A 230,686-nucleotide genomic window follows, 5' to 3' on the forward strand; every position below is an offset into this window, starting at 1 on the left:
GACGAAACGCCTCCGCGATGTGGCTATAGTCTTTGCTACGTTGGTCCTGATTTTCAATCACGATGGCCAACGGCGTGCCTGTGGTCTTGCCTTCAAATACACCGCTCAGAATTTTGAATGTATCGTCTTCCTTGCGCTGCGTCGTGATCTTCGACTGACCCGGCTTGCGGCGGTCCAGCTCGGCTTGAATAAAGGCCTCGTCCAACGTCAGGCCCGGGGGGCAGCCGTCGATAACCACGCCAATGGCAGGACCATGCGACTCGCCAAAGGTGGAGATTTTAAAAAGAGTTCCGTACGAATTGCTCATGCGGGGTCGAAGATAGCGGATTACTTCCGGAAAATGATAAAGGCCGCCGCACCGAGTGTAACAACGATGAACGCATTAAAGACCCACTTCTGCCACCGGTCGTCGGCAATCGTGTGTATGGTATTGTCCGCCGTGTCGATCTTGTCGTAGAAGCTGCCCAGGTCGTTTGCCTGGATCGCCTCGTTTTTCTTGCTTTCACCCGTCACCGTAAACACCAGCTTGGGCTGCAGGCTGTCATAACGCTGCTTGGCTGGGTTAAAGAACACCCAATAGAAATAATCCTTCATCTTGTATTGACCCGGCTCTTTGGGAATCAGGAAGTAGCTGAACGACTTGGTACCCGTCACACGGTTCTTCTGCCGGTTAATATCCTGACGGACGTTTGGTTCATAAAACTCAAAGTTGGCGTCCTTCTTCACCAGCGGTTTTTCGACTGCCGAGATATTCCCCTCACCATAGATATTAAACTCATACACTCCGCTGGCACCTGTCTCCAAATTAGTATTACGGCTGCGCTCATCCAGGCGATAGTCACCCACCGCGACGACGTCGCGCAGCGGATGCGGCGGCAGCTCTTTTACCACTACGCGCTTAGCCTTGGCACGAAAGCTCTTAAAATCTTCCTTTCGGTTCTGACCGAAGAATGAAGGGTTCTTGGCCACTTTGTATTTGATCATTTCCAGGTCAAACGCCGGGAACACAACGGGCTCGGCATTGAGCGGATACAAGGTAGCCTGGTATATCTTATACTGCGAATATCCTTTGCCGTTGACAGTCACACTCTCGGCTTCGATATTTTCAATATTGAAATTCTCCTCCCAGCAGTTAGTAGGTTTAATCTTCTTGAGAATTTCCGACAGCTGTCGGCCTAATTCGTAAAACTGCAAGGGTGCGCGGTTGTCCTCCGCGACAAAGAAAGAGATGGTCGTATTAAACCCTTCCCCTACGTATACATTGTCTTTGTTGGTCGTAAGGGCCAGGAAGGCATCTTCATTTACATCCACGAACTCAGTCTCCGTACCACCCTCATCGCCTTCAAAGAAACTGCGGAACGGATCGCGTGTTTGTTGTTGCTGTACCGGGGCCCCTACCTTTACTTTTTTACCGGTTACTTGTACAGGCTTGTCATTCACCTTCATGGTAAAAGAAGGAATTGTAACGACCCCTTGCTTGGTGGGTACGTACGTCATGATCACGCTCGACGACGACGAGATCTGGCCGTTGATGATGTTGGTAGAGGATTGCGTCGATGTGCCCCGCTTACGGAAGCCAGGTATCTCCGGAAAATTGTCATAGCTTTTTAAGCGGTCATTTTGCACCGTCACCGTAATCGTCCAGGCCTGATTCTCGCCAATGGCGTCAGGTCCCAGGGTAACGGTCTGCGCCTGGGCAATGAAGGCCCCCGCTGCCAGCAGCACCAGAAATAACACCCGAAAAGAAAAAACACGTCTCATAATGAAATCGATTTCAAAACTCATCGTTACAAAAATACGTTAATCGCACACATGAGGTCCGTAAAGCAAGACGAAATCAGCCAGGGTAACCACTTTGTATCTGGTCCAGGGGCGGAAATTACCCTGCTTTACGGTAGTTCAACGAAAGTTGGACAATCTTCTTTTATTTAAAAGATTATTTTGGTAACTTAACGATTGTTAGGATTAAATTTTTTCAACTGAAACATTTGCCATGCTGAATTATGTCAAAACTATTCTCACAAAAGTGAGTTTTGACGCTCTTCTTTTTGAAAAAGAGCTACGAAAGGCGATAAAATTGATTATCGCCGATGAATTGAATGACCTCAGAAACTGGTGCTATGCCAGGTTTTCCGGCGAGTACGAAGCCATCCTGAACAGGTGCTTTGTCGTCGCTTAACATCTAACTACTTGTTCATCTTTTAAACCAACAAAAGATTGAAGGGCCCCTGCTTAGAGACAGCAGGGGCTTTTTTATTTCTGCTCTTCAGGAGGCAATACAAACCTGATGTTACGCTGCAGCCCTTCCAGCTTGGCCCGCTTCACGGCTGAATGACGAAAAACTTTCTGAAAAACCTCGGCTGTAATCTCTTTCCACTCGTTCGTAGAAAATTTACTCAGGTCCCCGTGCGGCTCAAAGCTGGCTTCATTGTGTGGCTTGGCAAACCGATTCCACGGGCACACGTCCTGGCAAATGTCACAGCCAAAAATCCAGTTCTCAAACTTGCCCTGAACATCGGCCGGTATTTGCTCTTTAAGTTCGATGGTAAAATACGATATACATTTGCTGCCATCGACCACAAAAGGCTGCGGTATCGCATCGGTCGGACACGCATCCATACACGCCGTGCAGGTGCCGCAGTAATCTTTCACCGGCCCATCACAGACCAGCTCCAAATCAATAATTAGCTCCGCCAGAAAAAAGAAGCTGCCCATCTGACGATTCAACAAGAGACTATTCTTACCAATCCAGCCCAATCCCGCACGTTGCGCCCAGGCGCGCTCCATCACCGGCGCCGAGTCGACAAAGACCCTCCCCTGCACGTCGCCCACCTCCTCTTGTATGCGGTCGAGAAATGTCTTTAACTTATCCTTTATGACAAGGTGGTAATCTTCACCGTAGGCATACTTGGCGATCTTTAAACCACCTTCCGCAGCCAGGTCCTGCTTGGGATAATAATTGTACAACAGGCTCACCACCGACTTCGCACCCGGCACCAGCAGTGTGGGGTCCAGGCGTTTGTCAAAGTGATTTTCCAGGTAGCTCATCTTGCCCTGGTGGCCCTTTTTCAACCAGGCCTCCAGGCGTGGGGCCTCGTCCGCCAGAAATTCTGCCTTGGCAATACCGCAGAAGCTGAAGCCCAACCGAGTGGCTTCTGCTTTGATAAAATCGGTATAACGTTGAATTGGCAACACCGCCCAAAGGTACAAAAACAGTGTGAGTGCGAGAAAACAGAGCGAGCGTGAGAGCGAGTGTGAAGGAAAAACACACGCACGCGCGCTGAATTTAAATGATGCGGTTCTCCGTCGCCCTGCACACGGCCTTCACCTTGTTGCTCACGTGCAGCTTCCTGTAGATGTTCTCAATATGCTTGCGCACCGTGCCCGTGCTAATAAAAAGATTGTCGCCAATCTGATCGTAGCTCAATCCGTCCTTCAATTGCTCCAGCAGCTCCACCTCGCGTTTGGTAAGACCGGAATCTTCCGGCGTAGTGACCCTGCCCAGCGGACTGCGGATCAGGTTCAGCGCCTTCAACGCAATGCCCGGCGACATGGCCGCGCCACCATCCATCGCGTCGGCCAACGCGCATAGAATAGCGTCTGTGGGCTCCTCCTTCAACAGGTAACCCGTGGCACCGGCACAGATGGCCTCAAAGATCGTTTCGTCGTCATCAAAGGTCGTTAGCATAATGACCTTGATTTGCGGGTAGCGCTGCCGTACCAAACGCGTCGCGGCAATGCCACCCAACTGGGGCATCTGAATATCCATCAGCACAATGTCGACATTCGGGTCCTCGGCCAGCTTGTCCAGCAGGTCTTGACCGTGCTGCGCCGTGACCTTCAGACTGAGATCCGTCTCGAACAGCAACTTTTCGAGAATGACTTTTAGGGCGAACTCGCTGTCGTCTACGATGGCTAACCGTATCGACATGCCTACTGTTTTAAGAATATAAATTCCACCCGCCGGTTGGTTTGGCGCCCTTCTTCCGTTTTGTTATCTGCCCGCGGCCTGGACTTACCATAGCCTTTGGCCACCAGCCGGTTCGTATCGATGCCGTTTGCCACCAGATATTCTTTCACAGCGTTCACGCGATTCTGCGACAATTTCATGTTGGTCGCTTCATCTCCCACATTGTCGGTATGACCCCCTAGCTCGATGGTCATCGTCTGGTGGCCTTTGAGGAACTCGATCAAGCGGTTCAGCTCGGCATGCGACTGCGGACGAAGCGTAAACCTGGCAAAGTCAAAGAAGACGTTGTTGAGGCGTATAGCCTGCCCTACTTCAATCGGCCCCAGGTATAGGTCACGCGTGATCTCGGTATAGATTTTCACATCGCCCGTGTTGATACTCTGACTTTCGGGGTAATACCCTTCGGCCTGTGCTAGGAAGCCATACTCCTGCCCCGATACCAGCGCGATCTTATATGCACCATCCACCGGGTTGGTCCGGGCTATCCCCAGCTCCTTCCCTGTGGTAAGCGATTCATATTTCACATCCGCTGCCAAGGGCTTGCCCGTCTTGGAATCCAACACCCGACCCGAGATCATCACCACCGGCTTGGGCTTGGCACTCTCCGGCACCTGCACACGCACCAGGTTATCCCGCACCGCGGCATCATTGTAAATAGACATATAGGCGTACTCACCGGTAGCCGGCACAACATAATAAAGCTCGCCGTTTACGGAGTTTACCGCAGGTCCGAGGTTCAATGGTTCCGACCAGTTGAGCCATGTATCGTCGAGGCGCCGTGTGATGAATACGTCATAGCCCCCGTAACCGGTCTTGCCGTTCGAAGAGAAATACATCGTCACACCGTCACCCGCCACAAAGGCACAAGGCTCGTCACCGGCAGTGTTAAGTGCCCTGCCTAGATTTTTTGGCTCACTCCATGTATTGTCAGGCAGTAGAAAGCTTACATACAAATCCTGGTCCGTACGACGGTCGTCCATCTGCAAACACAAGATCAGCGTCTTGCCGTCAGGCGCAAAGTTGTAGTATACATACTTGGCCTTGTTCTTGAAATTTGTAATCACAACGTCCTGCGGCATAGACCAACCCGACTCTGTGCGGTGGCTGACGGAAAGGCCCGGTCCTTTCTGCGTGCCATCGGCATTATAGGTATTGCCGATATACAAGGTGTTACCATCGGGTGTCACGCCGATCACAAAGTTATAGCTTATGTTGTTGAGCGGCTGGCCAATGTCCTGTGCTTTGTTCCACTTGCCGTCGGCCTGGCGTTCAGCAACAAAGATGTCGCTGTTCGTTTCCGTCAGGCTGCGGGCAAAATAAAGCGTCTTGCCATCGGCCGATATATTGGGCGCAATCTCGCCCACCTCGGTGTTGATGTTCGGTCCCAGATCTTCTTTGATCAGTTCTTTGGGATAGTTTTCGATCAACCGAACGCCTTCCTTATCCTGCCGGAACTCAATATAGTCGGTCTGGATCTTCATCGTCCGGGCTACAAATACCCCCAGATCAAAACCCCACAGCGCCACAGGCGGCGCCTCGTGCACCCGTTGGTCGTTAATGTAATACGACAGCTTATCGCCTTTTAGGGATATGGTAAGTTTGTTGTACTGACCGGGCGGTTTGATCGCCGCGCTCTTTGTCCATGGCAGCAGGGAAGTATATTCTTTATTTACGTAACAATAGATCGTGAACATGCCGTTGGAGCTGATGGCAAAAGAATACGCATTGTCAAACGCGCCCCAGCACATGCCGTAACCATAGTCCTCTACACCGCTTACCTGGCGAATGGAAGCTTCGACGGTATAGTCTTTATCCGGCTCGTACGCTTGTGTTTTATAGAAATAAAAATTCCCGTCACCTGATGTTTTGTCCACAGTATAAACACCGTCGGCAATGGCGCCGGTGCCCTGCGTAAAACCGGTGGACCAGCTGTTGTTGTTATTGTTAAAGTCTTCTCGAAATACAACGTTTTTTTGAGCCATAAGCAAACCGGCCATACACATGGCGCAGATCGTTAGCAAGTATTTCATACGGAGGGTATTTTTGGATTTTAAACAAATCTACCGTAGGAATACCCGGCCGGGCAATACGTAGTTTATCGTATTCACCTGCGTACGTCAAAGAACAATGTATTTACAACACGTATCAAAAGCCGGCTATCCGCGGCTATAACTTTACCCCTAGCTGATCGAGCTCCTGGCGAAGCTGTGCAGGCGATTGAAAATGAATAGCATGCATACCCACATCCCGCGCGCCCACAACGTTCTTGATGTTGTCGTCGATAAAGACAGCCCGTTCAGGGTCTACGCTATAGCGGTTGAATACAATTTGGTAAATGTCCGGAAAAGGCTTGCGCGTTTTTTCCGCGCCCGATACCACGATGCCTTCAAACCAATGCAGAAAGTCGAAGTTCTCCAACGCCCACGGAAACGACTCAGCCGACCAATTAGTCAGTGCATACAAGCGATGACCCTTTTGCTCCTTCAGCTGGCGCAGAATAGCAACGGTATCGGGAAGAGCACCCGCAATAGTCTCTTGCCAACGGCCATACCACGCACGCACCGCCACTTCGTGTTCGGGATATTTTAAGACAAGTTCCTCCGTTGCTTCCGCAAAGGAACGGCCGGCATCCTGCTCATCATTCCACGCCGGCGTACAGATATTCTCAAAGAACCAGGTGATTTCTTCTTCGGTCTTAAAAATTTTACGATACAGGTAACGCGGATTCCAGTCGATGAGCACGCCGCCCAGGTCAAAGATGATCGTGTCTACAGTAGTCATAAAAAAGGATATCGAATAGCGCGCTGGTTAGCGGAGCAATGTCAGTAATCTTTCTGAAACGGCGGTGGGGGTGATTCGCGTGAGACAAGCAAAGTCGCCGCGCAGGCATTTCTCTACGCCATAGACCGAACATGGCCGGCAGGGTAATTCTTCGCGGGGTATCTGAATGATATTTTGTGCACCATAGCCATATGGGCCAAAGCCCACATCGGGGTCGGTACCACCCCAGATCGATAACAACGGTATACCGGATAGTGCCGCCAGGTGCATGTTCGAAGAGTCTACACACAGCATCAGGTCCAGGTGCCGCATCAGGGCAATCTCCTGGCGCAGCTTAAGCTGCCCCGCAATCACTTCGCATTTATCAGGAAATTGTTTCTTCAGCGACTCGAAGTATTTTACCTCCTTTTCACCACCACCAAACAAAAAGAACTTCACATCCGTCTGCTTGCTCACTTCCTCGATCAGCAACGGGTAATTTTCCAATGGCCAGATCTTCGACTTGTGCATGGCAAAAGGCGCCAGGCCCACCCACTTCACACCGTCCGCATGTTTTTTATAGGCAAACCATCCGGAAGCCGACTGAATAGATTCGCTTAGCGCGACATACGGCGGCGCCACCATGGCAAACGGAAATCCCGCTTTCTCAAACGCCTGCCGGTAACGGTCTATCGTATGCGGCAACGGCGTCGTGACTTTGTTCTCTTTGCGTGTAAAAGCTTTTTTCTCGGGACGGCCTTTGTCAAATACCACGACCCGGGTGCCGAATATTCGGAACATCGTACGCAACATCATGGTGCGAATATGATCGTGCATATCGATCACGACGTCAAACGGACCTTTGCGCAATAGCTTACCAAACAGGTCGCGCGCGCCCAACACTCCCGTATACGTATAATCTACGTCTGCCGGAAAGGTCTGCACACGCTCCATGTCGAAGAAGAGCGTACAGAACTTCGGACGTGTCACCACTGTCACCTCGATGTCGGGATACGCCGCGGTAACCGATTTCACAACCGGCACCAGCAACGCGACATCGCCCATGGCCGAAAAACGGAGAATCAGGATCTTTTTCAACGAGGTCTTTTATTTTTTCTGCGCGTACAATACGGGGTTGAGCGATGCATCATTATACATCTTCATTTGACGGTATACTTTGAACCGCCGTGTACCCCGGCCTATATCTTCAATCAGCTCATCAAATGCCAACGCCATATCGTTCTCCTGTTCGAGCAACACCGCGAGCTTGGTCTGGCACCGGGCGATGTGATCGGCACTGGCGTCGGTCCGTTCGGTCTGCTCACGCATGTGATAGATCTTTAACATCAGAATGCTCATGCGGTCCAGCAGCCAGGCCGGTGTCTCGGAGTTGATGCGTGCGCCCGGCTGGGGCGTTACGCCACCGAACTCGGCGACGAACTGGTCGTCGATCTGCTCCACCATGTCGGTACGGTCCTGGTTGGACTTGTCGATGCGACGCTTCAGCGCCACGGCCTCCACCGGGTTGATCTCCGGCAGGCGGATGATATCTTCCAGGTGCCACTGCACCGTGTCGATCCAGTTCTTAGCATACAACAGGGCTTCGAATGTGCCGGAAGCATTCGGATTTTTCACCGGAGTGTCTACATCATCGGTCCGATGATAGTCTGCAATACTGCGGCGGAAAACTTCATAGCACTGACGGGCTGATAGCATACGTTCTTGATTAATGCGCAATTTAATTAATTTCATTTCAGTTACAGGCACGATAAAAATTTAGCCTGTGGTGTTTACTTTACACCGGTTATGTCATCACATCATTTCGTACGGGAAGGTCAGGAGCCGGCACTACTCATCGCCAGCGCGGCCTCGCTACAACAAGCTGAGCCGCTGTTGGAATGGGTACCCCTCGTGATCGTTACCGAGGAGACCCTCGACCATGTCCAGGCATGGGGTATCAAAATCGATGCCGTCGTCTGCCTTGCCGCCCACGCCACCGACATCGAGCTGCAGCTCCTCGAACAGATGCCGTTCGTCGTCCTGCCCCACCAACCCGGTGACGACCCCATCGCCCGTGCCTTGCAACACCTGGCTACCACTCGTCACTCCATGGTGAACATCCTCGCCTCGTCCACTGAAGCGATGTTCCGCCGCGCGGCCGACTTCCCCGCCCTGCAGATCACGCTGCTGAGCCCCGACGTAAGGTGGTCGCTGTCAACACAGTTCGAGAAATGGCTGCCCGCCGGCAGCCGGCTGTACCTGCGCCCCGCAGACAGTCATACCCTTACGATGGACGGCCTGGAAACCGTCGAAAATGGCTACCAGGCGACACACGACGGCATTGTCAGAATCTATGGCAATCCCCCATTTTGGGTCGGCGAGCCGGTTTAATTTTTTTCTTTTCGGCGACATGGGGGTAAAACTTTTGTGAATTGTCTTAACCTCAACGGCTTAAAACCGTAAATTTCGCTGTTAAACGATTCATTGAAACGATCCTAAGCAGTGGAATTTACTGAACAGATAAGCCCAACCTCGCTGAAAACCGGCGACCAACCTGCTTTTGAGATGCTGTTCCGAACTTATTACCAATCGCTTTGTAATTACGCCTACACGTTCATCCAGGACCGTGATAATGCGGAAGAAGTGGTGCAATCCACCTTCTTATCGGTTTGGGAAAAACGGGAGGCCCTCGAAATCCACACCGCCGTAAAACCCTATCTCTATGCAATGGTACGGAACGCGTGTCTGAATTTGCTCAAGCACGAGAAGATCAAGCAGCGCCACATAGAAGGTGAGCTGGCGGTGGCGGAACGCAGTGTCGAGTCTGTTACCCGCACGGTGATGGCCTCTGAGCTGGAAGTGCGCATCTGCGAGGCCATGGAGCAACTGCCCGAACAGTGCCGCCTGATCTTTAAGCTCAGCCGCTTCGAAGAATTAAAATACGCCGAGATAGCCGACCAACTGGGGCTGTCGATAAAAACGGTAGAGAACCAGATGGGCAAAGCCCTGCGGATTATGCGCGAGCAGCTAAAAGATTACCTGCCCCTGCTGATCCTTTTCATAAATGGATTTATCAATTGACCACCGTGCAACATACCACAGACGATATCGATGAGCTGATCGGCAAGTACCTTGCCGGAGAAGCGACTGCGGAAGAGGCTGCCCGCATAGAGACATGGGAACATGCCAGCGAAGCCAACGTACGGTATATGCGCCAGTTCAGAACGATCTTTGACAAAGCCTGTACCGTCAAAACGCTACAGACCTTTGACACCGACGCCGCCTGGAACAACCTGCAACGCAAAATGCGCGGCCAGCGAGGAACAACCGAGGCGCCCCCGGCAAAAGACAACGTACGTCCACTGCATGCACCGGCACACCGCAACCTATACCTGCGCATTGCCGCCAGTGTGCTTATACTGCTCGGCGTGGGCTACCTGGCCTACCGCGTGACCAACACCGCCGAAGCCATCCGCCCGGTAACCGTCGTAGCCGATGGACAGACAGTAGCCGACACCCTGCCCGATGGCAGCGATGTATACCTGAACAAACAGACCAAGCTGGTCTATGCCTACGACAAGAGGAAACAGACCCACACCGTCAAACTAAAGGGCGAAGCCTACTTCAGCATCAACCACGAAGACACCAAAAAATTTATTGTGGATGTGGGCGACGTCTTTATCCGCGATATCGGCACACGGTTTAACGTTACAGCGTACGAAGAGTCCAATACCGTAGAGGTTGTTGTGGTCGAAGGCGAAGTAGAATTCTTTACCAAAGGCGACTCCGGCGTACGCCTGCAGGCCGGTGGCAAAGGTGTTTATAACCGCGCTACCAAAACCTTCAGCATCGAAAAGCCCGATAGCAATGTGTTGGCCTATAAGACCCGGTTCTTTAGCTTCAGCAACACACCGCTGGGAGAAGCCGCGGCCATACTCAACGAAGTATACGACCAAAAGATCGTCATCAGCAAAAATATCGAGAACTGTAACTTTCTCCTAAACGCATCGTTCCCTGATGACGAAATCGATGAAATTGCCGAAGTCATTGCGGATACATTCGGCCTTACCGTGAACGAAACGGGCGACACGCTGACCCTAGAGGGCCATGGCTGCAATCCGTAAAGCGGGTATCACGCTCCTGGCCGGGTTGCTCGTGATGGCGGCGTGGGCCGACGATCTGAAGACTCCGCTGTTGGAGCGCGTCGTTACCCTGCAGTGTCAGAATGAACCCATCGCGGAGGTTCTAAAAAAACTGGGGCAACAGGCTGGCTGCACATTCTCGTATAGCTCTTCGATCATCGATGGCAACCGCCGCGTCACGCAACAGTTCACTAAAAAGACTGTGCGCCAGGTGCTGGATCAGATCTTTGTCGGCGGCGTTCAATACCGCGAGCGCAGACGGTATATCATCATCACCGCGCTGCAAGCCAAGCTTACTGACACCCGGCAAATAAGCGGTTATATCATTGACGAAGCCACCGGCGAGGCGCTCCAGAATGTGAGTGTCTATGACCCGATCACCCTGGAGTCGGCCATCACCAACGCCTACGGATACTTCCAACTGGAAGTCCCCAAGCCGTCGAACAAAGAAGTACGACTGGCCGTCAACAAGGCAAACTATACCGACACCCTCATTGCCGTACCGAACCATCGCGGCCTGCTCAACATTCCGTTGAAAATTAATAAAGAGCGCATCAACGTTATGGCAGATAGTGTCGGCAACAAGTTGAAGCGTTTCTGGATGAGCACGGTTGCTGCCACGCGGCAAGCCATCAACATGGAAAACATCGACACCACGATGTATCGCCATTTTCAGTTTTCCTTTGTCCCCTTTGTCGGCAGCAACCATGCGTTGAGCGGTAACATCATTAACGATTATTCGGTCAACTACCTGGGGGGCTATTCGCTAGGTGTTCGAAAGCTGGAAGTGGGGGGCCTCTTCAACGCAGTACAAGGTGAGGTAAAAGGTGTACAAATGGCGGGGCTTGTCAACGCTGTGGGCGGCCGAACGGATGGGGTACAAATCGCCGGCCTGGCCAACGCCAGCCTGGCATCGGTACACGGCGTACAGATTGCGGGGCTCATCAACTTCACGTGGGATACCGCGCATGCCGTCAGCATTGCAGGATTAGTCAACTTCTCGCGACGGAACGCGCTCGGTCCAAGGCTGGCAGGGCTAGCCAACATCACCCTAGGAAAACAACAAAGTCCGCACATCGCCGGACTTTTTAATTTTTCATTCAGGAATGCCCGGAGCTTGCAAGTGGCCGGGCTTTACAATTTTGTAACCGACTCCATGACCGGTGTACAGGTAAGCGGCCTGGTAAACTTTACCCTGCGCAGCGCTGAGGGCGTACAGATCGGTGGCCTGGTCAACGTTACCGGCGGCTACATGAAGGGACCCCAGGTAGCCGGTCTTGTCAACATAGTAGCGGATAGCATGCGCGGCGCACAAATATCAGGTATTTTGAACGTTGCCACCGGCAACCTGAAAGGTGTCCAGGTAGGCATTGTGAACTTCGCGCGCCGTCTGAAAGGCGTACAGGCAGGCCTGCTCAACATAACGGGCGAGGTAGGCGGCGTCCCTGTCGGGTTGCTCAGCATTGTCGGCAAAGGTGGCTATCATACCCTGGAGCTCTCGGCCGACGAAGTGTTTTATACCAACCTGGCCTTCCGCACCGGTGTGCGCAAGTTTTATAACATTATCACCGCCGGTGTACGACCCAATACCCTCGAAAAAAATGAGACCTTTTGGACCTTCGGCTATGGTATCGGTACTGCGCCACGCATCTCCAACCGCGTGTACCTCAACATCGACCTTACGTGCAGCCGGGTCGTGGCGGGTAACAATTTTGACGGTGTTAACATGATCAATAAATTGTACCTGGGGGCAGAATATCGCTTGTCGCGCGGCCTCGGTCTCGTGGCAGGTGCCACGCTGAACGGCAACATTACCGACACAGATTACGAATATCCCGAGCTGTTCGCCGACTACAAACCGTCGATCGTCTCCCGCCGCACCTTCAGCGATGACAGGCTGCTGCAAATGTGGTGGGGTGCTAAAATCGGTATTCGGTTCTTTTAATGCGCTGCCACCGGCGCCACGACCGGTGCTGCATCGGTTGGCACTGTCGCCGGACGACGCCCCAGTTCTTTCAGCATTTTTGTATGGCCTACCAGTGCATCCCAGAACGTAGGCTCTGATTTGTACGGTATACCGAACTCGATAGCCGTATTCTCTACGATCTTAGAGATCTTTCTGTAATGCACATGGCATACGTTCGGAAACAAGTGGTGCTCCACCTGAAAGTTCAGCCCACCGACATACCAGGAAAACCATGTGCTCTTATTCGCAAAGTTTGTCGTCGTCAGCAACTGGTGAATCGCCCAGCTGTTTTCCATATTGCCGCCATCGTCGGGCAGCGGATATTCGGTACCGTCGATAACGTGCGCCGGCTGGAAGATCACGGCCAGGATAAAGCCTGCTATATAGTGCATCACCAAAAAGCCGATCAGCCACTGCCCCCAGGTGATGTCAAGCACCAGCATCGGAATAGCCAGGATATACACAAAGTATAACACCTTCGTGGCGATCAGCACGATCCACTCTGTGCGAATGTCCGCACGCTGTTTTTTCACCATGCCATCGCGCTGATAGCGCACCAGGCGCACAAAGTCTTTTACAAACACCCACACCAGCGTCATCAGGCCATAAAAGAACCACGCATACATATGCTGGAACTGGTGGATGGCCTTCCACTCGCCGTGCGGCGTCATGCGCAGCACACCACGGGGACTGATGTCCTCGTCCACGTCATGAATGTTGGTATACGTATGGTGCAGCACGTTATGCTGTACTTTCCAGTTAAAGGCGTTGCCGCCGACAATGTTCAGCGAATAGCCCAGCGCGTTGTTAAGCCAGGGCTTGTTGGAATATGACCCGTGGTTCGCGTCGTGCATCACCGACAGGCCGATACCGGCCACGCCCACCCCCATGACCATACACATCGCGAGCATACCCAGGGGGGTATGCACAACACCGGTCAGCATTAGGATGAACGGCGTGAGATACAGCGCAAACATGAACACCGTCTTGATCTTCATCTCGGTGTTTGCTTGCCGCGGCGTGCCTGTGCTTTTGAAATGTTCGTTTACCCGTTGCGTGAGGGTGGTAAAGAAATCTCCTCTGCGGGGAGAGAACTTAATGGGGGATGATCCTTTCATATGTTGGTTAGGAAAATGAGCTGCCCAAGTTTAGTGGTGAAGTAAAATTAGGCATTACAAGCGTCCTAAAGTTAACGATTACTTTCCTACAACACGTATGTAGTAATCGGGAGGAATTGCAAAAAATATTACATGACAGACCCGACCAACAGTAGTTAGCCTGCGCCTATAACTGTATAAAAAACAAATGCGGCTCTCGCCGCATTGTTATGATATTCTGAAAATATGATATACGTCATATCGACTCCCCACGTGGGCGCATGGCTACGGCATTTCGGCAATTATGGTGCGGCCGCCCTTAGTAATGTCACCAATCTTAACTTTTACTTTTGCATCAAGCGGCAGATAAATGTCTACACGTGAGCCGAATTTGATAAAGCCAAATTCCTGGCCTTGCTCTAAATGCTGACCGGCCGTAACGTAACATTTAATGCGCCTCGCCAGTGCGCCGGCAATCTGACGGAACAGTACTTCTACACCGTCTTTTGTTTTCACTACCACGGTTGTACGTTCGTTCTCCGTGCTTGACTTGGGGTGCCATGCCACCAGGTATTTGCCCGGGTGATATTTATAAAAGCTGATCGTACCCCCTACCGGCATGCGGTTTACGTGCACGTTTACCGGCGACATAAAAATGGAGATCTGCTTGCGCCGGCCCTTCAGGTATTCGGTCTCTTCAGTCTCTTCAATCACCACCACCTTGCCGTCGGCCGGGGCCAGTACGGTTTTGTCACCTTGGGTGATGTCGAAGATAGGATTGCGGAAGAACTGAAGGATCACCAGGTAGAAAATCACACTGACAAAAATGACGCTGTTCTGCACCAGTACGCTCTGCGGGAAAAAGTACAGGATGGCCCAGTTCAAGCCAAAGAGCAAGATCAGCAGTACAAACAGGAGAAGGCGGCCTTCGCGGTGAATGGTCATAGTCGTTCGAAAGTTTTAAAATCGGTTAGTTCAATTTCCCGGCATCCTGTAAAAAGAATGCAGCAAGCCCTGACGGCCTGCTGCTGCAAAAATATGCGATTCTTGGTCAAATACCGCTTCGGGACACGATTAATAGCCGCCGCGGTATTTGTAGGTCTTAGACACCTTGTCGATCGCCACCATGTAGGCCGCGATCCGCATGGGCACCTTGTATTCTTGTGAGGTCTTATATACGTTGTTAAAGGCGTCTTTCATGATCCGGTCGCTGCGGCGGTTTACGCGGTCGGCTGTCCACTTATAGCCCAGGCGATTCTGCACCCATTCGAAGTACGACACCGTCACCCCACCAGCGTTGGCCAGGATGTCGGGCACCACCATGATGCCTTTTTCATTGATCACGTTGTCGGCCTTTGATGAGGTCGGCCCGTTAGCCCCTTCCACAATCAGCCGCGCCTTGATGCTCACCACGTTTGAGCTGGTGATCACGTCCTCGGTAGCGGCCGGCACCAGCAGGTCCACGGGCAGTGTCAACAGGTCGTCGTTGCTGATCTTCTCTGCACCGGTAAATCCTTCCAGCGAGCCTTTGTTGGCGTCGCGGTACTGAATGGCCTTCTCAATGTCGATACCCTGTGCGTTGAAATAAGCACCCGACAGGTCGCTCACCGCTTGTACGATCAACCCGCGTTCGTGCAGCAGACGCGCTGCCCACGATCCTACGTTACCAAAGCCTTGCACGGCGCAGGTCGCTTTATAGGGATTGATCTTTAACTTTTCCATGGCTGCCATGGCCGATACCATTACACCGCGCCCTGTGGCCTCTGTACGGCCCAGCGAACCACCCATCACGAGCGGCTTACCGGTTACGACGGCGTGCGTGGTCATGCCTTTGTAACGCGAGTACTGGTCCATCAACCACGCCATTTCGCGCGGGCCTGTACCCATGTCGGGGGCGGGAATGTCCTTGTCGGGACCAAACACATCGGCCATCGTCTGCGTATAGGCGCGCATCAGGCGCTCGATCTCGCCAGCCGACATCTCGCGCGGGTTACACGTCACGCCACCCTTGGCGCCACCGTAGGGAATGTCTACTACCGCACACTTCCAGGTCATCCAGGCCGCCAGGGCCTTTACTTCGTCCAGGTTTACATGCGGATCAAAGCGAATGCCCCCTTTGGAAGGCCCGAGGATCGTCGAGTGAATAACCCGGTATCCTTCGAATACCCGAATGCTGCCGTCGTCCATCGTCACCGGCAGCGACACGATCACCTGCCGGGCAGGATTCTTCAATACGTTGTAGATTTCATCTTCCAGTCCCAGAATCTGCGCGGCGACATGGAAACGAGACATCATGGCTTCAAAGGGATTTTCTTTGTCCTTCAAGGGAGCCGGTTCAATATAGGCCATAGGATAATTTTTAGAAGTCTTTATTTATACGGAAAAACCGTTACTAAAACGGTTGCAAAGATAAATAAATTCGAATCACGCCTTTTCAATTCCAAACAAAAGCTCGTGTCCGCAACACTTTTCTAATACTTATCTAATCGCGTGTTTTTCCCTGCAGAATTTACATGCAGTTTCTTGAATTCTCACCAAAGTTTATTGCTTTTTTAACACGTGCAGGCCGTGCAAAAAATCTGTCGCCAATCCGGCGACTAGGCATTAAACGCAAGCTCGCGGGTGAGAATATAAAGGCCCATGAACAATACCAACCAACCAAAACTCTTGCGCAGCTGACGCGAAGAAAATGCCCCTGCCAACCGGTTGCCCACCAGAATGCCCACGACGGCCAGTAGGGTAATGGAAAGCAGGAAGGTCCAGTCCATGGTATAATTCAATACATCGCCCAGAAAGCCGGTCAGGGAATTAATGGCAATAATAAAAAGTGATGTACCCACCGCGGTCTTAAAAGGCAACCCTGTTAACAGTACTAATGCAGGAATAATGAGAAAACCGCCTCCGGCGCCTACCAGTCCCGTCAGAAAACCTATCAAAGTTCCTTCAACGACCACTAAAAAATGACGGATGCGATCTTCATTGCTCTCGCGCTCCTTGCGTTCGCGGATCATGGAGAACGACGCCAGGATCATCAGCACGGCGAAGAGGCCCAGCAGCAAAAAACGCTTGCTAAGCATAAACGAGTCCGAGGTAAAGATCACGTCGGGTATCGCGGGCACTACCCACTTGCGGGTGGCGAAGATGCCGATCACCGACGGAATCCCGAATAAAAAGCCCGTGCGTAGGTTTACCAGGTGGTCCTTATACTTGGGCACCGCGCCTACCAGGCTCGTTATGCCGACGATAAAAAGTGAATAGGCCGAGGCCGTGACCGGGTCCATGTGAAACAGGTATACCAGAATGGGGATCGACAAGATCGAACCGCCGCCGCCCAGTAACCCCAGGATTAGGCCGATGCCGACCGATGCTACATACCCGATGATCTCCATAAACAAAAAAATATACTCGCCCCGTGTGCGCGCAAAGGACGATCTTATTTTAATGAAATGAAATTTATCGAGTCAGTCGGTAGAGGATGTATGAGATGCGATTACTGGCGGTTGTATTCCGCAATAAACGCGTCTGGGAACTTAGGAAGGATATCTGCGCGGAATTGTTCGGCCTTTGCCCGTGAGTTGAAATTACCCAGAATGAGGCCATAATATTTTACGCCGTTAAGGACTTTTACCTGTACTGTCACTTTCTTCTTGTACGAATTCTTGAGATTTTCTGTCAGACGCATGAGGTTCACCAGTTCCTGATAGGTACCAATTTGAACGCCGTACCCCTTGGGGGTCAGGCGTTCAATTTCAAAGCTGTAAAACTCTTTCTCCTCCACCATCACGTTGTCGACGGGCCGGCCCAGGTCGCTGGTCTTGCCATCGCCGGGGTCGATCACTTCGAGCTTTACCTCGGCCAGTCCTTTGTTGACAAAGCCAAGCTGCTCGGCCGCTGCGCGCGACACGTCGATGACGCGGCCCTCTACCCAGGGACCGCGGTCGTTGATCACCACTTCCACCGATTGGTTGTTGGCCAGGTTGGTCACCCGTACCCTTGTACCAAAGGGAAGTGTCTTGTGGGCACCCGTCAATTTGTTGTGCCGGTACTTCTCGCCGCTGGCGGTGGTAACACCGTCAAACTTGTCGGCATAAAACGAAGCTTTACCCGTTTGGACCTGTGCAAACGCGAGCACCAGGAAAAAATTAAAGCAAAGCGTAAAGAATATTCTTCTCATAAACGATAGGTTAGACAGCCAAAAATAGAGCAGGCGGCCCAATTTCAGAATAAAATAGGCGCCTGTACCATACCTTGAAAGAAATATTCAGCATACCACAGCGTATTATTCATTAAAGTGTACCTTTGCCCGGCAAATAATGACTCGTAAATTATTTGCCATGCCACTCGATAATTCTAAGTTCCTTTTTGAAGCCCTCACCTATGATGACGTGCTTCTCGTGCCCGCCTACTCAGACGTTCTCCCCCGCGACACAGACACCTCCAGCTACCTCACGCGAAACATCAAGCTGAACATTCCGATTGTTTCGGCGGCTATGGATACCGTAACAGAAGCGGAGCTTGCCATTGGCATCGCCATGGAAGGCGGCCTCGGTTTCATTCACAAAAACATGAAGATTGCCCTGCAGGCCGAACAGGTCCGTAAGGTAAAACGCTCCCAAAGCGGTCTCATTCTCGACCCGGTAACACTGGCCATTAATTCTACCGTGGCCGATGCTGAAAAGATCATGCGTGAGTTCAAGATCGGCGGGATTCCGGTTGTCGACGACCATGGCAAGCTGCTCGGCATCATCACCAACCGCGACCTGCGCTTTCAGAAAGACATGAGCGTGCCGGTAGAGCGCATCATGACGAAAGACAATATCATCACCGCTCCCGAAGGCATCACACTCGAAAAAGCAGAAGATATACTGAAGAAGTATAAAATCGAGAAGCTGCCGATCGTCAATAAAAAGAATAAGCTGATCGGCCTGATCACGTTCAAAGACATTCAGAAAAAACGCAACAAGCCCACGGCGTGCCAGGACCAGTTCGGTCGTCTGCGTGTAGGCGCCGCCGTTGGCGTCACCCCCGACATCCTCGACCGCATCGACGCGCTCAAGGCGGCGGGCGTAGACGTCATCAGCATTGACACCGCGCACGGTCACTCCAAAGGTGTGATGGAAGCCGCCAAGCGGGTAAAGAAAAAATATCCCGAGCTTGACCTGATCGTGGGCAATATCGCTACCGGTGAGGCGGCCAAGGCGCTGGCGAAAGTTGGTGCCGATGCCGTGAAGGTGGGTGTAGGCCCCGGTAGCATCTGCACTACCCGCGTGGTAGCCGGTGTAGGCCTGCCGCAGCTGAGCGCGGTGTACGAAGCTTCTAAAGCCCTGAAGGGCTCCGACACCAAGGTCATTGCCGATGGTGGTATCCGCTTCTCGGGCGACATCGTCAAGGCTATTGCCGGCGGCGCTGACAGCGTGATGATCGGCTCCCTGCTGGCCGGTACCGACGAGGCTCCGGGCGAGATGATCATCTACGAAGGTCGTAAGTTCAAATCGTACCGCGGCATGGGCTCGCTCGAGGCCATGGAAGACGGCTCGAAAGACCGCTATTTCCAGGACGTAGAAGACGACATCAAAAAGCTGGTGCCCGAAGGCATCTCCGGGCGTGTGCCATTCAAAGGTTTGGTATCGGAAGTATTGTACCAGCTCGTCGGCGGCCTGAAGGCCGGCATGGGCTACTGCGGTGCCAAAAACATTGAGAAAATGAAACTGGCCAAGTTTGTGAAAATAACGTCCGCCGGTGTCACCGAAAGCCACCCGCACGACGTTAGCATCACCCGCGAAGCGCCGAATTACAGCCGTAAATAATAGCAATGCCCTGTTGGGCCTGAAAGCCGCCTCCGTCATCCGGGGCGGCTTTTTTTGTTTTTAGCAAGACTCGGCCGTGCCGGCTGGTACGTGACCGAAGGCCTGTTCCAGGTCTGTCGTGTGCTAAAATATTGAATACTTCAGTAGATTTTCAGTAAGAGATTTACAATAGATATTCAATACCTACTTAAGTATTGGATATCTATTCGTTATCTATTGATTAATTATTGGTTATATATTGAATATCCTGTCTTTTGCGGACATTTTGACGCCCGGTCGCGGACACTGCGTAGAAGTCGTTGGAGCCCGCCCCAATCTCTCAGGCGCAGGGCGAAGTCGCGCAGGAATTCGTACCACCGATATGTCCGGCCGGGTGTTTACGCACAAGCAAACGATTCGCATGGAGCTGCCGAAGCCGATTCCGAGGGTGTGCTAGGTGGTATGTATACCCCAAAAAAACAGGCTGCCTGAGTCAGGCAGCCTGTTTTATTCTTGGCCAACGAGTGCTTACAAGTGCACCAGGCGGAATTTCTCTTGATAGTTGCCATCGGACAACTGCAAAATATAGACGCCGGCTCCGGCGGTATTCATTACGCGCTCTATGCGTTCGTTCAGTTTCTCCAGCGTACCGGCGCCGACGAATAGCTGTACCCCTGTGGCTGTGGTCAATATAGCTTGCAGCTGACCGTTGCTGGTGTCGTCTTGCTGCCAGAATGTTACCTGGTCTACTACCGGGTTTGGCGTTACGGCCCAGCGCGCTTTTGCGTTTTGCTCACCAGTGATTTCGAGTACAGTCAGTATGTTGCTATACGAGCTTTGTTGATCGAAGTCCACCTGGCGGATGCGATAGTAATAGCGCGTCTGCATGTTGGCCTTCTTGTCAAAGAAGTCGTATTTGTTCTTGCTTTCGCTGTTCAGCGCCTGAACCGTGCCGATCTGTGCGAAGGTGCGACCGTCTTCTGAACGCTCAACTTCAAAGTGGCTGGCGTTGCGTTCCTTCTCGGTTATCCAGTCCAGTGCTATACCGGTGCCGGCGCGTTGTGCTGTGAAGTCGATCCACTTCAGCGGCAGCGGCGTGAACTGATCTGTCGAGCCCAGGGTGAAAGGACTAAAGTTTGTCACTGTTGATACCGTTACCGTGCCGGCGGTAGTCGAACCGTCTTGTGTGAAGGACGTCGCGCCCGGAGGGAAGTCCCAGCGAGTGCCGGCCCAGCGTACCACGCGCAAGTTCGGTACGACACCGATACTCGGTGGCTTATAGCTGCCCACGTCGTAGCTCAACGTCAGGTCCGATACGGCCGAGCCACTGCGTGAGACGATCCAGTATTCGTGAACGCTGACGTCGCCGACGTTGACCGTATTAAAGGTCGCACTGTTGAAGCCGTCGGTGGTCGGGTCGCCTGCAATGTATTGTCCGGTCCAGGTGTCGGCCGCAGACGTGTTGCTCAGGCGCGCGGGGCGATAACGGTTTGTTGGGGCCAGGGTGTTAAAGCCACCGGAAGGGAACTGGAAGCTGCCACCGGCCGCGACGTCGCGGCGCATCGGGCCTGCTACAAATGATTGCTCGCTGGCGCCCGTCCAGGTTGCCGCCGGCGCAAAGATCAGCGGGTGGGTGGCCGATGTTATCATATAACCGGTCGTGAAGGTAAACGCGTTGTTCACCGTGGTAGTGGCCGTACCGTTGAGAACTACCCGGCCGCCGGATTTTGACAAGCCCATGTTGTAGAAGGCTGTCGAGCCATTGACCGTCTGTGTGTTGTTCCCGGTAAAGATCACTGCGCCCGTACCGGTATTAAAGGTACTGTTGTTGTTCCAGTTACCAGCAATCGTGATATCGCGGTTATTTGTGGAGTTGTCCAGCGTTGTGCCCGCGGCAATCGTCATATTGCCATTCAGGATCAGGTCGGTGTTCGTCATCGTCAGTATGCCGGAGCCGATCACACTTACGTGGTTGTATGTGTTACGGTTGTTCATTGTCATCGGGGCGATGTACTCAATCGTACCGCCACCGGCGGACACAAACTGTGTATAGTTACCTGCCGGCAGTGTATTGGTTGCAGTACGCAACGTACCGGTACCGCTAATCGCACCAAGGTTGTGGCCTACTGTCGGAGTGCCGAGTGAACCCGTATATAGCAGGCCGTCAATGCGGGTGGAAAACGCGCGCTGACCGGAGGTGTTCATATTCATGCGGGCACCGGGAAGGATCACCACCGGGCGGCCGACGGGTACGTTGCTCAGCGGTGTACCATAACCCGTAGACGACAACGTCCAGTTAGTAGCCAGGTTCCAATTGGAGCCTGTGGCCTGGTTGGAGGCTGTCGTAGGGTTGCTGGTTCCGTTGGTATCTGCAAAGCGGGTATATACCGGTTGCACGGGGTTGGGCAAGGTCTGCGTCGTACCGGCTGTATAGTGGTACTCACCGCCGGGTTGCGGCATATTCGCCGGCACGGTAGGACTTGCGTCGATTGTCAGACCGTCGGTGATGGTCAGGATGCGCGGGTCGGCAGCGGCTGCGTTTAACGCACCCACGGGCCGGGTCCAGCCGATCAGATTAATGGCGTCCAGGTGTGCGCCCACGAAGGTACCGCTGCCACCCCCTATCACGCCCGACGGGAACTGATAGGTATGTGTGCCCGTATTGCCATAGACCAGCGCGTTGTCACGCTGCACCATCCAGTAGTAGTTGAGGATATATTCGCCGTTAGCGCTGGCGGTCGGGTGCTGCTCGTTCACGGCGATAACTGTCAGGCGGCCCGGGGTCGATACGTTCAGGGTATAGGTGGCCGGCGTATAGTTGGTACGTGTACCGACTGGGTAGGTAAAGGTGTTCGTGCCGGTGGGCCAGTTACGCACAACGCCCAGATCGCTCGATACACCGTTGGTACGGATGAAACGGTTCGTGCCGGCATTGCTTACCGGGGTGTTCTGGTTTCCGAACACCAGCTGATTGGAGGCGATGTTAAGGTAGCGGTATGTACCGGATGTTGTGAAGTTAAGGGTGCCGTTGATGATGGTGTTACCCACGACATCCACCGTCTTTGTCAGGGCGGTACCACCCAGGCTCAGGTTTGTAAACGAACCGCCACCGCTGGTGATCGTGTGCGTGGTGGCCGCGCCACTCATCATGATGAGACCGTTACCCACCTGTGTGCTGTTGTTGACGATATTACCGTTTACGTTCAGTGTACCCGACACTGAAAGTACACCGCGCAAGATGTTCAGGTTGTTGATCGACGCTGTGCCGTTCAGGGTTGCGACACCCGCGCCTTTGTCGATCGTGATGTTCTGGAACGTACTGGTGGCAGTCAGGTCGCCGGTCTGCGCACCGCTACCGTTAAAGGTGGTGGTGTTACCGCCACCGATCGTACCGTCGTATATACCCGTACCGAGGATGCTCAGGTCACCACCGATCGTTACATCCAGCGTGTTGGTCTCAAGCTCGGTGTTGTTGTTGATCTCCAACGTGCCACTGAGGTTCAGCTTACTGGAGCGAATATTGACGGTTTGCTTGGTCGTTGTACCGAGAATGCTCAGATTGCCGATGGTCGGCACAATGTTCAGGCTGAGCGCGGCACTAACGGTAGTGGTGGTGTTTGTGCCGATCTCGATGGTTGCACCGGGCAATACGTGGCTGGTCACGGGGTTGATGTAAAGGTCGGCGTAGGCCGTTCCTCCCGTCGAGCGACTGATTGACAGCGTACCACCTGTCATGGTAAAGCTACTACCCGGGTTGTTCTCGATCTCAAAAACACCACGGGTGTTAACACCGGCCGCGTTTCGACCGCCGACTGTTACCGTACCAGCGGACTGAGTATACGCCAGTGCACCGGACAGCGTCGTTGTTGCACGACGGATAGAACCGTTTACATACAGCGTACCTCCGCTCACAATAATGCTCGGCGTACCGGCCGAGGCATATTCTATATCATTATTAAAATTTTGATTATTAACAAGTGGATTGATGTTGACAATGCCACCCGTTATCTCCAGCGTCCCCGCCAGGGTTAGATCCGCGGTATTGACGTTACCACTATTAATGATATCTACCTGACCTTTATCTATTTTCAAACGGGCAGCAGCAGGGATATTATACGCCGCAGTGCTCAACACATAGGTATTCTCATTGTTAAATTCGAATGTACCGTTCAGCAACGTCAACCATCCATTGGTGAGCGTCTGTACGCTTCCCCCTACGTCAAACATCAGTACCGGCGTCTGGGAGGTACCTTTATCAAGCGTAACCCGATTTAACACCGTGCCGTTGACACCCGTGCCCGTAAAGGACGCATTTGCTGCACCGGTAAATAAAAGATTCGCCACATGGTTACTGTTACGCAGCTGCAACCTCCCGTTGTTGACTATGCTGCCGTCAATAGTAATGTTGTGTGTCTGTGCATTGGTGCCGCTCATGTTAAACGTACCGTCGGCCGCGATCGTAGTCGTACCCCCTAAAAACATGTCTACAGCATAGGTAGACCGAAGGCTGAATGTACCTTGTAGAATGTCGTAGTCACCATTGACAGCCAGTTTTCGGTTTGCTGTATTGTCAATAAAGAAACTGCCCACGCCAGTCTTGGTCAGGTTGTGGTATACCAGCAGGTCGTTTGCTGATGCCGTAATGATTGCCGCCGCTGAAGTCGGGTTAATGATTAGGTTATAGTAATTAAGAAGGTTGAGCCTCTGTGGCAGTGGGCCTTCCGCGGGCAGCGTTTTCGATGCGCCATACCACTCTACCGTACCGCCGTCGGGGCCGAGGAAGTTGATGAAGTCACCCGCGGGGAATACGTTTGAAGCAATCCGTAGTGTTCCACGTCCTGCCACTGTACCACCGCCTACGTTGGTACCGAAGTTGTGTCCCGTAATCGTACCGCAGTCCAGGAAGGCATTGACGTTTAGCTCGAGGCTACCGCATGACTTGGCGGCATCGGTGATCGTCACAGTGTGCGCCAGCGAGCCGTCTGCCGCGCCGATTACTACCGGGCAGGTCAGACACGGTGTGCCTGCAGCAGCTGCCACTCTGTCGGGGTTCGTACTCCAGGTTGTGTTTGCGTTCCAGGCGCCGTTCAGGCGGCTGTAGTATACCGTTACTGCCTGGAATGCAGCCGTATTACCAGCCGTGTATTCGCCATCGAGCATAGAGCCCGCGCTGTTCACCCAGGCGCCAGGTGTACCCGTATTGAACGCATACGGTGATGCACCCAGGGCAATGGTTGTGGTGCCGGGGGCCGCGTTTGATGCGTAGGCTGCATTGCTATACGACCAGCTGTAAGCTACAGGATCGTAACGTGCAGCCCGATATCCAGCGCCTGCGTTATCGCGGGTGGCGGTGCCGTACGTATAGGTTTTATGAGAGACAGCGCCCAGACCGGCAAAGCCTTCACTGGTTACACGCCAGTAGAACTGTACGCTCTGTCCGGTGGTGGTAACGTTGGGATGCGCGCCATTTACCGGTCGAACGGTAATAGTACCCGCGGTGGTAGCGGTGGCGTTGATGGTGACGGGTGTATACAGCGCACTACCCGTTCCCATCGGAAAGAGTAAGTCCACAGCAGAAGTGGCCTGGCGGGTCAACCCGCCGGCATTCTGCAAGCCGCTGGTCTCAATATTACAGTTGTTGCCAAAACCGGCTGTGGCCACAAGGGCACCTACCACGGTCAGGTTGTACGACCCAATGTTCAGTGTTGTATTGGCGGTGACCAGGCGGAGTGTATTGGTCACGGTTTGTTTACCGGCTGTGTATACCACGGCGCCGGTTTGAATAGTTAGGTTTCCAAACGTTCCATTCGCACCACCGATGGTATTAGATGCTGCGTTGTTCAGGACGATGGCACCCGTCCCCGTACTGGTGTGTACTGCACTGTTGCTCAGTGTACCCGTGACGGTCAGCACCTTGGTGTTGTCGGCCAGCGTGCCATTTGTAAGCTCCAGCGACGAGGTGATGTTCGGGAATGTACCCGATCCACCCAACGTGAGGGTGCCGGCTGTTTTTTGCATGACCACCCGGTATAGGTTAGTGATCGTACCGCTTTGCGTCCAGGCCTGGGCACCTGTGCCGTTGAACGTCGTGGTATTGTTGTCCGGGCGATAGGTTGTGCCTGCAGCAATCTGGAAGTTTCCGCCGACTGTCAGGTCGAGGCTGTTGCAATCCAGGTGAGCATTGCCCCCATTGATGGTCAGGTCGTTTAATATGATAAGCGGTTGCGCCGGCCGCGTATAGGCGGTACCGTCGTCAAAGATGAGCGAGGCCAACACCGCGCCGGAAGCGCCCGTCGTGTTAGTCTTACTAATATCCAGGTTATAGAACGGCGCTGTGGAGCAGATGGTAAAGTTCACAGCGCTCGCCGGCAGCTGCGCATAGACGTTACCGCCTGTCACTTTGATATTTGATGAGGCGGCGTAGATAAGCATACCACCATTAAGCGTCTGGCCTGTGGCATTTGTAGGGTTTGCCACGGTCAGGTTGCCACCACTCATTTCAAATGTACACTCCTGGTAGGGCAGCGCAAAGCGCGGATATTCGTGAAAGCTGGGGCCTACCTGTCCGGCTGTTCCTACGTTCACCGAACCACCGGTCTGTTTGTATGCGAAGCGGTTATTGGCACCGAGATAGGTCGTTCGAATCTGCCAGGTGTTAAGGGTACCACCTTCCATCTGAAATACACCCGAACCACCGCCAAGCAAACCGCGCGAGAAGCCGAGGTTCATCGTGCCTTTGGTAAGCCGCAGCAAACCGAATACATAGATCTGACGCCCGTTGTCGCCGGTGTCAGTTGTGTTGGTAACCTGAATATTGATATTGTCGCCGTTTACCCACAGGGCAGCATTTTGCGGAATGGGCCATCCCCCGCCGATACCACCGCCGCCGTTTATCACGAGGTTGGGAATGGTGATGGTTCCTTGTAATTGCAACGTACCGTTGATCAGCGACAGCGCATTGTCGGATATATAGTTAGGCGCTCCGCCTGAGTAGTTTTGGTTGGTGGGACCGAACAGACGGAAGTTGGCTACGTTAGAAGAGTTGATCGTTAGCATGGCCTGCTGGCCGGTACCTTTGTTAACAATGAGCCGGTAAAAGTCGGTTTGCCCGTTCAGCGTAAAGCTGTTGTCGCTCAGACCTGTAACGGTCAGTTCGACGGCGTTGTTTTTTAAGGCCAGGTTATAGATCGTACCGCCCGTATAGGCGGCGTCCGTCAGCTGCGCATCGGTGTCGTCAAAGAGTTTGATGGAGCCGTTGTTGACAATATTGCCCGTGATGGTCATTCGGTGTGCCGCGGTAGGGGCACCTGCGCTGGTGCGAATACGGGCGTTGGCCGATACTGTAAGGTTACCACTCAACACGATCGTTCGGCGGGTGGCGGCGCCGTTGTTGATCTGCCAGGTAACGGTGCCGCTACCGCCGGTCTGGGTAATATTGAAGTCACTGTTGACAGTCAGGTCGCTACCGCTGATAAACGTGATGGCGGCGTTGGTGCTGTTGGTCAACCACAACTTGTTATAAACTGTTTGTGTTGTCGAAAGCGCACCACCGGTGTTGTAATACTCCACGGTACCACCGGTGCCGGCGGCCACGAAGTTGGTATACGTACCGGCCGGCAGGTTGACGCTACCGATACGCAACAGACCAGCACCGCTTACGGTACCCAGGGTATTGTTGGTCATGGTCGTCATGTCGAGCACGGCACCACCCTGAATCGTGGTACTGCCGAGAACGAGATTAGAAGTATCCGCGGTAATGGTAAAGCCGTTGAGGATTACGACCTGGTCACCGGGTTGCGGTGGCAGGTTGAGTGGATTGACCAGCGTGGTACCCGAGGGGTCTTGCGTCCAGTTCTCCCAGTTTTTCCAGAAACCGGTCTGGTAGCTGTACCAGGTCATGGGGTATGCGTTGGCGGTGCCCGTGGTATAATAGTAAGTGCCGGTGTTGAGGGGTTGCGATGCTCCGGTAGAAAAATAGTCGCTGCCCGGCGTGACAGTACCGGTGATGGCGGTCCATGAACCGTTGCCGGCATTCAGGAACCAGTTGGTGTCGTAGTTGGCCTCCACGTCACCGCCCGAAACGTCTTCCGATTCATTATAATAAAAGCGAGCACCAGCATTGAGGGTTGTGGCGGCGGCATTGCCAGCTACAACCAGGCGGAACGTACGCCGCAACTGCCCCTGGATACTTGTATTGAAGATCGGCTTGATCGATACTGTACTGTTGGCTGTGGGGGCCGTACCGGCCACGACGCCTGCAGCACTTAAATCGAGCGGAGTATAGCCACCGGTAGGCGTACCGATAGGATAGAATATGCGCCAGGGGTTGACGCTATTGGAGGTTTCACGGATCAATTGGCTGGTAGAGGTAGCCTTACCGTCAAGCTCAATGTAGCGGCTTGCGTTATAGCCAGTAATGGTCGCGACGCTGGTCAACGTGATGTTTGCCGGATTGAGCACCGACAGCAGGCCGTTGCTGGCAAAGTTGAGCGCACCGTTTATACGCAGCGGCTGGGTGGTCGATACGTTCCCGCCGCTGTTGGTCATGTTGTAGAGCTGAATGAGGTTACCCGTACCGGTAATCGTTTGACCCGAGCCTGTAAAAGCGACTGTAGTCGAAACGGTTGTGGTCGCAGGCACCGTACCGAAGTTGAAGGTACCGTTGTTCTCCAGGTTACCGCCGATGTTAAACGTGTGGGTGTTTGTACCCGTCGCACCGTTGCGGATTGTTCCGCCGGTATTGACAGTTACGTCGTTCAGGACCGAAAATGTTATACCTGCGTTATTGTTGTTGCCAAATTGCAGTACACCATTCACGGTCAGGTTGAGGACCGATCGCAACGCGACTGCAGGCTGGCTGGCAGACCGGTAGATCACCGTGTGGTTGGCGGCAATGATCACATTATCCAGGGGACCCGGCGTTTGTTGACACGCTCCGCAGGGAGCCGCGCCACCATGGCCGGTGGTTGACCATGTAGTATTTGAGTCCCAATTGCCACCTGTTGTGGCATTTCGGCTGTAAAACGTTTGTTGAGCACTCGCCAGTTGAACCCCCAGGAGGGTGCAAAAAACAAGCACGGTAATGGACACACGCCAGCCGGTTTTAAAGATTGAAGGAACCATATGACCTATTAAGATTAAGCGTTAGCTGAAAAAATGCACATACTGAACAGTAAAAAGAGGGGGTTTTTCGGGGAGACTTTCCAATATGTACATATCCCCGGCTTTACAAAGGTAAGCGGAAAAATATTACGCCTTGAGCCCATTTTCCTGCCATGTAACCTTTCCGAATTATTCCTATTATTGCGGAGCCAATCTTAGCTGATTGGCATTTTTTTATCCTATGCGTACCAAAGCCATCACCCGACTGCTTTTCCTGGTGGGAGTCATCACCTGGCTGGCCTTGGTATTTGCTGAAATTTCGATCGTATTCAGTATTTCGAGCAACCTCAAACAGGAACTACCCACCTGGCTGCCTGGCATCCTGCTGAACCTGTATATCCTATCTGTTTTCTATTACTTCAAATTGCGGATCGAACGTGACGAAGTACTTAATTTCGTCGACCTGCTTTGGCGCGTATTCGCCACCGGATTGGTGTCAACCGTAATCTCACTCAGTTTGCGATTGCTGGAGGTGCTCATGGGCAGCACCCGGCTTCCCAAGAGTCTTGTTTTTAACGACTTTATTTATCTGATCAACCTCGGGCTCATGATCGGTTTCCTGCTCATGGCCTTTACCGTGTGGAAACGGCTCATTCTGTATCAGAAGTCCAAGTGGCTGCTGCGCCTCTGGACTTTCTTCGAGGTGGGACTGCTGCTCTCCCTATTATACAACAGCTTTAATATACCGGTGGTGGAATGGTTGTACGGCACCCTCTTCGGCATTTTTGTACTGACCGGTCTGGTGTTGTCGGGCAACATGAAGTGGGTGGCGTACCTCAACTTCCGCCAGAAATGGACCAGCTTGCTGTTGTTGCTGCTGACAATCTTTTACCTGTTGTACCTCATCTACACCAACCGCACGCTGGTGACCGTTCTTGGCCAGGCCATGCCCTCCATGCAGATGCTGACCGACTACCAGGAGCATATTTTTATTCTGTCGGTGATCGTCTTTGTGACGGTGTACAGCATTTTCTCTTTCCTGGTGATTTTGTTCAACCTGCCGACGACGTCGGTCTTTGAGCAAAAGCTGGAGGAGGTGGTGAACTTCCAACGCATCAGCCAGTCCATTCAGACCGAGCAGAGCGAAGACAGCGTATACAATATTTTGCTGGAGACATCCGTCAGTACAGTATTCGCCGACGCGGCGTGGCTGGAAGTAAACCTGCGGCAACACAATTACCGGCTGTTCACCTATAAGATTACCGAGAAAGAGTCGTACGACATCATCAACCACCTCAAGACGCACAACATCAAAGGTATTCTTGAGCAGAGCAGCGACAAGACCAAAAACCTGTCGAAGCACCTGTCGTCGTTGAAGGGCTCGCGGTTCCGTTCGATCCTGGCCTTCCCGATCTATGTCAAGGGCGAGAACATCGGCACCCTGGCGCTGCTGCGCGAGCTGCCCGAAGGCTTTAATAAAGAGATGACAAAGATCGTGTCGACCTTTGCCAACCAGGCAGGCATATCGATCGAGAATTTCCGCCTCATGGAGGAGGCCCTGCAAAACGAACGTTACAAAGAGGAGCTCAAGATTGCCAAGACGGTACAAAAAAGCTTGTTGCCGGATGTGCTGGAAAAGGATGACGACTTTGACATTGCGGCCTTCTCGGAATCTGCCGACGAAGTAGGCGGCGACTATTACGACACCTTGCGGATTAACGACCACCTGGTCTCGCTCATCATTGCCGACGTGTCGGGCAAAGGTACGACGGCGGCGTTCCACATGTCGCAGATGAAAGGGATATTTCATAGTCTGGCGCAGGAGGATATTGAACCAGATGAGTTCATGTCGCGTTCTAATCAGGCATTGATATACTGCCTGGAACGCGGATCGTTCATTTCGGCCACCTATTTCATGATCAACACCCAAACGAAAAAGATCCGCTATGCGCGCGCAGGGCACTGCCCGGTATTGTATTACAGCACGGCAAAGAAAACCACGGAATATTTCAAGGACAAAGGCGTTGCGCTGGGTATGGTGCGCAATAAGAGCTATAAGAAATTTATCCAGGCGAACGAATTCAGCTATTGCCCCGACGACATCATGGTGCTGTATACCGACGGCATCACGGAAGCGAAGGATGGCAAGAATGAAGAGTTCGGCTATGATCGCCTGGAGCAGATAGTGATGGAGGTGCATGATCGTCCGGTGCGGGAAATACAGGAGCAGCTGATCCAGCGCCTGTACGATTTTTCCGGCACGGAGAATATCAACGACGACTACACTACCATGATCGTAAAATTTAAATAACAGGCCGCCAGCCCCTGAAAAGGCGACCGGTCAGGAATTAAAACATTAAAATTAAAACAACGTTATAACCTATGATCCACATCAGGAGAATACAGGAAGACGGTGCAGATGTGATCGCACTCATCGGCGAAATTGACGCCAGTTCTTCCATAGAGCTTGATCTGGCGATTGCCAAGAGTGTGGGAGAAGGATTCGAAAAGATCCTTGTGGACTGCGGTGCGCTCGAATACATTTCATCAGCGGGATTGGGGGTATTTATGTCGTATATCGAAGAGTTCAAGGACCGCGGCATCAGGATGGTGCTGTTCGGCATGAGCGACAAGGTGTGGCATACCTTTAGCATCCTGGGACTGGGCGAGCTGTTGCAGATTGGAAAAGATAAGGTAGAGGCAAAGCAAATGATCGCATGAAATACGTGCATAAAGTTGGATGCAGCATCGAGAACCTGAAGGGCGTGCGTGATTTTATACGGGTATCGCTGAAGAATCATGGTGTGGCCGATCTGGAGATCAGCGAAATTGTACTGGCATTGGACGAGATGTGCTCGAACCTGATGATACACGCCCACCACTGCAACCCGGAAGACCTGTTTGAGCTACACATCGACATTGATAAAAACGACCCGGTGGTCTTTGAGATTGTCGACGACGGCACCGTGTTCGACATCAACCAATTTCACGCGCCTGCGCTCGACAACATTGTCCAAGAAAAGCGTAAGGGCGGCCTCGGCATCCGCCTGGTAAAATCAATCATGGATAAAATCGAATATCAAAATCGCAGCGGCCGCAACGTTTGCCGTCTGATCAAATCCGTTCATTTTCAGTAATCCCCTTACCCCGAACCAACGCCTATGAGACTATTTGCAGTGTGTATTCTGCTCGGTTGTGCTTTTGCTACCACATCCCTGCAGGCGCAGAAACAAAAAAAGGCGCCAAAGCCTGTCACGCTGTTTACCGTTAACAAGAAACCCGTTACGGCCGAAGAGTTTATTTACCTCTACAAAAAAAATCACCAGAACAAATCGGAGGATTTCACCACGGCAAAGGTCGAGGAGTACCTCACGCTGTTCGTAAACTTCAAGCTGAAGGTCGAAGAGGCCCGCGCCCGTGGCATGGACACCACCGGCAGGTTTATACGCGAGTATAATCAGTATAAAGACGAGCTACGCCGCCCCTACCTGCCCGACTCCAAAATCACGGACAGCCTGACGAGGCTTACCTATGAACGCTTAAAGGAAGAGGTGAAAGCCTCGCATATATTGTTAAACATCAAGGCGGATGCTTCGCCTGCCGATACCGTGGCGGTATACAACCGCCTGGTCGATATTCGCAATAAGATCATTGCCGGCGAAGACTTTGGCAAAGCTGCCATGCAGTATTCCGAAGACCCCTCCGCGCGCATGAACCAGGGTAACCTGGGCTACTTTACCGCGCTGCAGATGGTCTATCCGTTTGAGAATGCTGCCTACACCACCAAACCGGGGCAAGTAAGCATGCCGGTGCGTACGCGTTTTGGCTACCACCTGCTCTATGTTGCCGATCGCCGCCCCTCGCAGGGCGAGGTGGAGGTATCGCACATTATGCTACGCACAGGCGAAGGCAAAGACAATGAAAAAGTAAAGAACCAGATCTTCGAACTTGTCGATGAATTACAAGCGGGCGTGAAGTGGGAAGATTTGTGTAAACAATATTCGGAAGACCCGGGCTCGAAAGACAACGGCGGCAAGATGCGGCCCTTTGGCCCTGGCGCAATGGCCAGCATACCCGACTTTGAGCGGACGGCGTTTGCCCTGAAAAATCCAGGCGACATTTCCGACCCCTTTCAGACAGCCTATGGGTGGCATATCATGCGCCTGGAGCGCAAAATTCCGCTGGGTACGTTTGAAGCTGTAAGCCCTACACTCAAGAGCCGCGTGAACCGCGACGAGCGCACCCAGCTGTCCAAGCAGGCCATGGAGCTCAAGTGGCGTCGCGACTACCAGTTCCGCGAGGACGCCGTAGTGAAGGCCCGCGTGCTGGCCCTGGGCGACACATCCTTGCACAATGCCAAATGGAAGGCCCCCGTCGTGCCCAATGCCGCGCGCGACATGATGTTTTCCCTGACGGACAAGCGCTACACGGTTCAGGATTTTTTGCAGTACACGCAGAAAATGCAGCGTCCCAATACGCAAGACCCCGCCAAGTATTTAGAGCAGTTATACAACCATTTTGTCGATGCCAGCATCCTATCGCTGTTGGAGGCGAAGATCGTGCGCGAAAATCCCGAATACGGCTACCTGCTAAAGGAGTATTACGAGGGTATTTTGCTGTTCGAGATCATGGAAAAGGAGGTTTGGAACAAGGCTTCGACCGATTCGGTGGGGCAGCGGCGCTTCTTCGAGGCAAACGCAGCCCACTATAAAGCCGGCGAGCGAGCCCGGGCTACGTTTTATACGGCTTCCACACCGGGCTTTGAGGCTACGTTGAGACCACTGCTACAAGCCAGCCAGGCCGATCAAAACCGCCTCCAGCAAGTGGTGAGCGAGAACAAGGTAAAGACGGAAACCGGCGTTTTTACGAAGGAGGAGAAGCCGGTGCTGCAGAAGGTCACGTGGGCACCCGGCGTGTACACAGCAGAAAACAACGGATTGTATTACCTTGTGCGGCTCAGCGAGATAATTCCCCCCGGCCCTATGTCGTTTGAAGAGGCAAGGCCGTCGGTCATCTCCGACTACCAGGGCGACCTGGAAAAACGCTGGATTGAGGAATTAAAGAAAAAATACCCCGTAAAAGTGAATGGAAAAGGGAAGCAATACACTCTTCAGAAACTTCAGGCGAAGTAAAGGCCACTGGTTGCTGGCGGCCTTTCTGGTGACAGGTTGCGACCTTATCAAAATGAAAAACGACTCGGGCCGCGCCACCGAAGACCGGCAGGCGGTATCCCGCGTAGGCAATACTTATCTGTACCGGGATGAGCTGGCAGGCTTTATTGCCCCCGGCACCTCACCACAGGACAGCGCTACCCACATCGAGGCGTACATCAATAGCTGGGTGCGCAAGCAGCTGCTGATCCAGGAGGCCAGCCGCAAGATCGACATCGACGAGGCGGAGGTCGAACGCAAGATCCTGGACTATCGCTACAGCATCATTGCCTACGAGTATCAGACTTATTATATCAAAGAACACCTGGACACGGTCATTGCCAACAGCGAGATCGAAAAGTACTATAAGGACAACATCGACAATTTTATCCTGAAGCAGAATATCGTCCAGGCGACATTCATCAAGGTGCCCAAAAACGCCCCTCGTACTGGAAAAATCAAGGAATTGATCTATTCCAGCCGCGACAAGGACGAGAAGGAGTTGAAGTCATACTGCCTTAGTTTTTCGGCGGCATACCACATTTCCGACTCCAGCTGGATGGTGTTTGATGAACTGGTTCGGAATTCGCCCCTGGCGGAGATCCCCAATAAAATTCAGTTTTTAAAAACCACACCGTACTACGAAACCTCTGACGATAGCTATCTTTACTTTTTAATGGTGGACCAATACCGGATGTCCGACAACATTTCCCCGCTGGAGTTTGTCAAAGACGATATCCGCAACATCATTTTAAACAAGCGCAAGGTAGAACTGGCCAAACGGCTGGAGGACGAGACGTATACGAAGGCACTGGACCAAAAGGAATTTGAGATTTTTAAGTAATATGAACATAGCAGGAATATCGAGGTACATGACCCTGACGCTGTTTGCCGGCGTCATGGCCTTTCAGGCTTCGGCACAGGAGAGCGAGGAGGCGACAGGCTTTGTAGTAGATGAGATCATCTCCAAAGTAGACAACTACATTGTGTTGAAGTCCGACCTGGACCGGCTCTACCAGGACCAGCTGACCAACGGCCGCCCGCCCGGGCAGCAGCTTCGCTGCCAGCTGATGGCGATGCTGATCCGCAATAAACTTATGATGGCAAAGGCCGAGATCGACTCGGTCATGGTGTTGGATGCCGAAGTAGACGCTAACACGCAACGCCGTATGGATATGATCCTGTCGCAGTCCGGCCGCTCGCCTGACGAACTGGAGGAGCTGTATGGCAAGCCGCTGGAGCAGATCCGCTCGGAACTGCGCGACCAGGTGCGCGAGCAAATGATCGTAAACAAAATGGAAGGTGTCATGACCGATGGGCTGGTGGTAACGCCGGCCGAAGTGCGTCGCTTCTTTAGCAAGATTCCCAAGGATAGTCTTCCCTATTTCTCTGCTTCCGTAGAAGTAGCACAGATCGTTAAGATTGCCAAGGTCAGCGAAGAGCAAAAGAACATTACACGCACCGAGCTGGTCGCGCTGCGCAACCGCCTGCTGGCAGGTGAAGATTGGGCCACGCTCGCGAAGAAGTATTCTTCCGACCCCAGTGTGATCACCAACGGTGGTGACATGGGCTGGTCAGGCCGCGGCCGCATGGTGCCCGAGTACGAAGCCACAGCGTTTCGGCTCAAGCCGAACGAAATCTCTATGCCCTTCGAGTCACCCTTCGGCTTTCACGTCATGCAGCTGCTCGAGCGCCGGGGGAACGAGTATCACTCGCGCCACATCCTGATCTCGCCGAAGCCTTCTGAGTCGGATTTAGCAAAGGCCAGCAAAAACCTGGATAGCATCCGCACGCTGATCGTAAACGACAGCATCAAGTTCCAGAAGGCTGCGAAAGAATTTTCAGACGACGTAGAGACGAAAGGCAATGGTGGCTTCTTCAGTGACGCCAACGGGGGCATCCGCCTGATGGTGGACGAGCTCGACCCGGTGGTGTTCTTCAAGCTTGACTCCATGCAGATCGGCGATATCTCTCACCCCATTGTATACCGCACGGACGACGGTAAAGATGCTGTTCGTATCTTGTACTACCGTTCGCGCATTGCTCCACACCAGGCGTCCCTGGAAGCGGACTGGTCGCGGATACAAGACGCTACGCTGAATGAGAAAAAGGACCGTATCTTGCAGAAGTGGTTTCAGAAGGCCCGGAAAGATGTCTTTATCAGCATCGACCAGGCTTATGATTATTGTGGAATTTTAGATGAATAACGAATGACGAAGTTTGCCTCTGATGTCGAAGCTGCCGATGCCCTTGCCGCGGCCTATAAAAATTTAAAGTCTGAAATATCAAAGGTCGTTATCGGCCAGGAAGACGTTGTACACCAGATCCTGACAGCCATCTTTTGTCATGGCCATTCGTTGCTGGTAGGCGTACCGGGGCTCGCCAAGACCCTGTTGGTACAGACCATTGCCACCTCGCTCGAGCTTCAGTTCAAGCGGATACAGTTTACGCCCGACCTGATGCCGTCTGACATCGTCGGCGCCGAAACGATGGACAAAGAGCGCAACTTCAAATTTGTGCGTGGCCCGATCTTCGCCAACATTGTCCTTGCCGACGAGATCAACCGTACGCCTCCGAAAACCCAAGCCGCCCTGCTGGAGTCCATGCAGGAGCATGCCGTGACCATTGCCGGCCAGCGTTACGACCTGCCCGGCCCGTTCTTTGTACTGGCCACGCAGAACCCGATCGAGCAGGAAGGAACCTACCCGCTACCAGAAGCGCAGCTCGACCGCTTTATGTTCAACATTCAACTGACCTATCCCTCTTTCCGCGAAGAAGTGGAGGTGGTGAAGAATACCACCAGCGACGAGACACGCCAGGTAAACAAGGTGTTGAACGCCGAGGAGATTGCCTACTTTCAACACCTGGTACGCCGGGTGAGCATTGTCGATAACGTGATTGAATACGCCGTGGGCCTGGTGAATAAAACCCGCCCGGGTGTACCCGGCGCATCGGCCGTCGCTACCGAGTTTCTCGAGTGGGGAGCAGGGCCGCGTGCCTCGCAGTTCCTGGTGCTCGGCGCCAAGTGCCATGCCTTGCTGAACGGCAAATATTCTCCCGACATCGACGACGTGCGTGCTATTGCCAAACCTGTATTGCGCCACCGCATCGTACGGAACTTCAAGGCCGAAGCAGAAGGCATCAGCGTCGACGAATTGATCGAGCGCCTGATCTAATCCCAGCCGTACTTACCGAACTAAGTCGAGCAGCCCCATGCGGCGCATCTGGCGGAAGAATAACTTTTCCGCTACGTCGTCGTCTTTGATGTGGTATCGCGCGCCGATATACTTTACAATTTTTCCGTCTTCGATTACCGGTACGATCGTAGAGTCGACCCAATAGTGCGTTCCATCCTTCTTGCGATTTTTGATGATGCCATTAAAGGCATTGCCGACTTTAATCTCCGCCCACATCTGCCGGAAGATCTCTTTGGGCATATCCGGGTGACGAATCAAATTATGCGGTTGGCCGATTAGCTCTTCCTGTGAATATTGGGCAATCTCACAAAACTTGTCGTTGGCAAACAGGATGGTGCCGAATAAGTCTGACTCTGACAAGATGGTCGTAAGCCCCAGTACTTTTTCACGTGCTTCCAGCGCGTGACGAATCGCGGTGTTGCGTTCCAGCTGACGACTCATTTGTTCCTGAATGGCCTGGATCTCCTCCATGTTTTGGCGCATCTCTTCCTCCTGGCTGCGCAACTCTTCGGTCTGGCGCTGCGAGGCCTCCAGCAGTGTGCGCACGTGGTCGTTGGTCTTCATGGATTGGATCACCGAAGAGAAAGCTTCTGCTGCTTTCTCCAGGAACTTCACCGCATGGCTGTTCAGCTTTTTGAACGAAGCGATCTCGAGTACGCCGTTTACCTGCTCATTGGTCTTGAGCGGCACAATGGCTATAAATCCCGGTGCGCCCGTGCCTAGCCCGGACGTGATGCGGATATAATCTTTGGGTACCTGATGTAGTACGATGGTTTCTTTTTCGAAGTAACACTGCCCTACCAGGCCTTCGCCGGGCGCAATGGTTTTGGTCATGTGTTTTTTTCGCTCGTAGGCATAACACGCGGCCAGGTTTAGCACCGCCTCTTCGTCGGGTTGTTCCTGCAGGAAGAAGATCGAGCCCTGATTTCCGTTAACATATTTTACCAGGAATCGAACGACATCGTCGGCCAGGTGGCTCAGGTCGGTGCTGGTGCGCAGCAACTCGCCGAAGCTTGCCAGGCCACGTGTCTCCCATGTGCGCCGCTCCTCTTCCTCCTTCTCGGCCATCAGTTTGGTTTTGTAGCCGTCGAGCAGGGCGGCGATCTTACGATCGGCAAAATCATTGGATACTTGTGCACTCATGTCGCCCCGGTCGAGGCTACCGATAAAGTCGTCGAGCATAAACCATTGTTTCCGGTCGTTGTCGATCTGCTGTACAAACCGCTCCTCACTGCGGGCAATTTTCCGGCCGGCCAGAAAGGCTGCTGCAGCGCATACGGCGGGGGTGGCAATGGCCAGTCCGTTGACCGCGGTTTTTCCCCAGGTGCTGTGACTTTCTCCCAGGCGTTGTGCCAATAGCAGCAGCGGACAAAGCATGCCGATGGCAAGGCCGAAGGCGGCCCATTTCTGTTCTGTTTTCATATACGTTCCTGACTACGGCAACGAAGTACTAACTTTCCGGCAGCGCAGGAGTTGATAAACATTATTCAAAAACATGATAAATGTCAGGAATGGAAACAGCGGGAATGTGTGAAGTGTGAGAGCGAAGAAACACGGACCGCTCTCACATTCACACTGCTAACGGGGGAGTGTGTTAATCGCGGTAATCGGGAATGTTACACAAAAATACTTCGGTGATCAGCAACGGGTGGCCGTGCATGTGGAAGATGGAGCGACGCGCCCACAGCTCGGGTATGCGACTGCTTTTTTCCACCTCGGCTTTGAAGAAGTGCGAGTGTACAAGTACATCAAACAACAGCTCATCGTTTCCGGTCACACGTTTGACCTCGAACCCACTGCGGGTAACATGGGGGTTATTGTAGAGCAGCGTTTCGCCAATCGGGCGATTGCCGAGAGTATCCAGCTCCTCCTGGCAAGCGCGGTACGTTGTCTCGGGCATGGTGACACGAGCGTAGACCAGCGGATCTTCGACATTACCGAGATATGTTTCTCGCACGTAACCGTCCGGGCAGGTATAGCACTGCAACGCAGAGATTTCGTCAGCATACATGGGTTTGATGGACTGATCACAAACGCTCACGGCAAAATTGCTACACACGCGCTTTAACGCATGACTCAATACAAATGGCTTGTAGAGCCACTCGCGCAGCACGGGCGGCACAATATCGGCCGGCATGGTCGCGATGCTTTCCCAGTGGCCCAATTCGCCGCGGTAGTCGCGGGCAAAGGGCTTCACGGCAACAAGGCCTACGCGCTCGCGGCCGTCCATACGAATGCCCGATGGCAACTCGCCTTCTTCTTCGCCAAAGTAACGTACCTCGCGAATAGTAAAGCCGGCGTTCTGAAACGCCCACGTTAGATCGTCGGCGTCCACGTGGTGGATCTGGTTGGGCAGGTGGCTATAGATGGCGGGGTCGTGGCTGTAGTGCGCCACGTCGTCGATGTACCCGGCCCAGCGTACGCCCTCGCGGCGGCGCTCTTCGTAGACAGGTATGAATGCCTTGACGTGGTCGATATACGGGGTGAACGATACAATAAATACTTCGCCGCCGGGGATGAGCCAGTCGTATACCTTGCGGGCGCCCGCTTCGATCTCGTCACCGTTCAGGAACGGCAGCACTTGCGACATGTACACCGCGCTGAGCGATTCGTTTTCCATGTCGAAGTGCGGAAAGCGGCCACGCATGGTTTTCAGGTGTGGTTGCAATACATCGCCAACGGTATTGTGAATGGCCTGCAGGTGGCTCTCCTCTATGTCGACGGCGACGACGCGTGCTCCCGTTAGCAAGGCTGGCAGGGTGGCTACGCCGTACGCAGCACCAATATCCATGACAGGATGGGTGGCTTTAGAGGCGGCATTGACAAAGGCTTTTCCGAAGGACGTGAGGGTGTAGGTAAACCCTCTTTTGTTTTGGGTGGAGATAGCTGTTTGGACTTTCATACGGTAGGTAGGGTAAGTTGAGACAATACAAAAACACACTGACAACAAAGCCTAAAAGGCCGCAGGGGCCCGTAGGCCCCTGCTGAGTAACAAATCTTATTTAAGCGCAGCCGTAACCGGCTTCAGGTTCCGGAACCATTCCTTGGCATCTTCTATTTTGCCAAAGAACTCAACGGTCATTATATCCTCCTGCTCCCTGACTTCATCCTCCTTGGGAGCCGACTTTGCAGCATAGCCCTTCACGGAGCGGACGGCGAAAACATTCTCCGGCAATACAAACGCGACGTGATTAATACCGGCCTTGAGTGCACGCGGGTTCCATACCTCGGCTACCCACTGGATGTCTTTTTCGGGCTGCACGGCGTGCTTGCTGGTGTCGGCCAGCCACAGCAGCCGCGCGTGGCTTTTTTTCTTTTCAATAAGGTGTGTGAGTCCTTTTTCTAAAAATGCCTTGAATTGATCCGAGGACATGAAATCGGTAAAGGATGCCGTGATGCAGGGCACGGTAGGGTCGTACTCAATAGTACCATTCTTTTCTACGACAAGTTTCATACAATGTCAAAAGGGGTTAATTGTGGTTAAAATTTTTTGATTGATCGTTTCGACCGGCTACAAATACATTTCACCGGGTCATTAAAATAAAGTTGCTTTTAATACTTATACTAAATATTTGTATTTCGTACACATCCATACATGTCGCCCACCTGTGAGCGTTTTGTTCGGAATAGTACAATTGTATCCTCCGGAGTAGTACAATTGTACTATATGCAACGGTTTCCAGTTGTTCACGCATCGCCTGGGATATGCGCGACCGGATGAAAAGTCCTGGATTTTTGACAAAATGACTAAAAAACTAACCTCACGGTGTCAACGGAGTGCTTATTTGCTGAACTGAGGTTAACACAGCTGCCATACCGGTATAATACGGGGCATTGTACCTGATTTTTCCGGTATGCAAAGACCTGCCGGTCGTTCCGTGTCCGGCAACAGCCGGGTCATTTCGAGGGAGGTAGTGCAAAGATTTCGCACGGTATAATTTTTTGTATATACTCCTGATGAAACGTTACAAAAATCTAAAAGGCAACTCGGGCATAATGTCGTATGACATCGGGCGTGACTCGATCATCGTTACGTTTCGGGGCGGACACACTTACCTATATAATTATGTTGTCACGGGCAAAATGCACATCGAGAAAATGAAGAAGCTCGCACGAGAAGGTATAGGCCTCAGCACGTATATCAGTCGCCATGTAAAAGACCGTTATGCAGAGCAATTGTCATGAGTGTGCAGGTATACTGCACGCTGCACAAAGAAATATACCGCATCGTTTGACAGTATTTATAAAATATTTAACTTGAATTAAGATTTGCTACGAGCCCCCTTATTAGGATCTCTTGCAAGCAGAACTACTACGGACCGTAAAAGTGTATTCCCTGGCAGAATTCGTGCGCGGATATATTTTACGCTTCATCAATCAAAATGCACAGGTATCCCACGACAGCGGCAACCGCAAACGTCGAGATCTTACTGGCCATTCAATACCGGCGAGTACTCTCGTTTTACTACGAAGGCTTTCATAGACTCGTAGAGCCGTACTGCTATGGGTTATCTCCTGCCGGTATTCCGGTCCTGTGGTGTTATCAACATGGTGGCGGCAGCGCGACGCATACGTTTGACTGGCTATTGGTGGACCTCAGCCACGTCCGGAATATTACTATCATGGATAAACGCTTCAGCCGACTCCGCGCCGGGTACGACCGCGCCAGCATAGGCGTAGACCGCGTCTTCTCCCAGATCTGATTCGCAAAAATCCACCCGAAGTCGTATTATAGCACCCGGGAATCAGCGTGCGTGTGGACCCGATAGCCATCGGGTGTGAGAGCGAAAGCCCCTCCAGACAAGCTGCCCACGTGTATGAAGGAGCAGGAAAAAATTGAACGGTTCGACAATCTGTATGATACCTACCACGACATCGGGCTGCCCATAGACCTGATCGACGCGGAGGCAGAATTTACGATTCATAACCTGGCCGAAATACACCTGGACCTGCCTTTTAAGTCGCCGGTATACCGGGCCAACTACTTTTCCTTCGTCTTTGTCAAGAATGGTCATGGCCGGTATTCGACGGATGACCATCGTTTTGATACTTCGCCCGGGACGATCTATTTTACCAATCCCGGCCACTACAAATCATTTGAATGGCTGCAAATGGACGAGGTCTATCTCATTACGTTCAGTGAGTCGTTTTTAAAAGAGAATGTACATCCCGATGTGTTCCAGGAATTTTCGTTCCTCCTGGCCGAGACGGTACCGCCGCGTACGTTGCAGCGCGAAGTGTATACGGAATTTGAGCGGCTGTACCTGCAAATCCTAAAGGAGTACCGGGCGGCGTCGCCCTATAAACATCGTCTTATCGGCAGTCTCTTCGTGGTGCTGCTGCTCAAGGTAAAAGAGTACTTCTGGGAGGACTATAACCCGATCTATGAGGGCAATCGCAGCTCGCAGATTGTGAAGGCCTTCAAAAGCTTGCTGGAAAAACACTACCGTGACCTGGCGGACGGTAAGACCCGTACGCTGTTCCAGGCGCAGGATTATGCCCGGAGCCTGAACCTGCACCCAAATTACCTCAGCCAGGTGATCAAGAGCAAAACGGGCCGCTCGGTCAGCGTGTGGATCAGCGACAAGACCATGGCCGAGGCCAAGTCGTTGCTGCGCAATTCATCTATTCCCGTCAAGGAAATAGCCTTTCAACTTGGTTTTTCGGAGTCTGCTCACTTCAGTAACTACTTCAAAAAACACACAAATCTAACGCCGAACGCCTTCCGGCGAGAACCTGGCCAAGGTTAAGTCTATCTTGGATATTTACATGTAGTCCTTAAGAATCTGTACTTTTTCAGGGGGACGGAGGTTGCACCTTTGTATCGTTCAATTAAACAATACAACATCATGAGCACAGTAAAAAACAAGATCGTCATCGTAACCGGGGCATCACGCGGCATCGGTGCTGCCATCGCACAATCATTAGCCCAGGCAGGGGCAAAGGTCATCGTTAATTATGCCGGCAGCCGCGCGTCGGCGGAAGAGGTCGTAAACAATATCGTCGCTGCCGGTGGCCAGGCCAAAGCCGTACAGGCCGATGTCAGCAAGCCGGCCGATGTCGATCGCCTTTTTGACGAAGCTATTGCCGCATACGGTCGCGTGGATGTACTCGTAAACAACGCCGGCATCATGATCGTCAAGCCTCTGAGCGAGACCACCGACGAAGACTTCACCCGTCAGTTCGATATCAACGTGCGAGGGACCTTCAATACGATGCGCGCGGCGGCGACACGCCTGGCGGACAACGGTACGATCATCAACTTCTCAACGTCCGTAAACCGCCCGATGCTGCCCGGATATGCCACCTACGCTGCTACCAAGAGTGCCGTCGAGCAACTCACGCGGGTATTTGCCAAAGAAGTTGGCAAACGCAATATCAATGTCAACTCTGTTTCACCCGGCCCGACCAACACCGAGCTGTTTACCAACGGCAAGAGTGACAAAGTCATTGGCCGCCTGGCGGCACTCTCCGCATTCAACCGCATCGGTGAACCTTCGGATATCGCCCCCGTGGTAACATTCCTGGCCAGCGATGAGGCCAAGTGGATCAGCGCCCAAAACATCGGCCTAAACGGTGCGATGGCCTAGTCAGGCCGCACCGCTTCTTCTTTAACTTTTTCTGATCATAACACACGCAGCCGCAAGGCCGCACAGAACTCTATTGCCTTTACAATTCTAAACTCCAACATGATGAATACCCTTCAAAACAAAGTCGCCCTGATTACAGGCTCAGCCCGTGGGCTCGGTAAAGCTATTGCGGAACGTTACGCCGCACTCGGCGCCAACATTATTCTGAACTATTCACGCGACAAAGCCTCGGCCGAAGAGGTCGTCAGAATTATTGCCAGTATGGGCACGAAGGTCATTGCCGTACAAGCCGACGTTACCAAGCCGCAGGAGGTGACCCGGCTATTCCAGGAAGGTATAAAGGCCTTTGGCAAGATCGACATCGTCGTGGCCAATGCCGGCATCGAGCTGATCCAGCTACCTGTGACTGATTTTACCGAAGAGCAGTTCGACCGCGTCTTCAGCATCAATGTAAAAGGTTCCTACTTTACCCTACAAGAGGCTGCGCGGCACATTGCCGATCAAGGCCGGATCATCTATATTTCCTCCAGCACGACGACGTCGCCCGTGCCCGGCATGGCGGTGTACGGCGGCAGCAAAACCACACCCAAATACCTGGTGGAAATTCTGGCGAAAGAAATAGGCCATCGCGGCGTGACCGTAAACACCATCATACCCGGCCCCGTAGCAAACACCGGTGTGTTCACGGAAATGGCCACCAGCGACCCGTTCTACCAGGAGCTGCTGAACGGTTCACCCATGGGCCGGCTCACCACGGTGGACGACGTAGCCGATATAGCCGAGTTCTTTGCCAGTGACCTGGCCAGCTTTGTATCGGGTCAACACATGCTGGTAAACGGAGGATCAAAATACTAACGTATAAACATATATCATGGCAACGCTTTTAAAAATACTCCAGGTTATCCTGATGCTGACCGCCATCTTCATGGGCCTTAAACAAGGCTGGGCCATGATCACGGCAAAGCCCGACATGCTGCGCATGCTGGAGCGGTTGGGCGTGGTCCATACGGGCGTAACGGCGCTGGGTTTGATCACAATCGCCAGCGCCCTCCTGATCCTTTTTCCCCGTACGTTTCTCTACGGCAACTTTCTGATGGCTGCCAGCATCCTGTTCATCATGGCGCTGGAGCTCCAACACAAAGACCTCCGGGGTGTTGCCATCGAGGTGCCCTTCCTGCTACTCTCGCTGGTGATTATATACCTGGGGCATCCGCTCACCGCGAAATGACTTATTCTGCCGGCCATCCTGCCCGCGATTGGCAGGGGCCGGCTACTATCGTACTTTGACGGTATGAATCGCATTGTTCTTATACTGCTCGTGACCGCTGTTGGCGGCACGACTTCCTGCGCGCAGACCAGCGCCCCAAAGGCCCACCTCAACCATACGGCCATTTATGTACAAGACCTGGCGGCCAGTACGTTCTTTTATCACACAGTATTGGGCCTCGATACGATCGCTAACCCGTTCCACGACGGTAAGCATACCTGGTTGCGAACCGGTCCCGGCACGGCGCTGCATATTATACAAGGCGCGCCCGCACGGAGAGAATATTACAAGAACCAACACACCTGTTTTAGCGTAGCCAGTGTTGACGCATTTATTGTGTTGCTTAAGAAATATAATTTGCCCTGGGAAGACCGCGACGGCAAAAAGCAAGCCGTTACCACCCGTGTAGACGGTGTAAAACAACTGTGGGTGCAAGACCCAGACGGATACTGGGTGGAAGTGAACGACGCACGGGAATAAGCCATTCCTACCGAGAATTACGTATATCGCCTACCGCATAAAGGGTATTTACCTCTCGTTTTACAGCATTCTGACTGCCCTTACACTTGTCAGTTTGTAAGGGCTATAAATTACCCGTATCTTACCAGGGAATAGGCTATTTTGCCCCTTGCCTTACCCTATCGGAAAGCCTGTTCAAACTGGTAAATTGTATACTTTTTATATTCTTTATTTTGACACCCACGCCCTTAAAATTTAACAATGACTACCGTGGCTTTTATGCTACGTTGCGCAAGCGCGCGGACCACTACTTTACGTCCGGGAACATTTCGCGGCATGCAGATGGTGTCATGATTGCCAAGACTATACTTTTCGCCGGCGGCACCTTCAGCTTATACCTGCTGATTTTGTTCGGCGGCTTTGCTCCACTTATCCTGCTACCCATGGCCATTGTGCTGGGCATGTTTTCAGCGTTTATAGGATTTAACGTCTGCCATGACGCCCTGCACGGTTCCTACTCCCGGCATGCCGCGGTGAACACCGCCCTGGGCTCAATCTTCCACCTGATCGGCGCCAACACCTATAATTGGAAGATATCTCACAACATGGTTCATCACATGTTTACCAACATTCATGATCACGACGACGACCTGGTCGTGGCCCCGGGACTTGTGAGCGTTTGCCCCCAGGACCGCCCGTCGGCCATACAACGGTATCAACATTTCTATGCGTTTTTGTTGTACGGCTTTGCCAGTTTGTCGTGGATCTTCGTGAAAGACTATCAAAAGTTCTTTCAGAACAGTATCGGGAGCTACGACACCCGGAAACATCCGCGAATAGAATACTTCAAATTATTTTTCTTCAAGGCGTTGTATTATGTCCTGGTCATTGTGCTGCCATTGCTGCTGATGGACCAGATCACCTGGTGGCAATTCATGATTGGGTTTGTCGCCATGCAAATGGCAAAAGGGTTTGTGCTCGGCATGGTGTTTCAACTGGCCCACATCGTAGAAGATCTCGAGTTTCCAGAAGCTCATACTTCAGGTTGTATGGAAGATGCCTGGGCCGTGCACCAGTTGCGCACCACGGCCAACTTCGGCCGAAAAAGTTTCCTGACCACCTTTCTCTGCGGTGGACTGAACATGCAGGTAGAACATCACCTGTTCCCTAAGGTATGTCATACGCACTATCGTGCATTGTCAGACATCGTGGAGCAGACCGCACAGGAGTTTGGTGTTCCCTACTACGAGAATGCTACGTTCGGCACAGCGCTGGCGTCGCACTACCGCCTGCTGCGCCGCTTTGGGCGTGATGCCTTGCGGGCTAACAAAATTAAAGTAGCACAGGCTGCTGCCGCATAGGGTTATATTCCCGATGAGGTAGCCCAGGCGTTAGGCTTTCGTAAGACTATCGAGATGTTTTAGCAATGCAGGCATGCGATGTACCCCGTGCATGGCATGGATATGCGTGGCGGCTTCCGGTAGTGACATGCCAAGCACTGTAATATAAAGCGGCCGCAAACTTTCTCCTCGCAATACTTCCTGCTTATTTACCTTGTTGGTAGCAAAATTGGTTTTAGCTACACCGATTACAGGCACGCGGCGGCCTAACTGTTCGTACAGATGGCCTCCCAGGCCCAGCTTGCCGGCGTCGTCCAGGATCACAAAGCCGTCGATAATGATTGCCTGCAGTGACGCGATCTCCACTTGTTGTAGCACGCGCATGATACAAGGTAACTCTCGTTTATAGAACGCACCGGGTTCATAGGCTGGTACGTCTTCCATGACGTCTATCAATACTTGCGCCGGCGTGGCGTCCTGCCACTGCTCAAACAACACGCAAACAGTCTTGGCTTGCGTTCCGGTATAATACGTATCGAAGGCGGCTAGCATGAATGAGAATCCGTTTTACGAACTTTTGATGCATATTTGCATTGGCAAAGAAGCCAAAATAATGAAGAAAAGCATTATCGGCATTATCGTTCTGGTAGTCACTGTCGTTTCTTTTGTAATCGACGTCGTCGCCGCTGTTATAAGCGGCCATCTGGCGCAAGGTCTTATTCTGTTCCTGTGTGTAGTTGAGCTGTTCACCTGTTGGATTGCCTACCAGGTCGTACAGGGCAAAGGTTGGGCGATCATCACGCTGCTGGTGTATTACGGCATCCGCTCGTTTAACATCTATGGTGAGAGCTTCCGGTTTTATTCTAAAACAGGATTAAATATTGAAGTGCGCCTGGGCGGTTCCCTCGCAATCAATGCCATTACCTTTTTATGCTTTGTACTGCTCATCCGTGAGCTTGCCAAAATCAACCTTGCACCACCGAAACGGCTTTAACCTGATCACTTCGCCAGGTTACGCAACGCTACCTTGCGAAAATCGATCGGCTGCCCTTCGCTTTGCAGTGCAATAAAGCCTTCTTTCAGCGCGGTGCCCGGTTTCCAAACCGCCGAGTCATATCCATGTACTACGCCACCGCCGATGGTAGGATGTGTATACTGTAGCACGGTGTCGCCCTCGATGATGTGTGTAATGAGCGAATCCCCCAGCACGATCAATTCTGCCCGCACCCAGGCGTCGCGATCATATGTCTTCGACGTGGAGTTCAGGCAATGGCCGTCGTACAGCGTCCCGTTGTATACAATGTCTGTGCCGGGCGAGCACATATTCCCTGTAGGCCGTGGCTGGCCGTCGCCCAGGCCGGCCAGAAACTGCATTTCGACTGAGATCGGCCAGTCCTGCTCTTTCAGCATGGTCTGTGGATCCAGCGCGTGGTACATCACCCCGCTGTTCAACATGGTATAGTCAGGGGCACCACGTTGCAGCTCGCCGGTGAAACGATACTCTACCACCAGGTGAAAATGCGAAAAGGGTTGCTTAAAGTATAAATGCGCAAACTGATCCTGGAAGTCGCCGTATTGATCATAACGAACTTTGATCATGCCGTCTTCCACGCGAAAGGTATTCCCGAAATTTACGCCGACGTCATGGTGATGGATCTTAACGATCCAGTCATTCAAGTCTTTGCCATTAAACAAGGAAATCCACGCACCCTCCTCTGTAACGGGAGTGGAAGGCTTGCAGGTAATCAGTAGCAGGCTCAGTGCCGCCAGCGGCAGTGAGCGTTTTAGCAGGGGTATAAAAAAACGTGTCATATCTGTACAGGCAAGATAAGCATCTTGTTACAGATATGACACGAAATTTATAGGGGCGGTGTTTACTCCGACCGGAGCTTATCCACCGGCCGCGCCAGGGCGGCACGGACGGACTGGTAGCTGATCGTGAGGACGGCAATGGCCACTGCTATCACGCCTGCCCACAAAAAGACATCCCAGGTAATTTCCGTACGGTACGTAAAATCTTCCAGCCACTTCTGCATGACAAACCAGGCAATGGGAATGGCAATGACCAACGCGATCAATACCAGCTTCAGGAAATTTACGGTCAGCAAGCGGAATATACTTTTCATCGAGGCGCCCAGTACCAGGCGAATGCTGATCTCCTTGCCGCGTTGCTCGATCATAAAGGCCGACAGGGCAAACAATCCCAGGCACGCGACGGCAATGGCCAGGCAGGCAAACGTCACAAAGATGCGGCCCATGCGCTGTACATCGGCATACATGCGTGCATACTGGTCGTCGAGAAAAGCATACCGCACCGGCTGATGGGGCGAGAACTTCTTCCAGACCTTCTCGATCGCGACCAATGCATCCGCCATATCGGTGGCACCTACTTTCACCGAAATAATATTCTGGCCGGGTTCCAATGCCATTGCCAGCGGCTCAATTTTGCCGCGCATGGATTCGAAGTGAAAATCTTCCACCACACCGACAATCTCCCAGCCTCGATAATTCTCCAGCCGCTTACCGATGGGCTCTTTTAATTTCAGCTCGTGCGCCATGGCTTGGTTTATAATCACGGCGCCCGTGTCGGTCGGCATCCTGGGCGAAAAATCGCGACCTTGTGTAACCTTCATTCCCAGCGTACGGATATAGTCATGATCGATTTTCCAGAACTGACCGCTGATCGATTCCTCGGTTGCCCTTGTGCCCTCGTTCCAAAAACTATTGCCATTTCGTTTTGTGCCCCGCACGGGTAAATAGTCGCTAATCGTGGCGCTTTTCACAAACGACAACTGCAGCAACTCGTCTTTGAATGTTTGCCGCTGACGATCCATTGTATTGATACCTTGTATCATCACCACCTGGTCCTTATTAAATCCCAGGTTCTTATTGAGAATATAGTCCATCTGCCGATAGATAATAACCGTGGCCGCTATGAGCACAATGGACGTGGCAAACTGGAAAATTACCAGAGTGCTACGCGTGGTCGCGTTCCTGCTGCCACGACTCAGATTTCCTTTCAATACACTGATTGGCTTGAACGAAGAAAGATAGAACGAAGGATAAAGGCCGGCCAATATACCGATGATAAAGATCGCGGCGAACAGTAGCGGATACAACTGCCAGGTGGCCCAGGGAAACACCAGTGACTTGGAAGCTAGCTGATTGAAGTACGGTATCAGCAACCATGCCAGCATGGCACCAAGCACGAACGAGATCAGACTAAAGAGCAACGATTCGGTCAGAAATTGGTAAATAATGTTACTGCGGTGCGAGCCGACAGTCTTTCGAAGACCAACTTCTTTTGCGCGGTTAGCCGACTTGGCCGTAGAGAGGTTAATAAAGTTGATACAAGCGATCAACAGTATAAATCCGGCAACGGCTCCAAACAACCACACAAAACGCACATCGCTATGACTGAGGCCATCCTCAATACCTGTGCTGTAAAGATGAATGTCCGTGACCGGTTGCAACTCAAGGGTGAAGTTCTTCGCCATCTCTTCTGCATTGATACGGCCGCTTTGCTTCAACATGGGCAGCAGGTACTTATCGGTAATCAAACCCAGTTTCTGTTGAAACTGACGGGGATCAACACCCGGCCGCAATAAAATATAGGAATGATAGTTCGTGGCATACCACGTGGTTTGCTCACCTTGCCAAAATTCCACATCCTGCAGGGTCATGGCGAAGTTAAAGGTAAAATGCGCCGTTGCGGGAACGTCGGCGATCACCCCACCGACCGTGAAGGGATTGTCGCGGTCATTGTTTAATACCAGCTGTTTGCCCACCGGATTTTCATTCGGAAAATATTTATCGGCCTTACTTTTGGTAATAACGATTGTACGGGGCTTATCTAAGAGGTGCGCCGGGTTTCCATAGATCACCGGCAGCTTGAAAATGTCCAGCAGTTCCTGGTCCATATAAATAAAGCCTTCTTCATACGTATTATCCGTTTCGTCGGCCCGTCGCAATTGGTTGCTGCCGGCGCCAAACAATTCGCTGTTCAGGAAGCGCCCCGACTTCTCTACCTCGGGGAAATCTTCTTTCATTGCGCGGGCAAACGGAGCTTGAAACCATACAGCACGTTGAACCTCACCATTTTCTTTGTACACATTGTACATACGATAGATGCGATCCTTATCCGGGTACTGTGTATCGTAACGCAGGTCGTCGTGGATAAACAGGGTGATTAACATACAAGCAGCAATGCCCAACGCAAAGCCGCCGATCTTGATCGACGAATACAGTTTGTTTTTGGAGAGATTTCTCCATCCCACGGTAAAGTAACTTTGTAGCATGGCGTAATGATTTAAGGATCGGGGTGAGGATTTGCGCAGGGCAAAGGGCCGTATATAATGAATAACCTGATACCAATAATGAAGTCGCGCGCGCCACGGCTTCTTATGGTTCAGTGTCCGGTAAAAATCTTCTTCCAGGTCGCCCATGACATCTTCCGCGAGGTCCTCGCGCAGGAAACGCAACAGCAGGCGTTGGGCCAGTGGCGGCGGTGTTGTAGCACGTGTTTTCAAAAGGCGCCGAGGTAATTCAGTTTGTCAGCAAAGGCCGGATACTGGCTCCACAACGACATGCGAAAGTCGCGCGACTCTTTCAGTACACGCTTGCCTAAGGCCGTAATGGTAAAAATGCGCTTGCGCCGGCCACCACGTTCGGCCGTAGCGTTACCCATCTCTGATTTTAAAAAGCCTTTTGCTTCCAGTCTGTCCAGCGTAGAATGCGCTGCGCCGATGGATGTGGCGCGGCCGGATTGGGTCTCGTACTCCTCCGCGATCTTAAAAGCATAAGCCTCTTCACCCAGGATTCCTACCAGCAGCAGCATCACTTCTTCGAACTCTCCTAAACGCGTCTCTTTCATTTGTTACTAGATTGTAGAGTAAATAACGAAAAACCGGCTGATATGTTCTACAATTTAGTATCAAATAGTTTGGATTGGCATTAGAACTGTCAAAAAAAGGCTTTTTAATACCCCAAAAGGGTTATTGCCCGACGGGCGCCTACGTTGTTTCTTTGAACCCAATAACCCCTCTACCCCTCTATGAAACAAATTGTTTTCAGTCTGCTGGCAAGTATTCTACTGGTCAGTGTAAGCAGCTGCGGCAGCGATGATGATGACAAAAAACCGGCTGATGACCTTTCCGAAGACATCACCAACCTGGTGCCCGCCGCGCTATTAACCGAAATGAAGTCACTGGGCATGCCCATTCACGGCGGCTTGACACCACCCGACCTGACGGGCACTTTCCGCGCATCGCCCCTGGAATTGAAAGCCTCGAATATAGAAGGCGATCCTTATCAGCCAGGCCATATCTTCACCGATTATGTGGTAACATTTTTTGACCAGGATAATGGAGACCTGACCGTGAAAGTGAATTATGAGAATGCTCCCGAAAGTGGCGAAGGTATTGGCAGTTTTATATCTGGTACGGACAACAAGTTTTCGGTGTTTGCCGAGATCAACGCTTCTGCCAATGGTGACGACGCGCGGATGATCCAGGTAACATCGGGCACGATAACCGACACCGGCATTAAAGATTTATACTATTCACTCTTTATGCTCGACAACGGCGATAACACCAGCGGATACTGGATTAACGATGGGTCCGGCAGAATCTCAGCCGATGAAGACGGTTTCTCTGAAAAAGAATAACACTTCTCCCTCAGTGTGCTTGAAAACTGCGGTACCGGTGCAGTAGCACTGGTACCACAGCAATCAAGTCACAACAAAATATTGGTTTAGGTTTAGTAAGGTTAGGTTTAGTAAAGTGCGGGTGCTGCGTTCAGCATGGCGTGGTCGCGTTGGTGCCAATAAGGATATGCTGTTGGCATGGCGCTGGCATCGTCTAGTTTTTTAACCTGGTCGGTCGTGAGGTTCCACCCTACGGCGGCCAGGTTTTGTTTTAACTGCTCCTCGGTACGCGCGCCAATAATGATGTTACATACCGTGGGACGTTGCAAAAGCCAATTCAACGAAATTTGCGCGACACTCTTGCCAGTCTCTGCCGCTACTTCATCCAAGGCATCGAGCACTTTGTATAATACTTCGTCGGGCGTGGCATGCGCCGGCACGGGGCTTCCCCCTTGGGCTATGCGCGCTTCTTTCGGCACGGGCTGATGACGACGGTATTTCCCGCTCAGCAAACCGGAGGCCAGCGGACTCCATACCAACGTACCAACCTTCTGATCAACGCCCAGTGACATCAGCTCCCACTCGAAGTCCCGGGTCAGCAACGAGTAGTACGCCTGGTGGCCTACGTACCGCGCCCAGCCAAAACGTTCGGAGACCGAAAGCGATTTCATCAGGTGCCATCCGGAGAAATTAGAGCACGCGATATACCGCACCTTACCGCTTTGCACCAGGGTGTTGAGCGTGTTCAGCGTCTCTTCCACGGGTGTGTTCGCATCGAAGCCATGCATGTGATAAATATCAATGTGGTCGGTGCCGAGCCGGCGCAGGCTGGCTTCGCACTGCTGGATCAGGTGATGACGGGAAGAGCCGAAGTCGTTCACACCGTCGCCCATCGGGAACGTTGCCTTGGTCGAGATCAGCACTTTGTCCTGCCGCCCCTTAATGGCCTGCCCCAGAATTTCTTCCGACATGCCGCGAGAATAGACATTCGCCGTATCGAACAGGTTCACGCCCGCCTCCAGGCAAAGGTCTATCATGCGTGCAGCCTCGGCCACTTGCGTCGAGCCCCAGGCTTTAAAGAATTCATTGCCACCACCGAAGGTAGCTGTACCAAAGCTTAACACGGGAATGCGCAGCCCCGAGCCGCCAAGTTGTCTGTATTCCATAGTAAAATAGGTTGTGGTCAAATATGCGTTGTTCGCTGGAGGGAAGTTCGCAAAAGTTTGTCAGAAGCACACAGAGCATACGTGAGTGGTCATTTTTTGCCTAGCTTGCGCCCATGAAAATGGTAAGCCGGATTATTGGCAAAGGATACGTAAAGGTCACTTTCTACACCCCCGAAGAATGGGAGGAACGGCTGGCCGTGGATAAAATGCTGGGAACGAACATCCTGGCAGAATCCAAAGTGGAAGACATCAAAGAGATCCGCGAAGGCATGCGCGCCTGGGACAACTACAGCCAACGCTTCTACAGCGAGACGAGCCCACACACGTTTATTATGGAAGAGTAAGAAAAGCAAAGAGGCTGCCATGGGCAACCTCTTTGTGCTATAATTAAATTACTGTTCTTTATTCAACATCCCAGAACAAGCGCACTGCCGCCACGTCCAGGCCGCCCTCCAGCTTGTCAACCGCCGCATTGCGGTTAGCACCGTTTACCTGCTGCTCGATAACCGGGTAAATCAAGCGTTTTGGGATAATATACGTTTGATTCGGTACCGTCGGGGGAACCAATGCCGGAGCATCTAATCTTCTCCATTCAACCCAGGCATCGTAACCGCGGTTGAATAGGGCCAGCCATTTTTGGGTACCGATTTTTTCTTTCCAGTCGCCAGCGGCTGTTGCATATGCCACGCTAGGTTGGGCCAGGAAGGTCGTGATATCGCCACTGGCTACGCCCCAGTAGGACAGCGAAGCGGTAATCGCGTTATTGTAGTGAACCGCTGCATCACCAGTAATGAGGTTGCGTTCTACGGCTTCTGCCAACAGGAACTCTACTTCAGAGTAGTCCACCAGCAACGCTTCGGCAGTCGGGGCAATGATGCGCGCACTCAACCGCGAGAATTGCGTAACCGGCGTGTTCGTTTGACCATACGTACCGCCTTTGTAAATACCGGGAGGAGCAGGTTGCCCCTCTGGGGGTGTCGCAACCCACAGCGTGAACCATGCAGACCTGCGCGGATCTGAAGTCGAATTCATCTGATCAATGATCGTATTCGATGGCAGGAAATCCTGACGGCTCGTAAACAGCGAGTTCGTATTGGTTGCTACGGGGTTGTTGTTCGGCGCATCGTTGATATACGGGAAACGTGCATTGTCGGCATTCGCCTTCATCAGGAACTCACCGTTATTACGGGTAGCTTCTGTCACTGCTTTGCTTACGCGAGCAGCATCGGCAGGAACATCTGCGATTACCATAGCCAGTTTCAACTTCAGCGAGTTACCGAATTTTATCCAGAAGCTGATCGGGTTCGTCTTTCCGTTGTACAGCAGGTCACCGCCACCGAAGCCGATGGTATAGGGAGCGGCTTGCGTGGTATTCAGTAACCCCAGGGCGACATCCAGGCGATCAAGCAGATTGAGATAGATGGTGTGTGCGTCTTCATACTCCGGCAGGGAGTTGTTGATATCCAGCGCCTCGCTGTAAGGAATGTCACCAAACGAATTTACCAATACCGACCATGCATACACCTCAAGGATACCGATTTGGGCCAACTGATTATTCTTTACGTTCGGAAGGATGAACTGATCGGCCTCGATAATACGACGGGCCTCTTTCAAGTCGGCCAGTACGTCGCGATACAGCGCATCCCAGAAGGCCTGAGGAATGGTGCGCGATGTCATGATATACCGCGGCTCGTCCAGATACGTGGTGGTCGTCCAATGTTGAACATACAACCGCAGGTTGTTGCTGTTTACGCTGGGTGTCGTTACAATGTCCGCCAGATTTTTCAGCGCAGCGCTGTAAAGCGTCTCGGCCGTTACAGCACCGGCTTTCTTCTGGTCGATGTTATAGTCATCTAGCGAATCGACGCACGAGGTCAACAACGCGATGGAAAGTAATATGATTGATATTTTTTTCATGATTCGTAAGGTATTAGAATCTAAACTTCACATTAAAACCGTAGTTTCTAACAGTGGGGTAGGCACCACTTTGGTAACCCATGGCAGTGTTGCCCGAGCTCATGCTTTCTTCCGGATCGGAGTATTCCATGTTTTTGTGGATGATCCAGAGGTTGCGGCCGATAACCGACACGTCGATGCCTTTTACAAACTTCAGACCCGTCAGCAGCGAAGCCGGTATAGTATACGTAATCGCAGCTTCACGCAGCTTTACGTAGCTACCGTCGTATACATACGCCGCGCGGGGCGCACCCCCGCCTCCGTTGGCAACATAGCCGTACGCCGTGGCGCCGCTACCGTTGTAGTTTTCAGCATAGGTGGTGTTCGGTGTGCCGTCCTGGTTCACACCCGGCAGCAATACACCACCACCATCGGCTACGCGATCCCGCTTCGGATTGCCTTTGTCGTTAAGACCAGCCGTGATCGGCGTCACGCCGCTACCATCGCCGTACCACATATCCAGCGAGAAGATGTCGCCACCCTGACGAATGTCGACAAGGAAGCTCAAGCTCAGGTTCTTATACTTTAAGGTGTTGTTGATACCACCCAGCCAGGAGGGGTTCGGATCACCGATGATCTCGTTCGAGCTGGCCGTCGGGAGGTAGTAACCGCTCGCATTTACAACGGGCTGACCGTTATCCGGATGGTACGTATAGTTTGTACCACGGATGACACCGTACGGATGACCGACAGCAGCGTTCAGCGTTACACCACCCTGAAAGGCAACACCGTTCACCGAGATCGGAATGTTCGGCACCGGAACGCCGCCTTGGCTGTAGAGCTCAATAACCTCGTTACGGTTACGCGTAAAGTTCAGGTTGGCAATCCAGGAGAAGTTGGTGGTACGTACAGGAACTACGAAAGCCGAAACCTCGATGCCTTTATTTACCATTTCACCGGCATTTACAAACTTGGCCGTGTAGGCGGCGGCACCGGTGGTCGTAACCGGCAGAATCTGGTCAAACGTGCTGGTACGGTACCAGGTGAAGTCGAAGCCGAAGCGGCCGTCCATGAAGTCCGCATCAACACCTACTTCCACGCTGTTTGTTCTTTCGGGTTTCAGATCGGGGTTGTTCTTGGTGTTGGGCAACGAGAAGAAAGGCACTGAACCCATGGCCGCAGGCTTGTCGTATACGTCATAGATCGAGAGCGGAGGCGCGTCGTTACCTACCTGTGCATAGTTACCACGCACTTTGGCGTGTGTCAGCCAGGGTGCATCGAGTAGTTTCGAAAACACAAAGCTGGCGGCAGCAGACGGGTAGAAGAATGTATTGTTGTCCTCAGGAAGTGTTGTTGACTGATCGCGACGACCAGCGATGTCGAGGAACAGCATTTCACGGTAGCCCAGGGTTGCACTGGCAAAGATCCCGTCGACACCGATCTTCTCCAGCACCTCCGTCGGAGGCGTCATCGGAGTTCTGGAATTCGACAACGAGTATAGTTTCGGAACGGCCAAACCACCGCTGGTAGAAGCACGAACAGAGTTCATTTCACTACGGCGCATGTTCCCACCGACGTAAGCCTTCAAATTCAGGTCTTGCGACAAGTCTTTGTTGGCGCTCAGCATGAGATCGTAGTTGGATTCCGAAAACGTGCGGTCGAAACGCTCGAACTTGGGAACACCGTTGCTACCAACAGCAATGCGTTCACCCTGATAATCCACGGTGGTGTTCACCGCGGCACGGCCCATAACGCTCAGCCAGCTGTTAACCTTATAGTTGGCGGAAACATAACCGAAGTAATTGTCGCGTGTGTCATCTACGAAGTTTTCATAGCGTGTCCAGTATGAGTTATCCATGTAGATCGGGCGGTTCCGGTCTGAATTCCAGTTCCATGTAATGTTCTGCCTGTTGCGAAAATACGCTTCACGTAGATCTTTCATGTCTACATGCCCAGCCCACCACTGGCGGAATACCTGGTTCGGGTTCGCCGAGCTATAGCCTGTACCATAGCGGCCCAGACCTTCCACCCGTGTGTAGTTACCCGAAGCCGTTACGGTCAGCTTTTCCGTAAAATCAAACGAGGTCGAGAAGTTGAACATGTTTTTGTTCAGCTCGCTGTTGGGCAGTACGCCGGTCTCATCGCTGCGGGTATAGCCCACTTTGAAGGTTGTTTTGTCATTACCACCGCTCAGCAAAATGCTTTGATTGGATTGTCTGGCGGTTTCATAATAATATTCCGGACCGTTTTCCGCAAATCTCCAGGTAGTAGGGAGGTGATAGTTGGGGTGATTAGGATCAAAAGCATCCCAGTTATATACCGATTGACCTTCGAATTTCGGACCGAAAGAAGCATCTGCCGTGAAGTTCGGCACCGGACGGTCAACTCCATTGTATGTTTCGTTAGGAGCGAAGGTCTGCACATAGCCACCACCATACTCCTCCTGGAATTTAACGAACGTACTCTTGTCGATCTTACCCCAGGTAACGCCGCTGTTCACAACGATGTCAAAGGTATTTTTACGACCCTTCTTGGTCGTGATCATAATTACACCGTTAGCAGCACGCGAGCCGTAAAGCGCTGAAGCCGCAGCACCTTTCAGGATGTTGACCGACTCGATGTTGTCAGGGTTAATGTCAGCCGCTGCGTTACCGTAGTCGACGCCGGGAGCACCGTTACGTTGGTTGTTGGTGTTCGTGTTGGCGTTCGATACGGGCACGCCGTCGATCACGAACAAAGCCTGGTTGTTGTTCATGATGGACTTATAACCACGAATAACGATGTTGGTAGAACCACCCATGTTGTTGTTGGTCTTCACGTCCACACCGGCTGCACGGCCTGAGAGTGAATTGACAAAGTTTGTGGAGCGGTTGCGGGTCATGTCCTCTCCGCGAACCTCCTGCGCTGAGTAGGGCAGCTCGTTCTTGCTCCGCTCGATACCAAGGGCAGTAACCACCACTTCGCTGAGCTGTCGGGCGTCTGTCGCCATGTTCACAACAACTGATGTCTGGCCGCCAATGGCGACTTCTTGCGTGGCAAGACCAATAAAGCTGAAAATTAAAACCCCATCCGGGGGAGCCGTCAAGGAATAATTTCCTTCGGCATCGGTCACGGTTCCGTTGGTAGTACCTTTAATCACAACGTTCACACCGGGCAGTGGTCCTCCGTCTTCTGCGGAAAGCACCCTGCCTGTGATTCGTTCTTGCGCTTGCGCCAGGCCAAAAGACGCCAGCGTTAGCACTGCCACAAAGCAGGCGAGTAGAGTTCTTCTCATAAGTTTGAATTTAGGTTAATATGAAAGCAATGATAGGACAGGCCGCAGGTCCAGAAAATACACTCTTTATACCCCACTTGTGAGAGGCTTGGGGTACAGAACCTAACCCATCTTGGGTTATTCTATACCAAACCGGTCTATTTCTACTTGCGGGAGGTGCCTGAGACGAGACAGAATTTTATGGAGAGGAAGGGCGAATTAACCGCTATAAAATGACGACAAAGGAAATTTTTGAAATAGAATCCATGCGTCCAGACGCAATCGTTTGTGGGTGATCTTTATCACCCTTCTAAAATACAAAAAGGCCTTGCGGCCTCTATGTTAATTGCGTGTTGTCTATCCGTTAGATCAAAGCTCGGTAAAGACTGAGACCGACATCATCTCTTCAGAAAGCAGTCCCAGGGCATAATAGATATACCAGCTCACTTTCGGCAAGAAGTTAGACGGCACAAGCCTGTCGGCTATGGCCTTCGACACCGCCTGCGCGCGGGTGTTTACTTCCAGCTTCTTATAGATGTTCTTAATGTGTGTCTTCGAAGTATCTTTTGCAATGCCGAGCTCATCAGCAATCATGCGGTAGGTAAGGCCTTTCATCATGAGCTTCAGCACGGTGGTTTCCTGGCTGCTCAGCGGTGAGCTGTCACCAGTATGATGGGCACTGATCACAATGCGCGCAATAAACGGATCGAGCGGTGCGCCACCCCTCATCAGATTATCAATAGACTCCGCTAACTGCGGCAAACAGCTCTGCTTTAATAAAAAGCCCGAAGCGCCACTGCCAATAACATTCAGTACAATGTCTTCATCGGTATAGTCAGAGATGACCAGAATATCGATCCGCGGGTATTTCTTTTTTACCCGGCTTATGAACTCCGGGCCCTTGAGAAACACAAAGTCGATATCCATAATAATGATATCGGGCTGGTCCCGGTCCAGGCCTTTCAGCGCATCCGCGCATTCGGCATACTGGTTCACGATCAGGATCTTATCCAGCGAGGACAATACATATTTCAAAACATTTTGAAATGGTTCATCCCGATCGACCAAAACCACTCTCTTTCTAAAAAACATAGTATCTCTTTTAACTTCCCTAAATTTTAATTCTTCGACTCCGTCTCACCGCAGGGTTGGGAGGCACAGACAATACTCACTAAACTTATTAAATATTATTATACCAATGTTAACAAAAACGCTCCATCATCCTCTGTTCTACGCCGTCAACCTCCTGCACAGCCGTTGGAAGCCTGCATACGGCAGGCAGGCATAGCAGCCTCGCCTGACAATAGATGTGTGTTACAACATTCGTAGCAATAATAGAACACACGGCAACACGGTAAAGTGCTGCCGACCTCAAAGATGTCTTAAGGAGATTAGAACGGGATTAGAAACGACTAATTCGATATGAAATTTGCGATCGCGGGATTTGCCTATTGGCCCACTGCCGTGGCCACCATGTACCACGCGCCGTGCGGCAGCCATTGTTCCGCCCAGCGCCAGTCGTCGTCCTTACCGGTTTTGAGATAGCTCAGGTCATAGTCAATATCAGCCTCGTCGTTATAACCGCCGGTAATGCCATTGCTAATACCGCCGGGGGCATTCGTATATTGATACGTACCGAAGAACATATAAGCAATGTTATTACGCCCTGTACCATGCAGCATGCTGGCGTCATAGGGATTTAAGCCCAATACCCAATTCAATTGATTCCAGGCGTATACTTGCAGCTTGTGACGAAAAGCTTCGTCGGAAAAAAATGGGACTGCCAACCGGGCCGCCGCCGCCAACGAACCAAGCCGTGCATTCTCACCTTGCCACCAGGGTGCTGCTTCAGAATCGTGCGGAAAGAAAAATGCAGTACGCTTCACGCCTTCCTTGTTTTGCACCAGCTGTCGCGCATAACCAAAAGGATTGTTTACTTCGCCCGTAACTTGCAGCTCGTACGTCAGTGACTTCTTAACACACGCCAATACTTCCTTGCGCACGGCCCCGTCGGCCACCGGGGCATAATTCAGCAATGCCACCACCGGCAGGCCGGCATCGGACGGGTGGAAGAACGGGCGCGTGGCAGCGTCGGCACGCCAGGAACCCTGGTACGTACCGGAGGTTATCAGACGGCCCATCAGGTTCTTTGCACGTTTGTCGGCCGCAAGTTTGTATACCGGCTTGTTCGTCACCTTGAATAATTCCGTGGCTGCCATCAGCGCACTGTAGTCATCCAGGATATTTTCTTTGCCGTCGTTGGTATAGTATAAATTGTTCTTTTCCAAAAATGCAAAGGCTTCTTCTGCCGTGCGCAGGTAGTCGGCGGCCGTATAGTCGCCAGACACAGAATACGTGCTGGCCATCGCCAAGGCAGCGATGGAAAGACCCGCCCCTGCCCGGTAGCTCACTTCATAGGTAGCCTGGCTCGATACGCGTTCAATGTCCCCAGGGTTCGTCTTGTCTTTGGTATCGATCGTCTTGATCGCATAACCCTTCGAGTCTTTACCGATCTTACGATCCTCCGGACGTTTCTCCGGTCCATGTCCCGACACCGAGCGGTAAAATGATCCATTCGGATTCTTTACACGCACCAGGTAATCGGCGCCAAACATCGCCTCGTCCAGTACACGACGTTTATATTGTTTGAAGGCAACCTTGTCACGTGTATTCAGCAAGGCATAGGTCTTAAAAAGACCCCACGCCGTCAGTGATATTTGCTGCGGATTAAAATACGTCGAAAACGACAAGTGTGAGAGGTGTTTGCCATAGTCGCCGGTAGCATCATACCATCCACCGTGTGCATCCACAGTCGTGTTGGTGTCTTCCAGCTTCAGGTTGCGGTCCGCTTTATCGAGCAACCCCGACGACCGCTGTCCTTTGAAATAGTATACTACATTCGACAGCGTGTTGCGTTCCAATACATCCACCTGTATTACAAATGGGAAGGAGCGGATAACGCCCTTGCTGGTGGTACATTCTATGTAATACGAACCTTCCTTCGTCACGCCGTCAAACTCCAGCGTCCAGAAGTGCCAGTCCTTCCACTTCTGTACCGGCCCGGCTTGTGCCACTGAACCTGAAAATACCTCGGCGTCAGTCTGGCTGTCCTTTACCCGGAAGGCTGTGACAGCGTCGCCGGCTTTTCCCTGCACCACGGCATGTTTGGGCCCCGTGGCTTCATAGCCCAGGTGATTGGTCAGAACACGAAGCTGCTGAGCCTGCGTGAAAAAGGAGAACAGACAAAGCGAAAGAATACAAAGAAAGGAATAGGGTTTTAGAATGGGCATACGGTTGGAATTTTAAGATAACATCCACCACCAAAGGACCATTTCAAACAACGATTGCATCGGAAGAATGATTGACCGGATGACCGGCAAAAGATTGGGATGTGCTAAAAAGCACACTCTCCGCCAGTAGGACCAGCGGGCCTGCCTACCGGTAGGCCAGATTTTTTATAGAGAACTATTAAACGAATTACTATGGAAACGGCCCAACGCAAGTCCATCGTGACCGAGCTGATTCAGTGCATTCAAAAAGGCCACGCCCACGTCTCGTTCGAAGAATCGGTGGCGCGACTGTCCAAAGAATTACGCACGCGTACACCCGCGTCACTGCCCTATAACATCTGGCAACTGGTCGAGCACATCCGCATCACGCAATGGGATATTGTGGAGTTCTGTACTTCTGCCGCACACGAGTCGCCCCCCTGGCCCAAAGGGTACTGGCCCGGGGAAGTGCCCGACGAAGTAAGCGATTATGCCTGGAAAAAATCGCTTGCCCAGATAGAAGAAGACCGCACACGTTTCTTCAACCTGCTGAAGAACCCCAAGCGCGACCTGCTGGAACCGTTCGAGCATGGTGACGGGCAAAACCTGCTGCGCGAAGCATTGCTCATTGCTGATCACAACGCTTACCACACCGGCGAGATCATCGTCGTACGCCGCCTGTTAGGCGACTGGGATTAATTACGCCCTCAGCACATACCGATATAGCGCCGTGCCCGCCAGCAGAAAAATAACACTGCCAACCGCCACCACAGTCATGTTGCTGCTGGCGAGCACACCCAGTAAAGCAATGCCCGCACCGACAAAGGCCGCGGCCGCGATAATGACAGTAATGCCAAACCGGTTCTGCTGCTGTGCCGCTTCGTGATGGATTTTCTGAACCGCCGGCGCCTCGCGCGTCGTGGCTTGTTGCAGGGCGAGCGCACGCGGCGACTTCATTCCCTGGGTATAATAATAGTATTCAAAGATGCCCAGCACAGCCAGGGGCAACCCCACCCCCAATAATGTTTCTACTGATCGATCCAGTTTAAATCCTGCGAATGCCGGCAGTAATACTTTAAAGGATAAACTTACAACCAATGCTACAATCGTTGTGAACACCACGGAGAATGCCGTTTGCCGGGAAGAGTACAGCGACCAAATAATGGGTGCAAACAACGCTCCCCCTGCAATTGCCGCAACGCTCAACACTACTTCCACAATACCCCCTGCCAACGGCACGAGCAGCGCCACACCAATTGTGCCTGCACCGAATAGCAGTGTAAAAAGCCGCGCAACAAGAATCTGCTCCTTCTCCGACGCACCGGGCCGAAAGACGCTGCGGTATACATCCTGGGCAAATACAGTAGCGGAAAGGTTAATCGTAGTATTCGCCTTGCTGGAAGTAGCGGAGATCATACCCGACAACACCAGGCCGATCAACCCCGCCGGCAACACACGCTGGCAAAGCATCATATAAGCACCTTCGGGTTCCAACCCATGCAAATCAGGATTGATGATCCGATAAATCATGGGTGGCAGCATCCAGATGACCGGGCTCAATGCATACAGGAACGCAAACAGGTACGCCACCTTCTTTGCATTGCGTTCGCTCGATACGCTGGTATACCGTTGTACATACGACCAGTTTCCACCGATATAAACAGTCTGGTATCCAATAAAGGCCAGCATAAAGCCGGCGGTATAATCATTGGCGAACGGCTCAAAGAAGTCGGCTGGTGCCTGACGGAACAAATTGCTGACGCCGCCAATCTGCGCGAACGAAGCGGGTATAACAATTAACACAGCGGCCATCAGGATAATAAACTGCACCACGTCCGTGACCAGTACGGCCCACAGCCCACCCGCCGCGGTGTACAATACAATCAGGATGCCGATACCAATAATACACGCCTCCAACGAAAACGGCGTCGCCACATACACCATCTTCCCCACAGGATATAAGACGGCACTGGTATTGACCAGGCTGAGAATTAAAATAAGGTAGGTATAAAACTGTTGCGCCCTTGTGCCAAAGCGCAGGCCAATATACTCTGCCGCGGTGCGCGTGCCCGTTCGTTTCCAGCGGGCTGCAATAAATACTGCCACAATCAGGCCGCTGATCGCCATCGTCAGTTGAATGGTATTGGCCACCAACCCATGTTTATAGGCAATCGACCCCCACACCACAAATGTACCCGCGGAGAAATAGCTGATAAAGAGCGACAGGCCATTGATCCACCAGGGTGTTTCCCCGCCGGCCTCAAAAAAAGCCTGACTACTTTTGCTGCCGGTGCGGGTAAACGCCAGTCCGATCGCAAAGATCAGCACGGCGAACACCGCCATGACAATAAAATCCAGTTGTACCATGAAGTCAGAAGTTGAAAAGCATTATTGAAGATCCAGCGCATATACGGCCAGGCCATACGGCGATAACGAGACATCCACGGTTGGGCCACTCGCTACGGACTGCCCACCGGGCACCGCTGTCAGGGCCTTTACCCGCACGCCGGGCTTCCACTTGTCTACGTGTATCGCCACCGGTGCTTGCACCGCTATAGGCTGATCATTCAATAGTATGACAAACAAGCGATTTTTGGAAGCAGAATATGCTGTTATGTATTCCACAGACGGATTGTCGCACACGATCAGCCCCGGCCGGATCACCAGGTCGGCTAAATCTCCATAAATGGTACCCGGCGCAAAACCGTAGCTTTGGTGCGGGCCGACCTTCGGTGTCACAAAGCCGCGCGGAAAGGTAATGTCACCGGCGGAACGCAGTTGCACCTCTGCCAACAGGTAGTCCGTGATCCATCCGATCTGCCACCAGGCATGGTGCGGATACGGCCCCGCGCCCTTGTTCATGGCATACCAGTAATACGACGCCACGCTTGTGGCAGAATCAACGAAGGCATCACGGCCGATGGCTGCCGCACGGGCCATATCAATAAACAGTGAGTCCTGCGTCAGTTGAAACGCCCGCACAAATAAGCCCGCATGGCTGGCCAGTTGTATCGGCCCCTGCCGCTGTGCAGAGCCCATAATGCCGCCGTGCTCAAAGCTCAACCCAGCCTGTGAAATCTCCCAATCTTCGCGGGAGGTGCCGTATACAGTCTTCGGCTGCCGGCTGGGAATGGGATGCGTATAAATAGACGTAGTATAGATCCGGGCCGTTTTCAAGGCCGCTTCCAGGTACTCCTTCTTGCTTGTAATATCGTATAGGTCCAGCAGTGCCTGTGCCGATTGTGCTGTAGCAAAGTCCGGCGCATACCGCGCATCACCACATACACCAATAAAATGTCCCTTCTCTACACCCTGCCGTATAAACCACGCCGCACCTTTCTCGGCTGCCGCCAGGTATTTGGGATCTTTCAAAATGCGATGTGCCACCATCAATCCATAGAAGGTTGGCCGCAGATCGTCAATATCCTGAAACAACGGTTCCTTCGTATTCTGATCATACGCCACCTTCCAACTGCCATCCGGTTGTTGCCACTTCAACAATAGCTCGGCGCCCAGGCGCAACCGCTCCAACAATACTTTGTGATCAGGCTCAAACAGCAAAATGTTCCCGTCGTCTAACATGGTGTAGTATGTCAGGCTCACCGGCTCTACAAACTCACCCCATTCTTCCACGAACACTTTGCGTTTGGCGAGATAGTATTGCCCCATGGCAGCACCTTGAAAGAACCCGGGTGTGGTTTGTTGTTGCGCCAGCTTGAAGTTAAGAGCATAGGGCAATACGTTTTTCTGCAACGCCGGATCGCCGGTAGCCCGGGCCAGCATCCACATCGCACCGTAGTCCGAATTTTTGATGGCATCGCCCTGCGAACCCACGACACCACCGAGATAGGATTGCCCGCCGATCTGTCTGCCTTCAAACGACTCCACGTGCCACATCGAAGTTTTTGTATCCGTCAGGTAACGGTACATGGCTTCGATGCGATGTGTCAGCGACTGTTTGTTCTGACGCAGCGCCAGCGTTTCTTTAAATTGATATATATCGTTGGCGGTATGTTTCACCTGGTCATACCACGTACCGTGGCGCAAACTATAACGAAAGGCAAACTTTACCGTATCACCGGCTTGCAGATGCGAGGGCTTCTGGCCCAATACCGGATAATAAAGTGAAGGTGATAAAGCGCCTGCACGGTTGCGGTGGGACAAGCCGATGTGCCAGTCCTCGTGCGTGATGTGATCGTGTGCCCACGGATCGCGGCCCAACCCCGGACGGGGTATCACTGCCAGCGACACCGACTGCTTCGTATCGACAATCGCCGCCAGGGTACTGGCACAACGCTCGCGATAGATCACTGGCAAGGCCGGCACGCCTTGCCCGTACGCATACGCCCGGACAAAATCGGGCTGAACCGAGTCGCCCTGGAAATACCCCGGCACCGTGGCCCACGCCATGTCAGCCTCCGGCACCGTCGCCAACGCAGGCGTAGCAAAGGAATAATACCCCGGTTTCTTCACGACACACTGGTGCTCTACAATCACGTCGTTTGGAAACCGTTCATCCAATGCCCATGATGCCGAGATGCTGGCCCATGCATTGTCAACGGTAAATACCAGGCGCCTGCCGTCGGCCTTCACATCCGACGGATATCCTGTAACCGCTTCACCCGCCGTATTTAACGATACCGGCGACGTAGCATCTTTCCAAAAAGCCTGCTGATATCTATATACCGGCTCGGGAAATGGTACACCCGTATTTGTTTTAAACACGGTCGGTGTACTATCCGGCTTCTGCTCGCTGTAAAGTAATGTATAACTTCCCTCCGGCTTGCCCACTTCCTGCCAGGCGCCTCCCACACGTACCCGCACACCGGTGGCGTGCCAGCCGTCCGCCTCTTGCTTCCAGTGAAGCTGCAGCCGGTCATTGGTAAGGCTTACATCCTTTTGTTTACAGGCCGCCACGCCGAGCACGGCGATTAAAACGCTTATTGATATACTTCTGCTCATGTCAATATTCATAACAAAGTACTTCAAATACCGCCGCCGGGACTTCCGCCGACGGATGTGCTACCGTTAAAGTCAGCGAGCGCGTTGTCACCGGCTCGTTGAATCGGATCACGTTCTGTGTCTGGTAATTTCCTTCACAATGATACACTACCGTCCCTCGCTCATCACGCAACGTATACCGACGCACGCAGAACGGCATCACGTTCTCGGGGTGGCCCATCAACACCGTCTCCATGGGGTGATCAAAGTCCGTATCAAATTTTAACACCACCGTACGAATGGTGCGCGGGCCGTCCCACGTCAGGGTTAGTACGGGCTCAGCATCTTTACTGTCCGCCACCCAGGCATTGGGGCCGTCCACCGGCCGTGCCATGCCGTTTCGAATATTCTCCGCACCAAAGCACGTCAACGGCTGTGACAACCGCAGCGCTACATTCTGCCCCAATGGGCGTCTTTGCGGGCACCAGAACTCAAACGTCTCCATACCAATGTCATCGGGTGGCGTTTGTTTACCATAATTAGACACGGCTTCGTTGATGTGGTTAAACACTGACAACATTCCCGTCACACGTTGCGAAGAGAACGGCACTTTCACCAACGGGTTTTTTCGGAACACAATAAACGCATACGCAGTATCCGGAAGCTCAACATCAAATACCAGGTCAACACAGTTCTTACCGGCGGCCAGCTCCTTGCGCACCGTGGCCAGTGTTACATCGGGTGTATAATTACCGGCTTTGCTACTTACGCGTAACTCCACTTCCAATGTAGCAGGCTCCTCCGCATAGGCATGAAAGGATATACCGGGCATCGGCCCTGCCGGCAATGGCAACATTTGCGCCACGGCGGGACTCAGCGGCCGCAGCTCACCTTCCGGAAATGCCTGTAGCGCCAGCGTGCTCGACGCATGAAGGGACGCATCGTTCACCAGGTTCTTTTTATCATGCAGGCGCAAACGCGGCAAATGTTGTCCACGCACCATTAACCGCTGCTGAAGCTCCGGCACCAAACCTTTCGCTAACAATTCGGCAGGCAAGACACTGTACTGCTTACACACCACCGCTGCCATGCCGACCGCCTGGCCACCGTAGGCACTTGTGCCCATCACACGCGACGAACCAAATGCCACGTGACTGACGCTGATGATACGACCGGCCAGAAACAGGTTTTTTACATTGCGGCTATAATAACTGCGATACGGCAGGTCATAAATACCCTTCGCATGCCATTGATTACACCCTGGCCGCTCGCTAAACACACCGTCCGCAGGATGCAAGTCAATCGACCAGCCGCCAAACGCCACGGCATCATCGTGCGGTCGCTGCTCGACAATATCTTGCTGCGTTAAAATATAGTCACCTTCAAACCGACGGCTCTCCCGTTTGCCCGGAATCGTACCCACCCACTCAAGCGTCAGATTGCGCGCCTCGGGAAATTTGCCGGAGTTCTTGATATAATTCCACACACCATAGATCACCCTCCACAGCTCCCACTTGATCGTCTCCGTTTCGTGTACGGTATCCAGCCGGCCACCATACTCCACCCACCAAAGGTTACAGCCATATTCTTTTGCATTGAACTTACGGTACCGTGGAATCTGCGTGATGTCATGCAGCGCATAAGCCGGAGCTACAAAGTCAACAGGCTTGCCCACGTCCTTACTATAAAAGTAGAGCGAATGCCCCAGCAGCTCACCATACTCTTTCTCCGGTGCAAATCGTTCATTAAACTCTTCCCGGGTCTCTGCGCCCATGCGAAATGCCGCGCCCGCCAGAAAGCCCACAACACCGTCACCCGATGCATCACAAAACAGCGGTGCCCTCAACACATACTCGGTCGAGTTCTGACTACAAAAGGCCCGCACCGACGCAATCGCATCGCCGGCCTTGGTCACTTCCATGACGGCCGTATTCAACAACAGCGTAATATTCGGCTCCGTTACTACTTTATCGAGCAACACCGTATCAAAGATCACAGCGTTACCTTCGGGATTCCGGTACATATTCTCCACGAGGATCTCGTCGATCACACCGCCTTCACGCGACCATCGGTTGTTATTCCCCATGTGCGACGTCGCGCCCAACACCCACAGCCGCACTTCACTGGAAGCATTGCCTCCCAGCACCGGCCTATCTTGCACGAGGATTACCTTCAGGCCTTCCCGTGCCGCCGTAATGGCACAACAGGTACCCGACAAACCTCCGCCTACAATCACCAGGTCCGCCGACAGCACATCTTGCCGCAGCGACCTGGACGCTATACTTTCCGATACAATCATGTTACCGTTGAACGTTTAAGGATGAATGGATTTCTTAACCACGACAAAGCCACCCGGCTTCACCAGACTCACATCGGCCGCACCCGGTGCAACCTCCAGGGTAAGCGTCTTGCTTTCGCCCGGCTTTAACATGTCAATCTTGGCAGACTTACCGCCGCATTGCACGGTATAGTTGCGCAGCGTATAGCGCGGAAAATCGTTGCGTGCTGTGACCGTAACCGCCACTTGCTTATCCGACACTTTTACCGCGAGGGTGGCCGGCGCAAATTCTTCCTGCCATGTCAGGTACATACCCCGTAGGTCGCGCTCCGGCGAGATTAGGCCCCACGGCCGGTAGCCATTGGGATTGGTGCCGGGGAAACGACTCATATAATCGTTAAACGTCCAGACCGACGCGCCCACCAGGAAATCGCACTGCCGAAAATCCTGCATAGCCTTCTGCAAATGGCGCACGCGGTCTCCTTCATCCTTGACACCATCGGTGCGTAGGCCGAACTCGCTTATATATACCGGCTTGTTCGGATATAAGGCATGGATATGCTTTAAGTTCTTTAAATGGTCGCCATAGATATTGGCGCTCACAAAGTCCACATATTGCGACGCCTCATCTTCCGGCTTCTGAATGATGTCGCGAAACACAAACATGCTGGCAAACGTCACGAGCCGCGAAGCATCGATCGACTTGACATAGGCGTACATATCTTTTGTCCAGGCCTGTCCTTCGGGCTTATGGGAGTGATATTCGTTCCCCACGCTCCACGCAATCACCGAGGGATGGTTCCAATCGCGTTCCATCATCTCGCGCATTTGCGCCTGGTACCGCGCGCGCATGGTTGGATCTGCCATTTGCTTCGGCGTCAACTGCCAGTTGCCCGCTTCGGCAATGATCAGCAGACCGTGGGCATCTGCCCAATCCAGCAACTGGGTCGACACGGGATAGTGGCTGATCCGCGACAGCTCCATGCTACCATTCTTCATCAATGTCAGATCTTTCTCCAATACGGTTGTCGGGTCCATCGAGCCATAGCCCGGATAGTCGAGCGGCCGGTTGCCGCCACCCATGCGAATAGGCTCTCCGTTCAATAACAACTGTGTGCCTTGCACGGCCACCTGGCGAATGCCAAACATGCGCGACAAGGTATCCGCACCAGTCACCACCTCGGCCTTATACAACACGGGATCGTCGGGATACCACAACTTCACTTCCTTCGCAGGCACCACAGCCTCTGCCTGCACAACCGTTGTCGCGCCCGCCGGTATCTCCGGCACCTTTACCGCGATCCTGACCGGCACCTTATCGCCCCCGCGATACAACGTCACGTGCACGGCCGGTTTCGCTGCGCGACCGCTGGCATTCCTCACGTGCACGGCCAACGATACTTTCGCCGTCTTCTTGACCAGGTCCGGGTCGGCTGTGATTTTTACATTCTGTACATATACTTCCGGCCGCACAACGACATATACTTCCCGTGTAATGCCGCCGTAGTTAATCCACGGAAAGAGCTGGCCTGTATTTTCATCCGTATCCGGAATACGCGTCTTCGCGCCGGGAATCGTTGTTGTATCCCAGGCATTGTTCACTTGTAACGCCAGTGTATTCTCACCCTTCAGTGCCTCCGTAATATCCAATTCGAATGGTGTGTAACCACCCTCGTGTCCGCCTACCTTCTGACCGTTCAGCCATGCCTGGGCTTTATAAAACACCGCCTCAAACCGCAGGTATGCGCGATGCCCTGCCGGTATGGCAGCGTGTTGAAATTTCTTTATATACCATGCCGTGCCGGTATAGAGCATATACCGTGGGTCGACGGATAAACAATGTGGCACCGTTACCTTGTCCCACCGGGTCAACGGAAAATTGGGTCTATACCATGCGTGAGCTTCCCCCACCTGTACCGGGTCCAGCGCAAAGCTCCACTCGCCGTGCAAGGCAGTGCGCTGTTGGGCCAGCAGACAAACCGGTAGACAACAAAAGACGATCAATAAATACCTAAGCTTCATGGACGATAATTGTTTACGAGGGCCTCCGCGACCGCGGTGCCGATATGATTTAAACCTGTTTGATTATAATGAATGGCGTCATGCATCCATCCCTTGTCTGCAAAAGATGTGGTGCCGCGGTACACAATCCGTGTATGGCGATCCGCGGCAGCCACTGCCTCTTGTTCCTGGCGAACGGCGTCAAAGCCGGCCCGCGGATGACCGGTATAATACCCGGTCTGCACGATATAAAAAGGAAGCTCTTTCCCAAACGCTTCGCGAAACCTGGCAATAACACTTTCCAATGCTTGCCGGTAGCGTTCGGCCGTAAGCTTCCCGTCGTTGATAGCGTTCGCATCGCGTTCACCCTGCACCCAGATGATCCCCTGCAGGTGTTTACCCGTTTTCCGCTCCGCGGCCTGTACCTTCTGAAGGGCCAACGGCATCAATAGCAAACGCCCCCGCACATCCCACGTGCCATAGTCGCCAAGCTCTGCCAACTGGTGACACGAGCTGCCACCCCGGGCGGCCGCGATCAACACCACCGGTTTACCGGTACGCCGATATAACGTTTCCGCCAGTGCCGGCGCCAGGCTGCCGGTATGCGCACGTTGAAAATGCAGCTCGTCTTTCCCAAACGGATCTTTCAACGCCACCAACACATCCCGGGTCGCGACATATTCCCACGCCGCACCGGCGGAGCAAACGGGGGACAAGGCGCTATCACCCTGCCCCACCGCATTGCTTTGGCCTGCCAGCAGGTATAGCTGCAGGTCCTGGGCATAGCCCAACCCTACCATATGTAATACCCAAAGTGTGAAAAGTATCCGCATTCGCCGCACCCGTTATTTCCAGGGATCGTTTTGCTCCAATAGCGTATTGGCATTGATCTCATCTTGTGGGATCGGGAAATACCGGTGCCTGGCCGCCGGATGTCGCTCGCCATAGACACTGTTGACCGCAGCCGGTATCACCTCCAGGAACGTATCGGTACGCGTCAGGTCGTACCAACGGTCACCCTCGGCGAAAAACTCCCACGAACGCTCCTGCAATACCGCGTCAATAAAGTCAGGCAAGCTCATACCCGCAGGCAGATCATCGATCATGGCCCGTTCGCGAACTGCATTGATATAGTCATACGCCTTTTGCGTGGCCCCCTGTTGATTGCGTGCCTCGGCTTCCGCCGCCATGAGGTATACATCCGCCATGCGCAAAATCGGAATATTGTTGGTCGTGGCACCCGTCGGCGATACAGGGTCCTGGTATTTCTTTACCAATACAGCATCCTTGGTAATGGGCGTAATGTCCTTTTGGCGTACCACTGCGCCATTTGACTTCACGAACATCGTGTCCAGCATGCCTCGCCGGCGGTCCTTCGGATCGAACGAGTTAAAGAAAGCCTGGTAGGCAAAGAAAGAGCCATAGGTAGTCTTACCATACGCGGGCGCTGCATTGCCCGGAGGGCCACAGAGACCGGTCATCTGGTGCGACTTCGATGATGTGGATCCCGACACCGAATTGATCGACTCTGCTTCGTACGCAAAGATATTTTCTACCCGTGCAATATCTTCTTTCGTCACATCGTATATATCCCGTACACTATCCATCAGGGTAAGATAGCCATTCGTCATAACAGCCTCAGATTTTGCCAGGGACGTGGCCCAGTCTTCGTTATACAAAGCCGCCTTTGCATACAGCGCCAACGCAGCCTGTTTAGAAGGACGCCCCTTCACCAACCCCGCCGAATGCTCGGGCAACCTGGCCACCGCCGAATCCAGGTCGCTATAAATTTGTTTATACACATCGGCCCTGGCGCTTTTGCCCACATAGGCATTGGCCTCCACGTCGCTGGCCTTCGTCTTCACCACGACATCACCAAAGTTTTTAGTAACCGTCCAGTGGTAAAAGGCCCGGAGGAAATACGCCTCGCCAATAATTTCTTTCTTTCGTGCGGCGTCCATTTGTGTGCTCTGCACCCGCTCGATCACCCAGTTGCATTTCTCAATACCGTCATAGGACGATGCCCAGATTTGCTGCGGCGATTCGTTCACGCGACCCGCCGTGCGCTGTGCTGTATAGCTGGCGTCGTACGAGAACAACGTCAGCGAATTGCGCGACACCGCGATGCGCGGATACGTCTGATCGGCGCTCAAGTCCGACGCCAACAGGGCCGCCGGCCCGCCGTACATATCCGAAATAGGATCATAGGCGGCAGCAATGGCCGCCTCGGCATCCGACGCCGTCTTATAAAAATTCTCCGTATAGATGGAAGAATAAACTTCTTCTTCCAGCTCACACGACACGAGCGCCAGCGCTACGCTGCCGGTAAGAAGAAAAGCTTTGAGAATATTGTTCATATAGCCTTTATTGAATGTTCTGGTTTCTTTCGATTAGAATGTTACCTGTATGCCACCCAGGAATGACTTTGACGATGGGTATACGAAGTTGTCAATACCGATCGCGGTGTTTTGCCCGGCATACGTGTTTACTTCCGGATCGTAACCCGAGTAGTTTGTGACCGTAAACAAGTTGTTTGCACTGACATAGATGCGCGCCCGGTTAACCCCTTTGATCTGCGGCAACACATAGCCGAGCGTTACGTTCTTGCAGCGCAGATAGGATCCGTCTTCAATAAACCGGTTTGTGATCGGCAAGCGACCGGCCTGCAGGGCGCCCGCATATTCATTATTAGGATTCTCCGGCGTCCAGTGGTTTACCGTACCTTGCAGCAGATTGCGCTGGCCCAGCGGGTTTTCAAAAGACGCACGACTTACATTATATACATCATTGCCGTAGGTGCCCGACAGAAATACGCTCAGATCAAATTTTTTATACGCCAGACTGGTGGAAAAACCAAAGATAAAATCCGGGTTCGGGTCGCCGGTAATAACCTGGTCGCCCGCCGTAATTACATTGTTCTGATCATAGTCCTGTACCTTTGTGCCACCAATGCGGCCGTCGGCACCGGGTATAATCGTCTCACCCGTCTGATAGATGCCATCAAACAGGTATGTCTTGAAGACACCCAGCGGCTGGCCCACTTTCAGCAAGGTATAGTTGGTAATGAACCGCTCCTGTGTAACACCACCGTCGATATCTGTCACCTTATTGCGGTTGGCCGTAAAGTTGGCCGACACATTCCATTTCAGATCACCGTCTAGGATACGGGCATTCGCCGAGAGCTCCAACCCTTTGTTTTCGATACCGCCCAGGTTAGTCATGATCGTGCCATAACCCGACGACAGCGGCAGCGTCTTTTCATACAGCAAGTCCGTTGTTTTCTTTCTATATACCTCCACCGTCAGGTTCAACCAGTTGTTGAACAGGCTTATATCCAATGCCAGGTTGGCTTGCAGCGACTTCTCCCACCGCAGATTGGGGTTCGAAAGTCCCAGCGGGCTAATCCCTTTCACATAGGTATGATTGAGCTGATAATCACTGCCCGGCCCTTGTAACGGCAGGGACTTATACGGATCGATCGCGCCGGCATTTCCGGTGAGGCCATAGCTGCCGCGCAACTTCAAATCGGTGACCGCCGGAATAGCCTGCATAAATTCTTCTTCAATGATCCGCCAGCCAAAGGATGCCGCCGGGAAGAAGCCATATTTATAGTTCTCACCAAACTTGCTCGAACCATCCACCCGGGCCGTCACGTCAAAGAAATATTTGTCTTTAAACCCGTAGTTGATCCGACCCATGTACGAGTCCAGGCGCTCCTTCGTCCGTTTGCTGGCAGTCGACACACTCGTCGCCAGCTGCAGCGCCTCGTTTGTCGTCGCATCGTTCGGAAATCCATTGCCAATCGTATAGTTTTCGCGGTACTGTGTCGACTGCGTGGCAAACACACCCGTGAACTTTACGGTGTGCGCCTCGGCAATGCGCTGCTCATACGTCAAGATGCTTTCGTGCAGCAGCATGATGTTATTTGTATTGGTCTTCCTCGCAGTGCCCGAGCTGGCATTCAGATCTTTCGTGGCGACGATATACCGTGGTGAATAATAATCGCGCAAACCGCTTTGCATGTCTATGTTAAACGATGCGCGGTATGTCAGGCCTTTGGCGAGTTTCGCTTCGCCATATACGTTGCCCAGCATACGCTGGATCTTGTCTTCGTTCTTCACCGATGCAAGACCCAGCGGATTCGTCACTTCCCGGTAACGGCCGTCCCGCTGTTCGGCAAACGGGAACAGCGTGCCATCGTCACGGTAGGGCCTCAGCGTAGGGGGTGCGCCGATGGCGGCGCCCACAATGCTCCCCGTCACGACGTCCGCATTTCCAACGTCCTGGACACCCGTGGGGATGCCCTGGCTAATGGTATTACTGCCCATGATGCTCGTTCCGATCTTTACGCGGTCGCTGACCCGGTGGTCCATGTTCAGCCGCAGTGAATACCGTTTAAACCCCGAGTTGATGATGATACCGTCCTGATCAAAATAATTGGCCGACAGTGCCAGCTGTGTCTTTTCACTGCCGCCGTTTACGGAAAGCTGATGGCTTTGCATGGGCGCAGAACGAAAGATCATGTCCTGCCAGTCCACACCTTCACCTTCCGCAGCGGGGTCTGCATAGATCGCTGTCTTGTAAACTTCGTTTTCCAACTGCGCGAACTCCGCGGCATTCAGTACATCCAGTTTTTTCCGAACCTCCTGCACGCCGTAATAACCGTCGTACGTCACCCGCGTAGAGCCCGCTTTACCGCGTTTTGTTGTAATGAGCACCACACCGTTCGCGCCCCGCGCACCATAAATAGCTGTCGCCGACGCATCTTTCAAGATATCGACCGACTCGATGTCATTGGGGTTGATCATCGACAGCGGGCTCACATCTGTAATACCCCCGGCATTGGAAATCTGTATACCGTCGACTACGTACAAAGGCTCAGACGTACCGTTGATGGAGTTTGTACCGCGTATGCGGACGCTGATATTACCCCCCGGCGCAGCCGAGTTTTGCGTAATCTGCACGCCCGCCACACGCGACTGCAGACCTTGTGCGACGTTGGTCACCGGAGTCTGTACAATGTCGTCTGACTTGACCGAGGCGATAGAGCCCGTGGTCTCGATTTTCCGCTGCGTGCCGTACCCGACTACAACCACTTCATTCAGTGTCTCGATGTCGGCCCCCAACACTACGTCGATCGTAGTACGCTGGCCGATGGTAATCTCCTGTGCGGTATACCCGATAAAGGAAAACACCAGTACTTCTTCCGGCTTCACGCCTTGCAATACATATTCGCCATTGGCGTCGGATGTAGTTCCCCGCGATGATCCTTTTACAACGATGTTCACGCCTGGCAGCGCCTCACCCGTCTCCGCACTCACCTTCCCCTGCACCGTAGCCCCCTGACCGTAGACGGAGCCAGGGCTGGCCAGAAAATAAAGCAGAATCCCGAATAACAGGACCAGCAGTTTCGTAGAGTTATTTCTCATAGGTGTGTTAGTTTGTGACCGGAAAAGTAAGGGATGTCTTTAAAAAACCCGTTGCGAACGATTGAAACAGGCCTTCAGAAACTATCGAGACCGGTTGCGAAAGCGCTCCCGGTAGTTTTCGAAATCGTTACCGTGGTAAAAATTTCAATCGATAGCGGCATTCCGAAGCCGAATTTTTTTTGCTACTTTTCAAGATGGATGACCACAGATCCTGGTCCTCCGAGCCTAAATCTGATCATGGTCAAGTGCATTAAATGTGGGGATGTAGATGCCATTGCAAAAGCGGGCATCGTGCGCGGCAAACAACGGTACTATTGTAAGCGCTGCGACTGTTACTTCAGTCAGCCGGCCGGCGCGGAGCCCGAGGTACCCATGCTAAACCGCCGCCACCAGACCACCATCATGGACATCGCCAGCGCGCTGAACATCTCGAAGTCTACTGTATCGCGCGCGTTGCAAGGCCACTCCGACATCAACGCCAACACCCGCAAGGCTGTACTCGACATGGCCCTGCAGCTGGACTATCAACCCAACCTGCTTGCGCTGGGCCTTGCCAGGAGCCGCAGCTACACTCTTGGCATCATCGTGCCCGAATTTATCAACAGCTTCTTTCCCTATATTATTATTGGCGCGCAGCAAGTCGCCAACCCCGCGGGCTACCACGTCATCATTTGCCAAAGCAACGAGTCGCTCGAGACCGAGATCGCCAATACCCAGGTGCTCCTGGCCAGCCGTGTAGACGGCGTCATCGCCTCTGTCACCGGTGAAACCAAAACCCTCGAGCATTTCGGTAAATTTCAAAAGGCAGGTATTCCCTTGGTGATGTTTAATCGCATCTGCGAAGGGCTCGATGTTTCCAAAGTGCTGGTCGACGACCATGACGGCGCCTATAAAGGTGTGACCCACCTCATCCAGCAAGGATGCCGCCGCATTGCCCACCTGGCCGGCCCGCAAAACCTGCAGATCGGGCGCGAGCGCCTGCAAGGATACCTCGACGCACTGCACGACCACAACCTGCCGGTCGACGAAGAATTGATTGTATACTACGATCTCAGCAAAGCAAGCGCACAAGCCTGCGCGTGCCGGCTGCTCGACCTACCGCAACCACCCGATGCCATCTTTGCCGTCAATGACCCCGCCGCCATCCAGGTCATTCTCACGGCCAAAAGCCGCAACATTCGTATACCTGCCGAGCTGGCAGTGGTCGGCTTTAGTAACGAGCCAACCTCGGCGCTCATCGACCCGGCACTGACTACCCTCGCGCAACCGCTTGATGAGATTGGCAAGACTGCCGTGCAATTCTTATTACAGGAGATCGAGCAGGAAGAAGGTCCTTTTGTTCCCATACAGCGCGTGCTAAAGACCGAGCTGATCATCCGCGCATCGTCGTTGCGCACGAAGGCTTTTGCTTCCTGATCACATCGCTCCCGCCATCCGCAAGCGTGCAGACATTGACCGGCTACGGACAGCCGTTGCGATACACACATGGATTAACGTAAAGGAAGGGCACATTTTCATATGGCATAAGGATTGTTGTCGGCTTTCTGTAGCCGACCAAACCGGCCGACGCCCCATGAAAAAGATTGATATTCTGAACTTCATCACCAGCTTCCGCAAGGCTCCCAACGACATCAAAACGTATCAGGAATTACTCGCCCACCTGGGTGCAGAGAACGAAGCGATCATGAGTCAGATGCTGCAAGAGCTGCAACAAAGCCGCGTAATCCGCGAAGTAGAAGCGTCCGGCGAAAAGAGCTACCAGGTTATCGCCCGGTAAGCATCATCACTTCTTTACGACAACAATCTTCGGATTGAGCGTCACCAGCTCGGTGACAAAGGTCTCTTGCTTCTGGGGGGAGATATAGATCTCATTCCAACGCTTGTATCGCACAACGATACCCTTACGCGCCAATGCCGGCCGGTAGCCGGCCCACATCGTTTCACCGCACGTCACCTGTGTGATGTCCGCTAACGCAATCTTGCCCCGAAATGGACCCGAGGCAAAATGCAGGTGACTGGCATCGATCCTATACGAGGTGCCAAACCATGTCCATGCCATCAGCGCAATGGGCAAGCAAAAAATAGCATACACGCTCGGTTTTTGCAATGCCGGGATCAACAGCATCTCACCGATCATGAATAATACCACGCCGGCCATAATGCTGCCGGTCAGCACGCCTTTCCTACTGGGATATTGCATTGCGTTCATAACAGGGCATGATAACAAGAACAAGATACAAATTACCGACCATATTGATGCAAATCTCGAAATTGCCTATGATCTACGGCATAGTTTTTTAAATTTACCGCGTCTCTAACATGCTATGCCATGCGCATAGACAAGCGTCATTGAACAATGGAGGAATCCAAGGACCGACTACTACATCTCCTCAAGGAAGCACCTATCTCAACCGCCCTGCTCACCGGACCTGAGCTGGTCATTGCGCTGGCCAACGACGCGACGCTCAGGCTTTGGGGTCGGGATGCCTCTATTATCGGGAAGCCACTACTCGTCGCCATGCCCGAACTTAAAGGTCAGGGTGCTTACGAGGCCGTCGCCGCAGTGTACCGCACCGGTATTGGTTACGAAGGCCGGGAAAATAAGGTACACCTACGGGAATCAGATGGCACGATCCGTACCGTGTATGCTAATTTCATGAGCAAAGCCCTGCGTGCCGCCGACGGCTCGATCGAGTCCGTACTCCTGATGGGGTACGAAGTAACCGACCAGGTAGAAGCAAAACAACAGGTGGTGCTTGCCGAGGAGAAAGCCCAGCAGGCCATTCGGATGGCCGACGAAGCTTCGCAACGTGTGTTGCGCGACAGCGAGGAACGGTTCCGCACGCTGATCACAGAGACATCCATGGTCGGCTCGGCACTTTATACCGGACCCGAGATTTGTATCCAATATGCCAATGACGTCATGTTGAAGTTCTGGGATAAAGACCAGTCCATCATTGGCAAACCCTTCGAAGAGGCGATACCCGAACTAAAAGGTCAGCCTTTCATCGAACGGCTCAAAAGCGTCTATATTACGGGACAGACGTACGAGGGGCGTGAAGACAAAGCCCAGTTATTTGAAAACGGTAAGCTTGAAGATTTCTATTTCAACTATACCTACAAAGCCCTCCGAAATGCCGAGGGTGAGATCTATGGCGTCCACCACATGGCAATCGATGTGACGGAGTCGGTAGTGGTCAAGAAAGAGTTGATTGAGAACGAGCGCAACTTCCGTGCGCTCGTCAACGAAACGCCCGCGGGTATCATCATTGTCAAAGACGAGAACTTCACCATCGAGATCGTCAACGATGCATACCTCAACTGGACAGGCAGCGCCCGCGAACAGTATATTGGCAAACAACTGTGGACAATCCTGGCCGACGGTCGAACGCCAGAGCTGGAGTCTACCCTGGCACATGCCATGCAAACCGGTTTGCCCTATAACTTCAAAGAAGTCCCGCTGCGCCTGCGGCGACACGGCTCCCTGCAAACAATTTACGTCGACCTCGCCTACGCGCCGATCAACGATCCGGAGACAGAAGACAACCGCGTCATGATCATGATCCTCGACGTCAATGACAGAGTGGCCGCGCGAAAAAAGCTCGAAGAATCGCGCGATTATTTACAGACTATACTCGAATCGCTGCCGCAGATGGCCTGGACGACCAATCCTGCCGGCGATACTACCTACCTCAATGAGCAATGGTATCATTACACAGGCCAGCACCCGCACGAGGGTGAAGGTGATGGCTGGACGGCCGTAGTCCATCCCGACGATATTGCCGGCACGATTCGTCAGTGGCGGGAGTGTATAGAAGCACGCGTCCCGTTTAAACGGGAAGTACGATATAAAAAGAACTGGGGTGAATACCGCTGGCACCTCACGCAGGCTGTACCGATCTTCAACGCCCAGGGCGAGCCAACGATGTGGGTCGGCACGTGCACCGATGTGCACGATCAAAAAATATTTCAGGAAAGCCTCGAAAGCAAGATCGAAGAACGTACCCGTGACCTCAAGCGCTCGAACATCGAGCTGCAACAGTTCGCCTATGTAGCCTCCCACGACTTACAGGAGCCGCTCCGTAAGATCGCCACGTTCAGCGAAATGCTGCGCAGCAGTATCGGCACGATGCCCGAACGTGCCGAAGGCTACCTCAACAAAATTACCGCCGCGTCGACGCGCATGCAGGCGCTTATCAAAAGTATTCTCAACTTCTCCCAGCTCTCGCGCGAAGGCGAGATCTTTACCGCGGTCGATCTTAACGAGATCGTCGCCAATGTACACAACGACTTCGAGCTGTTGATCGAACAGAAAAAAGCTACCGTCCGTGTCGATCCGCTCCCCATCATCCGCGGTATCCCGTTGCAACTCAACCAGCTCTTCACCAACCTCATGAGCAACGCGCTCAAGTTTGCCGCCACCGACCGGCCGCCGCTCATACACATCCACGCCCGCACGCTAACGGAAACCGAAGTAAAAACACACCTCGAAATAGATCACAACCGCGCCCATATACAACTGGAGTTTGCCGACAACGGCATCGGCTTCTCCGAAGAATATGCCGAGCAGATCTTCGTCATCTTCCAACGCCTCAACGACCGCCAGTCCTATCCCGGCACGGGCATCGGCCTGGCATTGTGCAAAAAGATCGTCATGAACCATAAAGGGGAGATCTACGCGCATTCGACACCAGGGCAAGGGTCGACATTCTATATCATTTTACCAGTAATGCAATAAACAGTGTGAGTGTGGGTTCACACTCACACTGCTTTTAATTTACGGCTTGATGACCTTAAAGGACTTTTGCACGCCGTCTGCTGTAATCGTAATATAATATAGTCCACTCTTCCAACCAGCAGCATCCAGACTGGTAGCCTCTATGCGTGTGGCAGTATATACAATCCGCCCTGTCTGGTCCTTCACCTGCACACGGTGCCCCTGCGTACCTTCCGGCAACGTATAATTTACTTTGTCCGACACGGTGTTCGGATATACCGATACCACATCGTTCGCCGTAGTGACCGCCAGCCGGGCCGCTCCTGCGGGAGCCACAACACCCCACGCAAAAGCTTCCCAGCCGCCGATCGTTGCCCGTGTACACGTCATCGCCACCGTGCCGTTCTCCGACGATACATAAAAGCCATTGAACCCGCGCAGCGAAATCGTACCATCAGCATTCGCGACCCAATCAAATTTCTCCCAATCCCCGTAGGTAGCACGGTTGCACGTTATCGCTTGTGTCCCATTCTCCGAAGAAACAAACATATTCTGGTTCTGCAGCGCGATCTTGCCACCTCCCGCATCTACCACGAGGAAACCGTTCCAACCGGCCACTGCCGTAGCATTACACCACATCGGACCTACACCATTCTTCGAGCTTACATACTGATTGTTAACGCCGCGCAGCCAGATCGTCTGTCCTATCGGAATCGTCGGCGCAGCTGTGCTCACGTTCACTTCCGTTAAGCTATTCCAGGCATTCACAGAATTACCATGGCCCAGGATGCGTACGTATTGTGCCGTGACCGGGGCAAAAGAGAATGTCTCCAGTTCCAAAGACGTGCCGCTGCTGGTCAGACCGGCACCTACTGTCGTCCACCCTGCAGAGGGGTTGTTCGAAACTTGTACATCAAACGTCGTCGTACGGGTGTTGCCGCTATAGAATGCGATTTGCACGCCCGTAACCGAAGCCGGTGCGCTCAGGCAGAATTGGATCCACTGGCCGTCACCATTCGCAGACCAGCGTGTGTTAAGGTCGTTGTCAAGCACGTTCGCCGGAACGTTACCATCATCGGAGCTCGCCGCTACGGGCACGCAGCCCGGATTGGGATCTGTACCCGTCGGCAGCTCAGCGTGTGTCGCCGACAACCAGCCGAGGAAGTGATCTTCGATCGCTGTTTCCGGGCGGTTCTGATTCAACACATAGGTGCGCGTCTGCGGTACGTTCAGACCCAATGCGGTATACCGCGACAACAGAATTTCATACGGAGCGCTTTTACGGGCCCATTCCGAATCCGTGCGATAGTTCGGCGAGCCGGTACCCAGCAGACCTTTCACGTACGCTTCAGCACCTAATAACAGGCGCGGCTGTGAGGCACCGCTCGTGCGGGTAAACAGCGCATCACTACCTTGCTGATGCGCTACCTCCGCACACTGCGAAAGACCGATCAGCACATACTGCGAGTGTACAAAGTCGCGGAACAACTCGGGAATCTGACCCGCGGTGGTGATTTGATCCAACTGACCCGTTACGTGATTGTAACCCTGGTTGTATAGCGACGCATTATTCATAAATATACCCGCTGACATCAGCGCCAGATCTTTCGAAATAAGCCAGTTCGCCGTTTGATAGATGGGACCATTCACATACGTCAGTACTTTGTTTACAAAAGACTCGAAGCGTGTCACTTCCGACGACGCCCAACCCGCCGCGCCGTTGTTATAATACCGGATGATCTCCGCACCGGCCACCCAGATGGGCAATGCCCACGAAGCCTCCAGCGTACGCTGGTTCGGCGTACCGGCATCGGTCGTCATGCTTTGGAACGTCGCCGACCAGGCATTCAGAATTTGCACCGCCTTGTTGCGATGTGACACATTGCCCGTTACCACCCAACGGATGGCATGCGCATAGGCGGCGTGTGCGTCGCGACGGAAAGCTGCCTCTTGCGGCGAGCCGCCGGAGCCTACTACATATACCACAGCATACGGCTCCGGATTATAATTCAAGTTTGCACGCGAGTCGCCGGCCAGCACATTGTAGCCTTGCACGATCGGGCCGCTGTTGGCCGCCACTTTTGATTTGATAAAGTTCAGTTCGGCCTGGCTGCTAAATACACCCGGGTGACGAAACACCGCCGGGGCCTGGGCAAACGCTGACGTCAACAAAGCAACGGCCAGCATACCCGTTAATAATATCTTCTTCATAGTAGGTTGTGTTAATTTTTAATGATCCGGATAGATTTCGTAAAGCCCGTGGTCGAAATAGTCACGTAGTAAATACCACGCTTCCACGACGCCGCTTCGATCGTATTCTCCGCTTGCGCCTCGCCCGCAGCCTGATACACCACTTCACCATTCAGGTTCACCACCTTCACTTCATGAACACTGGCACCTGCCGGCAATACATAGTGCACTTTGTCCGACACTTCGTTGGGATACAGCCTCAGGCTCGCAGCGTTGACCGGCGCCACGCGCGCCGCGGCAGCAGGTGTTGCCACGCCCCAGGCGAACGATTCCCAACCACCGATCGTAGGACGGTTGCACGTCATCGCCTGTGTGCCATTCTCGGAAGAAACATACTGGCCGTTGTTACCGCGCAGTGATACGGTGCCGTCGGCATTTACAATCCAGTCAAATTTCTCCCAGTCTTGAACCGTCGCCCGATTACACGTCATCGCTTGCTCACCATTCTCCGAAGACACATAGAAGCTTTGATTCTGCAAGGCCACTTTACCAGCACCGGCATCTACCACGAGGAACTGGTTCCAGTTTGCCACCACGGTAGCGTTACACCACATCGGCCCAACGCCGTTCTTCGAGCTTACATATTGACTGTTGAAGCCCCGCAGCCAAACTGTTTGTCCCACCGGAATCGACGGCGCTTCCGTGGTGATCTTCACTTCCGTCAGGCTGTTCCACGCGTTGACCGAGTTGCCATGGCCTACGATACGGATATACTGTGCAGTACGTGCCGCAAAGGTAAAAGTCTCCAGCGCCAGCGACGTACCACTGCTCACCAGACCCGTCGCAGCATTTGTCCAGGCGGTGCCATTGCCCGATGTCTGCACGTCAAAGCTTGTCGTGCGGATATTGCCGCTATAGAACGCGATCTGCACACCTGTAACCGAAGCCGGCGCGCCAAGACAGAATTGAATCCACTGACCGTCGCCGGTTGCCGACCAGCGTGTGTTCAGATCGTTGTCGAGTACGTTGGCCGGCACGTTGCCGTCATCCGAGCTTGCCGCTACCGGCACACAGCCAGGGTTTCCACCACCACGTTGTTGTACCACCTGGTCGATGGCCGTCAGCAGCGAGTTGGCGTTCCTCGCATCGTCCGAAAGATCCCAGATCATGATACCGCCACCCTGATCGAAGGCCAGGTTGGTTTTGCTCTTAATGGTCGGGATACCGTTGTAGCCAACGCCGTTAAAGCTATCAGCGTTCGGGCTGGCACCACGGACCAGCAGATCGTCAAACCCTACATACTCCGTTGCTGAACGGCCGTAGAACGGCACGCCCAAAATAGCCTTGCTCACCGGCAGGCCACGGCCCTTCCAGTAGTTGAGCGACTGCACGGCATAGTTATACGTCGAGTGGTTTGAACCACCGCCGTCGTAGGCCATCAGGTTCAGGAAGTCTACATATCCGAATACCGGAGTCTGTATGCCGTCACCGATCGACCCGCTTGCCACCACAGCGGCCGTCAGCAGCTTACCCTGCGCGTGCAGCGCGTTGGAAAGCTGTTGCATCAGCAATGTGAAGTTTGGGGACTCCGTGCCCGTTGGGTATTCCCAGTCGATATCCACGCCATCCAGGTTGTACTGGTTGACCATGCCCAGCAGTGCATTGACAAAATTTGTACGGTAAGTAGCATTGGCTGCCAGTGATCGAAATGCGCTATCGTCAGCATTGTTCCAGCCACCGACCGCAATCAACACCTTCTTGCCGGCAGCATGACCCGCCGATACGAGGCTCTGCAGCTTCGAGGCGCCACCGCCTAAACTTTGCAGGCCACCCGTGGGAGTCGGCAGAGCAAATGCGTAGTTGATGTGCGTCAGCTTGCTGAACTGCACATCGCTAACGTTACCCGCCCAGGAAGGCAGGTAGCCCACAACTTTAAATTGCGCATACACCAACTGGCACAACAGCACCAGCAGCGAAGCACATACCGATCGAAACAGATATAATCTTTTCATAAAAAAGGGGATTATTGTGAATACGCCCCTAAGCTATGGGACAAGCGCCCTAGAAAAGGAATCGACTTATTAAACGGCAGCGCAGAATTATTAAAAGAACTATACTCCAGGCAACGATCCTGTTGGGAACGATCCCAACAAGAAATATACTTTTCACCAGTAATGGCTATTATTTCTGTTGCACAAAGTTGCGCAGGAATTGCACAGCGTTGCACAAACTAACGAGGAATACTACCTCACAACGGAAGCGCGATACACGATCATGCTTCTATTTTATACCAAAATATGAATGGATTGGTATATATTACTACGTGGCCCGCTGGTCACAACCCAGTATATTGACAAATCCGGCAAGCCTCTATTTTTTTGAGCACACTTCGCCGGAACATTTTTGTATACGAAAAAGAGAAATCCTCATCACTAGTAAATTCGTTACCGCACTCCAGCATACACCCCACCCAGCGCCTCCCCCAACGCCCGAATATCCTCCATCCGCGCCAACACGGCCAGCCAATACGCCGGTATACCGGCACTCCCATAATAAAGCCCCGCTAACCCACCGGTGATGGCCGCCGTGGTATCGGTATCCTGACCAAAATTAACGGCCGTCAATACCGCCGTCTCAAAATCATTTGTCTTCAAAAAACACCACAACGATGCTTCCAACGAAGCGATGACATAGCCACTACCGTGGATGGTATTCTTCGGGGCTTCGCGAATATCCTGTTGGATCATCCGCTCAAAGTGCTTCTGCTCACCAGCATCAAACTCCATCGCCTTCCACAACGCCATCACATCCTGGCGCATGCGCAGATAGCTTTCTTCTTTATTCAATCCCTGCAACACATACTCCGCCAATCGCAGATAGATCAAACAACTCATCGCCGCCCGAATATGCCCGTGTGTCAACGCCGATACCCGCCAGGTGATCTCAAACTTCTCCCGGATGTCGAGTCCCCGAATGTGAAATAACAACGGCAGTATCCGCATCAGCGATCCATTGCCATTGTCAGATTCCGGCGCCCCATAGCGCAACAGTTCCAGGTCTTCCAAATCGCCACGCTCCAGTATATCTTCCAACAAAGCAATCGTACGCCGGGTAGTCATGCCGATATCAAATACATTGTCATGGGCAGTCCAGTACGCCGAGGTTTTCCACTGCACAAACTTATGCGCCATATCGGCCAGGTCGTAGCCGCGCACCAACGACTCCGCCAGGCAGAACGTCAGCGAGCTATCGTCCGACCAGGTGCCGGCAGGTTGATGGTGCGTGCCATACCCCCGCATGTCGCGTGCGGGGTCTGCGGTCATCTCGGCCTGGCTCCGAAACTCAAATGGTACCCCCAGGGCATCACCCACGGCAACTCCTAATAGCCCGGCAACGGCTTTTTCACGCAGATCCATAATCATTACGTTATTCTTGAAAGGATAAACATACCATTACTGCAAAGAATTAGCCAATGTATAACAGGCAAGATTACGTACCTTTGCCGGGGTATGGAACAAGACAAAAGCGCATTGGCCAAACGTTACGCCAAACTCTCAAACGACCAACTCCTGGAAATGCTTGAAAACCGGCATGACTATACGCCAATCGCGCTGGAGGTGCTGCAAGAAGAGGTTAATAGCCGCCAAATCAGCAAAGAAGAAGTTGCCACCTACAAATTCACGGCGACCGTGAATACGGAGATACTAAAGGCGCGGGCATTGGAGCCCTTACCCCTGTGGCAAAAGGCCTTCTATTTCTTCGGTTTTATTGTTCCGATCTTTTTGTCTTACATTATATTCGCCTTTGAGCTAAACCGCAGGGAAGACGGCTATACCACAAAATTGCGTCAGACCCGGTTCTTTCGCTGGGCCGGATTTATTTCTTTCATGCTGGTTGTTTTTGTATCGCTTGACATGCCATTCCTGTTTTATATCCTCTGGCCCGCAAGCTTCGCCCTCGCCTACAAGTTCGCGCCCAAACCCAAAGCAGCTACCGAGTAACGACTACGCAGCATCCTGTTGTGCAGGCATCACACACGCAAGCACCGTTAGCGCAAAAGCCAATACTGACGCCCACGTACGCAGTGCATTCAGCCTATTCCACGGCCCCTCAAACGCTGCACGCTGCCGGGCAATCTCTTCCGGCGAAGCTGCGTCCAACCGAAAGGTATCCAATGCCTCATTCAAAGGCACGTTGCCTCCCATCGTGATGCCAATCACGCCCACGATATATATCACTGCCGCCGCCAGCAATAACCAAAAGCGTGCCGGCAACGACGATCGATACTGAAGGTATACATCCAACGGCAACAGCAACGCCGTCCCCAAAAAGCACAGCAAAAAAACAGGATTAAGAATCGCGCGATTCATCGCCTGCATGGACGCAATAAACTCCACATCCTGCACGCGCGCCAGCCCCGGACTGACGGCATACGACCAGGCACTAAACAGCCCGGCCATAAGACCGGTCGTAATCGCGGCAATCACCAGAAGAATAGTGGATAAAGTCATAGTGGTAGGGGTATTCGTTCGAAGGTTCATGGTTGTACGCGTAAAGATTTCACATACGTCACGAGTTCTTGTACTTGTCGGGTTGAGAGCTTCTTCCGAAAGCCGGGCATAAACCCCTTCCCGCGCTGGATTTGCAAAGTCACCGCCGTATCCGCTAACGTGCTACGTTGCAAGTCCCGGGCGCCAAACATTCCTTTGGTCCCGTCGTTGCCATGGCAGCGTGCGCAATATTGTTTATATAAACTCTCACCGGTGCCCGGATGTTGCACCGCGGGTACCTGCCGGAACGCACTGCTAAACACCAGCAAGGTCAGCAATACGGCCACACCTGCCAGCCGAAGGGTGCGCTTTTCGGTATTGGAATAAGACATAGTAGTTGTTTTTTTTGAGGCAAGTACCTCAAAACACGGCCCGCCGGATAGAACAAAACCGACAAGAATGACGGAAATTCCGGTGCTTGTCAGTCCTGATCCCATTGCGGAGCCTTAGCCCTGACAAAAAGTGTGAGTGTCAGTGGGAGAGCGAAGAAAAAAACAGTGTGCCCGTGTTCGCTCTCGCTTTCACTCTCACACTGTTTCCCCCGTGCCCCTGCACGCGTTCCAAAAGCCGTTATTAAAGAAAAAGGGAGTGGCGTAACGCCTAGTACGTATACTTCTTAAATACCGTCTCCAGCTCATTAAAGAAGAGCGAGTCATTACCACCCGACAGGGCGGCTGAGTTTGTCTCTTTGATCAGCTTAATAAGACCGGCGTAGTGGGCCAGGTCGAGCGGCGACTTCTGAATCTCTTTCAGATCGCGTTTCAAAAATTCGATGCGCACCTGGCTGAGGCTCTTCACATCGTAGTGCTCGACAAAAAAAGTACGAAGCTTTTCTTCCTGTAGGAAGTCCGCGATCAGCTGATCACGCAGCTGGCGGATCATATCAATCACCTGGGCTGTCGAGAATTTCTCTACTTCGTCTTTATATGCCCGTTGTGTGAGTTCCATGAGTTCTTAAAATCCCTGACAAGATAACTTCAAAAAAGATATTAATAACTATTGATGTTTGGGTTACTTCGTCAACTACCTAACGATCAGAATGATTTTCTTCATAATTTTTCTTGCTCCCAACACACGTCCGCTGCCCATACTTCTACGCAACATGACCTCCAAAACTCATAGAACAAGTGCTTTTGCTATAAAATTCACTTCCGACATTTATTCTTACAGTAGTTTTCCCCTTTCCCGTTTTAAAATTTTTATGTATTAGATATCACTCACACGCGCACATACTGTCATGTCATGATGATGTAAAGACCTTTAAAAGTTCTCTCAGTATAAGGATACCTCCATCCTTAAATCATATTTTGTGGATAGATTGTGGATAGATAACAGGTCTCCCTCCGACCGGAAACGAAAAAAAAACGATCGTAAGCGGACAAGACGATTGTACCACAAAGTCCGTTGCTGGGCCTAAAAATGGCTATTCTGTTCCAATTAGGCCTATTTGTTAACCATACAGGCTTTTGGCGACCTTTTTGCAAAATGCCATATGCCGAAACATCTACTCGATATGATTCAGACCATGTTCAGCCGCGCATACCGTAGCTTCTTAAAGAATAAATTCTTCTCGATCCTTAACATGCTGGGGTTGGCCATCGGCATGGCCGTGTTCCTACTCATCGCCCAGTATGTAAAGTTTGAGACGGGTTATGAAGATTTTGTACCCGAAGGTGACAATACGTATCGTCTTACACTCGATACGTTCCTCGGTCCCGAGCATGTACACTCCACCGCCGAAAATTTTCCTGCCGCTGGCCCCGCGCTAACGGCCGCCCTGCCGGAAATTGAAAATTATGCACGCTTGTATAACATGGGCTTCAAAAACAATGTCGTTATCACCAACGAAGAAGCCCTGCCACCCGTCGCCATTAAACAACGGAGATTCCTATACGCAGACGCGTCGTTCCTCCCGATGATGGGGTATACCCTCACCAGCGGTGACGTCAACACCGCGCTGGCAGAGGCCAATACTGCTGTCATTACTCAGGAGCTCGCCCACCGGTACTTTGGCAACGAGGACCCTATTGGCAAGACCCTGCGCATGCAGGACGACGATAATAACAACGAATTAGTACACATTACTGGTGTGATCCCCCACGTTCCCGACAATACCCACCTCAAATTTGACATCCTCTTCTCCTATAAGACCTTATTCACACGCACGCGTCCCGACCGCCCCGACTTCGGCATAGCCCGCTACGACAACAGCTGGACACGCAACGACATGTATACGTTTGTGCAGCTGCGCCCTGGCACAGACCCACATACGGTCGAAGCCAAGCTGCCGGCCATCATCACCGAGAAAGTACCCGACCTGAAAGAACGCAATGAACGTTACGTCATGACGCTGCAGCCGCTACGTGACATTCACCTCACCTCCCGCCTCTCCGACGAGGCCGAAGCCAACGGAGACGAGAGCATTGTGAATTTCATGGGGCTCATCGGTCTCTTTGTCCTGGCCATTGCCTGGATCAACTACGTCAACCTCTCCACTGCCAAAGCTCTGGAACGTGCCAAGGAAGTGGGCGTACGCAAGGTAATGGGCGCCGTGCGCTTTCAACTCATACGCCAGTTCCTGGCCGAATCGGCAATCGTCAACTTACTGTCGGTGCTTGTCGCCCTGGCGGTGGTCGGCGCGGCACTGCCCTCATTCAATATGCTCTCGGGGCTTGCGCTGACGCCGGCGCATTTGTTCCAGCCGTGGTTTATTGCATTGGTATTTATATTGTGGGCCACCGGCACAATACTGTCAGGGTTCTACCCGGCCATTGTATTGTCGTCGTTCAAGCCCGCCACTATCTTGAAAGGGAAGCTGAAGAACAGCACCCGCGGCATCGTACTGCGTCGCGCGCTGGTCGTATTTCAATTCATGGCGTCGGTCGCACTTATCGCGGGTACTTTTATTGTGTATACACAGCTGAACTTTATGATGAGCCGCGACATTGGCGTCAACATAGACCAGGTGCTGGTGGTCGAACGCCCCGGTGTCATGCCCGAGCAACGTGAATCTGCCATCGATGTTTTTAACAACGAGCTTCGGAAAGATCCCGCCGTCCAATCGGTTGCTTCGTCTACCACGGTGCCCGGCGCACAACGCGAGTGGAAAGCGCAGATAAAACGCTATGGCGAAACAAACGACAAATCGACTACCGTTATCCTGAACTCAATGGACTACAACTTTACCGATGTCTTTAAAATGAAGCTGCTCGCTGGCCGCACCTTCTCACAGACCTACGTGCAAGACCCCGACACGTCCCTCGTTATCACCGCTTCCGCAGCAAAGGCCCTGGGGTTCAAAACACCCGGCGATGCCATCGGTCAAACGCTTACGTTTAGCGATTATGACTTCAACAGTATCATTGTCGGCGTTGTCAACGACTACCACCAACTGTCGCTCAAGCAAACTATCACGCCTGTCGTCTTCCAATGTTCCGCCTACGACGGTGAGTTCTACTCGGTGCGCATTACCACCGACCACGACAACCTCGAGCGTACCCTGTCTACTGTGCAGGCTGCTTACGAAAAGTCCTTTCCAGGCAACCCGTTTGATTATTTCTTCCTCGACGACTACTTCAATCGCCAGTATAAAAATGAGCGTCAGTTCGGTGTGCTCTTCACCACGTTTGCCACACTGGCGCTCGTCATCGGCTGCTTAGGGCTGTTGGGGCTCTCCGCCTACACCGCCGTACAGCGCACCAAAGAGATCGGCATCCGCAAGGTACTCGGGTCCAGCGAAGGCGGCATCTTTGTACTGCTATCAAAAGACTATGTGCGACTGATCGCGCTTTCCATTGTCCTCAGTGTACCGCTGGTATATTTCCTGATGAACAGCTGGCTGCAGCGCTTTGCCTATCACACATCGATATCGCCCTTCGCGTTTATCGGTGCGGGTGCCATCGTACTGCTGATCTCGCTGCTGACGGTCAGCATCCAAACCCTACGGGCAGCGCGTACCAACCCCGTGGATTCGCTGCGATACGAGTAGTTCTGATAGCGAGTAGCGAAAACGACGCGTTTTCCGTAGATTGGCCGTTCATTTTATAGACTCATGAGCAAGGAATCCACGCAGGACCAGGACTACGCCGGCATCGACTTCCGCACCAATGGCTTCGAACGCGGTGAATACGACAACTGCACGTTTAATAATTGTACCCTTGCTTCGGTTTCTCTGACGGGCAGCACGTTCATAGAATGCCGCTTCGTCAACTGCGACCTTAGCATGGCCATACTCCAGGACGCTTCCTTCCGCGACGTAACCTTCCGCAATTGCAAAATACTCGGCGCCCGCTTTGACGAGTGCAGCAAGTTTCTATTGGCATTTCGTTTTGAATCATGCATTATCAACTTCTCCTCGTTCTATCGTCTGAAGCTCAAGGGCACATCGTTCAAAGACTGTAAACTGCAAGAAGCCGAGTTCATCGAAACCGACCTGACCAACGCCAAATTCGACGACTGCGACCTACTGGGTGCACGCTTCGAAAACACATTACTGGAAGGAGCCGACCTGCGCACTGCCTACAACTATTCCATGGATCCCGAGCGTAATCACCTGACCAAAGCCAAATTCTCGTTGAGCGGTGTTGTCGGACTGTTGGATAAGTATAAAATCAAAATTGAGTGACGCATGCAACCCAACGCCCACTAGCCACGTATTACGCCTTATAAAGACTGGAAATAAGTCTACGAAAACGTTATAACACCCAATCACACCGAATACATATCTTAATTATATCCTCCTTACGACACGTTACCAGCAGGATCAATCTTAATTTTTAACAACCGTTTCATTTTTTATTATGAAGAAAACCACACGCATTCAGATTGCGGAAGATAGCCTCCGTATTATCAAGCAAGGCTATTACGTAAACCGCCAAGGCAAAACCGTCTCCATACAGGAAGACCAGCAACGCAGCGTCAAATCCTCCGTCCATTATACCGAGTCGATGCTCGACGCCGTCCCGGCGCAGCTCGCCAGCCTACTGGCAACACAACCTACTGGCACTACACGTTTTGAAGTGACCGGCGCTACGTCATTGGAGGCATGCCGGCAGCTGGTAATAACCGGAGCTCCGTCAGTGATGTGCCTGAACTTTGCATCGGCTAAAAATCCCGGCGGTGGTTTCCTGAATGGCAGCCAGGCCCAGGAAGAAAGCATCGCGCGTTCGAGCGGACTGTACGAATCGATTACGCATCACATGGACTTTTACCAAACAAACCGCGGCCTCGACACTTGTTTATATACCGACGCCATGATCTACTCGCCGGACGTACCAGTCTGGAAGGACGATGACGGCGATGTCCTGGGTGACTTCTACCGACTATCGATCATCACGTCGCCCGCGGTGAACGCCGGCGCTGTCACGCGAAATGAGCCGAATAACGTCGTGCACATTGCACCCGTCATGATGCGGCGCATGGAGAAAGTGCTGGCAGTCTCATTGCTCCACGGCCATAAGACGCTCGTGCTGGGCGCCTGGGGCTGCGGTGTATTTCAGAATGATCCTGAAGATGTGGCCGGTTATTTTGCACAGCATCTAAAAGATGGAAAATTCAAAAATCGCTTTGAACGGATCGTTTTTGCAATCAAGTCAAACGAGGAGAGATTTATCGAACCGTTCCGGCGCCATTTTGCATAAGAGCGGATGTCGGTGATATCCTGCAGGCTACAATCGCCACTGCCCCAACATTATATATCGCGGAGACGCTACGACCGTAGGAATTTCATTGCCATACAATGGTCCACCAGTCATGCACCATTGCTCGACGCCACGCTTGTTATCCTGGATCACCTTCGGCTTTTTCGCTTCGACGAACGAAGCAGGCGACTTTTCTACCTTCCGCTTTACGGGCCTGGATGTCGCTGTGGTTGTATCAACTATCGTATAAGAGTATGTATACGTCGCGGCTTCCGGTTCGGTCGTCGGCGCAGAAGTTGAAACATAATGATAGCTAAACGTCTGTGTAGAGACAGCTATGGAAGCAGTGGGCGTATTATCGTGTGGTGCAGCTTCGGACTCCACATCCGCAGGTGTTTCAACCAATCCGGATGTCAGCTTTTCCTCCCCAATCGACGACGCATCACTACTACCGTTGTCTCGTCCGCGTAAGGCGACGATCTTTGCCGCACCAAAACGTTTCACCTCTTTGATCTCGCCACCTTCGTGCAAAGCGCCATACTGTATACCGATGGACAACATCAGCGACCAACCATTGTCTGGCGGCGTTTCGTTCACTTCGAGCGCCAATGTGGTGGCAGGCATACCTTCCAACGAAGGATACCACGTTGTAGAGGTTTCGGTCGGGAAGTAGCCCGCGTCAAACCATTTGGGCGGCTGGAACTCGCGCGACACCGTATCGAACGTCATGTCGGGCACAACACCCAAGGTGACAATAACGCGGAACATCGCGTGGTTATTCTGCGGGAAGTAATTGATACTGCGCAACAGGTGGGGTATATCCACCGTCGCTGCGCGACGTTCGCGATCAATCGTATAGTATACCGGATTGCGCACCACGGAATCGAACGTAGGGTTTTCCGTATTCAGGGGAAATCCTTCCAGGATCCGTGCATAGTCTGAGAGTATAATATCCCGGCGTCCCCACAGGCTTGTTTTATCCTGAAGTTGTACCTTGCGCATGACGCTGTTGATATCGCTGCCAAAGTTGTTGTCGGCTAACGCCTTGAGCGGATGCAACGCATAGCGCACATGTTTACCCATGCGCGAGCAACCTCCAAACTCCGACATTGTATACCGGGTATTGGCAAAATTGGGGCTTTTTTTGATTTGCTCCGCGGAAGGCCCGCCCTTGCGGCGGACGACGATTTTGGAACATCCGCGCATACGATAGGCGCTCAATTCGCCTAGTTTCCCGGTGAATTTCAATCCCTCTAAGAAGGCCATAGACTAAACGGTTTTGTTCAACGAATACATTACTCTAAACAGCCGCCGGGGTCAGAACGGAGTATAAATCGAAGATAGCAAAAGTATGTCTCAAGCCTATCAATTGAATTGATAAAATTTTTCTGCTATGGTTTTTAGCATCAGATATTGAATACCATATATAGTATTGAATATCTATTACTAATCTACTTTTTAATTATTGGGTATCTATTTAATAATTAGGCAGATGATACACTTGACACCTGATTTGTACGGTGACTATCCGAGGTCCTTTGCTACTCCCCGAAAATTCAGAGTATGACTGATGGAAGGTTATTCGCCGGGTCGTGGAGTCTGCCGGGAATACAATTTTGGGGAAATTGTGGATAAGTTTATTCCAGGTATTCAATGATTGCCATGTTATCGCCGGCCATCGTCTCAGGCTCAAAATTCAGCTGAAACCTCGTGGAATAAACAGACGATGCATCAAACATGTTCCTAATCTTCAAAGAAATCATCTTCCCGTCCCGTTCGTACGAAGCCGTCATTATATATCGGCCGAGGGGAATGTCAACCAGGCTGCCATACTCTGCTGAATACGGCTCGCCTGTACGCATCGTTAATGTTTTGCCTTCGGATCCGTCGATCAACTCACCAACGGGTTCCAGCGTAAAGATAATATTTTCCGGATCATATATCTCACTCCCGATAGCACCATTGACGCTAACGCTGGCGCCAAAATAGCCCGTCATCTCTTCCTGCTTTTTACCCGTAAGCCTCCATTCAAAATTAACGACACCGCCTTCGTTGCTCAACACATCCGTCATGTCGGATGCAAGGTCTAGTGTATACGTTTTGTCATTTAACGTACGTTGTATGGAAGCGGATACCGCGTATGTTCCGACGGTCGGCAAGGCCGCCTCGTATATACCGCCTGCGTTTGTTTGTACGATAATGTTGTTATTGTAAAACATCGTATTGTCGATTACCACTTCGGCACCCGCTATGGGGTTACCCTGTGTATCGACTACTTTGCCGGTGATGTAGCCTTCGCGTGGATTGACGGTGTCTTCCGACGCTTCGTCATCGTCGCTACAAGCGGTGGTGAGCGCGAGCGTAGCCACGAGGCAAAGCATAGCCTTCATGGCGGATGTGTTTGTGTAGAGCATGGGTTATAAAGAAATTTTAGTGATGAACGTGCATAGTACTACTGCGGCTGATCCGGATCGGGCGGAAAGTTTGGCGCGATCGTGCCCCACTCCAATGTGATGGTAAACTCCGGTCTGTCGCCGTCATACTCAATGAGGGAGCGGTCATCACCTTTGTCCTGGATCTTACCAGGCTGGATGTTAAACGTTGCGTCGAACACCAGGTTAAAAAGCTGAAACTTTTCGGTGGGACTTTCAAGGCTCATGGCAACTTCTTCTTTGTCGGATGTGCCACTGTCATCGGGACATACCCAATCGTTATAGACAGAATTAAGAGTAGTCTTGGGATTGAGGAATGACAGCGCGCGCAACTCAAAGCCGTTATCTTTTTCGGTACAGATCACCATTATACTGGGCTCTGTCGGTCGCTGTCCGTCGAACATCGGAAGCGTGCCCTGGCTGTTACCCCACGCGGCGTAGTAGGTATACGTACAGTTTCCGGGATTCGCTATATATTTGGCATCACCCCCGAATTTATAGGTAGCCCTGGTATCGCGGGCGGGGCCGGGGTATATCGTGGGCTCAACTTTCACGGGATTTGTTGCGGGAGTCTTGCGATAGTAGCCAACATCGCGGCGCACGTGAAAAGCAATGTTCGTCTCTTCTTTATACGCGCCGGCCGACGGTCGGGTGTACTTTAGCGTGCCGCGCCACTCCGTTAAGCGGCGTGGGTTACTCTCGTGATCACGGATCGTGACGACGACATCGCCCGCAGAACCTTTGCCCGACGAAGGGATCTTACACTGAATCTGATCGCGCGACCAGTCTACTACTTCTACTTTCACGCCATCGATCGTAACGGTACGCTCACTGGCGCCGGGGTCATCGCCGAAGATGCCCCAGATGTAGAGCCAGTCAAAGTACTCGTACATCTCGAGGTAAGCAATGCTGGGGGTAAGGACGAAGCGTGTATCCGGGCTAATCTTGTTGTAGCATTTAAAGACAGACTGCTCTACGACGTTGCCCTCTTTTACGTCCGACACATTCAATCCCTTGGTCGCCATGTCTTTCATGACGGCGTCGATGTCGAACGGGCGCTGAAAAGGATCTTCCTGGGGAATGGGAAAGCTTGAGCCACCACTGGGGGCGTTGGCGCCGAGCAGGCGGTCGAATACGAACTTGGCGGCAACATAGCCGTCGGATTCATAGATGGGTTTTGTCCAGCCGAGGTAGGCCGCATGTTTGTTCTCGGCTTTGCTGATGACAGTCTCGCGGAATTCTATGCCACTGGGCATTTCGCGAAAGCCGTTGCACGCTGTAAAATATATCAGCGCGTTCTCACCAAAGCTCATGTGTTCTTTGACAAAGGCGGCGGTAAAAGCATAGTGCTTCTCCACCGTTACGTTTCCCGGCGAGGGCTCGTCGTTCGCGGCGACCATGTAGCCTAGGCGTAAGTTATCGAGGTCGTCTTTGAAGGCGGCTTCATTTGCGGGCGTACACTTGTCGGTTGTCCAGAAGCCGAGCGTCGCGGGGATTTGTTTGCCGCCTACTTGTCGCAGGTCGGTGGCGCCACCGTGGGTGCTGAGGTAAAAGATGGCGTGGTCGTTACCGATCTTTTTCAGGTTCTCCACGGAAGCGATGTCGCTGTGTATGCCGTAATCGCTTTTGGATTTAGCAAAGATCTGCTTTATGGCCGCTGTAGGATCGATGAAGCCAGTACCCATGCCGTTGAGAAGCGTCACTTTCTTGTGTTTTGGCAGCTCTTGTGGCCGGGCCGTTGGATCCGTGCTGTAGACAGGCGACCCGCCAGCTACGTCTGCTGGCTTCTGCCGTCCGCCTTGTTGGCCTTCGGGTACTCGCTTTAGGTTGTTGACAAACATGATGGAGCGGCCGTCAGGGAAGTAGGCCCACACGTTGTTTGCTTCTTCGGCGATCCCGGCATCGGCTATGGTGGGTTGTGTTTTGAGCCAGTCTACTAATTGTTGTGATGCAGTTGTTTCGTCTGCGGCCAGCAAGAATTCGTATTTGGCGCGACAGGATTCGAGGGTTTCCATGCGAGCCTCGTTTGTGATCGGGTCAACGGGATCGCCGGGGGTTGCGCCGTCATCGTCGTGGCAGCTGGATAGAAGTGTGATGCACAGCAGAAGGTACAGGAGGTTTTTCATCGCACAGGTTTTGTGTAATGGATACGGCTAACCGGGCGGGTAGTTAACTACATGAACGGGGGGCGTGGTGGAATATACCCCAGGTTGGAGGATAGGGACCAGGCAGTGTGCGTGTGGGAGCAAGAGCGAAGAAAAAATATAGCACCCCTATTCGCTCTCGCTCCCACACGCACATTATTATCGTACGCGGCTATTTTCCGTAGTGCCGGTGGATTGACTTTGATAGCTGCTCTTCTTTAGCTGGCCGAAGGTGTAGGTGACGATGAAACGATAATAGTCGGTGTTAAACTTGCGTGCGTAGATGATGTGTGTTTGACCAACGTCGTAATGGCCATCAGGGTAACTGGTGTGGTACATATCGTTGGCGGTGAAGCTGACTTTGAGAGCCTTGTTCAGGAATTCCCTTTCGGCGCCCAATGTGACGAGCCAACGGTCATAGTCAAAATATAGACCTTGTGAGCGTTGGCCGAGGTACCAACCCAGGAGTTGCAAGGAGAAGAGTTTGCCTATGTTTATTTTGTTGTTTGTATACAAGTATACCTGGGGTCGGACGGCAATCATGGTGAAGCCGTTGTCGCTGTCAATACGTTTGCTATAATTGACGCTTACACTGTTGGTGGATGTGAACCAGGGGCGACTGAAGGTCGCGGAAGCGGTGGCAAAGTAGTTATGGCCGCGGCTGAGGTTGATGGCTTTCAGGATGTAGCTTTTGTCGTCGGCACCGCGCGTGGCGGCACCGCTCATGGGGGTGATGTTATAGCTGTAACCGGCTTTGAAGTCGAGCATGCGCCAGGCAGCACCTAATTCCACTGCGTGTACTTTTTCGGGTTTCAGGTCGGGGTTTCCCGCAGAAGAGGTGAAGGCGTCCTGGTAAATGAGCGCGGGACTGAGGGATTGGTAGGAAGGTCGTATGATACGCGACGTATACGCGGCGCGCAGCTTGAGGTCTGGTGACGCTGTCATGGCGATCTGTGCTTGCGGGAAGAGGTTTATGTACGTATCGCGGAAAGTGCCCTCCTCGCGGATCGAGGTATACAGGGTATAGTGCGTCCACTCCGCGCGCAGACCAACGCCATAGGTTATGGACTTGTTGATGATGCCGTCGTATTGCGTGTAGGCTGCGGATATGGTTTCGTCGTAGGAGAAATCGTTCGTACGCTGGGGATCGGGAGTATGCTCACCACCTTCGCTGATTTCGTAAAACGACAGGTCGGCCGCTACGCGGGCGAGGCTGAGCTTGGTGCCAAAGGCGAGCCTGCCGCCGCGAGGGTATACATGCAGAAGGTCGGCTTGTGGGCTGAGAATTTTAATGGGGTTGTTTTGGTGGCTTCCCAGCACGCGAATGACTTCTTCGTTACTAACTTCTTCGTTGTTGATAAGGTTGTTTTCGTGGATGTCGTCATCGCGATACCAGCTATAGGTGGAGAGCTGGCCGCCAACGAAAAGGTAAGATCCCAGGGTGTCGAGCATCGTTTTACTATTGACGGTAACAGCGTTATTACGGGTGAGATTGATGCGTGCAGTGCGGGAGCTATAGCGGCTGTCTTCCGTATGGGTGGTGATAAAGTTCCGGCTTTGCAGGTCATCGTCGATGCGTTCATAGAAGCCGTTGTATTCTATAGATGCATAGCTGCCGCCGCGCAGGGCGTATGACATACCCAGGCTGTAGTTCGACACGTCCTTATAGTCGCGCTGGCGATCCCAACGTAGTTGTGAGTTCAGGTAGTCTGTTTCGGCCGGACGTGTGCGCGTAGTGTTGAGTACTTCACGGTCGTTGCCACGGCGCAAGTCGATGTTACCGGCCACGTCAATGCGCCCCTTCTTCGCGGTGGCGTTGATCTGAGTATTGGTGGCACCCCCGGCATAGTGCGACCATGTTACCTGTTGGTTGACGGTGGCGCGATAACCATCGGGCATGTCGGCTTTGGTGATGATGTTGATGACAGCCTGTCCCTCGGCATCGTACGATGCCGGCGGGTTGGTGATGATCTCGATGCTTTTTACTTGCGCCGCCGATATCGACGCGAGGCGCTCTTGCGTGATGCGCTTGCCATTGAGGTACAAAATTGCCTGGCCCTTGCCGAAGATGGAAAGGCCGTTGTCGTCGGACGTGACGCCGGGCGAGTGCGTCAGAATCTCTTGTACCGAGCTGCTGGTAGCCAGTACGGTATTGGCGACGTTAACCTGTAACACCCCGTCGGGACGAGTCGTGAACAGCGGTGCATCCCCGGTAATCTCGACCTCGCCGAGCAGCTCCGGGTTGTCGCGGACGATGACGGTGCCCAGGTCCACACGGGACCGGCCGGCCAGGAATACATACATAATGGTATCGCCGAACTGGATGGACGTCAGCTTGAGGAGCACCTCGTGCTGGGGCAGGTCGGTCAACGAGAAATTGCCTTCCAGGAAGCTGACGCCCTGGAGCAGGCTGGAGTCACGGACCGATAGGGCCAGGGCATTACCCATCTGTAGCTCGCCGGTTGGGCTGGCGACCCGGCCGGTCAGGGTGTGCCGGTCCTGGGTAAAGGCATGTGCTGAAAGCAGTGTCAGCAGTAAACTGATCAGTGTGTGGCGCGTAGGCATCGGGCGGTCCATCTCCTCTTGTTTTTCTTACAAGGATGCGATGTAAGGCCGTGGAACACTTTAAAAAACATGTTTTTTATAATGAAAAAGGGCGTTTTTAGAAAAGTCGGAGTGCGGTAGTCCGGTTCAGCAGACTAAAATATCACCAACTCCGTAATGATAAAGTAACAGCTTATGGGTTAATTGGGAGCGGAAGAAATGGTTGGACTGCAAAGATCATGGTTGCTAAAGGTGTCATATTAGTATTGAGTTGTCTGGGGGTGATCCAGGCATTGTTCCTGTGTGTGTATTTGTTCAGCCTGCGGGACCGGCGCTCGAACCTGCTGCTGGCGTTCCTGTTGCTGAGCCTCACGGTGCGTATCGGCAAATCGGTGGTATTTGTCTACCTGGACCTCGACCCGCGCGTGCGCAACCTGGCCATTGCCACCGTCCTGGCCACGGGCCCCTTGTTATGGCTTTATGGCAAGGCGATTCTGGAGAAACAAACATTCTCCTCCCGCCACTATCTACACCTGGTGCCTTTCGCCCTCTACTTATTGTTAAGCCCGATCATTCCCAACGACGGCAGCCTGTTGTCACGGATTCTCTATCCATCGGTGCTGCTGCACCAGACGGTATACCTGGTGGTTTCCTGGTATTACCTTTTTAACGTGCCGGCGGGCACACGGTTGAAGTCGTGGTATCGCAATATTGTGATTGGGGTTAGTACGGTGCTGCTGGTATATGGAGGGGTGTATCTTGGATTTATTCCTTTCTATATTTTGGGCGCGGTGTTCTTTTCGTTGCTGGTCTATATCTTCTCGTACATGCTGTTGAAGCGACATGTGTTTGCGTTGGAGAAGTATACCAGCTCGACGATTGACGGCGCAACGGCCCGTCAGCTGGTGCAGCAGGTTAAGAGCTTGTTCGAGCAACACGATGCTTATTTGGATAGTGAGCTTACGTTGAAACGCGTGGCGGAGCAACTGTCGGTAAACTCCCGGGATTTGTCGCAGGCTATTAATGAGCAAGAGGGGAAGAACTTTGCGGAGTTTGTGAATCAGTATCGGATTGCGAAAGCGAAGACTATGCTGGCGGATCCGGTCTATGCGCAGGAGAAGGTGGCGAGCATTGCATATGATTGCGGGTTTGGAACGGTAACGTCGTTTAATGTGGCGTTTAAGGCTGCCACACAGATGACGCCGACGCAGTATCGGGAACAGGTTGGTGTTTTACGAAATACATAAATTAGGAAACTCAAAAATTACAACGTCGTGAAGATTGTTTCTGTTGAGGAGTTTTATAAGCAACTGCAGGATGCAGGAAAGGGAAGTGCCGGGATGCCGGTGCCGGAGGGGAATCAGCATCAGGGACATTTTAATGTGTTTGATTTGGCAGCGGTGGCGGGGAAGCAGACGGCAATGCCGTATGATCGACGGGCGTATTATAAGATTAGTTTTATACAGGGTGCCAATCGGGCAGAGTATGCGGACAAGGTAGTGCAGATTGAGAAGCAGGCGTTGCTGTTTGCTACGCCGAAGGTGCCGTATCATTGGTTGCCGCAGAGCGAAAAGCAGCAGGGGGCGTTTTGTATTTTTACAAGTGATTTTATTAATAAGACGCAGCATGGGTTGACGCTTGATAATCTGCCGTTGTTCCAGCCTGGGGGTTGTCCGGTGTTTGAGATTTCGGATGATGAGGCAGCGGAGATAGGCGATATCTTTCGGCGGATTCGGAAGGAGGTTACATCGGACTATGCCTATAAGTATGATTTGCTGCGGAACTATGTGATGGAGCTGATCCACTATGGGCAGAAGCTGCGGCCGGGCGCTACTGTGCCGGCGGCGCATGGGGCGTCGGCCAGGGTGTCGTCGTTGTTTACGGAATTGTTAGAGCGGCAGTTCCCGGTGGTGCCGCCGCAGCAGTCGCTGGGCTTGCGCACGCCGAAGGATTATGCTGACCGGCTCGCGATTCACGTCAATCACTTGAATAAAGTATTGAAGGAATCGACCGGGTCTACGACGACAAAGATCATCAGCGATCGCATTTTGCAAGAAGCTAAGATCATGTTAAGAAATAGCCATTGGACGGTGTCCGAGATTTCGTATTCGCTGGGCTTTGAAGAGGTGGCGCACTTTTCGAACTTCTTTAAGAAGCGCACGGCCCTGACGCCACTGGCTTTCCGTGCTTAGCCGGCGGGGGAACCCCCTTATTTGAAATTCGCAAATCTTCGATTGATCCTCGCAAATATTGCCCGGCCGGGGCCCTCCATCTTTGTATTACAATTAATACATACAAACGATGGAATCTAAGAACAAGATTGCCCTGGTCACGGGTGGGAGCCGCGGGCTGGGAAAAGACATGGCGCTGAACCTGGCTGAAAACGGAATCGACGTAATCATTACCTATAATACAGCGCAAAATGAAGCCGACGCAGTGGTGGCGCAACTGCAGGGGTTGAAGGTGAAGGCGGCAGCATTGCAGCTGAACGTTGCCGACAGCAAAAACTTCGAACCGTTCTTCGGTCAGCTGAAAGCGACGCTGAAGAGTACATTTCAGGCAGAGGCTTTCGACTTTCTGGTGAACAACGCCGGCATCGGTGTGTATGCAGCATTTGCCGACACCACGGAGGCGCAGCTCGACGAGCTCTTTACTATTCACTTCAAGGCGCCGTTCTTTCTGACACAACATGCGTTGCCGATCCTGAACAACGGCGGACGCGTGATCAACATCTCGAGTGGTCTGGCCCGGTTCTCCGAGCCCGGGTATGCCGCCTATGCGGCGATGAAGGGTGGTATTGAAGTGCTGACGCGGTACCAGGCGAAGGAACTGGGCGCGCGGGGCATCACCGTCAACACGGTGGCACCGGGTGCGATTGAAACAGACTTTGCCGGCGGTGTGGTGCGCGACAACGCGCACGTAAATAAACACCTGGCCGAAAAGACGGCACTCGGACGTGTAGGCTTACCGGAAGATATTGGTGGTGTGGTGGCATTTCTGTGTACGGAGCAGGCGCGGTGGATCACGGCCCAACGCCTGGAGGTATCCGGCGGGATGAACCTGTAATAATCTTACTATAAGAATAAGAAACCCCGCGCGGCAGGCCCGTCGCGGGGTTTCTCGTTTTGGTATATGGCTATTCTTTCTTGCGCTGTACAAATCGGAGTTTTAGCGAGCTGATACCTTACCTCGTTTCTTTGGCATGAAAAATGCGTCCATGATTTATGCAATACTATACCTACTAAACCATGTCTATCCCCGAGAAGGAAAAGAGCCTCTTCAGCAAAAGGACTTTGCTGGGCTTTGTTGGCTTTGCTGTTTTCATTGTTGTCCTCAGCATATTGTTCCCGATTGATCACTTCCGATACGGCGTGGAAAACTATAACAAGAAAAATTACGAAGCAGCCTATACCAGTCTGACGAAGGTCAGGCGGGAAGATCCGAACTATGGCAAGGCGGCCGCCATGCTGGTGAAGATCAAACCCAAGGTGGATAGTCTGCAGCGTGTAAACGACCTTTAAGATACCCCCATTCTGGGACTATCGCGCCATCTGATAGCCCATTTTGGAAGCTAATGTAAGCGGCCGCCCCTATCGGGCGGCTTCTTTTTTTCCTCTCACTATTCTGTTCGTCACAAAGAATTGGGGTTATGTCACATGTAGGTCGGCTTACTTCGTCGGAGGCAGAATAAGTAATATCTTCCGCCTATGGCAGCAATCAGAATGTTGATGAACTCACTCGACTACGACGGTTTACGACGGGCGCTTTCGAAAAATCCGGCGGCGGCCAACGAGGGGCTTCCTTTTGACGAAAAGAACCGGGCTCTGGCACATCCGTTACACCGGATCTGCGACGGCGTTTTTGCGGGTATGTATTCCGACGACGATGCCGTGAAGCTGGCGTTGATCTTCCTGGACCACGGCGCCAACATTGACGGGTTCGGATTGATCGCGTACCAGGATACGCCGCTGATGACGGCCGCGAGTCTGTTGGCGGAGCAAACCGGGATTTTATATGTCAACCGGGGTGCCAATATTCACCACGTTGGTGGTGGTGGCGCCACGGCACTCCACTGGGCGGCGTGGACCGGCGTGGAGAAACTCGTCGGCCGGCTCATCCGTGCCGGGGCCGATATACATCTTCGCTGTTCGGACCACAACAGCACGCCCTTGCTTTGGGCGGTGCATGGTTATAAACACCTCGGCGGCCGGAATCGACGGAACCAGGTGGATTGTATACGTATGCTCCTGGCAGCCGGAGCTAAAAAGGATACCTATAATAATGAGGGCAAACACATCACCGAATTCCTGGACGATGGCGATGCCGGGCTGAAGGCGTTATTCCAATAAATTTTCTATTGTTCCGAAAGCTGCTGGCGAAGGATTTTGAGCGCATCTCTGTCGTTGCATTTCTGTAGCACGATGGCTTCGCATTGGTTGAATTTGGCAAACTCCTGAATGGCTTCGCCTATGTCGGTGATCATGGCCTTCGTTCGTTTGACGGATTCGAAGTGCAGGTTGTTCACCAGCAACGTGCGTTTCCTCCGGTCGGCCTTGGAGTCCATGCGTGCTACGAACGTGTCGCCGATCAGGATCGGCAACGAGAAGTAGCCATACTTCCGTTTTGCCGCAGGCACAAAACATTCTACCTGGTAATCAAATTCAAAGAAGTCGCGCAGGCGGTGACGCAGCACGTTGAGGATGTCGAAGGGCGAGAGGATAAAAACATCGCCGGATAAGGTGATCGACTTTTTCCGGTATTCGGGTAGCATGTAATACGGTCCGCCTTTCAGCCCGGTGACGTCGACGGCGCATACTTTCCCCGTGTCAACCAACTGCTGTATGGCGGTCTTCCACGGCATCTTCACAAACCGGCATGTATAGGCTATGTCTTTTAGCGAGGCAACGCCGAGGGCTTTGAGTGCGCGGTGGATGGCATGGTGGGTGAATGCGTCGTCGGTCGGGGGTGTGAGGTCGAGGTCGGCAGGCAGTACATTTTCGGGCAGGTCGTATACCTTCTGAAAATCTTTTTTGCGTAGCGTGATCAGTTTACCGCTGAGGTGCAGGTGTTCGAGGGCGCGTTTGGAGGGGCGCCAGTCCCACCAGCCGGTGCTTTTAGTGGTTCGGTCGTTTTCAAAGTCGCGGGCCATGAGCGGGCCTTCGCGTCCGATACGGTCGAGGATCTTGCGCTGGAGTGTGGCTTCGGCGGGAGTCACGTCGTATTTACCGTCAAACGCTGCGTGTACGGGCAGTGAGAAACGATAGGCATGCATGGGCATGTAGCCGGTGGCAAAGGTCCAGAACTCGTATACTTTGCCGTCGCCTTGCAGGGAGTCGATCCACTCGGGTTGGTAGCCGGGCACGCGGGTGGCGATGACGTGGTGATGGGCGCGCTCTACGACGTAGTTGCTGTCGATCTGGAGAAAGCCCAGGTGGTCGATGAATTTGTATACGGCCTCTTTGCCTTTGCCAAAGGGGGCGCGCTTCCACAGTCCTGCAGCGTGCAGAATGATCTTGCGAGCTTGTTCGGGCGTAAGCGTGATACGATCCATGAAGTAAAAATTAAAAGTATAAAGATTTTTTATAATCTTTAGAGCGAAATCCATGATCATGTTTACATCCCTTCGCCTCTGCCTGACGGTATGCCTGCTGGCCGTCGTTTTTTCTTCTACCGCACAACAGCTTGCGCCGCTGCCCTGGAACGACTCTGCCTGGTCGAAACCCTATGAGCCGTTTCGCATCGCCGGCAACTTGTATTATGTGGGCACGTATGATCTGGCGTCTTACCTGATCACCACGCCGAAGGGCCACTTTCTGATCAACACCGGACTGGCGGAGTCGGCGCCGATGATCCGCAAAAACGTCGAAGCCCTGGGCTTTAATTTCAGCGACGTCAAAATCTTGCTGACAAACCAGGCACATTACGACCACGTGGCCGGCATGGCTGAGATCAAAAAGATTACTGGCGCGCGCATGATGGTAGAGGAAGCCGATGCTGCGGTGCTGGCCGATGGCGGCAGCTCGGACTTTATCATGGGTGGCAACGGACCGACGTTTGTGGGCTTAAAGGCCGACCGGCTGCTGCACGATGGCGACACGATCCGCCTTGGTACGACAACGCTACGGGTACTCCATCACCCAGGGCATACCAAAGGTTCAACCAGCTTTCTCTTGGACACCCGCGACGACAAGCGCGCCTGGAAAGTGTTGATTGTAAATATACCTACCATCCTGTCGCAGACGCGTCTGAAAGGAATGGCCGCCTATCCGCAAGTGGGCAAAGATTATCGCCATACATTCGAAGTGCTGAAGAAGCAGCCGTTTGATCTCTGGGTAGCCGCCCATGCCAGCCAATTTGATCTGCACGATAAACGCAAGCCTGGCGATCCGTACAAACCCGAGGTGTTTGCCGATCGTCCTTTGTTTGAAGCGTCTATTAATAGAGCAAAACAAGAATACGACCGGCGCTTGAAAGAAGAAAAGTAATGTTTACGGGGTAAGAGAGGTCTTCAGCACGTCGAAGGGTTGCACTGTAATACTGCCGCGCGTGGGAATCAATAGCCCCCAGATCCAATTGTAATGCTCAATAATTGCTTTGGCGGAAAGGTGGGGGCGGTCGCTCATAGTATGGCCGTCCTTAACAACCACTATCTGATAGTCTTTCGATAAAGCTGATTGAACAGTCGACTCCACGCAGAAGTCTGTGGCGCTGCCGGTAATGAACAGCTCGCGAATGCCGCGCCGGGTAAGCTCTTCCGCCAACGATGTTTCATAGAAGGCGTCGTGGGCCTGCTTGCTCATGACGATGTCGGTTGGCGAGACGACTAATTCATCCAGAAACTCCCATGCCGGTGTGTGGGGTATAAATTCATTTGTCTTTGTGCCGTTGTGTTGAATGAGAAAGACTGGCCAGCCGGCCTGGCGGAATATCTCTCCCAGTTGATTAATGCGCATCAGTACTCCCTCCGCGTCGAAGCAAGGAGCCTCCATGTAAGCGCCCTTTTGCATGTCGATGATCAGCAATGCTTTTTCTCCCATGATCTGTCAGTTCGTGTTGGCGGGCTTCACCAATAGCTTTCTCGTCAGCCAGGCCCGTACGGGCTCGTCGTATAGCTTCAGATAAAGATACGACAACGCAATGCTGGATGCAAAAGCTAGCAGGCCGACTGGCCATACGTCCGCAAGCTTGTATTTATGATCGTATACCCAGCCGAAGTAGGTATAGATGATGGGGTAGTGTGTGATATAGATGGAGTACGAGATGTCGCCGAGGAACTTGCAGAGGCCTCCGGCGTATTTGCCTTTTACGTCGCCGCTGGCGCCCAGGTATACGATGAGTGGGAAGAGCACGATGATGCTGATGGATTCGTACAGACCATTCATCCACAGGTGGTCGGCATCGCCGATGCGAGGTGTGCTGAGAACGATGATCAGCAGTACGCTGCACCAGAAGAATGCGTTTTTGATATACGTGAGCCTGGCTGCACGCGACAACAAGAGGCCGGCAAAGAATGGGAAGATCAGCCGCACGCAACCGATGTAAAATTGTGAAGGCTCCAGCGACCAGCCGCCGATCACATCGCCGGTAGCGACCAGGGTAGTAAGGTGTATCAGTGCCGCGGCAGCGATCGCCACCAGGATTGCCAGTGCCCAGTTCGGGAGCTTCCGAACGCCGATAGCGTAGAAGAAGTTGCCGACGTATTCAAAGAAGAGGGACCATGCCGGTCCGTTCAGGGGATGCATTTCCGCCCAGCCCCGGATATCCATAGAGGGCGGCACGGGAAGTACGGTAAAGCCAATGAGCATGATCAACAGCAACCGTGCGACGGAGACGGAATGGATGTTGGGAAATATGACGGAGTCCTGGAAGTAAAAGAATGCGGCGCCGACGAGCATGCCCATGATGACCATGGGCTGCAGGCGTACGAGGCGGCGTTTAAAGAACTCGCCGATGGTGATCTTCCCCCAGCGGTCGTCATAGGCATAGCCAATGACAAAACCGGAGAGTAAAAAAAGAAGTCCAAGGCCAGGTAGCCATGGTTGATCATCAGGTCAAGGTGGCTGGAATGGGCTTACAGTGCACGAGAGCACGATAGTCTTACCCCGATTTTTAAGGTATACTGGTATAAATGGGGAAGTATACTATACCTGAACTTAGGTGTATAATTTTTTTCATCGCTTTGTAAAAATTTTAAAGACTTTTTTAGTGTCCTAAACCGTTTGAAATGGTCAATAACCCAATATGGGGTATTTAGTCCACTTATTCGATACAACGTTTTGCGGTAGTGTTGTTTTAAGGTTGAATATTTTGCAATAAGTTTGGTATACAGAAGAATAGTTCATTAACCTAAACTCCCTTACTTATGAAAAGAATGCTACTCGCATTCGTGACGGCATCCCTTATGCTCGTTCATGAAGCATGGGCACAAGACCGAACCATCGCGGGACGAATCACGTCTCCGGAAGATGGCACAGGCTTGCCCGGTGTAAATGTGTTGGTAAAAGGTACCACCAACGGTACTGTTACCGACACGGATGGTAATTATACGTTATCGGTGCCTTCCGGCAGCAACGTACTTGTTTTTACGTTTATCGGATTGACTACACAAGAAGTGGAAATCGGAGACCGCTCCACGGTAGATGTACAAATGGCCAGCGACATTCGGCAGCTTAGCGAAGTGGTCGTGACAGCCTTGAACATTCCTCGCGACAAACGCTCCATCGGTTATGCTGTGCAGCAGGTCGATGGCTCGGCGGTGTCGGATGTAAAGACTAACAACTTTGTGAACTCCCTTTCGGGTAAAATTGCCGGTGTTGCCGTAAACGGTTCGCCCGGTTCCCTCGGCGGTAGTACGCAGATCATGATTCGCGGTATCAAGTCTATTACGGGTGACAACCGTCCGTTGTACGTCGTAGACGGTACTCCTATCGATAACTCGAACTATAACGGCGTGCCTCCCGGCAGCGCCAGCGGTGTACGTTCTGTGGAAGCTGGTTTTGGTGGTACTGACTACGGCGATGCTGTAGCGGACATCAACCCCAATGATATTGCGTCGATCACGGTGTTAAAAGGTGCCAACGCAGCGGCCCTCTATGGCTCGCGTGCCGCCAACGGTGTTATTCTTATTACCACCAAAAGCGGCCGCGGTATCAAGAAAGGTATCGGCATTGACATTAGCTCCAGCCTGGAGTTTGCCAAGGTAGCGGTGCTCCCCAAATATCAAAACGAATATGGCGGTGGTTATACCCAAACCTTCTCAACGTATCAGGGCGAACCCGTTGTAAACTATGCAGCAGACGAAAGCTGGGGCCCGCGGATGGATGGAACGCCGGTACGACAGTGGTATTCCTGGTTCCCGGATGATCCGGATTATGGCAAGCTGACGCCGTTCTCGCCACACAAAGACAACATCAAAGATTTTTATGAGACGGGGGTAACGCGTAACAACAGCATTGCGCTGGTGGGTGGCAATGATAAGACCAACTTTCGCGTAGGCTATACAAACTACAACGCCACCGGTACATTTCCCAACAACGAACTAACGAAGAACAACATTTCGCTAAACGTCGAAAGCAAGCTGACGGACAAGCTACAAGTAATAGCCCACGCCAATTACGCACATTTCCTGCATGAAGGTATACCGACGTCGGGTTACTCGGACGACCTTGGTAATACAAATAACTCTACAAGCTTTAATCAATGGTTCCAGCGCCAGCTAGACATGGACAAGCTGCGCCACTATAAAACAGCGTTGGGTGAGCAACGCAGCTGGAATATTTCCAGCCCTACCAACCTGCATCCGCTGTATTGGAACAACCCGTTCTGGGAGGTGTATGAAAGCCCCACGAACCAGGTGCGTGAGCGTGTCTTTGGTGACGTTTCTTTGAAATATCAGATTCTGAAGGGCCTTGCCATTCAAGGCTGGGCGCGTACGGACTTTTATACCGACCGTCGCGAGCGGCGCCAGGCTACGGGCTCGCTGCAGCAGTCGTACTATGACGAAGACGTGCGCGAGGTACGCGATAACAATTTCGAGCTGCACTTAACGTACAACAAAGAGTTGTCGCCCGACTTTACATTAAATTTGCTGGCCGGTACCAATGTGCGCAAGCGCAAGTTCTATCAGAACTACGGTCGGACATCCGGTGGCTTGAACTCACCGAACTTCTTTAACCTGAACGCATCGATCGACCGACCGCTGCTCTCCGATATTTACCAGCAAAAGGAAGTGCAGTCGATCTTTGGTAGCGCCAGCATTGGCTATAAGAGCCTGGCATACCTGGACATTACAGGACGAAATGACTGGTCGTCGGTATTGCCATCGAAGAACCGGTCGTATTTTTATCCTTCGGCCACGGGTACATTTGTATTCTCTGAGCTGATATCCGATCATAGTACTGTATCGCTGGGCAAGGTGCGTGCGAGCTGGGCACGGGTGGGGAACGACACCGATCCGTACCGGGTGAACACTACGTATCAAATCCAAACTGCGTTTGGTTCGAATCCCGCATACGGCGTTGCCAACAACCTAAATAATAAAGACCTGGATGCCGAGGAAACCACTACGATTGAGTTCGGCCTCGAAATGTCATTCCTGAATGGCCGCGCAGGTTTCGACCTTACGTACTATGATACGAAAACAGAGAAACAGATCATTGGGTTGGACGTATCCGCTGCCAGCAAGTACAATAAGTACTATGTAAATGCCGGCGAAATGAGCAACAAGGGTTTTGAGGTGATGTTGTATGGCACACCGATCAAAAGCGCATCGGGTTTCAACTGGGATATTTCGGTTAACTGGGCGCGCAACGTCAACGAGGTAGTACGGCTTTACCAGGGGCTGCAGAACCTGATCATCAACGATTATAGCGTGACGACAAATGCACGCATTGGCGAGCCATACGGCACGTTTGTGATGATCGCCCACAGACGTGACGAGAACGGCACGCCGATCGTTACTGCTTCGGGTGCTTATGTACAACAACCCAACACGGTCTTGGGAACGTTTATGCCTGATTGGACTGGCGGTGTGGTCAATACGTTTTCCTACAAGGGCTTTACGCTGGGCGGGACGATCGACATACGCCACGGCGGAAATATATACTCGACAACCAACCGCTACGGTACATATTCCGGCTTGCTGGAAGAAACAGCCGGTCTGAACGACAAAGGCAACCCGATGCGTGACCCGGTAGCCGACGGTGGCGGTGTGCACGTGACGGGTGTACTGGCCAACGGCGAAGCGTATGACGGATACGTTGCCGCGCAGTCATATTTCAAGAACTACGCCGGTATTCGCGAGAACTTCCTGTACGACGCCAGCTTTGTAAAGCTGCGTGAACTGCGCCTGGCGTATGCATTGCCTGCGGCGATGCTCGCCAAGACACCGTTTACGGGCATCTCGATCGGTGTATACGGCCGCAACCTGGCAATCCTGCATAAGAATACGCCGAACATCGATCCGGAGACTGCGCTGGGTTCTGGTAACATCCAGGGTCTGGAAAACGGGCAGCACCCGAGCACCCGTGTTATCGGTGTGAACGTAAACCTGAAACTGTAGTGGCATTCAACCCTCAAAACATTATGAAGACATCATTCAAACCTCTATATAGATTCCTCTTTGTCAGCCTGGCCGTCGTGGGATGTACCAGTGACTTTGACGAAATGAACACCAACCCGAATGAACCGGAGCGTGTTCCTACGGCTTATCTGCTGACGCAAGCACAGCGCAGTGCCCGCGCCGAGCAGCAGCTGTTCGGCACCAACCTGTATGCACAGCTTTTTGCCGAGACACAATATACCGGCACTTCGCGATACGATCTCGAGCAGCTGTCATTTGATACCTATTACAATGGTCCGCTGGCCGACCTGCAGGAGATTATCGATATGAATACCAATCCGGAAACCAAAGACCTGGCAGAAGTGGTGAACTACGGTTCGCACGAGAACCAGTTGGCGGTAGCCCGGATCTTAAAAGCCTATCTGGTTCAGATCATTACCGACCAGTGGGGCGATGTGCCGTATACCGACGCCCTAAAGGGTACGGCCAACTTTGCGCCGGCCTATACACCTCAGTCGGAAATCTATGCCGACCTGGTGAAGGAGCTGAAAGAAGCCACGGCACAAATTGATGTTACCGGAGAAATACAAGGCGATGTGATCTATGGCGGCGACATGGGACTTTGGAAAAAGTTCGGTTATTCGCTGTTACTGCGTGTAGGCATCCGGATGTCGCAAGTGCCCGAGGTGCAGAACCTGGCGTTAGACGCGATCAATACGGCGCTGGCCGCCCCCGACAATGTCTTTCAGAGCAACGAGGAGAGCGCTGTGTTTAAATACCTGGGCGAGGCGATCAACTCCAATCCGATCTACTATCACTTTCACGTCGACAATCGTACAGATTACGCCATCAGTAATACCCTGGTGGATTTTATGCTGGCGCAGGACGATCCACGCCTGGCGGTGTATGCCAATCCGACAGAAACTTCTGTTGCGGCAGGCACGCCGGAATATGTAGGCGAATTGTACGGTGTTACGGATGATATCGCCGGTGAGACGGAGAATGCCGACATCTCTTTCATTGGCGACTACTGGAAAGAAAACGCCGGCGCGCCGCTGATCTTTCAGAGCTATAGCGAAGTGCTGTTCATTAAGGCGGAGCTTGCCGCCCGCGGTTGGGCCGGCCTAAGCGAAGCACAGGCTGCGGGATTTTACAATGATGCCATTGAAGCATCTATGAATTACTACGGCATTACCGACACGGATGTTATTGACGAATTTATCAATCAACCGGGTGTTGCTTACGATCAAGCCAACTGGCAGCAGCTGATCGGCGAGCAGAAATGGCTGTCGCTATATGCGGTGGGTCATGAGCCGTGGTCGGAGTGGCGGCGACTGGGGTATCCGCTGTTGGAACGTGCGCCCAATGCCACAGAAGATCGTGAAATCCCCCTGCGACGGACCTACGACACCCGCGAGTTCACGTTGAATCGCGATAATGTCGATGATGCCGTGGCACGGCAAACTAACGGAGGCACCCTTGCCATGAGCACGCCGGTGTGGTGGGATCGTTAGGTTTGGTTAAATATGCACGAAAGAGGGGCTGCTTCGGCAGCCTCTTTTTTTCCGTTTTTTACAATCGCCGGCACTTGTCAGGTCGTTTCTTTGTGCTTGTAATCCGGCCTGGAAACCGGTTTTACAAGAATTACGTATCTTTAGAAACGATTCCTTTTTACAACAATGGTGTTCCAGGAGATCAAGCCGAGCCCTACACTGAAGCCCTTCGTGAAGTGTTTCTACTTCTACGAGTCAGGGCCGATCGACGCCTTTGGCGACACCGTGTATCCCAGTGGCAACATGGAGGTGATCTTCAACCTGGGTAACGGCCACTGGCAATTTCAAAAAGACAACGATTTCCATACAACGGCGCCCGTCGAGCTTTGGGGACAGATGACCAAGCCCCTGGCGATCCGATCGAGCGGCGCCAATACGATGTTGGGTATCCGGTTTTACCCGCACTCGATGGCGTATTTCTTTGAGGAGAGCATGTCGGCTCTTAACAATGAGATCATTGACGCCGCCGATCTGTTTGGTCCCACCCTTCGTACGCTACAAAACAAGCTACAAGACACACCCGATTTGCGTACACGCATCACGTTGCTGGAGCAATTTCTATTGACACGCTTGCAGGTGTCGGGTAAACGGCAGGCAAAGCTGAAGTTTGTGGGTGAGATCGTAAAAAGTCTGACGTATAATTTCAGTACAGAACGTATTGCGGACATCTCGTCGCGCAACAATATCTCGCCGCGCTATCTGGCCATGTTATTTTCCGAGTATACCGGTTTACAACCCAAGCTGTTGTGTAAGATAAATCGCTTTAACTATAGCCTGAATCTGATTCACTCCAACGATCAGGATCTTACCAGCATCGCTTACGATTCGGGGTATTTTGATCAATCGCATTTCATCAAAGATTTCAAGCTGTTTACAGGCCTGACGCCACATGCGTTTACGGCAAATGCTTCGGCACTGAACCTGGCGCTGGCGGAGGGTTAATCTGTTAAAACCGGCTGAGTTGTTGCCTGCTCACGTCGTCGTGTTGCTGCGTTGGCAATGACGAACGCCGTGCCACAAAAGGCTAATGCTGAGAATGCCGCCGTGACCTCGTTGCCGTCGGCTTCAAAGGGTGTCGCGATCGCACGCGGAATGTGTACCATAAAGAACCAGAGCAGGATCATGACGCCAAGCAGGTTGCCGACGATGCGAGTCTGATTGCGCGTTACGATGCTTACGCCGGAGCCAATGAGGCATACACCGGTAAAGGCTGTCCAGAATTGTGGGTAGGGCATCCACGCAGGCACGAGCTTCTGCACAAATTCCAGGTATAGAAAGTGCATACAGCCAAACGTGATCATGGTGATGGAGAAGAACCAACGGCCGGCGGGTATAAGTTTTTCCAACAGGCGTAGCAACGAGGATCGATACGGAGCGTTTGTCTTAACGGTGCCGGCGGTTACAAAGGCTCCGCCTGCGAAGGCCAGTTCTTTAAAGGCGTTGGTCCACGTGGCGATGTGATGATAGTATGGATTGTGTAAAAACTCAAAGGGTATATAACTCGCGACAAGCAATATCAACAGGCATCCACCAAGGAGTAAGGATACAACCCGCGCGTGCCAGTTGAATGCTATCGCCAGGCCTGCGCCGGCGATTGCTATACTTCCGACGTACGCCAGGAGGGTATATACCGGGCTTTGCACGGGCCAGTCCGGTACAATCATGACACAAAACTTGCCGTAGAAGAGTTGATGTATGCCAACACAACCCATGGCAAGACCAAAGGCGATATTTCCTGCTTTTGTAAGCTTTTCCATAGGGGTGAGGAAGGTGGGTTATGTTTGTAAAGCTTTTGATTTCGACACGAAAGAACAAACGATGCTACCCCGAATGACGGTTTTGGGCCGCTGAATCCTCCTTTCGGCAGGCAGGCTAGAACGCCGTCTCGTATATTACATCTCCCCGCCCGTTCTGTAGACTCACGTCGTCGATCGCTCCAGGGCTGATGAAGTTAAAGACTATCCCTACTATTCTGCCAAAGTCTTTCTTATACGATATTGTGTGGACAGGTTGATGATTTAAGGATATGGTGACCTGTTTGCCCTTGTTGTGTATCTGCACGGTCTGCCAGTCGTATAGGTTACATCCTAACGCGGAGAGGTCATGATTTTTGCCGCTTAGTCTCGTCTCCCCCATTCCCAGGTATAATTCTCCAACACAGCCTGGCATGGTGAGCTGTAAGTAGAATATATCTTCTTCGGTCACGATCGTTACTTGCGCCCTGGGGCACGACATATTTTGTAAGCTGTCGAGTCTCAGACGTGCCTGCAGCATGAAACTGTCGCTGCGAATGTGGTCGAAGTCTCGGATGTTGTAGTAGCGCAATTGGAAGCGTTGGGAGATGTCTACCCCTGCGGCGGCCAGTTGCGCTTCGGTGATGTGCAGGTCGCCGGTTCCCGGGGATGTTATCTTGTCTAAGTAAAAGGGCTCGCGGCTGTCGTCGTTATACTCGGCCACGGGCAGCCAGCCATCAGTTTTAATGTGGATGCGGACTTTGCGCACGATCGAGTCGTTTACAATGAGCTTGGCACGGTGGAAGCCGGGCAGATAATATACCGAAGAACGATAATGGCTGGCGGGGTCGATCACTTCTTTGTCGCGTGGGTCCCACGACTGTTGAATGAAAAAGCTGTCGGCGGTGATATTACTGACGTCGTACCGGAACTGAACGGTGTTGGGTACACCGATGGTGACTGTCTTGTCGGCCTGGAAGGGAATGTCGGCAGGCAAGACGAGCGGGCGTGGGCTTGCGGTACGGTTGGTGGCTTGTAATAATACCAGCAGCGTAACGAGCGCAGCAGACGCGGCAGCGGCCCACCACCAGGTGTTGGCTATCCGACGGGCGGGTTTCGTTGGGGGTATTGATGTTGGTTGTAACTCGGCCTCCAGGACGGTGGCCTGTTTAAAGTCTGCCCAACTGGCGTGGCCCAGCACCGATACGAGGGCGTTGAGCGTAGACGGGTGTGGTACCTGTGTGACGTCGTCACGCCACAGCCGTTTGAGTGTGGAAAGACTGAGGCGTATGCCCGAGCGTTGTTCAATTTGGTCGGCCAGTTGTTCGAGCTCACGTTGGCGCGGCCGGGTGTGCGGATCACTCCACAGGCGGGCTTGCACCTGTGCGCGGTAATATTCTATATAGTCTTTATCGGCCGCCATGAGGTAACATCAACAATAAACGACAAATGACCGGTAAATGGACGCTATATGGCCGGGTTGGTGGCCGTTGTGAACGCCATTTTTGCGTTGTACTAGAAAATCTTTCAACCATCGTCACTTATGAATACAAACGTAAAATCCTCGCTCCTGCTTTTAACGTTGCTAGCCCTGGCTTTACCGGTCGTTGCGCAACAAGCCAGGACGTACGATCTGCAGCAGTTACTCAAAGAACGGAAGTTTCAGGTGTATTTGCCAAACCCCTATCCGATAACGGACGCCCGAAACCAGAAGCAAGGCATTAGCCTCACGGGTGTGGCCTGGATCACCGGCGAAGAGTTTTCGACAGGGACTATTGAAGTCGACCTAAAGGGTTATGATGTCTTTCAGATGAGCTTCATCGGTGTTGCATTCCACGGTGTCGACACCACGACGTATGACCTGGTGTACTTCCGGCCCTTTAACTTCCGCGCGGAAGATCCCGTACGGAAGATTCACGCGGTACAGTATGTAAGCCACCCCGACTATACCTGGCACCGGCTGCGCGAGGAGCAGAACGGCCTCTATGAAAAAGCTGTGACGCCGGCACCGGTCGCTACGGACTGGTTCCACGCCAGGATTGAAGTAGGGGCTACCGACGTAAAAGTATATGTCGACCATGCTACCACACCCTCGCTGGTGGTCAAAAAACTAAATACCCGCAAGACCGGTCGCATCGGCTTGTGGAACGACGGTGTGGCGGGTATGTTCGCCAACCTTAAGATTACACGCCAGTAGAGCTGACGTCGTTGTGTAAGAACAAAAAAGAGGTTGTGTGCCGCAACCTCTTTCTTGTATTCCGATCGTGTTATTCCCGCGTTAGATCCAATCCAATTGCTTTACGGTCTTTTCGCTTTCTACGTTGCCGGTGTGTAATGTTTCTTTTGGTTCAAAGAGCAGGTTAAAAACCAGTTCACCGTTGGTATGCGGGCGATGCTCGACCCCTTTGGGGACAATCAATATCTCGCCTTCTTTTACTTCTACTGTGCGGCCGTCGCGGAAGTCCATCAGCAAGGTGCCTTTAAACACCATAAATAGCTCGTCCTCATTTTCGTGGCTATGCCATACAAAGTCATCTTTCAGCTTGCAAAGCTTTACGTATTGACCGTTCAGCTCGCCGATGATGTGTGGTGTCCATTGTTTTTCAAACAAGGAGAATTTTTGCATGATGTTTATGGCCTCTATTTTCTTTTCCATAGTTCGTGCGGTTCGTTATGCTGGTGCTATGTTAATGCACGAACCTCAGAAATGCTATTGTTAGCCCGTAATCTTTATGGCGGGGCTGAGCCGGCGAAACATGACGTAGAGGCAATGCACCCTTACTCTTGCTTTAGCGAGTCTGTGGGATTAGCCATGGCGGATTTAATTGTCTGGACACTCACCGTAAGCAGCGCCAACAGCAATACAAAGGCGACGGCAAACAAAAATATCCCGACATTGAGCGTGATCCGTACAGCATAGTCGGCCAACCATTGCTGCATGAGCAGGTATGCGACGGGCACGGCGATGAATGCGGCCACGATCACGGTTTTCATAAAGTCCCGCGAAAGCAAGCTGACCACCGTACTGACCGAGGCACCCAGGACCTTGCGAATACCGATCTCTTTTTTGCGCTGCAGGATGGTGTACGATGAAAGTCCAAACAGGCCGAGACACGCGATGAAAACGATCAATCCGGAGAATGCGGCCATAACCTGGAGGAGGTTTGTATCGGCGCGATACTGGTTGTCATAGCGTTCGTTCAGGAAGAAATAATCGAACACGGTGTTGGGGTATACTTTACGCCACACTTCTTCGACAGATGCGACAGTCTTTTTTATATCGGAAGTTGTCAGCTGTACCGCGAAATAGTCGGCCGCCTCGCCATAGTTGAACAGCATAGGCAGGTGTTGTTCCTTGGGAGACCGGAAATAGAAGTTTTTAAGCACGCCTATAATCGTTGATCCGTCGGCATTGTGGCGTGTGCGGAAGGTAACTTTAGTGCCGACTGCCTGTTCAGGATTAGCGAATCCCAGCGCTTTGGCGGCTTCTTCATTGATGATTATCTGGTCGTGGTTGGGAACACCGTTTTCAAAGTTGCGTCCTGCCAGCAAGGTCATGTTAAGAGACGGTATAAAATCAGCATCGATAGGGATGTAGGAGTACAAGTACCCGCCACCGTTCCCGGATGATTGCCCCAGGCGAAGCACGTGTGTGGTGCTGAGTTCCTGAACGTTCACTCCCGGGAGTGATGCCGCCCGGTATACCGAGTGTATATCAGGATTCTTCAAGAGCTCTGTCTTGAGCGTCTGGCTGGCGCGGCGGGCAATGGAGTCGGGTAACATCACCTGTTTACCCGTGAGCACGAGGGTTTGGTTGATGTTCATCCCCAGGTCGTAATGCTGCAAGAATCGCACTTGCAGGTAAACGGTGCACATGCTGATGATCAATACGACGGTAGCGCTAAACTGGAAGATCACGAGGCCTTTACGCAGTAGCTGTCCGTGTGTAGAAGATTGGAACTTTCCTTTCAGCACCGTGGCCGGGCTAAACGATGCGAGCACAAAGGCCGGGTACATACCCGACAATAGTGATCCGGCGACCAGCAATCCGATGAATAATAACCAGAAAGAACGATCGTGCAGAATGTTGAGCGACACCGGTTCTCCGGAGAGGTTCTGAAACAAGGGGAATGTGAACTGTAGCAATGCCAGTGCTACGGCACCAGCCAGTACATTTACGAGGACGGATTCCCATAAGAATTGAAACATGAGCTGCACTTTGAGCGACCCCATCACCTTACGTACGCCTACTTCGCGCGCGCGTTCCATGGCGCGCGCCGTCGACAGGTTTAGATAGTTCACCCAGGCAATGACGATAAGGAATACAGCGATGAAGCCGAGGTAATATACTGCCTTGATGTTACCCGGGGGCTCGGGCTCGTATGCTTTGTTGGAGTAGAGATGGATGTCTTTTATCGGCTCCGCTACGAAGTACTCCTGCTCTAATTTGCCTTTAAGCTCTGTCTCTGTCAGGGCGTGGAGTTTCTTATTAAGCTGCGGAAGGTCTGTACCGGGGGTGGTTAGTATATATGTATATTCATTATTGTTATTCCACTTGTCATCGGGGTACCAGGGCTTCAGCGTCTTTAACGAAAGTCGGGAGAGTAAGAATGTAAACTTTATGTGCGTATTGGGCGGCGGGTCGGCCACGACGGCTTTGACGCGGTAAGGGTTGTTGTCGACTTCGATCAACTCGTCGATGATCTCCGTACGACCGAAGTATTTCTTCGCCATGGATTCGGTCACGATAACTTCAAAGGGCGCGGTAAGGGCGGTGGTGGCGTCGCCGTGTAACAACGGATAGCTAAACACGGTTAGTACAGAAGGATCGGCCCAGTATAATTTTGTCTCCAGAAAGTTTTGGCCCCCCGCCCGCACGTTGACAGACCCATCCATGCCGTATAGTCTGACGAAATCTAGCACCTCGGGCATTTTTTCTTTGAGCATCGGTCCCAGGGGCGCATACGATTCACAATCGGTCATGTCGTATTGCTCACCATTGTAAAAATCCACGGTGACGCGCAGGATATTGTCGGCATTTTTGTGAAAGTCTTCATAGCTCCGCTCGAAGCGGATGTATTGCACGATGAAAAGAAATGCTGCCATGCCCAGGGCCAGGCCCGTGATGTTGATGATCGTGAAAATCCGGTTCTTGAGAAGGGTCCGGTATGCTATGCGGAGATAGTTGATTAACATGGGACGGGTGATGCGTTCTGAGCTGTATTGCTAAAATAGTGCCATGCGCAAAATAACGTTGTTTTGTACCAATAGGAAGTGTTGCATGGTCGGTGATGGGCGTTTTTGTTCGCCGGCGGACATCACATCAGACTACTGTATCTTATCTTTACTTAAAAAAACATGACGATGTTGTTATCCTTTATCTTGATTGCCTTGAGCTTCTGTCAGGAAATGCTGCCAGGGCCAGGCAAGGGAATTGTATATTTCTCCACTGACAATGGTCGAACATGGGAGAATACGAGTGCCGGACTTCCCGACGATATTTTTTTATCGGATATAGCCGCCGCCCCCGGATTCCTGGGCTTATCGACAAAACAACATGGCATCTTTCTGTTCAATTTTGCCAAAAACGAATGGTCAGCGCTGCCCACTATTCCATCGGCCGATGAAATAAACGCGCTTTACTTTCATCAAGGCAAGATTCTGGCGGGTACCAAAAACAACGGGCTATTCATTTCATCAGACTTGGGCAAAACCTGGGTTTCTTTTAGTCGCGGCTTAAAAAACCTGACGATCCGGAAACTTACCGATCTCGAACATAAGGTTTACGCCGGAACCAACGGGGGACTATACGTCCTTCAGGAATCCACCAATCAGTGGATTCCTGAGCATGAGGAAAACGGACTGCAGGTAAATGGCATGCGGGCACTTGACGGTGACCTTTATGCCGGCACCAATCGGGGTGTGTTTAAAAAAAGCAAAGGCGGACAGGATTGGAAACAAATCATGCCGGGTCGTTCCTTGCACAATCTTGGCGTGGATCGTAAAAACATTTATGCGCTTACATATAGTGAGCTTTTCATTTCGACCGACAAAGGTGCGTCGTGGAAAAGTGATCAAACCGGTATGCCTCCGAAATATACATTCCAGGTGATTGAAAAAGACAATACGTTATTAGCAGGTCAGTGGGATGGTGTCTATATAAAACGAGGCTTGCAGGGTTGGGCATTATCCAACCAAGGGCTTCCGAAGGATCTTCCTGTCCTGGAGCTGGTTGTCAATGGGAATACTATTGTTGCGGGGAGCTCGCAATGGTCGCAGTAAGCGCCGGATGGAAGGGTAAGCTGAGATTTATTCTATCCATATATTTCCTGCTGCGTACGTTCTGGCTTTTCCTGCGATTATGACCCGGCTGCCTCTATTCTGACAAAATAGCTCCCCTACCCGAGAAGAAATCTGCCTGGCATATAACTGCTCTTTTTGAAGCCTTTCCGACCAAAAGGGTATAAGCGAGCAGTGCGCGGAACCCGTTACGGGATCTTCCAAAATGGATGCTTGTGGCGTAAAGTACCGGGATACAAAATCGCATGTGTCTCCTTTTGCCGTTATGATCACTCCACCAGGATTTAGGTTTATCCGGTCAAATGTCTGCCGATTGATCTTTATCTGGCTAACATCGGACTGGCTATTGTACACCAGAACGTAATCCCTGGATTTGAGAACTTCCCGCGGCTGTACGCTTAGTGACTTCGAAATGATCTCGGGTAAGTCGGCGGGTACGGGCATACGCGATGGAAAGTCCAGGCTATAAAGATCTTTCTGGAATGCTACGATTAACTCTCCGCTCAGTGTTTGAAATACAACTTTTTCGCCCGTATAGCCAAGCAATGTTTTCAGGCAGTGTGCCGTTGCCAGGGTAGCGTGCCCACATAAGTCCATTTCAATGTCTGGCGTAAACCATCGCAGGTGAAACTTGTCGCCGTTACGTAAAAAAAAAGCAGTCTCTGCCACGGCATTTTCCTGGGCTATTTTCAAAAGTGTTTCGTCGGGAAGCCAGGCATCCAGGGGAACGACGCAGGCTGGATTGCCCTGGAAGACTTTATCGGTAAAAGCATCTATCTGATACAGTTCTAGTTTCATGTCTGAAAAGTGTTTGTCTCTGCCACGAATAAAACAAGAAAAATCGTTTTCGGGTTAACTGTAGAGAGAAAACCACGCATTTACGACGTGGATTTTGAAGGCACGGAATCGAATTTAAATTTTATCTTTGCTGCCGTTTGGGAACGATAGCACTATGGCGTCAGGTTTTTTTTCTGTTCTGGATGATTTAGCGGCGTTGATGGATGACGTTGCTGTAGCAAGCAAGATAGCCACGCGTAAAACGGCTGGGATATTGGGCGACGACCTGGCCGTCAATGCGGAGAAGGCCACAGGGTTTATGGCTTCACGTGAGCTGCCTGTGCTATGGGCGATTACAAAAGGCTCTTTTATTAATAAGGTTATAATCGTTCCCATTGCTTTATTGTTAAATGCCTTTTTCCCGACCGCTATTATCGTCAGCTTGGTGTTAGGAGGGATCTACTTGGCATATGAAGGCGTGGAGAAGATTATTGAATATCTTTTTCACCGTTCAAAGGCGGGTCATGAAGTAATAGAAGAGCATGATGAAAACAACAGTTCTTCCGAAAAAGCAAAAATTAAATCTGCTATCACCACCGACTTTATCCTCTCTGTTGAGATTGTCATTATTGCATTGGGATCTGTTTTAGATAAAAGCCTAACCATGCAAATCATTATTGTTTGCATTGTTTCACTTCTGGCGACGATTGGTGTTTATGGGCTCGTGGCGCTCATTGTCCGGATGGATGATATCGGTTATAAACTCATTAAACATTCATCCGACAAAGGAATTGTATCACAACTCGGCCATGTAATGGTTAAGTCGCTCCCGATCATCATTAAGTTTATTGGTTTCATCGGCACCATCGCCTTGATTTTGGTTTCTGGTGGAATTTTTGTCCACAACATTGATTATCTACATCATCTTTTCCCTGAGATGCCGACGACCATTAAAGAGTTTGTGATGGGACTGGCCGCAGGGCTCATTGTAGTCGCTTTCGTGAGCGGCGGGAAGAAGATATTCTCGTTGTTGAAACGGGATTAGAGCAGCGAACAATAGCATAGCCGTCATGAGCCGATCCTATAAAAAGATTCCAAAGCAGGGTATTAGTACGTCCACGACTGAAAAAGAGGACAAACGGGAAGCAAACAGAACGCTGAGAAGGGTGACAAAAGATCAAGTACAAAAGGGAGCCGAGGTATTTGCTACCTTGCGGGAGGTATCAAATGTCTGGAGCTTTGGGAAGGACGGCAAGGTCTTTTTGAAACAGCCTACGGAGAAAGATATGCGGAAATAAGATCTTCGCCTATTTACCAAATAGGCTTCAAATCTTCTTCAGTAGCCTTGACTGTATATTTAGCGAAGTTCTTCTCCCGGTGTTCCACGAGATCAAACTCGCAGGCATCCGCGACCAGTAATTCATCAATCAAAGAAAGTCTGTCTTTAATGTCACAAAACGTGACAGGAAGTCCGGTCAATCTTTCTTCCAGAATCTTACTATTATACTTTTTAGGAATCCTAAAAATCGAATCCCCCACGATCTCGGGAATTGTGTAGGCAATTTCAAACTTCAAGAGCTTGTCGATTATCACCCAACGTTTATTTATGCGCGTGATCTGAATGTCATACCTTTTCGCAGGGTCAAATTCGCGCTTATATTTTTTTATCCTGATTTCTGCCGCTAGCCATTTTTCCAATGTTGCCCGGGCTTGCTCAAACGACAGCCCGCTTCCAAACGGAATAATTCTGTTATCTCGCTTTACTATAAACGTGTATCCCTGCCCTACGGTCATTTTAGAAAAGTCACCTGTTTCCAGGAATGCTTTTGTATGGCATACAAAGCTGAAAAAGTCCTCCTCGTCAACAATACTCCGCTGATCTACGGCATACTCATTGCCAAACTGTTTAATAGCATAGTTCCTCGCTTCCTGAAAATAGTCTGCCATACCTACCACTTTACTGCAAAAGTAAATTTCTCCCGACAATTCAGGAAGCGATTTTGAAGGACAAAAATCGAAAGGCAACTGTATGAGCCGACTTCCAGAGTACATCGGAGTAGCCAGATCAATGTTCCTGTCAAGCATTCCTTTTGAAGATCTGGTGAATCACCGCGTCTATGAAAGGCAAGCCAACAAAGACCATCCACGGCACTAATACAACAGTCAGTAGGAATGTTCGCTGGTATAACGGTAGCGCTGACAGCGCCGGACCGAACACCGAGAGGAACAAGGTTATGGAGGGGAAGATGACGACCCATATTTTCAGGGTCATCATCCATTTCATTTTTATCTTCATCGGGCGTTATTCTAGTGGGGTGTAATTACCTGGCCGGTATTTGCGCCAAAGACGCTCTTGCGGAAACCATACTCCAGTTGTTTCATGGTGACGGGGATGTCCTGGAAGAACGGGAAGTATTGTGGCGAGTTCTCAATTACCGTGGGGCTTACGGCGTTGATGCGAACGCCATTTTCCAGTTCAATGGCAGCGGCGCGCACGAAGGCTTCGACTGCGCCGTTGGCGGCGGAGGCATTGGCGAAGTTCATGACGGGTTCATGTGTTAATGCGCCTGTGATGAGCGTGAATGATCCTTTGGGATTAATGTGATGTTGACCGATCAGCACCAAATTGATTTGGCCCATCAGTTTGCCTTCCAGGCCTTTGCGGAATTCCTTGTCGGTCATGTTTTTCCAGGGGCCAACATATGTCGGGCCTGCCGTGCAGATCAGTGCGTCAAACGAGCCTGTCTTTTTAAATAAACTCTCGATGGACTCCGTCGACGTGATGTCCACCTGAAAGTCTCCCCCTTTTGTACCGACCCGGATGACTTCGTGCTCTCTTTCAAAGGCACCGGCCAGGTATTTGCCCATTGTTCCTGTGGCGCCTACGATAATGATCTTCTTTTTTGCTTTCATGCTGTTGAATATTGATTCGTATGCAAAACTACTTCTCCACATTCACAGCCGTATAGGACAAAAATTGAATTGAATAGGACAAACGCCTAGACCACCAGTCATTACCTGGGTTAAATATTATACCGCACAATAATTAGACCGTACCGTTCAATAACTGATACCGTCCGTTGCATCAGTCGTTTGTACCTTCCCTCCGTTGCCGGTGCCCCCGATCGGCTATAATTTAAACTCAACCGATATGAAGAGAATTTTAACCAACAGATTCGCATTGATAACAGCCGTTGTGCTGTTGTGCGTCGCCGCTCATGCTCAAACCCCTCCCGCCACCTGGCAGGAACATTGGTTTGAACACAACCAGGTTTTGAACCGTGTCTATTATGACAACGACCTGGCTGTGTATTACGATAACAACGTAAGCTCTACTGTTACGTGGCCCTTTCAATATATGGGCGACGTCTGGCGTTACACCAAAAGCGTATATGGGAACTATGGTACCGAAAACCGCCTGTACGCCATCTTTCACACCGGCCGCTACAGCGGTGGACATCCCTCCACGTACTTCGACGCTGGACACGACAATCGAAACGTGACAGACTGCGGTCCGGGTCCCTGGACAAGCGGCGCCGGAAACGATCTGGACCTGACTACACATGAAGTAGCCCACATCGTGGAGGGTGCTTCCAAAGGCATTCATGGCTCGCCGCACCGTCCGCTATGGGGTGATAGCAAATGGGCTGAGATTTTCAACTACGATGTTTATGTAGGACTGGGACGTACAAACGATGTAACCCGCTGGTACAACCTGATGATCAACAACAGCGATAACTTTCCAAGGACTAACACTTACTGGTTCCGCGACTGGTTCTATCCGATCTATGCCAACCATGGTGGTACGGCGCTACTGAACAATTACTTTGTGCTGCTGGCACAGCACTTCCCGAAGAACGGCAACAATTATGCGCGCGATATGAACTGGGGTGAGTTTGTGCATTTCTGGAGCGGTGCTGCCAATGCTAACCTGAAAGCACAGGCAACGCTTGCTTTTGGATGGCCGGCCGAATGGGAAGCACAATTCATTCAAGCGCAATATCAATTCCCATTCCCCTACTCCAATACGGTCAATAACGGCAACGACATTACCAACCTGGGTGGAAGCGTTAGCGCCCAGTATAGCGACTCACCAGCGGCAGAAGGCGTTGGCAATCTCATTGACAACAGCCATACGACCAAGTATCTGACGTTTCATAACTCGGCGTGGGTACAATATCAAGCCACTACCAACTATGTCGTTGATCGCTACAGTGTCACTTCGGCCAACGATGCCGTGGAGCGCGATCCGCTGAGCTGGACGCTCCAAGGCAGCACGAATGGTACCACTTGGGTGAATCTGGATACACGCAGTGGTGAAGACTTTCCCTACCGCTATCAGAAGCGTGTTTTTACATTCACTAACAGCACCGCGTACCGCTACTATCGTCTGACGTTCACCAACAACAGCGGCTCCCTCCTTCAGTTGGCAGAGCTGGAATTCTTTGAAAAAGGAACGGCTGCGGCGGCAACGGCTAAAACTACTGTTACGAGCGCCCTATACCCTAACCCGTCGACTGACAAGGTTGTGGTGAGCTTTGAGGGCAAACAGGCCACGCTTACGATCACCGATGCGCAGGGCCACAAGGTGGTTCCGACTAAAGCTGTAGGCTCGGGTGAAGCCATCAACCTGTCGCACTTGAAAGAAGGAGTGTACCTGATTCACCTGGAAGTAGACGGTGTAACAAAAACTGAACGGCTACTTAAAAAATAATACGATGAAAAAGGCATGGAGCTTTTAATAAGCTCCATGCCTTTCGTGTGAGCTCCGCGATATTCATGATGATCTGTTTGGCACATATTTCAAAACTGGGCTTTCATGCCTACATTTCAGCAGGTTTACTCGTAGTATTTATGCTGTCATACAAATTTCGACGCAATATATTCCAGATCATTTCTTTTGGTGTGATCTGGGGCATTGCGGGTATCGTGTATAGCTTCCTCGAAAAAGGGATTCTCGGGAATCTAACGTATTATCCCGGCACGGGAAATCCGTATCAGTTCGAAGCCACTATTCTTGCCACGCTGCTGTCGACGAGCTTGCTCGGATTGGCGTTTGGTACTGTCGAGGCCCTGTATCTGCATGGATTGTTTAGCAGCATGAGTCTGGCCAGGAAGATCGCATTCAAAACGCTGCTTTACCTGGTTATTGTCGTTGTGATCCTGCTCATCATCACAACCGTCTATAATGCCACGGTGCTTGACACTCATATTCTCGATGCACGGGTTCTACACCATGTCAAGCTCTTCGTTTCCCACTACGCGTTCTGGAGTGTCGAGGCTTACATCGCCGCCATCATTGTTATATCCCTGTTTTATCTGGAAGTAAGTGAAAATCTCGGCCAGGCGGTGCTCCTTAATTTTCTGACGGGCCGATATCATACGCCCCGGGAGGAAGAAAGGATATTTATGTTCGTGGACATGAAGTCGTCGACAACGATCGCTGAGAAAATAGGACACCTGAAATATTTCGACATGCTGAAGGCCTATTTTTCCGACTTGTCAGACCCCATCCTGCGTCATGAAGGCGAGATTTATCAATATGTAGGGGATGAAGTTGTTATTTCATGGCGCATGAAGAAGGGATTAAAAGATGCCCACTGCGTTCAGTGCTTTTATGCTATGCAATCGGCGCTCGAACATCAAAAAGAAGAATACCTGAAAAAGTTCGGAGTGTTCCCGACATTTAAAGCGGGACTTCACTTCGGCAAAGTAACCACGGGAGAAATAGGCGTTATCAAGAAGGATATCATTTTTACTGGCGACGTTCTGAATGCCACGGCGCGGATACAGTCGCTTTGCAATAGTTATAACGTTGACATCTTGGTTTCCGGACCGCTCGTGCACAGCCTTGATCTTTCGAGCCGGTTTTACATTCAGCCTTTGGGAGAAAGTGAGCTGCGGGGCCGCGACGAGAAAGTAGCGTTGTTTACTCTTCGCCCTACTTAAAGCAGGCATTTTCATTGCTTACTATTTGAGAGCATCGCGTGATGTATTGAAAGATCAGCCAATTTTAGCAAATTGTCTTTTCATTTATCCATCATGTGCAGACTACATTCCTCCACGACGGCCATTGCCTTGTTTTTCGTTTTAATCGTTATCAGTTTCCAAGCCCTTGGACAGCTCATGGCGAGTGAAGAGGTTGATACTACGAAAATCAGAAAATGGGTCCCAAAATTCGAGATGGAATACCAGGGAACTTATCATTTCGGTGATTCAGAAGATGAGTCGGATCTTGTATTGATATTCACTGTTGGCAATATCATCGGACAAATAAGATCCGGAAGCTGGTCTTCGGATGGCAATCAATGGATATGGAAATTCGAAAACCTGAGAGATATCAAAATTGAGGGAAATAAATTCTCTTCTTATCCGTATAGCGGAGAATTTGTCCGATACGATGATAACAATGAATTGCATCGGGGGCTGAAGATCAATAACCCCTGGAGTTCGTCGCCAGAAAAAGGGCAATGGGAAGTAGGGCTCAAACGTAGAGCTGCCATCGACTATTTTCGCGGAAAGTTTACACAGGCCTCTCTGAGAATATTAGACATTGATGAACTAAAAAAAATGACAAAATCCGATCTAAGTTTAATGCGAAACGAGATTTTCGCCCGCTATGGATTCAAATTCAAGGCCGGCGGAACCGCAGATAAGTATTTCAGATCACAGTCGTGGTACGTGGCACAGTATGAAAATGTCGATATGTTCTTAACGGATATTGAAAGGCAAAATATCGAAACGATTCGGAAAATTGAGAAGCCGTGAAGGGTTGTGGTCTAATATACATATACCTTACAGACAAAGACGGCTCAAACCAAACCTCATGTCAATTCTATGTTTAGCACATTTCGAGACAGATTTCCGATTGACGACAAAAAACGGAACGAGTATGTGAGTTATTTTAAACTCATGAAGGTGCCTGCTAAAACCAGACTCCTGGAGGAAGGTAAGATATCGAAGAAGATGTTTCTTATTGAGACCGGTTGCATTAGGGTATGGTTTAATAATAACGGGAAGGATGTGACTACACAGTTCTTCTTTGAAAATAATATGGTGGGGTCGATTGAAAGCTTCCGGAAAAATATTCCCAGCCCCGTTACGATTGAAACGATCGAGCCAAGTGTGCTTTGGTGGATCCATAAAAAGGATCTGGACAAGATCATGGAAGAAATAAAAGAGATCCCTTCGCTGCGTGACATGTTCATCGATGCCATATTCGATCGAACGTACGACTATATGAAGCAATTCATATCATCCATTAAAGACTCGCCTGAGCAACGTTATCTAAACCTCATCCAGGAAAGGCCCCAGATCATTCGGCGTATCCCTCAGCATTATATTGCTTCGTACCTGGGCATCACCAAGGTTCATCTGAGCCGTATTAAAAGTAAACTCGCGAAAGGCTGATTTGTTAACAAATGTTATCGCGGGAGGGTCTTGGGCGGCTGTAGTTTTGTCTTGTAATCAGAACATTATTACAACTAAAGCTACTACCATTATGAAAGCAGCCGTAATTTTTAAAAAAGGCGGAATGCCCCAATACACCGAAGATTCTCCGGAGCCTACTATTACCAATCACAACGAACAAGATATCCTATTTGTAAAGGCCGTTGCCATTAAGAACGTGGACAAATCACGCGCGAGTGGAGAACATTACTCTACTAAAGATCGTCAAGAACAAGCCATTGTGCCGGGTAGCGACGGTGTAGGGTTACTGGCAGACGGAACACGTGTTTATGCACTGGGCATAACGGGCATGCTGGCGGAAAAGGCAGTCATTGACAAAAGTAAAATGATAAAGTTGCCCGATGGTATCGATGATGCCACGGCAGCAGCCCTTCCGAACGCCGTTGCCGGGTCGGCTATGGCGTTGCGATTTAGCGCGAACATGAAGGTTGGCGAAACGGTGCTGATCAACGGCGCCACCGGAGTTACCGGCCAGATGGCAGTACAGATTGCCCGGATTTATGGCGCGGGAAAGATTATTGTGACCGGCAGAAATGAGCAAGCGTTACAATCCTTAAAAGAACTCGGGGCAGACCAATACCTGCTGACGACCAACGACGATGCATTTGTGACAGGGTTAAGAGAAATACATCAACATACGCCGATCGACATTGTTGTGGATTATTTGTGGGGACACACCGCCGCGCTCATTCTCGAAACATTAAAAGGTACCGGTGCTTTTACGCATCGAACGCGTTTTGTTTCGGTGGGATCTATGACGGGTGATACGATTCAGCTGTCTTCAGAGATTCTTCGAAGCGCTAATTTGCAGCTGTCAGGCTCCGGGTTGGGCAGTTGGACGAGGGATGAGATGAAGCAACTGATCAAAGAAATTATTCCGGAGATGTTTCAGCTGGCCGCTGTGAAAAAACTAACAATGGATATAAGGCGCATGGATCTCAGCGACATTGAACGGATTTGGGATGCGGACCTGCCAGGCGGAGAAAGGTTAGTAGTCATCATATAAAATCAAGATTCAATAACCATATCTTCTACACATTCAGAAAGTTTCGGCTGTTTCAGCTCAAATACAAAAGCATCGCCTTCCTCAAGATCTAGGTAAAAGGCTCGGCTTACCTGAATCGATCCGTATTTCCTTTTCAAATAGCGCGAACTCTCTTTACAAGTTTTTCGCCTTTGTATTCATCACTCAAACCTAACCGTCTAAGGCCTATCTTCACATATTCTTCCTGCATCTCTATTCCTATAGTCCTTCGCTTTAGCGTCTTACCAACAAAACTAGTGGTAAATGTCCCGGAAAATGGATCCAGAATCAAATCACCCTCATTGGAACTGGCCTTTATTATCCGGTCAAGCAGGGCGATTGGCTTTTGAGTAGGATGCTCCTCGTATTCATCCATGCGATACCTGACCCTTGGAAAATCCCATACATTACCAGGAACTTTCTCGGATTTATAAATCTGAGGGGGATTCTTGCGATAGTCAATAAGTTTTCTCTTCGCTCCGGTTTTTGCCTCGACTAAAATATCTTTTGAATTGAATGTATAGTTCTTATCATCTTTCACACAAAACAAAATCGGCTCATACATTGACCCAAAATAGTTTTTCGCCTGAACGCCTGAACTATCATAGTGCCACGCGATCCTTGACAATATTTTCATTTTGGATCGTAAAAAAATATCAAAAAAAGGCATGAACTGAGTCGATGTCATTACATAGAAACTCCCGTTTGGCTTCAATTTTCTAATACAGATTTCCAACCATTGATAGCACCAACTGACATACTCGTCATCGTTCTTCCACTTGTCTTTTAATCCATTGAAATTCTTACCGATATTATAGGGAGGATCGGCAAAGATCAGGTCTACAGTCTCATCCTCCACTGCCGAGTCGAGGGCTAACAACGTATCCCCTTTTATTATTTTATGACTATTACTCCCCAGTATTTCCATTACAGAAAATTAATGTGGTAAATTAAAAAAAGCTTTAAAAGTAGAGCACCCAAGTAATGAAAAAATCGGCCATTCGAGGTTTCAACCGGCTCCAATTTCTCCGAACTTCTGTAGTACATACTGATGGGGTATTCTTTCTTGTTCCAAGCGATTTTGTCTGGAAGGTTTTTAAATATTGGTATAAAGCTTCTTCTTCCTCCGTTAAGTGCGACGGCGTATTTATATGACTCTTCGTTCCGGCACAGCATAGAGAACATGTATCTGGAAACATACGCGTAAAACGGAAAGTATCTCAAAACCTTGCACGTCGATATCTCCCCAATAGTATAAAGTAATATCCTTTAGCCAGAAAATCTGCTTTAAATCGTATAATGCATAGCCGCCTCCGAAAATAACAATTGTATCCCTGATTTGCGGAAGGACCAACTTGCAGCTGATGACGCTGCTTCTGCCTCAGAAATCGTCATCGGCTCGTGCGCAAGAAGCATGCTTACTAAATGACTTGTTATAGTCAAGTCATTTGACGCTCTGGCCGCCCTGATCTCCTTTCGAGTATACACTACCAGAAGACATCACAGGCGTTTTCACCAAATGTGGATTGGAGGCTTACGGAAGAACATCTCGATTCCTCTCCGGTCGTACAGGAATCGAACCTGCATTATCAAGAAATCTGATATCCTGACACACTCCTAACAGCTATTCATTAACCTCTTTCAAAATCTCCTCAACTAAAAGATCTGAGATTCTAAAATCAGTTTCACGAATTAAATCAATGACAGGCTTTAGCTGCGGAATCAGTCCATTTTTTTTTGCCCTCACTAAGATTCCCAGAGTGCCCGTAAATAGCAAACCAAGCTTCTTGGCCATTTTCCGTGCTTTGAGATCATCCAGGAGCAATAATGCATCAGCATAGTTCAGCGACAACGCTATCGCACTTGCCTCTCCCGGATCGACAGAGGTTTCAAGTACCCTTTGATATTTCTTATCTACGGCTTCTTCTAACGCTATCCAAGCTGGCAATGGCTTTCCAAATTCCTCCGCGACCACTGGAGTCGTGACGACATTTTGATAAAGGCTTTTTAAAAGTTCTATCCTATCGATCTTATCAAGAATTATTAAACAACTGGCGTCCGAGATAACAACGCTAGGCATTGGCGATATCAGATTTCAAATCATCGAGTGAATCACTAAATACTGAAACACCGTACTTGCCCAGCAACTCGATAAACCCACGTTTGGACAACCCTGTTAGCTCGGCCGCCTGTCCGGAAGATAATCTCCCGTCCTCATATAACTTTGACGCGATGATCATTGTTAAATCCATATCGCTTATGACTACGCTATCTGGGATATTCAACTGTACTGTTCTCATAAAATTCAATCTTAGCCCGACAATTAAAAATACGAAGTTCTAACACCCGTAAAACGAAAAAGGCAACATTTCTGTTGCCTTTCCTTGTAGCGGGGACAGGACTCGAACCTGTGACCTTTGGGTTATGAGCCCAACGAGCTACCAACTGCTCCACCCCGCGATGTATCTTTATAATGACTTATTTCTTTGAAAAGTTCGCCGGCTGCGAAAATTGATCTGAGTTTTTGCTCCTTTTTAGGGGTCTCTGTCAAATCGTTTGCAAAAGTAGACTTCTCACATATAAAAAACAAGTTACCTTTGTAAAATCATTTATGGCTGAATCATCAAATTTTAAGGCAGGCTTTGTCAGCATCGTGGGTAAACCCAACGTGGGGAAGTCGTCGCTCATGAATAAACTCATGGGTGAGAACCTCTCAATCATCACTGCAAAAGCACAAACGACACGTCATCGCATCATGGGAATTCTGAATGGTGCCGATTTTCAGGTAGTTTATTCTGATACTCCGGGGATTCTCGAACCAAAATACTCTTTGCACGAGGCTATGATGAGCTATGTGAAGGTGTCATTGGAGGATGCCGATGCCATTTTGCTGGTCGTAGCGATAGAAGATGTTTATGAACCAGAGCTTTTTGAGCGATTCCTGCACATAAAGACACCTATTCTACTCGTATTAAACAAGATCGACTTGGCGAAGGGTTCGCAAGTGGACGATAAGGTTGCTTATTGGAAAAGCTCCCTGCCCAACCTGCGCGAGATCGTGACCGTATCGGCGCAGACCGGTAAACAAGTGGACACGTTGTTGCCGAAACTGCTGTCGTTGATGCCTGAGCACCCGGCGTACTTTCCGCAAGACGAATATACGGACCGCACCGAACGCTTCTTTGCGCAGGAGATCATTCGCGAGAAGATCTTCCTGAATTATGAGCAGGAGATACCGTATAGCACGGAGGTGAGCGTCACATCTTTTAAAGAAGAGCCTGATATCATCCGCATTGCTGCCACCATCTATGTTGAGCGCGACTCACAGAAGGGTATCATTATTGGGAAAGCGGGCAGCTCGCTGAAGAAAGTAGGCATGCAGGCGCGAAAGGATATGGAATCATTCTTCGCGAAAAAGATATTCCTCGAAACACACGTGAAGGTGGCCGACAACTGGCGCAAGGAAAAGTTTAAGCTTCGGCAGTTTGGATACCTGGAATAATTAATGATCGAAATAGCACACACGGAAAAGACAACATGGCAAACATTGTAGCAATAGTAGGGAGGCCGAACGTCGGGAAGTCTACCTTTTTTAACAGGTTGGTAGAGAAACGCCAGGCCATTATGGATAACGAGCCGGGCGTGACCCGCGACCGCCATTATGGCTATGCCGAATGGATCGGTAAATTCTTCACGGTGATCGACACGGGCGGTTTTGTTACCGGCTCGGAAGATAAGTTTGAGTCAGAGATACGCAAGCAGGTAAAGCTGGCGATCGACGAAGCGTCTGTTGTCATCTTTATGGTAGACTGCCGCGATGGTCTGACGGGTTTTGATAAAGAGTTTGCCAACGTTCTGCGCGCCTCGAAGAAACCCATCTTTGTCGCCGCGAACAAAGCCGACACTCCCGACAAGTCGATCCTGGCTGCCGAGTTTTACGGATTGGGATTGGACAGTGAGATTTTTCCGATCTCTGCCGAGAACGGCGGGGGCACGGGCGAGCTGCTGGACGAAATCGTAAAAGTATTTCCGTCGGAAGGAACAGAAGATCCCGAGGCGGGCATTCCTAAGATCACGATCGTGGGACGCCCCAACGTTGGGAAGTCGTCGTTCCTTAACGCACTGCTTGGTACCGAACGTACAATTGTAACAGATGAAGCGGGTACGACCCGCGATGCGATCCATACCCGGTATAAACTCTTTGGTAAAGATTTTATCCTGGTTGACACGGCCGGGGTACGGAAAAAAGGGAAGGTAAAGGACGACGTCGAGTTTTACTCTGTATTGCGTTCATTGCGTGCATTGGAAGAAAGCGATGTTGTTATTATCGTAATCGATGCGGAGCGTGGTATGGAGTCGCAGGATGTAAACCTTATCGCACTGGCACAACGGCAGGGCAAAGGCATGGTGATCATGGTCAATAAATGGGACCTGATCGAGAAGGACTCCAAGACGTCGGACAAGTTTAAGAAGGACATCCTGGAGAAGCTGGCGCCGATCGACTACATTCCGATCATTTTTGCCTCGGTTTTGGAAAAACAGCGGATTTTCCAGGTGGTAGAGAAGGCAGTCGAAGTGTTTGACAACAAGACAAAAAAGGTGCAAACCTCGAAGCTCAACGACATCATGTTACGTGAAATTGAGCACTATCCGCCGCCGTCGATCAAGGGTAAGCTGATCCAGATTAAGTACATAACGCAGGTAAATGCACGGTTTCCATCGTTTGCATTCTTTTGTAACCTGCCGCAGTATATCCAGGAGTCGTACCAGCGATACCTTGAAAATAAGATTCGCGAGCACTTTACATTTGAGGGGGTGCCGGTTCGACTGATCTTTCGCAAAAAATAAATTTTATTACCCGCTTGAAATCGAACGAAAGAATCGTAGTATATTTGCGCTAAATTTTTTAAAACCTGTAAACTATGAAAAAATTTATCGCATTTGCAGCCGTTTGTGGCTTCGCACTGGCATTCGTTGCTTGTGGCAAGAAAGAAACTGCTGAGACGCACGCTGACACAACTGTAGTTGAAACTCCTGCACCTGTTGTAGCTGATACAACTGCTGCTGACACAACTGCAACTGACACTACTGCAGCTCCGGCTCACTAATCAATCTGCAAAGATTGTTATCAAGAGGCTTTAGTTATCTAAAGCCTTTTTGCTTTTATATGCGCCCAGACAAGGTATTACCCATATTACAGCAACACCTGCCCTCCTCTTCGGTGGAGTATTGTTTTGCTTTGTGGCAGGCAAGCCCGTTTGAGCTGAAGCTGACCAAAAGCCGGCAGACCAAGGTGGGTGATTTTACCAGTCGTAATACCCGCAGCCACCCCCGTATTACGCTGAACCACGACCTGAATCCCTATACCTTCCTGGTAACGTATGTACATGAGGTTGCGCACCTGCGTGTTTACCTCAAGCATGGCGCCCGTGTTGACCCACACGGTGAGGAATGGAAGACGATGTTTACGGAATTGATGGTCCCCATGCTCTGGGAAACTGTGTTTCCGGAAGAAATCTTACATGTCCTAAGACGCCACATGATCAATCCAAAGGCCAGTTCGTTTGCCGACGCCGAGCTAACCCTGGCTCTACGCAAGTTTGACAAGGATGCCCACCGTTTCGCCACGCTGTCGGAGATCCCGGAAGGCAGCATCTTTAAGCTTCAAGACCGTTATTTTCAGAAAGGTAAGCTGCGCCGTACGCGGGTGGTCTGCCGCGAATTAAAGTCGAAGCGTGACTATCTGGTACCGGCCGACGCCCAGGTGAGCGACGTTCAGTTCAGTCTTCTTTGAATGAAATTGCTAACCAGGTCGTAAAACACCGTGGGCAGCAAGGTACGCCAACGGTCTAGCTGAAGCGTGCCACCCATGTTGATATACTGGTCGATGTGATACTTCTGAAACTCGGTGCGCACAAACTCGGGAAAGTTTACGGCCGCGATCCATCCATCGCCCACTTCTTCAAACCACTCTTCATAATACGAGTCGTCGGAGCCGTGGAAGTTCATGATGTTCTCGCCGATCAGGATAAACTTATTGATTCCCTCGTGGATGAGCACTTCGAGTATATTTCGCTTGAGCGTCATGATGTCGTTGTGCAGCGTGTCGTTCCACTCGCCGATAAACTCGATGACGCAGTAGCCGGCGTCGTAGTCGGCGTAGAGAATCTTGATGTATAACGTCTCGGAGCCGATGCCGTCCCAGGCGGGATCAATGTAGTAGCCGTAGATGGTTTCGGAGTAACGATCGAAGTTATACTCTTTGCCGTAGAAGGGCGAGCGCTCGTCTTCCGCTGGGTCGTAATATTTAAGCCAGTTGTAATAAGGTTCTATCTCGTGCATGTCATTGTTGGCTATCGATAGCCTTTCTGACAGAACCGTGTTCGCGCAGCAGTTGTTCAGCCTTTTCGGTCGGGATGCCCAGCTCGTCTACGATCATGCGAACTGCTCTTTCCACCAGCTTGTGGTTGGTCAGCTGCATGTCTATCATTTTGTTGCCCCGTACGTGGCCGAGACGGATCATGACCGATGTCGTGATCATGTTCAGGGCCAGCTTTTGGGCTGTGCCCGACTTCATCCGTGTACTGCCTGTGAGGAATTCCGGCCCCACCACAATCTCAACGGGAAAGTCCGATTCGCGGGCTACGGCCGAGCCGGCATTACACACGATGCAGCCGGTCGCAATGCTGTGCTTCCGTGCTGTGGCCAGTCCCCCGATAACGTATGGTGTGCGGCCAGAGGCGGCAATGCCCACCAGTACATCGCGGGAGCTGATGTTATATTCCTGCAGATCTTTCCAGGCTTGTTCCGCGTCGTCCTCCGCGTTCTCTACTGCCCGGCGAATGGCTCTGTCACCACCGGCTATTATACCAATAACGTGCCCGTGCGGCACGCCAAAGGTGGGCGGGATCTCAGATGCATCGACCACGCCGAGGCGACCACTGGTGCCGGCGCCGATGTAGAACAGGCGGCCACCTGGCTGCATGCGCTCGACAATGGCGTTCACCAGGGCTTCTATTTGTGGGATGACCTTCTGTACGGCATGGGGCACCGTCTGGTCTTCGCGGTTGATGTTTTCGAGCAGCTCACGCACGCTCATCTGTTCGAGATTGTCGTAGTCGGATGAGGATTCGGTGGTAGCTGCCACGAGTATGTTAGTTTGATTCGTTCTGGTGGTACAGGGTCAGGCCGGCAATAGGACCTTCCAGGATGTTCTTTACTGTGATGCCTTTGTCGTTGGCCACCTGGCGCAGCACGTCACTGAAGTAGAAGGCGATGGAGCCGGTGAAGTGCACTTTGAGGTCCTGGTAGTTTTTGTACTGCATCACGTTGTTCTCATAGAACTCGGAGAAGCTGCGGTATACCAGGTCGTAGCAATACGATTCCTTCAGGTGTTGGAAGAGGAACTTGGTGAAGCTTGCCAGGAAAGCGCTTGGGCGCTCTTGCTGATATACTTTCTCGAGAAACTCTTCGCGGGTCAGCGGGAAGCGCTCGTGGAACTGCGCGGCCAGTGTTTTTGGCAATTTGTTGCGCAAGTAGTCTACCAGGAACTGGCGGCCCAGGTGAGCACCCGATCCTTCGTCGGCCAGGATCCAGCCCAGGTTGGCGACGTTGTCGACAATGGCGGTACCATCGTAGAGGCAGGAGTTTGAACCGGTGCCCATTATACAAGCAATGCCGGCTTCATGTCCACACAGTGCACGGGCGGCAGCGAGTAAGTCCCAACCGATTTCGATCTGTGCTTCGGGAAAGAACTCCAGGAACGCGCTCTTGATGGTAAGCTGATTCTTTACCGACGATACCCCGGCGCCGTAGAAAAAGATCTTGCTGACGTCACCCTGTTGTTGGTTGATCTTCGGCAACAGCACCTCCTGCACGTTCTTTTTCAGATCTTCGATGGGTTGATAATACGGATTGAATCCCGGCGTGTTGGCCTGGCCAATCGATCCGTCGTTTTGAATAAATCTCCAATCGATTTTGGAGCCTCCGCTGTCGGCTATAAGAATCATGTCGCGTGGTACTGGTTTGGCAAAGTAAATCAGTTGAATCCGGAAGTGCCGTCATTCAACCTGGCAAAACTAAAAGAGTAAACAACAACAAAAAAGAACACAACGAAATGTGTTCGTGTGTCTGGTAAAATTTACAATCTTTTAATGCTCTGCATGTCCGGTTATGGTAATAAGCGTCCGGTTACGGCAAATTTTTCGAAAACAGAATCTGTGTGTGGCGCATCCTTGAGCTCGTCGGTGAGGTCTTGCCCTGCCCAGTGTTCGTAGTGCTTGCCATCGCGCCACAGGCGGGAGCGTCCCACGTCGTAAATGAGACCCTTGTACGCCACCCATATCTGCGGCTTGTCCTGACCGTTGCGCAGGGCCAACTGTGCGCGTGTGTAGGTAGGAAGTGTTTCGTGTGTATTCACTTGCCGGCGGTCAGTTGGCTGTAGTCTTTGAGGATCGTCGTCAGAAATGCCTCAAAGGTCATGTCGGTCTGTATGCCCAAACGGGTCTTGATCTTTTCGGTGACGATCATGGCGGGCTGCAGGTTGTCGTGACGGCGATACACTTCCAGCGCTTGCTGTATCAACTCGGCATCGCGGTCGGAGAGCATGATCACGCCAGGGAATTGCGGCACGTAGTCGTCCGTGGCCAGGGTAAAGATTTCGGCGGCAGTCACGTCTTTCTGCTTGACCAGCTTTACCACCGTAGTGCCTGCGGCAATATCGCCCAGGCGTTGGCCGCGGCCGTTCCAGGCGATGGTAATGACTGCAATCATGCCTTGCGCAGCCTGCACTTCCACCAGGCGCAGCAGCCACCGCAGCAAATAGTTGCCAATGGTGGCGGGCGTGCCGTCCGTGCGAACGACCTTGATCTTCATCTGCCGTTTGCCGGGGCTCTGGCCATCCATAAAGATCTCGAACAGGAGGTGATAGAGTATCGAAGGAATAACCAATACCGAGATGCCCAGGGCAGCCGAGTCGATCTCGACGAGGCTCATGCCATAGGCCACCAGCACGATGTAGGCGACGACGATGACGGTGTCGATCAAGCCGGCTGCCATGCGGTCACCCAGCGAAGCAACGGGGTATTGGATAAAAACATTTTGCGTTGTCCGTACACTTACAGTTTGCATCAGGAAGGAAATTCGATAACTTTTCCGTTGTAAAGATAATGCAAATAGAAATCTGACGATGCGCAAAGATCTCACTCTTGTAACGATCCTGCTGGCGGTCCTGACAGCCGGATGCCGGCCGGACCCTGTCGACTACACCACCCTGCCCGAAGAGAAGCTACGGCATATGGCGGACTCGCTGGCGCAGGTCTTTATTCTGACAGATGGCCATGTGGACTTACCGTACAGACTCAACGTGCGGCACTTCCGGTTGGAACGTGAGTTCCTGGGCATTCCCCTTCAATCGAATACGGGCGACTTTGATTATGAGCGGGCCCGCCAGGGTGGCCTGGATGCACCCTTTATGTCAATCTATATTCCAGCCTCGTACCAGCAGCTGCCTGACCACGGCAAGGCATACGCCGATTCGGTGATCAGCATGGTGACGGGCATTACCGACTCGCTGTCGGACAAGTTTGCCTTTGCCGGTACACCGGCCGAGGTCGAAGCCAACACCCGCGCGGGCAAGATCTCGTTGCCAATGGGCATGGAGAACGGCTGCCCCATCGGCAACGACCTGAAGAACCTGGAGCATTTTTACAAACGCGGCATTCGCTATATCACCCTCTCCCATAGCAAAGACAACCAGATTTGTGACTCGTCGGGGGACACCACCCACACGTGGAATGGCCTGAGTCCTTTTGGCCGCGACGTGGTAAAGGAGATGAACCGCCTGGGCATTATGGTTGACATTTCACACGTAGACGACAGCACGTTCTACCAGGTGCTGGCCCTGACGGAAGTGCCGTGCATTGCCTCGCACTCGGCGTGCCGTTTCTTTGCGCCGACCGTACGACGCGACATGACCGACGATATGATCCGGAAAATGGGTGAGCACGGCGGCGTGATCCACATCAACTTTTACAACGCCTTTCTCGACTCCGCCGTGGTGAAGCGTAACCAGGAGAACCGTGAAAAGCTGGCCACCTTGCTGGAGGCGAGGAACCTGAAGTATACCGACTCGCTGGCGAAGCCCGTCATCGAGCAGTTCCGCCAGGACAACCCCTCGCTGAATACCGATGTGGAGATGGTGGCCAACCACATCGACCACATTGTGAAGCTGGCGGGCATTGACCATGTGGGACTGGGCTCGGACTTCGACGGCGTGGACGGCGATCTGCCCACCGGCCTGGAGGATGTGTCCAAGTATCCGAACCTGTTGTATGTCCTGTTAAAACGCGGTTATTCGCCGGAGGATATCGAGAAGATTTGCAGCAAAAACACGTTCCGTGTGTGGAACGCTGCGCTGGCGGCGGCGCGGCCGTAATCGGTAAAAATATTTCGCCCTTGCACAACGGCAAATGCGTGTATGCCGTTTAGAAATTGTGCATTTTTGGCTTCCGCATGAGCGGAGCATACACCCTGTGAGAGAGGCTGCATTTGTAAAACGAAACCAGGCGCGGTGGCAGGAGTTTGAGAGAACACTGTCCGCACAGGCGGCATCTACCCCCGACAAGCTGGCCGAAGTCTTCATTCAGATCACCGACGATCTTTCCTTTGCACGCACGCAGTACCCCGATAGTCGCGTGACCACGTACCTCAACAACCTGGCTTCCAAGATCCACCTGGAGATTTACAAGAATAAAAAAGAAGACCGGAGCCGCTTCCGTACTTTCTGGACACACGAAATACCTTCGGCGGTATACGCCAGCCGAAAGCAAATGCTGTATGCGCTGCTGATCTTTCTGATCGCTGGTGCGGTCGGAGTGGTCTCTACGTTGTACGACGACACCTTTACGCGTCTGATCCTGGGTGACTACTATGTGAATATGACACTCGAGAACATTCACAACGGTAACCCCACCGCGGTATACGAAGGCGGCAATGAGAGTGACATGTTCTTTCGCATTACCCTCAACAACATTATGGTGGCCCTTCGGGCTTTTGCCGTAGGTGCCGTGTCCTCCATCTTTACCGGGTTGTTGCTGTTTTACAACGGCCTGATGGTCGGTACGTTCCTGACTTTCTTTTATACGGAGCAACAGCTGGCGCAGGGCGCGCCGGTGGTGATGCTGCACGGCACGATTGAGCTTACGTCTATCGTCATTGCCGGCGGCGCGGGTCTTGTCATGGGCAACAGTCTGTTATTTCCGGGTACATACTCGCGCATGGCATCGTTCAAGCGCGGCGCCTTGCGGGGCGTGAAGATTGCCGTGGGGCTGGTACCGTTCTTTATCGTGGCCGGCTTTATCGAGTCGTTCGTTACCCGCTATGCTTTTATGCATTGGGGCCTGAAAGTTCTGATCATTGGCTTATCCGCCTTTATCATGTTGTTCTATTTTGTTTATCATCCTTATCGCCTTGCCAAACATGGAAAACTTCACGTTGATTGAGTATCAGAAAGAGCGCGACTTCAGTCAGAAGATGAGCGTCGTGTTTGAATTCGTCCGGCAAAACTTCAAGTCTTTGTCGCGGTGTTTGCTCTTTATTGCGGGGCCGCCGGTAGCGGTCGGGGCCATCTTTATCAATGATTTCTTTAACCGTATCCTGGGCTTTAGCAAGGCGTCGCGCGGCAACGCTTACGGCGCCGGTGTTGAAAACATCGAAGATTACTTTACGTCGATTACGTTCCTGTTACAAGTCATCGGTATCCTGGGTTTTCTGTGGATCGGCGGTGTGATCACCATCGCATGCGTCTATGGCTACATGCGGCTGTACCGGGAGAAGGGCAGCAACCAGATTGAAGTAAGCGAGGTATGGAGTTATGTGCGCCAAAACTTCGGCCGGTATTTTGGCACGGTGACGTCGTACTTTTTTCTGACGATGATCACTTTTATGATACTCTCCATCCCGCTGATGCTGGTGATGGGAGTGGCTGCGACCATTAGCCCTTTCCTGACGATTTTCTTTGTGCTTGGTTTTTATGTAGGGGCCGGGTTGCTCGGCATGAACCTGTCGATGATCTTTATTATCCGGGCCGTGGAGCCCGTGAGCTTCTTCGATGGCCTGCAACGGCTTATATACCTGGTAAAGGGCAAGGTGTGGAGCACGTTTGGTGTGGGCGCGTTGAATACACTGATCCAGTCGGTGATCTCGGGTGTCTTTCTGATTCCATGGTATATCATTCTGGCGCTCTCTTTCCTGCACGAGGTTGACGGTGCCGAGTTTCAGGAACCCTCGTCCGTGTGGAACGCCGTGGGGTCTGTGTTCTTCATCCTCTATTTTATTTGCAATATCATGCTTTACGCGCTCCCATTGTTGGGATTGGCGTTTCAATATTATAACCTGGTAGAGCTTAAAGAAGCGCGGGGTTTGCTAAACAACCTGGAGTCTTTTGGGGAAACAAGTGCACCCAAACAAGCCGATGAACATTACTAGATCGTTTTTCTTTCTTTTCTTGCTGACGCTCACGGTCGGTGCTTATGCGCAAGACCAGGTGCCGCAGACTGCCATAGACACGCTGATGGACGCGGTTGTTGCAGGCGAAGACGAGAAGGAAGTGCCGGAGGTCGTTCCACCGAACGACAGCACCACGATAGAAGCCCGTGCCATGGATCCTGCCAAGCTGCAGCAGATGCAGGAAGATCCGGAAATGGACTACGGGCAAGATAGCCCGGCCGTAGTAGGGTTATGGGACAGACTGATGATGTGGCTGGTGGCGATCCTTCGCTGGTTGTTCTTTATGGGCGAATCGACGGATTGGGGCAATGTAATCGTCGGCATCCTGGGGGTGGGTATTTTGACGTATGTCATTCTGCGGCTTCTCAAAATTGACGCCCTTAACATGCTCCGTTCCAGGAGCCGGGCCACGTTGCACCATACGGTGTTGGAAGAGAACATTCACGAGATGGATTTTGAAAAGCTTATTGCCGATGCATTGGCAGAGCATGCGTATCGCCTGGCCATTCGGTTAACATTTTTGTATAGTCTCAAGCTGCTCTCCGACCGGCAACACATTCATTGGGAACCGGGCAAGACCAACCACGACTACCTGCGTGAACTGTCGGTAGCCGAGTTGAAGGTCGGCTTTCGCGAGCTGAACTTTTATTTCGAGAACGCATGGTATGGTAACTTCTCCATTACGGGCGAGCACTACCAGCGCGTAAACAGTATCTTCAACACCTGGAAAACCAACGTGCGTTGAAAAAAGACTGGAAATATATCTTCTACCTCGGGGGTGCCGTTCTGATCTACGTGGCCTTCAATCTACTGGCCCCGCGGCAACTGGATTGGCGCGTGACGTATTACCATAAACACAAGATACCGTTTGGCGGACATGCTCTCAACACCCTGGTGCACGACCAGTTTGCCGATCGCGACATCCGGCAAAATAACGAGACGTTGTATGAGCTCTATGACAGCGTACAAAAACCGGTAAACCTGCTGATCGTTGCTTCGTCCTTCTCGCCCGGCGACGAGGAAGTAAAAGCGCTGCTGAAAAACGTGGCCATGGGAGGTCATGCACTGATTTCCACGGGTGGGATGTATGGCAAGCTGCCGGATACACTCGGAATTGAGATCACGAATTATTTTTATGAAGACGGCTATACTCAGTATATGACCGACGCGACGGACAGCACCCACCTGCGCTTTTCCAACGCAGGCTTGCCAGATACCACGCATTATCTCTATCCGCGTAAAAACATGGGTGAACGGATCGCTATCACAAACGATTCCCTGGACATGCGCGTGGCTGCGGTAAACGACCTGGGCATGATCGTGACGGTAACGATACCCTGGGGCAAGGGCAAGATTATTCTTAACAGCACGCCGATGATCTTTACCAACGCCTATATGTTGTCTGGTGAAAATAATCGTTTTGCCGCCACAACGCTTTCGTACTTGCCTGACAACGATCTGCTCTGGACGGAGTTTTACGAGCTGGGGCGTATGGAAGCCCGGACTCCGCTGCGCTTTATCCTGATGACACCGACGCTGCGGTGGGCCTATTTTATTACGATTCTGGCGTTGTTGCTCTTCATTTTATTTGAAGCCAAACGCCGGCAGCGCACGATTCCGATCATTAAGCCGGTGGCCAATACCACACTGGAGTTTGTCCATACCATCGGCGATCTATATTATCAGCACGGCGACCACAAGGATATTGCTGAAAAGCTTATTATGTACTGGCTTGAGCAGGTACGGACACGTTACTGGCTTTCTACCACCAAGCTGGACAATGCCTTTACGGAGGCCCTCATTCGCAAGTCGGGCAAGCCGGCTGAAGATGTTCGCGCATTGGTGAATGTCATTCGCCTGATCCAGTCAAAGCCCGACGTGGCGCTGGACCGCCTGATCGACCTCAATGACCGTATTGAAAAATTCACTCCCTCCTCGCTATAACACACAACATTATGGAAGAAAAAGCATTTGAAAGCCGCGTAGACCTTAGCGCCCTCAACGCCAGCGTAACACGCATTCGCGAAGAGATCGGCAAAGTGATCGTGGGTCAGGAAGCGATGATCGACCTGCTCATCACGGCCATCCTGGCTGACGGCCACGTGCTGATCGAAGGCGTGCCGGGGGTAGCCAAGACGTTAACGGCCAAACTGCTGTCGCGAATTATATCGGCGAAGTTCTCGCGCATTCAGTTCACGCCCGACCTGATGCCGTCGGATGTACTCGGTACTTCCGTCTTCAATGTTAAAAAGACCGAGTTTGAATTTAAGGCTGGTCCGATCTTCTCGAATATCGTATTGATTGACGAGATCAACCGCGCCCCGGCCAAGACCCAGGCGGCATTGTTCGAAGTGATGGAAGAGCGGCAGGTTACCATCGATGGTACGACGTATCCGTTGGAGTATCCTTACCTGGTAGTCGCTACACAAAACCCGGTGGAGCATGAAGGCACATACCGTTTGCCGGAAGCGCAGCTGGACCGATTCCTGTTTAAGATTACGGTGGGCTATCCCGAACTGTTGCAAGAGGTTTCTATTCTCGCGAATCACCACCGTCGTCGTGGCCACCTGGCGCTGGACGAGGTGAATGCGGTGTTGACCGTAGATCAAATCCGGCAGGTGCGTGAGTCGGTGCAGCAAGTACATATCGAAGAGAACCTGGTGCACTATATTGCCAGCATTATGCACGAGACGCGCAATAATCCGGCGCTCTTCCTGGGGGCTTCACCGCGGGCATCGATCGCGATCCTTAACAGTGCCAAAGCCTATGCTGCCATTAACGGCCGGGACTTTGTAACGCCGGAAGATATCAAGTATATCGCGCTGCCAGTGTTGCGGCACCGCCTGATGCTTACGCCTGATAAGGAGATGGAAGGTGTGACGACAGACGAAGTGGTAAGACAGATCGTCGATAAAATCGAAGTACCACGCTAGTGAAGCTCATCCGTCCACTATATTTAACCAACCGGCTTTTTATTGCCACGGGAACAGTCGTGATGCTGTTCATTCTCAGCTTTGTGCTGGAGTGGCCCATCCTGATTCCCCAGGCTGCTTTCTTGCTGTTGCTGGCGGTCATCCTTGCGGATACGCTATTGCTCTTCCGCTTGCGCAAGGGCCTGCATGGGCATCGCATTACTCCCGAGAAGCTGTCGAACGGTGACCAGAACGAGATCCGTATTCACCTGGAAAATTATTATCCTTTTATAGCGGACATCACCGTCATCGACGAGATACCGCACCAGTTCCAGCGTCGCGACCTGCACTTTGCGCTTTCCATGCCTCCAGGGCAGAGCAAGACTTTACAGTATTCGCTGCGGCCGGTAAAGCGTGGCGAGTATTCTTTCGGCACAGTCAACATCTTTGTCTGCTCACCGATCGGTTTCCTTCGCCGCCGGTATAAATTTTCGGACGATGCCATGGTACCGGTATATCCTTCATACCTGCAAATGCGCAAGTACGAGTTGATGGCCATCTCTAACCGGCTGACGGAAGCCGGTATCAAAAAGATCCGTCGCATTGGTCAGAACACCGAGTTCGAGCTGATCAAGGAATATGTGAGTGGCGACGACTTTCGCAACATCAACTGGAAGGCCAGCGCACGCCGTCCGCACCTGATGGTGAACCACTATCAAGACGAACGGTCACAGCAGATGTACTGCCTGATCGACAAAGGGCGCGTGATGCAAATGCCCTTCGCGGGCATGAGTCTGTTGGATTATGCTATTAATGCCAGCCTGGTGATCTCCAACATTGCGATCAAAAAATCAGATAAGGCCGGACTCATTACGTTTCAGGATACGATTGGCACTACGTTGCCGGCGGGACGTAAGAATAATCAAATGTCGCAGATTCTCGAGGTGCTGTACAACCAGAAGACTGCTTACCGCGAGTCGGACTTCTCGGCATTGTACACACATGTACGCCGCAAAGTGAGCCAGCGCAGTCTGCTGCTTTTGTTCACGAATTTCGAGTCTATCCATAGCCTCCACCGGCAGCTGCCTTTCTTAAAAAGCCTGGCTCAACAGCACCTGTTGGTTGTAGTCTTTTTTGAGAATACCGAATTGAAAGCTATGACTACCACGCATGCGGCTGATGTGCGCGGTATATATCACAAAGTCATTGCCGAGAAGTTTGCGTATGACAAAAAGCTTATTGTAAAAGAATTGAGCCGGCACGGCATACAGGCCTTGCTGACGGCACCGGAGAATCTGACGGTGAACACGATCAATAAGTACCTGGAGTTGAAGGCCAGGGGGCTGTTTTAGCAATTTTATTATCACCGCACGGATGAACTTATTGCAAAGTCTTTTGCTTATTGCCATCCTTAACCTGGTCTACCAGGCAGGCTTCTTTGTAATGTCCCGCTGGCTTCGTGTTTCTAACGACCACTATTTCCTCGGCTATGGACGATCGCTGTTTACGTTCAGGGCCGGCGGCGTAAAGTTCTCCATGGGTTGGTACATCCCGATATTTTTTCTTGCCCGCATCTATACCGTGACCGATGGCCAGAAAAGTGCCATGATCTACCCATGGGAGTTTGCAAACCGTACCCTGGGGCGGCGGCTACTGGCTACCTGGGGCGGCGCGATGGCGCTGATCTTCTTTGCCTGGACTTTTTTTACGTATGACGCATTTGTCAAACCGTATAGCGTCATTACTCGCGAAGATGTGAACCGTTACGGCATCGAACCAAATCAGACCGCGAAAGAGGCCGGCTTCCGATCAGGAGACAAAATCCTACAAATAAACAGCCGCGAGTACGAATTGTTTGACGATCTAATCAAACCAACCGCGTTGCTACCGAACGGTGCAGTATATACCGTTCAAAGGGGTGACAGTGTGTTGGATATTACTATTTCGCCTCAGATGGCGAAGACATTTGTTCCTGACCCTGAGAACTTCCGCCTGTCCCTTCGTATGCCGTTTGAGGTGCTATCTGTCATTCCTGGAACGCCGGCAGATGCCGCAGCAATACAACCCGGTGATCTCATCACGAAAGCGAACGGGAGAGAGGCCATCCTATCTTTGGATAATGTGCATAACGAGCGCTATAAAGGTACTGACACCGTCTTGCTAGAAATAGAACGCATCCAGGACGGTCGAACGAGTGTACAGACAAAATATATTGTCATGCCAGAAACTCTTGCGAAAGATGGCGCCTTCGTCGAAGGCAGCGTGGCGCTGGGCATAAAGACTAAGCTCCTTTTTTCACGTACACACCGGTCACGCACATTTTTTCAGGCAGCGGGTGAGGGCGTATCTATCATATCAAAATTCTTTACCTCCTCCCTGCGAGGTATTTCTCAGGTGACATACAAGGCATCGCGAAGCGAAATAGAGCCAATAGCCATTACGCCAGCAATCCGGTCGTTTGCGCATCATGTCAGCACACGCGCATTGATCGTCTGGATATATAATATTCTGCCGTTGCCTTATTCCCTCTTCTGGGAAACCATTGCCTTATTCTATGAAGGTATTACCTGGAAGAAATACCCCGAATCCTTATTCAGATGGTCGTGGATAGCGGGCCTTGTTGTGTTTGTCGCTTTTGTGCTGTTTACGTTCGTAAAAGATCTACTCGCTCTATTCTGACAACCATGCGGTCACGTCTCGTACTCACAAAGCACAATCGTGTTCAATGTAGGCTCATGCTCAGAATTCCCATGAGCATAATCACCTTACAAAACGCGCTGAGTCGGGCAAAGTCCCGGATAGTATCGGCTCGAATAAGCCGATATAGTAGCCACAACAGGGGTACGAACAGAAAGATAACATAATACTGTAGCGGCAGTACCTGATAGAAATAATTCAATATCACCACCGTTGCGCTGAATAGGAACAAGATGAGGTAGATCACAAACTTCGTGCGGCGAAGCCCCAACATGATGGGCAGGGTCTTGCATCCAAACGTGACATCGCCCTTCAGGTCTTCCATGTCTTTGATAATCTCGCGGACGAGCGTCATAAAGAATGCAAAACTGGCGTAGATGATAATCAAGGCACTGCCGGTGTGGTAGTACAGATCGACAATGAAAATGGCCAGGCCAGTGAGGAAGGCTACCACAAAATTGCCGATGAAGGGCAGTCTCTTTAGGTTATTGGAATAAAACCACAGTAAGAAGACTGTCACCAGGTTTACCGCCCCGATCTTCCACGACAGTAACAACCCGAGCAGTACACCCGCGCTGGAGAGTACAACGTGAAACAGGATGGCATACCGACGGGTGATGCTTTTGCCAATCACGACCCGGCTGGGTTTATTGATGTAGTCGATCTTGACGTCGTAGTAGTCGTTGATGATATAGCCGGCGGCGGCAATCAGCACGGTGGACGTGGCCAGGATGAACAGAGAGCCGTCGTTGAGCGTGGTGGTGGCAATCAGGAAGCCCGCGGTGCAATATTGGGCCAGACCAATGATAACCAGGTTGCCAAAGCGGGTGAGCTTGAGCAGCGATTCCAGAAATGTACGAAATGGACGACCTGTTGCCATAGATACCGTTCACGGTAAAAATAGCAACAGGTTGTCATTAATTATATTTCCCCACGGTCAAAAGCCACGACCGGCATAAAAACAGTCTTGCAACCCGCTGTACGGTCGTTAGAACCCAACCGTTAACATTGCCATAAAGTTGGTGCCTGCCTGGGGGAAATAGTAGGCGACGCCATCATACGCATAGCCGTCAGACGAATATTCTACATCAAACACATTGTTGACCAGTAGGCTTACCTCGCAGCGCTTGACCTGGTGCAGCGGCAGGCGATAGTTAAATCGTACGTCATTTGTGAAATAACTGTCGAGGGTCAATGTCTCGCTTTCGGTATTGTCGAGGTACTGCTTGCCTACATATTTGGCCAGCCATGTGGCTTGAAAATTCCGGAAGGCATTCCAGGTCAGTTGGCTGCCGGCGATCCAGCCGGGAGAAAGAATGATGGCCGTGGTTTTCTTTTCGGTCATGTTGTTGGGATCGACTACGTAGTCCTGGTTCCGGTTTACACTCCAGGTAGCATTGGCCTGCCACGCCAGGCGCTCGGTCAGCTTGATACCGCCGGAAAGCTCAATGCCGGTGCGGTAGCTTTTGCCTACGTTGGCGCGGATGGGGTTGCCTACGTTATCCAGGCGGCCCGTTAGGACCAACTGGTCGGTGTAATTCATAAGGTAATAGTTCACCTCCAGATTGTAACGCGAGGCCTGGCGGCGCCAGCCCATTTCGAGGTTGCCGAGGCGCTCGTGTTTGGGCTTTTCGGTGCCGCCCAGGTAATCGGTGCGGTTTGGCTCGCGGTTAGCGATGGCATACGAACCGTAGAGTACATCCCGCTCCGACACCGTGTAGCTCACGCCGGCCTTCGGGTTAAAGAAGTGGAAAGAGTCCTGAATGTCATAGGCGAACATACCGTCTTCAAGGCCTGACGTTTTGTAGTCTACTGTGCGGTATTGCAGGTCTACAAAAACGTTGAGGTTTTCGAGCACGTCGTAGTTCCATTTGGCATAGATATTAAAGTCATTCTTCTCCGCGTCACCGTCGTAGTATTTATAGCCCGTAGGCACGTTGCCCATATACTGTCCCCACAGAATCTTGCCGTAGTGCCGGGCATCACCGTATTGGTTAAAGGCGCCGCCGAGTATAAAAGAGGTTTTGTCCTGATCGTAGTTCAGCGAGAAGGTGCCGCCATAGAATTTGTTATCCAGCCATTTGCGTGTTACAAAGTCGCCATACGTCAGGGTCGTGTCACCCAGTACGATGTCGGACAGGCCCAGGTCGGCAAACGATGTTCCTTGCTGGTACTGTTCGTAGTAGCCACGACCATACGTATAGTGCAGGGAGGCGTTTACGTTCCAGGCATCGTTGAGCTGTTGTGTGAGGTGCAATTGATAGTGGTCCTGGCGGTATTCATCCACCTGGTCATTGTAGTAGCCGATTACGTTCCAGTTTTCGTCGTACAGGGCGCCGCACGAGTTGAAGGTGCGGTTGGTCTTCATGGTTTCTGCATCGATGCCGTTCCAGGCCTGGTATGTACGCTCGTGGCCACCGAAGGTAATGGCTTTGATCACGGTCTTCTTGCCGTAATAGCCGCCGCTGATGTAGTAAGAGGAAAGATCCGACTCGGCGCGGTCTATATATCCATCGGAAAGGATTTTCGACACTTTGGCATCAAACGCCCAGTGGTTGTTGATCAGGCCGGTACCGGCTTTGGCGGTATAGCGCTGCGTGTTAAAAGAACCGGCTGCCACCATCACTTCCGCATACGGATCAGGTTGCAGCGAGAGCGTCTGCAAGTTTACGGTACCGCCGAACGAACCGGCGCCGTTAGTAGACGTACCGACACCCCGTTGTACCTGGATGCTTTGTGTGGACGATGCCACGTCGGGTATATCTACCCAGAAGGTGCCTTGCGACTCGCTGTCGTTGTATGGTATGCCGTTAATGGTTACGTTGATGCGTGTGGCGTCGCTGCCGCGAATGCGCAGGCCGGTGTAGCCCACGCCGGCGCCGGCGTTGGATGTCGTAACGAGTGACGGTGTCCAGTTGAGCAAGAGGGGAAGATCCTGGCCGAAGTTCTGGCGGGCCAGCTCGTCTTTGCTCACGTTGGTAAAGGTGGTCGGCGTTTTGCGATCGGCCCGTGTCGACAATACCACCACTTCATCGGTGAGGGTATACGACGGATCGAGTGACAGCGTCAACTCCTGGTCGGCGGCGACAGAGATCTTCTCGGTGCGCGCAGTGTATCCCAGCGAACGAAGCGTGACGGTATACTCACCGGTGGGTACGCGGTCGAACCGAAAGCGGCCTGCGGCATCGGTGGTGGTATAGAACGACAGCTCCGAGAGCTGCAGTGTTGCGCCGACAATGGACTCCTGATTTTTGCTATCGCGGACAGTGCCGTAGACAGCATAGCGTTGCGCCTGCGCGCAGAGAGACAACAGCACTGCGGCTGCCATCATTAGATGCTTGAACATGGTAAAAATATTGGTTTAAACCTGCAGCGCACAGGGGAATGCGCCTGCTTACGTTTAACCTTGCCTTCCCTTCGGCCGCATTACCGGCATCAGGTTCATTGGGTATGATCTCAGCCCGTTATATTAAGGCACCCCCTCCCCGGCTTTTTCACCAGGGCTGGGACAAAGGTAATAGTGTACGAATTGATTTTGCAAAAAAACTTTCCCCGCGCAGGTGCAGCCCGTATCTTTCGGATAGGTAACACTCTTCCTAATGTCTACAACCTCCTCCTCGTCAGCCTACAAAGCCATTATCAATAAGCGATCACTCGACATTGCGGAGACCGAAGACGGCTACACCGTCAACGGCGCAGCGTTGCAGCCTGACATTCTGCCGATGGGCGACGGCTACTTTCACATTCTGCTCGAAAATAAAAGCTATCGTGCCGAGGTTGTTAAGGCTGACACGGCCACTAAGACGTTTACGTTCAAGATCAACAACAAGCCCTACACGGTCGAGGTAAAAGACAAGTTCGATCTGCTCCTGGAGAAGATGGGCATGAGCAGCGCGGCCGCCGGCAAAATCAATTCGTTGCGAGCACCGATGCCGGGACTTATCATCGACCTGAAAGTGAAACAGGGCGATACGGTGAAGCTGAACGACCCACTGTTGATTCTCGAAGCCATGAAAATGGAAAACATTCTCAAGTCGCCGGGAGAAGGCATCGTAAAAACGCTTAAAATTAAAAAGGGCGACAGTGTGGAGAAGAACCAGGTGCTGATCGAATTCCAGGATTGATTTTCCAAATCCACCCCAAATGGAATATATTGCGGCCGTTTTGGCCAGGCAATCCTAAATCCTACGAATGAAGTACAAGCGTATCCTCCTCAAACTCAGTGGTGAAGCCCTGCAGGGATCGTCGAAGAATACCAACGTCGACCCCAATGTTCTCGAACAATACTGCGGCGAAATACGAGCCCTGAAAGACCAGGGTGTGGAAATCGCTATTGTGATTGGCGGTGGCAATATCTTCCGCGGAGGTCAGGCAGAGGCGCTTGGCATCGATCGCGTGCAAGGTGATTACATGGGTATGTTGGCAACTGTCATCAATGCCATGGCCCTACAAAGCGCGCTGGAGCGTCACGGCATGTACACACGCCTGATGTCTGGCATTAAGATGGAGCAGGTGTGCGAGCCTTTTATTCGCCGCCGCGCCATTCGTCACCTGGAAAAAGGCCGCATCGTCATCTTCGGTGCCGGCATTGGCAATCCGTATTTCACCACCGACTCGACCGCTGCCCTGCGCGCGGTGGAAGTACAAGCCAACGTGGTGCTAAAAGGCACTCGCGTAGACGGTGTGTACACCGCAGACCCCGAGAAATTTCCGGACGCGACGCGCTACAGCACGCTCTCTTTCCAGGAAGCGTATGAAAAAAATCTCAACATCATGGACATGACGGCGTTCACACTCTGCAAAGAGAACAACCTGCCGATCATTGTTTTTGATATGAATAAAAAGGGCAATCTGTTAACCGTCGTAAAAGGCGAAGAAGCCGGCACGCTGATCAGCTAAGAAAGCAGGTCTCGCGGGCCGTGTGTATTTGACGCCGAGTCATTATATTTATAGCCCAAGTCGAAATTTGTATGGAAGAGATCGAACTATACCTGGACGATGCCCAGGAATCCATGAGCAAAGCATTGGCGCACGTAGGTCATGAGCTGACCAAAATCCGTGCGGGAAAAGCCAGCCCCAATATGCTGGATGGCATTCAGGTTGCCTACTACGGCGCCACATCACCCCTTAATCAGGTGGCTTCAGTGACTACACCGGATGCCCGTACCATTTTTATCAAGCCGTGGGAACGCGGCATGATCGTTGAAATTGAGCGTTCTATCATGAATGCAAACCTAGGCCTCAACCCGCAGAACGATGGCCAGCAGGTCATCATCAACGTACCCATGCTGACGGAAGAGCGCAGAAAGGTACTGGTAAAACAAGTGAGCCAGGAGTGCGAGGCAGGCAAAGTGAGCCTCCGCAGCGTACGCAAGGAAACCAACGAAATGCTGAAGAAGATCAAAGGTGTATCGGAAGATGACGTGAAGAACGCCGAGGAGAAAGTGCAGAAGATGACCGACGACTTCACCAACAGGATCGACGCCCTCATGAAAAAGAAAGAGGCCGAGATCATGACTGTTTAATTACGACTCGTTAGCCAATCAATCAACCCATAACCCGAAGAGACTGCCTACCGGCAGTCTTTTTTTTGTCCCTGGTTATTTACAACCGTTGCAGTACGTGCATGCGGTGCGCGTCGAGCTTTAACAGAATAAACAACAGCGCCGTAAACGCCCACAGCGACGAGCCCCCATAGCTAAAGAACGGCAAGGGAATACCAATTACCGGAAAGAGCCCAATCGTCATGGCAATGTTGGTCGCAAAGTGAAAGAAAAATATGCACGCCACGGAGTAGCCATACACACGGGCAAAGCGGTTCTTCTGTCGCTCGGCCAGGAACACAACCCGGAAGAGCAACGACATAAAGAGTCCAACCATGATCAGGCTGCCGAGCCAGCCGTACTCTTCGCCAATGGTACAAAAGATGAAATCGGTATACTGCTCGGGTACAAATTTGAGCTTGGTTTGTGTGCCTTTCAAAAAGCCTTTGCCAATAACACCTCCGGAACCAATCGCCACTTTAGATTGGTACACGTGGTATCCCGCGCCTAACTGATCGAGGTCCGGATTCAACAACACCATCACACGACGCTGGTGGTGGGGCTCCAGCAGTTTGGCGAAAATAAACTCCACGCTCATGATGGTTACGACGAGTACCGCCGCGCCAATTGTGATGACGGCGAGGCGTTTTATTTTCTTGCGGCGGTTCATAAAGATCACCAGCGCCCACGCGACGCCAATGGCGCCGAATAAATACCAGTTGTTCTCTACCAGCAGGGTAAGAATAAAGATGACTGCCACCCCCAGGCCAACCAATAGCAGGAAGGGTGACATACCTTCACGGTAAAAGACGAGAAGGAATACCAGGAACACCATGGCGGTACCATAGTCCTTCTGCATCAGGATGAGAATGATGGGGCCACCGATAAAGGCGAAGGCGGCCGCCTGGTTTCGGATGTTATCCATACGAAAACCGATCGTGCCCATAAACTTCGCGACGGCAAGTGCGGTGGCAAACTTGGCAAACTCCGACGGTTGTACGCCAAATGAACCAACACCCAGCCATGAACGGTTGCCCCCTACTTCTTTACCGATGAAGGGCACCAGTAGCAGCAGGAACATGATGAGTCCAAATATTATATAGGCGAAGGCCTCGTAGAAACGCATGTCAATGATGAGGATCGCCAGGATCAGGAAGATGGATGTGACGATAAACATCAACTGCCGGCCCGAGTTGATCGAGAAGTCGAAGATGGACTGATGCTCGTCATAGGTAGCGGAGTAAATATTCAGCCAGCCCCAGAACACCATGACACCATAGATCATCACCGTGACCCAGTCAATCTTATTGGTTATGATCTCTTCTCTTTCTCTTCTCACGGTATCGTTCCGTTAAGCGATGGGGTGTTATTCGAATTTACCTTTCAGCACGTAGTCTTCAATGTTGGGGCGCTGTGTTCCACCCAACAGGTATTTCTCAATCATGAGACTGGCGATGGAGGCCGCTGCGCGTCCACCCTGACCGGAAAATTCCACATATACCGATATCGCGATCTTCGGATTCACGGCGGGTGCATACGCGATGAATACCGAGTGGTCAGCCTTTGGTTCGTTCTGCACGGTACCGGTCTTGCCACACACTACGATGTCCTTTAGCTTGGCGCGATACTGTGCGGTACCCGACTCTACCACTTGTTGCATAGCATCGGCAGCGACGCGGAAGTTAGCCGAGTCGATCGTTGTATAGTGCCGCGCGATATACTGGGGTAGTGGCACGCCGCTATTACCAATTGACTTTACCAGGTGCGGTGTAATGTAATATCCTTTGTTGGCAATCGTTGCGGCAAAGTTGGCCATCTGCAACGGCACGACCAGGTTCTCACCTTCACCAATCGCGAGGGAGTAGATGTTCGAGAACTTCCATGGCCGCCCGGTATAGGCGCGGTCGTAATATGCCGGGCTTGGTACCAGGCCACGCTTTTCATTGGGCAGGTCTATGCCCAGGCGTTTGCCAAAGCCAAAGCTCATGATATGTTTGTCCCACTCTTCCAGGCCAATGCGCGTATCGTCAAAGGGGTTGTTGGCTTTGCCTTTCTGCAACATCCTCCGCAGCACCTCGCGAAAATACGGGTTACAAGAATTGGTAATAGCCCCGCGTAGATCTTCGTTGGTATGGGCACCATGGCAATTGATGATCGAACGATCGCACCGGATGCGCGTCTCCGGAGTGATAACTCCTTCCTGCAACGCCACCATTGCCTGAGCGACTTTAAAAATAGAACCCGGACGATACTGCGCCATGAGCGGGCGGTTGAACAACGGCTTCAAGCTGTCGTTGCTGATCAACACATAGTTCTCGCTATAGTTTTTACCCGTAAGCAGGTTTGGATCATACGACGGGCCCGACACCATGGACAGAATTTCGCCGGTTGCCGGTTCGATGGCGATGATACTACCGGCCTTTCCTTTCAGCAGGAACTCGCCATACTCTTGCAGCGTCAGATCGATCGTAGATGTTAGGTCTTGGCCCGGCACAGACAGCGTATCGTATTTACCATCTTCGTAAGCCCCTTTGATTACGCCATCTTTGTTGCGCATGAGGTATTTCACCCCCCGTGTGCCGCGCAGATACTCTTCATAATATGCTTCAATACCGCTCTGGCCGGTGTAGTCGCCCTGGCGGTAGATGTGTTCTTTTTGGTTATCCAATTGGCGCTTCGAGATCTCGCTTACATAGCCAATGGCATTTGCCGCGGCGGTGCTGGCGTACGCACGGGTGGTTCGCACCTGGATGAAGAAGCCGCGGAACTCGTCGATGCGATCCTGAATGCGCGCCAGGTCATAGTTCGACAACTGGCGGATAAAGGGATAGGGTTGCAGCTCGTTGGCTTTGCGGTTTCGGATCTCGGTTTGGAAACTTTTGAAGAGCGCACGCAGCTGTTGCTGGTCGATCTCAAACACCTGGCAGAAGCGGGCACTGTCGAGGTTCTTTACTTCTCGCAGGATGATCATGAGGTCAAACTCGGGATTGTTGTACACAATGAGCTTGCCGTTGCGGTCTTTGATGATCCCGCGAATGGGATATTGCACCTCTTTGCGAATGGCGTTTACATCCGCGAGGTTTTTGTAGCTGTCTTCGACGATCTGGATAAAGAATAGCTTTACCAGGAACACAAAGCCTATCAGTACGAATACAAATTGTATGATTTCCTTCCTGCCTTCGTTCATGTTGTTACTCCAATTTTAGCAGTGCGTAGCCGGGCGGCTTAGCGCCTTCTGCCTGGAAACAAAAATTGCGCGATTAAAATTACCAGCGTGGTAAAAAATGTGCTCACGATGGTCTTCCACAACGTGAACCAGAACATTCCCAAACCACCTGCTTCCATGTAGAACAGCATGAGGTGGTGAATGAACACCAGCGGCAACGCATATACGACAAACCATTGGAAGCCGCCCAGTGCCATCGACGGGGTGACGTTGCTGTCATACCCACCTTGCGGCGTGATGGAGCTGAGCCAATAGTTGCGTACGTACATTACAAAAACACACGCAAAGGCATGCAAGCCGATGCTTTCATAAAACATGTCGACAGCAAAGCCCATGAGGAAGCCAATGCCCATTAGTACAAGCGGGTTGGTCTCTACCGGCAGCAGCAACAGATACGCCACGTATAAGAAACAGAAGGCGGTGTGAAACAACACGACGTTCTGCAGAATCATGACCTGATACAGCAGGTACACAAAAAACGCTATGATTTGGGGAATGCCGATCCTGCTCATTTTGCCATGGCGTTTACGACCTGCTCCAGAGAATCCTGTTCACTCTTATACACGCTCTTCACCACGGTCAGGAACGACAGCTTGCGGAAGTCCTGCGAAAGTTTCACGCGCAGGTCATATGTCAGGGCCTCGTTGCTGAGATTTACTTCCGATACGGTGCCCACCATAATGCCTTCTGGGAAGACGGAGTTAAAGCCGGACGTTACCACGGTGTCGCCTACCAGGGGCTTTACGTGGCGCGGTATAAAGTTAAAGCGAATTACACCAGGGTCGCGGCCATCCCACTGCACCGAACCGAAGTGGCCGGTGCGCTTGAGTACCGACGATACCATCACATCGATGTGCAGCAACGAGGTCACTACACCGTAGTGTTCGGACACCAGCTTCACTTTGCCGACGGCTCCCAGCGGGCTGATCACGGCCATGCCGGGTTCAATGCCGGCGTCGCGGCCTTTGTTGATAGTGATAAAGTTCTTGGTGAGGTCTACGTGGTTGTTGACGACTTTGGCGCTGACAAAATCAAAACGTTTGATGCGCGACGAATCTGGTGGCGGGGCCACGCTGTCGGTCAAATACGTTCGCTGATGATAGGTCTCCAGCTCGCGGCGCAATCCGGCGTTTTCGGCGGACAGTGTCGCGTTGACATTACTGAGCAGGAAGTAGTCGCGGACGCTTTGGGAGAAGCCGTTCACGGAGGCGACGATTGTATTGGACGAATTGAAGAACTGGGTTCCCTGGTACTCGTTGTTTTTCACGACGAGCCAAAAACAGAATACTTCCAGCACTAAGAAGGTGAAGAAAGCCCGGTACTGATAGATGAAATAAAATAGCCTTTCCATTACCGTGTCAACAAATCACATGGCTTCGTTACTCCTGCTTCTTCCACGTCAGAAGACTAGGTCATTAATACAGCTCTGAACTGATTGAGATTTTTCAGTGCCTGGCCGGTACCGCGAACCACGGCACGCAGCGGATCGTCGGCTACGTGGATGGGCAGCTTGGTTTTAAGTGCGAGGCGTTTGTCCAACCCGCGCAGCAGGGCGCCGCCACCGGTCAGATAGATGCCACGCTCATAAATATCGGCCGAAAGCTCGGGGGGAGAGGTCTCCAGGGCTTTGAGTACAGCTTCTTCCAATTTAGATACCGATTTGTCGAGGGCGAAAGCCACTTCAGAGTACGAGATCTTGATGGTCTTGGGAATACCCGTCATCAAGTCGCGGCCGCGGATCTCGTAATCGTCCGGTCCGTCGTCAAGCTCCGTCAGGGCTGAGCCTACTTCGATCTTCACCTTCTCGGCCGAGCGCTCGCCGATGAGCAGGTTGTGCTGACGGCGCATATAGTCGAGGATGTCGCGGTTAAAGGTATCGCCGGCCACACGGATGGACTGGTCGCAGACGATGCCCGACAGGGCAATCACGGCGATATCCGTTGTTCCACCACCGATGTCGACAATCATGTTGCCAATAGGCTGTTCGATGTCGATCCCCGTTCCGATCGCCGCAGCGATCGGTTCATAGATCATATATACTTCTTTGGCGCCGGCATGTTCTGCCGAGTCGCGTACAGCACGTTTCTCTACTTCGGTAATACCGGAAGGTATGCAGATCACCATGCGGTATGACGGTGGGAACAGACGCTTGCCGGTGTCGATCATTTTGATCAGCCCGCGGATCATCATCTCGGCCGCCTGGAAGTCGGCGATCACACCCTCTTTTAGCGGGCGGATGGTCTTGATGTGATCATGCGTTTTCTCATGCATCTGCATCGCCTCGCGGCCGATGGCCAACACCTTGGCGTTCACTTTGTCAAGTGCGATGATGGAGGGCTCATCCACGACAATCTTGTCTTTGTAAATGATAAGGGTGTTTGCTGTCCCCAGGTCTATTGCGATGTCGCTGGTGAAGAAGTCAAAAAATGCCATGTATGTCTATTCCCTTGTTTAAACTAAAAAGTTCGGAAGTAACCGATGATGCGCCTGTAAAATTGCATTTAATTTACCAAATAAATATGTACCGGTTCAAAAATGTAAGTTTTTTGCGAGCCGGTACATATTTTATCGATGAAGAGATCGGGACAGACCTGGAAGGTAGTTAAAGCCTACCGGGCTTACCCGGGTTCACAACGCTCTTAGTGTTTGAAGTGTCGCACGCCGGTAAAGACCATGGCCATGCCGTGTTGGTCGCAGAAGTCGACGGAGTCCTGATCTTTTACCGAGCCACCCGGTTGGATCACCGCGTGGATACCTTGCTGGTTAGCAATTTCCACACAGTCGGGGAACGGAAAAAAGGCATCGGATGCCATGACTGCGCCCTTTAGGGAAAAACCAAACACACCCGCTTTTTCAATCGCCTGTTTCAGGGCGTCGACACGGGAGGTCTGCCCTACGCCGCTCGCCAGCAGCTGACCGTCCACCGCCAGTATAATGGTGTTCGACTTGGTGTGTTTACAGATCTTGCTTGCGAACAGCAGGGCGTCGACCTCGGCTGCGGTCGGCGCTATTTTGGTAACGACCTTTAGGTCTTCTTTGCTGTCTGTCTTCAAGTCGAGGTCTTGCTCGATCACACCGTTCAGGATCGTCTTGCTTTGCAGCTTCTCCTGCAGCTGTTGCTTCTGGCGTAACAGCATCCGGTTCTTTTTGCTGCGCAGCAGCGCCAGCGCGTCGTCGGTATAGGCGGGTGCGATGAGAATCTCAAAGAACAGTTTGTTGATCTCTTCGGCTGCTGCCAGATCGATCGTGGTAGTGGTCGCCAGCACGCCGCCAAAGGCTGACGTGGTGTCGGCCTGGAAAGCTTTGAGGTATGCTTCTTTTACGGTGGGCGCCGTGGCTACACCGCAGGCGTTGGTATGCTTGATAATGACGAAGGCCGTCTCGCCGGCGAACTCCTGCACAAGGTTTACGGCGGCATCTACGTCCACCAGGTTGTTGTAAGAAAGCTCTTTACCATTGAGCTGTTCAAAAAGGCCGTCGAAGTCGCCGTAGAATGTGCCCTTCTGGTGAGGATTCTCCCCATAGCGCAGGAATCGTCCCTGCGACAAGCTCTTTTTGTACCGGGGCAATGCAAACTCGCCATTGAAGTATTGGAAGATGGCGGTGTCGTAGTGTGAGGTGACGTCGAAGGCCATCGCGGCAAAGCGCTTGCGGTCTTGCAGGGCGGGGGCACCGTTGGTTTGCTGAAGCACTTCCAGCACCTCGGTATACTGGTTGCGCGAGGAGACGATCAGTACGTCCTGGAAATTTTTCGCGGCTGCGCGGATCAACGAGATACCGCCGATGTCTATCTTTTCTATGATATCATCTTCCGAGCCACCTTTGGCCACGGTCTCTTCGAAAGGATATAGGTCTACAATGACCAGGTCGAGCGGGCCGATGTTAAACTCTTGTGCTTGTTTTTTGTCGCCGGCGTCCTCGCGGCGAAAAAGAATGCCGCCGAATACGGCGGGATGTAGCGTCTTTACACGGCCTCCAAAGATCGACGGATAGCCCGTCAGCTTTTCTACCGGCGTTACGGTGTAGCCCAGCTTTTCAATGAATTCCTGGGTGCCGCCGGTGGAGACAAACTCTACACCCTGCTTGCCCAGAAAGTGCACGATTGGCTCCAGGTTATCTTTATAAAAAACAGAAATTAACGCGCGGGTGATCTTCCGGTTGGCCATGGTGGTTACAGGGTGTTTAAAATGAGGTGCAAAAGTAGATGGAAATTCGGTGTTAGTCTAAGTCGGAGTCTTCGTATTCTTCGAACTCGAGCGTAAAGTCGTCGGCGTCCAGGTAAGACGGGAAACGGTCGCGGAAGGCTTCCAGCGCATTGGCGCTCAACTCAACGGTGTGAATGGCTTCTGTGCCTTCATTCGTATAGACCACTCCGCCTTTTGGGCTGATCACCGACGAGTGGCCGTTGTACTCCACGCCCTGGCCATCAAGACCAATGCGGTTTACACCCACCACGTAACTAACATTTTCAATGGCCCGCGCCCGCAGCAGCGTGTCCCACGCGTCAATGCGGGTGATGGGCCAGTTGGCCACATATATTGCCACGTCGTACGACAGCTTGCGTGTGGTGGCATCATAGCGGTTCCGGCTCCACACGGGGAAGCGCAGGTCGTAGCAAATGAGCGGGCAGATGCGCCAGCCTTTCCACGTGCCGATTAACAAGCTTTCGCCGGGGCTATAAGTCTTGTGCTCATTCTCCATCCGGAACAGGTGGCGCTTGTCGTAGGTTTTAAAATGACCACCCGGTTCCATCCACAGCAAACGGTTGTAAAAGCGGTCATGTACGTTAACGATATAGCTACCCAAAATCAGGGCTCCGGTCTGGTCGGCCATTTGGCGCATCCATTTAAAGGTGCGCATGTTCATCAGCTCGGCATGGCGATTGGCCGCCATGGTAAAGCCGGTTGTAAACATTTCCGGCAACACTATGACGTCTGTCGCGCCGCTGATCCGCCAGATCTTCTCCTCAAACATGGAGAGGTTTGCACTGATGTCTTCCCAATGCGTATCTGACTGAATAAGCGTGATTTTGAGGTCCTGCATGCGTGTAAGAGTTTTCCGGACCGCAAAGAAAACAAAATAAGAGGAGAATGAACAGGCAATTTGCGCAACGGAGGACATTACCCGTATCAAAGCCCTACCATCCTCCTACTAAAGGGCTACTAAAGCCCTATTAATGCCATCTCTGCCTGATTCACAACGGTCCGGAAACTGCAGCCGTGGCAGGCAGGGCTACACCCCGAAGCATGGTAAAGCCGGGGCCAAAAATGCGGCACCGAGGGGTAAATATTCCCGGATTCCCGGGGGATGTCTCCGAGTTAAGCCCGAGTTAAGTGCGAGTATAGCCCGACATAAGTCCGTTCTTATAGCACGGAGACTGGTGGCGGTTAAGTCGATGTTGTCTGAATGTGTAATTGGCTGTGGAAGGTCAAATCTTTCGCAAGATCTCGCAGGCCCTGGACAGGGTCTCTTCCTTCTTGGCGAAACAGAACCGCAGCAGGTGGTTATCCGTCCGGTCCTGATAGAAAACCGATACGGGAATGGCGGCTACCTTAAATTTCTTTGTTAGCTCCTCTGCCATGGTCGTGTCCGGCTGATGGGAGATATTTTTGTAGGAGAGTAGTTGAAAATAGGAGCCTTTGCACGCCACTGGCTCAAAGGACGAGCCGCGTAGATGCTCTAAAAAGAAGTCGCGTTTTTGCTGGTAAAAGGCGGCCAGCGACAAATAACGGTCGGGTACCTGCATATATTCCGCCAGTGCCAGCTGCACGGGCGTATTTACGCTAAACGCTATGAATTGATGCGCTTTGCGCACTTCGTGCATGATGGGGCCGGGGGCTACCACGTAGCCTACCTTCCAGCCGGTGGCGTGGAAAGTCTTGCCAAAAGAAAAAACCGCCAGGCTACGCGCCGCCAGCGCGGGGTACCGCAGCACGCTTTGGTGTTGTTGGCCGTCAAAGATCAGGCGTTCGTATACCTCGTCGCTCAGTACAAGCAGGTTGTGTTGTTCAGCCAGGGTCTCGAGGGTGCGCAGGTCTTCGTTGCTTAGTGTCACGCCACAGGGATTGTGGGGTGTGTTGATCATGATCATGCGCGTGCGTGGGGTAATGCGCGCGCGGACCATACCCCAGTCAATGGCAAACGTCGGGTATTGTAATGGCAGGTGCACGGGTATACCGCCGTTCAGGCGGATGGCCGGATCGTACGAGTCATAGGCCGGATCGAATAAGATGACTTCATCGCCGGGACTGACAAAGGCGGCGATGGCGGCGAAGAGGGCTTCCGTCGCGCCGGGGGTAATGGTGATCTCGGTTTCGGGGTCAACGGTGTGGCCGTAAGTCTCGCGAATGACCTGGGCGATGATCTGCCGCAACGCGGGAGCCCCGGGCATGGGTGCATACTGGTTGTTGCCCTCCAACATATAGCGATGCACCAGGTGCACGATGGTCTCGTCGATGGCGAAGTCGGGAAAGCCCTGCGACAGGTTGATGGCTCCATGCTCGAGTGCCATCTTCGACATAACTGAAAAAATGGAGGTCCCTACGTCAGGCAGCCTGGACGGAATCGTGCTCATGCGTTGTTATTTCTTCAACGGGGCGGCAATGCGGTATTCCGTGTCGACCTTACCCTTGGAAATATCGGTCAGCTTACTTTTCAGCAAACGCTTTTTGAGGGCGGGCAGATAGTCTACAAACATTTTCCCTTCGATGTGGTCGTATTCGTGCTGGATGATACGCGCCTGCATGCCGTCGTACTCTTCTTCTTTCTGATTCCACTGATCATCGAAGTACCGAATGCGCAACCTGGCTTTGCGGGCTACTTTCTCGCGGATGTTGGGGATGCTCAGACAGCCTTCTTCATAATCCCACGGCTCGCCCCACTCTTCCAGGATCTGGGGATTGATGAAAGCCTTTTTGAAATCGGCCATGCCCGGTTCGTCCTCCAGTACGGTGCCATCGACCACAAACAGGCGAATGCTTTTGCCGATCTGCGGGGCGGCCAGGCCAATGCCGCTGGCGGCATGCATGGTCTCATACATGTCTTCAATAAGCTGCTTCAGGTCTGTACCGGGTGCGATATCGCTCGCCTTCTGGCGCAGCACGGCATCGCCATACATCACAATGGGATAAATCATGGCGCGAATTTAAAAAAAATAGGACGTTTTAGCGCGGGTGAGCTTCCAGGAAAGACTGAAGAATGATGGTGGCGCTGATCTTGTCAACGTTGCCCTTTACCTGGCGGTCCTTCTTTTTCATGCCGCCGTCGATCATGGCCCGCAGGGCTATCGTGCTGGTGAAGCGCTCGTCCACGGGGTGGACCGGTTTGTCGGGGAAAGCCTTGTTTAATTCCTCCACAAACGCCCGTACAAAGGGGGCGGTTTCGGAGTCTTCGTTCTTGAGGGTCTTGGGCATGCCAATCACAAACTCGTCGACGGGTTCGCGTTTCAAATAGGCCTGGAGGTAGGCCAGAAGTCCCTCGGTGGGTACGGTCTCCAGGGCGGTGGCAATAATGCGCATGGGGTCGGTCACGGCCAGCCCCGTTCTCTTCTTTCCGTAGTCAATCGCCAGAATTCGTCCCATGAAATACCCCCGCCAGCAGGCGGCAGGCCCTGTCAGTTATACTTGATTTTGTCAAAGAAGAGTTTCTTTACCCGGTTCTCAATGGCCATGGCTTTGGGAAAGAGTATATCGTTTTCGATGCGGGCATGGGTTATGAGGCTTTTCTCGAAGTCGCGCAGCTCGTTATACATGACTTTAATGTGGAGCGGCGTGTCTTTATTCACAGCATAGTCGCGGGTGATCTTGCGGATGCCTTCCATCTCGTCGTCGTGTACGTCGTGCTCCATCGCAAACTTCTGCACCGAGTTTTTCTCCAGCAGGTAGTATAGCTTAGGCGGCACGTGGGTGCCCTTGGAGGCGCGTTCCAGTGTCAGGATATAGCGGAAAAGTGTGTCCTCCTCTTCGTAGATATGTTCAATGAAATCTTCCACGAACAGCGGGAAGACAAACTTCAGGTCACGTTCTACCACCAGGTAGTCTTCGTGGTGCGCTTTGAAGCTTTCCACCAGCCGGGCAATGTAGGGGAGCTTGTGCTTTACAAACAGGAAATGTGAATGCTTGAGGTATTCGATGATGAGGTCGATGGGGTACGACACCAGCGGCAGGTCGGCTTCGCGCAGGTACGTGGGCGACTCCAGCTCGCGAATCACCTGCTCCACCCGCAGGCCCTGTTTCTGGCATACCTGGGCAAGTGTGAGCTCGGAATATTCGTAGAAACGAATACCGAAATAAAAAAGCACATACGCATGTACATAGTTCTGATCAACTAAGTCTGAAATGCGCGTATCTTTTAGTGTTGCCTTGCTCATGATCCTAGTAAATATAAGCGAAAAATTCCCCATAGTTAGCCAATTCCCGGGGAAGAAAAGCTGAGAAAAGTCAGAAGACGTTTGGGTTCGCGTTCAATCTGCAAAAGCCTTGCCAGCCGGCGAAAAATTCGGCACCCGCCGACCTAAGGCTCCACAAATTCCTACTGGCGCTGGGGTGATTTGGTTTGAACCTTTATTTTCATCTTTCGTTACAGATTTTATTTTATTATTGCTGTCATGAGTGAGAATCGGAATTCAAAAAACCATATCAGTCTGCCGCTAGTGCTCTGTTTAGGCCTTGCTGCGGGGATTTTTGTGGGTACCAGCTTTAGCACCAAGAATAGCTCGGGAGAGGTGGGAGACGACGTGCAAAAGCTACGGGAGGTGTTGACGCAAATCAACGACGAATATGTAGACACCATAAATACCAGCAACCTGGTGGACGACGCCATCCAGCAAATGCTGCACCGGCTGGACCCCCATTCGTCGTATATACCGGCGAAAGACCGTATCGCCGCAAACGAGGACCTGCGTGGCAATTTTGACGGCATCGGCGTGGAATTCAACATCTTCCGCGACACCATCGTTGTGGTATCGCCCCTGAGCGGCGGCCCTTCGGAAGCGCTGGGCATTCAGTCGGGCGACAAGATCATCCGCGTGGACAATAAGAACCTGGCCGGCGTGGGCGTGACCTCCCCGGACGTTATGAAGGCCCTGAAAGGCCCCCGTGGCACCGAAGTAACCGTCACCATCCTGCGCCGCGACAAGGAGATTGACTATAAGATCATCCGCGACAAAATTCCCCAGTACTCGGTAGACGTTTCCTACATGGTCGACCACGAGATCGGCTACATTAAAGTGAACCGCTTCGCCGCCACGACGTACGAAGAGTTCCACACGGCGATGGCCGCCCTGCGCGAAAAGGGCATGAAGAAGCTTGTGCTTGACCTGCAGGGCAACCCCGGTGGGTACATGAACATTGCCATCGACATGGCAGACGATTTCCTGTCGGCAGGCAAAAAGATCGTGTTCACCAAAGGCAAAGACAAAAAGAACAACTCCGAGGCACTTTCGACGGCCCGCGGCGACTTTGAATCCGGTGACCTGATCGTGCTGGTAAACGAAGGCAGCGCCTCGGCTTCTGAGATCCTTTCTGGCGCCTTACAAGATAACGACCGTGCGCTGATCGTTGGCCGCCGTAGCTTTGGTAAAGGATTGGTGCAGTCACCCTACGACCTGAGCGACGGCTCGGAGCTGCGTCTGACCGTCAGCCGCTATTACACTCCAAGCGGCCGCTCCATCCAGAAGCCTTACCAGGACGAAGACGAATATGCACTCGACATCGTCAGCCGCTACAACCACGGCGAGTTCTTTCACTCCGACAGCATCAAGTTTAACGACTCGCTGAAGTATATCACCCAAAATGGCCGCACCGTGTATGGTGGCGGAGGTATCATGCCTGATTACTTCGTACCGCTCGATACATCACTCAACAGTCATTATCTGAACGAGCTGTATACCTCCACGTCCATTCAGGAGTATACGTTCGGTTTTGCCGAAGACCACCGTGCGGCATTGGAGAAGAAAGGCTTCGAGAGCTTCTTGAAAAACTTTGTCGTGACCGATGCCATGATCAACGAGCTGGTAAGAGTGGGCGAGCGCAACAAAGTTAAGCCTGACAACAAAGAGCTGCGTATGAAGAAAAAGCTCTTCCAGGTGCATATCAAATCTCAGATCGCGCGCAAGCTGTGGGGCAACGATGGTTTCTATCCGGTATTTAATGAAACAAATGAGATCTTTTTGCAGTCGATCAAGATGTTTGATCGTATCCCGGAGTTGAGCCGCTCGAAGATGTAGACGTCAACCTGCAACGACTAAAAAAAGGAAGGTACTCGTAAATGAGCACCTTCCTTTTTTATAAGCACGTATGATGTTACCGGATGACGACCCGTCGCACGATTACGTCATTGTCGAGCTGCAGCTTGACTAAGTATATACCAGCGGGGTAGCCAATGGTGCTGATGGTATGGCTGAATTGATCGTGTAGGCTGCCGAGGTATATATGGGTCATTTCTGCGCCCTGGGCGTTTAGCACGGTCAGTGAAAATTCGCGGGCATCTATATCTCGCACCGTTACGGTAAGCTTGCCGTTCAAGACGGGCACAGGAAATATGATCACGCGCCGATCGAGCTCGCCTTCCGATGACGTGGCCCCTTTGACCCGGATCTGAACCGGTATACGCAGGCTTTCATGTCCGCCACTGACATTAGAAACGTATACAATGGTATCATTCTGGACCGATATCATCGTAAACTCCGGCCCTGTCGCCAGGGGCGCTCCGCCATATTGATCTTTATACCAGTTATAGTCGCTGCCGCCGGTTGCAACGAGCGTGGCGTTACAGCCCGTGCAGACTTCTGTCGGCAACACCAGGGGCAGCGGTATTTGCAATACCTCGTTATAGAGCTCATCTGCTGCACTCGCCGATGCCAGGAGGTCGGTGAGATTCGATGCGCCGTGCAAGGCAAACGCTACTTTAACACTTTCTCCCTGCGCCAGGGTATAGGGACCGGCCGACACAACGTGGCTTACATCGGCGCCGGCTCCTGCCGCACCGGCTGTCGTTCGGTCGCTCGATATCGCAGTAAATTTCTCAGCGTCGGTAAAACCGTCGTATAGTCCAAACGAATTGTTATCCGGGTCGGGGGTGTTGTCGATTGCGTAATAGTTAGGGGTACCGTTCAATACCTGAATGCCTGCATGCGGCAGCGAGGAAGAAGCCTTGGAGTATACATAGCCCACACGCGTGTCAGCATCCCAACCTGCTGCATCCTGGCCACCACCCGCGCTTACGTCCCAGTCGGCAAACAGGCCTACGTAGAAGTCCGTCATGGGCGTAGCTTGCGCGTTGGTGAGGGTGTATTCTACCACTGCAAACTTGTCGTAGGGCGTACCGCGCCACACCTGGGTGCGGTAGTTCACCTGCACACGTTGCTCGCTTGTTACGTCGGTATCGGAAAAACTGCCATTGATTTCGGCGTCAGCATCTTCGCCGGGCACGGTCTTGCGGATCTGACTGGTGGACACAAAGTCCTGATCGTATAGGCTGCCTTCACCACGCACGCTGTTAAGAATGTCGCCGGCGGAGCTGCCCAGGATCAGGCCCATCTCATACAGCATCGATTTGCCATTATATGTGAAGCCTATGCCACCTTGCGAATTGACCGCATCGGCGTACCCAATGCGCCCCGCGGAGGCGATGGATGTCTTGATCTGATTTTCCTCCATCGTGCGGTACGGTAGGTTGGGCACGAAGGAAATATGCTGATAGTCCTGATAGTCGCCGTCCGAGAATGTCACCAACAAGTCGATGACCTGGCCTTCGACCAGGTTGGAATTTAGTGTCAGCTCAAACGGTGTTGCGTTATTTCGTACGGTCTTGCCGCCGGTGATCACACCCGGTGTAATCTTACCGCGGGTGATATTGACGCTGGCATCTGCCGTCGCGATCGTGATCTCCAATGTTGGTGACGTACTTTGCAGGTAATTGGTGATATCGAAATACAGTCGCGCATTGTCGCCTGGCTCGGCAACGTTACCCTCCGAGTCCAGCAGGTCGTATTTTAGCACCCGCAGCGAGGGCGACGTTCGTGTGAGCGACGCATAGATATCCAACGAGCCCATGCCCAATCTGTCTTTATACCTGGCTTCGGCGTTGACGCCTACTGTATACAAAGACTTGTCGGCCGTGACACGCAACTGCTCTCCCAACTGAGGGCCATTGTATTCGGGAAATATGCTCGCTACCAGGGCCGCGGCGCCACAGGTCATGGGCGCGGAAAAGGAGCTGCCGTCGATAGTGGTATAACCACCGCCAAAGTCGGTCGTACGTATAGCGATACCCGGTGCCGAAAGATCTATCGCTTTGTTGTAGGTATAAGCAATGACATTGTTCTCACGCAGGGCAGCCACGGAAAGAACATTGTCGTACGAGGCAGGATAAACGAACTTTTCTTCCCATCTGTTACCGCCGGCTGCCACCACCAGACACCCAAGGTCTTTGGTGACGTAGTTAATAAGGTCCTGGGATATCTGGCTGCGGGCGTACGAGCCCCACGAGCAATTGATAATCCGCGCACCTTGCCGGGCTGCATATACTATGCCCTGGAAGGTATCGGTGTCGTATTCTTTTTCGGTACTGGGCTGATTATCGGCATAGTGCTTTGTAAAAAGCAGTTTAGCATTAAACCCTACACCCGAGATGCCAATTACGTTGTTAGTCGCTGCCGCGGCTACACCGCCTACCTGCGTACCATGGCTAAACCCGACGCCCGCTTTGGGCACGGTCGGATCGTTGTCGCCGATAAAACTGGGGTCGCGTTCGCTGATACGCACCGGACCCGAGAAATCCCAGCCGCGATAGTCGTCGATATAACCATTATGATCATCATCCACCCCGTTGGGCGGATACTCTGCTTCGTTTATATATAGTTTGGGCGCCAGGTCCGGATGGCTGGTGTCTACACCCGAGTCGACAATGGCGATGATGACGTCCTCACTGCCTTGGGTAATGCCCCACGCTTCGTAAGCGCGGATGTTGGTCAGGTAATATTGGTTAACGATTTCCTCATCATTCGGATCAAACGGCGGGCCGTCCTCGTTTAGCAACCTCTGCCGGTATACCGGCTCGGCTACATCTATGTACCCCGTAGCGTAGAGCTCGTTGATAAAATCATCTACCGGCCGGTTGGGGTCAAAGGTTATTTCAAAATATTGTTGAATGTCAACGGCCGGCATAAACGCTTGTGCACGGGCGCGTTTGTTTTTTATGGTGGTATTGGGTGGAACCAGGGGGCGAATGGAACCTCCTAACGACATGCGGCCGGCGGGGTTTTGAAAAACAGCTTTGTATTCCGGGCGTACTTTCACCAGGACTTTACCCGGTATATAGTCGTCGGCGCGGATACCGGCCGGCCAGGAAAATTGCTGCACAGGTTTTACCTGTGCCCGGGACAGGACAGCGAGCGTACAGCAAAGCAAGCAAATACTTAGAATCCGCATATAGAAAGCACTAACCGACAATTACAACAATAATAGCTTCACGCTGGGAATAGTAACCTACAATCGCCTCGCTCCCCAGATTGTGACTACCCCTCTTTCAAAGATAAAGATATTCCGGTTAAGAATGGAAGGAATGCCGTAGCAGTCCTTCGCTGAAAACTAGTGTGAAAAACGGTATTCCTGAATGGTGTCGATAAAACACCGCACATTGTCCACCGCCGTGTCCGGATACAGGCCGTGACCCAGGTTGGCAATGTGTTTCTGAGGGCCAAACGCTTCCAGCATTTTAATGGTCTCGCGTTTTACATCTTGCTTAGAGCCGTACAGCGCACAGGGGTCTAGGTTGCCTTGCAGCACTTTGTTGGGCATCAGCGCCCGGGACTCGGCCACATCCATGTTCCAATCCAGGCCCACTACATGGCAGTTCAGGTTGTTCATCTGAGCGCGGGCAAAAAATGCCCCCTTGGCGAAAACAGTCTTCGGCACATCGGTGATGGCATCGCAGATGCGGGTGATATAAGGCAGTGAGAATTCTTCGTATTGCGCCGGGCTGAGAATGCCTGCCCAGGAGTCAAATACCTGGATCAGGTCAGCGCCCGCTTTCACCTGCGCCTGCAAGTATTTGATGGTGGTTTCGGTAATCATGTCCAACAGCTTGTGAGCAAAGGCGGGGTCTGCATACAACACTTTTTTAGCAGCACTGAATGTTTTGCTGCCGCGGCCTTCGATCATGTAGGAAAAGATGGTCCAGGGTGCGCCGGCGAAACCGATCAGGGGCACGCGGCCATTCAACGCGCGTTTGGTGAGTGCGATGGCGTCCAATACATATTGCAGCTCGCCAGCCTCCGCTACGTGCACCATTGCCAGGTCGGCCGGCGACGTGATCTTGTTTGGGAACACAGGTCCTTTGTTTTCCTCCATTTCATAGGACAGGCCCATGGCCTCGGGCACCACCAGGATGTCTGAAAAAATGATGGCCGCATCGACCTTTAGAATGTCTACGGGTTGAATGGTAACTTCGGTTGCGAGCTCCGGCGATTTCACCAGGGCTTTGAAATCCTTTACGGAAGCCCGCACCTGGCGGTATTCCGGCAGGATGCGTCCGGCCTGGCGCATAAGCCACACCGGTGTGCGTTCGGTCGTCAAGCCATTGGCTGCACGCAGCAGTAGATCGTTCTGAAGTGACATGTTGGCGGAGTAATTACCGCCGCAAAAGTAGAAGTATTTTTGGTTTTTACTTACGGTTGGCCAGGTATACGCCCGCGATGATGGTAATCATGCCGGCCAGGTGTCCCCACGAGAGCTTTTCGTGATCGAGCACCCCCCACAGTACGGCAACCAGGGGAATGGCATATGTCACCGAGCTGGCAAACAACGGCGTGCTTACCTTCACCAGTTTGTTAAATAAGAACATCGCCACGGCAGTACTCATCAACCCGAGCAGCACGACAAATCCAAATGCCTGCCAGGCTCCAGGTTGCGTCGTCAGCTTGGATAAAAAATCTGTAAAGCCCAACAAGTATATGATCGCCACCGGCCCTACTAACAGCAGCGCCACGCTGGTGATCGTCAACGCGCTCAGATCGGTTATCTTAAATTTGATCAGGTTGAGATTCGAACCATAGCAGAAGCAAGCCGCCACAATCAACAACGCATACAGGTTCACACCACCGATGGTACCCCCGGCGCGCGACATGCTCAACAACACTGCCCCGCCAAACCCCAGCACGATGCCGGCAATGGCCGTGGCGCTAAAGCGCTGATTAAAAAGAATGGCGCCGATAATCATGGTAAAGATGGGCGTCAACGTATTGAGTACACCGGCCACGGAGCTTTCCATGTGCGTCTGTGCCGTAGCAAAGAGAAAGGAGGGTATAAAAACGCCGAGCATGCCCGAGGCGAAGAGCTTACCGTAGTGACTACTGCTCTTTAACTCTTTCAGCCGGGTAAGTGCCAATGGCATCAGGAACAAGGACGCGGCCACCACGCGTAGTGCGCCCACTTCGTCGGGCGAGAAAACTTTCAGACCTTGTTTGATCAGAATAAAGGATGTACCCCAGATGAGCGTTAGCGTAATAAAGATCAGCAGGGCCGTGCGGCGATTAGAATCAGGCATAATAGAAGGTAGAAAGTAGGAATACGGTTTTGTTTCGCGAAAGGTTCTCCAAGTAGTAAGGAAATAAAACCTGTTTCTTGCTTTTGTTATACTTCGACCGATGCATAGGTATCGGCAACCTCGTCCAGAATTGCCATCACGTCGGCTTCGGTAGGTGCCTCCACCAAACGCATTCTAAAGGGTTTAAAATCGGGAATGCTTTTAAAGTAGTTAGTATAGTGACGACGCATTTCAAATACGCCCAATCGGTCGCCTTTCCAGCGGATGGAGAATTCGAAGTGTTTTTTGGTGGCCTGTACGCGCTCCGCCATGGTGGGCGGCGGGGCCATCTGGCCGGTGCGCAGATATTCTTTGATCTCGCGGAAGATCCATGGGTAGCCAATAGCGGCCCGGCCGATCATCACGCCATCTACACCGTATCGATTTTTATACTCCAGCGCCTTTTCGGGCGAGTCGATATCGCCGTTGCCAAAGATGGGGATATGGATGCGCGGGTTTTCTTTGATCTTGCCGATGAGTGTCCAGTCGGCTTCGCCTTTGTACATCTGCACGCGTGTGCGGCCGTGTACACTGAGGGCCTGGATGCCGATGTCTTGCAGACGCTCGGCTACTTCCAGAATGTTTTTGGTCGACTCGTCCCAGCCCAGCCGCGTTTTTACCGTTACCGGCAGCGACGTGCACTTGACGATCTCGGCGGTCATCTTCACCATCTTGGGGATGTCCTGCAGGAGGGCCGCGCCGGCACCGCGGCAGGCAACCGCTTTTACGGGGCAGCCGTAGTTAATATCGATGAGGTCGGGACGTGCGGCCGTGGCAATTTCGGCGGACTGAACCATGTTGCCAATGTCACCGCCAAACAGCTGAATGCCGATGGGGCGCTCATATTCAAAAATATCGAGTTTCTGCCGGCTTTTGGCGGCATCGCGAATCAATCCCTCCGACGAGATAAACTCCGTGTACATGAGGTCCGCCCCATTCTCCTTACACACCGCCCGAAACGGCGGATCGCTCACATCCTCCATGGGTGCAAGCAACAAAGGAAACTCTCCCAGCTCTATTTGACCGATTTTCGCCATATTAGCCCGCAAATTTAACTATAAATCATGGAGCCGGAAATAGCCCGACGTCAATCCTCGCCCTTAACTACCATCCTCTTAATGTTGGTTGCCGTACTTCTGGGTTTTCAGATTGTCGGACCGCTGATTGGCTATTTTATAGCCTTACCGTTTTATCCCGGAAGTGGCACAGAAATGATCAAGGATCTAAAAAATCCCATTGGGCATCCGGAAGTGAAAGTTCCCCTGTTTATTATGCAGGGCTGTGCTACGTTTTTTGGCCTTATTCTTATTCCCGTCATTTTGATACACATCCTGCGAAGCCGGGCGTATGCTGTTGGGTTCTTCAATGGCGCGATCTTTCCACAAACCGCATTGATCACGGTTGCATTGGTATTTGTATTCACGGGGGTGAACTCCATCTTTATCGAGTGGAACCAAAACATCAAGTTTCCGGACGGAATCGAGCAACCGCTTAAGGACCTGGAAGAAATGCTGCGCAAGCAGACGGAATTCTTAACAAAGTTTGACTCCATTGGCCAATTGATATTGGCGGTGGTCGTCGTTTCCATTCTGCCCGGCATTGGCGAGGAACTAGTATTCCGTGGCATCATCCAACGGGAGTTCTATCGGGCCACGCGCAACATTCACGTTTCCATATGGGTTTCCGCGGCCATTTTCAGTGCCATACACATACAGTTCTACGGTTTTGTGCCCCGCATGCTGCTGGGTGCGCTGTTTGGCTATCTCTATTACTGGTCGGGTAGCCTGACCATGTCCATGCTCGCCCATTTGTTTAACAACGGCATGATGGTCGTAGCGTTATATTTTTATCAGCAAGGAGCCTTGGATATCGATGTCGAAAGCACCGAAGCGGCCCCCTGGCCCATCGTTGCGATCAGTACAGCCGCGACGGGCTTGCTCGGCTTTTTATTTTGGAAGTTCTACCGCGAGCGTGGCCTGGGGCAGGCGCGTCCGGAAGATGATGCTACCACCTCGCTCTAAAGTTCCCAGGAATTTGCACTTTTGCAATCGATCTAACCACACCGCTGCGTGACCATATCTAAGTATAGTAACCTTACACAACGAATCATCACTGGCTTGCTGGGCTCTGGCGGCATCATCGCTGCCGTATGGTATAGTGAGTGGAGCTACTTTGCCGTGTTCTTCATCATCTGCCTTTTCTCGCTGCTGGAGTTCTACAAGCTTGCCGGCCTCGACGGGCTCGCCCCACAGAAGACTTTTGGCACGCTATGCGGCATCCTCATCTTTGTACTGTCGTTCTTTATTGAAAAGAATCTCCTCTCCGCGCGATATTACTTCCTCATCTTTCCGCTCATTTCGTGTGTCTACATGATCAAGCTTTACAAGAAGTTTGAGCGCAAGCCTTTCACAAATATCGCCTTTACCTTTCTTGGTATTTTTTACGTGGCGGTACCGTTCACCCTCCTCAACATCGCGGTGTTGCAAGACAGCGGATATAATTTTGAGATTATCCTAGGTTGCCTGTTCATCTTATGGGCGAGCGACACGGGTGCCTACTTTGCCGGGACGTTCTTTGGCAAGCGCAAATTGTTCGAGCGCATCTCGCCCAAAAAGTCGTGGGAAGGTTTCTTTGGCGGCGCAGCCCTTGCCATGGTCTTTGCTTTCATCATGTCGCAGTATTTGCACACACTTACTTTTACGCAGTGGATGGTCGTCGGTGTCATCATTGTTATAGGTGGTACTTTTGGTGACTTGGTTGAGTCGCTGCTGAAACGCAGCATCGAAATAAAAGACTCGGGCAGTACATTGCCGGGACACGGGGGCTTCCTCGACCGCTTTGATGGCTTGCTGATCTCGGCTCCTTTTATCGTGGCTTACCTGGAGGTATTTTGAAAGCGCTTATAGAAGTACATTACCTTCCGTCTGTTGCTTACTTCGCAGCGCTCGCACATGCGAAGAGTATCGTCCTGGAACGGCACGAACATTATGTTAAACAAACCTACCGGAACCGTTGTCATGTTAACACGTCACAAGGAGTGTCTACATTGATCGTACCCGTTACAACCAAGCACAACAAAACACTTATTACCGACATACGGATAGACTATAGTCAGAAGTGGGTAAACAATCATTGGCGAACCATCCGGTCGGCGTACGGCAATGCACCTTTCTTTGAGCATTATGCGGATGATCTTGAAAAGGTACTTTACAGCAAACACGAATTTTTATATGATCTGAACGTTCGTTTTCTGTCATTGTGTCTGAAATGGCTTAAATGGGGAATTCCTGTCACGGAAAGTCTGTCGTATGAAACAACGGCCCAATTTGACACAACTGACTTACGTTCACAGATTAACAGCAAGAAACAGGATAATTTGTCCAACTTTTTTCGTCCGAGTTCCTATACGCAAGTATTTGGCAATGCGTTTGTAGAGAACATGAGTCTTGTCGACCTAATCTTTTGTGAAGGTCCGGAAGCCGGTAGACGTGTTCAGGCTTCCGCGATGCTGAAATGAACAAATCTGATTTCCCTGGTGTTTCTTACACAGTATTAATTCTTCACAATCCGAATGGTGTTGAACTCGCAAAAAACTTTACATTTACACTAATCATCATTGACTTTCTCTCTATGGAGGCTAAATTTTCCAACCGCGTTAAAGAAGTGATTTCACTGAGCCGGGAAGAAGCATTGCGTTTAGGGCATGACTACATAGGTACTGAACATCTTATTCTGGGTATGATCCGCGAAGGCGAAGGCGTCGCGGTAGGCGTACTGAAGAAGCTGGGTGTACCGATGGATGAGCTCCGAAACGAGATTGAAAAAATTTCCAAAGGCACAGCAACGCACCAGATCAAAAACCTGGCAAACATCCCCCTCACAAAGGCGTCAGAAAAAGTGCTCAAGATCACGTACCTCGAAGCTAAAATCTTCAAGGCTCAACTGATCGGTACGGAGCATCTCTTGCTGTCGATCCTGCGTGACCATGATAACCTGGGGACCCAGATCTTAAATAAGTTTGACGTAAACTACGAGACTGTAAAAGAAATGCTGGAGTACCAAAACGAAGGTCCGATGGCTTCACAAGACACGGACGATCCGGATGACGATTCATCCAAAATCTTCGGCGGTGGCAGCCAAGGCGCCGCTGGCAAAGAGAAAAAAGGAACCGAGAAATCTCGCACGCCTGTACTCGACAACTTCGGCCGTGACCTCACCCGTCTGGCAGAAGATAACAAACTCGATCCTATCGTAGGACGCGAGAAAGAGATCGAGCGTGTGGCACAGATTCTCTCGCGTCGAAAGAAAAACAATCCGATCCTGATCGGTGAGCCCGGCGTGGGTAAGACGGCGATTGCCGAAGGCCTCGCGCTGCGCATCATCCAGAAGAAGGTATCACGCGTGCTGTTTGGCAAACGTGTTGTAACCCTCGACCTGGCATCGCTGGTGGCTGGTACCAAGTACCGCGGCCAGTTTGAAGAACGTATGAAAGCCGTCATGAACGAGCTGGAGAAATCACCCGATGTGATCCTGTTCATTGACGAGCTGCACACCATTGTGGGTGCTGGTGGCGCATCTGGTTCGCTGGATGCATCCAACATGTTTAAACCCGCCCTGGCCCGTGGTGAAATACAATGCATTGGCGCAACGACCCTGGACGAGTACCGTCAGTACATCGAGAAGGACGGAGCCTTGGCTCGCCGCTTCCAGATGGTGATGGTAGACTCTACTTCGATAGAGGAAACTATCCAGATCCTCGATAATATCAAGGAGAAATACGAGGAACACCACCACGTAATCTATACCAAAGAAGCGATCGATGCTTGCGTAAAACTTTCCGACCGCTACATCAGCGACCGGTACCTGCCGGACAAAGCGATCGATGTACTCGACGAAGCCGGTGCCCGTGTGCACATCAACAACATTCACGTGCCGGAAGACATCGTGAAGTTTGAAGAGGCTATCGAAGACGTTAAGAAGGAAAAGAACCGCGTCGTAAAAAGCCAGAAGTACGAAGAAGCCGCCCAACTGCGCGACCGCGAGAAGAAGCTGATCGAACAGCTCGACATCGCCAAAGCAAAATGGGAGGAGAAGACCCGTACTGAAAAATATACGGTAAACGAAGACAACGTGGCCGACGTGATCGCCATGATGACCGGCATTCCCACGAAGCGTATCGCGCAGAAAGAAAGCAACAAGTTGCTGAACATGGGCGAAGAGCTGGCTGGCAGAGTGATCGGTCAGGAAGAGGCCATCCGGAAGCTTGTAAAAGCCATTCAACGTACACGCGTAGGCTTGAAAGATCCGAAGAAGCCGATCGGCTCCTTTATCTTCCTGGGTCCTACCGGTGTTGGTAAAACCGAGCTTGCCAAAGTACTGGCAACGTACCTCTTCGACAAAGATGACGCCCTGGTGCGGATCGACATGAGTGAGTATATGGAGAAATTCTCCGTATCACGCCTGGTGGGCGCCCCTCCCGGCTACGTAGGCTACGAAGAAGGCGGCCAGCTGACGGAGAAAGTACGCCGCAAGCCGTACTCAGTCATATTGCTGGACGAGATCGAAAAAGCTCACCCGGATGTATTTAACATCCTGCTGCAAGTACTCGACGATGGTATTCTGACCGATGGTCTGGGCCGCCGTGTAGACTTCCGCAACACCATCATCATCATGACCTCCAACATCGGCGTGCGTGATCTGAAGGATTTCGGAACGGGCATCGGCTTCTCGACTACTGCCAAACGTGAAAGCGAAGAGGAGCACATGAAGCTGACGATTGCCAACGCGTTAAAGCGTGCCTTCAGCCCTGAGTTCCTCAACCGTCTGGACGACGTGATTGTGTTCAACACGCTGCAACGCGAGCACATCCACAAGATCATCGACCTTACACTGGCGAAGCTGTTCACCCGCATCACCCAACTGGGCTATAACGTTGAGCTAAGCGACAAAGCCAAGGACTTTATTGCGGAGAAGGGGTATGACCAACAATTTGGCGCCCGCCCGCTAAACCGAGCGATCCAGAAATACCTGGAAGACCCGGTAGCCGAAGAAATCCTCAAAGGCGAAGTCGAAGAAGGTGGTACGATCATGGCCGACTACGAAGGCAAGGGCGATCTGCTCACCATCAAAGTGAAGAAGACAAAATCTTCCTCTTCGAAAGAGAAGAAGGAGAAAGAAGAATAAGTAAAAGAAAAGGGGCGTCGAGCCCCTTTCTTTTTATCGTTCTAAAAAGGCGGTCCACGGTGGACCGCCTTTTTTATTAAGCCGAGTTACGGGCTGCGTTGATGATACCAAACATACAACGCAATACCAGCTTGCGCAGGTGTTTCTCAAACGGTTTGTCGCGGTCTTCCAGGTCGCGCAGGTTCTGTAACGCATATTGCTGAATCGTTATTAACGGTAGCACAATACGCTCGCGCAGTTTTACCGAGTCGCGGTTTACGGGTGTATTCTCCATCAGCTCTGTCAGGCCTGAAACTTCCAGGATCATTTCGCGTGAGAGCTTATACTCGTTGTGCATTTTCTTCCAGAACTCGCCAAAGTCTTTATCCTTCGCCAGGTAGGCAGTAGCCGGATAATAACACTTGGTAAGCGACATCATGCTGTTGCTTAACAGCGTGCGGAAGAATAACGATTCTTTAAAAAGAATCTTCAGCTCGCGCAGCTTGCCTTGCGACTTCAGCTCGCGTATAGCGGCGCCGACGCCATAGAAGCCGGGGATGTTCTGTTTCATCTGCGCCCACGAGCTGACAAACGGAATCGCGCGCAGGTCTTCAAACTTCAAGCTACCGGAGTTGCGCTTCACCGGGCGCGAGCCAATATTGGTCTCGCCAAAGTATACCAGTGGCGTGATCTTCTCCAGGTATGGCACAAACTTCGGGTGCTGTTTTAGCTCCCGGTAGGCCTGGTGACCTTCGTCTGCGAGCGAGTCGAGCAAAGCCTTCTCCTTCTCTTGCAGCGGATCCAGTGTTTGGAAGACTGAGTTCTCAATACCTGCCGACAGCAGTTGTTCCAGGTTGTACCGGCACGAAACCGCTTTACCAAAGTTCGAGCTGATGGTCTGCCCTTGTATGGTAATTTGTACTTCTTTGTCTTCAATGGTATCACCCAACGACGCATAAAAGTCGTGGGTATTGCCACCACCGCGTGCCGGGGGACCACCGCGTCCGTCGAAGAACACCGCGATAAATCCTTCCCCGCGTGCAATGCGGGTCAGGTTTTCTTTTGCTTTAAAGATAGACCAGTTGGCGCGTAGGTAGCCACCGTCTTTCGTACCGTCGGAGAAGCCGAGCATAATGGTCTGCTTCTTGCCCCGGCGCTCCAGGTGCTCGCGGTATTCCGGTATGCTGTACAACGTCTTCATGACGGACTCGCAGTTGGCCAGGTCTTCGATCGTCTCAAAGAGCGGCACAATGTCCAGCGTCAGTTCATCGCCTTTGCCCAATATAAGCTTCGCCAGCTGGTACACGCGGATTATATCCAGCGCTGACTGGCAGTTGCTGATCACATAGCGATGGCAGCCTTCCACCCCGTTCTGCTCTTGTATTTGGCCGATTACGCTAAAGCTTTCGATCAGCTCCGTGACAAAGTCATCGTCGAACTTGAGTGACGCCGGTTTGAAGTTGAGTGAGAGTATTGTATCGATCTTCTCTCGTTCGCTCAGCTTATCAAAGTTTTTCAGCTTCTTATGCTTCGACTGCAGCTTGGCCAGACATGCTTCCCACGCTTGCGCGTGTTTGCGGCTGTCCTGGCGGATGTCCATGCTGGCAAAGTAAAAACCGAAGATCTTTACTTTCAGGATAAAGGAGTCAAGCAGCTCCAGGAACAACCCGCGGTGATCGTTGATCAATACCTCGCGTGCCTCAAACAGATCGTTCAGCAGCTCGTCGGGGTGATGATAAATCTCGCCGTAGCCGTTGCCATAGGCAATGGGGTATACTTTGCTTTCAGCGCGGGCGATGATATGGTCTACCCCTTTAAAAGTAAGACGGCGTTTCAGCCAGCGCAGGTCGCGGTGGTAACATTTCAACAGTGTCTCCTGCAAGTGTTGTGCAACCTGGATAGTCGTCTCGTGTGTAACAAACGGGTTGCCGTCGCGGTCGCCGCCGGGCCAGAAGCCGATCTTGATCAGGTCGAAGTTATTCCACTCTTCCAGCTTTACATTCAGGCCCGTCATCACTTTGTGGACAATGCCGGGGATTACCGTGTAGAATACATTTTCCAGGAACCAGGACAAGCTGGCAGCCTCGTCAAATGGCGTGGGCTTTTCTTTATTAATAATGGCGGTCTTACCCAGCTGCCGCAGCAACAGGTTGATGTCTTCGAGACGGTTCTCGCGAATGGCCAGTTCCAGGTCGTTGATGATGGCCAATACACTGCCCGGATAGAACTGGGTAGGGTGTGCTGTCAGCACCACACGCACGCTGAAATCCTCCAGCTTTTGGCGTAGCGCTTCCTCCACGCCTTCTGATTGCGCGCGCAGCATCAAGGCCGAGAGCGTGCCCTTGCCGTGCAGGTCGTTGATCTCGTCAAAGGCAGCGTCTTCGATCGAGTCGAACAATACCACCTGACGCTCTACGTATTGAATCAGGTTGAACAGCAGGTTAAACTGCTCTTCGCGCGATGCCTGGGGGGTAAAGTCAGCAAAGAATTTCTTAATGATTGTAAGAGGGTCCTTGCCCTTTTCGAATCCGGTTTCACAGGCTTGTTGCAACAGGGGAAGCAGTGTACCGGTCCGGTAAATGCCCGTGTAGGGGAGGTTAAGAAAAAGACTGTTGTACATGTGGTACCGTGTGGACACAGTCTTGTTGAACTCACTTGCCATTAGCTAGTTTTTGAACGCCAACAAAGTTATCAAATACTGCCGTGAGGGGGGTGGAGGGTCAATATATTGCAGATTTTCTTTTCGAAAACGTTTTCGGAATAAGAAAGGGGGCAGAAAGCGGGGCACTCCTCCACTTCCTGCGCACCCTTCCGGATGGTTGCGGTTCGCGGTTTAATCGACCACTTCGCCTTTTATGGTCAACACTACCTCGCTTTGTTCCGTATTGGCAATGATGGTAACGGTCTTGTTAAAGACGCCTTTATTTGCGGCATTGTACGTGGCCTTCACAAAACCTTCACCGTTTACCGGAATCGGGTCTTTGGAGTATTCGGCTACGGTACAACCGCAAGAGGCCTTCACGGAGGTGATTACCAACGGCTCGCTTCCGGTATTGGTAAATGTAAAGGTGTGATTGACCGGCTTGTTGACTTTGATCTTACCAAAGTTGAAGGTAGTCGCTACCCAGTTAAATGCAGGTACTCCGAAAAAGTCGGTTACGCCCGTTACGTGCGCGGCACGGGTTTGGGTCAAAGCTGCCAGCGCGAAGAAAGCGCCGACGAGGATAAAAGCAGTTTTTCTCATACGTTGTGATGCGGTTTAAAAGTTTGTAAAAGTATTGCTGTTCGATCGATACAAAACTGCTCATACCGTTCGCGAAACAGTGTTAAACGCTGCCTAAAAAATGTTAATGACTTGTTAATCTAACAGCACCCGGGGAAACAATATCGTACCTTTCTGAACCGTGAGAAACTCGACTATACGCCTCATCGTCATTCTGGCCACGCTTTCGATTGTGGGCATTACGATCACCCAGATCTATTGGGTGCGCCGTGCCTTCAACCTGAAGGAAGCCGAGTTTGAGCGCTCGGTAACAACCGCCCTCTATAATGTAGCCCAGCAGGTATACGACATTAACAATACGCCCGCGCCGGCGATCAACCCGGTAAAGCAGCTCTCGTCCAACTATTTTGTCGTATCGGTCAACAATCAGCTCGACGCGCGTCTGCTGGAGTTTCTGTTACGCACCGAGTTTGAGCGGCGAAATATCATTATCGATTTTGAATACGGTGTATATGATTGTTTGAGCGAGTGTATGCTCTACGGCAATTATATACCCCTTAAGACTGCCAAGAGTAAAATTACCGACCGTAACTTGCCCGAGTGGGCCAACCATGGCTATTACTTTGGCGTGCAATTTCCCAACCGCGGCGCCCACCTGCTAAATCAAATGGGTATCTGGTCATTCTCCACCGCGGTGCTCCTGGTTGTGCTCATTTTCTTTAGCTATACTATTTTCATTATCCTCAAGCAAAAACGGTTGTCGGAGATTCAGAAGGATTTTATCAACAACATGACGCACGAGTTTAAGACACCGATCTCTACGATCGCGCTGTCGACTCAAGTCTTAAAAGATCCTGGCATTATACAGCAGCCCGAGCGGCTGCTGAACTATGCGACGATCATCGAAAAAGAAAACCTGCGCCTCAAGCAGCAAGTAGAGCGCGTACTGCAAGTAGCCCGCCTCGACAAGGGCGACATTGCCCTGCAAAAAGAAACGGTCAACGTGCACCAGGTCATTGGCGACGCCATTCACAATGCGTCGATGACCCTGCGCGAAAAGCAGGGCGCTGTCAGCACAACGTTTCACGCCACCATTCACGAGCTACAGGCCGACCGTCTACACATTACGAATGTGCTGACCAACCTGCTGGACAACGCCATCAAATATTGCCGCGATATACCACTGATTACGGTATCGACCACAGACTATAATAAAGGTGTGCTGATCGAGGTCCAGGACAACGGTATCGGCATCGGGCACGAGAATCATAAACGTGTATTTCAGAAATTTTACCGTGTTCCTACTGGCAATGTACACGACGTGAAGGGCTTTGGTTTAGGGTTAAGCTATGTGAAGACGATCGTCGAAGCCCATGATGGATATGTAACCCTGCACAGCGAGCTCGACAAGGGCAGTGTCTTCAGGGTGTTTATCCCCGCTTAACCGAACGCCAAACCGTACTGCATGATAGCCGAAAAGAAAATACTGCTTGTGGAAGATGATCCCAGCCTGGGCTTTGTCATCAAAGACAACCTGACGATGCGCGGGTACTCTGTTACGCTGTGCACGGATGGCGAAGCCGGCGAACGGTCCTTCCGGACAGGCGATTTTAATCTTTGCATTTTTGACGTCATGCTGCCGAAGAAGGACGGTTTTGCGCTGGCCCGTACCGTGCGCGAAAGCGACAAGGAAATACCCATCCTCTTCCTCACGGCCAAGTCGATGACCGTAGACAAGCTGACCGGCTTTCAAACTGGCGCCGACGATTATATCACCAAACCTTTCAACCTCGAAGAGCTACTGTACCGCATGGAAGTATTCCTGCGCCGCACCAGTGAGCCCATGCCTGCGCCCGAGCGTACTTTCTCCCTGGGCCGGTATCATTTTGATTATACGACTTACACGCTACGACTAAACGATACTGAAAAGACGCTGACACAGAAGGAGGCCGAAGTATTACAATTGCTGTATCAGCATCGTACGCGCGTGTTAAAACGCGAAGAGATCTTAAAACATGTGTGGGGAGACGACGACTACTTTATGGGCCGCAGTATGGATGTATTCATCTCCAAGCTACGCAAATACCTGAAAGAAGATCCGAGTGTTCGGATTGTAAACTACCACGGTGTGGGTTTCCGGTTGGAGTTTGAGCAATAGCTCCCGGTGTTAACCCTGGTTCCATTCGTATACCTTGTCAGCAATGCCGATCAGCAATTCAGGATCTTTTTCCAGCGCATTGCCGATCACGACCATATCTGCTCCAGCTTCCAATGCGCGCAAGGCTTTCTGACTGGTGTTGATCCCGCCGCCGACAATCAAGGGTATTTGTATTGCCTTACGCACGGTTGCGATCATCTTGGCGCTGATCTCTTTCTCCGCTCCGCTGCCTGCATCCATATACATAGCTTGCAAGCCCAACATTTCACCGGCCATGGCCGTGGCAGCCGCGAGTGAATACTTGTCGTCAGGAATGGGCATGGTGTTGCTGATATAGGCGGCCGACGTAATACGCCCGCTGTTGATCAGCATATACCCGGTTGGTATCACTTCCAGTTTTGTGTTGCGAAGGATGGGCGCCGCGACCACATGCTGGCCAATGAGCAGTTCGGGATTGCGACCAGAGATAAGCGACAAAAACAATAACGCATCCGCTGTAGGCTCGATCTGCATCGAGTTGCCCGGGAAGAGTACTACGGGGATTTTTACAAGGTCTTTGATCTGCCGCACGATCTGCGCCAGGTTACTGGTCGTGACCAGGCTGCCACCGACAAAAAAATAGTCGACGCAGTTTTCGCTGGCCAGGTTGATCAATTGCGTAAGCCGCGCGGGGTCGTCTATTTTGTCAGGGTCGACCAGCACCGCGATGGATTTCTTCCCACGCTGCCGGCGCTCGTGCAGGGACGTGAGAACACTCATTCTTTTGTTTCCTTCTTATCTTCTGCAGAAGAATGTAAATACTCGGCAAGCTTTTCTTTTGCAAGGCCCAGCAGAAAGACGGTAGCCTGGCTTGCCAGGGCTGTGCCGATCTGCGTCACGATGCCGGGCACCGCGGGCTCGTAACTCACCTCTTCGACGGGCTCGTGCCCATTGGATTGGATCACGCGTACCGGCTTGGCGTGCACGACCTTGCGGCGTCTGCTTTTGCTTTTACCACCGCCCGCCAGCTGCCGTACCAACAAGTAGGATACAGCCAACGCGCCGCCTATGACGAGCGTATTGATCACCACCTTGCTGGTGCGCTCGGAGATGAGTTTTACTTCCTCCTCCAACTGCGCACGATGTTTGGCTGATTTCTTGATCAGCTCGCTCTTCATGTCATTCGATTCCAGCAGTTCCATACGCTACTTTTTCTTTTGCTTCAAGTTTTCTGACAATCGTTTTTCCAGGGTATCACGAACAGTATCCCGGCCCAGGATCAGGGCCAGGGCCAGTATAAAATAAAATCCCGCTACCATGGCAAAGCCGCCAAAGTTGCCGAGAGACTCGCCGATCTTATAGGCTACGGCCATACTGATCAGCAGGACAACAAGCGTGACAATAAAACCGATGATAATAAACAGGGCTATCTTGGCAATGGCTTTTGCCAGGTCTTCTTTCACCTCCAGCTTCATTAGCTCGATACGCGTCTCCACATAGCCGGTGACGTTACTAATGAGGTTGTCCAGTTTCAGCATCTTCAAAATCGATTCCTTCAGCACACTGTATCCAGTTTACCGCAATATAGAGAGAAGATTGGAATTAAAGATCGCTATTGAGGCTCAAACTTCAGCAGCTTTTCGCGCACCACGGCGCTGTCGGGCGTAACTAATTCCTCGTGTTGGAGTAGAATTTTATGCGCCGCACTGTAATAATAACGGTGGTCGGAACGGGCTTGGCTGCCTTCCACGTAGTGCTGTTTGTACACATAAACGGAGTCGAACGAAATATCTGCCAGTGCCATATGCGACAACACCTGGTCAATGCACACACGGTACTTGCCTTGCCCATCCTCGCCGTCCCAGCAGAACCCGGGCCGGTTAAACAAGAACATCTGGTCGCCGACAAAGAGGGTGGCGTTCTTCACATATACCGGGTAGATAAGGGAAGGCTCCTGGTCGGTGATCGTCTCGGCATTGCCTTCATATCGTACCCACTCGCCGCTCTGCGTGCGTTTGTTCATTTGCGTTACCACACGATAATATACTTTCGGTTCGCCGGGGGCCGTGGCGGCGTACGTCAGGTGCAGACTCTCGGTCGCATCGCGGTTGAAGTAGATCAGCGAGAAGGGTATAAAGAAGAAAGTGAGTAACAAGTATACAAAGCCTACCAATCGATACTTCAGCGTAAGCTTACCCAAGCCGCTGGCGAGTTCCATCGGCAACCGGCGCAACACGGGAATGGGGAAGAACAGCAGAACACCGATAAAGTTGAACAGGAAGTGCGCAATGGCGATGCTGATCGCGCTCGATGTATTGGCATTAAGCGCTGCCGCAATAAATGCTGTAATGGTTGTACCCACGTTGGCACCCATAATAAACGGAGCCGCCTGGCGCAGTGTAGCGATCTTCTTCGCGACAATAGGCACCACCACCGAAGTAGTAATAGTACTCGAACGAATGGCTGCCGTGGTCAGCAGGCCCCAGCCAAACGACTTGAGCTGGCTCTTGAAAAAGAAGCGGCTGAACACTTCGGGGGACTTGGCCTTGAGCAGATCCGAGATCAGCTTGCGGAAGATCAGGATGGAACAGAACAGCATGATCACCGCCAGCAAGGCCAGCACAAACGGACTGGGTATCAGGTCAGACAACCCCCGCACCACCGGTCCGAAGAGGCTCGATATCGGCTTGATGGTCTCCTCCACGGGACGGGCCGTTGGCGTAAAGAAACGTTTGGCCAGCCAATCGGAGATGCCCGATAGAAAACCGTAGTAATACTCCAACGGGAAGAGTACCACGGTCGTCAGAATATTAAAGAAGTCGTGATACGTACCTGCCGCTACCGCACGCTTAAATTCCTTGCGGCGGTTGATGAAGCCCAACGCCACGATCGTACTCGTAATGGTTGTACCGATGTTGGCGCCCATGATGATGGGAATGGCATTCTGCAGGGTAATCGCGCCCGAGGCTACCAGGGCAACCACCAGCGAGGTGGTGGTGGAGCTGCTTTGCAGCATAGCCGTTACCAGCAAACCGATAAACAGTGCGGTGAAGGGGTTCGCCGTGGCCAACAGAATGGTCTCAGTAACGTTGCGGCTGAGATGCTGCAACGATGACACCATCAGGTCGAGGGCAAAGAGGAAAAGCACCAACGCGCCGATAATGGACAGTACGATCCAGACGTTGTCACGAATCTTTTTTCCAGGATCAGTCGGTAGCGCAGTTTCCAAAGAGTTGTTTACAGTAGGTGTAAAAATACATTGTGGCGCAGGTATCTATACTGTGTCGCCCCAATAATTAATATAGTTTTAACATACACGCACGCCTGGCGGCCTTAGCCTGCCAGTTCGTTTACGGCCATCCAGGCCATTAAGCCGGGACCAATGGCCAGGGCGTCTTCATCAATGTTAAAGGTGGGCGTGTGCACGTACGAGGTAAGGCCCTTCGCATCGTTTCGTGTACCCAGCCGGTAGAATGACGCCGGAATCACCTGTGAGTAGTAGGCAAAGTCTTCCGCCCCCAGGGTAATGTCGATGTCGTGTACATTTTCCTGGCCCACATAGGCCTCGGCCGCTACCCGCAACCGGCGGGTAAGTTCAGGGTTGTTTTCCAGGTATGGATAACCGTGAGAGATCTCTACCTCGCACCGTCCGCCCATGCCTTCCGCCAGGCTCTCGGCCATTTTCTGGATCTTCTGCAAGCCCGACGCGCGCCACGTTTCATTCATGGCCCGGAAGGTACCGGCGATCCGTACTTCATCGGGAATAATATTTGTCGCTCCCTTGCCCACGATGTCTCCGAAAGTGAGTACGGTAGGTTGCTTGGGGCTGGCGTTGCGACTGATGATTTGCTGCAGGGCAATGATGATATGCGAGGCAATCACGATCGGGTCTATGGCCAGTTCCGGCGCGGCACCGTGGCCTCCCTTGCCAATCACCCGCAGGTAAATCTCGTCGGCACTTGCCATATACATACCTTCGCGAAAGCCGATCTTACCGGCTGGCAGCAGGGGGAATACGTGTTGCCCAATGATGCCGACCGGCCGGGGATTTTCCAGCGCACCATCGCGAATCATATAGGAAGCTCCTCCGGGATTTTTCTCTTCCCCCGGCTGGAACAAAAAACGTACGGTACCTTCAAACTGATCTTTTACCTCGTTCAGAATGCGGGCTGTGCCCAGCAGTGAAGAAGTGTGTACATCGTGTCCGCAGGCGTGCATCACCCCCGGGTTGGTGGATTTATAAGGCACGTCGTTTGCTTCTACGATGGGTAGCGCATCCATGTCGGCGCGCAGGGCGATGGTCTTGCGTGTAGGGTTCTTACCCGCTACTTCGGCCACCAGGCCGGTACCCGCCATGCGGGTAATGTTGGTAATGCCAAACGAGCGTAGTTGTTCCTCCACGTACTTCACCGTGTTTACTTCCTGATAGGAGAGCTCCGGGTTGGCGTGTATGTGACGGCGGATGGCTACGGTTTTGGCACTGTGCGCTTGCGACAGTGATTTTATTTTTTCAAGGAGACTCATGGTTTCTAATCGTGCTTCCAAAAGTAACGCTACCCGGTCAGATTGAAAAAGAATATCCTTTATTCTGCATGCCGACTGAATTGATGATTTTTTTCGCTTTTGGAGAGTATTTGTTAGGGTTTCCGGGCATTTCTTTGTCTGGTATGATATGACCCGCCAACCGGGCGTCAAACCCTTGATCAAACATTCTTTGTGAATACAAACTTATCCTCGCATATTCGGACCTTTCATTTCAAAAAATTCTAACCTTAATGTACCTACGCACAAACATTTTCGCGGCGTTCACGATGCTGTCGTGCTCAGTGGCCTTCGCCCAGCAGCGCGACGGAATGGAAACGCTGAAGCTCGACGACATGTCGGCATTCAAAACCCAGGCGGGTAACTGGCAGATCGTCGGCGACGTGGTCATTGACCGCACCGTTGACGTACACCACGAAGACGCCGCCCCGGCCGCCGAGACCGGCAAAAAGAAAAAGGGCAAGAAAGAAGAAGTTGCGACCGTTGCTCCCCAAGCGGTACGCTTTACTGCCGGCAAAGGCATCTTGTTGAACCTGAACGACAACACTAAAAAGGATAACCTCGTCACCAACTTCGAGCACGGCGACATTGAATTGTCCCTGGAAGTTATGCTTCCCAAAGGCTCCAACTCGGGTTTATACCTGCAAGGACGCTACGAAGTCCAGCTGTTTGACAGTTGGGGAGCAAAGAGCGCCAAGTACTCCGACATTGGCGGCATCTACCGTAACTGGGAGAACGAACCCGGCAAAATATACCTTGGCAAAGCCCCGCTCAGCAACCCCTCTAAGGCTCCCGGCTTGTGGCAGACGCTGAAAATCTCTTTCCGTGCGCCGAAGTTCGATACCAATGGTAAGAAAATTGCTAACGCTCGTTTTGTATCCGTTGAATTGAACGGCGTTAAAATACATGACAACGTAGAAGTGCCGCTGCCCACCGGTGGCCCCGTTGAAAACAACGAGACGGCCAAGGGTCCCATCATGATCCAAGGCGACCACGGTGCCGTGGCCTTCCGCAACGTCCGCTACAAACTGATGAAAGAAGGTACTGCGTCTGTTAGCGACGTCGCTTTCAAAGCCTACAAAGGCAATTTCAAAGCTGTATCAGAATTCGCCACTGCCAAACCGGTAAAGACCGGCACTTCGCCGTCACTGACGTGCGATGTACTGGACGACGAGAATGGCTACGGTATTGTCTATACCGGTAAAGTTACGGTACCGGCCGACGGCAAATACACTTTCCGTCTGGGCTATACCGGTGGCGTTGTATTTACTGTAAATGACGAAACCCTTGTTGACGTGCAACGCCCCGATGCCGGCGGCTGGGACGAAGGTTCCATCACGCTGAAGGCTGGTTCGTATCCTTTTGTGATTGCCAACTTCAAGGATGCATCGTGGATGCCCCCGCGCCTTGGCCTGACCGTACAAACGGATGGCACGTATCCTGTGACCCTAAATGCCTATAACTCGTTTCCGCCGGACGACGAACCCACCACTCCGATCCTGATCGCTGTCGGGTCACAGCCTAAACTGCTCCGTGCCTTTATCAACTTCGATGGCCGTCGCAGCAAGCGCCTCACCCACACCATCGGCGTAGGCGAACCTGGCGGCATTAACTATGTATACGACCTGGGCTCGGGCAACCTGGCCGCTGTCTGGCGCGGTGACTTCGTAGACGCTACTCCTATGTGGCATGACCGTGGCGACGGTTCGTTCCGTCCGCTGGGTGCTGTACAATATTTGTTCATTGGCCAGCCGCTGGCTTTCCTGCCTGGTGCGAATGACGCCTTCCCCGAAACAGCCAACGAGTATCGCTCAAAAGGATATACCGTAGACCCTGCCACGGGCCGCCCGGTATTTAAGTACCTGTACAAGGGCCTGGAAGTAAGCGACAAAGTATACCCCGAAGACAACGAGCGTATCCTCACGCACGAAGTGACGATTAAAGATCGCGGTACTCAAACCGGTTTATATTACAAGCTGGCGGAAGGCAGCAGTATCCTGTCGTTGCCCGACGGCAGCTATGCCATCAACGACAAGCAGTACTATGTAAAACCTACGGGACAGGCTACCATCCGTGAAGTTGGCGGTAGGAAAGAGCTGGTTGTACCTGTAACCGGTAACACGGTAAAATATTCTGTCATTTGGTAAATCGCACGATCATCATGAACAAGCTGATAAAGAAATTATTCCTTTTGGGCCTGGCAGCATGTACCCTCCTGCCAGTGGAGGCGCAAGTGAAAGCCCCCACAGAAGACGACTATTATAAGATTATCACCATTCCTACTCCGGAAGGTATACTGCTCGAAGTAGGTGGCGTTGCCACGCTGCCCGACGGACGCATTGCCCTGTCTACACGCCGCGGCGATGTATGGGTGGTTGAAAACGCTGCCATGGTCGACGGCCGTGTGCCGAGCTATACCCTCTTCGCTACCGGCCTGCACGAGCCGCTGGGTCTTGCCTATAAAGACAACGCCCTCTACGCTGCCCAACGCGGCGAGCTCACCAAGCTGGTCGACACCGACGGCGACGGCAAAGCCGACGTCTATGAAACAATCTATGCGTGGCCACTCTCCGGTCACTACCACGAATATTCCTTTGGTCCGAAGATCGCGCCAGACGGCAGCTTTTTCGTGACAGGGAACGTAGCCTTCGGCGACGAAGAGTGGTGGCGTGGCGAAAGCCGCCAGCCGTGGCGTGGATGGACCATGCACATTTTGCCGAACGGCACGATGGAACCCTGGGCTACGGGCATGCGCTCACCCTGTGGGTTGGGCATGATCGACGGCGAATTGTTCTACGACGACAACCAGGGTGACTGGCAAGGTTCCGGTGCGATCTTTCACGTAACTAAAGGAAGCTTTACGGGTCACCCCGCCGGTCTTCGTTGGACAGGCCACCCCAACTCGCCGGTTAAGCTCACGGCCGATCAGTTCTTTGCCAAGCTCGACGAACGCCGCATTCGTCAGAACGGTCAGGCGGTAAAGCCCGAGAACATCGCCGATGAAAAGAATCCCAACCTTCTCTTCGAGGTTAAGAAACAATTCCCGGAAGTACGCCTACCGGCAGTATGGCTGCCACACGGTGTGCTGGGTATCTCTAACTCTGAAATCCTCCGCGACGAAACAGCAGGTGGCTTCGGTCCTTTTGCCGGTCAGATCTTTGTAGGCGACCAGGGCCAAAGCAAGATCATGCGGGTTGTGATGGAGAAAGTAAAAGGCGAGTTCCAGGGTGTAGCCTTCGACTTCCGCTCGGGCTTCCAGTCGGGTGTATTGCGTATGAACTGGGGCCACGACGGCTCCCTGTTTGTCGGTGAAACAAACCGGGGCTGGGGCTCCGCTGGTACCACCACTTCGGGCTTCCAACGCTTGCTCTGGATGGGGGCTGTGCCGATGGAAATGAAGACTGTTCGCGCGATGCCTGACGGCTTCGAGATCGAGTTCACCAAACCGGTTGACAAAGCAAAGGCAGAGGACCTGTCATCCTACGAAGGCCGCAGCTTTATCTACAAATACCACTCGGTATACGGCAGCCCGACTATCAACGACGAGAAGCTAGTCATTAAAGGCGTAAAAGTATCTGACGACGCGATGACCGTGCGACTGGTGATCGACAACCTGCGTCAGTATTACCTACATGAGCTCATCTTGCCGGGCATCCGCTCGCAAGACGGCTTGCCGGTATTGCACGCCACGGCGTTCTATACCCTCAACAACATTCCCGACGGTGCACGCCTGGCGCCGGGTCAATACAGCACGAAAAAGTCTGCTGCGGCAGCCCCGGCTAAAACTACTCCAGCTAAAACAACGGCCGCGACAGCCGCTACTGCTTCGAAGAAAGCTCCCACATATGCTGAGATCGAACCGCTGCTGGTGAAGAACACGTGTACCGCCTGCCACCAGGTCAACAAGCGCCAGGTGGGCCCGTCCTTTGCCGACGTAGCCAAGCGTAAGTACAGCAACGAGCGCATCGTGCAGCTGATCTATAATCCCGAGCCGAAGAACTGGCCCGAGCACGAGACGCCCATGGCGCCGATGCCCCAGGTACCGAAGGCCGAGGCCCTTAAGATTGCCAGCTGGATCAACTCCTTGCGCAAAGAAACCGCGCCGAATCCATAGGCATCTAAGCTCTATAGCATTGTCCATAATCCCGAAGGAACTCCCTTCGGGATTTTTTTATGTTCTTGAGTTGGCCGAAATCCATCTAAGTAAATGATAATTAGAAGCTTGTTTTGAGCCTGGGATATCGGCCAGAAAAATTTTTTAAACTTTTTTCACTTAGCCGTGGCTCCTGCTTTGGAAAAATCCGTTCCTCTACTACCTTTGCAGTCCCAAAATATGGGAGCTTAGCTCAGCTGGTTCAGAGCATCTGCCTTACAAGCAGAGGGTCGGGGGTTCGAACCCCTCAGCTCCCACAGAAAAGCCACTCAATCGAGTGGCTTTTTTTATTAGCTTGACCCTGTCATGTACGACCTGTTAACACATACCCCGCTGTTCGCTTTTGCCCTTCAGGAAGAAGCCACCCATGAGTTTACGGAGTTTGAGCCTCTGTTTGTCGGTGTTGGTAAGCTGAATGCTGCTTTTAGTCTCATGCGACAGATCACCTTGCGGCGGCCGAGCATCATCATCAACCTGGGGTCGGCGGGGAGTCAGCTGCATGCGCGGGGAACAGTCGTGTGCTGTACGCAGTTTATTCAACGCGATATGGATGTGACAGCGTTGGGGTTTGAGAAGTATACCACACCGTTTACCGATCAGCCTGCTGTATTGCGTTATGGATTGACTGCGCCGGGCTTGCCTGAAGGTATTTGCGGCAGTGGCGATAGCTTTGAAGTGAATCACGCTGCCACGGCGTATGATGTGATCGACATGGAGGCGTATGCCCTGGCCTGGGTAGCGATGAAAGAACAGATTCCTTTCTTGTGTCTGAAGTATATATCGGACGGCGCCGATGGGCAGGCAGCGACGGATTGGCAGACTTCTGTACGCAGTGCATCCAGTGCTTTAAAAACCGTTATTCATAAACTGCGACAACCGCAATAACCCCAACGTAGTGGCCACACACTGATTTGCGCCACGTTATTCTATCTATCTCATCAATTGCTGGCTGGTCTATCACGCGTCGTCGTGTATTTTTCTCTACAAAAATCATCGCTTCACGATGCCGTGGCCTTGGAGGAAATCGCATTGTTGAGTCAACAACACGTATTTTAGCCAAAGTGGGTACGATCTTTTAAAAACTATTTATGTCTGACCGGCCTGTTCGTCGGTGTAAATGCAGGATTAGTCCATCACACGCATGGTTGAAAACCTCCTGTAAGTAGTTAACCTGTCTGCTTCGCCAGCTTTTTTCAGCTGTATAAACTCGAAGCGGTAAATATTTAACCTATGAAGAGACTCATCGTTGTATCCAATCGCCTGCCGTACCAAGTGCAGGAGAGTGAGGGTAAAGTCATCCTCCGGCAAAGTGATGGTGGCCTGGTAACGGCCCTGAAAAGCTATTTTGAAGAAGAAGCCCGCAAGGGTGGTGCTGTTGAAAAACGTTGGGTGGGGGCTGCCGATTTTCCGGAAAAGCGTTGGAAAAAATTCAAGGCACAGGAGGGTACCGAAGCGACCTTTGAGATCGACCCGATCTTCATTGAGAAAAAAACCTATAATAAGTTCTATAACGGCTTTTGCAACGCCACACTCTGGCCGCTGTTTCATTACTTCCCTTCTTATGTAGAATATGATGAGGAGACTTTTCAGGCGTATGAGGCCGTAAACCGCGCGTTCGCCGATATGCTCCTCACCTTCTTGCAACCCGGTGATACATTATGGATTCACGACTATCAGTTGCTGTTATTACCCGACATGATCCGGCAAAAACTGCCTGATATCTCCATTGGATTCTTTTTACACATTCCTTTTCCTTCGTATGAGATCTTCCGGTTGTTACACCGTACCTGGAAAGAGAAGATCATTCGCGGTATGTTGGGAGCGGACCTGGTTGGGTTTCACACGCATGAATATGTGCAGCATTTTTTGAAGACGGTGCGCATGGTAGCGGGGCACGATCACCAATTTCGCTCCATTGTAGTAGATAATCGCATCATTAAAACTGACTTATTCCCGCTAGGCATCGACTATGCGAAATTCCACGATGCGGCCAATTTGCCGGCCGTGATCGAGCAACGGGATACGATCCGTAAAAACTTTCAAGATAAGAAGATCATATTTTCCGTTGATCGCCTGGATTATACCAAAGGCGTTACACACCGGCTGGTGGGATTTGAGAAATTCCTGGAGGCTTATCCTGAATGGAAAGAGCAGGTGGTGTTTGTCCTGGTGGTCGTGCCTTCGCGGCAGATTATTTCCAAGTACAATGAGCGTTTGAAATTAATTGAAGAGCAAGTGGGTAGTATCAACGGCAAGCACTCAACGCTGTCGTGGCAACCCATTATTTATAGATATAGCAACCTGGCTTTTGATGAGCTGTGCGCGTTGTATGAAGCAGCAGATGCCGCGTTGATCACACCCTTGCGCGACGGCATGAACCTTGTAGCAAAGGAATATGTCGCAAGCCGGGCGCAGGAGGATGGTGTGCTGATCTTGAGCGAGCTGGCGGGTGCAGCAAGTGAAATGGGCGAGGCATTGTTGGTGAACCCCGTGGATACGATTGATATGGCCAACGCCATTTCTACTGCCTTGACAATGCCTGTACAAGAACAGCGGCACAACATGAAGTTGTTGCAAAAACGACTACAAGACTATACCGTCATTCATTGGGTGAATGATTTCCTAAAGCAACTGGAAGATGTGCGTGTTCAACAGCATGAGCAGGAGACGAAAGCCATCACCGCCAACGTGGCGAAACACATTTCGGACGACTTCCACCACGCGGGTACGCGACACCTATTGTTAGATTATGATGGCACCCTGGTGCCTTTTGCACGCCACCCGTCACAAGCGCGACCCGATGAGAACCTGTTGAAACTGCTGGGAGAGCTTTCAGCGAATACACAAACCGACATTACGATCATCAGCGGACGTGACAGCTCAACGTTGGAGGAATGGTTTAGCAATTTGTCACTTAACCTGGTGGCGGAGCACGGCGCGTCTATCCGTCTCAAGAACGGTCCGTGGACGCATGGTGAAGCGATTGATCAAACCTGGAAGCCCCTGATCCGTCCGACGCTGGAGCTTTTTGCACAGCGAAGCCCGGGGGCATTTATTGAAGAAAAGAATCACACGCTCGCATGGCATTATCGCAATGTGGACGCTGAGCTTGGCTTTGTACGCTCACGCGAATTGCTCGACAACCTTTTCCACCTGGTGCGTAACGGGCAGTTGCAGATTATCGATGGCAACAAAGTGATCGAGGTGCGTGTAGCTGGCGTCGATAAAGGAAATGCTGCGCGCCGGCTAGTCGATGACCATGCATACGATTTCGTGCTAGCCATTGGCGATGATAAGACGGATGAAGATATGTTCCGGGCGTTGACCGAGAAAGCCGTTACGATTAAAGTGGGGGCAGGCCATACCCTTGCACACTACAATATACCGTCACAACAGGGTGTTATTCAACTGCTGAATAAGCTCGCACATTAACTCATAGACAAGCGGTTTATTTTTTTGTACCTTAGGGTTCACTAATTTATACCGTCTGCTATGCCTGTATTGGATCCGGTCTTCAAAAAGCTGAACTACAAAGATCAGTCTACGCTCTATATCATCGATGCTCCTGAAAGCTTCGTCCCTACTATGAAAGGCATGGAGGCATTTGCCACTATCAAGACGTCATTGACTGGCGCCAAACGGGTAAACTTCATACTGGCATTTGTAAAGACACAGCGGCAAATTGACACCATGGCTACAAAGGTACCGCAGGTGCTGGAAGACGATGCGGTGTTATGGTTTGCATACCCGAAGGGCACGTCGAAGAAATATACCTGTGACTTTAATCGTGACACCGGGTGGAATGCCTTCGGGACACTGGGATTCGAGCCCGTGCGCATGGTGGCAATTGACGAAGATTGGAGCGCCCTCCGGCTGCGGAGGGTTGAGCACATCAAGACTATGACGCGCAGCTTTGCTATGAGCGAGGCCGGCAGGAAAAAAGTTGAAGGTGCAAAAAAGGCTTCGAAGGCGGAGCCTCCAAAGAAGGCTGCCAAGGGCAAAGCTCCTGCAAAAGGCAAATCCGCTAAGTGATCCTATCAGCGCTCAAATTCGCGCGACGACCGTATCATCTCAGAATAACTTTGTTTTTTAGCGCAAGCCGTCATGGTCAGGACGATGCGTTTGGTTTTGGTGGCGCTTGTTTTGGCGCTTTCGATCCATTTGCTAAAGTAGGCCTGGTGTGAAGGCGCCAGCGACTTAAAATACTTCATGGCATCGGGGTCATCTTTGAGGCATTTTAGCAGGTCGGCGGAGAGCTGTAAGGCCCGATCGTCGGGTTCCATGACTACCCTTATAGTATCCCCTAATTTTTTGCCGGTACCCTTGCGGAGGGCGGCATTCAGCGGCAGGATAAAATTACCTTCGCCCATGGGAAGCAGCGCCAGCTTTTCGAAGGCGAAGGAATCCAGGGTACCTTTAACGCGAAAGGACACTTTGGTGTCAGGCTTTAGCTTGCAGGCCTGGGTGGCAGGTATTTCAATATAGGTCCAGCCGCTCTTTTCTCCTTTTTTCTCGAACTTGAGCACCTTGGCATTAAACTTTACCATACGAGGCAAGGTACAAAATTTTGGCACGTCCGACTGGAACATTGTGTTGACAACTATTGTTCTTACTTTGAATTGTGCCGTAACCCGAACGAACAGATATGTCACTCGAGCAAGATATTAAGCAGGAGAAATTTCAAAATGAATACCACAAAGCCAGCATCAACATTCTTTATACCGGCAGCTGGCTGTATAACGTCAACGCGACGTATCTGAAGAAGTTCGATATCACGCCCGAGCAATTCAATGTATTGCGCATTCTGCGAGGCGCCCATCCGCAGAGCATGATGCTGGCGGAAGTTTCGGCCCGAATGATTGACAAGAACAGCAATTGCACGCGCCTGGTAGAGAAACTGCGCCAGAAGGGACTGGTGAGCCGCGAGATTCGGGAAGATAATCGCCGGCAGGTAGATATCCGCGTGACGGATAAAGGCCTGACCCTGCTGAAAAAAATGGATGCTGATGACCGTGGACCATCATTCCTGTCTGTATTTGAAAATCTTACAAAAAAAGAAGCTCGCGAGTTGAACCGCATTTTGGATAAGTTGCGCAGTTAAAAAAATTCACGACAACTATTGTAATAACAACAGTTGTGTGAACTTCGATCGAAGGGGTTGTGTTAAGTGATTGAACATTGGTCGGAAGGACGATCAAATCAACAAATTACCTTTATGAATACCGTACTGCACAAATCAAACACCCGTGGTAATGCTAATCACGGCTGGCTCGATAGCCACCACACGTTTAGCTTCGCGCATTATTACGATCCTACCCGTATGCATTTTGGGGCGTTGCGTGTCCTGAACGATGACGCAGTGGCTCCAGGCAAAGGCTTTGGCACCCACCCGCACGATAACATGGAGATCATTTCGATCCCGCTGCACGGCGACCTGGAGCACAAAGACAGCATGGGAAACACGGCCGTAATCCAGGAAAATGATGTACAGATCATGAGCGCCGGCACGGGCATCTATCACTCGGAATACAATAAGAATTCGGACAAGCCGGTAAAATTCCTGCAGATCTGGGTGTTCCCGAAAGAAAAAAACATACAGCCGCGCTATGAGCAGAAGACGTATCTGCCAGAAGACCGCGTGAACAAATTACAGGTGGTAGTAGCGCCGACGGATTCGCCGGAGAGCGTACGCATCAACCAGGATGCCTGGTTTTCGCTTGGCAACCTGAAGAAAGGTTTTCAAACGGAGTACACGCTCCACAAACAAGGTACGGGTGTGTATGCGTTTGTACTTGAAGGAAGCGTAACGATACAAGGGCAGCGCCTGGAGCGTCGTGATGGATTTGGCATCTGGAATACGGAGAGCTTATCGATCCTGGCGGACGAGGATGCTGAAATCCTGTTGATGGAAGTTCCGATGAATTAAAAAGTGTAAATTACCTGCCGTATTTGTGATCCTTGAAGCTATGCAGAAGTCATCCACGATCGAATATCCGGTTACGGCACTGATACAAAACAGGAAGAGCACACGGGCATTTTCAGCGGCCCCGATCGAAGGCGAGAAAATCTACTCGCTGTTCGAGGCCACGCGCTGGGCACCGTCCAGCGCCAACGAGCAACCTTGGGTATATATCTACGCCACACGCGACCAGGAAACACTTTGGAACAAGATGTTTGATTGTCTGGACGAGGGGAATAAGATCTGGACCAAGGATGCTCCCTTGCTGATCGCCAGCCTGGCACGCAAACATTTTACGCGCTACAGCAGCGCCAATGCACACGCCATGTACGACCTGGGAGGAGCCAACTCCTTCCTGTCGTTACAGGCGGTGGAGCTGGGCTTGCAAGTGCGCCAGATGGCAGGCTTTGATATGCCGAAGGCCGTTGTCAACCTGCAGGTGCCCGATACGTTTGAGGTCGGTGTATTTCTCGCCGTAGGGTATCCCGGCGACCCGGCCTCCCTTCCGGAAAAGCTCAAGCTGCGCGAGCTGGCACCTCGCGAGCGTTTCCTGCAGCAAGAATTTGTCATGAACAGAACTTTCTAATGATCCCTGAAAAAACTGCCGTGGCGACGATCGGTACCGATTCGTACTACACCACCCTGGAGTCAACGGTGCATACGTTACACGCCGACGAACCTATCGGGAGCGGCGGCACGGACCGGGGTCCGAGCCCCCACGATTTTCTGCGGATGTCACTCGCCTCGTGCACAGCCATTACGTTGCGGATGTATGCCAATCGTAAAAACTTTGATGTACAGCAAATACAGGTGAAAGTACTGAGCGAGCAGGTTGAAGGAAAAACGATCTTTCACCGCGACGTTGTTATTACCGGCAACCTGGATGAAACGCAGCACAAGCGGATGTTACAGATTGCCAATGCTTGTCCTGTGCACAAGACGCTGACCAATCCCATCGAAATTCAGACAAACCTGTCGGCTACTGCTCCTCGCTAATAAGCGCTTCGCGTTTCACCCGGTGGGACGTCAGCAACAGAGAGATTGCGCCTGCGAGAATCATGATGGCTGTTTGCCAGCCGTGGAAAATGAAGGTGAAGGCTGTGGCGTCAGCACTGTTAACATGGTATAAAAACACCAATCCCTGGGGTACAAGCAGATGATAAGAGCCTGTGCCTCCCGGCAGTGGTACCGCCATGGCAATGGAGCCGATAGCGAACAAGCTCAGCACAGCGCCAAAGCCCAGCTCGGCGGTAGACGGGAATGCCTTCAACACCGTATAGCTCATCAGGAAGTATAACATCCAGATGGCGGCGGAGTAGAATATAAATTGCGCCTTATTTTCCAACCGGAATACGGAAAGCAGCCCCTCTCTGAATCCATACCACGTTTTACGGATAAAATTCATGACGCGCTCGTTGCGTTTTACAAACCATATCACAAATGCACCTGCCATGAGCACCGGCACTACGATATATAGCAGCGTCTGCACGCGATTGGTACTATGGGATAGATTGATCGGCAATGTTTCTACGAAAGCAAATAACTTTTGCGATTCAACGGCAAACGAAATGACGATCAACGTCAACAGACAGAGCAAGTCGATAATGCGCTCCACGACCACCGTGCCAAACGACATGTCTACCGGTACTTTTTCCAGCTTGTATAAATTGTAACAGCGCGACACTTCGCCCCCACGCGGAATGACGAGGTTTACGAGATAGCCTACCATGAGGGAGTAGAAGCTATTCGCCAACGAGGGCGCATAACCGGCAGGGCCCATGAGCATACGCCAGCGGGCAGCGCGCACCAGGTGACTCAACATGGCAATGACGGCCATGAGCAACAGCCAGCCTTTGTTAGCCGATTGCCAGGTGACGTTAAGGTATTCCAGCTTATTCTCGCCCTTCAGGCCACGTAGCGACAATCCTATTAACAGAAAGGTGACAGCAAAGATGATCGCGTACTGGAGGATGGTCTTGAAGCGGGAAGATACAGTCACGGTATAGGGTTGAGTGTGGTCCCGGCGTTAGGACAGTTTATTGTCGGGGGTGGGGAATATAATGGTCGGTTTGAACGCTTTCGCTTTTTCAAACTTCATCGAGGCATACGAGATCACAATAACGATATCACCGACCTGCGCTTTACGCGCTGCAGGACCGTTAAGGCATACCATGCCGGAGCCGCGTTCGCCGCGAATGATATAGGTTTCGAGGCGTTCACCGTTGTTAACGTTTACAACCGTTACTTTTTCGCCTTCGATCATGTTGGCCGCGTCCAGCAGATCTTCGTCGATGGAGATGCTGCCCACGTAGTGCAGCTCGGCCTGTGTGATCTTTGCGCGGTGTATTTTCGACTTTAGAACTTCAATTCTCACGTTGGTGGTTGTTACTGTAAAAACATGTTGTCGATCAATCGGACTTCCCCTACAAAACCTGCTATACACATGATCGGCTGGCCTGAAAGCGAGTCTGACGCCTTAACGTTTTCCAGGATATTTAAGTTTTTGCTGTCGGCTAATTCAAAGTATTCCAGTGAAACTTGCCGTTCGTCAAATTTTGCCTGTACAATGGCGCGGGCATCTTGCACCGTTTTGCCTTGCTGCAGGGCTTGTTTGGCGCCCAAGAGTGATTCGTAGAACACGGTGGCTACCTGCCGCTGCTCCGGGTTTAAACGTAGGTTGCGCGAGGACATCGCCAGGCCGTCTTCTTCACGCGAGGTAGGCACGCTGGTGAGCTCCAGGTCGAAATTCAGCTCTTCCACCAGGCGGCGTATAACCGCGAACTGTTGCCAGTCTTTCTGGCCAAAATAGGCCTGGGTGGGTTGAATGATATTAAACAGCTTGGAAACGACTAATCCCACGCCGCTGAAGTGTCCTGGGCGGAAAGCCCCTTCCATGACCTTATCCAGGTGACCGAAATCGAACCTGATAATCGCCTTCTCGGGATACATTTCGCTCGCCTCCGGACAAAAAACAGCATCACACTCAACTTTTTCGAGTAATAAAGTGTCTTTATCTAAAGTGCGGGGATATTTCTGCAGATCGCTGGGATTGTTGAACTGTGTAGGGTTTACAAAGATGGAGCAAACCGTTACATCGTTCTGCGCTGCTGAAGCCTTGATAAGGGATAAATGCCCCGCATGTAAGGCGCCCATGGTCGGGACGAGTCCGACAGACTTACCCGCGCGTTTTTGGGCGTTCAGAAAGGCTTTTAATGGGGCTATTTGCTTGAAAATCTCCATTTTACGCCGCTTTGGCAAAGGGGGTCAAAGATATAGGGAAAAAGGAAAATAAGTTGATCCAGGGGGTATTTTTTTGTACTTTTGTGGCTCAATTTTCCGTTCTACTTTTAAAATCTAAGTAATATGTCAAAACTCCGTATCCTTTATGTAGCCAGCGAGATAAACCCATTTTTGCAAACTTCAGAAGTAGCGGACTTTGTCCGTAAGCTTCCGCAAGCCATGCAGGAAAAGGGGATGGAGATCAGGATTCTCGTGCCGCGTTTTGGTATCATCAACGAACGTAAAAACCGGTTACATGAAGTAGTGAGGCTGTCGGGTATTAACATTGCCGTGGGGGATGAAGAGAAGCCTCTGATCATTAAAGTAGCGTCTATTCCGAACGCCAAGCTTCAAGTGTACTTTATCGATAACGAAGATTATTTCCATCGCAAGTCAGTTTTCCACGACAAAGAGAACAACTTCTACGAAGACAACGACGAGCGCGCTATCTTTTTCTGCAAGGGTGTTATTGAAACCGTGCGTAAGTTGGGCTGGGCCCCGGACGTAGTTCATTGCAACGACTGGATCACAAGCTTTATACCGCTGTATCTCAAGACGACCTACAAGAACGACCCGTTGTTTAAAAACACCAAGACCGTTTTCACGATCTATAACAATGCCTTTACACACAAATTCAAAGGTGACCTTATGGACAAGGTGAAGATGATGGACATTGAAGACAACATGTTGGGCAACTTGAAGTCAGCAGACTTCGAAGGCTTTATCAAATTGGGTATAGAGTTTTCGGATGCCGTACTGGCCGAAGGCGAAACCAAAAAACTGGAAGGCCTTTTCAAGAAAATCAAAGAGAAGAAAGTCGAAACAATCAAGGAAGAAAACTACACCGAATCCTATTTTAATTTCTATAATGAACTTGTGGGTTAATCGCATTCAAGGGCAACTGACCGTATTGGCAGTTGCCTTATTTTTTTTCTCATGCGAAGATGAGGCCAACCGATTAGGATATCCAAATCCAAATTCCAAATTCGATCTCAAGACCATCGACATTCCCGTGACGAGTAGCATCCTGCTATTGGATTCTGTTCGCACGTCGAACTATGATGCCGTCAACGACGTGAACCGGTTCCTCGTGGGCCGGTATAACGACTCCCGTTTTGGTGACATCGCGTCGGCCACTTTCGCCGAGCTGTTGCCCGCCGATACGCTCGAGATCGACACGCTGAACAACAACGGCGTCATTACACGCGATGACGCGGTGTTTGACTCGGTGTCCATTCAGTTCCGTCATGACTTTTACGTATACGGCGCTGCCGGCAACACGCAGCAACAAATTGCTGTTCACGAGGTGACAGAAAGGCTCGTGGCTGGGTATACGGTAACCAAGACCACACACATTGGTGGCCAGCAGAAGCCGCAGGAAATTACATACCCGCAGCCGCAGCTGTACCTGAGCAAAACTACAATACCCTACAACCCTGTGGCGCTGGGTACCAAAACCTATGGCGTGGACAGGGACAAGCACATCAGCTATGCTGCTGATGCTACGCCTCCGGAAATCATCACGTCGGTAAACCTGGACCCCGCGTTTGGGCAACGGTTGTTTGATCTGATCCGCGAAAACCCGGATTCCGCGCAGAGCCGTGCCTTCTTCCAGAAACACCTGAAGGGTATTGCAATCATTCCACAAGGAGACAAAGTGATTGGCTTTAATCCCGCCGACGCGCTGACGCGTTTGGAGATTCATTATCACACAACGAAAGAAGACTCATTGATGCTGCCGATTACTTTTGCAGGCTTGGTGAGCTACAACCAAATTACAGCCGATCGTGCTGTATCCGAGTTAAGCGGTTTAAATACATTCTATCAGGATACCGACCTGGGCAACGACCTGCGATATGTACAGGCCGGTACCGGTGTCGTGACAAAGATCGACTTCTCTGCATTCAAAAGCGCCCTGGACGGTCTTGGCCGGGTAGTGATCAACGATGCTGAGTTTATCATTAAAGACGTAGAAGATGGCGGTGTGCTGACGCCTCCGGGTAATCTGGCCGTGAAGCTAATCAATAACAACAACCGGTTTATCGAGCTGCCCTTCCCCGGACGGAGCGGTGACTACCAAACGTCGTATAATAACATCGCGTCGTATGAAGGATTCATTAACTTCAACAACGATGCGACGACCAGCTATTCAAACTACTTTTATTTCGTACGTGGCTCGCGTTTTGCCTTTGACAGTACCTTCTTTGTGATGAACGATAACAGAACGTTCCTGACACTGAACTACTCGGCGGATACGAAGACCTACCGGGGCAGTGCGCCGAGGTTCTTCCAGCAACTGTTCTTAAAGACAGGTGATGCTCCGCTCTTTACGAAGGCCGTCCTGCTGCCTTATGCGCCGGCAGCGGCCGCCTCGGATCCTCCATATGGCCGCCATATTTACGGCAAGATGTTGAACCGGGCAGCTTTCCGGAAGGATAACATCATCCTCCGGGTTTATTATACCACCCCTGCAATCAATTAAAACAATTATTTTTTATGTGCGGAATTGTTGCTTATGTGGGGCATCGCCAAGCCCAGAAAATCATCATTAAAGGGCTTAAGCGCCTGGAGTATCGTGGTTACGATAGCGCCGGGATCGCCCTGTTGAACGGTGGTTTGAACGTTTACAAGAAGAAAGGAAAAGTATCGGAACTGGAAGAGTACCTGAAAGGTAAGAGTCTCGACAGCCACATCGGTATTGGTCACACGCGCTGGGCTACCCACGGCGAACCTAACGACGCTAATGCTCACCCGCACTACTCGGCTTCGGGCAAACTTGCCATTATTCACAACGGTATCATCGAGAACTATAACTCGCTGAAGCAAGAGCTGCTCCGCAAGGGCCACGTCTTCCACAGCGATACCGATACAGAAGTGTTCATTCACTTTATTGAAGACATCAAAGACAACGAACGTTGCTCGCTGGAAGAAGCGGTGCGACTGGCGTTGACCAAAGTGGTCGGTGCGTATGCCATCGTGATCATGTCCCTGGAAGATCCGAACTTACTCGTGGCCGCCCGGAAGGGTAGCCCGATGGTGGTAGGTGTCGGCAAAGAAGAATTCTTCCTGGCATCGGATGCTACGCCGATCGTGGAGTATACCAATGAAGTTATATACCTGAATGATCAGGAGATCGTCGTGATCCGCGACGGCGAGCTGAGCATCAAAGACACAGCGAACTTGCCGCTGACGCCGTACATCCAAACCATCGACCTTGAATTGGAGGCGATTGAGAAGGGTGGTTACGAGCACTTCATGATCAAAGAGATTTTCGAGCAGCCCCGGTCTATCCGTGATTGTCTCCGCGGGCGTCTGGATTCGCAATCGGGACGTCTGATTCTCGGCGGTTTGCGCGAGTATGTCAACAAGCTTGTTAATGCAGACCGTATTCTGATTGTAGCCTGCGGTACTTCCTGGCATGCAGGCCTGGTGGCCGAGTATTTCTTTGAAGAGTTCTGCCGCATCCCGGTCGAAGTTGAATATGCGTCGGAGTTCCGTTACAGAAACCCGGTGATCCGTGAAGGCGACGTGGTGATTGCTATTTCGCAATCCGGTGAAACCGCCGATACGCTGGCAGCCATCGAGCTTGCCAAATCAAAAGGCGCTATCATCTTTGGTGTATGTAACGTAGTCGGCTCGTCGATTGCGCGCGCTACACACGCGGGTGCATATACGCACGCCGGTCCCGAGATCGGTGTGGCCAGCACAAAAGCCTTTACTGCACAGCTGACGGTGTTGAACATGATCGCATTGATTGTGGCGCAGAAGAAAGGCACCATTACCGAGCAAAAGCTGCACGAGCTGCTGACGGAAATGGAGAACATTCCGGAGAAAGTAGAGAAGGCTTTGAAATTGAACGATCAAATTCGGGAGATCGCGGCTACCTTTAAAGATGCCCGCAACTTTATATACCTGGGTCGTGGTTATAACTTCCCCGTAGCACTGGAAGGTGCCTTGAAGCTGAAAGAGATCTCGTACATTCACGCAGAAGGCTATCCGGCGGCAGAAATGAAGCACGGTCCGATTGCGCTGATCGACGACGAGATGCCGGTAGTATTCATCGCGACACGCGATAGCTCGTACGAGAAAGTAGTTTCAAATATTCAAGAGGTGAAAGCTCGTAAAGGCCGCGTAATTTCCGTCGTAACGGAAGGCGACCAGCAGATTCCGAAAATGTCGGAGTTTGTGATCGAAGTGCCCGCGGTGCACGAGGCCCTGATGCCGATGGTGTCCGTTATTCCGCTACAGCTGCTCTCCTATCACATTGCTGTGATGCGTGGTTGTAACGTAGACCAGCCGCGTAACCTGGCAAAGTCGGTGACAGTAGAGTAAGACCACAACCTGATTTAAGATTTACAGAAGTCCTCTCGTTACGGGAGGACTTTTTTTATTTGCTGCGCAGGTATTCCTGCCGCAGCAGCGGGCAGATCTTATAGCGTTCGTCTTTCGTATCGGCGTACACAGCCTCTAACAATGCGTATACCTGGCGAATGCCGATGCGTGCGCACCATTCAAACGGGCCATAGGGGTAGTTGGTACCCAGCTTCATCGCAAGGTCGATGGCTTCTTTGGTAGCGGTGCCTTCCATTGCGGTATAGTAAGCTTCGTTGATGATCATGCAAATAACACGTGGGGTGACCAGCCCTACACGGTCTTCTACCAGTACGTACTTTGTTTGAAGCTGCTTGCAGATCTCTGTTACGATAACCTCGTCCTCGGCCTTTCCAAGCACCAGCTCTAACAGCGGACGGTTCAGCAGTGTATGCATACCGTTGAATCCGACAATACACCCCGGGCCCTGAAAGTTGCTTTGCGAAATGAAGGTCCCCAGGCTTTGGGTGACGGTGTTGATGAAGACCGGTCTGCGCGTATGGGCATAAGTAGCCAATTGATGAGGCTGCTCGGCGATGATAAAATCGAGAACAAGGTCGCACGTAAGCAGGTGGGGTGGCAGCGTGTCGTAGTCGGTCAGCACAGTGTAGTGGTGAGTGTCTCCAAACTTCAGGAGGCTTTCCTGGTAGTGCTGATCACGGCCGACGATTAAAATTTTCATATCTGGCTACAAATAGCTTTGTCCTGTTATTTTTGGTCCTTACTAAAGGTAATTTTTAAACCCATAATCTCATGTCAAAAACTGTCGTTTATTCCGCCGCGGCGCCGGCACCAATCGGCCCGTACAGCCAGGCTATCCAAACCGGTAACATGTTGTTTGTTAGCGGCCAAATTGCGATTCAGCAATCGACCGGTCAAATGCTGACGGGCGATATTGAGGAAGAGACCAGGCAGGTCATGACCAATCTGGACGAAATCCTGAAGGTGGCAGGTATGGATTTCACCAACGTCGTGAAAACATCGATCTTTTTGAAAGACATGGGCAATTTCCCAAAGGTCAATGCCATTTATGGCGAGTACTTTCCGTCCAACCCACCGGCACGTGAAACAGTAGAGGTAAGCCGCCTGCCGAAGGACGTGAACGTGGAAATTTCGTGTATCGCTGTTAAATAGTATCCTAAAAAAGGCTGTTTTAGCCAGGCAAATTCGTATTGCTTCATACGCGAGGCGGTACCCCAATTTGTTACCTTTGCAGTCCAAATCAGAATTTCGAGCGCATGAGAGAAGTACGCGTACGTTTTGCCCCCAGTCCCACAGGTGCATTGCACATTGGTGGGGTACGGACCGCTTTGTATAACTATCTGCTGGCCCGCCAATTCGGCGGCACCATGATCTTACGGGTAGAGGATACAGACCAGACCCGTTTTGTGCCGGGAGCGGAAGAATACATTTTAAAGTCGTTGGAATGGGTCGGCATTAAAATCGACGAAGGGATAGGCGTAGGTGGCCCGCACGCACCATACCGCCAGTCCGAACGGAAATCCATGTACATGCAGTACGCCTTGCAGCTGATCAACGATGGCCACGCGTATTATGCCTTTGATACCGAACAAGAGCTGGAAGCCATGCGCGAACGGCTCAAGACCGCAGGTGTGGCTTCACCGCAATATAACAGCATTACGCGCACCCAGATGCGCAACTCGCTGACGCTCCCTGAAGACGAAGTGCGCGCACTGCTGGATGCCAGCACACCGTACGTCATTCGTTTGAAGGTGCCGCGTAAGGAAGAAGTACGCCTGAACGATTTGATCCGCGGTTGGGTGATGGTACACTCGTCGCAGATCGACGACAAGGTGTTGATGAAAAGCGACGGCATGCCGACATACCATCTGGCCAACGTCGTGGACGACTATTTGATGAAGATCTCGCACGTGATCCGCGGTGAAGAGTGGCTGCCCTCGGCGCCGCTGCACGTATTGCTGTACAAATACCTGGGCTGGGAAAACGAAATGCCCCAGTTCGCCCACTTGCCCCTGCTGCTCAAACCAGACGGCAATGGCAAGCTGAGCAAACGCGACGCCGACCAATTGGGCTTCCCTATTTTCCCGTTGACCTGGAAAGACCCCAATACGGGCGACGTTGCCGTGGGCTACAAAGAGTCCGGCTACCTGCCTGACGCGCTCATCAACTTCCTCGCCTTCCTCGGCTGGAACCCGGGCACTACGCAGGAGATTTTCTCGATGGAAGAGCTTATCAAGACATTCTCTATTGAACGCATTGGTAAGGCAGGTACGAAGTTTGACATTCACAAGGCACAGTGGTTTAACCAACAGTATCTGCGTGCCAAGCCCGATGCCGAGCTGGCCAACTACTTGCTGGAATCGTTGGAGCAGGAAAACATCGAATGCTCGTTCGAGAAGGCAACACAGATTGCTGTGTTGATGAAAGAACGGGCAACATTTCCGAAGGACTTCTGGGCACAAGGCAAATTCTTCTTCCATGCGCCCACGCAATTCGAAGAAAGTGTGGTGTCAAAGAAATGGAACGACGACGCGGTGAAAGTGCTGACAGCGTTCAAAGACGCTGTGGTAACGGCCGAAGCGTTTGATGCGAACGTGGCCAAGGCTACGCTCGAGCACGTTACCAGCACACTGGGCATAGGCACGGGCAAGATCATGCAAGCCTTGCGCGTGTCACTGACGGGTGCAGGTGCCGGACCAGACCTGATGATGATCATGGAGATCATCGGTAAAAATGAGGTCGTAACGAGAATTGATTACGCGCTGCAAAACATTAAAGTTAAAGTTGCGTAAAACTGTATACTGACTTTCCAGGCGCTGATAAAGTGCCTGGAAAGCCTTAACGGCAAAGATGATGGCAAAGAAAGAAAAAAAGACCCCCGCTACACCCAAACCACGTGTGCACAAAGAGCTGCAAGGGTTGGATATCACCATCGACCAGTTTGGGGAGATCAAGTCGAATATGAACATTGAGAAACTCAATGAGTTTCTCGATCAGAACGTAGACGACAAAAAGTTGGCTGAACGAGAGGATTATGACGAGATGAAAAAGGGGAAGAAGAAAAAGTAGTAATGACACGAATTCGGCCGGGCTTTTTTATTTTAGTGATTCAAAAGCCTAAAGCCGATGCGATTCTATCTTCTTTTTGTACTCTCTTTATTTTTACTACCGGCAGCTGTCGCACAAAAGGTATGGCCGGCCCCGCTGATTCTCACGCCTGAGAAAACAGCCTTCCAAAAAACGTCTACATGTCAAGAGGTGTCTTCGTTTCTCGAAGCTATCTCGAAGCTCAGTTCCGAAGTAAAGATTGTCTCCCTCGGCAAAAGCCCCGAGGGGAAAGATATACAGATGGCCATTCTGTCACGCAACGGCTTTGCCACACCTGCGGCCGCGAAGAACAGTCATAAGGCGATTGCCTATGTACAGGGAAACATCCACGCCGGCGAAGTGGAAGGGAAAGAAGCGCTGATGATGTTGATGCGCGACATTCTGCTGGGTGATAAGAACCGTCTGCTCGATAGCCTGATCTTACTTTTTGTCCCCGCCTATAATACCGACAGCAATGACAAGATGGAGAAAGGCCGCCGCCCATCGCAGGAAGACAGCCCGGTGGAAGTGGGTATACGGGAGAACAGCCAGGGCTGGGATTTGAACCGTGACGGTGTGAAGCAGGAAGCTGTGGAAACACGTGCGTTATTTTCTTCTGTGCTCAATACCTGGGATCCACACGTTTTTGTCGACCTGCATACGACCAATGGCACGTGGCATGCATATTCGCTGACGTGGGCACCTGGCTATCTATCGTCCGGGAACTCGTCGGTGTATCAGTATACCAACGACCGGATGCTCCGCACGATCACGCTGCGCATGCGCGAGAAATATGATCTGCAAACCGGTCCGTACGGCGACTATGACTTGCGGGAAGGTTGGCCGGTAAAGAATTTTTATACCTATAATCATCATCCTCGTTACCTGATCAATCAGCTTGGCCTTCGTAACCGGATTGCGATCTTAAGCGAGGCTTTTGCCCACGAGCGCTTTTATCAGCGCATATACTCTACCTATTCTTTCGTTACCGAGATCCTGGATTATACGCAGGAGCATGCACACGAGATCTTACGCATTACCCAAACAGCCGATGACGCAACGGTGCGCAAGTTTGCTACGCAGGCGGGGCAGACGAAGGCCGGCGTGCGGTTTAAGATGGTGTCGGGCGAAGTGATCAACAATTTTCTCACCTACGACTATACCGGCGCAAAAAAAGACAACGGTACGATGGAGTGGTTTCGCGCAGGTAACATTGTGCGATATGATGGCGTGCAGTATTTCGCGCAATTCCAACCAACAGTAGAGAGCACCATTCCGCGGGGATATATCATTCCGGCGGCGCACAGCACGCTGGCGTTGCATTTACAGCAGCTGGGCATTCGTGTAACGAAGTTGCCAAAAGGTAAAACATTGAAAGGAGACGTCTTTCGAATAACAACATTACAGCGCAGTGCACGCAAATTTGAGGGCCACCTGATGGCTACGGCCGAAGGTACGTTTGAAAAGGTATCCCGTAAGTTTCAGGCGGGTGATTACGTTGTCGACCTGGCACAGCCGCTGGGAAATCTGGCTTTTTACATGCTTGAGCCTCAATCGGATGACGGGTTTATTACCTGGAATTTCTTGGACAGCTACCTGGAAAAAGCCGGGATCAACAACCACGCAGTGGAGTATCCCGTTTTTAAGTACTATAATTAAACCAAACATGACCAGATCACACGAAATCGACTACCAGATTAAGGGCGAGAGCATCCAGATTGTAGAAATCGAGCTCGACCCGCAGGAAACCGTTATCGCGGAAGCAGGCGCTATGCTCTTTATGGAAGATGGCATTACGTTCGAAACCAAAATGGGCGACGGTGCCAATCCCAATCAAGGTATTTTTGATAAGCTGTTGTCTGCAGGCTCGCGCATTATTACCGGTGAGTCGCTTTTCATGACGCACTTTACCAACCGCGGCAATCGCAAAGCCAAAGTAGGTTTTTCGGCACCCTATCCCGGCACGATTATACCAGTTTCACTGGCCGATAGCCCCGGCCATGAGTTGATCGTACAGAAGGACGGCTTCCTCTGCGCTGCGTATGGCACGAAGTTATCGATTACGTTTAACCGCAAGCTCGGTTCGGGTCTTGTCGGTGGCGAAGGTTTTATTCTGCAAAAACTGCAGGGCGACGGTAAGGCCTTCGTGCACGCCGGCGGTACCCTTATTGAGCGTACGCTGAACAACGAGACTTTGCGTGTAGACACAGGGTGCGTTGTAGCGTTTGAATCGCAAATTGACTTTGACGTGCAGACGGCCGGTGGTTTACGCTCAATGATCTTTGGTGGTGAAGGTATATTCCTGGCTACCCTGCGTGGTACGGGTAAGGTATGGCTACAATCCATGCCGATCCGCAAACTGGTGCAGGCGTTGGCACCTTACGGTCGTAATAGCAGCAAGGAATCTGGTTCCCTATTAGGTGGGCTGTTTGAAAGTTAATCGCATCGCTGGCACAAGCAGTATTTGCTGTTAACTTAGTAGCAAATTATACGGATGAAAATTGGATTGATCAGGGAGGGTAAAGTCCCACCCGATAAACGGGTACCTTTTACACCTGCACAAACAGAAGAGATCCAACAGCGTTTTCCCGAGGTGACGATCATCTGCCAGGAAAGCCCAATCCGCTGTTTTGAAGATAAAGAATATCGCGACCACGGCATCAGCGTACAAGCTGATGTCCGTGATTGCGATGTGTTGATGGGAATAAAAGAGGTCCCGATCGATAAGCTGATCGACAACAAGACCTACCTATTCTTTTCACATACCATCAAAAAGCAGCCCTATAACCGCAAGCTGCTGCAGGCTGTCCTGGCCAAGCGCATACGGCTGATCGATTACGAAGTACTGAAAGATAAACTCGGCAACCGGCTTGTTGCCTTTGGCCGCTACGCCGGTATTGTTGGCGCCTACAATGGATTGTGGACATACGGCAAACGGTATGGCACATTCTCACTGCGACGAGCACACGAATGTTTTGATGTGAACGACCTCAAGCTGGAGCTTCGCAAAGTAAAGCTGCCCCCCATCAAGATCATTTTGACGGGCGCGGGCCGCGTAGGCAAGGGCTCGATGGAAACACTCGATAGCGCCGGCATCCGCAAAGTGGGGGTATATGATTTCCTTACCAGGAAGTTCGACGAACCGGTATACGTTCAGCTTAGCAGTGCCGACTATCACGCCCGTAAAGAAGGCGGAGCTTTTAACAGGGAGGAGTTCCATGTGCATCCCGAACGGTATACATCTTCCTTCATCATCTTTACGCAAGTGGCCGACATGCTGTTGGCGGGTGCTTACTGGAATCCCAAAGCCCCCGTGCTCTTCACGCGTGAAGATATGCTGGCACCGGATTTCAAAGTGTCTGTCATCGCCGACATTACGTGTGACATCGATGGCTCCATTCCGAGTACGAAGCACGCGACGACCATTCCCGACCCGCTGTACGATTATGATCCTGCAACAGATCAATTACATCCACCATTCTCCAATGAAAAGCATATAACCGTCATGGCGGTGGACAACTTGCCTTGCGAGCTGCCGCGCAGTGCCTCAGAAGAGTTTGGACAGGACCTCATCAACCGCGTGCTGCCGTTGCTCATTCATGCTGATCAAGACGACATCATTAAGCGCGCAACGATTGCCGATCAGGGGCGTTTAACAGACGCCTTTAATTATCTCCAGGATTATGTAGACGGAAAGTAGTCTCACGGAAGACCATGCTCTTAATCATTCCATGATAAAAAGTCTTTTCTGCCTGGTTCGATAGGCCAGCGGTGCCCAACATTCCCTGCCAATCGGAAATACGTGAAGCTTCTATATTGCTCACTATTCTAAAGAATAAGTACATACTCGTTAGCAGAAGCTTCTGCCATAGTTTCGTTGGCTTGACAAAGTCCGTAACAAGCCATAAGGCTTCCGGCACGAGCAGCGATCGTAAGCGTGTGATGATTCTCTGCAGCGACTGTTGTGTGAAGAGGTCGAGATAAAAGTTGGTAATGACGACAGTAAATGTGGGCACGGGCATTTCTACACTCTCCGTACCACACAGAAAAGTGACCCGTGCAGCATTGTGCACGCGCTGCCGTGCCAGTTCGACCATTCTTTCGGATGCATCAACATATACTACCCGGCACTGAGGCTTTTGTTGTAGCAGGGTTTGTAACAACTCGCCCGAGCCACCGCCCACGATCAATACCGTTGCATCGTCAGGAATTACATGCAGGAAGTGGTGTTGGGATTTGATCAGATTTTTGCCAAATACCACTGAGGCCAGAGCATCATACACCGAAGCAATGCCATTAAAGTCGTTAACTGTGTGATCTTTCATGGCAATGTATAGAATAACAGTATGAAGAAAATGGCATCGCCCAAAAGGCGAAAACGATCGGCCTTTCGAAAGAAGTCAGGTCTCAAGAAGATGCCTAGCAGCACACTATCGGCTGCCAGGAGGCAAAGCGAGGCTTTTAACTCATGAGAGAAGAACGTTAGCATGCCCGTGATAATAAAAAGCACACCGATAATGATGCGTGTTCGATCAAGCCCCACGATAGTCACAAACGAGCTTCGCTTGTCGCGGGCATCAAATTCATGATCAAACCAGGAAAACAGGAGCAGGTTCGTGAGCGCTAACAGGAAGAATTGCAGGAGCAACACCCATGGCCACGTGTAATACGGCACACGTGTAACCATGATCGAAGGCAGCAAGACACCTATGGTATACATCAAGGCAATAAAAATCTCCTTAAATATCCTGGTGTATTGCTGCACCAGCAAATATACACCTACGACTGCGATCAGCACGACGCCGCCTTCCAGTACCGGTCGACGAATAAAGAACACGATCAAGGCATCCAGTAGTACCGCTAGGATTACGCAGGGCACAAGAATACGATAGTGCCGTTGGTGAAACTGATGCCGCTCGGTAGACGCGCTACCAATTACTTTCCGCGCGTCGAGCAAATGGTCGGTGGTGTATACCACCCAGACAGTAAGACCCAACGACAACAGGCCCTGTGTGTAAATGGTGATGTTGAAAATCCTGGCAAAAAACACGGCACTGCATAAGGCGCCCAGTACCACGTCGATGCTGAGGAGATTGAAAAACCGGTATATGCGGATCAATCGTTCCATAAAACAAAAAAGTCCTCTGAGGTATCAGAGGACTTCAATGTTACGAAAAATATCATTAGGCAGACTTGAGTGCTTCTGCACCGCCCACGATCTCGAGGATTTCCTTGGTGATGGCCGCCTGACGGGTGCGATTGTACGTTAGGCGTAGCTGTTTTAAGAGCTCACCGGCATTGTCAGTTGCCTTGTCCATGGCTGACATACGTGCTCCGTTCTCAGCAGCATTGGAATCCAACAGCGCTTTGAAGAGCTGAATCTTCAGCGACTTGGGAATCAATCCGGTGATGATCTCTTCCTGGTCCGGCTGATAGATGTAGTCGATCTGGTTAGATAACTGTGTGTTGTCGGTTACAGGCGCTACGATCGGTAACACTTGCTCCGTGCGCAGGATTTGTACTGCTACGTTCCGGAACTCGTTATATACCAACTCTACCTTGTCGTACTTACCGTTCTTGAAAGCTTCCATCACATACTCCATGGCATTCGATACGTTGCCGAATGTCAGTGCGGAGTACAATGTGGAGAAGTCTGTTATAGTAGAGACCCCACGTTTAGTAAAGAATTCTGTTGCTTTTCTACCGATCGGCAAAATCGTAACGTTACCAGCAGCAAATTGCGCGCTGTATTTCTCGTCGATCAGGCGCAGTACACCTTTGAATACGTTGGCATTAAAAGAACCACAGAGACCGCGATCAGAGCTTACGGAAATGATCAGGATCTTTTTCTCTGCGCGTACCTGGCTGTACCAGTGATCGGTATCGCCGTCGGTCTGAGCGGCAGAAAGATTTTTCAGGATGGCGTTAAGCTTTACAGCAAATGGGCGCATCTGGGTGATCCTATCCTGCGATCTACGCAATTTTGCCGCCGCCACCATTTTCATGGCTCGGGTGATCTGCTGCGTAGACATAACGGATGTTATTCTGCTCTTAACTTCTTTTAAACTCGGCATACAGGTATTTGCGTCGGGGTTCTATAATTAAGCTCAGTATTTGCTTGATAGGTCGGCTGCTACTTTCTTAATGATCGCAACATCCGCATCTTCAAATTTACCAGCACGAAGGTTATCCAGCACCTGACGGTGGGTGGCGCGCAGCAGTTGTGTAAAGTCCTTTTCGAATTCTTTCACTTTGTTTACCGGCACGCGGTCCATGAAACCACGTGTAGAAGCGGTAATGATCGCTACCTGCTCTTCTACAGGTACCGGAGCATATTGATCTTGTTTCAGAATCTCGGTGTTTTTTCTTCCGCGTTCGATCGTCAGCTTGGTAGCAGCATCGAGGTCAGAACCGAATTTCGCGAAAGCTTCCAGCTCGCGGAATTGTGCCTGGTCGAGTTTCAGCGTACCTGCTACTTTCTTCATCGACTTGATCTGTGCCGAACCCCCTACACGTGATACCGAAATACCTACGTTGATGGCCGGACGAATACCAGAGTTGAAGAGGTTGGTTTCGAGGAAGATCTGACCATCGGTGATCGAGATCACGTTGGTCGGGATATAAGCCGATACGTCACCTGCTTGTGTTTCAATGATCGGGAGGGCCGTCAGCGATCCACCACCTTTTACCAGGTGTTTGATCGACGCCGGGAGGTCGTTCATGTCGCGTGCGATGGCATCGTTGTTGATGATCTTAGCCGCACGCTCGAGCAGACGGGAGTGCAGGTAGAATACGTCGCCCGGGTATGCTTCACGTCCGGGGGGTCTTCTTAGCAGCAAAGAAACTTCGCGGTAAGCAACTGCCTGCTTAGACAAGTCGTCATATACTACCAGGGCCGGGCGGCCGGTGTCGCGGAAGAATTCGCCGATCGCTGCACCCGTGAAGGGGGCGAAGAACTGCATCGGAGCTGGGTCAGAAGCCGAAGCCGATACAATCACGGTAAAGGGGAGAGCCCCGGCTTTTTCTAACGCTGCGACTACAGTTGCTACGGTCGATGCTTTCTGACCAATCGCTACGTAGATACACAGCACAGGCTGGCCCTTTTCATAAAATTCTTTCTGATTGATGATGGTGTCGATCGCCACGGCAGTTTTACCTGTTTGACGGTCGCCGATAATAAGCTCGCGCTGACCACGACCTACAGGGATCATGGAGTCGATAGCTTTAATACCGGTTTGGAGCGGTTCGTTCACAGGCTGACGGTAGATTACACCCGGCGCTTTACGCTCGAGGGGCATTTCATACAGCTCACCAGAGATAGGGCCTTTGCCGTCTATCGGAGCGCCCAGTGTATCGACCACACGGCCAAGCATACCGTCACCTACTTTAATCGAGGCGATCTTGCCGGTACGTTTTACAGTATCACCTTCGCGGATGCCTTTCGATTCACCCAACAATACCGCACCAACGTTGTCTTCTTCAAGGTTCAGTACGAGGGCACGAAGACCCGTTTCAAATTCCAGCAGCTCACCGGCCTGGGCTTGGGTAAGACCATAGATGCGCGCCACGCCGTCACCAACAGTGAGGACGGTGCCGACTTCTTCCAGTTGTGCTTCTGTGCGGGACTGAGAAAGTTGCTCGCGCAATATTGCTGATACTTCTTCCGGTCTGATCTCTGCCATAATATCGTTAATCGTTAATTGTTAAAGTAATGGTGTACGGATGGGTTAGAATTCTTTGATGTATGGATTGTGGCTGAACTGCATTTTGAGGGCATTCAACTTACTCTTGATGGAGGCATCTATCTGCTTGTCTCCTACCTCCAACACAAATCCTCCGATCATCTCGCTGTCGACGACCTCTTTGAGCTCGACTTGCTTTTTGTCGCTCAGACCTTTGGCAATTCTTTCGATCTCAGCACGGAGCGTAGCATCCAGCGGAACTGCCGTGGTAATGACTGCGGCGCCAATGCCTTTATATACGTTGTACGCAAGATGGAATTCGCGAGCAATAGCCGGCAAAAGCGGCTCACGGTTCTTCCTGGTGATAATGTCGAAGATCGCCATCGTCAGCGGATGTACCTTGCCGTTGAAGATACGCTCCAGTATGTCGCGTTTCTTGTCATGCTTCACAATGGGGTTTTGAAGCAGAAGTACGAACTGTCGGTTTTCCGCACAAACTTTAGCAAAAAGCTGCATGTCTGCGTGTACCGCGTCCAGAACATTCTGTTCAACCGCCAGACCGAGGAGGGACTTTACATAGCGCGATGCTGCCCGTAAATCACTCATGCTTAGTTAACTTTAATGTCTTTAACGTAGTTGGCTACAAGCTCTTTCTGAGCTTTGTCGTCGGCGAGGCTCTTTCTCAACAGCTTTTCGGCTACTTCGAGAGAGAACAGGGCTACCTGCTCCTTTACTTCCCGGAGGGCGGCTTGCTTCTCTATGTTGATGGCGGCGCGTGCTTCGTCGATAATTTTGTCGGCTGCTTTTTTAGCGTCAGCCTGAGCTTCTTCCTTCATGCGGTTAGACGCCTCGCGGGCTTCGTGCAGAATCCGGTCACGCTCTTCGCGGGCAGCTTTCAACAACTTCTCATTGTCTGACTTCAGCGCTGCTATTTCCAGGCGCGCTTTTTCGGCAGTCGATAAAGCGTCCTGAATAGACACTTCACGCTCTTTGAGAGAAGCGATGATGGGCTTCCAGGCCAGCTTGCTCAGTAGAAAGAATAGACCTACGAAGATGACTAACTGCCAAATGATAAGGCCCGTACCGGGGGTAAGAAGTTCCATAATATGTATATAGTCTGGTGTAGTTTCAACATAAAGAAACCTGCCCGGCCAAACGCCTAAAGCAGGTTTCTAAAGCTTTTAGCCTTTGAACGAAATCAGCAGGCAAATTACAAGCGCGAAAAGCGCAGCAACTTCGATCAGCGCGGCGATGATCAGCATCGCACCCTGAATCTTACCAGAAGCTTCAGGTTGACGTGCCATGCTCTCCATTGCAGAGCCACCGATTTTACCGATACCCAGACCTGCGCCAATTGCTACAAGACCTGCACCGATGCCAGCGCCCATGATTGCATAGCTGATGTCCAATAAAAGTGCTAATGACATAATTGTAAGTATTTAAATTGTGTGTATTAAAGCCCGGCGCCGTGTTACCGAAACCGGGATATCTTAATGCTTAGTTAGTGATGATCGTCATGTTCATGTACCGCGGTAGCCTGACCAATGTACAGCGACGAGAATAGCGTAAATACATAGGCCTGAATACCAGCCACCAATATCTCGATCAGGTTGATGAACAATGCCACCAAGCTTGACGCGATACCGACCGAATAGCTTTGGAAGATGAATGTCAGGGCTATCAAGCTTAGGATCACAATGTGGCCAGCCGTGATCGCCACAAAAAGACGTACGGTCAGTGAAATGGGCTTGGTGAAGATGCCGATGATTTCCACGGGCAGGATGACGATGCGCAACGGCAGCGGCACACCTGGCGTCCAGAAAATGTGCGACCAGTACGAGCGGTTCCCATTCACGTTTGTAATGATGAAGGTCAGCACGGCCAGTACCAACGTCACGGCAATATTGCCAGTCATGTTGCTTGCGCCGGGCAGCAGGCCCAGAATGTTACCAAACAGGATAAAAAAGAACAGGTTCAGCAAGTACGGAAAGTACTTTTCGTAGTGGGGGCCAATGTTGGGTTTCACGATTTCGTCGCGCACAAACAGAATGACGGGTTCAAAGAACGATTGAATGCCGCTGGGAGCCTTGCCCGTGTTCTTTTTGTAACCTTTTGCCACTGCGGTAAACACCAGGATGAGTACAATGGCATTGATAAAGAGCATGGCTACGTTCTTCGTGATGGAAAGGTCCAATGTACTGGCGCCGTTTGCCAGCACAACTTTATGGTGCTCGAGTTTGTAGCCGTTGTAACCTTCCGCCTTCAGGTTGTGATGTTCGTCATAGAAATTGCCGGAAGAGAAAGCCTCTATGCCGCGTTCAGAAGAATAAACAATGACGGGAAGAAACAGCGTGCCACTGTGGCCGCTCCAAAAATGCCAGCTGTGATCGTCTACTACGTGGTGGATGATCACCTCACTTGCGTTGAACTCTTCCTTTTGCGGTTTTTCGCCGTTCTCGTATTCGTCTGCTTCCTGTGTGTGTTCATGTTGCGCGCTGGCAACAGAAAAAAACATGGCTAACAGTAAACCAAGGATCGAAATTCTTCGGAAAGTGCTAGAGAAAACGCTCATTTGGGCTTATTTCGGAGGCTTTTTAATTCCGACCGCAAAGGTATTAAATCTCCTCCCACAAAAAAATGTTTTGGAAAATTTTGGGCTTTTAGTAGTAGTGCTCAAAACCGCGAAATGCGACGATAGAGGAAGGAGATTTCCAGGACGGTGAAAATGGCATAAACCGCCATAAAAAAGACCACATTGGCGGTGGCGCCGGCTTTGTCCTGTAGCACCACAAACACATTGTAGACGCCGTACGCCAGCAATTTGACCGTCATCGTGAGCAGATAGAGCTGGACAAAATACTCCGACTTATCGACCCTGTAAAGATAGCGGTAGATCAGTGCGGTGCTGAACGCCAACAGGATGAGCGTTTGGTAAAAGAATGAGGGCAACGCGAGCCATTGCTGTTGCCAGGCGAGCAGGGTTGCACCGGCGATCACTGCGGCGGTAATTAATAATACAAGGACGAAACGAATCAAGGGTTGTCGCGTTTTATCGACCGGTACACCTGGAACATCATTCCGCCGAAAGCCAGAAAACCAAAAAGAAGCATGAACGCAGGAAAATTGAGAGCCAGGTACTGATCAAGCGTATAGCCTAACCAGCCAAGCAAGCCGATAGCGCCAAACAGTTGGATTGCCAGGCCGCTGTATTTCAGATAAGTGTTAGACGGTTTTGATTTCAGGTTGGGTGATGGATCGGGTGACTCCATTATTGTTCTCAGCTCCTATTTTAATGTCTTTTATTGCCGCGCCCATCTTACAAGAACCGTTAAATACGGCACCAGGCTCTACGACCATTTTGCCAGTAACAATATCGCCGTTGATGATGGCCGTGGCTTTCAACACCAGCAACTCGGTAATTTCGATTTTTCCTTTTACTTCACCCTCAATATCAGCGTTTTGGGCAATGATATTGCCTTGTACGTGCGACTGATGGCCCAGGGCCACCTTTGACTTCGATTTGATATTGCCAGTAACTTTGCCTTCAATCCGAATATTGCCGTATGTTTCGATGTTTCCCTCCAGGTAAGTGCCTTTCCCGATGGTATTGCTTGAGTTGCTGATCTCATCGGCAGCGCGTTTCTGTTCTTTTGAAGTTAGCATGACATTCTGGTTTAAAAAGTTACAAATTCTTCCGGGTTCAGGGAGTTCCCATTATACCACAATTCAAAATGCAAATGTGGACCGTTGGTAAGCTCGCCACTATTTCCCACGATAGATACGATCTCGCCACCATTGACAAAAGTACCAACTTTTTTCAAAAGTTGGGCATTGTGCTTGTATACAGAGATGAGGTTGCCTCTGTGTTGCACCATTATTACATAGCCGGAGTCTTGTGTCCAGGATGAAAAGATCACTGTACCCCCAGCGATGCATTTAACCGGCTCGTTGGCTTTCGCCACTATATCTACACCGAGGTGCCCTTTGGCTACGTTATAGGTGTCGGATATATATCCCGTGAGGGGCGAGTAGAAAAAAGTCTCTTGTAGCTCCCGGTATCTAACGTTGGTTAACGGCGTCACTGATAAATCGGACTGCTCAAATTCCCGTCGGAATGTCGAATCGATCGACGACGCGCTCAAATTGGCGGCGGTTGGTTTTGTAAGAGGCTGTGATTCGTTGCGCAATGCCTCAGCAGGATCTTTGAAATTGGTCGTGTCGCCACTGAGTACACGCTGGAAGTTAGCAATGAATTGGTCTTTACGATCGATCTCGAGCGCCAGCGAATCAACCTTTTGTGCCAGTTCAAAGAGCTGCTGGTTTAAGACCATTTGTTCGTGTTTAGGATCGAACCATTTTGCCAGGATGGTCTTCGACATAAACAGACTCATGATGAATAGCCCGGTAAATAAAATCACCGAAAAAAGAATAACTTTCGAATAGGTGAATCCCAGGCTGGTTTTCTCGGCAAAGTTTTCTTCGTTGCGAATAATCAGTTGATACCGGGTCGTAAGCCAGTTCGATAATGTTTTTTTCGGTTTCATCCGCTATGGAATAGTTTTTAAGATCGTATGCGCTGCTCTCTGCTAAGGATTGTCAAATTGAACGGCCTCATGCCCTGGGGCATTTCAAAATATTCTACTTTTTTGCACAAAATTAGATATTCCAGCTTATTTAAGTATAGAATGTTGGATTTTTGCGTTTTACCCTCACAAATAGCAGGAGTTTGAAAAATATTGTCTACTACCTCGTTGTTCTTTTGACGCTCATGCTGCTGAACGGCTGTTCATCAGAAAGTCATTCCTGGACCAGCAAGGCTTATCATAATACGACCGCGCATTACAACGGTTATTGGTACGCGCGCGAAGAGCTCGACAAGATCGACAAAGATATTTGGGCCGCCTACGAAGACGACTACAATCGCATCTTGCGGTTGTACCCGCCGCTGGATTCGGCACAGGCAAAAGGCTATGACAAAGAAATACAGGAAGCCGTCAAAATGGCTTCTCTCGCCATACAACGGCATCCAAACAGCAAATGGGTAGACGACGCGTATATCCTCGTGGGACGTGCGCGTTTTTACAGCCTGGACTGGGGCAACTCTATCCAGACGTATAAATACGTCAACACCAAAGGCAAAGACCTGGACGCACGCCACCGCGCCATCATTCACCTGGTGCGCACCTTTACCGAACACCAGGAGTTCAACAACGCACAGGCCGCCATCGACTTTGTGCAGAAAATGCCGCTGACCAAGACGAACAAAAAACACTTGCTGCTGGAGAAAGCTTACTTCTACCAGATGCAGGGCGACCTGGACAAGATGGTCCGAAACTTAAGCGAGGCCGTGCCGTTGTTGAAGAAGCGTGACAAGCCCGGGAGAATATACTTTATCATCGGGCAGGTATATCAAAAGCTTGGCTTCGAAGCGGAGGCCTATAACTATTATAAAAAATGTATTGCCACCAACCCCGAGTACGAGGTGGATTTTTACGCCCGCCTCTACCTGGCGCAGGTAACGGAAATATCGCGGAGCAAGGACGTGAACGCCGCGCGGAAGTCGTTTAGGAGACTGTTGAAAGACGGTAAGAACAAAGACTTCAAGGACAAGATCTATTATGAAATGGGCGTGTTTGAGCTCAAGCAGAAAAACCTGGATGAAGCCATTGCCGACTTTAACCGGTCTGTGCGTGCCGGTAACAACAAACGAATCGACGGCGAAGCGTATCTGCGTTTGGGTGAGATTTATTATGACACACTCCGCCAGTACCAACTTTCACAAGCTTATTATGATAGTGCCATTAACGCCCTGCCAAAAGACTATGAGGGCTATGCGCGCATTAAAGCCCGGCAGGAGATATTGAACGAGTTTGTCAAACATCTGAATACCATCAAATGGCAAGACAGCCTGTTGGCCCTAGCTGCCATGGACACCGCCGCACTGCGTGCCCAGATCAAGTCCAACTTCGAGGCTAAAAAACGCGAGGAAGAAAAACGTGCCGCCGTCGAGAAGAAACGACGGGGTGGCAATCGCATCGATATTTCGGGCAATTCCAATCCAATCTTTGCAAACGAAAATGGTGAAGCGCAGGAAGTCGATTGGTACTTTGGCAACCCCTCGGCTATGGCCATGGGCGAGACGGAATTCAAACGCGTGTGGGGTAATGTGCCCCTGGAAGACAACTGGAGGCGGTCGCTTCGTTCCGCTACCGCGGACGATAATGAAGTGGACGAGACTGCCCCCGACGATCCGAACGTACAACAGCCCACCAACACGGCTCCGCCGGCCGACCCCGTGGCGGCTGAGTACGATCGCCTGGACCAACAGATACCCCGCACAGAAGAACAAAAACAAGAGGCGCTCGCCAAGATTGAAGATGCTTACTTCAAACTGGGAGACATCTATTATTTCAAGCTGCAAGAGCCTGAGAACGCGGTGACAACGTACAATACGCTCCTGAAACGATTCCCCGAAACCAAGCACGAGGCAGAAGTCCTGTATAAGCTTTATCTGATCTACAAAGACAGTGACCCAAGCAAGGCGGAACAATACGCCAGCTTATTGTTGAGTAAATACCCCGATTCTACGTTTGCCAAACTGCTGAAAAATCCCAACTACCTGGCAGAGTCGGAACAAGCCGGTGAAAAGCAAAAGGTGCTCTACAAAGATGCCTACAGCCGATATACCGAAGGTGATAACACTGCCGCCAGGCAGACCATCGATGAAGCGCTGGCACTAGGTCAGACGACGTTTGTGCCCAACCTGGAGCTACTGCAGGTTCTAATTATTGGCAAGACCGAGAACGTTGCGCAGTATCAGTACAGCCTGGAAGAGTTTATCAAGAAATATCCGGAAGCAGCCATTACAGAATATGCGAAGACGTTGCTGCAGTCGTCACGCGATTTCCAGACCAAGCAGGAGCGGCGCATGGGTATACAGTACATCCGCTCGCTGGAAGAGCCGCACTACTTTATCATGATTTACCGGAAGGATGAGAAGCTAAGCGACGTTGCGTCGGCCGTGCTGGACAAATTCAACCTGGCAAGCTTCAAAGACCTGGCGCTGAAAACCAGTAACCTTATTTTAAACGACGACTACGCACTGACGATGGTCTCGGAGTTGCCGCGTGTCACGTCTGCCATTGAGTATGCGCAAACATTTAAAGCCCAGGTTTCAAAGCTCACGGAGCTACAAAACCATAAATTCAATACCTTTGTAATCACAAAAGATAATTTCGATATCTTCTACCGAACTAAAGGTCTTGATGAGTACATCCAATTCTTCCAAAAAAACTATCCAGCGGAAGCTCAGTAGTCTCCTACGCATACAGCAACCCTGGTTTGGGAAAGTAGTAAAAGGTATCTGGATCTTATTCCTGTGCATAATCCTGGGATTTCCGCTATACGTTTTTTCGGTGGGGATCGATCTGTTCGGATTATTCGGCGGTATGCCCAGCCTGAAGGCTATCGAGAACCCGGAGAACGATCTTTCTTCGGAAGTTATCTCCGCCGACAACGTCTCGCTGGGGCGCTATTTCCGGTTTAACCGAAGCCAGGTAACATACGACCAGCTTTCCCCCAATCTCGTCAAGACACTCATCTATTCGGAGGACCATCGCTTTTACGATCACGCGGGCATGGACTTTTGGGCCTATCCACGGGTGGTCTGGGGGTTGATGACCTTCAACAGCAAAGGTGGCGGCAGTACCATTACGCAACAGCTCGCAAAAAACCTGTATACGCTTGACCTCGACGGCCCCCTGGCCAAACTGGGCAAAATCCCGCGTCGCGTTATTCAGAAAACAAAAGAGTGGATCATCTCCATTCAACTGGAAAAGAACTACACCAAAGAGGAAATCATTACGATGTACCTCAATACGATCGAGTTCAGCAGCAACGCCTATGGTATCAAAGTAGCATGTGAAACGTACTTCAATAAGTTACCCAGCGAGTTGAACGTGCAGGAGGCTGCTGTAATGGTGGGGATGTGTCAGAACCCTTCGCTGTTTAACCCGCACCGCTTTCCGAAGAATGCGCTCAACAAACGAAACGAAGTACTATATAAGCTCTACGATCACAAATTCATTTCGCGCGTCACCTACGACTCTGTTCGCGTCTTACCGATCGACCTGAAGTTTGCCGTACAAAACCAGAATCAGGGCCTCGCTCCCTACTTCCGCAACGTGCTGCGCAATGATTTGATCGCCTGGTGTAAAGAACATGGCTACGACCTGTGGGAATCGGGCCTCAAGATTTACACCACGATAGACAGCCGCATGCAACGCTATGCGGAGGACGCCATGCTCGAGCACATGGCCAAACTACAGAAACAATTTGACCGCGAGTGGAAACAACGCAGCCGCAATCCATGGGTTGATGAAGAGACCGGGCACGAGATCAAAGGCTTCCTCGACAAAAAGGTCAAACGCACAGAAGCTTATCGCAACCTTGTAGACCGCTACGGTGCCGGGTCAGACTCGGTGAATATTATGCTTCGTATCAAGAAGCCGATGACCATCTTTACCTACGCCGGCGAACGTGACACGCTGTTTAGCACGATGGATTCGCTGAACTATTACAACCGCTTTCTACAAACCGGCCTGATGTCGATGGATCCGAAGACCGGCGCAATCAAAGCTTGGGTAGGTGGGGTGTCCCATAAGTATTTTAAATACGATCACGTACGACAGGGGGCTCGCCAACCAGGTTCTACCTTTAAGCCCTTTGTATATGGTACCGCGATTGAGGCGGGTTATTCACCCTGCCTGGAGCTGCTCGATATCTCACCGACCATCAAGGTTTCCGGCGGTACCTGGAGCCCGTTAAACTCGGATGGCACGCGTGGCAGTGGCGAAAAAATGAGCATTCGCAAAGCAATGGCGCGTTCGATCAACTCCATTACTGCACAAATGATGGAGCGTGTAACGCCGCAGAACGTAGTGGACTTCGCTCATCGCCTGGGCATTACCAGTAAGCTGGATGCCGTACCGTCGCTGTGTCTCGGCACCAGCGATGTAACGCTGTATGAAATGGTGGCGGCGTATTGCACCTATGTAAACCTCGGCATCTATACTCAGCCTTACTATATCACACGCATTGAGGACAAAAATGGCAACGTGCTGGAAAACTTCGTGCCGAAAACCCGCCAGGCCATGGACGAGCGCACGGCCTATAAGATGATCTATATGCTGCAAGGTGGCGTACAAGAATCAGGTGGAACTTCGTTGGGCCTGAGCTATGACCTCCGGACCAACAACGAGATCGGCGGTAAGACCGGTACCACCGACAATGCCTCTGACGGTTGGTACATGGGCATAACACATAACCTTGTCACCGGGGCCTGGGTAGGCGGCGACGAGCGCAGTATTCACTTCCCGTCCTGGAGCTTTGGCCAGGGTGGTAAAACAGCCGCTCCGATTTGGGATAAGTATATGACGCGCGTATACCGTGACAAAGAGCTTGGCTACGGAAAAGGAGTCTTTAGAAGACCGGCCATGGGCCTTGATATAACGCTCGACTGCAGCCAACATAACAGCACCTCCACCGACGCGCAGGATTCAGAAGACGAGCAAGTCTGGCAGGTTCCGAATAATTAATTGCAGACATCCCATGGACGACATTAAAGATGCGGTAAGCCGGCTGCCGGAGTCTCCGGGGGTTTACCGTTTCTATAGTGCCGAAGACGTATTGATCTACGTCGGCAAAGCCAAGAGCATCAAGAAACGTGTCAGTAGTTACTTTTCAAAAAGCACGGGCGTAAACCGAAAGACTCTCCGACTGGTCTCTGAGATCCGCCGCATTGACTATACGGTATCGAACTCCGAATTCGATGCGTTATTGCTGGAGAACAATTTCATCAAACAAAACCAGCCCAAGTATAACATCCTCCTCAAGGACGATAAGACCTTCCCCTATATCTGCGTCCTGAAAGAACGTTATCCCCGCATCATCTACACGCGCAAGTACCTACCGGAGCAAGGAGAATATTTTGGCCCGTACTCCAGCGTGGTGGCCATGAAAAATGTACTGGAGCTTGTGCGCAAGCTTTATACCATACGCACCTGCTCGTTGCTGCTCAGCGAACAGAATGTAGCGCAAAAGAAGTTCAAGGTATGCCTCGAGTTTCATATCGGCAACTGCAAAGGACCATGCGAAGGTCTACAAGCTGAAGAAGCCTATATGGAAGAGATCAGTCAGGCGCGCTACATCCTGAAGGGAAACCTCAGCATAGTATACAATCACCTCAACGACCAGATGAAGGGCTTTGCGACCAACCTGGAGTTTGAACGAGCACAAGCTATAAAAGAAAAGCTTGACACCCTGGAACGTTTCCAGTCGAAGTCGCTGGTGGTAAACCGCGACGTGACCGACATCGATGTCTTTACCATCACGAGCATCGAAGCATACGCTTACGTTAACTATCTTCAGATTATAGAAGGCTCTATTGTCTTCTCCAAAACTGTTGAGCTCAAGAAAAAGCTTGACGAACCCGACGAGGAGCTGCTAAGCCTTGCCGTGGCCGAATTACGTGAGCAAACCAATAGCAAGAACGAGGTCATCCTCAGCAACGTGGACATCACGGTGTTGGAGGACGGTGTCGAAAACGTAGTCCCCAAGATTGGCGATAAAAAGAAACTTATTTTTCTGTCTCTAAAAAATGCACTGGAGCTTAAGAAGGAGAAAGAGATTTTCCGCGAAGGAAAAAAGACGAAACAACAAGAAGTGCTGATGATCCTACAGAAGGATATGAAGTTGCCTACGTTACCTAAAGTGATCGAATGCTTTGATAACTCCAACCTGGGGGGCACATCGCCCGTAGCTTCTATGGTGCGCTTTGTCGATGGCAAGTCCGAACGAAAGGGCTACCGCCATTTTAATATCAAAACCGTAGAAGGGCCAGACGACTTTGCCTCCATGAAAGAGATCGTGGGTCGTCGGTATAAACGCATCCTGGAAGAAGGCCAACCCTTGCCTGATTTGATTATTGTCGACGGAGGTAAGGGCCAGCTAAGCAGTGCTTGTGAGGCCTTAAAAGAGCTGAACATCTACGGCAAAGTGCCGATTGCTGGCATTGCCAAACGGCTGGAGGAAATATACTATCCCGAAGATCCGTTCCCGCTTCTCATCAGTAAAAAATCACCGGGACTGTTATTATTACAGCAGATACGCGACGAAGCCCACCGGTTTGCCATCACATTCCACCGTTTGAAGCGCAGTAAAAAACATTTCAGCTCAGCACTGGAAGGTATAGAAGGAATTGGTCACAAGACGGCAGAAAAACTACTGAAGCACTTTAAATCCGTGAAGAAAATCAAGGAAGCTTCGTTGGAGGAGATCGCCGCTATCATTGGCCAGAAGAAGGCCGAAGCGATGAAACGATAGACCTCGACAGGTCATAAAAAAAGGGAAGCTCTCGCCTCCCTTTTCAATATCAAAAAAACAAAACTTAAAACTCCCAGAGATTGTGCTCTTTCTCCATGAGCATCATTTCAGTCCACTCACGTGCCCATACGCCTTCACGATAAGGGCGGCCGTTAGCACGGTAGGTGTCGTCGATGGTCTCATCATCCGGATTTTGAACTTTATAGATCGTTCCGTGGAAGAGTCTCAGCAAGAAAGCATCGGCGAAGTTCTTGTTCTGAGCAGTGTTCTGCCAGTTGAACCATACTGCTTTCGGGATGTTGTTACGGAACAGTTTCTCGAGATCCTTGTACTTGAACCAACCCAACGACACGTCGATGTTTGTGTTGGTTTTTGCACCGGGAATGATCAACTCAATGGCCTGAATGTCATAGTAGAGTCTTGATCTTCTTCTGTCGAAGATGATATCCTCACACATGTGGGCATTGCTAATATCATTCACCATATACTCGAGACCGCTGCCTTGTGAAGTTGCTGCCCAGTCATCGCCGGCATTGTCCGCACCCGGTGTTACACCGCGGTTGTCACGCAGGGAACGGTAGTTCTTGCCGTTGTATGTGATAACGTCATCGGTATAAAAATCGCGGTTCGGATCCCACTGGTCATAGGTCTGTGCCTGCTCAGCCACCAAACGGCCCAGAAAGTCTTGTTTCGAAACTTTCGAGGTCAGAGAGTCGCTGGCATAAACATCCGTCAACTCGCCAGATTTTACAGCGTCAATGATCAGCCGGGTCAATTCGCCATTTTTGGCGAAGAAGCCTTTGTTCTGCTTTTCACGCAGATCGATATTCCGCCACACACGCACTTTGTAGTGTTGCTCGTAGACAGGAATAGGGTTCAGTGAGTTAGGGTTGTACTGAACCTCCAGGTCCTGTACTTCCT

Annotated in this window: 197 protein-coding genes, 2 tRNA genes and 1 pseudogene (2 of these 200 cut by a window edge); 93 read left to right on the top strand and 107 right to left on the bottom strand. The window is 51.6% G+C overall.

The annotated features are described in order from the left end of the window. The 8 genes from aroC to K7P01_RS10525 form a co-directional block, all read right to left on the bottom strand. On the bottom strand, nt 1-307 hold the beginning of the coding sequence (aroC, locus tag K7P01_RS10485) for a chorismate synthase (RefSeq protein WP_267292675.1). The gene continues 770 nt to the left of window position 1, outside the view; the window shows 307 of its 1,077 coding nt (coding positions 1-307); its start codon is at nt 305-307; its stop codon lies off the left edge, out of view. Between the two features lie 20 nt (nt 308-327). Next, entirely contained in the window at nt 328-1,761 is a 1,434-nt protein-coding gene (locus K7P01_RS10490; protein WP_267292677.1) for a BatD family protein, read from the bottom strand. 492 nt (nt 1,762-2,253) lie between these two features. Beyond that, on the bottom strand, nt 2,254-3,192 hold the full coding sequence (gene queG, locus K7P01_RS10500) for a tRNA epoxyqueuosine(34) reductase QueG (protein WP_267295316.1): 939 nt from the start codon (nt 3,190-3,192) through the stop codon (nt 2,254-2,256). Between the two features lie 94 nt (nt 3,193-3,286). Then, nucleotides 3,287-3,931, bottom strand: coding sequence for a response regulator transcription factor (locus K7P01_RS10505; RefSeq protein ID WP_267292681.1), 645 nt, complete (start codon nt 3,929-3,931; stop codon nt 3,287-3,289). Between the two features lie 2 nt (nt 3,932-3,933). After that, a complete protein-coding gene (locus K7P01_RS10510) occupies nt 3,934-6,000 on the bottom strand; it encodes an OmpA family protein (protein ID WP_267292683.1) in 2,067 nt (688 codons plus the stop codon). A 136-nt stretch (nt 6,001-6,136) separates the two neighbouring features. Continuing rightward, the gene (locus tag K7P01_RS10515) at nt 6,137-6,751 is read right to left on the bottom strand and encodes an HAD family hydrolase (protein WP_267292685.1); all 615 of its coding nucleotides are present in this window, start codon (nt 6,749-6,751) and stop codon (nt 6,137-6,139) included. A 27-nt stretch (nt 6,752-6,778) separates the two neighbouring features. After that, nucleotides 6,779-7,828 carry a glycosyltransferase family 9 protein gene (locus K7P01_RS10520; RefSeq protein WP_267292687.1) on the bottom strand — a complete coding sequence of 350 codons (1,050 nt, stop codon included), beginning with the start codon at nt 7,826-7,828 and terminating at the stop codon, nt 6,779-6,781. A 9-nt stretch (nt 7,829-7,837) separates the two neighbouring features. After that, the gene (locus K7P01_RS10525; RefSeq protein ID WP_267292689.1) at nt 7,838-8,482 is read right to left on the bottom strand and encodes a DUF4254 domain-containing protein; all 645 of its coding nucleotides are present in this window, start codon (nt 8,480-8,482) and stop codon (nt 7,838-7,840) included. A gap of 54 nt (nt 8,483-8,536) precedes the next feature. On the opposite strand from K7P01_RS10525, the gene K7P01_RS10530 reads away from it, so the two are divergent. The 4 genes from K7P01_RS10530 (at nt 8,537) to K7P01_RS10545 (ending at nt 12,817) form a co-directional block, all read left to right on the top strand. After that, the gene (locus K7P01_RS10530) at nt 8,537-9,121 is read left to right on the top strand and encodes a hypothetical protein (protein ID WP_267292691.1); all 585 of its coding nucleotides are present in this window, start codon (nt 8,537-8,539) and stop codon (nt 9,119-9,121) included. A gap of 111 nt (nt 9,122-9,232) precedes the next feature. Further along, nucleotides 9,233-9,811, top strand: coding sequence for an RNA polymerase sigma-70 factor (locus tag K7P01_RS10535; protein ID WP_267292693.1), 579 nt, complete (start codon nt 9,233-9,235; stop codon nt 9,809-9,811). Between the two features lie 5 nt (nt 9,812-9,816). Continuing rightward, a complete protein-coding gene (locus K7P01_RS10540; RefSeq protein ID WP_267292695.1) occupies nt 9,817-10,854 on the top strand; it encodes a FecR family protein in 1,038 nt (345 codons plus the stop codon). Next, nucleotides 10,838-12,817 (top strand): STN and carboxypeptidase regulatory-like domain-containing protein, encoded by a 1,980-nt coding sequence (locus K7P01_RS10545; RefSeq protein WP_267292697.1) that lies wholly within the window; start codon nt 10,838-10,840, stop codon nt 12,815-12,817. The genes K7P01_RS10540 and K7P01_RS10545 overlap by 17 nt, the downstream gene beginning before the upstream one ends. On the opposite strand, the gene K7P01_RS10550 is transcribed toward K7P01_RS10545, so the two are convergent. The 5 genes from K7P01_RS10550 to K7P01_RS10570 all read right to left on the bottom strand — a co-directional run bounded on the left by K7P01_RS10550 (nt 12,814) and on the right by K7P01_RS10570 (nt 18,109). Beyond that, nucleotides 12,814-13,956: a fatty acid desaturase family protein gene (locus tag K7P01_RS10550; RefSeq protein ID WP_267292699.1), complete on the bottom strand. Its 1,143-nt coding sequence runs from the start codon at nt 13,954-13,956 to the stop codon at nt 12,814-12,816. The two genes, K7P01_RS10545 and K7P01_RS10550, sit on opposite strands and share 4 nt — an antisense overlap. Before the next feature lie 264 nt (nt 13,957-14,220). Continuing rightward, the gene (locus K7P01_RS10555; RefSeq protein WP_267292701.1) at nt 14,221-14,880 is read right to left on the bottom strand and encodes a phosphatidylserine decarboxylase family protein; all 660 of its coding nucleotides are present in this window, start codon (nt 14,878-14,880) and stop codon (nt 14,221-14,223) included. Between the two features lie 129 nt (nt 14,881-15,009). Then, entirely contained in the window at nt 15,010-16,284 is a 1,275-nt protein-coding gene (locus tag K7P01_RS10560) for a Glu/Leu/Phe/Val family dehydrogenase (protein WP_267292703.1), read from the bottom strand. Nucleotides 16,285-16,532: 248 nt separating this feature from the next. Continuing rightward, complete coding sequence (locus K7P01_RS10565) at nt 16,533-17,324, bottom strand: sulfite exporter TauE/SafE family protein (protein WP_267292705.1); 792 nt, start codon at nt 17,322-17,324, stop codon at nt 16,533-16,535. Between the two features lie 101 nt (nt 17,325-17,425). Next, nucleotides 17,426-18,109, bottom strand: a complete 684-nt coding sequence (locus K7P01_RS10570; RefSeq protein ID WP_267292707.1) for a septal ring lytic transglycosylase RlpA family protein — start codon at nt 18,107-18,109, stop codon at nt 17,426-17,428. Between the two features lie 160 nt (nt 18,110-18,269). Between K7P01_RS10570 and guaB the strand changes: the two genes are divergently transcribed. After that, nucleotides 18,270-19,742 (top strand): IMP dehydrogenase, encoded by a 1,473-nt coding sequence (gene guaB / locus K7P01_RS10575; RefSeq protein ID WP_267295318.1) that lies wholly within the window; start codon nt 18,270-18,272, stop codon nt 19,740-19,742. Between the two features lie 507 nt (nt 19,743-20,249). Here the strand turns inward: guaB and K7P01_RS10580 are convergent. Further along, a complete protein-coding gene (locus K7P01_RS10580; protein WP_267292709.1) occupies nt 20,250-28,844 on the bottom strand; it encodes a beta strand repeat-containing protein in 8,595 nt (2,864 codons plus the stop codon). Nucleotides 28,845-29,064: 220 nt separating this feature from the next. Between K7P01_RS10580 and K7P01_RS10585 the strand changes: the two genes are divergently transcribed. The 7 genes from K7P01_RS10585 (at nt 29,065) to K7P01_RS10615 (ending at nt 37,149) form a co-directional block, all read left to right on the top strand. Further along, on the top strand, nt 29,065-31,134 hold the full coding sequence (locus K7P01_RS10585) for a GAF domain-containing SpoIIE family protein phosphatase (protein ID WP_267292711.1): 2,070 nt from the start codon (nt 29,065-29,067) through the stop codon (nt 31,132-31,134). Nucleotides 31,135-31,205: 71 nt separating this feature from the next. After that, complete coding sequence (locus tag K7P01_RS10590) at nt 31,206-31,544, top strand: STAS domain-containing protein (protein WP_267292713.1); 339 nt, start codon at nt 31,206-31,208, stop codon at nt 31,542-31,544. Next, a complete protein-coding gene (locus tag K7P01_RS10595; protein WP_254082178.1) occupies nt 31,541-31,960 on the top strand; it encodes an ATP-binding protein in 420 nt (139 codons plus the stop codon). Before K7P01_RS10590 ends, K7P01_RS10595 begins: the two co-directional genes overlap by 4 nt. 24 nt (nt 31,961-31,984) lie before the next feature. After that, nucleotides 31,985-33,955 carry a peptidylprolyl isomerase gene (locus tag K7P01_RS10600; protein ID WP_267292717.1) on the top strand — a complete coding sequence of 657 codons (1,971 nt, stop codon included), beginning with the start codon at nt 31,985-31,987 and terminating at the stop codon, nt 33,953-33,955. Then, nucleotides 33,909-34,817: a peptidyl-prolyl cis-trans isomerase gene (locus K7P01_RS10605; RefSeq protein WP_267292719.1), complete on the top strand. Its 909-nt coding sequence runs from the start codon at nt 33,909-33,911 to the stop codon at nt 34,815-34,817. Before K7P01_RS10600 ends, K7P01_RS10605 begins: the two co-directional genes overlap by 47 nt. A gap of 28 nt (nt 34,818-34,845) precedes the next feature. Further along, nucleotides 34,846-36,180 carry a peptidylprolyl isomerase gene (locus K7P01_RS10610; protein WP_267292721.1) on the top strand — a complete coding sequence of 445 codons (1,335 nt, stop codon included), beginning with the start codon at nt 34,846-34,848 and terminating at the stop codon, nt 36,178-36,180. Nucleotides 36,181-36,183: 3 nt separating this feature from the next. Further along, nucleotides 36,184-37,149 carry an AAA family ATPase gene (locus K7P01_RS10615; RefSeq protein ID WP_267292723.1) on the top strand — a complete coding sequence of 322 codons (966 nt, stop codon included), beginning with the start codon at nt 36,184-36,186 and terminating at the stop codon, nt 37,147-37,149. A gap of 12 nt (nt 37,150-37,161) precedes the next feature. Here K7P01_RS10615 and K7P01_RS10620 read toward each other — a convergent pair whose 3' ends face one another. From K7P01_RS10620 to K7P01_RS10630, 3 genes are all read right to left on the bottom strand, one after another. Then, the gene (locus tag K7P01_RS10620; protein ID WP_267292725.1) at nt 37,162-38,592 is read right to left on the bottom strand and encodes a PAS domain-containing protein; all 1,431 of its coding nucleotides are present in this window, start codon (nt 38,590-38,592) and stop codon (nt 37,162-37,164) included. Nucleotides 38,593-38,764: 172 nt separating this feature from the next. Then, nucleotides 38,765-40,072 (bottom strand): chorismate lyase, encoded by a 1,308-nt coding sequence (locus K7P01_RS10625; RefSeq protein ID WP_267292727.1) that lies wholly within the window; start codon nt 40,070-40,072, stop codon nt 38,765-38,767. Between the two features lie 96 nt (nt 40,073-40,168). Beyond that, nucleotides 40,169-40,624 (bottom strand): hypothetical protein, encoded by a 456-nt coding sequence (locus K7P01_RS10630; protein ID WP_267292729.1) that lies wholly within the window; start codon nt 40,622-40,624, stop codon nt 40,169-40,171. 503 nt (nt 40,625-41,127) lie between these two features. On the opposite strand from K7P01_RS10630, the gene K7P01_RS10635 reads away from it, so the two are divergent. From K7P01_RS10635 to K7P01_RS10670, 8 genes are all read left to right on the top strand, one after another. After that, nucleotides 41,128-41,355: a hypothetical protein gene (locus K7P01_RS10635; protein WP_267292731.1), complete on the top strand. Its 228-nt coding sequence runs from the start codon at nt 41,128-41,130 to the stop codon at nt 41,353-41,355. A 197-nt stretch (nt 41,356-41,552) separates the two neighbouring features. Next, entirely contained in the window at nt 41,553-41,873 is a 321-nt protein-coding gene (locus K7P01_RS10640) for a hypothetical protein (protein ID WP_267292733.1), read from the top strand. A gap of 75 nt (nt 41,874-41,948) precedes the next feature. Beyond that, on the top strand, nt 41,949-42,920 hold the full coding sequence (locus tag K7P01_RS10645; RefSeq protein ID WP_267292735.1) for a helix-turn-helix domain-containing protein: 972 nt from the start codon (nt 41,949-41,951) through the stop codon (nt 42,918-42,920). Between the two features lie 99 nt (nt 42,921-43,019). Continuing rightward, nucleotides 43,020-43,760, top strand: a complete 741-nt coding sequence (locus K7P01_RS10650; RefSeq protein ID WP_267292737.1) for an SDR family oxidoreductase — start codon at nt 43,020-43,022, stop codon at nt 43,758-43,760. Between the two features lie 99 nt (nt 43,761-43,859). Then, nucleotides 43,860-44,615 carry an SDR family oxidoreductase gene (locus K7P01_RS10655; RefSeq protein WP_267292739.1) on the top strand — a complete coding sequence of 252 codons (756 nt, stop codon included), beginning with the start codon at nt 43,860-43,862 and terminating at the stop codon, nt 44,613-44,615. A gap of 16 nt (nt 44,616-44,631) precedes the next feature. Next, nucleotides 44,632-44,988: a DoxX family protein gene (locus tag K7P01_RS10660; protein WP_267292741.1), complete on the top strand. Its 357-nt coding sequence runs from the start codon at nt 44,632-44,634 to the stop codon at nt 44,986-44,988. A gap of 63 nt (nt 44,989-45,051) precedes the next feature. Continuing rightward, nucleotides 45,052-45,507, top strand: a complete 456-nt coding sequence (locus K7P01_RS10665; RefSeq protein ID WP_267292743.1) for a VOC family protein — start codon at nt 45,052-45,054, stop codon at nt 45,505-45,507. Nucleotides 45,508-45,719: 212 nt separating this feature from the next. Beyond that, complete coding sequence (locus tag K7P01_RS10670) at nt 45,720-46,847, top strand: fatty acid desaturase family protein (protein ID WP_267292745.1); 1,128 nt, start codon at nt 45,720-45,722, stop codon at nt 46,845-46,847. 30 nt (nt 46,848-46,877) lie between these two features. On the opposite strand, the gene K7P01_RS10675 is transcribed toward K7P01_RS10670, so the two are convergent. After that, on the bottom strand, nt 46,878-47,378 hold the full coding sequence (locus K7P01_RS10675) for an endonuclease V (RefSeq protein WP_267292747.1): 501 nt from the start codon (nt 47,376-47,378) through the stop codon (nt 46,878-46,880). A 61-nt stretch (nt 47,379-47,439) separates the two neighbouring features. On the opposite strand from K7P01_RS10675, the gene K7P01_RS10680 reads away from it, so the two are divergent. Then, a complete protein-coding gene (locus tag K7P01_RS10680) occupies nt 47,440-47,820 on the top strand; it encodes a hypothetical protein (protein WP_267292749.1) in 381 nt (126 codons plus the stop codon). Between the two features lie 5 nt (nt 47,821-47,825). Here the strand turns inward: K7P01_RS10680 and K7P01_RS10685 are convergent, their stop codons facing one another. The 3 genes from K7P01_RS10685 to K7P01_RS10695 form a co-directional block, all read right to left on the bottom strand. Then, nucleotides 47,826-48,638, bottom strand: a complete 813-nt coding sequence (locus K7P01_RS10685; protein ID WP_267292751.1) for a 3-keto-disaccharide hydrolase — start codon at nt 48,636-48,638, stop codon at nt 47,826-47,828. 62 nt (nt 48,639-48,700) lie between these two features. Next, entirely contained in the window at nt 48,701-51,355 is a 2,655-nt protein-coding gene (locus K7P01_RS10690; protein WP_267292753.1) for an ABC transporter permease, read from the bottom strand. Next, a complete protein-coding gene (locus K7P01_RS10695; protein ID WP_267292755.1) occupies nt 51,352-51,699 on the bottom strand; it encodes a PadR family transcriptional regulator in 348 nt (115 codons plus the stop codon). The genes K7P01_RS10690 and K7P01_RS10695 overlap by 4 nt, the downstream gene beginning before the upstream one ends. A gap of 180 nt (nt 51,700-51,879) precedes the next feature. On the opposite strand from K7P01_RS10695, the gene K7P01_RS10700 reads away from it, so the two are divergent. Continuing rightward, nucleotides 51,880-52,491: a hypothetical protein gene (locus K7P01_RS10700; RefSeq protein WP_267292757.1), complete on the top strand. Its 612-nt coding sequence runs from the start codon at nt 51,880-51,882 to the stop codon at nt 52,489-52,491. Between the two features lie 107 nt (nt 52,492-52,598). Here the strand turns inward: K7P01_RS10700 and K7P01_RS10705 are convergent, their stop codons facing one another. Further along, nucleotides 52,599-53,636: an aldo/keto reductase gene (locus K7P01_RS10705; protein WP_267292759.1), complete on the bottom strand. Its 1,038-nt coding sequence runs from the start codon at nt 53,634-53,636 to the stop codon at nt 52,599-52,601. Nucleotides 53,637-53,749: 113 nt separating this feature from the next. Between K7P01_RS10705 and K7P01_RS10710 the strand changes: the two genes are divergently transcribed. Then, complete coding sequence (locus K7P01_RS10710; protein WP_267292761.1) at nt 53,750-53,980, top strand: hypothetical protein; 231 nt, start codon at nt 53,750-53,752, stop codon at nt 53,978-53,980. Nucleotides 53,981-54,038: 58 nt separating this feature from the next. On the opposite strand, the gene K7P01_RS10715 is transcribed toward K7P01_RS10710, so the two are convergent. The 4 genes from K7P01_RS10715 to K7P01_RS10730 all read right to left on the bottom strand — a co-directional run bounded on the left by K7P01_RS10715 (nt 54,039) and on the right by K7P01_RS10730 (nt 62,075). Continuing rightward, nucleotides 54,039-55,553: a SusD/RagB family nutrient-binding outer membrane lipoprotein gene (locus K7P01_RS10715; protein WP_267292763.1), complete on the bottom strand. Its 1,515-nt coding sequence runs from the start codon at nt 55,551-55,553 to the stop codon at nt 54,039-54,041. A gap of 13 nt (nt 55,554-55,566) precedes the next feature. Further along, a complete protein-coding gene (locus K7P01_RS10720; RefSeq protein ID WP_267292765.1) occupies nt 55,567-58,806 on the bottom strand; it encodes a SusC/RagA family TonB-linked outer membrane protein in 3,240 nt (1,079 codons plus the stop codon). A gap of 348 nt (nt 58,807-59,154) precedes the next feature. Further along, nucleotides 59,155-59,877: a response regulator transcription factor gene (locus tag K7P01_RS10725; protein WP_267292767.1), complete on the bottom strand. Its 723-nt coding sequence runs from the start codon at nt 59,875-59,877 to the stop codon at nt 59,155-59,157. A gap of 356 nt (nt 59,878-60,233) precedes the next feature. After that, nucleotides 60,234-62,075 (bottom strand): glycoside hydrolase family 9 protein, encoded by a 1,842-nt coding sequence (locus K7P01_RS10730; RefSeq protein ID WP_267292769.1) that lies wholly within the window; start codon nt 62,073-62,075, stop codon nt 60,234-60,236. Between the two features lie 192 nt (nt 62,076-62,267). Between K7P01_RS10730 and K7P01_RS10735 the strand changes: the two genes are divergently transcribed. Beyond that, entirely contained in the window at nt 62,268-62,753 is a 486-nt protein-coding gene (locus K7P01_RS10735; RefSeq protein ID WP_267292771.1) for a DinB family protein, read from the top strand. Here K7P01_RS10735 and K7P01_RS10740 read toward each other — a convergent pair whose 3' ends face one another. From K7P01_RS10740 to K7P01_RS10770, 7 genes are read right to left on the bottom strand one after another with little or no spacing between them, the layout of a single operon-like run. Further along, nucleotides 62,754-64,421, bottom strand: a complete 1,668-nt coding sequence (locus tag K7P01_RS10740; protein WP_267292773.1) for a sodium:solute symporter family protein — start codon at nt 64,419-64,421, stop codon at nt 62,754-62,756. A 21-nt stretch (nt 64,422-64,442) separates the two neighbouring features. Continuing rightward, nucleotides 64,443-67,016, bottom strand: coding sequence for a glycerophosphoryl diester phosphodiesterase (locus tag K7P01_RS10745; RefSeq protein WP_267292774.1), 2,574 nt, complete (start codon nt 67,014-67,016; stop codon nt 64,443-64,445). Between the two features lies 1 nt (nt 67,017). Beyond that, nucleotides 67,018-69,294, bottom strand: coding sequence for an FAD-dependent oxidoreductase (locus K7P01_RS10750; RefSeq protein ID WP_267292776.1), 2,277 nt, complete (start codon nt 69,292-69,294; stop codon nt 67,018-67,020). Between the two features lie 15 nt (nt 69,295-69,309). After that, nucleotides 69,310-71,295, bottom strand: a complete 1,986-nt coding sequence (locus tag K7P01_RS10755) for a glycoside hydrolase family 2 protein (RefSeq protein WP_267292778.1) — start codon at nt 71,293-71,295, stop codon at nt 69,310-69,312. After that, entirely contained in the window at nt 71,292-72,107 is an 816-nt protein-coding gene (locus K7P01_RS10760) for a sialate O-acetylesterase (RefSeq protein ID WP_267292780.1), read from the bottom strand. Before K7P01_RS10760 ends, K7P01_RS10755 begins: the two co-directional genes overlap by 4 nt. Nucleotides 72,108-72,119: 12 nt before the next feature. Further along, on the bottom strand, nt 72,120-73,631 hold the full coding sequence (locus K7P01_RS10765) for a RagB/SusD family nutrient uptake outer membrane protein (protein WP_267292782.1): 1,512 nt from the start codon (nt 73,629-73,631) through the stop codon (nt 72,120-72,122). Between the two features lie 33 nt (nt 73,632-73,664). Continuing rightward, nucleotides 73,665-76,703: a SusC/RagA family TonB-linked outer membrane protein gene (locus tag K7P01_RS10770; RefSeq protein WP_267292784.1), complete on the bottom strand. Its 3,039-nt coding sequence runs from the start codon at nt 76,701-76,703 to the stop codon at nt 73,665-73,667. A 237-nt stretch (nt 76,704-76,940) separates the two neighbouring features. Between K7P01_RS10770 and K7P01_RS10775 the strand changes: the two genes are divergently transcribed. Further along, a complete protein-coding gene (locus tag K7P01_RS10775) occupies nt 76,941-78,119 on the top strand; it encodes a LacI family DNA-binding transcriptional regulator (protein ID WP_267292786.1) in 1,179 nt (392 codons plus the stop codon). A gap of 157 nt (nt 78,120-78,276) precedes the next feature. Further along, nucleotides 78,277-78,480, top strand: a complete 204-nt coding sequence (locus K7P01_RS10780; protein ID WP_254082215.1) for a hypothetical protein — start codon at nt 78,277-78,279, stop codon at nt 78,478-78,480. 6 nt (nt 78,481-78,486) lie between these two features. Here the strand turns inward: K7P01_RS10780 and K7P01_RS10785 are convergent, their stop codons facing one another. Further along, the gene (locus tag K7P01_RS10785; RefSeq protein ID WP_267292789.1) at nt 78,487-78,912 is read right to left on the bottom strand and encodes a PH domain-containing protein; all 426 of its coding nucleotides are present in this window, start codon (nt 78,910-78,912) and stop codon (nt 78,487-78,489) included. Nucleotides 78,913-79,059: 147 nt separating this feature from the next. Here K7P01_RS10785 and K7P01_RS10790 point away from each other — a divergent pair, with 147 nt between their 5' ends. Then, nucleotides 79,060-81,441, top strand: coding sequence for a PAS domain-containing protein (locus K7P01_RS10790; protein ID WP_267292791.1), 2,382 nt, complete (start codon nt 79,060-79,062; stop codon nt 81,439-81,441). Between the two features lie 39 nt (nt 81,442-81,480). Here K7P01_RS10790 and K7P01_RS10795 read toward each other — a convergent pair whose 3' ends face one another. The 3 genes from K7P01_RS10795 to K7P01_RS10805 all read right to left on the bottom strand — a co-directional run bounded on the left by K7P01_RS10795 (nt 81,481) and on the right by K7P01_RS10805 (nt 87,026). Then, complete coding sequence (locus tag K7P01_RS10795) at nt 81,481-83,631, bottom strand: discoidin domain-containing protein (RefSeq protein ID WP_267292793.1); 2,151 nt, start codon at nt 83,629-83,631, stop codon at nt 81,481-81,483. 11 nt (nt 83,632-83,642) lie between these two features. After that, entirely contained in the window at nt 83,643-85,622 is a 1,980-nt protein-coding gene (locus K7P01_RS10800) for a glycosyl hydrolase family 18 protein (protein ID WP_267292795.1), read from the bottom strand. Nucleotides 85,623-86,054: 432 nt separating this feature from the next. Further along, nucleotides 86,055-87,026, bottom strand: coding sequence for an ADP-ribosylglycohydrolase family protein (locus K7P01_RS10805; RefSeq protein ID WP_267292797.1), 972 nt, complete (start codon nt 87,024-87,026; stop codon nt 86,055-86,057). Nucleotides 87,027-87,119: 93 nt separating this feature from the next. Here K7P01_RS10805 and K7P01_RS10810 point away from each other — a divergent pair, with 93 nt between their 5' ends. Next, a complete protein-coding gene (locus K7P01_RS10810; RefSeq protein ID WP_267292799.1) occupies nt 87,120-87,611 on the top strand; it encodes a hypothetical protein in 492 nt (163 codons plus the stop codon). A gap of 3 nt (nt 87,612-87,614) precedes the next feature. Here the strand turns inward: K7P01_RS10810 and K7P01_RS10815 are convergent, their stop codons facing one another. From K7P01_RS10815 to K7P01_RS10825, 3 genes are all read right to left on the bottom strand, one after another. Continuing rightward, nucleotides 87,615-88,121, bottom strand: coding sequence for an anthrone oxygenase family protein (locus tag K7P01_RS10815; protein WP_267292801.1), 507 nt, complete (start codon nt 88,119-88,121; stop codon nt 87,615-87,617). A 26-nt stretch (nt 88,122-88,147) separates the two neighbouring features. Continuing rightward, entirely contained in the window at nt 88,148-88,492 is a 345-nt protein-coding gene (locus tag K7P01_RS10820) for a c-type cytochrome (RefSeq protein WP_267292803.1), read from the bottom strand. 268 nt (nt 88,493-88,760) lie between these two features. Beyond that, the gene (locus K7P01_RS10825; RefSeq protein ID WP_267292805.1) at nt 88,761-89,108 is read right to left on the bottom strand and encodes a hypothetical protein; all 348 of its coding nucleotides are present in this window, start codon (nt 89,106-89,108) and stop codon (nt 88,761-88,763) included. Between the two features lie 565 nt (nt 89,109-89,673). On the opposite strand from K7P01_RS10825, the gene K7P01_RS10830 reads away from it, so the two are divergent. From K7P01_RS10830 to K7P01_RS10840, 3 genes are all read left to right on the top strand, one after another. Beyond that, nucleotides 89,674-92,148: an ABC transporter permease gene (locus K7P01_RS10830; RefSeq protein WP_267292807.1), complete on the top strand. Its 2,475-nt coding sequence runs from the start codon at nt 89,674-89,676 to the stop codon at nt 92,146-92,148. A gap of 63 nt (nt 92,149-92,211) precedes the next feature. Further along, a complete protein-coding gene (locus K7P01_RS10835; RefSeq protein ID WP_267292809.1) occupies nt 92,212-92,784 on the top strand; it encodes a pentapeptide repeat-containing protein in 573 nt (190 codons plus the stop codon). A gap of 175 nt (nt 92,785-92,959) precedes the next feature. Further along, complete coding sequence (locus tag K7P01_RS10840) at nt 92,960-93,799, top strand: TIGR02452 family protein (RefSeq protein WP_267292811.1); 840 nt, start codon at nt 92,960-92,962, stop codon at nt 93,797-93,799. Between the two features lie 27 nt (nt 93,800-93,826). Here K7P01_RS10840 and K7P01_RS10845 read toward each other — a convergent pair whose 3' ends face one another. The 4 genes from K7P01_RS10845 to K7P01_RS10860 form a co-directional block, all read right to left on the bottom strand. Continuing rightward, a complete protein-coding gene (locus K7P01_RS10845; RefSeq protein WP_267292813.1) occupies nt 93,827-95,065 on the bottom strand; it encodes a hypothetical protein in 1,239 nt (412 codons plus the stop codon). Nucleotides 95,066-95,436: 371 nt separating this feature from the next. Further along, the gene (locus tag K7P01_RS10850) at nt 95,437-96,213 is read right to left on the bottom strand and encodes a carboxypeptidase-like regulatory domain-containing protein (RefSeq protein WP_267292815.1); all 777 of its coding nucleotides are present in this window, start codon (nt 96,211-96,213) and stop codon (nt 95,437-95,439) included. 38 nt (nt 96,214-96,251) lie between these two features. Continuing rightward, the gene (locus tag K7P01_RS10855) at nt 96,252-98,357 is read right to left on the bottom strand and encodes an IPT/TIG domain-containing protein (protein ID WP_267292817.1); all 2,106 of its coding nucleotides are present in this window, start codon (nt 98,355-98,357) and stop codon (nt 96,252-96,254) included. Between the two features lie 177 nt (nt 98,358-98,534). After that, a complete protein-coding gene (locus K7P01_RS10860; protein ID WP_267292820.1) occupies nt 98,535-100,952 on the bottom strand; it encodes an outer membrane beta-barrel family protein in 2,418 nt (805 codons plus the stop codon). Nucleotides 100,953-101,158: 206 nt separating this feature from the next. Here K7P01_RS10860 and K7P01_RS10865 point away from each other — a divergent pair, with 206 nt between their 5' ends. The 5 genes from K7P01_RS10865 to K7P01_RS10885 all read left to right on the top strand — a co-directional run bounded on the left by K7P01_RS10865 (nt 101,159) and on the right by K7P01_RS10885 (nt 105,268). After that, nucleotides 101,159-102,166, top strand: a complete 1,008-nt coding sequence (locus K7P01_RS10865; RefSeq protein ID WP_267292822.1) for a helix-turn-helix domain-containing protein — start codon at nt 101,159-101,161, stop codon at nt 102,164-102,166. Between the two features lie 27 nt (nt 102,167-102,193). Continuing rightward, nucleotides 102,194-103,111: a helix-turn-helix domain-containing protein gene (locus K7P01_RS10870; protein WP_267292824.1), complete on the top strand. Its 918-nt coding sequence runs from the start codon at nt 102,194-102,196 to the stop codon at nt 103,109-103,111. A gap of 109 nt (nt 103,112-103,220) precedes the next feature. Next, the gene (locus K7P01_RS10875) at nt 103,221-103,985 is read left to right on the top strand and encodes an SDR family NAD(P)-dependent oxidoreductase (protein WP_267292826.1); all 765 of its coding nucleotides are present in this window, start codon (nt 103,221-103,223) and stop codon (nt 103,983-103,985) included. Between the two features lie 182 nt (nt 103,986-104,167). Continuing rightward, nucleotides 104,168-104,440 (top strand): hypothetical protein, encoded by a 273-nt coding sequence (locus tag K7P01_RS10880; protein ID WP_267292828.1) that lies wholly within the window; start codon nt 104,168-104,170, stop codon nt 104,438-104,440. A 186-nt stretch (nt 104,441-104,626) separates the two neighbouring features. Beyond that, nucleotides 104,627-105,268 carry an ankyrin repeat domain-containing protein gene (locus K7P01_RS10885; protein ID WP_267292830.1) on the top strand — a complete coding sequence of 214 codons (642 nt, stop codon included), beginning with the start codon at nt 104,627-104,629 and terminating at the stop codon, nt 105,266-105,268. A gap of 5 nt (nt 105,269-105,273) precedes the next feature. Here K7P01_RS10885 and K7P01_RS10890 read toward each other — a convergent pair whose 3' ends face one another. After that, complete coding sequence (locus K7P01_RS10890; protein WP_267292832.1) at nt 105,274-106,524, bottom strand: winged helix-turn-helix domain-containing protein; 1,251 nt, start codon at nt 106,522-106,524, stop codon at nt 105,274-105,276. 4 nt (nt 106,525-106,528) lie between these two features. Here K7P01_RS10890 and bla point away from each other — a divergent pair, with 4 nt between their 5' ends. After that, nucleotides 106,529-107,404 carry a subclass B3 metallo-beta-lactamase gene (gene bla / locus K7P01_RS10895; protein WP_267292834.1) on the top strand — a complete coding sequence of 292 codons (876 nt, stop codon included), beginning with the start codon at nt 106,529-106,531 and terminating at the stop codon, nt 107,402-107,404. Nucleotides 107,405-107,407: 3 nt separating this feature from the next. Here the strand turns inward: bla and K7P01_RS10900 are convergent, their stop codons facing one another. Both K7P01_RS10900 and K7P01_RS10905 read right to left on the bottom strand, forming a co-directional pair. Then, nucleotides 107,408-107,956, bottom strand: a complete 549-nt coding sequence (locus K7P01_RS10900) for an isochorismatase family protein (RefSeq protein ID WP_267292836.1) — start codon at nt 107,954-107,956, stop codon at nt 107,408-107,410. A gap of 6 nt (nt 107,957-107,962) precedes the next feature. Next, nucleotides 107,963-108,928 (bottom strand): annotated as a pseudogene (locus tag K7P01_RS10905) (acyltransferase family protein); the annotation flags it as partial. A gap of 353 nt (nt 108,929-109,281) precedes the next feature. Between K7P01_RS10905 and K7P01_RS10910 the strand changes: the two are divergent. The 3 genes from K7P01_RS10910 to K7P01_RS10920 all read left to right on the top strand — a co-directional run bounded on the left by K7P01_RS10910 (nt 109,282) and on the right by K7P01_RS10920 (nt 114,974). Continuing rightward, a complete protein-coding gene (locus tag K7P01_RS10910; protein ID WP_267292838.1) occupies nt 109,282-112,479 on the top strand; it encodes a SusC/RagA family TonB-linked outer membrane protein in 3,198 nt (1,065 codons plus the stop codon). 23 nt (nt 112,480-112,502) lie between these two features. Beyond that, nucleotides 112,503-113,993, top strand: a complete 1,491-nt coding sequence (locus K7P01_RS10915) for a SusD/RagB family nutrient-binding outer membrane lipoprotein (protein ID WP_267292840.1) — start codon at nt 112,503-112,505, stop codon at nt 113,991-113,993. Between the two features lie 165 nt (nt 113,994-114,158). Then, the gene (locus K7P01_RS10920) at nt 114,159-114,974 is read left to right on the top strand and encodes a helix-turn-helix domain-containing protein (RefSeq protein WP_267292842.1); all 816 of its coding nucleotides are present in this window, start codon (nt 114,159-114,161) and stop codon (nt 114,972-114,974) included. On the opposite strand, the gene K7P01_RS10925 is transcribed toward K7P01_RS10920, so the two are convergent. Both K7P01_RS10925 and K7P01_RS10930 read right to left on the bottom strand, forming a co-directional pair. Beyond that, nucleotides 114,971-115,789: a DoxX family protein gene (locus tag K7P01_RS10925; protein ID WP_267292844.1), complete on the bottom strand. Its 819-nt coding sequence runs from the start codon at nt 115,787-115,789 to the stop codon at nt 114,971-114,973. The two genes, K7P01_RS10920 and K7P01_RS10925, sit on opposite strands and share 4 nt — an antisense overlap. Nucleotides 115,790-115,904: 115 nt before the next feature. Beyond that, a complete protein-coding gene (locus tag K7P01_RS10930; RefSeq protein ID WP_267292846.1) occupies nt 115,905-117,188 on the bottom strand; it encodes a hypothetical protein in 1,284 nt (427 codons plus the stop codon). 120 nt (nt 117,189-117,308) lie between these two features. Here K7P01_RS10930 and K7P01_RS10935 point away from each other — a divergent pair, with 120 nt between their 5' ends. After that, complete coding sequence (locus K7P01_RS10935; protein WP_267292848.1) at nt 117,309-117,962, top strand: hypothetical protein; 654 nt, start codon at nt 117,309-117,311, stop codon at nt 117,960-117,962. Between the two features lie 81 nt (nt 117,963-118,043). Here K7P01_RS10935 and K7P01_RS10940 read toward each other — a convergent pair whose 3' ends face one another. Together K7P01_RS10940 and K7P01_RS10945 are read right to left on the bottom strand one after the other, a co-directional pair. Further along, complete coding sequence (locus K7P01_RS10940; RefSeq protein WP_254082245.1) at nt 118,044-118,421, bottom strand: cupin domain-containing protein; 378 nt, start codon at nt 118,419-118,421, stop codon at nt 118,044-118,046. 122 nt (nt 118,422-118,543) lie between these two features. Next, nucleotides 118,544-120,961, bottom strand: coding sequence for an ABC transporter permease (locus K7P01_RS10945; RefSeq protein WP_267292851.1), 2,418 nt, complete (start codon nt 120,959-120,961; stop codon nt 118,544-118,546). A 162-nt stretch (nt 120,962-121,123) separates the two neighbouring features. Here K7P01_RS10945 and K7P01_RS10950 point away from each other — a divergent pair, with 162 nt between their 5' ends. Continuing rightward, nucleotides 121,124-122,047, top strand: coding sequence for a WD40/YVTN/BNR-like repeat-containing protein (locus K7P01_RS10950; RefSeq protein ID WP_267292853.1), 924 nt, complete (start codon nt 121,124-121,126; stop codon nt 122,045-122,047). A 27-nt stretch (nt 122,048-122,074) separates the two neighbouring features. On the opposite strand, the gene K7P01_RS10955 is transcribed toward K7P01_RS10950, so the two are convergent. Further along, nucleotides 122,075-122,863: a PhzF family phenazine biosynthesis protein gene (locus tag K7P01_RS10955; RefSeq protein WP_267292856.1), complete on the bottom strand. Its 789-nt coding sequence runs from the start codon at nt 122,861-122,863 to the stop codon at nt 122,075-122,077. A gap of 154 nt (nt 122,864-123,017) precedes the next feature. Here K7P01_RS10955 and K7P01_RS10960 point away from each other — a divergent pair, with 154 nt between their 5' ends. After that, on the top strand, nt 123,018-123,887 hold the full coding sequence (locus tag K7P01_RS10960; protein ID WP_267292858.1) for a DUF808 domain-containing protein: 870 nt from the start codon (nt 123,018-123,020) through the stop codon (nt 123,885-123,887). Between the two features lie 25 nt (nt 123,888-123,912). Continuing rightward, nucleotides 123,913-124,140, top strand: a complete 228-nt coding sequence (locus tag K7P01_RS10965) for a hypothetical protein (protein WP_267292860.1) — start codon at nt 123,913-123,915, stop codon at nt 124,138-124,140. A gap of 13 nt (nt 124,141-124,153) precedes the next feature. Here K7P01_RS10965 and K7P01_RS10970 read toward each other — a convergent pair whose 3' ends face one another. The 3 genes from K7P01_RS10970 to K7P01_RS10980 form a co-directional block, all read right to left on the bottom strand. Continuing rightward, a complete protein-coding gene (locus K7P01_RS10970) occupies nt 124,154-124,789 on the bottom strand; it encodes a YrhB family protein (protein WP_267292862.1) in 636 nt (211 codons plus the stop codon). 130 nt (nt 124,790-124,919) lie between these two features. After that, nucleotides 124,920-125,138 (bottom strand): hypothetical protein, encoded by a 219-nt coding sequence (locus tag K7P01_RS10975; protein WP_267292864.1) that lies wholly within the window; start codon nt 125,136-125,138, stop codon nt 124,920-124,922. Between the two features lie 11 nt (nt 125,139-125,149). Further along, the gene (locus K7P01_RS10980; RefSeq protein WP_267292866.1) at nt 125,150-125,755 is read right to left on the bottom strand and encodes a short chain dehydrogenase; all 606 of its coding nucleotides are present in this window, start codon (nt 125,753-125,755) and stop codon (nt 125,150-125,152) included. Between the two features lie 238 nt (nt 125,756-125,993). Here K7P01_RS10980 and K7P01_RS10985 point away from each other — a divergent pair, with 238 nt between their 5' ends. The 5 genes from K7P01_RS10985 to K7P01_RS11005 all read left to right on the top strand — a co-directional run bounded on the left by K7P01_RS10985 (nt 125,994) and on the right by K7P01_RS11005 (nt 131,318). Continuing rightward, entirely contained in the window at nt 125,994-127,556 is a 1,563-nt protein-coding gene (locus K7P01_RS10985; RefSeq protein ID WP_267292868.1) for a T9SS type A sorting domain-containing protein, read from the top strand. A 140-nt stretch (nt 127,557-127,696) separates the two neighbouring features. Continuing rightward, nucleotides 127,697-128,791 carry an adenylate/guanylate cyclase domain-containing protein gene (locus tag K7P01_RS10990; protein WP_267292870.1) on the top strand — a complete coding sequence of 365 codons (1,095 nt, stop codon included), beginning with the start codon at nt 127,697-127,699 and terminating at the stop codon, nt 128,789-128,791. 93 nt (nt 128,792-128,884) lie between these two features. Next, nucleotides 128,885-129,610 carry a YARHG domain-containing protein gene (locus tag K7P01_RS10995; protein WP_267292872.1) on the top strand — a complete coding sequence of 242 codons (726 nt, stop codon included), beginning with the start codon at nt 128,885-128,887 and terminating at the stop codon, nt 129,608-129,610. A 126-nt stretch (nt 129,611-129,736) separates the two neighbouring features. Continuing rightward, a complete protein-coding gene (locus tag K7P01_RS11000) occupies nt 129,737-130,252 on the top strand; it encodes a Crp/Fnr family transcriptional regulator (protein ID WP_267292874.1) in 516 nt (171 codons plus the stop codon). A 91-nt stretch (nt 130,253-130,343) separates the two neighbouring features. After that, complete coding sequence (locus K7P01_RS11005; protein ID WP_267292876.1) at nt 130,344-131,318, top strand: quinone oxidoreductase family protein; 975 nt, start codon at nt 130,344-130,346, stop codon at nt 131,316-131,318. 133 nt (nt 131,319-131,451) lie between these two features. Here the strand turns inward: K7P01_RS11005 and yhdJ are convergent, their stop codons facing one another. From yhdJ to K7P01_RS11025, 5 genes are all read right to left on the bottom strand, one after another. After that, nucleotides 131,452-132,264, bottom strand: coding sequence for an adenine-specific DNA-methyltransferase (yhdJ, locus tag K7P01_RS11010; RefSeq protein WP_267292878.1), 813 nt, complete (start codon nt 132,262-132,264; stop codon nt 131,452-131,454). 219 nt (nt 132,265-132,483) lie between these two features. Beyond that, complete coding sequence (locus tag K7P01_RS32100) at nt 132,484-132,690, bottom strand: Wadjet anti-phage system protein JetD domain-containing protein (protein ID WP_397311099.1); 207 nt, start codon at nt 132,688-132,690, stop codon at nt 132,484-132,486. A gap of 270 nt (nt 132,691-132,960) precedes the next feature. Then, nucleotides 132,961-133,416 (bottom strand): DUF3368 domain-containing protein, encoded by a 456-nt coding sequence (locus K7P01_RS11015; RefSeq protein WP_267292880.1) that lies wholly within the window; start codon nt 133,414-133,416, stop codon nt 132,961-132,963. Next, a complete protein-coding gene (locus K7P01_RS11020; protein ID WP_267292882.1) occupies nt 133,409-133,636 on the bottom strand; it encodes a UPF0175 family protein in 228 nt (75 codons plus the stop codon). The genes K7P01_RS11015 and K7P01_RS11020 overlap by 8 nt, the downstream gene beginning before the upstream one ends. Nucleotides 133,637-133,723: 87 nt before the next feature. Then, nucleotides 133,724-133,796 (bottom strand) — tRNA-Met (locus K7P01_RS11025). A gap of 151 nt (nt 133,797-133,947) precedes the next feature. Between K7P01_RS11025 and era the strand changes: the two genes are divergently transcribed. The 4 genes from era (at nt 133,948) to K7P01_RS11045 (ending at nt 137,130) form a co-directional block, all read left to right on the top strand. Further along, nucleotides 133,948-134,838, top strand: a complete 891-nt coding sequence (era, locus tag K7P01_RS11030) for a GTPase Era (protein ID WP_267292884.1) — start codon at nt 133,948-133,950, stop codon at nt 134,836-134,838. A 35-nt stretch (nt 134,839-134,873) separates the two neighbouring features. Further along, nucleotides 134,874-136,184, top strand: coding sequence for a ribosome biogenesis GTPase Der (der, locus tag K7P01_RS11035; protein WP_267292886.1), 1,311 nt, complete (start codon nt 134,874-134,876; stop codon nt 136,182-136,184). 74 nt (nt 136,185-136,258) lie between these two features. Beyond that, entirely contained in the window at nt 136,259-136,444 is a 186-nt protein-coding gene (locus tag K7P01_RS11040; RefSeq protein ID WP_267292888.1) for a hypothetical protein, read from the top strand. A 59-nt stretch (nt 136,445-136,503) separates the two neighbouring features. After that, nucleotides 136,504-137,130 (top strand): SprT-like domain-containing protein, encoded by a 627-nt coding sequence (locus tag K7P01_RS11045; RefSeq protein WP_267292890.1) that lies wholly within the window; start codon nt 136,504-136,506, stop codon nt 137,128-137,130. On the opposite strand, the gene K7P01_RS11050 is transcribed toward K7P01_RS11045, so the two are convergent. The 5 genes from K7P01_RS11050 to K7P01_RS11070 all read right to left on the bottom strand — a co-directional run bounded on the left by K7P01_RS11050 (nt 137,112) and on the right by K7P01_RS11070 (nt 140,465). Further along, nucleotides 137,112-137,678 (bottom strand): hypothetical protein, encoded by a 567-nt coding sequence (locus K7P01_RS11050; RefSeq protein ID WP_267292892.1) that lies wholly within the window; start codon nt 137,676-137,678, stop codon nt 137,112-137,114. The genes K7P01_RS11045 and K7P01_RS11050 overlap by 19 nt on opposite strands. Nucleotide 137,679: 1 nt before the next feature. Then, nucleotides 137,680-138,483 carry an N-acetylmuramic acid 6-phosphate etherase gene (gene murQ / locus K7P01_RS11055; protein ID WP_267292894.1) on the bottom strand — a complete coding sequence of 268 codons (804 nt, stop codon included), beginning with the start codon at nt 138,481-138,483 and terminating at the stop codon, nt 137,680-137,682. 7 nt (nt 138,484-138,490) lie between these two features. Further along, nucleotides 138,491-139,345, bottom strand: a complete 855-nt coding sequence (locus K7P01_RS11060; RefSeq protein ID WP_267292896.1) for an N-acetylglucosamine kinase — start codon at nt 139,343-139,345, stop codon at nt 138,491-138,493. A gap of 161 nt (nt 139,346-139,506) precedes the next feature. Then, the gene (locus tag K7P01_RS11065; RefSeq protein WP_267292898.1) at nt 139,507-139,755 is read right to left on the bottom strand and encodes a cytochrome b5 domain-containing protein; all 249 of its coding nucleotides are present in this window, start codon (nt 139,753-139,755) and stop codon (nt 139,507-139,509) included. Then, nucleotides 139,752-140,465, bottom strand: coding sequence for an RDD family protein (locus K7P01_RS11070; protein ID WP_267292900.1), 714 nt, complete (start codon nt 140,463-140,465; stop codon nt 139,752-139,754). The genes K7P01_RS11065 and K7P01_RS11070 overlap by 4 nt, the downstream gene beginning before the upstream one ends. 58 nt (nt 140,466-140,523) lie before the next feature. Between K7P01_RS11070 and K7P01_RS11075 the strand changes: the two genes are divergently transcribed. The 8 genes from K7P01_RS11075 to K7P01_RS11110 all read left to right on the top strand — a co-directional run bounded on the left by K7P01_RS11075 (nt 140,524) and on the right by K7P01_RS11110 (nt 149,434). Next, nucleotides 140,524-141,771, top strand: a complete 1,248-nt coding sequence (locus K7P01_RS11075; RefSeq protein WP_267292902.1) for a dipeptidase — start codon at nt 140,524-140,526, stop codon at nt 141,769-141,771. Between the two features lie 97 nt (nt 141,772-141,868). Continuing rightward, nucleotides 141,869-142,837 carry a stage II sporulation protein M gene (locus K7P01_RS11080; protein WP_267292904.1) on the top strand — a complete coding sequence of 323 codons (969 nt, stop codon included), beginning with the start codon at nt 141,869-141,871 and terminating at the stop codon, nt 142,835-142,837. Beyond that, entirely contained in the window at nt 142,815-143,822 is a 1,008-nt protein-coding gene (locus K7P01_RS11085; RefSeq protein ID WP_267292906.1) for a hypothetical protein, read from the top strand. Before K7P01_RS11080 ends, K7P01_RS11085 begins: the two co-directional genes overlap by 23 nt. Next, the gene (locus K7P01_RS11090; protein ID WP_267292908.1) at nt 143,809-144,588 is read left to right on the top strand and encodes a DUF4129 domain-containing protein; all 780 of its coding nucleotides are present in this window, start codon (nt 143,809-143,811) and stop codon (nt 144,586-144,588) included. Before K7P01_RS11085 ends, K7P01_RS11090 begins: the two co-directional genes overlap by 14 nt. Then, nucleotides 144,585-145,787, top strand: a complete 1,203-nt coding sequence (locus tag K7P01_RS11095) for a DUF4350 domain-containing protein (protein WP_267292910.1) — start codon at nt 144,585-144,587, stop codon at nt 145,785-145,787. The genes K7P01_RS11090 and K7P01_RS11095 overlap by 4 nt, the downstream gene beginning before the upstream one ends. An 11-nt stretch (nt 145,788-145,798) precedes the next feature. After that, entirely contained in the window at nt 145,799-146,776 is a 978-nt protein-coding gene (locus tag K7P01_RS11100; protein WP_267292912.1) for an AAA family ATPase, read from the top strand. After that, nucleotides 146,776-148,107, top strand: a complete 1,332-nt coding sequence (locus K7P01_RS11105) for a DUF58 domain-containing protein (protein ID WP_267292914.1) — start codon at nt 146,776-146,778, stop codon at nt 148,105-148,107. Before K7P01_RS11100 ends, K7P01_RS11105 begins: the two co-directional genes overlap by 1 nt. A 22-nt stretch (nt 148,108-148,129) precedes the next feature. Continuing rightward, nucleotides 148,130-149,434 (top strand): PDZ domain-containing protein, encoded by a 1,305-nt coding sequence (locus tag K7P01_RS11110; protein WP_267292916.1) that lies wholly within the window; start codon nt 148,130-148,132, stop codon nt 149,432-149,434. Between the two features lie 43 nt (nt 149,435-149,477). Here the strand turns inward: K7P01_RS11110 and K7P01_RS11115 are convergent, their stop codons facing one another. Together K7P01_RS11115 and K7P01_RS11120 are read right to left on the bottom strand one after the other, a co-directional pair. Next, nucleotides 149,478-150,332, bottom strand: a complete 855-nt coding sequence (locus K7P01_RS11115; protein WP_267292918.1) for a geranylgeranylglycerol-phosphate geranylgeranyltransferase — start codon at nt 150,330-150,332, stop codon at nt 149,478-149,480. 108 nt (nt 150,333-150,440) lie between these two features. Continuing rightward, complete coding sequence (locus tag K7P01_RS11120; RefSeq protein ID WP_267292920.1) at nt 150,441-152,798, bottom strand: TonB-dependent receptor; 2,358 nt, start codon at nt 152,796-152,798, stop codon at nt 150,441-150,443. 253 nt (nt 152,799-153,051) lie between these two features. Between K7P01_RS11120 and K7P01_RS11125 the strand changes: the two genes are divergently transcribed. From K7P01_RS11125 to frr, 3 genes are all read left to right on the top strand, one after another. Continuing rightward, nucleotides 153,052-153,576, top strand: coding sequence for a biotin/lipoyl-containing protein (locus K7P01_RS11125; RefSeq protein WP_267292922.1), 525 nt, complete (start codon nt 153,052-153,054; stop codon nt 153,574-153,576). A 67-nt stretch (nt 153,577-153,643) separates the two neighbouring features. Continuing rightward, nucleotides 153,644-154,351: a UMP kinase gene (gene pyrH, locus K7P01_RS11130; protein WP_254082277.1), complete on the top strand. Its 708-nt coding sequence runs from the start codon at nt 153,644-153,646 to the stop codon at nt 154,349-154,351. Nucleotides 154,352-154,422: 71 nt separating this feature from the next. Beyond that, nucleotides 154,423-154,977, top strand: a complete 555-nt coding sequence (gene frr / locus K7P01_RS11135) for a ribosome recycling factor (RefSeq protein WP_267292925.1) — start codon at nt 154,423-154,425, stop codon at nt 154,975-154,977. 79 nt (nt 154,978-155,056) lie between these two features. Here the strand turns inward: frr and rodA are convergent, their stop codons facing one another. From rodA to K7P01_RS11190, 11 genes are all read right to left on the bottom strand, one after another. Then, a complete protein-coding gene (gene rodA / locus K7P01_RS11140; protein WP_267292927.1) occupies nt 155,057-156,334 on the bottom strand; it encodes a rod shape-determining protein RodA in 1,278 nt (425 codons plus the stop codon). A 27-nt stretch (nt 156,335-156,361) separates the two neighbouring features. Continuing rightward, nucleotides 156,362-158,182 carry a penicillin-binding protein 2 gene (gene mrdA, locus K7P01_RS11145; protein WP_267292929.1) on the bottom strand — a complete coding sequence of 607 codons (1,821 nt, stop codon included), beginning with the start codon at nt 158,180-158,182 and terminating at the stop codon, nt 156,362-156,364. 38 nt (nt 158,183-158,220) lie between these two features. Further along, complete coding sequence (locus tag K7P01_RS11150; RefSeq protein ID WP_267292931.1) at nt 158,221-158,733, bottom strand: Rod shape-determining protein MreD; 513 nt, start codon at nt 158,731-158,733, stop codon at nt 158,221-158,223. Then, complete coding sequence (mreC, locus tag K7P01_RS11155; protein ID WP_267292933.1) at nt 158,730-159,572, bottom strand: rod shape-determining protein MreC; 843 nt, start codon at nt 159,570-159,572, stop codon at nt 158,730-158,732. The genes K7P01_RS11150 and mreC overlap by 4 nt, the downstream gene beginning before the upstream one ends. A gap of 56 nt (nt 159,573-159,628) precedes the next feature. Further along, nucleotides 159,629-160,654 (bottom strand): rod shape-determining protein, encoded by a 1,026-nt coding sequence (locus tag K7P01_RS11160; protein ID WP_254082283.1) that lies wholly within the window; start codon nt 160,652-160,654, stop codon nt 159,629-159,631. 206 nt (nt 160,655-160,860) lie between these two features. Then, nucleotides 160,861-162,387: a bifunctional phosphoribosylaminoimidazolecarboxamide formyltransferase/IMP cyclohydrolase gene (gene purH, locus K7P01_RS11165; protein WP_267292937.1), complete on the bottom strand. Its 1,527-nt coding sequence runs from the start codon at nt 162,385-162,387 to the stop codon at nt 160,861-160,863. A 52-nt stretch (nt 162,388-162,439) separates the two neighbouring features. After that, on the bottom strand, nt 162,440-163,264 hold the full coding sequence (locus K7P01_RS11170; protein WP_267292939.1) for an amidohydrolase: 825 nt from the start codon (nt 163,262-163,264) through the stop codon (nt 162,440-162,442). 385 nt (nt 163,265-163,649) lie between these two features. Continuing rightward, the gene (locus K7P01_RS11175; protein WP_267292941.1) at nt 163,650-164,795 is read right to left on the bottom strand and encodes a methionine aminotransferase; all 1,146 of its coding nucleotides are present in this window, start codon (nt 164,793-164,795) and stop codon (nt 163,650-163,652) included. Nucleotides 164,796-164,801: 6 nt separating this feature from the next. Next, complete coding sequence (gene def / locus K7P01_RS11180; RefSeq protein ID WP_267292943.1) at nt 164,802-165,356, bottom strand: peptide deformylase; 555 nt, start codon at nt 165,354-165,356, stop codon at nt 164,802-164,804. 28 nt (nt 165,357-165,384) lie between these two features. Beyond that, nucleotides 165,385-165,801, bottom strand: a complete 417-nt coding sequence (ruvX, locus tag K7P01_RS11185) for a Holliday junction resolvase RuvX (RefSeq protein ID WP_267292945.1) — start codon at nt 165,799-165,801, stop codon at nt 165,385-165,387. A gap of 32 nt (nt 165,802-165,833) precedes the next feature. Next, nucleotides 165,834-166,589, bottom strand: coding sequence for a hemerythrin domain-containing protein (locus K7P01_RS11190; protein ID WP_267292947.1), 756 nt, complete (start codon nt 166,587-166,589; stop codon nt 165,834-165,836). Between the two features lie 237 nt (nt 166,590-166,826). Between K7P01_RS11190 and K7P01_RS11195 the strand changes: the two genes are divergently transcribed. After that, nucleotides 166,827-168,446 (top strand): S41 family peptidase, encoded by a 1,620-nt coding sequence (locus tag K7P01_RS11195; protein WP_267292949.1) that lies wholly within the window; start codon nt 166,827-166,829, stop codon nt 168,444-168,446. 76 nt (nt 168,447-168,522) lie between these two features. On the opposite strand, the gene K7P01_RS11200 is transcribed toward K7P01_RS11195, so the two are convergent. The 4 genes from K7P01_RS11200 to dusB all read right to left on the bottom strand — a co-directional run bounded on the left by K7P01_RS11200 (nt 168,523) and on the right by dusB (nt 174,843). After that, nucleotides 168,523-171,582 (bottom strand): S8 family serine peptidase, encoded by a 3,060-nt coding sequence (locus K7P01_RS11200; RefSeq protein WP_267292951.1) that lies wholly within the window; start codon nt 171,580-171,582, stop codon nt 168,523-168,525. A gap of 228 nt (nt 171,583-171,810) precedes the next feature. Continuing rightward, the gene (hemE, locus tag K7P01_RS11205) at nt 171,811-172,839 is read right to left on the bottom strand and encodes a uroporphyrinogen decarboxylase (protein ID WP_267292953.1); all 1,029 of its coding nucleotides are present in this window, start codon (nt 172,837-172,839) and stop codon (nt 171,811-171,813) included. Nucleotides 172,840-172,885: 46 nt separating this feature from the next. Then, nucleotides 172,886-173,767, bottom strand: coding sequence for a DMT family transporter (locus tag K7P01_RS11210; protein ID WP_267292955.1), 882 nt, complete (start codon nt 173,765-173,767; stop codon nt 172,886-172,888). Nucleotides 173,768-173,853: 86 nt separating this feature from the next. Next, nucleotides 173,854-174,843: a tRNA dihydrouridine synthase DusB gene (gene dusB, locus K7P01_RS11215; protein WP_267292957.1), complete on the bottom strand. Its 990-nt coding sequence runs from the start codon at nt 174,841-174,843 to the stop codon at nt 173,854-173,856. 27 nt (nt 174,844-174,870) lie between these two features. On the opposite strand from dusB, the gene K7P01_RS11220 reads away from it, so the two are divergent. From K7P01_RS11220 to K7P01_RS11235, 4 genes are all read left to right on the top strand, one after another. Further along, nucleotides 174,871-175,827 carry a CPBP family intramembrane glutamic endopeptidase gene (locus tag K7P01_RS11220; protein WP_267292959.1) on the top strand — a complete coding sequence of 319 codons (957 nt, stop codon included), beginning with the start codon at nt 174,871-174,873 and terminating at the stop codon, nt 175,825-175,827. A 54-nt stretch (nt 175,828-175,881) separates the two neighbouring features. Next, nucleotides 175,882-176,700, top strand: a complete 819-nt coding sequence (locus K7P01_RS11225; protein WP_267295320.1) for a phosphatidate cytidylyltransferase — start codon at nt 175,882-175,884, stop codon at nt 176,698-176,700. After that, entirely contained in the window at nt 176,697-177,323 is a 627-nt protein-coding gene (locus K7P01_RS11230; RefSeq protein ID WP_267292961.1) for a WbqC family protein, read from the top strand. Before K7P01_RS11225 ends, K7P01_RS11230 begins: the two co-directional genes overlap by 4 nt. Nucleotides 177,324-177,436: 113 nt before the next feature. Then, entirely contained in the window at nt 177,437-179,989 is a 2,553-nt protein-coding gene (locus tag K7P01_RS11235; protein ID WP_267292963.1) for an ATP-dependent Clp protease ATP-binding subunit, read from the top strand. Nucleotides 179,990-180,065: 76 nt separating this feature from the next. Here K7P01_RS11235 and K7P01_RS11240 read toward each other — a convergent pair whose 3' ends face one another. Beyond that, a complete protein-coding gene (locus tag K7P01_RS11240; RefSeq protein ID WP_267292965.1) occupies nt 180,066-182,630 on the bottom strand; it encodes a phosphoenolpyruvate carboxylase in 2,565 nt (854 codons plus the stop codon). Between the two features lie 171 nt (nt 182,631-182,801). After that, entirely contained in the window at nt 182,802-183,212 is a 411-nt protein-coding gene (locus K7P01_RS11245) for a DUF1573 domain-containing protein (RefSeq protein ID WP_267292967.1), read from the bottom strand. Between the two features lie 160 nt (nt 183,213-183,372). On the opposite strand from K7P01_RS11245, the gene K7P01_RS11250 reads away from it, so the two are divergent. Together K7P01_RS11250 and K7P01_RS11255 are read left to right on the top strand one after the other, a co-directional pair. Further along, on the top strand, nt 183,373-184,635 hold the full coding sequence (locus K7P01_RS11250; protein ID WP_267292969.1) for a sensor histidine kinase: 1,263 nt from the start codon (nt 183,373-183,375) through the stop codon (nt 184,633-184,635). A gap of 21 nt (nt 184,636-184,656) precedes the next feature. Continuing rightward, the gene (locus tag K7P01_RS11255; protein ID WP_267292971.1) at nt 184,657-185,349 is read left to right on the top strand and encodes a response regulator transcription factor; all 693 of its coding nucleotides are present in this window, start codon (nt 184,657-184,659) and stop codon (nt 185,347-185,349) included. Between the two features lie 9 nt (nt 185,350-185,358). Here K7P01_RS11255 and K7P01_RS11260 read toward each other — a convergent pair whose 3' ends face one another. The 5 genes from K7P01_RS11260 to K7P01_RS11280 all read right to left on the bottom strand — a co-directional run bounded on the left by K7P01_RS11260 (nt 185,359) and on the right by K7P01_RS11280 (nt 189,852). Continuing rightward, entirely contained in the window at nt 185,359-186,108 is a 750-nt protein-coding gene (locus K7P01_RS11260; protein WP_267292973.1) for a geranylgeranylglyceryl/heptaprenylglyceryl phosphate synthase, read from the bottom strand. Beyond that, nucleotides 186,105-186,530: a hypothetical protein gene (locus K7P01_RS11265; protein ID WP_267292974.1), complete on the bottom strand. Its 426-nt coding sequence runs from the start codon at nt 186,528-186,530 to the stop codon at nt 186,105-186,107. Before K7P01_RS11265 ends, K7P01_RS11260 begins: the two co-directional genes overlap by 4 nt. A 3-nt stretch (nt 186,531-186,533) precedes the next feature. Further along, the gene (locus tag K7P01_RS11270) at nt 186,534-186,890 is read right to left on the bottom strand and encodes a phage holin family protein (protein WP_267292976.1); all 357 of its coding nucleotides are present in this window, start codon (nt 186,888-186,890) and stop codon (nt 186,534-186,536) included. A 50-nt stretch (nt 186,891-186,940) separates the two neighbouring features. Continuing rightward, nucleotides 186,941-188,557, bottom strand: a complete 1,617-nt coding sequence (locus K7P01_RS11275) for a Na/Pi symporter (protein WP_267292978.1) — start codon at nt 188,555-188,557, stop codon at nt 186,941-186,943. 104 nt (nt 188,558-188,661) lie between these two features. Next, nucleotides 188,662-189,852, bottom strand: a complete 1,191-nt coding sequence (locus tag K7P01_RS11280) for a M20 metallopeptidase family protein (RefSeq protein ID WP_267292980.1) — start codon at nt 189,850-189,852, stop codon at nt 188,662-188,664. Between the two features lie 251 nt (nt 189,853-190,103). Between K7P01_RS11280 and K7P01_RS11285 the strand changes: the two genes are divergently transcribed. From K7P01_RS11285 to K7P01_RS11310, 6 genes are all read left to right on the top strand, one after another. Continuing rightward, the gene (locus tag K7P01_RS11285) at nt 190,104-192,017 is read left to right on the top strand and encodes a family 16 glycoside hydrolase (protein WP_267292982.1); all 1,914 of its coding nucleotides are present in this window, start codon (nt 190,104-190,106) and stop codon (nt 192,015-192,017) included. 14 nt (nt 192,018-192,031) lie between these two features. Beyond that, complete coding sequence (locus K7P01_RS11290) at nt 192,032-193,984, top strand: DUF7133 domain-containing protein (protein ID WP_267292984.1); 1,953 nt, start codon at nt 192,032-192,034, stop codon at nt 193,982-193,984. Nucleotides 193,985-194,205: 221 nt separating this feature from the next. Further along, nucleotides 194,206-194,280, top strand: a tRNA-Val gene (locus tag K7P01_RS11295). A 49-nt stretch (nt 194,281-194,329) separates the two neighbouring features. Next, nucleotides 194,330-194,908 (top strand): 5'-methylthioadenosine/S-adenosylhomocysteine nucleosidase family protein, encoded by a 579-nt coding sequence (locus tag K7P01_RS11300; RefSeq protein ID WP_267292986.1) that lies wholly within the window; start codon nt 194,330-194,332, stop codon nt 194,906-194,908. Between the two features lie 345 nt (nt 194,909-195,253). After that, nucleotides 195,254-197,455: a bifunctional alpha,alpha-trehalose-phosphate synthase (UDP-forming)/trehalose-phosphatase gene (locus K7P01_RS11305; RefSeq protein WP_267292988.1), complete on the top strand. Its 2,202-nt coding sequence runs from the start codon at nt 195,254-195,256 to the stop codon at nt 197,453-197,455. 60 nt (nt 197,456-197,515) lie between these two features. Next, nucleotides 197,516-198,055, top strand: coding sequence for a hypothetical protein (locus K7P01_RS11310; protein ID WP_267292990.1), 540 nt, complete (start codon nt 197,516-197,518; stop codon nt 198,053-198,055). A 5-nt stretch (nt 198,056-198,060) separates the two neighbouring features. Here K7P01_RS11310 and K7P01_RS11315 read toward each other — a convergent pair whose 3' ends face one another. Then, nucleotides 198,061-198,570, bottom strand: a complete 510-nt coding sequence (locus K7P01_RS11315; protein WP_267292992.1) for a YdeI/OmpD-associated family protein — start codon at nt 198,568-198,570, stop codon at nt 198,061-198,063. A 98-nt stretch (nt 198,571-198,668) separates the two neighbouring features. On the opposite strand from K7P01_RS11315, the gene K7P01_RS11320 reads away from it, so the two are divergent. The 4 genes from K7P01_RS11320 (at nt 198,669) to K7P01_RS11335 (ending at nt 200,978) form a co-directional block, all read left to right on the top strand. After that, nucleotides 198,669-199,124 (top strand): MarR family winged helix-turn-helix transcriptional regulator, encoded by a 456-nt coding sequence (locus K7P01_RS11320; RefSeq protein WP_267292994.1) that lies wholly within the window; start codon nt 198,669-198,671, stop codon nt 199,122-199,124. Between the two features lie 114 nt (nt 199,125-199,238). After that, on the top strand, nt 199,239-199,949 hold the full coding sequence (locus K7P01_RS11325; RefSeq protein ID WP_267292996.1) for a pirin family protein: 711 nt from the start codon (nt 199,239-199,241) through the stop codon (nt 199,947-199,949). Between the two features lie 40 nt (nt 199,950-199,989). Next, a complete protein-coding gene (locus tag K7P01_RS11330; protein WP_267292998.1) occupies nt 199,990-200,568 on the top strand; it encodes a nitroreductase family protein in 579 nt (192 codons plus the stop codon). Further along, the gene (locus K7P01_RS11335) at nt 200,568-200,978 is read left to right on the top strand and encodes an OsmC family protein (protein WP_267293000.1); all 411 of its coding nucleotides are present in this window, start codon (nt 200,568-200,570) and stop codon (nt 200,976-200,978) included. The genes K7P01_RS11330 and K7P01_RS11335 overlap by 1 nt, the downstream gene beginning before the upstream one ends. Here the strand turns inward: K7P01_RS11335 and K7P01_RS11340 are convergent. The 3 genes from K7P01_RS11340 to panC are packed head-to-tail and all read right to left on the bottom strand — an operon-like array spanning nt 200,962 to nt 203,222. Next, a complete protein-coding gene (locus K7P01_RS11340; protein ID WP_267293002.1) occupies nt 200,962-201,981 on the bottom strand; it encodes a lysylphosphatidylglycerol synthase transmembrane domain-containing protein in 1,020 nt (339 codons plus the stop codon). The genes K7P01_RS11335 and K7P01_RS11340 overlap by 17 nt on opposite strands. 27 nt (nt 201,982-202,008) lie before the next feature. After that, on the bottom strand, nt 202,009-202,356 hold the full coding sequence (panD, locus tag K7P01_RS11345) for an aspartate 1-decarboxylase (protein WP_267293004.1): 348 nt from the start codon (nt 202,354-202,356) through the stop codon (nt 202,009-202,011). A gap of 11 nt (nt 202,357-202,367) precedes the next feature. After that, nucleotides 202,368-203,222: a pantoate--beta-alanine ligase gene (gene panC, locus K7P01_RS11350; protein WP_267293006.1), complete on the bottom strand. Its 855-nt coding sequence runs from the start codon at nt 203,220-203,222 to the stop codon at nt 202,368-202,370. 123 nt (nt 203,223-203,345) lie between these two features. Here panC and K7P01_RS11355 point away from each other — a divergent pair, with 123 nt between their 5' ends. The 3 genes from K7P01_RS11355 to glmS are packed head-to-tail and all read left to right on the top strand — an operon-like array spanning nt 203,346 to nt 207,593. Then, the gene (locus tag K7P01_RS11355) at nt 203,346-204,146 is read left to right on the top strand and encodes a glycogen/starch synthase (protein WP_267293008.1); all 801 of its coding nucleotides are present in this window, start codon (nt 203,346-203,348) and stop codon (nt 204,144-204,146) included. Continuing rightward, nucleotides 204,130-205,743 carry a DUF4270 family protein gene (locus K7P01_RS11360; protein ID WP_267293010.1) on the top strand — a complete coding sequence of 538 codons (1,614 nt, stop codon included), beginning with the start codon at nt 204,130-204,132 and terminating at the stop codon, nt 205,741-205,743. Before K7P01_RS11355 ends, K7P01_RS11360 begins: the two co-directional genes overlap by 17 nt. Before the next feature lie 14 nt (nt 205,744-205,757). Continuing rightward, a complete protein-coding gene (gene glmS, locus K7P01_RS11365) occupies nt 205,758-207,593 on the top strand; it encodes a glutamine--fructose-6-phosphate transaminase (isomerizing) (RefSeq protein WP_267293012.1) in 1,836 nt (611 codons plus the stop codon). Nucleotides 207,594-207,648: 55 nt separating this feature from the next. Here the strand turns inward: glmS and K7P01_RS11370 are convergent, their stop codons facing one another. Beyond that, entirely contained in the window at nt 207,649-208,314 is a 666-nt protein-coding gene (locus K7P01_RS11370; RefSeq protein WP_267293014.1) for a 3-hydroxyacyl-CoA dehydrogenase family protein, read from the bottom strand. A 71-nt stretch (nt 208,315-208,385) separates the two neighbouring features. On the opposite strand from K7P01_RS11370, the gene K7P01_RS11375 reads away from it, so the two are divergent. The 6 genes from K7P01_RS11375 (at nt 208,386) to K7P01_RS11400 (ending at nt 214,401) form a co-directional block, all read left to right on the top strand. Beyond that, nucleotides 208,386-208,766 carry a RidA family protein gene (locus K7P01_RS11375; RefSeq protein WP_267293016.1) on the top strand — a complete coding sequence of 127 codons (381 nt, stop codon included), beginning with the start codon at nt 208,386-208,388 and terminating at the stop codon, nt 208,764-208,766. 104 nt (nt 208,767-208,870) lie between these two features. Continuing rightward, nucleotides 208,871-210,406 (top strand): glutamate--tRNA ligase, encoded by a 1,536-nt coding sequence (gene gltX, locus K7P01_RS11380; protein WP_267293018.1) that lies wholly within the window; start codon nt 208,871-208,873, stop codon nt 210,404-210,406. A gap of 61 nt (nt 210,407-210,467) precedes the next feature. After that, nucleotides 210,468-210,683 carry a hypothetical protein gene (locus tag K7P01_RS11385; RefSeq protein ID WP_254082877.1) on the top strand — a complete coding sequence of 72 codons (216 nt, stop codon included), beginning with the start codon at nt 210,468-210,470 and terminating at the stop codon, nt 210,681-210,683. 57 nt (nt 210,684-210,740) lie between these two features. After that, the gene (locus tag K7P01_RS11390) at nt 210,741-212,360 is read left to right on the top strand and encodes a M14 family metallopeptidase (protein ID WP_267293023.1); all 1,620 of its coding nucleotides are present in this window, start codon (nt 210,741-210,743) and stop codon (nt 212,358-212,360) included. 7 nt (nt 212,361-212,367) lie between these two features. Next, nucleotides 212,368-213,141, top strand: a complete 774-nt coding sequence (locus tag K7P01_RS11395; RefSeq protein WP_267293025.1) for a TIGR00266 family protein — start codon at nt 212,368-212,370, stop codon at nt 213,139-213,141. Between the two features lie 54 nt (nt 213,142-213,195). Continuing rightward, nucleotides 213,196-214,401, top strand: a complete 1,206-nt coding sequence (locus K7P01_RS11400) for an NAD(P)-dependent oxidoreductase (protein ID WP_267293027.1) — start codon at nt 213,196-213,198, stop codon at nt 214,399-214,401. On the opposite strand, the gene K7P01_RS11405 is transcribed toward K7P01_RS11400, so the two are convergent. From K7P01_RS11405 to K7P01_RS11460, 12 genes are all read right to left on the bottom strand, one after another. Beyond that, nucleotides 214,367-215,026 (bottom strand): class I SAM-dependent methyltransferase, encoded by a 660-nt coding sequence (locus K7P01_RS11405; RefSeq protein WP_267293029.1) that lies wholly within the window; start codon nt 215,024-215,026, stop codon nt 214,367-214,369. The two genes, K7P01_RS11400 and K7P01_RS11405, sit on opposite strands and share 35 nt — an antisense overlap. Continuing rightward, nucleotides 215,023-215,829, bottom strand: a complete 807-nt coding sequence (locus K7P01_RS11410) for a hypothetical protein (protein WP_267293031.1) — start codon at nt 215,827-215,829, stop codon at nt 215,023-215,025. The genes K7P01_RS11405 and K7P01_RS11410 overlap by 4 nt, the downstream gene beginning before the upstream one ends. 55 nt (nt 215,830-215,884) lie before the next feature. Beyond that, nucleotides 215,885-216,775, bottom strand: coding sequence for an ATP synthase F1 subunit gamma (gene atpG, locus K7P01_RS11415; protein ID WP_267293033.1), 891 nt, complete (start codon nt 216,773-216,775; stop codon nt 215,885-215,887). 33 nt (nt 216,776-216,808) lie between these two features. Further along, the gene (gene atpA / locus K7P01_RS11420; RefSeq protein ID WP_267293035.1) at nt 216,809-218,383 is read right to left on the bottom strand and encodes a F0F1 ATP synthase subunit alpha; all 1,575 of its coding nucleotides are present in this window, start codon (nt 218,381-218,383) and stop codon (nt 216,809-216,811) included. A gap of 45 nt (nt 218,384-218,428) precedes the next feature. After that, on the bottom strand, nt 218,429-218,989 hold the full coding sequence (atpH, locus tag K7P01_RS11425) for an ATP synthase F1 subunit delta (protein ID WP_267293037.1): 561 nt from the start codon (nt 218,987-218,989) through the stop codon (nt 218,429-218,431). A 2-nt stretch (nt 218,990-218,991) separates the two neighbouring features. Further along, a complete protein-coding gene (gene atpF / locus K7P01_RS11430; protein ID WP_267293039.1) occupies nt 218,992-219,486 on the bottom strand; it encodes a F0F1 ATP synthase subunit B in 495 nt (164 codons plus the stop codon). Nucleotides 219,487-219,564: 78 nt separating this feature from the next. Beyond that, nucleotides 219,565-219,810 carry an ATP synthase F0 subunit C gene (gene atpE, locus K7P01_RS11435; RefSeq protein WP_254082335.1) on the bottom strand — a complete coding sequence of 82 codons (246 nt, stop codon included), beginning with the start codon at nt 219,808-219,810 and terminating at the stop codon, nt 219,565-219,567. Nucleotides 219,811-219,884: 74 nt separating this feature from the next. Further along, nucleotides 219,885-220,898: a F0F1 ATP synthase subunit A gene (gene atpB, locus K7P01_RS11440; RefSeq protein ID WP_267293042.1), complete on the bottom strand. Its 1,014-nt coding sequence runs from the start codon at nt 220,896-220,898 to the stop codon at nt 219,885-219,887. Between the two features lie 158 nt (nt 220,899-221,056). Further along, on the bottom strand, nt 221,057-221,419 hold the full coding sequence (locus K7P01_RS11445) for a hypothetical protein (RefSeq protein ID WP_267293044.1): 363 nt from the start codon (nt 221,417-221,419) through the stop codon (nt 221,057-221,059). Continuing rightward, nucleotides 221,416-221,652, bottom strand: coding sequence for an AtpZ/AtpI family protein (locus K7P01_RS11450; protein ID WP_267293046.1), 237 nt, complete (start codon nt 221,650-221,652; stop codon nt 221,416-221,418). Before K7P01_RS11450 ends, K7P01_RS11445 begins: the two co-directional genes overlap by 4 nt. After that, entirely contained in the window at nt 221,606-222,046 is a 441-nt protein-coding gene (locus K7P01_RS11455) for a bactofilin family protein (RefSeq protein ID WP_267293048.1), read from the bottom strand. The genes K7P01_RS11450 and K7P01_RS11455 overlap by 47 nt, the downstream gene beginning before the upstream one ends. 11 nt (nt 222,047-222,057) lie before the next feature. Next, on the bottom strand, nt 222,058-222,927 hold the full coding sequence (locus K7P01_RS11460; protein WP_267293049.1) for a M23 family metallopeptidase: 870 nt from the start codon (nt 222,925-222,927) through the stop codon (nt 222,058-222,060). Between the two features lie 182 nt (nt 222,928-223,109). On the opposite strand from K7P01_RS11460, the gene porW reads away from it, so the two are divergent. From porW to uvrC, 3 genes are read left to right on the top strand one after another with little or no spacing between them, the layout of a single operon-like run. Beyond that, nucleotides 223,110-225,698, top strand: a complete 2,589-nt coding sequence (porW, locus tag K7P01_RS11465; protein WP_267293050.1) for a type IX secretion system periplasmic lipoprotein PorW/SprE — start codon at nt 223,110-223,112, stop codon at nt 225,696-225,698. Next, entirely contained in the window at nt 225,649-227,979 is a 2,331-nt protein-coding gene (locus K7P01_RS11470; RefSeq protein ID WP_267293051.1) for a transglycosylase domain-containing protein, read from the top strand. Before porW ends, K7P01_RS11470 begins: the two co-directional genes overlap by 50 nt. A 13-nt stretch (nt 227,980-227,992) precedes the next feature. After that, nucleotides 227,993-229,765, top strand: a complete 1,773-nt coding sequence (gene uvrC / locus K7P01_RS11475) for an excinuclease ABC subunit UvrC (RefSeq protein WP_267293052.1) — start codon at nt 227,993-227,995, stop codon at nt 229,763-229,765. A 64-nt stretch (nt 229,766-229,829) separates the two neighbouring features. Here uvrC and K7P01_RS11480 read toward each other — a convergent pair whose 3' ends face one another. Beyond that, nucleotides 229,830-230,686: the 3' portion of a gliding motility protein GldN gene (locus K7P01_RS11480; RefSeq protein ID WP_254082344.1), read on the bottom strand. The gene runs 58 nt beyond the window's last position; 857 of the gene's 915 nt are visible here — the last part of the coding sequence; its start codon lies beyond the right edge, outside the window; its stop codon occupies nt 229,830-229,832.

Source organism: Parachryseolinea silvisoli, from assembly GCF_021190955.1.
Taxonomy (GTDB): Bacteria; Bacteroidota; Bacteroidia; order Cytophagales; family Cyclobacteriaceae; genus Ohtaekwangia; species Ohtaekwangia silvisoli.

Bases quoted from the DNA above. Each gene is read 5' to 3' on its own strand.
- K7P01_RS10490 (WP_267292677.1), bottom strand. From the start codon at position 1,761: ATGAGACGTGTTTTTTCTTTTCGGGTGTTATTTCTGGTGCTGCTGGCA.
- K7P01_RS10505 (WP_267292681.1), bottom strand. From the start codon at position 3,931: ATGTCGATACGGTTAGCCATCGTAGACGACAGCGAGTTCGCCCTAAAA.
- K7P01_RS10510 (WP_267292683.1), bottom strand. From the start codon at position 6,000: ATGAAATACTTGCTAACGATCTGCGCCATGTGTATGGCCGGTTTGCTT.
- K7P01_RS10515 (WP_267292685.1), bottom strand. From the start codon at position 6,751: ATGACTACTGTAGACACGATCATCTTTGACCTGGGCGGCGTGCTCATC.
- K7P01_RS10525 (WP_267292689.1), bottom strand. From the start codon at position 8,482: ATGAAATTAATTAAATTGCGCATTAATCAAGAACGTATGCTATCAGCC.
- K7P01_RS10530 (WP_267292691.1), top strand. From the start codon at position 8,537: ATGTCATCACATCATTTCGTACGGGAAGGTCAGGAGCCGGCACTACTC.
- K7P01_RS10545 (WP_267292697.1), top strand. From the start codon at position 10,838: ATGGCTGCAATCCGTAAAGCGGGTATCACGCTCCTGGCCGGGTTGCTC.
- K7P01_RS10550 (WP_267292699.1), bottom strand. From the start codon at position 13,956: ATGAAAGGATCATCCCCCATTAAGTTCTCTCCCCGCAGAGGAGATTTC.
- K7P01_RS10555 (WP_267292701.1), bottom strand. From the start codon at position 14,880: ATGACCATTCACCGCGAAGGCCGCCTTCTCCTGTTTGTACTGCTGATC.
- K7P01_RS10560 (WP_267292703.1), bottom strand. From the start codon at position 16,284: ATGGCCTATATTGAACCGGCTCCCTTGAAGGACAAAGAAAATCCCTTT.
- K7P01_RS10565 (WP_267292705.1), bottom strand. From the start codon at position 17,324: ATGGAGATCATCGGGTATGTAGCATCGGTCGGCATCGGCCTAATCCTG.
- K7P01_RS10570 (WP_267292707.1), bottom strand. From the start codon at position 18,109: ATGAGAAGAATATTCTTTACGCTTTGCTTTAATTTTTTCCTGGTGCTC.
- guaB (WP_267295318.1), top strand. From the start codon at position 18,270: ATGCCACTCGATAATTCTAAGTTCCTTTTTGAAGCCCTCACCTATGAT.
- K7P01_RS10580 (WP_267292709.1), bottom strand. From the start codon at position 28,844: ATGGTTCCTTCAATCTTTAAAACCGGCTGGCGTGTGTCCATTACCGTG.
- K7P01_RS10585 (WP_267292711.1), top strand. From the start codon at position 29,065: ATGCGTACCAAAGCCATCACCCGACTGCTTTTCCTGGTGGGAGTCATC.
- K7P01_RS10590 (WP_267292713.1), top strand. From the start codon at position 31,206: ATGATCCACATCAGGAGAATACAGGAAGACGGTGCAGATGTGATCGCA.
- K7P01_RS10595 (WP_254082178.1), top strand. From the start codon at position 31,541: ATGAAATACGTGCATAAAGTTGGATGCAGCATCGAGAACCTGAAGGGC.
- K7P01_RS10600 (WP_267292717.1), top strand. From the start codon at position 31,985: ATGAGACTATTTGCAGTGTGTATTCTGCTCGGTTGTGCTTTTGCTACC.
- K7P01_RS10605 (WP_267292719.1), top strand. From the start codon at position 33,909: ATGGAAAAGGGAAGCAATACACTCTTCAGAAACTTCAGGCGAAGTAAA.
- K7P01_RS10610 (WP_267292721.1), top strand. From the start codon at position 34,846: ATGACCCTGACGCTGTTTGCCGGCGTCATGGCCTTTCAGGCTTCGGCA.
- K7P01_RS10615 (WP_267292723.1), top strand. From the start codon at position 36,184: ATGACGAAGTTTGCCTCTGATGTCGAAGCTGCCGATGCCCTTGCCGCG.
- K7P01_RS10620 (WP_267292725.1), bottom strand. From the start codon at position 38,592: ATGAAAACAGAACAGAAATGGGCCGCCTTCGGCCTTGCCATCGGCATG.
- K7P01_RS10625 (WP_267292727.1), bottom strand. From the start codon at position 40,072: ATGAAAGTCCAAACAGCTATCTCCACCCAAAACAAAAGAGGGTTTACC.
- K7P01_RS10630 (WP_267292729.1), bottom strand. From the start codon at position 40,624: ATGAAACTTGTCGTAGAAAAGAATGGTACTATTGAGTACGACCCTACC.
- K7P01_RS10635 (WP_267292731.1), top strand. From the start codon at position 41,128: ATGAAACGTTACAAAAATCTAAAAGGCAACTCGGGCATAATGTCGTAT.
- K7P01_RS10640 (WP_267292733.1), top strand. From the start codon at position 41,553: ATGCACAGGTATCCCACGACAGCGGCAACCGCAAACGTCGAGATCTTA.
- K7P01_RS10650 (WP_267292737.1), top strand. From the start codon at position 43,020: ATGAGCACAGTAAAAAACAAGATCGTCATCGTAACCGGGGCATCACGC.
- K7P01_RS10655 (WP_267292739.1), top strand. From the start codon at position 43,860: ATGATGAATACCCTTCAAAACAAAGTCGCCCTGATTACAGGCTCAGCC.
- K7P01_RS10660 (WP_267292741.1), top strand. From the start codon at position 44,632: ATGGCAACGCTTTTAAAAATACTCCAGGTTATCCTGATGCTGACCGCC.
- K7P01_RS10665 (WP_267292743.1), top strand. From the start codon at position 45,052: ATGAATCGCATTGTTCTTATACTGCTCGTGACCGCTGTTGGCGGCACG.
- K7P01_RS10675 (WP_267292747.1), bottom strand. From the start codon at position 47,378: ATGCTAGCCGCCTTCGATACGTATTATACCGGAACGCAAGCCAAGACT.
- K7P01_RS10680 (WP_267292749.1), top strand. From the start codon at position 47,440: ATGAAGAAAAGCATTATCGGCATTATCGTTCTGGTAGTCACTGTCGTT.
- K7P01_RS10685 (WP_267292751.1), bottom strand. From the start codon at position 48,638: ATGACACGTTTTTTTATACCCCTGCTAAAACGCTCACTGCCGCTGGCG.
- K7P01_RS10695 (WP_267292755.1), bottom strand. From the start codon at position 51,699: ATGAAAGAGACGCGTTTAGGAGAGTTCGAAGAAGTGATGCTGCTGCTG.
- K7P01_RS10700 (WP_267292757.1), top strand. From the start codon at position 51,880: ATGAAACAAATTGTTTTCAGTCTGCTGGCAAGTATTCTACTGGTCAGT.
- K7P01_RS10705 (WP_267292759.1), bottom strand. From the start codon at position 53,636: ATGGAATACAGACAACTTGGCGGCTCGGGGCTGCGCATTCCCGTGTTA.
- K7P01_RS10710 (WP_267292761.1), top strand. From the start codon at position 53,750: ATGAAAATGGTAAGCCGGATTATTGGCAAAGGATACGTAAAGGTCACT.
- K7P01_RS10715 (WP_267292763.1), bottom strand. From the start codon at position 55,553: ATGAAAAAAATATCAATCATATTACTTTCCATCGCGTTGTTGACCTCG.
- K7P01_RS10720 (WP_267292765.1), bottom strand. From the start codon at position 58,806: ATGAGAAGAACTCTACTCGCCTGCTTTGTGGCAGTGCTAACGCTGGCG.
- K7P01_RS10725 (WP_267292767.1), bottom strand. From the start codon at position 59,877: ATGTTTTTTAGAAAGAGAGTGGTTTTGGTCGATCGGGATGAACCATTT.
- K7P01_RS10730 (WP_267292769.1), bottom strand. From the start codon at position 62,075: ATGCCCATTCTAAAACCCTATTCCTTTCTTTGTATTCTTTCGCTTTGT.
- K7P01_RS10735 (WP_267292771.1), top strand. From the start codon at position 62,268: ATGGAAACGGCCCAACGCAAGTCCATCGTGACCGAGCTGATTCAGTGC.
- K7P01_RS10740 (WP_267292773.1), bottom strand. From the start codon at position 64,421: ATGGTACAACTGGATTTTATTGTCATGGCGGTGTTCGCCGTGCTGATC.
- K7P01_RS10745 (WP_267292774.1), bottom strand. From the start codon at position 67,016: ATGAGCAGAAGTATATCAATAAGCGTTTTAATCGCCGTGCTCGGCGTG.
- K7P01_RS10750 (WP_267292776.1), bottom strand. From the start codon at position 69,294: ATGATTGTATCGGAAAGTATAGCGTCCAGGTCGCTGCGGCAAGATGTG.
- K7P01_RS10755 (WP_267292778.1), bottom strand. From the start codon at position 71,295: ATGAAGCTTAGGTATTTATTGATCGTCTTTTGTTGTCTACCGGTTTGT.
- K7P01_RS10760 (WP_267292780.1), bottom strand. From the start codon at position 72,107: ATGCGGATACTTTTCACACTTTGGGTATTACATATGGTAGGGTTGGGC.
- K7P01_RS10765 (WP_267292782.1), bottom strand. From the start codon at position 73,631: ATGAACAATATTCTCAAAGCTTTTCTTCTTACCGGCAGCGTAGCGCTG.
- K7P01_RS10770 (WP_267292784.1), bottom strand. From the start codon at position 76,703: ATGAGAAATAACTCTACGAAACTGCTGGTCCTGTTATTCGGGATTCTG.
- K7P01_RS10775 (WP_267292786.1), top strand. From the start codon at position 76,941: ATGGTCAAGTGCATTAAATGTGGGGATGTAGATGCCATTGCAAAAGCG.
- K7P01_RS10780 (WP_254082215.1), top strand. From the start codon at position 78,277: ATGAAAAAGATTGATATTCTGAACTTCATCACCAGCTTCCGCAAGGCT.
- K7P01_RS10785 (WP_267292789.1), bottom strand. From the start codon at position 78,912: ATGAACGCAATGCAATATCCCAGTAGGAAAGGCGTGCTGACCGGCAGC.
- K7P01_RS10790 (WP_267292791.1), top strand. From the start codon at position 79,060: ATGGAGGAATCCAAGGACCGACTACTACATCTCCTCAAGGAAGCACCT.
- K7P01_RS10795 (WP_267292793.1), bottom strand. From the start codon at position 83,631: ATGAAGAAGATATTATTAACGGGTATGCTGGCCGTTGCTTTGTTGACG.
- K7P01_RS10800 (WP_267292795.1), bottom strand. From the start codon at position 85,622: ATGAAAAGATTATATCTGTTTCGATCGGTATGTGCTTCGCTGCTGGTG.
- K7P01_RS10805 (WP_267292797.1), bottom strand. From the start codon at position 87,026: ATGGATCTGCGTGAAAAAGCCGTTGCCGGGCTATTAGGAGTTGCCGTG.
- K7P01_RS10810 (WP_267292799.1), top strand. From the start codon at position 87,120: ATGGAACAAGACAAAAGCGCATTGGCCAAACGTTACGCCAAACTCTCA.
- K7P01_RS10815 (WP_267292801.1), bottom strand. From the start codon at position 88,121: ATGACTTTATCCACTATTCTTCTGGTGATTGCCGCGATTACGACCGGT.
- K7P01_RS10820 (WP_267292803.1), bottom strand. From the start codon at position 88,492: ATGTCTTATTCCAATACCGAAAAGCGCACCCTTCGGCTGGCAGGTGTG.
- K7P01_RS10825 (WP_267292805.1), bottom strand. From the start codon at position 89,108: ATGGAACTCACACAACGGGCATATAAAGACGAAGTAGAGAAATTCTCG.
- K7P01_RS10830 (WP_267292807.1), top strand. From the start codon at position 89,674: ATGATTCAGACCATGTTCAGCCGCGCATACCGTAGCTTCTTAAAGAAT.
- K7P01_RS10835 (WP_267292809.1), top strand. From the start codon at position 92,212: ATGAGCAAGGAATCCACGCAGGACCAGGACTACGCCGGCATCGACTTC.
- K7P01_RS10840 (WP_267292811.1), top strand. From the start codon at position 92,960: ATGAAGAAAACCACACGCATTCAGATTGCGGAAGATAGCCTCCGTATT.
- K7P01_RS10845 (WP_267292813.1), bottom strand. From the start codon at position 95,065: ATGGCCTTCTTAGAGGGATTGAAATTCACCGGGAAACTAGGCGAATTG.
- K7P01_RS10850 (WP_267292815.1), bottom strand. From the start codon at position 96,213: ATGCTCTACACAAACACATCCGCCATGAAGGCTATGCTTTGCCTCGTG.
- K7P01_RS10855 (WP_267292817.1), bottom strand. From the start codon at position 98,357: ATGAAAAACCTCCTGTACCTTCTGCTGTGCATCACACTTCTATCCAGC.
- K7P01_RS10860 (WP_267292820.1), bottom strand. From the start codon at position 100,952: ATGGACCGCCCGATGCCTACGCGCCACACACTGATCAGTTTACTGCTG.
- K7P01_RS10865 (WP_267292822.1), top strand. From the start codon at position 101,159: ATGGTTGCTAAAGGTGTCATATTAGTATTGAGTTGTCTGGGGGTGATC.
- K7P01_RS10875 (WP_267292826.1), top strand. From the start codon at position 103,221: ATGGAATCTAAGAACAAGATTGCCCTGGTCACGGGTGGGAGCCGCGGG.
- K7P01_RS10880 (WP_267292828.1), top strand. From the start codon at position 104,168: ATGTCTATCCCCGAGAAGGAAAAGAGCCTCTTCAGCAAAAGGACTTTG.
- K7P01_RS10885 (WP_267292830.1), top strand. From the start codon at position 104,627: ATGGCAGCAATCAGAATGTTGATGAACTCACTCGACTACGACGGTTTA.
- K7P01_RS10890 (WP_267292832.1), bottom strand. From the start codon at position 106,524: ATGGATTTCGCTCTAAAGATTATAAAAAATCTTTATACTTTTAATTTT.
- bla (WP_267292834.1), top strand. From the start codon at position 106,529: ATGTTTACATCCCTTCGCCTCTGCCTGACGGTATGCCTGCTGGCCGTC.
- K7P01_RS10900 (WP_267292836.1), bottom strand. From the start codon at position 107,956: ATGGGAGAAAAAGCATTGCTGATCATCGACATGCAAAAGGGCGCTTAC.
- K7P01_RS10910 (WP_267292838.1), top strand. From the start codon at position 109,282: ATGAAAAGAATGCTACTCGCATTCGTGACGGCATCCCTTATGCTCGTT.
- K7P01_RS10915 (WP_267292840.1), top strand. From the start codon at position 112,503: ATGAAGACATCATTCAAACCTCTATATAGATTCCTCTTTGTCAGCCTG.
- K7P01_RS10920 (WP_267292842.1), top strand. From the start codon at position 114,159: ATGGTGTTCCAGGAGATCAAGCCGAGCCCTACACTGAAGCCCTTCGTG.
- K7P01_RS10925 (WP_267292844.1), bottom strand. From the start codon at position 115,789: ATGGAAAAGCTTACAAAAGCAGGAAATATCGCCTTTGGTCTTGCCATG.
- K7P01_RS10930 (WP_267292846.1), bottom strand. From the start codon at position 117,188: ATGGCGGCCGATAAAGACTATATAGAATATTACCGCGCACAGGTGCAA.
- K7P01_RS10935 (WP_267292848.1), top strand. From the start codon at position 117,309: ATGAATACAAACGTAAAATCCTCGCTCCTGCTTTTAACGTTGCTAGCC.
- K7P01_RS10940 (WP_254082245.1), bottom strand. From the start codon at position 118,421: ATGGAAAAGAAAATAGAGGCCATAAACATCATGCAAAAATTCTCCTTG.
- K7P01_RS10945 (WP_267292851.1), bottom strand. From the start codon at position 120,961: ATGTTAATCAACTATCTCCGCATAGCATACCGGACCCTTCTCAAGAAC.
- K7P01_RS10950 (WP_267292853.1), top strand. From the start codon at position 121,124: ATGACGATGTTGTTATCCTTTATCTTGATTGCCTTGAGCTTCTGTCAG.
- K7P01_RS10955 (WP_267292856.1), bottom strand. From the start codon at position 122,863: ATGAAACTAGAACTGTATCAGATAGATGCTTTTACCGATAAAGTCTTC.
- K7P01_RS10960 (WP_267292858.1), top strand. From the start codon at position 123,018: ATGGCGTCAGGTTTTTTTTCTGTTCTGGATGATTTAGCGGCGTTGATG.
- K7P01_RS10965 (WP_267292860.1), top strand. From the start codon at position 123,913: ATGAGCCGATCCTATAAAAAGATTCCAAAGCAGGGTATTAGTACGTCC.
- K7P01_RS10970 (WP_267292862.1), bottom strand. From the start codon at position 124,789: ATGGCAGACTATTTTCAGGAAGCGAGGAACTATGCTATTAAACAGTTT.
- K7P01_RS10975 (WP_267292864.1), bottom strand. From the start codon at position 125,138: ATGAAGATAAAAATGAAATGGATGATGACCCTGAAAATATGGGTCGTC.
- K7P01_RS10980 (WP_267292866.1), bottom strand. From the start codon at position 125,755: ATGAAAGCAAAAAAGAAGATCATTATCGTAGGCGCCACAGGAACAATG.
- K7P01_RS10985 (WP_267292868.1), top strand. From the start codon at position 125,994: ATGAAGAGAATTTTAACCAACAGATTCGCATTGATAACAGCCGTTGTG.
- K7P01_RS10990 (WP_267292870.1), top strand. From the start codon at position 127,697: ATGCTGTCATACAAATTTCGACGCAATATATTCCAGATCATTTCTTTT.
- K7P01_RS10995 (WP_267292872.1), top strand. From the start codon at position 128,885: ATGTGCAGACTACATTCCTCCACGACGGCCATTGCCTTGTTTTTCGTT.
- K7P01_RS11005 (WP_267292876.1), top strand. From the start codon at position 130,344: ATGAAAGCAGCCGTAATTTTTAAAAAAGGCGGAATGCCCCAATACACC.
- yhdJ (WP_267292878.1), bottom strand. From the start codon at position 132,264: ATGGAAATACTGGGGAGTAATAGTCATAAAATAATAAAAGGGGATACG.
- K7P01_RS11015 (WP_267292880.1), bottom strand. From the start codon at position 133,416: ATGCCTAGCGTTGTTATCTCGGACGCCAGTTGTTTAATAATTCTTGAT.
- K7P01_RS11020 (WP_267292882.1), bottom strand. From the start codon at position 133,636: ATGAGAACAGTACAGTTGAATATCCCAGATAGCGTAGTCATAAGCGAT.
- era (WP_267292884.1), top strand. From the start codon at position 133,948: ATGGCTGAATCATCAAATTTTAAGGCAGGCTTTGTCAGCATCGTGGGT.
- der (WP_267292886.1), top strand. From the start codon at position 134,874: ATGGCAAACATTGTAGCAATAGTAGGGAGGCCGAACGTCGGGAAGTCT.
- K7P01_RS11040 (WP_267292888.1), top strand. From the start codon at position 136,259: ATGAAAAAATTTATCGCATTTGCAGCCGTTTGTGGCTTCGCACTGGCA.
- K7P01_RS11045 (WP_267292890.1), top strand. From the start codon at position 136,504: ATGCGCCCAGACAAGGTATTACCCATATTACAGCAACACCTGCCCTCC.
- K7P01_RS11050 (WP_267292892.1), bottom strand. From the start codon at position 137,678: ATGCACGAGATAGAACCTTATTACAACTGGCTTAAATATTACGACCCA.
- K7P01_RS11060 (WP_267292896.1), bottom strand. From the start codon at position 139,345: ATGATTCTTATAGCCGACAGCGGAGGCTCCAAAATCGATTGGAGATTT.
- K7P01_RS11070 (WP_267292900.1), bottom strand. From the start codon at position 140,465: ATGCAAACTGTAAGTGTACGGACAACGCAAAATGTTTTTATCCAATAC.
- K7P01_RS11075 (WP_267292902.1), top strand. From the start codon at position 140,524: ATGCGCAAAGATCTCACTCTTGTAACGATCCTGCTGGCGGTCCTGACA.
- K7P01_RS11085 (WP_267292906.1), top strand. From the start codon at position 142,815: ATGGAAAACTTCACGTTGATTGAGTATCAGAAAGAGCGCGACTTCAGT.
- K7P01_RS11090 (WP_267292908.1), top strand. From the start codon at position 143,809: ATGAACATTACTAGATCGTTTTTCTTTCTTTTCTTGCTGACGCTCACG.
- K7P01_RS11100 (WP_267292912.1), top strand. From the start codon at position 145,799: ATGGAAGAAAAAGCATTTGAAAGCCGCGTAGACCTTAGCGCCCTCAAC.
- K7P01_RS11110 (WP_267292916.1), top strand. From the start codon at position 148,130: ATGAACTTATTGCAAAGTCTTTTGCTTATTGCCATCCTTAACCTGGTC.
- K7P01_RS11115 (WP_267292918.1), bottom strand. From the start codon at position 150,332: ATGGCAACAGGTCGTCCATTTCGTACATTTCTGGAATCGCTGCTCAAG.
- K7P01_RS11120 (WP_267292920.1), bottom strand. From the start codon at position 152,798: ATGTTCAAGCATCTAATGATGGCAGCCGCAGTGCTGTTGTCTCTCTGC.
- K7P01_RS11125 (WP_267292922.1), top strand. From the start codon at position 153,052: ATGTCTACAACCTCCTCCTCGTCAGCCTACAAAGCCATTATCAATAAG.
- pyrH (WP_254082277.1), top strand. From the start codon at position 153,644: ATGAAGTACAAGCGTATCCTCCTCAAACTCAGTGGTGAAGCCCTGCAG.
- frr (WP_267292925.1), top strand. From the start codon at position 154,423: ATGGAAGAGATCGAACTATACCTGGACGATGCCCAGGAATCCATGAGC.
- mrdA (WP_267292929.1), bottom strand. From the start codon at position 158,182: ATGAACGAAGGCAGGAAGGAAATCATACAATTTGTATTCGTACTGATA.
- K7P01_RS11150 (WP_267292931.1), bottom strand. From the start codon at position 158,733: ATGAGCAGGATCGGCATTCCCCAAATCATAGCGTTTTTTGTGTACCTG.
- mreC (WP_267292933.1), bottom strand. From the start codon at position 159,572: ATGGAAAGGCTATTTTATTTCATCTATCAGTACCGGGCTTTCTTCACC.
- K7P01_RS11160 (WP_254082283.1), bottom strand. From the start codon at position 160,654: ATGGCATTTTTTGACTTCTTCACCAGCGACATCGCAATAGACCTGGGG.
- purH (WP_267292937.1), bottom strand. From the start codon at position 162,387: ATGGCCAACCGGAAGATCACCCGCGCGTTAATTTCTGTTTTTTATAAA.
- K7P01_RS11170 (WP_267292939.1), bottom strand. From the start codon at position 163,264: ATGCAGGACCTCAAAATCACGCTTATTCAGTCAGATACGCATTGGGAA.
- K7P01_RS11175 (WP_267292941.1), bottom strand. From the start codon at position 164,795: ATGAGCACGATTCCGTCCAGGCTGCCTGACGTAGGGACCTCCATTTTT.
- def (WP_267292943.1), bottom strand. From the start codon at position 165,356: ATGATTTATCCCATTGTGATGTATGGCGATGCCGTGCTGCGCCAGAAG.
- ruvX (WP_267292945.1), bottom strand. From the start codon at position 165,801: ATGGGACGAATTCTGGCGATTGACTACGGAAAGAAGAGAACGGGGCTG.
- K7P01_RS11190 (WP_267292947.1), bottom strand. From the start codon at position 166,589: ATGAGCAAGGCAACACTAAAAGATACGCGCATTTCAGACTTAGTTGAT.
- K7P01_RS11195 (WP_267292949.1), top strand. From the start codon at position 166,827: ATGAGTGAGAATCGGAATTCAAAAAACCATATCAGTCTGCCGCTAGTG.
- hemE (WP_267292953.1), bottom strand. From the start codon at position 172,839: ATGTCACTTCAGAACGATCTACTGCTGCGTGCAGCCAATGGCTTGACG.
- K7P01_RS11210 (WP_267292955.1), bottom strand. From the start codon at position 173,767: ATGCCTGATTCTAATCGCCGCACGGCCCTGCTGATCTTTATTACGCTA.
- dusB (WP_267292957.1), bottom strand. From the start codon at position 174,843: ATGGCGAAAATCGGTCAAATAGAGCTGGGAGAGTTTCCTTTGTTGCTT.
- K7P01_RS11220 (WP_267292959.1), top strand. From the start codon at position 174,871: ATGGAGCCGGAAATAGCCCGACGTCAATCCTCGCCCTTAACTACCATC.
- K7P01_RS11235 (WP_267292963.1), top strand. From the start codon at position 177,437: ATGGAGGCTAAATTTTCCAACCGCGTTAAAGAAGTGATTTCACTGAGC.
- K7P01_RS11240 (WP_267292965.1), bottom strand. From the start codon at position 182,630: ATGGCAAGTGAGTTCAACAAGACTGTGTCCACACGGTACCACATGTAC.
- K7P01_RS11245 (WP_267292967.1), bottom strand. From the start codon at position 183,212: ATGAGAAAAACTGCTTTTATCCTCGTCGGCGCTTTCTTCGCGCTGGCA.
- K7P01_RS11255 (WP_267292971.1), top strand. From the start codon at position 184,657: ATGATAGCCGAAAAGAAAATACTGCTTGTGGAAGATGATCCCAGCCTG.
- K7P01_RS11260 (WP_267292973.1), bottom strand. From the start codon at position 186,108: ATGAGTGTTCTCACGTCCCTGCACGAGCGCCGGCAGCGTGGGAAGAAA.
- K7P01_RS11265 (WP_267292974.1), bottom strand. From the start codon at position 186,530: ATGGAACTGCTGGAATCGAATGACATGAAGAGCGAGCTGATCAAGAAA.
- K7P01_RS11280 (WP_267292980.1), bottom strand. From the start codon at position 189,852: ATGAGTCTCCTTGAAAAAATAAAATCACTGTCGCAAGCGCACAGTGCC.
- K7P01_RS11285 (WP_267292982.1), top strand. From the start codon at position 190,104: ATGTACCTACGCACAAACATTTTCGCGGCGTTCACGATGCTGTCGTGC.
- K7P01_RS11290 (WP_267292984.1), top strand. From the start codon at position 192,032: ATGAACAAGCTGATAAAGAAATTATTCCTTTTGGGCCTGGCAGCATGT.
- K7P01_RS11300 (WP_267292986.1), top strand. From the start codon at position 194,330: ATGTACGACCTGTTAACACATACCCCGCTGTTCGCTTTTGCCCTTCAG.
- K7P01_RS11305 (WP_267292988.1), top strand. From the start codon at position 195,254: ATGAAGAGACTCATCGTTGTATCCAATCGCCTGCCGTACCAAGTGCAG.
- K7P01_RS11310 (WP_267292990.1), top strand. From the start codon at position 197,516: ATGCCTGTATTGGATCCGGTCTTCAAAAAGCTGAACTACAAAGATCAG.
- K7P01_RS11315 (WP_267292992.1), bottom strand. From the start codon at position 198,570: ATGGTAAAGTTTAATGCCAAGGTGCTCAAGTTCGAGAAAAAAGGAGAA.
- K7P01_RS11320 (WP_267292994.1), top strand. From the start codon at position 198,669: ATGTCACTCGAGCAAGATATTAAGCAGGAGAAATTTCAAAATGAATAC.
- K7P01_RS11325 (WP_267292996.1), top strand. From the start codon at position 199,239: ATGAATACCGTACTGCACAAATCAAACACCCGTGGTAATGCTAATCAC.
- K7P01_RS11330 (WP_267292998.1), top strand. From the start codon at position 199,990: ATGCAGAAGTCATCCACGATCGAATATCCGGTTACGGCACTGATACAA.
- K7P01_RS11335 (WP_267293000.1), top strand. From the start codon at position 200,568: ATGATCCCTGAAAAAACTGCCGTGGCGACGATCGGTACCGATTCGTAC.
- panC (WP_267293006.1), bottom strand. From the start codon at position 203,222: ATGGAGATTTTCAAGCAAATAGCCCCATTAAAAGCCTTTCTGAACGCC.
- K7P01_RS11355 (WP_267293008.1), top strand. From the start codon at position 203,346: ATGTCAAAACTCCGTATCCTTTATGTAGCCAGCGAGATAAACCCATTT.
- K7P01_RS11360 (WP_267293010.1), top strand. From the start codon at position 204,130: ATGAACTTGTGGGTTAATCGCATTCAAGGGCAACTGACCGTATTGGCA.
- glmS (WP_267293012.1), top strand. From the start codon at position 205,758: ATGTGCGGAATTGTTGCTTATGTGGGGCATCGCCAAGCCCAGAAAATC.
- K7P01_RS11370 (WP_267293014.1), bottom strand. From the start codon at position 208,314: ATGAAAATTTTAATCGTCGGCCGTGATCAGCACTACCAGGAAAGCCTC.
- K7P01_RS11375 (WP_267293016.1), top strand. From the start codon at position 208,386: ATGTCAAAAACTGTCGTTTATTCCGCCGCGGCGCCGGCACCAATCGGC.
- gltX (WP_267293018.1), top strand. From the start codon at position 208,871: ATGAGAGAAGTACGCGTACGTTTTGCCCCCAGTCCCACAGGTGCATTG.
- K7P01_RS11385 (WP_254082877.1), top strand. From the start codon at position 210,468: ATGGCAAAGAAAGAAAAAAAGACCCCCGCTACACCCAAACCACGTGTG.
- K7P01_RS11390 (WP_267293023.1), top strand. From the start codon at position 210,741: ATGCGATTCTATCTTCTTTTTGTACTCTCTTTATTTTTACTACCGGCA.
- K7P01_RS11395 (WP_267293025.1), top strand. From the start codon at position 212,368: ATGACCAGATCACACGAAATCGACTACCAGATTAAGGGCGAGAGCATC.
- K7P01_RS11400 (WP_267293027.1), top strand. From the start codon at position 213,196: ATGAAAATTGGATTGATCAGGGAGGGTAAAGTCCCACCCGATAAACGG.
- K7P01_RS11405 (WP_267293029.1), bottom strand. From the start codon at position 215,026: ATGAAAGATCACACAGTTAACGACTTTAATGGCATTGCTTCGGTGTAT.
- K7P01_RS11410 (WP_267293031.1), bottom strand. From the start codon at position 215,829: ATGGAACGATTGATCCGCATATACCGGTTTTTCAATCTCCTCAGCATC.
- atpG (WP_267293033.1), bottom strand. From the start codon at position 216,775: ATGCCGAGTTTAAAAGAAGTTAAGAGCAGAATAACATCCGTTATGTCT.
- atpA (WP_267293035.1), bottom strand. From the start codon at position 218,383: ATGGCAGAGATCAGACCGGAAGAAGTATCAGCAATATTGCGCGAGCAA.
- atpH (WP_267293037.1), bottom strand. From the start codon at position 218,989: ATGAGTGATTTACGGGCAGCATCGCGCTATGTAAAGTCCCTCCTCGGT.
- atpF (WP_267293039.1), bottom strand. From the start codon at position 219,486: ATGGAACTTCTTACCCCCGGTACGGGCCTTATCATTTGGCAGTTAGTC.
- atpE (WP_254082335.1), bottom strand. From the start codon at position 219,810: ATGTCATTAGCACTTTTATTGGACATCAGCTATGCAATCATGGGCGCT.
- atpB (WP_267293042.1), bottom strand. From the start codon at position 220,898: ATGTTTTTTTCTGTTGCCAGCGCGCAACATGAACACACACAGGAAGCA.
- K7P01_RS11450 (WP_267293046.1), bottom strand. From the start codon at position 221,652: ATGGAGTCACCCGATCCATCACCCAACCTGAAATCAAAACCGTCTAAC.
- K7P01_RS11455 (WP_267293048.1), bottom strand. From the start codon at position 222,046: ATGCTAACTTCAAAAGAACAGAAACGCGCTGCCGATGAGATCAGCAAC.
- K7P01_RS11460 (WP_267293049.1), bottom strand. From the start codon at position 222,927: ATGAAACCGAAAAAAACATTATCGAACTGGCTTACGACCCGGTATCAA.
- K7P01_RS11470 (WP_267293051.1), top strand. From the start codon at position 225,649: ATGAGTACATCCAATTCTTCCAAAAAAACTATCCAGCGGAAGCTCAGT.
- uvrC (WP_267293052.1), top strand. From the start codon at position 227,993: ATGGACGACATTAAAGATGCGGTAAGCCGGCTGCCGGAGTCTCCGGGG.